This is a genomic window from Hamadaea sp. NPDC050747 (assembly GCF_040654195.1).
In the GTDB taxonomy this organism is placed as follows: Bacteria; Actinomycetota; Actinomycetes; order Mycobacteriales; family Micromonosporaceae; genus Hamadaea.
Window position 1 is genome coordinate 115,343 of record NZ_JBFAHM010000011.1, and the last position, 229,781, is coordinate 345,123.

Genomic DNA, 229,781 nt, shown 5'->3' on the forward strand with positions numbered 1-229,781 from the left:
GTGGACGATGGGATGGTCGTTGGTGGAGGTGGGCTGCACGGTGTAGACACCGGGCGCCCCGGTGTAGACGCGCAGCGCCGAGGCTGACGCGGGGGAGGCGGTGATGACGATGCAGGCGGCGGCGCAGACGAGGGCGGCGAGCAACGCGGGCGCCGATCGAAGGGGTCGCGACGGGGTCCAAGGGTGAATGTCGAGCTGAGCGATTGGCACGGTCGGCTCCGATCGTCCATCGATGGATGGTTACCAGGTGAGGTGCGATCGGGAGCAGACTAACCCCGAATTGGTTATCGGTCTAGACCGGTATTACGATGCCAGGCATGGCTGACATGGTGGACATTGCGATCGAAGCGGGACAGGCCCGCATGCGGGTCGGGCCGGCCTCCTGATGCGGGTGATCACGCGATGAGGACCGGGTACGCGACGAGCGGGCTGAGCGTGCCACTCGGCGCTGCGATGGGCGGGTACGCCTTCCGCGAGGGAACCGCCACCGGCACGCTGGACTCCTTGAACATCATCGTCACGTGGCACGACGGCACCCACCACCCAGCAGATCCGCCGCCTGCCCCTGCTTTCCTGCTTATGAGCAAGGGCGTGTCTCATTTGGTGAGGCGTCGGTAGCAGATCAGGGTGCTGGCGATGGTGACGAAGGCTTCATAGTGGTCGCCTTTGCGGTCGTAGCGGCGGACGAGTCGCCGGTATCGCATGAGCCACGACATGCACGACTCGACGATCCATCCATCGATGGCGGCCCAGACGGGTAGAGGACTCGATGCCCTTCCGTGCGATCCGTACTGCGATGCCCCGGCGGCGTATCTCGGTGCGTAGGCCATGGCTGTTGTAGGCCTTGTCGGCGTGGAGCTTGTCCTTGGCCACCGGCCAACCCGAGCTTGCCTTGGGTGCCATTTCGCAGGAGCAGGTCGCCTCAGGCGGATGTCGCCTCGGGGTGCTCGAGCAGACCGTGCATCCTCATCCAGCTCACGAAGGAGTCGAACCAGTCGGTGCTGGTCGTCTCCTTCGGATACATGCCGAATCCGTGCCCGCCCTGCTCGTAGAAGTGGAGCTCCACGGGCCGCCCGGCAGCGCGCCAGCTCTCCACTAGCGGGAACCCGCTCGGGTCGATCAGGCCATCGTCTGCGGCAAGTGCGATGAACAGCGGCGGCGCGTCGTCGGGTACCTCGAACGCCGTGAGCGGACCGTAGATATCGCCGATGAAGGCCGGCTTCGCATCCTCGCCGACAAGGGCAGTGCCGACGGTGAGCATGGCACCGGCGGAGAAGCCGACCATGCCGACGCGCTCGGGATCGATTGTCCACTCGGACGCTCGGCTGCGCACGAGCGCGAACGCTGCGCGGGCGTCGGCGATCTGCGGGTCCAGGGCGCGGAGCGCGGTGGCTGGGTCATGCCAGTCCGATGGACGTGGTCCGGCCAGCATCGCCCTGAACGCTACGGCGAAGTCGTCAAGGTCCTCCGGGGTCGGCTTGAGCCGGTACTTCAGCACGAAGGCAGCTACGCCGCGGTTCGCGAGCGCGCGCGCAACGTCCCAGCCCTCGTTCTCCATGGACAGGGACATGAATCCTCCGCCCGGAGCCACGATCACGGCGGCGCCCGTGGCCTTGGCCGGATCCGGCAGGAACGGCGTGAGCGTGGCGATGCCGACGTTGCGGGCGAACATGCTGCCGTACTCGCTGTGCCAAGCCTCTGGTGCCGAGGCGTTCGGCAGCTGCCCGGTTCCGAGCTCGATGGCGTCAGGCTGTGCGGGGATGGCGATCGGCGCCATCCCGTGCTTCTCGGGCACCGCGGGTGCGTAGCTGGTGGACGAGGCCGTGGTCATGAGCTCTCCATTCGGGCGATGCGCCAAGAAAACGCGATGGCCGCGCTCGGCGCTGAGCATTTCGAGTCCACGAGGTACGGGCCGTGGCAGACCTCGACCATGAAGTCTTCGGCGGTGGAGGCGTAGAAGACGTTGCGCCGCACCAGGGTGCCCTGGGCCTGCCAGTCGAGCCACAGGGCACGGTGCGTGTGATGGATGGTGTTCCCGCTGATCACGGTGTCGATCGCGGCATGCAGCTTGATGCCGGCCACCTCGGCGCCGTGCCACTGACGCTTCACGTGAATGCGGGAGATGTGGTTGTCGCTGATGGTCGAGAACGCCGCCCCCAGGTGCCCGCCGACGCCGGCCTGCTCGCAGTCCCGGATCGTGTTGCGGCGCACCGTGTGGGAGCCGACGTGATCCCGGTCCCACGGGTGTGGTTCGCCCGCAGCGGGCCCGCGCAGGGCGAGCGCCCGCTGGATCACCTCGCGCTCGCGCTGTGTGCCGCCCTTGGCGCCCTTCGGTCCTGCGGCGGCCTCGTTCTGCCCGGTGCTGGCCTCTTTGCCCAGCGAGACGCCGACGTTCTTCGAGTCGGTGATCGTGTTGTCCTCGATCACCCAGCCCTTCGACCAGTGCGGGCCGATCAGGCCCTCTTGCAGCGCCGTGGGCGGGGCCCACTGCGTGGCGGCCTTCGTCAGGGTGAAGCCGCGAACCGTAATGTAGTCAATGCCCGTGGCGGCGGGCCAGAAGACGAACTTGCGCGCGTTGATCTCGATCTGGTGCTCCGCCGGGTCGGCACCCCCGAAGTTCGCCCAGATCGTGGTGACGTCGTCGCCCACCTCGCAGTACCAGGTCAGCAGCGAGCCCGCCTGGTCGAACGAGTCCACGGTGACCTGGGGGTGCTCGATGCCGGCCATGGTCAGCGACTCGTACAACGACTTGCCGTCGAGATACACCTCGCCTGTGTGCCAGGTGTTGACCTGGTCGAAGAACCAGTCCCCACCGATGCGCTCGAGGTAGGGGTTGTGCGACCCGAACAGGGAGTTCGGCACGGTCGCCACCCAGACCGGGCCCGCCGAGCCGGCGTGCGGATGCCAGTCGGCGATCACCTCGGCACCCGAGATCGTCACCTTCTCGAACAGGCCATCCGCGCCCAGCGCAGCCTGGTAGGTGATCGGCGCAGCAGCCGTACCGCCGCGCGGCGGGTTCACCCACTCGCGGTACACGCCTTCGTGCACGACGACGGTGTCCCCCGGCTGAGCCAGCGCCGCCGCGGCACCGATCGTGAGCAGGGGGGCCTGCGCGGTTCCGGCGGCGGTGTCGGAACCAGACTTCGCGACGTGCAGCTCCATGCCGGTAACCTCAGCCTCAGGGACGGGGAAAGAAAGAGCGCTGCTGGCCATTGATGATCTCGATTTCTAGAGTTTCTATCGGTACCTGGAGGTCTGCGTCTGGGTGCGATTACCTTGCGAGACGGTGGCGAGTCCAATTACGGCAGCCGGCGCGGATCGGGATTCCTGGCAAATCTCACTCGGTCTGCGTGAGCAGCAATGCCGCGGCAGAGAACGGCTCATTCAGCTCCACGGCTACTAGTTCCTCGGTCAGCTTGACCACGATCCCGCGGTGGGAGTAGAGGTCGCTGACCTCGTACCTGCCCGGTGGCAAAGCAACCTCGATCGGAGTTCGCTCAGCGGCTCCGAACCGGTGAGCGACGACCAGGATCTGGGCGCCGTCGTTGGACACTCGCCGGACTGCCTGCCACCCTTCGGGGTGCCGATAGCTGCTCACCTTCGGTCCAAAACGGTGACTGACACCGTTCTTGATCACCGGGACCGCCGCCCTGTAGAAGGTGATTGCCCGGGAGACCACAGCCCACTGCTCGTCACTCAGCTCGTGAATGTCACCCGATAGGCACATCCGGCCGAGCATGGTCGCGGTGAGCGAGTACGCAAGCCGCTGTGGGGAGTCCTGCGCGCGCAGCACTGCCCAGATCTGGCTCTGCCGGGGGAGCAGTGCGCGTTGCACGTTGGCGGCGATGATGGGGATCTCCGCGCACTCGTGGGCGTCCGAGAATGACGACATGCTTGTGAGGGCCAGCATCGAGGGCTCCAGCCGGTGGCCGCCGGACGCGCAGTTCTCAATCACGAGCTCCGGCATCTCCTCGCGGATCATCCGGAAGAAGCCCTGGACTGCGGCCATCTGCTGTCGCAACCCCTCACCGAGGGACTCTGCTCCGTCGCAACCGATTCCGATGCTGTTGTTGTAGTCGACTTTGAGATAGCCGAAGCCGTTGGCCTTGAGGAAGTCGATCACCCGGTCTTTGAGGTACCCGATCACGAACGGGTCGCGGAAGTCCCAGAAGCGCCGGCCGCCTACGGTGACGGGAACGCCGTCGCGCTTGACCAGGTGGTCGGTCAGCGTGAATGACGTGGCCCGGGAGCCGACCGTCTCGAACTCGAACCAGATGCCGGGGATCATCCCGGCGGACCGCACGTGATCAAGCACCTCGGTCAGCCCGTCGGGGAACGTTCGGCGATCCAGTGCCCAGTCGCCGTGACCGTTGAACCATTCACTGCCCTCGGCCTTGTACCAGCCGCTGTCGATGACGAGATATCGGATCCCTTTGCCCGCAAGCCGGTCGACGATCGCACCAAGGTTCTGCGGCGACGGCGAACCCCAGGTAGTGCAGTATTCATTGAAGATGACGGGCAGAGCCTCTTCGACCGCGGGCACATCCAGGAAGAGCTGGTGGCGAGCCGTCAACCGGTGGGCGGCGTCGTCCACTCCACCCTGCGTGACCGTCAGGTATGCGACGGGGGTACGGAACTCCTCCCCGGGAGCCACGCTCTTCGTCCAGTGGCCCAGCTCACGGTCCGCTAGCCCGCCCGACAGGTTGAGGGCGGCGTCCGTCCGGCCTAGCTCGATCTGCCACGAGGCCGGGTGGGCAATCTGCACGCCCCAGCAGACGCCAGCGCGGCTGTCCTCGAGGAACGCCGTCGGGAAGAACCCTTGCACTGGCCAAGATCCGACCTGACCGAAGCGCAGGCACCGCTCCCAGCTGGCCCAGGCTGGCTCCAGGCTCAGGTCCTCGACGTGGTCAGACACCAGACGCCCCTCACCCGACCAGGCGCTGCGCAGCCTGTGCAGGATCAGATCGCCTGGGGCATCGTCGCCGGCGAAGGGCGTCAGACCAGTGAGCGAGAACGACGAGAGCAGCTCTAGCGTCACCGTGTCCGGTCCCTCGTTGCGAAGCACAGCAAATGAGTCCAGCGCAGCCTCGCCCGATTGCCACCGCAGATGGTGTTCGACGAGGCACCCTTGGTGCGTGCGCAGGAGGGTCACGACCGTGACACCGGCGTCGGTCCTGTCCTCGAACTGCGACTCGAGGGTGAGCGTGGCGACAGTGCCTCCGTTTCGCAACGAACGACCGGCCGAACCGCCCGGGTATGTGTCACCGACGGTCTTGATCTGGACGAGCGAGTCGATGGCAGACGATTTCTCGGCGACCTGGCCTGCCATTGATGCCGGGAAGAGCATCATTCCCACCGGCCCGCCCGGACCAGGCTGCATGTAGCGGGCGATCGTGTCCCCGAGGACGTAGTCCGTCAGGACTTCCACAACTACTCCTTTCACAGACCCTGTCGAGGTAGCACCCGCCGCTGAGAACAGGATCATCGTCGCCAAGACGGCCTTCGACAGCGGCAGCACGATCCGGACGAAGATGCCGAACCAGCCGAGCCCGTCAATCTGAGCGGCCTCCTGGAGCTCGCGCGGCAGGCTCTCGAAGAACGACTTCGGCGGCGTGGACCCGGGGTGATCGGCGGTCCACGCCACTGACCGACATCGCCGGGCATGCTCAGCCTTGACGGAGCCTCACCCCGAGACAACTCAGGTCCACGGCTGGAGAGCGTCAGACCTCCGCCTCCTTCGGCTCCGGTTGCACGTACCCTCGGGCGACGAAGAACCGCTCGAGCAGGTAGCACCACCACAGGAGGATCAGGCCGGGCGCCACGAACACCGCGGGCATGAAGTTCCAGATGGCGACGCCCCCGAGGACCACGGCGATCCCGAGCAGGAACGTCAGGCTGGGCGTCGTCAGCCCCAACGTGAGCCCGTTGAGCACCTGGCGCCAGGTGGGGTTGGTGAAGCGGGCTGCGAGGGGGAGACACCAGAAGACCAGGAGCAGGAGGAAAAGCCCGACGACAATGAGCGGTACCCAGACCTCGGCCAGCCCGAGAGTGGGCAGGTAGGAGAGCGTGAGGATGCCGACGGCCGCGACCGGGACGGCCAGCAGGCCGATGACGGTCGCCTGCCTCCAACTCTGCCGCAAGGCCTTCGTGGCGATGGCCCAGGGGCCTGCGTCCTTGCCCAGGACGTACCGGCGGCACACCTCGTAGGCGACCACTGTTCCCGCTCCCGCCGTCACGACAAGGCCGAGGCTCACGAGCCAGAACAGGCTGATCACGATGACGGAGCCGAGCGAGTCCAGGATGCGCCACAGTCGCGACGCGGGGTTGTAACGGAAGATGGTCGGCGCCTTTCAGTGTCCGGAGTTGCGGGTCCTGAGGACGGGGTCGGCCTGCCGCGGTGGGCGGGAGCCCGGCGCCGTCAGCCCTTCACGGAGCCGATCATGAGACCGGACACGAAGTGCTTCTGCAGGAACGGGTAGACGAACAGGATGGGGACGGCCGCCACCATGGTGATCGCCGACCGCAGCGCGATCGGTGTGGTGACCTGCCCGCCAGAGTGCGCGCTGCCCGTGGCGGCCACGGAGTTCATGCCGGCGTTCATCGAGCTCGCCAGTAGCTTCTGCAACTCGTACTGCAGGGTGGACAACGCCGGATCGCCCGAGTTGTAGAGCAGGGTGTCCAGCCAGGCGTTCCAGCTGCCCACAGCCACGAACAGACCCACCACGGCCAGCGCGGGCTTGCACAGCGGCATCACGATCTGCCACCACATGCGGAACTCGCCCGCGCCGTCCATCCGTGCCGACTCGATGATCTCGTCGGGGATCGACTTCATGTACGTGCGCAGGACGATCAGGTTGAACGCGCTGATGATCGTCGGCACCCAGTAGGCCTGGAAGGTGTTCAGCATGCCCAGGTCCCTGATGAGCAGGTAGTTGGGGATCAGCCCGGCGTCGAAGTACATCGTCAGCACGAAGATCAGGGTGATCGAGCGGCGGAAGATGAACTCTTTGCGGCTGAGCGCGTAGGCGAGCATCGAGGTGAAGAACAGGTTTGTCGCCACCACCACGACCGTCTTCAGGACGCTCATGAAGAACGCCTGGTAGATCGTGGTCATGTTGAACACGACATTGTAGTTCTGCAGCGAGAAGTCCCGAGGCCAGATGCCGATCCCGCCACGGACGGCGTCGTTGCCGTCGTTCAGGGAGATGGCGAGCGTGTTCAGCAGCGGGTAGAGCATGAGCGCCGCGAGGGCCAGCAGGAAGGTCGTGTTAAGCGTCGTGAAGATGATCTGCTCGACCGTCCGCTTGCGACGCCGTGACCCGCCTCGTGATGCGCGCCGCGCCAGAGGCTTCGCGACAGTGGTGCCTGACATGAAGTCCTCCTAGACCAGCGTCTCTTGGTTGAGGCGCTTGGCCGCTAGGTTCGCCGAGCCCACCAGGATGACGGCGACGATGGTCTTGAAGATGCCCGCGACGACGGCGAGGCTGTAGTTGCCCAGCTGGTAGCCATAGCGCAGCACGAAGACGTCGATGGTCTCGGACTTGTCGGACACCAGGCCGTTGCCGAGGAAATACGGCAGCTCGAAGTTCGTGGACAAAATCCAGCCGCTGTTGATGATGAGCAGCACGACGATCGTGGGCCTGATGCTCGGGAGCGTGATGCTGAACATCTTGCGATAGCGGCCCGCTCCGTCGACCTCGGCGGCCTCGTACAGGCCCGGGTCGATCGCAGTGATCGCGGCCAGGTAGAGGATCGTGTTCCAGCCCAGCTCCTTCCACAGGTTCGTCCCGGCGACGATCTCCCAGAAGTAGTTCGGCTCGGTCAGGAACAGGACCGGATGGTCGACGAGGTGCAGGCTCATGAGGCCCTGGTTGATGAACCCGCCGGAGGAGGGCAGCGAGAGCGCCACCGATGCCAGGCTCGCCACGATCACCCAGCTGAGGAAGTGGGGCATGTACGTGATGTTCTGCAGGATCCGCTTGAACGGCAGGTTCTTGACCTCGTTCAGCAGCAGCGCCAGGACGATGGCCCCCAAGGTCCCGACGATCAGGGTCAGGACCGACTGTCCCATCGTGTTGACCACGACCCGGCGGAACCGCTCACCGTTGACACCGGTGAACAGGTTGTGGAAGTTTTCGAGGCCCACCCACTGCTGGTTCCAGATGCTGCCGCGACCCGGCTTGTAGTGCTGGAAGGCGATCGACCAGCCGTAGACCGGGACGTACTTGAACAGGATCTGGTACAACAGCAGCGGGACGGACATCGCGAGCAGGGCTCGCTGCGCCCAGACCCTGTCCCAGGTGATTCTGCGCTTGGGATCCTTCGCTGCATTCTTTCGGGCCTTGCGCTTCTGGGCACGGGAGTTGCTCGCGGGCTCCAGGGCCGGTTCGAGCCCGGTGGCGGTCACAGGGGTGCTGACCGTGGCGTCCGTCATCTGTCCAACCTCGTCAGGAGCAGTGGGTGGTAATCGAGAACGCGTCGTGGTGGGGGGCGCACGCCGCCCCACCACGACTGCTCGCAGACTGTTACCAGTTGGCCAGACGGTTCTTGATACCAGCGTTGACTGCGTCCTCGTACACCTTGACGTCGACCTTGTGGATGGCGTCGACGTAGGCCTGCCACTTGGCATCGAAGTCGGCGGGCTTGCCGGCGATGATCTTCGGCAGGTTCTGCACGCTGGTGTCGGTCAGCTGCTGGTTGACCTGGTTGGCGTCGTCGGAGAGCTTGATGTTCCACGCCGGGTAGTACTTGGGGTTCTCCGGCGCCTTGTTCATGAAGTCAAGCCAGGTCTTCTTGTTGCCGTACTTCGCCATGAAGTTCTTGTCGTAGTCGCTCAGCGTCGCGTAGAACTCGGCGGGCTGGTCGTCAGGGCTGTAGGCGTTGCCGTCGGAGAACTTGCCCTGGTGCTTGGGCAGCATGTCGAGCAGCGCGTCGAGACGGTTGTGGGAACGCCAGGTGATGTCCTTGTAGTTCTTGCGCTGCTCATCCGTGCGGGAGAAGACGCCGTCGGCGCCGACCTGGTAGTCCTCGCCAGCGATGCCCCAGGAGAGCGTCTTCTGCCACTCCTCGCTGAGCATGGTGTCGAGGAACTTCAGTGCCTTCTTCGGCTGCTTGCTGGAGGCCGAGACGCCGAAACCCTGGTTGATGTTCATGACGGCGCGGTCGGCGTACCAGGGCGTCACCCCGTCGTAGACGGGCATGACGGGCACGTAGGTGTTCTCGTCCTTGCCGGCGCTCTGCAGCGACTGGGTGGCGGTCCCGAAGTCCCAGCCCTGGTCGTGCATGCCGAGGACGGTGCCGCTGGCCAGCTTCGCGGTGTACTGGTCGTAGGTCAGGGTGAAGGACTCGGGGTCGACGAGACCCGCGTTGTACTGCTGGTTGAGGACCTTGTAGAAGTTCTTCGCGACGTCCTTGTCGGCGTAGATCGACGCGTGGTTGTTGCTGTCGACGATGACGCCACCGTTGTTCGGCGAGCCTGCCAGCAGCGCCGGCGGGTTGGTCATGCCCCACTCGCGGCCCTTGGACGCCAGAATCTCGAAGCCGACGGTCGGGGCGCCGTTGGTCTGGGGGTGCTTCGCCTTGTAGTCCGAGATGAGCTGGAAGTAGCGGTCGAGCGTCATGTTGCTGAGATCCGGGTAGCCGGCGTCCGCGAGCACACGCTTCTGGATCCAGAACGCGGGACCGTAGTAGGTGCCGCCGGTGACGTCGCCGTAGAAGCGGTTGTAGTTCGGGAAGATGTACAGGCCCTTGTCCACCTCATCGCCCGCGTAGCTCATCTTCTTGATGTCGTCCTTGACGTGCGCAGCGAGGTTGGGGTAGTGCCCCGTCTTCAGCATGTCGTCCAGGCGCTGGAGAGCGCCGCCCTCCAGGAAACGCTGCTTCAGGTCGCCGGTGCCGATGAGGTCGGGGTACTGACCGCCCGCGAGCATGACACCGATCTTCTGGTCCTCGTTGTCCGGCGTGACGATCTCGTACGTGAGGGTGACACCGAGCTTGTCCTTGAGCAGCTTGGTGATCTTGTTGTCGGCTGCCGGGGCCTGCTGGGCCGACGTGATCCAGACCGAGATCGTCGTCGGGTTGCTGGGGCTCAGCGTTTCCGAGTCGTCCGCGCTTTTGTCCGGCGAGCAGGCAGGCAGGGCGATCAGTGCCATGGCCAAGGCGGCCACGGTGAGCTGCCGCCCGGCCCGGCGCAGGCCGCCGAGTCTAAGGTTGCGCTTCATGTCTCTCCTTTCGAGAACTGTCCGGACGTCTCTGCTGTGGAGAAAACTGTCCGGGCGATGTTGACCGGAAGCTGTGCGGTGCGGACGCGAATTGGGCCTCACGTCTTAATCCCGGCGTGATTTTAGCGATAAAGTAGAGAGGCGATCGGGTTCCGTCAAGCCCCGCGCACGAACCGAGACTCCGCCGTGACGTCCCGGTCCACACGCAAGGAGCCGCATGTGCCACACCCTCCAGAACGACGCCATGTCGGCGTACAGGTTGGCGTGGACAGGTAGGTACGGCTGAACGGGCTCCGCCGCTGATCTTGTGATGTCACGTGCGCAGCCGGATGCGTTTGCGGAGTAGGTCGAAGTTTGCGCGGCCGTAGCCGACTCTCCAACGCTCGCAGATGTGGGAGCAGATCATCCACATGCGACGGTTGCACACGGAAGATCTTGGAGCGGTGATCCGCCCATCACAAGATCAGCGACAGAGCCGCTGAACGTACACAGCTCGCCGTACGCGATCGATCCCGCAGCGTGACTGCCCGTTCACTTTGGCCACTTCGGCGGTGGCGGTGGTAGGCCGAGGTCACGGCGAAAGGGACGGGCTCGATCGAGGGATACGCCGTCGTCGGCCTTCCAGAGCGGGCACATAGCCAGCAGGTGACGGTAGGGCCCCGGACCGTACCCCTGGTGGGGCCAGGTCCAGGGACCTGACAGCTGCCCGGCGCGGCGTGCGCGAAGCGGCCGGCCAGCCGCGCTGGTTCGAGCCGCCACCCGACCCTTCCGACGGACGACGAGCTACCCAACGCCGACAGGCGGCATGCCCAACCAGCGTCACGACAGTCGACTCTGGATCAGGCAGAAGCTCGGTACGTTCAGCCGTACCCGGCTGGGTACCGTCGCTCGTACGCCGACATCGTTCACAATCCTGCCGGCATTGCCTGCCGGATGGACATCGGGAAAGGCACGCGAACCGCCCGCCCGGGGCGGTGGCGCCGTCGATCTCGAATGGTGGGACAGGGTACTGTCGAGCGTGGTGCTGAACGCCCTGGCGACGCGTGAGGTGCATTGACGTGCCCGGAGAGGGGCAGGTGCGCATCAGGCGCAGCGTGTTGCTGCAGGCCGGCGGGACGGTAACCCTGGTAGCGCCGTAGGCGTGGGATGCTGCCGGGCAACCACGGGGCCGCCATAAGCTCGCCCCGTCAGGCTTGGTGGAATCATTTGCCAAGCCGTATTTTATCGATAATATGACGGCACCCCGCGGTATGGGAGGGCCGCGAGCCTCTCGTCAGAGGTTGCTGGGCTGGCAGAACGTCGCGGACAGGAGGATACACATGGCGAGGGTGACGATGGCGGACGTCGCCCGTGAGGCGGGCGTGTCGGCCATGACCGTGTCGAACGTACTCAACGAGCGCCTCCCGGTCGGCGAGCCGACGCGTGCCCGTGTCATGGCCGCCGTCGCGACTCTGGGGTACGAGATCAACCTGACCGCACGACACCTGCGCGCGGGACGGACCGACACCGTCGCCTTCATCGTGCCCAGCTTCCACGACTACTTCGGTGAGATCGCCGACAAGATCGCGCCGCTGATCGAGGCCGACGGGAGGCACCTCGTCCTTGAGCGGACGAGCGCCAGCCCGGAGCATGAGATGGCGGCGGTGAGCGTCGCGCGACTCCAGTTCTACGACGGCGTCCTGCTGTCCGTTGCCGGCCTCGACCGCGAACAACTGGACCGCGTGCGCACGCCCAAGCCGATCGTCCTGCTCGGCGAGCGTGACGTGCCCGACCGCTTCAACCACGTGCGGCTGGCGAACGAAGAGGGCGCCCGCCTCGCGACGGCGCACATGATCGAGCACGGCTCGCGACGCATCCTTGCGCTGGGCTGCACGTTCGACACCGCGCACATGATGTCGTCGGACCGCCGCATGGGCTGGGAGCGCGCACTTCGCGATGCCGGCCTAGACGTCGACGCACGCTATGTGGTGCCCGTCTCCGACTACACGTCGGCGGATGCACGCGATGCCCTGCTCGACGTCATCGCGTCCGGTCTGCCCTTCGACGGCGTCTTCGCCGTCACCGACGTCATCGCGCTCGGCGCCGTGGCGGCCCTGGCAGAGAGCGGGCTTCGTGTGCCCGTCGATGTCCAGCTCGCCGGGTTCGACAACCTCGACATGGCGAGCTACGTCCCGCCCGGCCTCACCTCCGTCGACGCGAACCATGAAGGTGTCGCCGAGACCGCGGTGGGTCTGCTACGCCGGCAGATGGCAGGCTGGACCGGCCCGGCCGAGCACGTCGTCGCACCCGTCCGTCTCGTGGTGCGTGGCTCCACCCGCGGAGGCGCGTAGGGCTGCTCACCCGCGTGCGGAACGCCACGCGCCCCTCCAGCTCGAATCGGTCGAAGGAAACCGTCGGCGAGCGCGACACGCTTGTCCTGAGGTGCCGCGTGATCAACGCCGCGGACGGCCGCTACGGCCCCGACACTGCGACCGAGCTCGGCGACGAGCGAACGGTAACAGCGATCCCGTTCTCGACCTGGGGCAACCGTGCCCCCGGCCCGATGCGGGTCTGGCTTCCGCGAGCTCCTCGCTGGGGCCTGCAATGACGGACCACGCAGCTGATAGGAAGACAATGACGACGAACACTATCGCAGTGATCGACCTCGACCTGCCCGGCGCCACGATCAGCCGGCACGTGTACGGGCACTTCGCCGAGCACCTGGGGCGGTGCATCTACGGCGGGTTCTGGGTGGGTGAGGACTCGCCGGTCGCGAACGTGCGGGGCATCCGCTCGGACGTGGTCGAGGCGTTGCGGGCAATCTCGATCCCGAACCTGCGCTGGCCGGGCGGCTGCTTCGCCGACGACTACCACTGGCGTGACGGCGTCGGCCCGCGCGAGAGCCGCCCGCGGATGGTCAACTCGCACTGGGGCGACGTGGTGGAGGACAACGCGTTCGGCACGCACGAGTTCATGGACCTGTGCGAGCTGCTCGGTGCGGACCCGTACGTGTCGGGGAACGTGGGGTCCGGGTCGGTGGCGGAGATGTCGGAGTGGGTGGAGTACCTGACCCGGGCGGACGACTCACCGATGGCGGCGCTGCGGCGGGCGAACGGGCGCGAGCAGCCGTGGCGGGTGCCGTTCTGGGGACTGGGCAACGAGGCGTGGGGCTGCGGCGGCAACCTGCGCGCCGAGCAGTTCGCGTCGCTGGCCCGGCAGTACGCCACCTACTGCCGCAACCACGGCGGCAACCTGCTGTACCGGATCGCGGCGGGCGCGACCGAGGCCGACCTGCACTGGACCGAGACGCTCATGCGCTCGTTCGACGACCTGGCAGCGGACCGAGCCGGTTCGGCGGGCCCGTTCCAGGCCGTGTCGCTGCACTACTACACGATGGCCGGGCCGTGGTCGGACAAGGGCGACGCCACCGGGTTCAGCACGGACCAGTGGTACGTGACCATGGCCCGCGCCCGGCGCATGGAAGAGCTGCTCACCCGGCACTCCACGGTCATGGACCGCTACGACCCGCACCGCAAGGTCGGCCTGGTCGTGGACGAGTGGGGCACGTGGTGGAACGTGGAGAAGGGCACCAACCCCGGGTTCCTGTACCAGCAGAACACGCTGCGCGACGCCCTGGTCGCCTCCGTGCATTTCGACGCGTTCCACCGTCACGCCGAGCGCGTGGTCATGGCGAACATCGCCCAGACCGTCAACGTGCTGCAGGCCATGATCCTCACCGACCCCGCGAGCGGGGCGCTCGTGCTCACCCCGACGTACCACGTCTTCGCCATGAACACCGGCCACCACGACGCCGCCGCCCTCGCGGTGCACCTGCGCGGCGTCGAGACTCGCGCCGTCGGCGCGACCGAGCTGCCGCTCGTCTCGGCGTCCGCGTCGGTCAAGGGCGACACCGCCCTGGTCTCGCTGTCCAACCTCGACGCCGAGACGGACCGCACCCTCGTGCTGGACCTGCGCGGCCGCGACGTCGTCGGGCACACCGCGCGGGTGCTGACCGCCAAGGCGCTCGACGCGCACAACACTCCCGAACAGCTCGACGCCGTCGCCCCTACCGACCATGCCGGCGTGCACTCCCACCACCGGGGACTCGAGGTCGAGCTGCCTGCCCACTCCTACGTCACCGTGGCGCTCGAGCTGCGCTGATGGACCGACCGGAGGTGAACATCCGCGACGGCGAGGCGCGCGCAGACGTCACCAGCCCCGTCATCTTCGCGGACGTGCCCGACCCGGACGTCATCTTCGACGGCCGGTACTACTACATGGTCAGCACGACCATGTACTTCGCGCCGAGCGTCCCGATCATGCGCTCGGGCGACCTGGTGCACTGGTCCATCGCCGGGTACACCGCGGCGATCCTCGACGACACGGACGCGCTGGCGCTACGCAACGGCCAGGACGCGTACGGCCAGGGCAGCTGGGCAGCGAGCATCAGGTTCCATGACGGGACCTACTACGTGTCGGTCGGCAGCCTCACCACGCAGCAGACGTACGTCTACTCGACTCCCAACATCGAGCGCGGGCCGTGGACCAGGTCGGAACTCGACGGGTACGCCCACGATCAGTCGCTGCTGTTCGACGGCGACGACGTCTGGCTCGTCTACGGTGGCGGGTCGATCGACCTGCGCAGGCTGCGGCGGCACGACGACGGGACCCTTGCCTGGGACGGCCGGGCGACCCGGCTCGTCGAGGACGCCAACGTCGACCAGACCAGCGGACTGAACGCCGAGGGCGCGCACGCGTACAAGATCGGGGATTACTACTACGTCTTCATGATCGAGTGGCCGTCGGGTGGCATCCGCCAGGAGGTGCTGTGGCGGTCGACGTCGCTGACGCCGCAGTCGGCCGGCGGCGTGTGGGAGGGCCGGGTCGTGCTCAGCCAGGCCGTGACGGTCGGGGGCCGACCCGGAACCGGCGTCGCCCAAGGAGGAGTCGTCCAGACATCCGACGGACAGTGGTACGCCATGCTGTTCCAGGACGAGGGCCCGCTGGGTCGTGCGCCTCAGCTCGTCGGCGTGACCTGGGATGACGACGGGTGGCCGGTGTTCGCTCTCCATCCGCAAGCGCCCGCGGCGGCCGCACGGGCGGCCGGTGACGGGGCCGCCGTCGTCGCCTCGGACGACTTCGACAACCTCCTCGAGCGCGCGGGCCACTGGAACACGGCCAACGCGGACCTCCTGGCAGAGTCCGCCGAGAACGCATGGAACGGGTCGGACCTGGGGCTCCAGTGGCAGTGGAACCACAACCCGGACAACCGGTTCTGGTCGCTCACCGAGCGGCCCGGACACCTGCGGCTCACCACGGGCAGCATCGCGTCGAGCATCCTCGATGCGCGCAACACGCTCACCCAACGCACGCTCGGACCCGCGAGCTCCGGCGCCATCTCGCTGGACGTCTCGCACATGAAGGACGGGGACGTCGCAGGCATCTCCGCCTACCAGCGCAAGTACGGATACATCGCCGTGACGATGGAGGGCGGGACCAAGCGCCTGGTGATGCGCCGGGCGGGCGGCGACGGTGTCATCGCCTTCACCAGCGCACCGGTGCCGCTGCGGGCGGACGTCGTCTACCTGCGCGCGGACGTCGACTTCCGGGCTGCCGTCGACACGGCGTCGTTCGCGTACTCGTACGACGGCAGCAACTGGACGTGGCTGGGCGACACCCTGCGGATGCAATACGACCTCGCGCACTTCACCGGGTACCGGTTCGCCCTCTTCAACTACGCCACTGCCGAGCCCGGGGGCTACGTCGACGTGGACTGGTTCCGTGTCAGCGACCCCACCGGGCTCGCAAGCCCTACTCACCGACGGAGCGAAGGAGCTGTTCATGACTGAGCAGGCCACGTCAGCCCTGCTGATCGACGGACAGGAACCCGCCGAGGTGCCGCTGCATCATGTGTGGAACGAGTGCGTCGGTGCTGGCCGGGCGAATGAGGCGTTGCGGGCGGACTGGCAGGCGCACTTCCGCGAGGCCGTCCAGGTGCTGGGCGCGCGTTACGTGCGCTTCCACGGCCTGTTCCACGACGACATGTTCGTCTACCGGACGGACAACGGCGGCGGCTTCGGCCCGAACCAGCCGCTGCCCGAGCCGATCTACACGTTCGCATATGTCGACAAGGTGTTCGACGCGATCCTCGACGCGGGCGCCCGCCCGTTCGTGGAGCTCGGGTTCATGCCGCGCGAGCTCGCCACCCAGACCGAGACCCTGTTCTGGTGGAAGGCGCACTGCAGCCCGCCCAAGGAGATGGGCCAATGGGTCGCGCTCGTCGACGCCACCGTGCGGCACTGGATCGAGCGGTACGGCATCGACGAGGTGCGGCAGTGGCCGTTCGAGGTGTGGAACGAGCCGAACCTCGTGCCCAACTTCTGGACCGGGACGCGCACCGAGTACTTCGAGCTATACGAGGCCACGGCGCGCACGATCAAAGCCATCGACCCCCGGCTGCGGGTCGGCGGCCCGTCGACGAGCGTATTCGTCCCCGACGCCCGTTACTCCGGAGAGATCCACGACCCGTCGCTCGAGGTCGAGACCGCGGTGGCCACCGACCCCGACGAGCTCGACTGGCAGCCGGTGTGGATCCACGAGCTGATCGAGTACTGCGCGCAGCGCGGGCTGCCGATCGACTTCCTCTCCACCCACCTGTATCCGACCGACTACGCGGCGGACTCCCTGGGCAACCTCAAAGCGATCACGCGCCAGAAGGACGCCACGTACGTCGACCTGCAGGTCCTGCGCACGATCATCGAGAACAGCCCGTACCCGGATGCCGAGCTGCACATCACCGAGTGGTCGACCTCGCCGTCGAGCCGCGACGCGATCCACGACACGCTCTTCGCCGCCGCGTACATCGTCCGTGCGTTCCTCAAGGGCGCGCCGCTGGCCGACTCGATCTCCTACTGGACCTTCACCGACGTGTTCGAGGAGGGCGGCGGCGGCATCGGCCCCTTCCACGGAGGCTTCGGGTTCGTTAACGAGAACGGCCTGCACAAGCCGACGTTCCACGCGATGGCCATGCTCCACCGCCTCGGTGACCGCCTCCTGGCCGAGCTGCCCGACGGCGCCATCACCCGCTCGTCCGCTACGGGTGACGTGTCTGCCATCTTCTACAACTACCCCGCCGATATGGGCACGACGGGGCTCGCGTCCCGCAACGGCTACGCCGAGACGCGAGCTCTCGCCGAGATGGGCCCCGAGCGCCGCGTCCGGCACCGGGTCGAGGGACTGCGCCCGGGCACCGAGCTCACCGTGGAGATCCTCGACTGGGAGCACGGGAACGTCGCCGAGGCCTGGTACCAGATGGGCGCCCCGCTCAACATTACGCGGGAACAGGCCGCTGAGCTGCGCCACGTCGCCGACGGCCTCCACCGCAGCACGCTGACCGTCGGCGACGACGGCGTCCTCGACATCGACCTCACCCTGCCCGCCTGGGCGGTCGCCTCGGTCGCGCCGACGCTCCCCGGCGGCCAGCGTCCGGCGCTTGCGAAACCTGAATGGGTGTGACGACGGCTGGAATAGTCGCCGCGACTGGCGATGAAGCGCTGCGGCATGAGCAGACGGGTTCGGCGCGGTCGCGGCGAATGCTGTGTCTCGGCATGCCAGCAGCCTTTGTCGGCGACGTGGTGTTTAGGTAGGGGAGTAGCCACCGTGTATCTGGCGCCGCAGAGTCTACTTTCGGCTATCGTCTGAAAGCGTTGCAGCTCAACCGATGTACTGCCCTACATGAGCACTCGTGCGTGGCGCGGGTGCCATCGATGGGGTTCATGTCCCCCTCGGACACCCGATCTAGCTCGTTGTTGCAGGGCGATTGGTAGACGAGCGGGTGCGCGCTCTCGGCGGCTACGCCATGGATCTTGGTGCTGTGTGAAGGTCGGGCGACCTCCACACAGCTACTGCTAAGCGCCTGGCCAGAAGTCTTGCCCGTAACCCTGGGGTAGCCAGGGTGAGGTCCAGGGCGCGGCGGTGGTCAGGTTTTGTTCGAGGGTCCGGTCACGGAAGAAGGCGTGGGCCTGCCGGACCCGGCCGGCCATCGTGGCTGGTGCGGTGTTAGCGATCCACTGCTTGAGTACGGCCCAGATCCGCTCGACCGGGTTGTCCTGTGGGCTGTAGCGGGCGCCTGCGACCAGCTGCAGGCGAGGGTGCTCGGCGAGCCACCTGCGGGTGATCCCGCTGTGGTGGGTGGTGCCGTTGTCGCAGATCACGGCCACGACCGGGGCGTCGGGGTAGGCGTCCAGGAGCGTGTCGAGGAAGTAGCAGAACACGACCGAGACGTTCTTGACCGACACGTGGTAGTGCCATGCGCCGGTGGCCAGGGTTGACCGCGCCATGCAGGGTGCGGCGCACGTTGGAGCCGGGAGTCATGACCCGGTGGCGCAGGCCCATCGGGATCCAGCACGCGCGTACTCGGGCGAGCAGGTCCAGGTGGGTCTCGTCCTCGGCGAGGACGACCGACCCGGTCGGCAGCGCGGCGATGCGTGCGGCGATGTCGGCGCAGATGCGGTCGTGGTCGGGTTCGCCCTTGGCGACCAGGCGGGGTCGGCGCCAGGTGGCCTGCTCACGGATGCGCCGGTATACGGTGCGCAGACTCATCGCAGGGCGTCCGAGCGCGCCACACGCGGGCGGTGGTCCATGCCTTCGGCGTGTTCAGCAGGGTGCGGATCCGTCGCCCGATCCGGCGGCTGCCCAGCCGGGGCCGTCCGCTGCGGGGACGGTCGGCCAGCCCAGTGACGCCTTGCAGATCATGGCGGGCGATCCAGCGGCGGACCGTGGCCGGGTCGTAGTGCAGCAGCGCGGCGATGTCGGCGGCGTTCATCCCGCCGGTCGACAGAAGCACCATCACCGCTCGGGTCGCCTGGCGCCACTGGCGGTGCAGCGCGGCGACGAGATCGTGGTACTGCTCGTCGGTGACATTGGCGTACACGTGCGGAGGGCGCATACTGACCGTGGCCTCGTCTGGTCGGCTTCGTGTGTGGTAACCGAATCCAAACCCGACGAGGCCTTCACATCGGCGTACGCGTCATCTCAGGCGAGTTACGGACAAACTTTCTGGCAACCCGTTAGAGGTGCGGGTCGAACTTCGTTGCCGGCTCGTCGAGTGCCCGTTGGGCGATCATGGCGTTCACGGCTTCGAGGCCCGTTTTGATATCTGCGCCGGTGAGCTCGCGGTACATCTTCATGGCCTCGAGCTTCCGCCCAGCCTGGGCGAGTTGAGCGACTGACGTCATGCTGGATGGCAGCTGCGCCCGTCGCGGCCACAGCGCCTCGCGCCACGTCATCCCGGACACCTTGCGCAGCACCCAACTGGCGATCAGCGCCAGGACGAACAGTATGCCGACCGCGGCCAGTCGGCGCTGGCGGCCAAGAAGTCCTTCCACGACGTACATGCCCAACCCGTAAAACGCAACGGCGACCGGAAGCCGATCCGCGAGCCGGCGCAACTTCTGTCGGTCCACCCACATACCCCTCCGCCCTGCTGAGTTTCCACCATAAGGTCCAGGATCAACAGAGCGGCGGGGCGCACAGCTGGCGAGCATGGCTACGATGCCGAGGCGCGCCAGCAGCGCGTCGAGGTGGGCTGAGCTACCCCAGGGTTACGGACAAGACTTCTGGCCAGGCGCTTAGGAGATTACCCAGTCGAGACCGCGCTCCACTGCCGGGTTTCCGTGTCGCCGAGTAGATCGTCGGCACCGTCGAGCGGGCCGATCTGGCTGGAGCTCCTGCCTGATCGGCTTGTGAACGGTGTCGCCTGGCAAGATGATCTAGTGATGTCCGAGGCGCGCGATGTGGAGACCGCCTGGCGATGGCTGCTTGAGCGGAGACCGCATACACGGGGCGCCCATGAGGACGCGCTCGTGCCGATCGCTGAAGCCGCCTACCGGCATCCGATGCTCGCTCGGCTCTATCCGTTCCCGACGCGCGGGACACTCCGGTTCCTGCGTACGCCGTCGCCATGGCACGATGCCGACGACTTGCCAATCGTTGGCTACGCGGGTCCGCCGTACACGGTCTACGCCGGCAGCTATGCCAGCATTGTCGGAACGGCGTCGAATGCCGATGAGGCCGTGACGCTTATCGTGGCTCATCTGCCTGACGACGTGGTCAGCTGATTCGGCTTCGGCCTGAGCGGATCAGACCGTGATCATCTTGTTGCTGGGTCCGGACTGAGGTGGTTCGTCGGAGAGGCCGTTCTCGTCGAGCGCGTTGAAGACGTGCAGGTATCCGTTGTCGAGTTCGAGGACCAGTCCGCCCAGCAGCCAGGCGGCGGTGTCGTGCTGCTGCAGTGGATCGGGTGGATGGACTCGGCTGGTCGTGAACAGGTGCTCGCTGATGTGGACTTCGCGGATCGTCTGCCCGACGGCCCGGCTGAGCGCCGGGTGGGCGTCGCGGCGCCAGGTCAGCGACCAGTCCACCCAGGCGATAGGGGTGATGTGGACGTCGATGGTGTTCCAGGTGATCGACAGGTCGTCGAACTTCTGATTGCAGACCTCGAGCTGCCGCTCGCCGATCTGCAGGACGACCGGCAGGTCGGCGAACCACTCGTCGAGGTCATTGATCCAGACGAGCCAGGTGGCATCGATCCGGTGTCCTCGCAGCGAGCGCAGTCGTTCTCGGCGCTGTGACAGCAGGGCGGCGGTATTCGACTGCCAGTCGGGCTTCCAGCCGGAGATCTCCCATGTCATGACCGTGACCGGCTTTCGCGAACGCGGCTGGGCGTCGGCCGGCTGTAGTAGGAGTGAACGGCGGGCTGCCCGGTGTAGTTGGGGCCGGCGGTGTCGTCGGAGCCGAGGTAGGTGAACGGCAAGGTGACCTCGGCCCGTCCGCGGCGCTGGATCCGCCGGGCCCGAAGGTCGACGTCGAATCCGGCCTTCCGTAACGCGGTGGTGAGCGGCCGGCCCGCGACGCTGCCCTCCTGGAGGCGGATGCTCGTGGGGTCGAAGCTCGCCGCGAAGACCCCCGTGTCGGTCAGCCAGGCGGCGATCCGGGTCAGCACCGAGAGCTTGTCGCCGACGTAGTGCAGTCCGTGGACGCAGGTGATCAGGTCGAAGGCCACGTCTGCCGGTGGCTGCCATATGGTGACCGAGGCCGTGGCCAGGCGTACGGGCGGAACCGGGAGACCGGGTACGAAGTAGTCGACCAGGTCCACGCCGAAGATCTCCGCCCGGTTGGTGAGCCCCTCCTGTTCGAGGAGCTGAGCGGCCTCCAGCAGTGCTCGGCCGGACCCGCTGCACAGGTCGAGCCAGCGCACGGGCCGGTGGTCGTCACGTAGCCGGAGGCGGAGTTCGTCGAGCACGTCGAAGCCGAGTTCACGGCCGTACCCGTTCGAGCCGGTCAGCCCGCGTTCGCGGTTCATCGCGCAGTTGGCCACGACCGAGGAGCTCTCCAACTCTCCGTCGGAGATTAGGTCCACGTGGCGAGTCACCGCCGCACCTCCGGGACGCTACATTGATGCCTTCGGGATCATGCCTGCCCATTGCCGAGATCTTGATCTTCGTTCTCACCATTTGCCGACTCGTGGACGTGGATGCCCTTTGCCCGCCCTCGCCCCCGCGGGATCTGCACGTTGGTGGTGTGCTGTGCGCCGTGCCCTGTCACCTGTGCACGGTGCGGGGCTGCAGTGTGGTTGGGGAGTTGGACCCAGCGCTGCCCTTCACGCGCCAGGAGAGGACCGGTATTGCCGCCGGTCCGCGGCTTGCGCGCGCCTCCCACGGCGGCTACCTGCTCCACGTCTACCCGCGGGTCACTCCAGCAGGTCGGCCTCCCAGTTCGTCCGCTGCACCTGCACATCCAGGTCACGCAGCTTCCGGGCGACCGCGTCGGCCTGCGTCCGCAGCTCGGCGACCGGCAGCGCGGAGAACATCTTCAGCTCCGACCGCAACTGCCGCACCGCGACACCCCCTGGTCCCGGCCCGCGGCAGCATCCGCCGCAGCAGTGAGCACCGCGTGCCGCAGGCGCAGCACGTCGCGGCGCGCGAGGGCCTCGGTCAGCGTGCCTTCGCCTACAGCGGTCGCGGCATTGGTCCGGTTGATCCGGCCGATGAGCCTCCTGCAGACTGTCGAGTACCTCGCCCGCCTCGACCAGTAGCTGTGCCGCGTCCCGGAGTCTCACCTTCCTGGTAGCGCGCGGATCCGACAATGCGGGTGCGCAACTGCTCCACCCGGCGTACGGCATTGGCGCGCTCGGACAGTGCTTCGGCAAGCTTCATGGTCATCCCCTTGGTGACAAGATCGTCGAAGCCTATCCCTGACCTCCGATAGGAGCCCACCCAATATCCACAGCGCAGGGCGCCGATTCGGTGCTCTCTGGTAGGAGGCCACCGTGGCTGATCCACGACCGGCCGACGGCATCATACGCCTGCTCGGGCTGGAGGTCAGCGCCGTCTGCTTCGTTCGCGACTATGTCGAGTTGCACTTCGACGGACCGGTCCTCCGCGCTCTGAGCAATCCGTTCGGCCGGTACGGGTCCTGGGGATGGCGGTTCCCTGAGGACAGTTCGCCCACCGTGATGCGTTACTACATTCGCAAGATCGCCGACGATGTCGAGTTCATCCCCGACCGGCTGTTGGCGCTCGACTTCGGCGAGCACCGCTTCGCGATACCGCTGCGCGCGAGCGTAATGCGCTATCGGGCATCATCAGGCCGGGCCACAGCTTGGGATGGGAGAGTACGATCCCAACTCCGTCGTTAGTGATCATTACCTGGCTGTCGGTGGGAAGCCGGAATCGGTCGGTGGTGAAGATCTGGCCCAGGCGAGGCGCTGCGTCGAGCCACATGCTGTCAGCGGGGACACCGAACATTTCCGGATCGAGGTCCATGCGGGTGGTGATCCGCAGGCCGTCCCAGATCAGCAGGTCGCCGACTTGTTTCGGTGGGCCGGGCGTCCGACCTGCTTGCTGGATGGTGACGGTGTTCGAGTGGCCAAGCTGGGCCCACCACATTCGACGCCCAACGATCTCTTCGACCGTGGTTTTCTTGGCACGGGTCGGCCAAGTCAGCCGCGCCTGATCCACTGCGGCTGCAAGAACACCGTCGATGCCGAGGGTGACGTCCACCCGCTTGGGCGCCTCGGCCGAGTAGGCGAGGAGCTCGTGCACGGTCCAGGCGCACATGACCAACGGCCAGTCGGCGGCCGGCCAGTCGCCGAAGTACATCGCGGGGCGGGCGCAGACGGCTTCGCGCAGGGTGACGACGCACAACGTGGTGTTCGAGTAGTCGGGGCGCTGTGCCATGCCTTCGATTCTGCCGTCAACCACCCGTCGAACGAACCGGTCGATCAGCACTGCTCGCGGCCGCGAGCAGACGAGATCCAGGAAGTAAGGCAACGCCCACTGCGCAGCCAGCACGTGTCTGACCGCCTGCCGGCCGGTCAGCCAGAGCAGGGCTGATCAGCGCCCGTGGGATGCAAACGCGTCGGACGACGTGGGTGCACGTTGGCCCCCAGCTGGCGGATTTCGCGCAGGAAGCCGTCGAACCGGTGCTCGCTGGGTTCCTCGTTCTCGACCCGAGCGACCAGGAACTCGACCAGACGATCGTCGCCCAGGACCGTCGCGGCCAATGCCGCGGCTCGCAGCGGACCGGTGCCCTGTGGCAGCACGGGCTGAAATCGCCCCCGCCATCCCGGATGCGTGTCGCCGGCGAAAACCTCCTGCGCCCAGACGGTGAAGTCGCCCAGATCGTGTGGCCGCAGCAGGAAGTCGCACACCGGGCCTGCCACGTCGGCCAGCAGATCTGGTGGCAGCGGCTCCTCGCTGACCGGCAGCTGATAGTTGTGGCGCCCAGTCGCCGTCAGGGGTGTTCCACCGAGCCCGTCGTACCGGTGGCCCGCAACCGGATCGGGCAGCCCGGCGATCCCCACCCAGACCACCAGCTGCACCTGCGGCCGCGATCTCGAAGCACGAGTGTGCACGCTCAAACGCCGATGCAGGCCGTTATCGATCCGCTCGCACCGCTGTCCCGATCGAGTAAACCCATGAGCGGCCAGAACGGCCCGGTGCAGGTGGTTGATGATCCGGGCGGCGTTCCAGTAGGCGGGCATCAGCATATTGTCGTCCCATGCTGCCCACGGCGTCTGCGGGTGCACCCAGCGGCTCGGACAGCAGGCCCCTGACTCTCGGGGTGGCGTGTTTGAACCTCGGCGTGTCCGTCCATGATCTGCTGCCGCGGCTACCCGCGCCGGGCTTTCTGCAGCGGCGTGCGGGCGACCGGGCGGCCCTGGCCCACCACATGAGAGATCAGCAGGCGGCGCCCATGCAAAGTCAGACGGGCGTTACGGTGGTGCACGGGACCTCCGGTCGGTGGTGGGCGTCAGCAACTCACACCCAACTGGAGGTCTCCTCTTTGATCAAGGCCTCCGCGTCAACAACGCTCATGGGTATTACACCTAGAGCACCAAGAGGTGCCTCGACAGAACGCTGCCTGTTACCAATCGCGTACGCTCTCGACGCCGGCGATGAGGTGTTCGCGGATGGTGCCCAAGGAGCGTCCGTATTCTGCTTCGGCATCATCGATGATGAGGCGAAGCGTATCGAACAGGTCCTCTCGTTCAACGGTTTCAATGAACGGGTTGCGGCCGCCGTCAAGCTGGTTGAACGCCTCCCCGAACTGGCGGCCCAGCTCGGCGAACCGCGATCCGTTGAGTCCGCCGGTCGATGAGGCGAGCTCGGCGAAGACCGCACGGCGGGTCGCCTTGTACTGGGCGACGGACTTGCGGAATCGGGCTGTGCTTATGTGTGAGCGGCCGTCCCAGTCGCGCAGCGGGTTGTCGCGGTTTTCCGCGACCCAGCCCGGCGATCGGGCGCCGGTGATCTCCAGGAACGTGCCGTGGAGAATCTGCGGTGTCCATGCTGTTCTCGTGGCGGCAGCGTAGTCCGCCGGCACGCTGTACAGCTCAAGCATCTCTAGGCTCGGAACAGCAGCCGGCGAAAGGCAGTCGGACGCCGACATACCGAACAGGTTGCTGATGTACAGCGTCCGGAGACGAGCGAGCTGGTTGAGGCTGGCCGCGTTGGTGAGGTCGCCGAGGTTTCCGGATAGCGACAGGCGGGTCAGGTTCGGGAAGAGGTCGACCACATCGTCGGCGTCGAGGCTGTCAACCTCGGTGACCGAGACACTCCAGAGGTCGGGGAACGGCTCGGAGCGCAGGGCCAGGTCGGCGATCTCGGTTCCGAAGAACGTTCGTTCGCCGGGGTGGTGCGAGATGCGTTCGCCCTTGTCCCACCGTCGCTGGCGCGACAGCCGGTCGCCGATGTGCCAGCCTGCCGAATACGCGTTCGATGTCCGGTCGTGCAGCAGCGGCACATTCCCGATGATCTTGTAACCACGGGGGAGGAGCCATTCGTAGTTGCAGTGTGACAGTTGGCCGGCCCACGCGTGGTGGGTCAACCTGAGCGGGGCGAGTTCGCCGATTTCGTCGACCGAGTCGGGTTCGGGTCCCGACCAGTCGAGGTCCAGTACGCCTGCGGATGGCCACGTCGGATCCAGGTCGGTCACCTGCGCCGCTGTCCATTCGCCCAACGCTTCGGCGTATGCGGCGACGATGTCGCCCGGTGCGATCGGTCGTGGCGGTGCCGTCGTGTGCTTGCGGGTCACAGGCCGCATCGTAGCGGCGGCATACGACTACGAGGGGCTGTCGCGTCCGGCAAGCTCGACGAGGGCGTCAGCCGCGTAGCCACGCACCGCCGGGTCCGGGTGGTTGAGGAACGCTTCGATCGTGGCGCGGGCTTGCGGGTCGTGAGTAGCGGACAGGATGTAGAGAGCGTGCTCGAGCAGTCGCGGCGACATCGACGCCAGCATCGGCTCCAACGGACGGAACAGCTCCAGGTTCAGGGTGTGATAAGTGATCGCTTCGCCGAGAGCGTTCAGAGCGGACTCTCGTACGTCCCGGTCGGATTCGACGCCGAGCAGAGCGACCAGTTCCCGGACGGCTAGCTCGGTGTCGCCTTGGGCCAACGTCGTGTAGCGCAGGAGGTCGGCGAGGTGTTCCGCGGCAATGTCACGTTGCCGCGGGTCGGCGTCGGTGAGGCCGGCGAGCGTGGCTTGCAGGTGGTTCATATCGTTCCTACCCGTGGGCCTTGAGTTGGACGAGCAGGGTGTCGTCGGGTAGCTGCTCCAGATAGTGCGTAAGCTCGGCGGGCGTCGTCCGATCAGGGATCGGCGCGGTGTGCGTGCAGGTTTCGAAGGCGTCGCAGGCGCCGTGTACGGGGCGCTGGTCCCAGCTGGCCCACCAGCCGTCGGGGGTCAGGATGTCTGACTTGCGGTCGGTCTGGCCGACCGCGAGGTCGATGTAGTCGTCGCGGGACATGGCCATGTAGTAGACGAAGTCTTCAGGTCCGCGCTCGATCTCGTGCCAGGCGGGCCACTCCTGGGCCGCGCGGATGAGCGGCTGGGCCAGGTAGGCCTGGTAAGCCCGGATATTGCCGACGGTGTTGGGCAGGCGCAGGGGTTCGAGCACGAGACGGTCGTCTTCGGCGTGCTCGGGCCACTGTTCGATCTGCGCCAGGGTCTGCACGGGCGGTAGTGATGGCGCCAGCCGATGCCAGGTGTCCCAAGCGTGGGCGGCGTGGCGGGCTGCGTCCAGGCGGGGCCGGCCTAGATCGAGTAGGTGTTTCGGCCCGCCGGCGCATCGGCCGGGTTTGCTCGGCGAAGCCTCCTCGGTCTCGTACGGGTCGTCATGGATCAGCAGCGCTTCATCGGCGCCGTCGGCGATCCAGAAACCGGTCCGGTCGCTGCCACCGCGGATCGTCCACCAATCCCATTGCTCCCGCCCCCAGGAGCGGCCGACTCCGACCTCGAACGGCGCGAGCGCCGTCGCCAAACGCGTACGTAGATCGGTGCCGTCCGTCGGCGGAAGGCACACCGTCACCCGAACCCTAGCCATCTGCCCGCCTTCCCGCCCGTCAACGCCGGTCAGTATGCCGTCCAGGGATGCTTGCGGTCACGCGGATTCCGGAGGCTACGCGATCACCGATCACGGGCACGGGCAGGGATGAGCGTGCGGCGACCAGACCGGTCGCCACGCCGAGTCGGCGAGGCAGCGGTTTCCAAACATCATCTCGTTAGCGGTGTGGCTCGTTGCCGATTGTGGCCTCCGCGCTGGTTAGCCAGTCGAGGTACCAATCGCGGATGTCACCGGTCCGGCCGGCGCGTTCGCGCTTGGGAACTAGTCAAAAACGAGGCACCTGCCCCGCCAGCGGAGATGAGCTACAGATATCCGTCAGGCTAATCGAACCCGGGGTCCGGGCCTCGACATCGGAGCTGTCGACGTCGGTGATCGCGTCGGGTTCGGAAGAAGAATTGCCCGTATGCAGCTTGGCCAGGCGGCAGAATCGCTCAGTACCGGTGCCACGTCCCGTCGGCGGTGACGGCCCGTTGACCTGGGGTGAGATCGCCGACGGCGGTTACCTCGGGGTGTTCTGTCACGAGGTCGCGGAGGGCCGTTTCGGACCAGGGGCCGTCGCTGCCGTCGGAGAATCGCCATGTCCCGTCTTCATCGCGACGTACGTTGGTGACAACGCTGCCGCCGATGACCGCCGGCGTGGCTAGAACGGTGTGGTAGGGCAGCGTCTTGCCGAACGGCCAGCCGCCGATCGGATCGAAATCGGCCCAGATGCCGCGAGGGTGGTCTTTCTTGGCCAGCCACAGCTTCGGCTGCTGCTGGTGTAACTCCTGGTCGGCGCCGGCATCCCACGGGAACCGGCCATCGCGGTCGGGCCACACGAGCTGGACGATGGGCAGTGGAGGCTGCTGGTAGAAGTCGAGCGCGGCACCGAAGAAGTCGCGGTACCAGCTTGGATGAGCCGGGCGGACGCCGAGATCGAATCCGTCGACGACATCCGTGCGTGGCTGGTCCGGCCGAAGCGGGTGTCCGTCGCGGATCTGATCGCCGACGATGTTGACGATCCGCATCGCCGTCTGGCTGCTCAGACCGAACACGGACACCTCCGGACTGCCCAGGCTGTGCCACAGGCCGATCGAATAGGCCCAGCCCGGCGTCTGTTGATCGCCGTGCACACCCCTGGCGCTCCACCCGAACTCGGTGATGCACTCGGCGGTCCGCCGGTCCCGGGCATCCCAATAGTTGCCCTCGACAGGTTCTTGGCACAACAGACAGTGGCATTCCCGCTTGATCACCCGGCGACGATAGACCCTCCGGCGGCAGTCGATCATCCGCAGCCGGGGTCAAGACCGTCCGCCGGCCGCAAGCCCGTGAACCGCTGGCTGCCTCGCCGTCGGTCACCGCCGACCACTATGAGGAACGGCCTATCGGGCGCGGTGCGCGGATAAGCTCGAACATGATCACGTCGATGGCGTCTCAGCCTGATGCGGGATAACCGATGCTGGAGGTGAACTCGCGGCTGAACGCGACGATGACCTCGTCCGCGCCGAGCCACCAGCGCCCCTTAGCGTGCTCCATGGCCGCGATGATGCGGACGGTGCCACGTGGGAAGTCCAGGCGTAGCGCGAGTGGCGCGGTAATCGGCCCGTCCGACCCTTGCCGGTCGGCGAAACCCTCTGCCCACACCAGCCGGGCCTTCGTAACAGGGTCAGCCAGCAACGGCGCCCACCTGGGATGTTCCGTCACCGGCCACTGATTCGACCCGCCGACCTTGGGCTGTACCACAGTGACATGGTCGGTCATCGGAGAGGCATACAGTTCCAGGCCGAAATAGCCGAACATACAATCCCACACAGCGGAGTACGGACTGCCGTCGTCGAGGAGCAGTTCAACGCCCATCACCGGCATGTGCCAGTCGCCGAAGTCCCAGGCGCCGACCTGATCCTCGATCTCAAGGCCGTAGTACACGACCTCCCGGATACGGCGTCCGATCAACATGCCTGCCGTTTGGTCCATTGCGATCTGTGCTTGTGTGAGCGAATCGGTCACCGACACATCATGCCGGTTCCGCAGCGCTGCCCTGCGGTTCGCGCCGTGGCCCGGTCGTGGGCGCGGCGCGCACGCCGGTCCTCGGTGAGCGTCAACCTGCGGTGACGTAGAGCAGGAGCTGTTCAGGTTCGGTGGACTAGCTGGCGGAGGCTTCACCGCGACCATGTTGACTCGATCGTGAACACACTATCCTAGTTACTGGTCGTTCGCCCTTGCCGGAAGATGCGACTCGGCTCTACGCCCGCGGCAAGGTCCGCACGGCATCGGGTCATCGATCGCGGTCTGGACGAAGCGGTGCGGATATCGGTAGTCTCCGATGCACGAACCTTGCCTTCGCCGATGCGCACCAGTCGATCAGGTGCCCGGCTACGCCGATAGGGCCGGAGAGTGACGGGTGCACCACGGCTCCCTGGTGCGGTCGCTAAATCCTGATGGCATAAGGGCCTGGCAACGGTCGGCCTACGCGGCGGCCAGTACTCGGGCGAGCGTTGCGCGGTCGGCGACGCCGAGTTTGGTGATCAGGCTGGCGACGTGCTTCTCGGCCGTGCGCGGCGAGATATACAGCCGGCGCGCGATCTCTTGGTTGGTGGGACGGTCGCGCATCAGTGCCAGGACCTCATATTCGCGTACGGTCACGCCGAGCGCACGAAGCGGTTCTGGGATTCGCTCGACGCCTCGGCGGCGCTGGTGGTGTGGTGTGGGGCAGGCGCGCAGCAACACTCGGCAGGCGCTGGCCACTGATGCGACGCCCATGTCGTCGAAGTAGGATTCGGCGCTGCGTAGCCAGGCGGTCGGCTCGCCCCAGCCTGCGGTCAGTGCCTCCTCGGCGATCAGCCTCAGCCCGAGGTGGCTCGCGACGGGGAATGTGGAGCCGGCGGTCTGTGCCTCGTGTACGCGGGCGGTGGCCCTGTCGTGTTCGCCTGCTCGGCCCAGCCGGACGGCATCGGCGAGGTATGCGAATTGGGCGTTGTACACGAGGTGGGTGGCGGGGTGTGACAGCAGCTCTTCGGTGTCCTGATCCGACAGCTCACCTCGTAGTGAACGCAGGAGGGCGTGCAGTCCGTATCTGCCGGTGGTGACGTACAGGTTCGGCTGGTGCTTTTCCCACTCGTCGATGCGGACGAGGTCTGCTGTCGCCTGGTCGCGGTCTTCTTCGAGCATGGCGCAGAAGGCGCGGGCGAGCCCGTGCGCGAGCGGCGTCATGAACGAGTCTTCGGGGCTGGAGTCCTCGAACGCGGTGAGCCGGTCCCGCATCTGCCGGCGCTGGGCTCGTTGTGCGGCGTCGATCGCTGAGATGAGCAGGAAGTAGCTGCGGGTGTCGCGTAGTTTCATGCGCCCGGCGGGGCCGACACATTGATCGATGATCGTCTGGGATGCGGAGTGTTCGGCGCGCAGCGTGTGGGCCATGGCGAGGGCGCCCTGTGCACCCATTTCGAGAACCCCCGCGCCGAGGCCGTGGGCGAACGCGGTGGCGTGGAGCAGCCGCCCGATCGAGCCGGTGCGCATGAATTCGTTGCTGGCGAGGCGTACCAGCGCATCCGCCCGCCAGTAGGTGAGGTGATGGCGGTCTGCTACGGCCAGCATGCGCTCGTGGAATTGGCCGGCTCGCTTGAGGTCCCCGGTTCGGGCGGACAGGCCGAGGAACTGCCAGGCCTGGCAGGCGATCTCGGGTTGGCCGGTTCGTTCGGCGCGGGTGGCGGCTTGGACGGCGAACTCTTCGGCTCGGGCGACCCGTTCTGTTTCGTCGGCCTGGTCGTCGTAGTAGGCGAGGTACGCCCGCACGACCAGCAGAGATGGGTCGTCGGAGGACTCGGGCAGGTGACGTGTCAGCGTGGCGCCGTCGCGCATTCGCCCGAGCATGATGGCGTTCCAGGCGAGCCGGACGCGTACGTGGGCAGATGGGTCGGCCGGACTGCCGGACGGTTCGGGTAGCCCGCTGTCGGCCAGGGACATGGCTTCGTCGAGCTGTCCGTCGTCGGCCAGCGCGCGTACCAGTGCGGTGACATATTCGGCTCGTTCCGGATGGTCCGCGGCCAGTTCGGTCGCGCGGCGCAGCAGTGCGACCGCGGAACCCGTCGTCCCGGCTTCGAGGGCTCGGGTGCCGGCCTCGCGGTATGCCGCGGCTGCTGTGACGTCGCCAGCCACGGCGAGTAGCCGTGCCACGAGATGGCAATGTTCACCGGCGAGGGCCGGATCGGCGGACCGTAAGGCGCCGGCGGCCTGCCGGGCCAGTTCTGCTCGTTCGACCGGGTGCAGGGTGGCCGTCAGCGCCTCGGCGGTCAGTGTGTGGCGGAAGGCGTATCCGCCTGGCGTTTCGGGGTCGGGGGAGACCAGCTCGGCGGCTGCGCGCAGCTCGCCGATCAGGTCGTGCTCTTCGGTGCCGGTCACGGCGCCGAGGTCGGACAGCAGGAATCGTTCGCCCAGGACGGCTGCGGTGAGCACGGTGCGCCGGGTCGTTGGTGGTAGCCGATCGAGCGTGCGTTGATGGCCGCGGACCACCGCGTCCGGCACGGAAGGATCGATGTCGCCATGGACCTGCCAGCCGGTGCTGCCGCGTGCCAGGGTGCCGGCCTCGACCAGGTGTGACAGGAGGGCTTCGATCACATAGGGGTTGCCGCCTCCGGCCTCGATCAGATAGGCGGCGACGGGGTCGGGTAGCTTCGCGTCTGGGATGGACAGGCAGGTGGCGGCGAGTGCGCGGACTGCCGTCGGTGCCAAGGCCGGCAGCGGGATCAGCTCGGCGACGCCCCGCTGCCCGGCGGCCGTGGCGAGGTCGAGGGCCGGACCGGGCAGCGGTCGCAGCGTTCCCACCAGCAGGACGTTCATGGCGTCGAGGTTGTCCACGAGGTATTCGACGACGGCCAGCGTTTCCGGATCGGCGTCGTGGAGGTCTTCGAGCACCAGCAGGCAGCCGGTGTCGCGGCTGAGTGAGGAGACCAGCCGGAGCATCGCCTCGGACAGATCCAGCAGATCGAACGGCCCGTTCTCGTCGGCCGCGCCGGTACGCCACTGTGGCAGAAGCCGGGCCAGCACTGCCCGGCGTACGCCGAGGTCGTCGGGGTCGGGCGGCGTATGGTCGCGCAGCAGCGACGACAAGGCCTCGACCAGTGGCCGCAGCGGCATGCGGAGGTTGACGCCACCGGTGCGCCCGCGCATCACCCGCATGCCGCGGGCTGTCGCCAGGTGTGCGCATTCGGCGGCGATCCGGGTCTTGCCCATGCCGGAGTCACCCAGCACGAACATCGCACGTCCATGATGGACTGTCTGGCTGGTCAACGCGGTACGCAGAGCCGCGACTTCAGCGTCCCTGCCGATCAGTTCCGATGTCGAGATCTGCATCTACCGTGCAGCCGGCGCGCCGTCAGGGGCCGGTGTGCGACACAGTCGGTGTGGGGAACGGATCGTCGGTGCCGCCGCCGGATGCGGCCAGGCCGGCGAGCAGGGATGCGCGGCGTACCGCGCGGGGGCTGGCCGTGATCCGGATGTCGCCGGATGGATGCTCGGCTTCGCCACGCTGCCAGTCGACCGTACCGTTGTCGGCCATGCCGCCTCCCGCCGCGCCACATTGCATCGACTCGGCCGCGGGCCAGATCAGCAGGCCGGGTGCAGGAGCTGCACCGATGGCACCTCATCTGGATGAGCGGCTCGGAGCAGACCATAACCGATACCGGCGAGGCCTGTCACGAGTCCGCTACTGGGGACTGCTCCTGGGGTGGCGCACCGCGGTCCATCCTGCTGGATGCGTTCGATGACGGCCGCCAGGCGTTGGGCACGGTCGGGCGCGGGCAGTGCGTCGATCAGGCCGAGTTCGCCGTGGCAGAGCGCGTCGCTGGGCAGCAACGGGCCTGGCTCGGGGGGCGGTGCCAGTCCGGCGAGTGCGGATCCGGCTGCGCCCCGGCACCAGGACCGGTCTACACGCCGGCTAGCCGGGGTCTCCTGTGCCTGCGTTGCACTGCGGCGCCGGGACGGGTCACGGCTCTCCTGGGCCAGGGTTGCACCGGGGCGCCAGGACGGGTCGCGGCTCTGCTGGGCCAGGGTTGCACCGGGGCGCCAGGTCGGCGCGGCGGGTGGTCCGGCGGGCAGTCCGACTTGGCTCAGCGCCCACTGGACGCCGGACGTTCCGTGGGCGAATCCGGCCGCTGCTGGCAGCGCCCGGGTGACGAGCGCGTTGCCAAGCTGGTGTGCGCCGTGAAGCGCGTCGGCCAAGCCGGTCATGCGGTGCACGGCGAGCAATGCGGCGATGCCACCGGCGAGGCCGTCGAATACGCCGGACGGGCTGGGTTCGATGGTCTGCAGACCGGATTGGACTGTCAGCTCGACGGCTGGCGGCACCCAGCTGAGGATCTCGGGGTCGGCCAGGCAGCTCGCGATGCGCGTCAACCCGTAGGCGATGCCGCCGAATCCGTCGAAACCGCCGGGTCCGACCGTCGCCACGTCGTCGGGGCTGGCGCCGATCCCGGCGAGCAGGCCGGGTATCGGTGTGACGGCGCGGCGTGCGGCTTCGGCGAACTCGTCCCGCCCGGACAGCACCGACAGCTGCGCCAGGAACAGCGCGACACCGGTGTAACCGTTGCCGAGTGCTGCGCCGAGTGGTCCGACCTGCCAGAACCGGTGGCCGACCAGTTCGAGGCCGAGCCAGTTGAGCCGGTGGCCGGAGCGTTCGGCGGTGGTGAGGAGCCGCTCGCCGATGCCGGTCGCGACGGTAAGCGGGTCGGCGGTGGTGACGACGCGCTCATTGATGCCGGTGGCGATCGTGAGCGGGTCGGCGGATGCCCGGCTGAACGGTGGACGTCGGCTGATGCGGGTGCGGTCGGGGATGTCAGCGAGGTTCGTGCTGTGACCGGCGTGGGCTGCCGTGACGTGTGGATCTGATCGGTCGCGGCAGGCCATAGCGGCACGGATGATCCATTCCTGCCGCTGCAGGTCGGTCGCGCCCATCGCTGCAAGCTTGGCGGTCGCCCGGGTGAGGCCGGCTGAGCCGCGAAAGCCGGGGATGGGCCGGTCGTGGCTGTCGAACAGCTCACCGGTGCCGGGGCGGGTCCAGAAGTAGGGAACGTCGCCGTGCCACAGGTCGTCGAGTTCTCGTTCGAACAGCACAGTCGCGTGGCTCGACCCGAAGTCGGGCTCCGGCGGGCGGAGTAGTCCGAAGACGTCGTCGCGGGCGGCCGCGTCGCGCAGCACGTCAGGGTGGGTCGACTCGTCGAGCAGCGTCGAGTAGAGCTGCGTGGGGCGTACCACGACGCGGACCTGGTCGGCGGCGAAGTGCGCCAGCGGCCCGTCCGGCGCCGTCAATTCCGCCCGGCCCGCGTTCAGTTCCCGGTACGCCCGGCGGAAGCCGTCGAGCAGGTCGTCGAGGTGGTCTGCGGGATCGGCTTCCATCCCGTTCAGCACGGGCCGATTGGCGGATCCGGCGGTTGTGCGTACCTCACGGACGACCCGCATCCGGTCGGTGCCGGCGTCGGCGAAGGCCAGACTCGGTGACGGCGACGGTACGCCTCGGTCGCCACCGAGGCCGGACAGGTCCACGGCTGCCACGTCGCCGACGCGCAGTGCGGGCAGCAGTCCGGTGCGGTGGACCGACGCCGAGAGGGCGGCCAGTGCCGGATCGTCGCCGACCGTCGCCAATGGAGTGTCGTGCGGGTGGAACAGCGTCTCCAGGTCGACGACGACGGGTTCGTCGCCGCGGGCGATGACGTTCTCGCAGTGCATGTCGTTGGCGTCGAGCGCATACAGCACGGCCAGCAGCGCGCCCTGGCGGCGGTAGAACCGGCGGACGCCATCCGGGTCGGGGCATGGTTCGGCTGCGACGAACTGCGACCAGCCGTATCCGGGCCGGGTCAGGACGGCCGCTGTCGCCGGAGTCAGTTCGCCCAACCGGGGTGCGAGCGTGGCGATCAGGCCGTTGAAATGCGCGTTGACGGTGAGTGGCCGTGGCTTGTAGACCACCCGGGCGCCGGTGGCGAATCGCACGACGGCCACGGCGCGGCCTCGTCCGTGCCGGTCGCCTTCGCTGAACGAGATGCTTTCCAGCGGCCCGGGATCGCGCCCGCCGAGAAGCGTGCCGACGATCGCGTCGCGGTCGCAGGTCAGGCGGTCGATCAGTTCCGCGCTTGCCGCGGCGGCGTGGACACATGCCTGACCGAGGATCCGCCCGAGGACGGGGTATCTCACGAGGAGCGAGGCCAGGTCGTCTTTCCGGGCGGCTTGTGCGATGAAGTCCGTGAACCGTGCGGTCGGCGTCGGGCCGCGTAACCGTCCGGCCTGGCGGGCGCTGTGCAGCTCCAAGATCAAGGTGCGGGCCGCGAGCCGGGCGAGGCGGTGGCCGAGCATGGCTGCGAAGCCGGGCGCGTCACGGGCTTGGCGCTCGGCCGTCGCCGTGAACGAGGCGAAGACCGTCGCGAATCCGGTCTCCCAGGTGATGCCGTCGGCGATGGTGGGGGATTCGCTCGGCGCGGCCCGGATGGCGTCCGCTGCGAACAGCGCCCACGCCGGCGGGGTGGGGGCCGTGGGCTCGGCCGGCTGCCACCAGCCTTCGGGGAGTTCCACGGCCCCTCCTCTCAGCCGTTCAGGACGGTGTCAGCACACGCCCGAGGTGCATTCCGAGCTGCAGATCCAGAACGAGTTCGCGGTGGGGTCGCAGCAGCCCAGGGTCCAGATGCCGTTGGTGGCCATGACGCCGCCGGACACCGCGGACAAGTCGATGGCGCCGGCTGGGTGGGCGGCGTCGCCGTCCAGATCCTTCCAGCCCCTGACTGTTTCGGGGTTCATTGTCACTCCTTTCGGTATGCGCAGGTGCGATTGCGTCCGGCTACCAGCAGGTGCCGCCGCCGCACCAGGTCTTGGCCGAGCAGCAGCCCCAGGTGAACAGGTCCTCCGACGTCGGCGCCTGCTGGCCGCCGATGACCGCCGTCAGGTCCACGGACCCAGCCGGGTGCTGCGGTTCGGGGAGATCGGACCCGTTCTTCCAGGTCCTGATCGTGTCGTCCCGGGACATTGAAGACCTTCCTTTCGTCGTCGGCCGCGTCATGGGACGCACTGCATGGTGCACGGCGCGTGCGTGCACCATGCCGATCGTCTGATCGCAGCCCGCCAGGTCGACCGTCCAGGCTTGGACCGCCCCATGCAGCCGGGCCAGGTCGACCGTGCCGACCGGGTTGTCGACCTGATCAGCGTCTTTCCAGGCTCTGATCAGGTCGGACGTCGGGATGGTCACCACGTCCAGCAGCCGGGCTCGTTGGTGAAGCCCGGGCAGCAGCCGAGCGTGTGCACGTGCTCGGTGCTGATGACGTTGATCACCCCGCCGGCGACGGTGAGCGCCTCGGCCAGTTCTCCCGCCGGGTTGGCCGGACCGTCCTGATCGGACACGCCCTTCCAGGCGGCGATCGTGGTTTCCTGGTTCATGTCGCGTTCCTCCTGATCGTCGGGGTCAGCAGCAGCCGACCGTCGGCCCCATGGCGCAGGTGCCCTGGTAGATGGTCTTGTCGCAGAACCACGGCAGCAGCGTGTCCGCCTGCTGCCCGCCGGTCAGGACGGACAGGTCGACCTCGCCGGCCGGGCTGACCGCGTCGGCCGAGGCCTCCGGGTCCTTCCACGAGCGCAGCAGCTGTTGGTTGCTCACGGGTTTCTCCTTTCATCGCAGGGGGCCGGCGGCCACCGCCGGCCCGGGATCGGCAACCGGTCCCGAGAGCAGCGAGGGCCGCTCCGGAGCCGCGAACAGACGGCGGTAGATGCCGTCTTGCCCGATGAGGTCGTCATGGCGGCCGCGTTGCGCCACCCGGCCGCGGTCCATGACGAGGATCTGGTCGGCGTTGCGTATCGCGCTGAGGCGATGGGAGATGACGACGCGCGTCACCCGCAGCCGCCCCAGGGCGTCGTCGACGAGCCGCTCGGTCTCCGGATCGAGATGGCTGGTGGCCTCGTCGAGAATCAGCAGCCGCGGCCGGTGGATCAGCGCCCGGGCCAGGGCGACCCGCTGTCGCTGCCCGGCCGACAACGCCGCGCCGCCCTCGCCGACGAGCGTGTCGTATCCCATCGGCAACGCGACCACGTCGTCGTGCAGCCCGGCCAGGCGGGCGGCGTGCTCGACGTCGTCCTGGCCGGCGTCGGGTTTGCTGAGCACCAGGTTGTCGCGGACGCTGCCGTTGAACAGGGTCAGCTCCTGCAGGACGGCGCCGCAGCGTGAGCGCAGGTGATCGACGTCCAGGTCGGCCAGCCGTACACCGTCGTGGCGTACCTCGCCGCTGTCCGGGCGGAGCAGGCCCAGCATCAGCAACGCCAGGGTGCTTTTGCCCGACCCGGTTCGCCCGACGATCCCGAGCTTGCCGCCCGGCGGCAGGTCGACGCTGACCCCGGCGAGCACTGGTTCCTGCCGCGCCTGGTAGTGGAAGGTCACCTCGTCCAGTTCCACCCGGGCCGGGCTTTCGGCGGGCAGCCGCACCGGTCCGCTGGGCTCGGCCTGGGTGTCGACCACGTCGAAGAGCCGTTCGACCTGGGCGCGGACCGAGTGGTACATCTGCCCGAACGAGGCGAACGTTTCCATCGGGGCCAGCACCGACAGGGCGACGGCGTTGGCGGCGAGCATCGCCCCCAGGCTCATCCGTCCACTCAGCACCATCCATGCCCCGGCGACCAGGAGCAGCAGCGGGCCTAGTGTGCCGACGCCGCGCTGCAGGCCGCCGAGCCACGCGGTGGTCCAGCCTCGGCGCAGCATCGCCGCCTGGTAGCGGTCGAACAGCCCGGCCCAGTGGCGTACGGCCCGGTCTTGGACGCCGTTGGCTTTCAGCGGTGCCACGGCTTCCAGCGCCTCCACGAGGTAGTTCTGCTCTTCGGCTTTGAGCGCGAGCTCGTGCTGGGTCAGCGTCCGCAGGCGCCGGTAGGTCACCGCCAGCACCGTCATCTGCGCGGCGAACAGCGGCGTGATGAGCAGCGCGTACAGCGGGGACAACAGCAAGAGCCCGATCAGGTACGCGGTCAGCAGCGCCCCGTCGAGGAAGGTCGTGAGCAGCTGTTGCGTGAGGGCTTCGCGGGTGGTGGACACGCTGGCCAGCCGCAGCAGCAGGTCGCCCCGGGCCCGGTCGAGGAAGAACGACATCGGCAGCCGGAACAGGTGGCCGACGAACGCCGCGGTGAGCAGACGGTCGGCGCGGCCGCGCAGGGTGAGCAGGGCGGCGGCCCGCGCCGCGCTGAGCCCACCGGACAGGGCGGCGAACAGCAGCACGCCCGCCGCGCATGCGGGCAGCAGGTCGGCCCGGTTGGCCGGGACCATCGTGTCGACGACGAACTTGGTGAGCAGCGGCACTCCGAGGCCGATGATCTGCAGCGCGGCGGCCAGCACGACGGTCAGAGCGAGGAGCCGCCGCCCACCGGGGGCGGCCACGAACTGCCACAGGTAGCGCAGCATGGGGTCGTCGCCGAGCCGGGCGCGTTTCGGTTCGAAGCGCGGTCCGGGACGCAACCGCAGCAGCACGTTGCCGTACCGTTGCGCGAACTCGGTGCGGCTGAGGGTTTGGCGACCGGACGACGGGTCGACGATGGTGACGTGCCGTCGGCTGGCGCCGGCGACGACGACGAAGTGGTGCGACGACAGGTACGCCACGGCCACCCCGTCGAGGCGGTCCTGGAACGGGTCGGCCCGGGTGTCCACGTCGACGTCGAGCCCGGACTGTTCGGCCGCTTCGGCCAGGGCTGCCGCAGATGCCCCGTCGCGTCCGGCGCCGAGCAGGTCCCGGCATGCGGGGACGGTGGTGTGCCGGCCGTAGTGGCTGAGCACCATGGCCAGGCAGGCGGCGGCGCACTCGGTTTTGGTCAGCTGGTACCGCAACGGCACCCGGCGGCGGGTCATCACCGGGCCTCGGCTGCGGCGAGCAGCAGTACCGGCGCGACGGCGTCGGGGGCGGCGAGTCGCAGCAGTCCGTGTCCGATGCCTGCCAAGCCGGTGAGCAGGCCGGGTGTCGCTGCGTTGCCCGGTGTGCCGCACTGGGGGCCTTGGCGTTCGATGTCGGCCACGATCGCTTCGGCGAGCACGTCACGGTGCCGGGCGGCGCCGTCGATCCCGGCGTCCGCGGCCGCGCTCAGCAGCTCCAGATTGCCCAGGTCGCCGTGGCAGAGGCTGTGATTGCCGAAGTGCCCGAACGCTGCCGTCGACTCGACTGCGCGCCGCAGGTCGTCGCCCACCTGCGGGGTATGCACCGCGGCCGGTATGCCGACGCGGGCAAGCCCGATCCCGGGAGCGCCATGGCACCACGCGTGCATGTGCGCGACCGCGTCCGCTGCCGGGGCCTGCACCCAGGGGCGTGACGGCAGCTGCCGGTAGTCGGGCCAGTTCTGGATGTCGTCGCGGAACTCGCCGCTCTCGTACGCCATCGCGGCGTACCCGGTCGACAGCGCCTGCTCGTCGCCGGTGCGGGCCGCATGGCGCAGCAGTGCCCAGCCGATCCCGCCGGCGCCGTGGGAGAAGCCCAGCAGCGGTTGGTCAGCCGGCAGCGTGCCGGGCCAGGCCACACCGCCGGGCATCGGCACGGCTTTGGTGACGAGGACCTGTACGCAGGCCCGTGCCAGGTCGCCGGCGGTGTCGTGACGCTCGACGAGCGCCTCGGCGGCGGCCAGGCATCCGGCGGCACCGGAGATGACGTCGTACGCGGTGTCCTGCGAGATCAGCGTCGTCGCCGCGGTCAGCAGCCGGTCGACCGGCGCGGTGAGTTCGGGCTCGCCAAGGAGCACTGCTGCGCTGTCCACCGCGTACGCCATGCCGACGAGACCGGAGAACGCGCCGCCGATCTGCGCCGCGGCCACCGGCCCGCCGACCCGTCGTGCCTGGGCGATCGCGAAGTCGGCGTGGGCGCCGAACGGTGCCATGACGGCGCGCGTCAGGTCGGCGTAGCGGCGTTCGCCGGTGACCTGTGCGAGCTGGGCGAAGAACAACGCCACACCCGGATACCCGTTGTAGAGGTCGGCGCGCAGCGGGCTGACCGACCAGTGGACCTCGCCGGTCAGCTCGAGGCCGAGCCAGCCGACCCGGCCGCCGTCGCGGTACGCGATGCGTTCCAGGTGCTGGCCGACGGAGACAGCCTGGGTCAGCGCACGTGACGCGAGCGCCGTTGCGGCGGCGTCGGAGGCTGCGGGCGCCACACGCTCGGCCACCTGCACGCCGGCGCTTCGGGTGGCCAGCGTCGCGTTGATGATCCATTCCTGCTCGGCGAGGTCGGCTGGGCTGAGCTCGGCCAGCGTGGCCGTCGCCCGGTCCAGGCCGCTCTCGCCGAGCAGCCCGGACAGCCGCCGGCCGCCGGTCGTCCAGACGTCGCGGGAGTCCGCACGCGAACTGAACAGCGGCACGTCGCCCGCCCACATGTCACGCCACTCGTCGGCGGTCAGCGCCAGCCGGGCGTCGTCGCCGGATGCGAGCGCGCCGAGCAGGCCGAAGACCCGGTCGCGGTCGAGCGCGTCACGGCACACGTTCGGGTGGGTCGATTCGGACAGGATCGTGGCATAGATGCGTGTCGCCCGCGCGATGAACCGGGTGTGGTCGTCGGCGAATCGCGCCAGCAGCCCGTCGGCGGCGAGCAGTTCGTCGCGGTGGGCCAGCAGCGTCTCGTATCCGGCGCGGAAGCCTTCGATCAGCGGCACGCGGTGGTCGGCCGGGTCGAGGTCACGCCCGGCCAATGCCGGCCGGTTCTGGCTTCCCGGAAAGGCTCGCTGCACGCGTACCAGCCGCATCTCGTCGGTGCCGGCGTCGTCCCAGTCCGCCAGTTTGAACGGCAGCGGCGTGTCCTTGTCGGCGCCCATGCCGCCGACGTCGAGCACACCGGCCTCGCCGACCAGGACCGCCGGGAGCAACCCGACCCGCTGGACCGAGCCACGCAATGCCCGCCCGGCCGGGTCGCCGTCGGCGAGTTCGCTGCCCGACGCGTGCGGCAGGTCCACATGGAACAGCGACTCCAGGTCCACCGGCACCGGCTGGTCGGCGACGGCGATCAGGTTCTCGTAGTGAAAGTCGGTGGCTGCCAGACCGTGCAGCAAGGCCAGGAGTGCGCCGAGCCGATGGAAATAGCGGTCCGCGTCGTCGGGTGTGGTGCATGGCTGTGGTGCGACGAACTCCGTCCAGCCGTACGTGTCGCGGTCGACGACCTTGAGCCGGTACAGGTCGGCGCTGGGCATCCGATCGGCGTACCAGGCGAGCACGTCGTTGAAATGGCGATGGATGGCCATCGGGCGTGGTTTGTAGACCGCCCGGGCTTCGGTTTCGAAGGTCAGCAGCCCCACCGAGCGGCCGCCGTCGTGCACGTCGCCGCTGCCCATGTGGACGTCGGTCAGCCGGCCCGGGTCGACGCCGTCGAACAAGTCGGCGACGATGAGCGCACGGTCGGCGGTGAACCGGTCGAGGAACTCGGCGTACGCGGCGATGGCTCGCTCGGCGCTCTCGACGAGCATGCGCGTCAGGACGGCGTACTCGTCGAGCAGGTCGGCGAACCCGTCGGGCTGTCGCATCAGCCGGACGAAGGACCAGAAGCGTGCGGCTGCGGTGTCGCCGTCGAGGCGTCCCGCCACCCGCATCACGTTCAGTTCCAGGACGAGCGTTCGCCCCGCTGCCCGGACGAGGTGCGCGGTGAGGCTGGCGCGCAGCGCGGCCAGCACCCGGTCCGTGTCGACGGCCGGTGTGGCGCCGCAGAGCGCTGGATGCTCTGCCAGACGCGAGAGCGCGTCGTTGACGAAGGGTTCCACGATCGCCGCGAACCCGGCCTGCCAGTCGCCGGTTTCCGGGGTCGCGGTCTGCCGGTCTGCGAGTCCGGCGGCGATTCTTTCCGCGGTGGCCGCCCAGCCGGGTTTGGTCACGCGACCGGCGAGGGCGGCGGAGTCCTCGGCGACCAGCGTGCGAAGGTCCTCGGCCGTGATGCCGAAGGCCGTGCGGTGGGCGACGGTGGCGTCGGCCACCAGCTCGGGGTAGGCGTCCTGCCACTGGCGTAGCCGCCGGTCGGCCCATGGAGGCGCGATCCCTGCGGTCTGGGGCAGGTCCGGCTGAAGTCGTTCGCCCAGCCACAGTCCCCGCGCCCACCACGGTCCGGTGAGCGCCGGCCGGTCGCCGCGTTCCCACGGCAGGCCCAGCGAGATGACGTGCTGTGGCGTGGTGTTCGGCATGCCCGCTCCCGACGACGCTGTGGCTTCGGCTGCGGCGATCGCCGCAGGAAACCCATGGTCGCGCCGGGTGGGACGCGGGAATATGGGGAACGGATCCCCATATTCCCTCAATCATCGACTTGGTTATCTGGGTAGGTAGGCGCCGTCACCGGTGATCGCCAGGACCATGGCGCCGACGCCCAGCGGAACGTCGAGCAGAATGCAGAACTCGGCGAGCGACCTGGCCACGACCTGATCGCGTCGATAGTGGATCACGTCCCAGACCGCGTGCGCGGCCAGCGCGATGCCCGCGAGCAGCAGGCCCAACCGCGGTGACAGAGACAGGGCGGCCCAGACCAGACCCCCGTAACCCAGGAACGCGGCCGCCTGCCAAGCCAGCGGGCCACGAGGAACACCGGCCACCAAGCCGATCGCGACGAGCAGCAGCGCGGCGAGGCCAATGCCCGCCCACCAGGGGAACCCGGCCAGCTCGGTGACGACCACGACCGCGCTGCCGCCCAGGATCCCCGCCCACGCCACCCACGGCCGGGCCAACGCGGCCGCACCCAGGTAACACAGCAAAGCGACGCTCAAGGTCACGGCCACGGTGTCCCGCTGCACGCCCGTCACGAGCTGGAAGACGGCGGCGGCCAGGCCCACCACGGCCGGCCAGCGATGTCGCAGGTTCTTCATGCGCGCCACGGTGGCAGCCGTCCGCGGCACGCGTCGAGGCCCTGGCGCTTCGATGTCCAGAATTTTGGTACGCGTGGCGGCGTACCCGTCGTCGGTCAGCGCGTGGTGGTCTGCGTCGCGCGGAAGTGCGCCGGGGAAACGCCGTAGCGATGGGCGAACGCCAGCCGCAGGGTTTCGGCCGAGCCGAAGCCGCAGCGCCGGGCGACGGCGGTCAGCGGCAACGCGGTGGAGGTGAGCAGGTTGGCGGCCGCCTCGGTGCGGACACGGCGTACGTAGCGGCCGGGTGTCAGTCCGGTGTGCTCGGTGAACAGGCGGTTGAGGTGCCGTTCGCTGACGCCCGCGTACGCCGCCAGCCCGGCGATGGACAGGTCGCCGGCCAGGTTGCTCGCGACGTGGTCGGCGATTCGGCGTACCAGCTGGTCACCGGCTGGCGGGGCCGCGGTGAAGATGCTCATCTGCGCCTGGTTGCCGGGACGCTGGAGGTAGGTGACCAGATGGCGCGAGACGGTCCGGGCGACCTCGGCGCCGTGGTCTTCCTCGATGAAAGCGAGCGTCATGTCGAGAGCGCTGGTGACCCCGGCGGCGGTGCAGACGTCGCCGTCGCGGATGTAGATCGGAGCCGGGTCAACCGTCACCTGGGGATACCGCGCGGCCAGCTGCGCGGCGAACCCCCAATGGGTGGTCGCCCGCCGGCCGTCGAGCAGCCCGGCAGCGGCGAGCACGTGGGCGCCGGTGCAGACCGACGCGACCCGGCGGCTCTGCTGGGCCAGCCTGCGGACGTGCCCGACCAGCCGGGCGTCGGCCGCGGCCTGCTCGTGCCCCAGCCCGCCGCTGACGATCAACGTATCCAGCGGGCCGGTGAGCCGTTCCAGCGACTGCTGGCCGGTCAACGCCAGACCGGAGTGCAGCTCGATGGATCGACCGCCCGGAGTGGCGATCAGCTGCCGATACGGTGTCCGGGCGCCCAGCTGGTTGGCCATGGCGAGCGCGGTGGTGACGCAGGCGATGTCGAGCAGTTCGGCGTGGTCGTACGCGACCGTCACGACGACGTGCTCCCTCACGCCGCGATCATACGCAGCCGCTACGACGCCTCCGGCGGCCGTTCAGGACGGCTGGAGGAGGTCGGCGATGGACTCGATGCCGTCGCCGATCGCGGCCGGGGTGAGGTTGCCGAATCCGAGGACGAGTTGCGCGGGCCGTCGATTGTGGTCGAAGCGGTAGGCGCTCATTCCGTACAGTCCCACGGACCGGCGGCGACCGGCCGCGATGATGTCCTGCTCGTCGGCGTCGACGGGCAGGTGAGCGACGGTGTGGAACCCGGCGGCCAGCCCGCGCAGGTCGACGGCGGGCGCGTGCCGTTCGATCGCTTCGACCAGGGCCGTACGCCGGGCGGCGTAGCGCTGCCGCACGTGGCGCAGATGCCGGTCGTATTGGCCGGACTCGAGCAGGTCGGCCAGCGCGAGCTGGTCGATGGCGGGGGAGCCGCGGTCGGCGAGTTCCTTGTAGTGGGCGACAGCAGGAGCCAGGTGGGGTGGGCTGAGAATCCAGCCGAGCCGCAGCGCCGGTGCGAGTGATTTGCTGACGGAGCCGATGAGCGCCACCTGGTTCGGGGCCAGACCCTGCAACGCGCCGACGGGTGCGCGGTCGTAACGGAACTCGGCGTCGTAGTCGTCCTCGATGACGGTGGCGCTCCGGGCGGTGGCCCAGGCGATGAGGGCTTGCCGCCGGTCGGGGGCGAGCAGGACGCCGGTGGGAGACTGGTGGGTAGGGGTCAGCACGACGGTGCGCGCATCGGTGGCGGCGAGCGCAACGACGTCGACGCCGCGTTCGTCGACCGGGACCGCGACGACGTCGAGGCCCAACATCGTCGCGACAGCGCGCTGGTCCGGATCGCCGGGATCCTCGAAGGCCACGACGCGTACGCCTTCGTCGATCAGCGCCCGCAGGACGAGCTGGAGGCCTTGGGCGTACCCGGCGCAGATGACGGTGTGGCCTGGGTCGGTGGCGGCGCCGCGGACTCGCCGCAGGTAGGCGGCCAGCACGTCGCGCAGGGTCGGATCGCCGTACGCGTCGCGGCAGGCGAGCAGCTCGTTGGGGGCGTCACGGCAGGCGCGGCGCAAGGCGCGACTCCACTGCTCCCGTGGAAAGCTCGACAGGTCGGGTATCCCGGGCCGGAAGTCGACGCGGAAGGGCTGGGTGGCGGCAGGGGTCGGCGATGCGGCTGCCGGCAGGTGCGCTGCGGCGGCTACCCGGGTGGCGGAGCCGCCGCGGGTGACCAGGTAGCCCTCTGCTTGCAGCTGCGCATAGCACTCGGTCACCAGGCCGCGGGAGATCCCGAGATCGCGGGCCAGGGCGCGGGACGACGGCAGTCGTTCCCCGGTGGCCAGCCGGCCGGTGCGGATGCTTTCCCGCAGTGCGCGTTCGAGTTGGTCGCGCAAGGGTTCGGGCTGATTCCGGTCGACCTGCAGCAGGAGGTCCGGTCCCGAACCGGTCCACTCGATCGGCATGAAACTGGACCTTACCGCTGGACCGGTCGGCCTTCTACGGTCGGCTCATGGAAAACCAGGTGCACGGGTCCGATACTCGTCGTGAAGACCGCGTGGGGAAGCGGCCGATCCTGACGTACCCCATGATCCTGCTGCTGATCACATCGCTGGGTTCGCTCGGGAGTTTCTTCCTCCTGATGCCGGTCGTCCCCATGTTCACTGCCACCGCCGAGTCCGGTGGCCTGGGCAGCGCGGGGCTGTGCACCGGCGCGTTGATGCTGGGGACCGTGCTGACCGAGTTCGCGGTGCCGGGCCTGCTGCGCCGGTACGGATACCGCACGGTCATGGCGGCGGGCCTGGTCCTGCTCGGTGCTCCGGCGCTGGTCCTGACGGTATCGTCCGGGCTCACGTGGGTGCTGGGCGTCTGCCTTCTGCGCGGGGCAGGTCTCGGGATCATCGTGGTCGCCGGCGCCGCTTTGGTCGCCGAACTCGTGCCGGCCGATCGGCGTGGTGAAGGGCTGGGCTTGTACGGCGTGGTCAGCGCGGTCCCGGGCATCGCCTGCCTGCCGTCGGGCCTGTGGCTGGCCGACAACGTCGGCTACGGACCGGTCTTCGTCACCGGGGCGGCGATGGCGCTGCTCGCGCTGCTCGCCGTACCCGGCCTGCCCGCCCGGTCGGCTCAGACCGAGCAGCAAGGGCGGGTGCTCGCTGCCCTTCGCACCAACGGCGTGGCCGGCCCGGCGGTCAGCTTCGCCACGGTGACGGTGGCGGCCGGCATCCTGCTCACCTTCCTGCCGCTCGCGGTGCCCGACGGCTCGGGTGAGGTCGCCGCGTTCGCGCTGCTGGTGCAGTCGGGCGCGACCGCGCTCGCACGGTGGGGCGCGGGCCGATACGGCGACCGCCACGGCTGTGCCCGCCTGCTCGTCCCCGCGCTCCTCGCAGCCGCGGCCGGCACGTTCACCCTCATCTGGGTGGACAGTCCGGTGGCGGTGGTCGCCGGGATGTGCCTGTTCGGCGCCGGGTTCGGCGCGGCGCAGAACGTCACCCTGTCCCTCATGTTCGAACGCGCCCGGCGGTCCGACTTCGGTTCGGTGAGCGCGCTGTGGAACCTCGCCTACGACGGCGGGATGGGCGTCGGCGCGGTCGGGTTCGGCCTGGTCGCCGGGGCGGTCGGCTACTCGGCGGGGTTCCTGCTCACCGCCGTGCTGCTGTTCGCCGGTCTCCTTCCGGCCCGGCTCGGCCGGCGGACCGCGCCGGTCGCCGCCTGTTGACGGGCCGAACTCGCCAAGCATTGACGATGGACGACGAAGCGGGAGAAGTGATGGGAAGCATCGTGCTCAACATGAGCGTGTCGCTGGACGGCTACAGCGCCGGACCCGGCGTCGCTGTCGAACGGCCGATGGGCGAGGGCGGCGAGCGGCTCCACGAATGGCTGTTCACCGGCGACTCCGAGGTGGACGCCCGCGTGGCTCGGGAACTGTCCGACTCGACCGGAGCGGTCGTGGTGGGCAGGCGAACGTTCGACGTGGGCGTGGACCTGTGGCAGGACACTCCGTTCCCCGTACCCTGCTTCGTGCTCACCCATGAGCCACGCGAACGGCTGCCCATGAAATCCGCGGCGTTCACCTTCGTCACCGACGGAGTCGGCCGTGCGCTTGAGCAGGCGCGAGCGGCAGCAGCCGGCAAGAACGTCCTCATCATGGGCGGAGCGCATACCGCGCAACAGTTCCTCAGCGCCGGGCTGGTCGACGAGGTTCAGATCCAGCTCGTGCCCGTCCTGCTCGGCGCGGGCGTCCGGCTGTTCGACCGGCTGGGAACCCAGCACATCGAGCTGGAACGAACCAGATTGCTCGCATCCGAGCAGGTCACACATCTGCGGTTCCGCGTCCGGAAATGACCTTCGTCGGTGATTTCGCAGGTCATGGACTGCTCGCCGGTCCAGCCGCGCACCGTCCAGTCCTGGTGACCGGCCGACGGCGCAGATTTCGGGCACGGATGTCGACCTTGCGTGAGCTGTCCGCCCGCTGCTACCGTCCCGGCACAACCTCAAGCGATTGAAGGAAATATGTCGATCAGAGCGAGAGTTGTCGCCGCCACCGCCGCCGTCGCCATCCTCACCGCCGGAACTCCTGCGGACGCGGTCGTGGTGCCGCGGCACGCCATCAACATCTGCCAGTCCGCAAGCTTCTACGCCAACTACGACTCGGCGTCGGGACCGTCCGGGCTCAAGCGGATCCTGTACTACGGGGACAAGATCGGCCACACCCCCGGCGTGCACCCGGTCTACAACGGCTGGGCGGCCACCTTCGACTTCGGCCCCAACGACTGGGGATACATGCGCCTGGAATGCATCGGAGGCTACGACTCGTGGTGAAAGCCGCCAAGACCGCATCGGCGATCATCGCCGCAACACTGCTGACGGTTCTCGGCGCCGTCTCGCCCGCGCACGCCGCGAACGGCACCATCGGCGTACGCGAAACCGTGTGCGCGCAAACGCTCTATGTCCGCACCGACCCTGGCGGCGCGTGGATGGGGACCCTCTACAGCGGTCAGACCTTCCTCGTCGAAGGACCGCGTTCCGGCGGCTACATCTACGGCTTTGCCTACGGGTACATCAATCGGCACGGCTGGGTGCAGGACGGATGGTTCTGCTGATCCGGAACGGCTTCCGGGCTCAACTGCCTGATTGCCCGCCCAGGTCCGCGGCCAGCGCTGCGTAGATGTACTCGCTGCCCCAGCGATCCCCGTCGAGGTCGTTCTCGACCAGATGCGCCTCCCGGCGCATCCCGAGGCGCTCACAGACTCGTATCGACCCGGTGTTCTCCACATCCAGCCGTGCGTAGAGCCGGTGCACGCCCAGCGTGTCGAAGGCGAACCCGGCGAGCGCCGCAGCCGCCTCGGTCGCGTAGCCGTGCCCCTGGTGCCGTGGGTGGACAGTCCAGCCGATCTCGGCCTGGGCGGCGCGCGCACTGGCCATGGTGATGCTCACCTCACCGATGACGCCGGGCTCATCGCGTCGGCACACGGCAAGCGCCAGCTTGTCCCCGTCGGCCGACCAAACCGAGTGCGCCGCGCGCTCGGCCGCAACCTGCTCGCTGCGCTCACGCGTGTGCGCCGGCCGGTACAAGTAGCGCGCCACGCTCGGCAGGCTCTGGTAGGCGTACAGGTCCTCGGCATCGTCAGGCGTGAACAGGCGCAGCGTCAACCGAGGCGTGATCATCGGCAGCAGCGGGGCGATCTCCAAGCGGACCTCCGGGACGCAAATGTTGATCAAGGTGCGGGCTGATTGTCACATCGCGACCGCCTGGCAGCCACGCCTTTTCACCAGCACCGCTCGACCGCCGCACACCTCGTGCCATGTGGGGGGCACCGAGTACTGATGAATCTCGCGGTGTCCCAGCGCCCTCGGCCCACGCTGACACGCGGCCAAATGTCTGGTTTCCGTCGCCAGCGTGGTACCTGCGGGGGAGGCACCCGCAGGGTCCGCGTCCCTAGCCTCGGCGGTGCGGTGTGATCTTCCGGGCGGCCATGCCTCCGATGGACGCACCAAGCAGCGGACGGCTCGGCTGGAGGACGTGTGCGTACCAAGCAGGTTGTGATCCTCGTGACGGTGCTGGCCGTGCTCGCCGCCGGTGGTGTGGGCGGCTGGTGGTGGATCCACCGCGACAGCGGGCACGAGACGTCCGATCCGGCCCCGAAGGTGACCGGCAAGCCGACGAAGATCGGCCCGGAGGGCGGGACGGTCGAGACAGGCGACGTTACGATCACCATTCCGGCCGGAGCCGTCGCCAGCGGCGTCTCCGTCACCGTCTTGCCGGCCGAGCCGATCGGCGAGCACGACGGCGAGATCTTCGGCCAGCCGATCGGCGTCGAGCACAGCCAGCCCCTCGCCAAGCCCGCGACCATACGGTGGAAGACCCCGACGTTGACCGCCCGCCAGCGAGCGGCGACGGTCCTGACGAAGTGGGACCCCGACAGCCGGATGTGGAAAGTCGCCGGACCGACGTTGACCGTCGACGGCGACACGCTGTCCGCCACCGTCAGCGAGTTCTCCTTCTGGGACTGGGCCGCCAGCGCCAGCCAATGGACCGGGCAGCTGGCCGGCAAACGCGTCGACGCGCCGCACTGCAACGGCAAACCGCTGCCGGGCTGGGTACGCGGTGTGGTCGACCCGGACGAGGACCTCTCTGCTGCGTCGCTCAGGGTGTGCTTCGAGCCGGACCGGGACGAGATCGTCACCGCCCGGGTGGCCAACAACCGGTCGTTCACCCAGCGTCTCGTCCTCACCCCGAAGGACGCCGCCTGGGCGTGGACCTGGGCCGGATCGGAGGAGTTCGGCGCCAAGGCGGTCATCTACCGCACCGCCCACGACGTCTTCGACACCGACACCAGCTATCTGCTGCCACCCACGCACGAGGTCGCCGTCGGCATCGGGCGTCCGGCGGGAGCGGGCAGCCAGATGCAGACCGCCACCGGCGTCGTCGACTTCCGGACGATCCTCACTGATGCGGTCGCGTACGTGTTCGACCAGATTCCCGTCGGCGGCAGCGACAACCCGTTGGTCAACGCGCTGCTGCAGGTGCTGTTCGAATGCGGTGGTAAGCAGGCCCTCGACCGGCCGGAGCTGAAGGTCGACGCGATCGCCCGGGCGGTGGTGCACGCGATCACCGGCTGTGCAGCCGAGATCGTGCGGCCCGACAGCGAGTTCGGCGCGCGCTTGGAATCCCTGGAACAGCAGATCATCCGCAGCAAGCCCGGCATCACCGCGCAGACCATCGCCCGCGGCGACCGCATGATCCACCAGCTCGCCCAGGCCTGCAAAATCCTCGCGTACGCCGATCTGCTGTTCTACCTGTCCGACCAGATCGCGGACGCTCTCGTCGGGCCGCTGATGTTCAGCGTGCGCGGCGACGGAAAGCCCCAGAAGCTCGGCGAATGGAAGCCGACGTGCGCCGACCGCGACGCCGACTCCAACCGCCTGTACCGCAACCTGGCCCTGCAGGACACGTTCGCCGACAAGAGCAAGGAGCTGTGGCAGTTCTCCCAATGGCGCTCGTCCGCCCGCACGGCGATCCAGCCGATGAAGACCTGTCCGGCCGACTATCTGCTCAAGTTCGCCGACTTCCTTCCCGGTGACTGGGGCGACCCGAAGGCCGCGCGCGTCGTCGCCGACGAGATCCGCACACTGGCCGGGTACGCCGCCGTCCCGTCCGGCGACCAGCTCCGCCGACTCGGCGCCTGCTCGGCCGCGTGCAAGGTGACCGGCCACGTGTGGTTCGACCATCCTGTGTGGGGCCACAGCCTGCTGTTCACCACGATGCCGAACGAGGTGGGGACGGCCGAGGCGTACATCACCGTGATCGACGGGAGTGGAAAGGTGCGCTGGCAACACCGGGCGGGCCCCTGGTACCGCCTCGCTCCGCATAGCCCGTCCCGCGACAACACCGGGCACATCTTCCTCGACTACGATCCCGGGCGGCTCAACGGCGTCATCATCCTCAGCCCGAGCCCGGCCGGCTTCGACACCTACGAGACGCTGCCAGCCCCGGGCGAGTACGCCCAACGGTTCTACAGCGCCACCGTCGTCGACACCGATCACGACGGACGCTTCGAGATCGATTCCGCGCTCAACGACTGCGAACCAGACTGCGCCGGCGGCACCATTCATCACACGAGCTACCACTGGAACGGCAGTGACTACATCGCGCAATAGCCGCCGAATCAGCGAAGACTTCCCGATATCGACGTCGATGGAATGGTGTCCGGGTCGGTCGGCCAGTGCGCGTGCGGCCGTCGGGTCAGTGGCTGCCGTACTAGTGTCCGCAGCATGACACGGGGTCGGTGGTCGCTGTGGATCGTGGGAGGTTGTGCGGTTGCGGCAGTGCCGGCGACGGCGGTAGCGATCACCCGGGGCTGGGTGGTGTCGGATCCGTTGCCCAGCGACCAGGAAGTCGTGTCGGTCTTCCCGTTCCTCGCCCTGCTGGTGCTGGGTGTGCTCGCTTGGCTCGATCAGCTGATCTGGCGGCAAAGGCGACCGGTGACGCAGGCCGTGATCGGGTTCCGCACTCTGCTCGCGTCGGCGCTGGGCCTGACTTTCCTGTTCGTCGCGGCAGTCGTTTTCGGCATCGGCCACGAACGCCCGGATGAGACGAAGGTGCTCCCGCTGCCCAAGGACCTGACGCTGGTGAGCCGCACCCAAAATTGCGGGAGCGAGGCATGTAGCGTCACGTACCTGCTCGTGACGCCGGATAGCGTCCCGGTCGGTGAGTTGAGCGCCCGTCTCTGGCGTCATCTGGAAGGCCGGGGCTGGCATCGGCAGCGTGCGAACGCCTCATGCCGCGACATCGGCTGGATCCATCGGGTGCACCAGTGCGTGTTCCTCCGCCAGGACACGCCGGGTGTCGTCACGGTGTTGTTGTCCACCGCTTTGGATCTGCGCCCCGAGCCGCCGCAGCTGGGGATGGCAGGCCACCGCATCCCGGTGTCGTCGGTGTTGATCAACGTCCTCAACCGATGCCACGGAAAGGACTGAACTATGCATCCCGACGAACACCCGCAGATTGTGCCTTTCCGAGAGTTGTTCACTCGGTACGAGCGGCACCGCTGGATCGCCGGAGGGTGGGCGGTCGACTTCCTCGTCGGTGAAGTACGCAGGGACCATTCCGACCTCGACGTGCTCCTCCTGGCCGCCGACTTTGACCATTTCGTTGACCGAATGCGCCCATTCGAGCCGATGGTCATCGACGGGCCAACGAAGGAGCGCCGGCCCGCGGAACGGGGATTCGACATCGAACCGGGCCGAATGACCGTCGAGTTCACCAGAAACCTGCCGCCAGGCTGTGGAGACATTCAGGTGCTCTTCGCCTTGAGCGACGACTCGGACTGGATCTTCCATCGAGGGAGGAAGGTTCGATGGCCATTGGCCAACCTCACTCGGCAAAGCCCGAGTGGTACTCCCTACCTCACGCCGGAGATCGTGCTTCTCTTGAAGGCAAGGGACAACCGGGAGAAGGATCAAGCCGACTTCGTCGACGCGGTCCCCTTTTTGAGCCGAGAGCAGTTGTCATGGCTGCGCCCCCGCCTTGCTCCGCCATGGAATCAGCCGCACCCCTGGGACGCCACGATCGCCGAGGCGCTCGGCGAGGATTGACGGGGTGGCCCATAGTCTGGTTGATCTACGCTGGTCTGACCATTGTGTCCGAATGCGACAGAAGCGCGCGCACCCCAACCGTCATCGAGAGCCTCGGCTGAAGAGCCCTGTCAGCGGATGGACGGTGACGGGGCGGGAGTGGGGGAGTCGCATGTCGATCCGACCGCGTCGGCGCTGAGAACGAGCTCCAGTTCCGGCCCGACTGGACCGCTGTGTGCGTATACGCCTGCGTGGGCGGCTCGGTCGCCGATCCGCTTGCAGAAGTGGACGGTGCCTGCGGCGGGTTCGCCGCCTCGGTTCATTTCCTGCCAACCGGCGGCCTCCGCAGCTGGACCGAACGTCTGCTGCAATTGCGTCGCGCCGTAGACCTGCGGCGTTGTGAACCTCCGGTGCACCTCGGCGAACTGGGGGCCCAGGGGAGAGCCGCCTTGCTCGGCGTCGCACTCGTGAGTTTTCGCCTCCTCCTCGGTCAGACGGCCATCGGGTGGTGTCACCGCGTATAGCGGATCCTCTTGGAACGTGTCGATCATTTCTGCCTGGTCCGCTGGGGCGAAGCACAGCAGGGGTGACAGGGCGTTGTGCCGGACAACGACGAACCAGCCACAGATGATCAACGCCGCGATCGCCCCAGCAGCGAATACGATGAGCGCGCGTCTCGATGAGCTCATTGGCAGCCCCTAAGATCGCAGAAGGTCGATGGGTTGGGTTAGCGTAACCCTCGCCTGGCTGCGCTGGCAGCCGATGACAGATCACCTCGGCCGGCCCTCATCGGAGTGCCGGCCGAGGCGCTGCGCTCCTTCAGGCGTTCGCTCGGGTCATCGTGGATTCGTAGCCGCCGCCCGGCCAGGTCCAGGCGCCGGCGGCGCTGTCGCCGGATTCGTCGAAGGCGCCGCGGTAGTACGCGGGGGAGCCGGGCTGGCCGAACCAGATGGTCAGCTCGCGGCCGGTGATGTCGTAGGTGTATTCCAGCAGGTCGCCGCTGCTGCCGAAGTAGTGCGAGCGCAGAGTGCCGCTGTCGGCGTCGTATCCGATGTATTCGACGCCGTGGGTGACGTGGCCGTCCTGGATCAGGTGCATGTGCTGGATGAGAAAGTGGCCGCCGGGCATCCATTCGTAGGTCACGGTGCCGTCGTGGCCCGGTCCGCTGATCGTCCAGGTGCCGACCAGCGTGTCCAGGGTCTTGAGGGCCGGGTGTGGCGTGGCGGAGGTGGGCTGGGCGGTGTCGAGAACCTGCTCGGTCATGGTCGTGGCCTCTCTGGGTGCGGTCGATGTGGTCAGTGGTTGCGGGTGAGCCGGGGCAGCCGGTGGCGCAGGCTGATTGCCAGGCCGGCCGCGATCAGCCCGAAGACCGCCGGCACGGCCGGGTTGGCGCCGATCGCGACGTTGGTGATGACGGCGCCGGCCAGCAGCGCGGTCAGTGCGACGGCGGCCAGTGCGGCCAGGCGTGGGATCAGCAGCGCGATCGCGCCCGCCACCTCGCATACGCCCACGAACAGGCGCAGCCACTGGCCCCAGCCGATGTCGGTGAACAGGTCGATCATCGTCGGATCGCCGGCCAGTTTCAGGACGCCGCCGATGGCGATCTGCAGCGCGAGCAGCACCTGGATCGTGGCGCGGACGATGGTCGCGACGCGGCGCGGCGACCGGCCGGGCGCGTCGGCGGAGTTGTCGATGGTGACGTTCATGGGTTCCTCCGAAGCTCGTTTGCCTCTTGCGCCTGGGACGTCGGAGCCGATACGGAGTCCTCGACAGACCTCGGCAACTTTTTTGGAGATCTTTTTCGGTCGCTCCGCAGCGCCCTCGATCTGGTATCAAGGTGGCATCCGGCCAGAGTGGAGGGACCGCATGAAATACATGATCATGACGTACGGTGGCTCGTCGGACTGGGACGCGCTGGCTGGCGCCGGGCCGGACGCGATGTCGCCGGAGCAGATCGCTGCCCATTTCGCGGCGATGCAGGCGCTGCAGGAGGAACTGTCCGCCACCGGTGAACTCGTGGCCGCCTTCGGCCTGTCCGAGCCGGACCGCGCACAGACCGTCGACGTCCGCACGGGCAGCCCGGTTGTGTCCGACGGGCCCTATGCCGAGACGAAGGAGTTCCTGGCGGGCTTCGGCATCGTCGACGTCGCCGACCACGAGCGGGCAGTGGCACTGGCGGCCCGGTTCGCCGGCGTCGTGTCGTCTCGTGTCGAACTACGGCCCGTCCACGGATGATCGCCGATCTGCTGCGCGATCTCACGCCGCAGGTGCTGGCGGCCGTGGTACGCCGCTACGGGCACTTCGGCGAGGCGGAGGACGCCACGCAGGAAGCACTGCTGGCCGCCGCCACGCAGTGGCCGCATCAGGGAGTGCCCGACAACCCACGCGGCTGGCTGATCCAGGTCGCGTCCCGCCGCCTGATCGACCACCTGCGCAGTGAGGAGTCGCGCATCCGGCGCGAGGTGGCGCTGGCCGCGCAGACGCCAGGCGGGCAGTGGCTGGCCCCGCCGGCCGACGCCGATGACTCGCCGGACGCCGACGACACGGTCGCGCTGCTCATGATGTGCTGCCATCCCGCGTTGGCCCCGGCAGCACAGATTCCACTCACGTTGCGCGCCGTCGGCGGATTGACGACCACCGAGATCGCCCGCGCGCTCCTGCTACCCGAGACGACCCTGGCCCAGCGGATCAGCCGGGCCAAGCAGCGCATCAAGGACGCCGGAGCCACCTTCGAACCGCCCACCGACGATGACGTGGCGGCGCGGCTGCCGGTAGTCCTGCAGGTGATCTATCTGATCTTCACCGAGGGGCATACCGCCAGCTCCGGCCCGGCACTGCAGCGCCGGGATCTGGCCCACGAGGCGATCCGGGTGGCGAGGCTGCTGTATGACAGCCGTTCCGACCATGCCGAAACCGCTGGTCTGCTGGCGCTGCTGATGTTCACCGACGCTCGCCGGGCGGCCCGGACCGGGGACGGGGGCGAACTCATCCCGCTGGATCGGCAAGACCGACGCCGGTGGGATCACCACACCATCGGCACTGCCACGACTCTGCTGACCGCGGCCTTGGCGCGACGGCAGCCGGGCCCGTACCAAATCCAGGCCGCGATCGCGGCCGCGCACTGCCACGCCGCCAGCGCCGACGACACGGACTGGCCCCACATTCTGACCCTCTACGACCTGCTGCAACGGCTGGACGACAACCCGGTGGTGGCCCTCAACCGGGCCGTGGCCACCGCGATGGTGCACGGACCGCAGGCCGGGCTCGACCTGCTGGAGCCGTTGTCCAGCGACCCGCGCATGCGCGACAACCACCGGCTGACCGCAGCGCGAGCGCACCTGCACGACCGCGCCGGAGACCGCGCGACCGCCGCCGACCTCTACCGGGTCGCAGCGCGGCAGACTGCTAGCGGCCCAGAGCGCGACTACCTGCTGCGGCAGGCCGAAGCGATCCAACCGGCTACCTGATCCCCACCGGGCATGCGGCGGCACCTGCGCGGTCCGGGCGAACCGTAGCTCCGCTGGCCGGGCGGTGCCTGCCCGCCGCCGATGCGGCGGGCAGGCGACGCTAGACGTCTAGATAGTCAAGGTTGGCGCAGCCGCCGGACGTTGTGGCGGTCACGCGGACGGTGTTCGCTCCGGCGGCCAGAGTGACGGGCACCGAGGCGGTGGCCCAGGTGTCCCAGTTCGTCGTCGCGGCGAACGACGGTGTCGCCACGATGGTTCCGTTGACCGACACCGCAGCGGGTCGGCTGGCGGTCGTTCCATTCGCATACGCGATTCGCAGCGTCGCCGATCCGGCGGTGGTCGCGTTCACCGTCCACTCGACGTAGCTGCCCGTGATGTTGTCGGTGTTCACGAAGCCGGTGCCGCTGAAGCCGAGATGGTTGGCCTCCACCACTCCCTGGGATATGACGGCGTTCTCGGCTTCGTATCGGGTCGGCGGGGGAGCGGCGATCGCGACGTCTACGTAGTCGAGGTTGGGATCGCCGCCGGCGGTGGTCGCCGAGGCACGGACGGTGTTGGCGCCGGCGGCCAGCGCTGTGGTGACCGTGATGGTCGCCCAGGTGTCCCAGTTGGCGGTCGGTGGGAAGGAGACCGCTGTGGCGACGGTGGTGCCGTTGACCGTGATGTCCATCGGCCGGTCCGCTGTCGTGCCGTTGGCGTACCGGAACTTCAGGGTGTGCGGCCCTGCCGCATCGGCTGGGACGTTCCATTGCACGTATGCCCCGAGCACGTTGTCGCTGTTGACGTAGCCCGTGCCGCTATAGCCGGTGTGCGTGTTCTCGAAGACGCCCGGCGAGTAGGTCGCGTCCTCGGCCTCGTAGCGGCCGGGCGGTGGAGTGATCACGCAGTTCTCCGTCGAGCTGGAGGCGTTGACCCGTAGCGCGCCGCCGGTCGTGTTCTGGCCGGTCACGCAGTAGCCGCTGACACTCTGGAAACCGACGTCGTACGCCGAGCCGGTGCCGCGTTCGGCGGTGAAGTTGCTGAAGTTGAGGTTGCTCGCGGTATTGGCGATGACGGCCGGGCGGTTGTCGTTGCTCTGGAAGTCGACGGAGCTGTCGATGAACGAGATGTTGGTGGCGTTGTGGACATACCACCCGTACGCGGGCCGCGTCCCGATGCTGTTCGGGTTGTAGTTGTTCGGATCGTTGCTCGGTACGCCGGTCGAGATGGCTGAGCTGCCACCCGGAAGGGTCAGGTGCACGTTGGTGAAGGTGACGTTGCTGATCTGGTTGCCGCCGGCCTCGCCCCACAACGTCGGGCTGTAGACCGGGCTGCTCTTGCCGACGCCGGTCACGTTCTCGTAGGTGATGTTGCTGATGTGGCCGACGCCGGGGCTGTTGCCGCAGCGTCTGCGGGTGCCGATCTTCTGCATGATCGGCGAGCTGACGCCGCTCATGGTGATGTCCTTGTAGTGGACGTCGGTGATGTTCGCGCCGTCCATACTCACCATGCCCAGGCCGGATTTGTTCGCGCCGGTGATGGAGATCCGCTCGAAGACGTAGTCAGTGAAGTCGCCGCAGGTCTCGGAACCGAACATCAGCGCGTTGCAGCAGCCGGCGCTGGCGTGGGTGTCGGTTACGCGTACGTGGCCGTTGGGCAGTTTGGCGCCGAGCGCGTAGTCGCTCTTGAACACGATCGCGTCGTCGTTGCCGTTGATGTCGCCGTTGGTGATGGTGACGTTGGTGGCACTGATGATGTTCCAGGCGTCCCGGTCGGTGGCGGTGAAGATCTTCAGGTGGTCGGAGGTGATGTTGTTGCAGTTGTTGGTGAGGATCGCGAAGTGCCCGCCACGGCGCATAGTGATGTCGTTCAGGACCAGTCCGTCACAGCGGGTCAAGGAGATGATCTTGTCGGCTTCACCCGAGGCCGGGTTGCCGGTGATCAAGTTGCCGCCGCCGTCGAGGGTGCCGGTGCCGGTGAATCCGATGTTGTTCAGCCGGTCGCCGTAGAACATCGCGTTGTGGAAGTGGCTGTGCCCGTAGTCCTGGTACGCGTCCCATTGGTTCGGCTCGGGCGGGTCGTAGGCGTCGGCGCTGGAGCCGACGACGGTGGAGCCGGCGTCCAGTTGGACGGTGATGTTGCTCTTCAGGTGGATGGTGTTGGCCGATTTGTAGGTGCCGGACGGGAACTGCACGATTCCGCCGCCCGCCGCGGCCGCGGCGTCGATCGCCTTCTGGATCGCCGCCGAGTCGTTCGTCGAGCCGTTGCCGGTCGCGCCGTAGTTCTTGACGTTGTAGGTGGCGGCGAACGCGGGCTGGCCGACCGCGCCCGCCAGCAGTACGCCCGCTGTGATCGCCAGGGCCACGCGTAGCAGCCGTCTCGGTCTCATCTCCGACCTCCTGGGAAGGGTCCAGACATTGGATGAATGACGGTGGACTTTCCCGCATGGCGCGGATATGCGGCCTGTTGAATGTATGATTGGTCCGATGTCACGTCAAGGCTCTAGCCTTTGGTGGCACCTCCGGTGAGACCCTTCACGAAATGACGCTGCAACAGCAGGAAGAAGATCAGCACCGGCAGCGTCGCGAGGAACATCATGGCGAACATGGCGCCGAAGTCGACCTGATACTGGCCGATGGAGCGGTAGATGCCCGTCGTCACCGTCGTGCCCTGACTCGGACCCAGGATGATCAGCGGATCGATGAAGTCGTTCCAGATCCAGACCCCGAGGAAGATGAGGACGCTCGCGGTCGCCGGGCGCATCAACGGGAAGACGATCCGCCAGAAGGTCTGACCTCGCCCGGCGCCGTCGAGGGCCGCCGACTCCTCCAGTTCGACGGGGATGGCCCGCACGAAGCCGGTGAACACGAAGACGCCGAAGGGCACGTAGTAGCCGACGTTGAACAGGACCAAGCCGGGCACGGTCGTCATCAGCCCGACGGCTCGAAGGACCTGCGTCACCGGCATCAGGATCACCTGGGGCGGGATCATCAGGCCGCTGAGCAGCAACAGCGTCAGGGCACGCGTCCAGCGTCCCCGCGTACGCGCGAGGTAGTGGCCGAGCATCGCCGACAGCACGGTGAGCACGGCAATCGACAGCGACGTGACGATCACGCTGTTGGTGAGGCTGACCCAGAAGAGCCGATCGGAGCGACCGAGGGCGGAGCGGATGTTGTCCAGCGTCGGCGGGATCGGCAGCGACGCGGGTGACTTCGAGATCTGTGGCCCGTCCTTGAACACGTTCACCACGGCCACATAGAGCGGCACGGCGAAGACCGTCGCGACCAGAAGGGCGAGTAGCTTCCTCACAGATCCACCTCCCGGCGCTGGAGCAGCTTGAGTGCGACGCCGGACAGAGCCGCGATGATGACGAGCATGAGGATGGCCATCGCGGACGCGAAGCCCTGCCGGTTGGCGACGAAGCCGGTCTGCAGCACGTTGTAGGCGATGGTCGCGGTGGTTCCGGTACCCGGTCCGCCGCGCGTGATGATCTGGACGTGGTCGAAGATCTTGAAGGCCGAGATCAGCAGGATCACCGTGTTGATGGTGAGCGCCGGGGCGAGCAGCGGCCAGGTGATCCGGCTGAAGCGGCGTACTGGACCGGCTCCGTCGATCGCAGCGGCTTCCAGCAGTTCCTGCGGGATGTGCTGAAGCCCGGCCAGGTAGATGACAACGCAGAAGCCGAGCATCTGCCACGACAGGATGCCGCCGAGCGAATAGAGCGCGTAGTCCGGATCGGACAGCCACCCGGGCGGCTCGTCGACGCCGAGTGCGCGAAGCGTCTGGTTGATCAGCCCGTCGTTGTCCAGCAGCCGGGTCCAGATGACGCTGACGACGACCGAGCTGAGCACGACCGGGACGAAGAAGACCGTACGCAGGCTGGAGAAGTACCAGCTCTGACGATCCAGCAGCACGGCGATGGCCAGGCCGGCTACGTTCGGGACGATCACCACGATGGCGGTGAGGATGCTGGTCACCTTCAGCGAGGTGAGGAACTCCTCGTCGGTCAGCAGCACCCGGTAGTTGTCCAGGCCGACGAAGTGGGTCTCGTCGCGGAACGGGTTGTAGTTGGTCAGGCTGTAGCCCAAGCTGATCAGGATCGGGGCGAGCACGAAGCACACGTAGACGGCGGTGCCGGGACCGCCGAACGAGAGGAAGTGCCAGACCCGCCGCCCGAGGACCGGACGGCGGGACACGGATGCGCTCATGGTCAGGTTGCCGCCTTCGCCCATTCGGCGTCGAGGAACGCGCATACCTGGTCGGGGGTCTTCTTCCCGGTGACGAGGTCGACCGCGGAGGAGTCCCATTTCGCGGTCACGCCCGGCAGCATGCCGTCGTCGCCGGCCTCGAAGCCGAACGCCGGAACCACTGCGTTGGCCGCGACGCCTTGTGCGTACAAGTCGTAGCCCAGCTTGTAGGCCGCGCCGACGTCGGACGGCGGGGTGTAGCCCTTGATCGCCGGGAAGAGGCCGTCGGCCTTGGCCGAGTTGTCGAGGTTGCCCTTGTCGAGCTGGAAGCCGAGCGCGAAGGTCTTCGCCGCCTCGAGGTTCTTGGCTTTGGCGCTGACGAGCAGCCCGCCGCCGGTGAAGGCCGGGATCACGGCCTTGCCGTCGTCCGCGGGCCAGGCGAACTGGCCGACGTGCAGCTTCGTGGTGGGTTTGTCGAGCTCACCGGCGAGCCAGTTGCCCATCGCGTACATCGCGCCCTTGCCGTCCAGGAACGCCTGTTGCCCGGCGGCGTAATCGCGCGAGACGTCCTTGGGATCGATGTAGCCCTGCCGGGCCAGCTCGGCCAGCTTCGCCGCGCCGGATTTGAACTCCGCGTCGCAGAATTTCACCTTGCCGGCTCGGCGGTCGTGCATCCAGTTCGGATTCTTGGCGTAGACCTCGGTGGCGAGGATGCCGGCCCACAGCGGGCCGATCGAGTCGTGCACTCCGGCGGTGACGAACGGCGTGATCCCGTTGGCCTTGAGCTTGCCGGCGGCCGACAGCAGGTCGGCGTAGGTCTTCGGCTCGCCGGTGATGCCCGCCTTCGCGAACAGGTCCTTGTTGTAGTAGACGACCGGGATCGTCTGAGTGTTGGCGGGCAGCTGGTAGACCTTGCCCTTGATCGCGCCGTTGGTGGGGAACTGGAAGTCCTTGAGCTCCTCGGTCGTCCAGGCGTAGAGGTTGCCGCCTTCGGCGAATCCGCCCGGCGAGACGGCGATCATGACGTCGGGGAACTGCCCGGAACTCAGCAGCTGCTTGGCGTACGTGGTGCGGTCTTGGTCCGGCGAGACCAGCTTCTTCACGGTGATGTCGGGGTGCTGATCGGTCACCCGCTTGATGGCGGCGTCCCAATATTGCGGCGTGAGGTTGGGTGTTTCGAAGACCAGGAAGGTGATCTCCTTCTTGCCGGCGGACGTGGTCGGTTCGCCGACTTCGCAGGCGGCCAGGGTTGGGGCGGCGAGGAGCACCGCCATCCCCAGCGTGAGCAATCGTCTCCTCATCGGGGGATTACATCCGATGTTTCGGCGGAGTGTCAAGGTCTTAGATATGCATATCGGACGCTGCCTGCGTCAATGATGGGATGACTCCGAGGTCACCCCTGCGCTCGGTCCGATCTCGACGCCGGTCGCGCAGCGTGACGGTTCTTCGGTCTCATGACGCCCGGATCATCGGACGTTTGTAAACTAACTGGCCTATCAGTAAGAAGCAACAGGGTGGCCACCGGCGTACGGATCGGCTGGCGAAGGGGCAGACATCCAATGATTTGCCGTAACGGACAGTACGGAGAGTGCGGTCGGCCGCCCTATCCTTGGCCGCATGGCCCTTACCGATGAGGCGATCGAGCGCATCAAGGAGATGATCGTTTCGGGCGAGCTGCGCCCGGGCGGGCGGCTGCCCAAGGAGGCCGACCTCGCCGAGCGGCTGGGCCTGTCCCGCAACTCGTTGCGCGAGGCGGTCAAGGCCTTGTCGCTGATCCGGGTGCTCGACGTCCGGCAGGGCGACGGCACCTATGTGACCAGCCTGCAACCCGAGGTGCTGCTCGACACGGTCGGGTTCATCATCGACTTCCACCGCGACGACAGTGTGCTCGATCTGCTGGAGGTGCGCCGCATCCTGGAATCCGAGGCGACCGCGCTCGCGGCTCGGCACATGACCGATGCGCAGCTGGCCGAGCTCGGCGAGGTGATCGAGGGAATGGAATCGGCGGCCGACATCAACGAGCTCATCGAGGCCGACCTCGACTTTCATCGGCGGATCGCGCAAGGCGCGGGCAATCCGGTGCTGGCGTCGCTCATCGAGAGTCTGTCGGCGCCTACCTTGCGTGCTCGAGTGTGGCGCGGGCTGACTCAGGCCGACGCCGCCGACAGCACTCGCGAGCAGCATCGGGCGATCTTTGCGGCGCTGCGTACGCGGGATGCGAATGTCGCCCGTTCCTGGGCCGCCGTCCACATCGCCGGTGTGGAGGAATGGCTGCGCAAGGCGCTCTGAAGCCGTTCGCGGGGTGCGAGGCTGGACCGCCTCGCACCCCGCTCGGACGCCCCTTCCCGCGCCTGGCCGGGGCGGCCGCCGCTCCGGGTGGAACCGGAGAGGTCTCGCTGACGCGTCAGGTACGCGTCTGCTCGTACATGATCAGGAATGCGCCCAGACCGTGGAAGTCGTTGGTGGCGCGCGTACGCCCGACGTAGTAGGCGTAATCCCCGACGTTGGTGCCGATGGAGATGTCGGTCAGATTGGTCCGGCCGTCGGAGCCGAGCGAGATCCGGTTCAGGACGCCGGCGACGCCCCGGTCGGCGTTGCTCTGATACGTGGTCGAGGCGTACCCGTCCGCCACCGCCTTGTCGATCGTGTACGCGTACATCGACGAGCAGGAGGTCTCGGTCCAGTTGTCCGACCGGGTTCCCTTGTCGACGACCTGGAACCAGCGGCCGCTGGCCGGGTCCTGATAGGTGGCGAAGCCGCGCACCATGTTCTGCGCGATGGTGATCAGCTGCGCCCGCCGTGGATGATCCGCCGGAAGGACGTCGAGGATCTGCAACGTCGCCATGCCGAACCAGCCGATCGCGCGGCACCAGTACTCCGGCGACAGCCCAGTGACGTTGTCGGACCATGTCTCGTCCCGCGGCTCGTCGTAGGCGTGTTTGAGCAGCCCGCTCGGTTGCTGCAGGTGGCTGGCGTACACGGCGATCTGCTTGGTCGCCTCGTCCCACGCGTACGTGCTGTCGCCGACGACCTTGCCGTACTCGGCCAGGAACGGCATGGACATGAACGCCCCGTCGGCCCACAGCTGGCCGGCCCGGCTGTCGCTGGTGGCGTGCCAGAACCCGCCGTCACTCGTACGCGGATAGGTGGCGAACCGGTCGTGGATCTTCTGCGCGGCGATCCGGTACTTGGCCTGCCCGGTCTCCCGGTAGAGGATGAGCAGCACTCGCCCGGGCAGCATGCTGTCGAGGTTGTTGTAGCTCTGCGAGACGTTGCCACTGCTGTCGACGAACCGGTCCATCCAGCTCTTGATGTAATCGAAGTAGCGGCGGTCGCCGGTGCGCTGGTAGACCAGGTACTGCCCGTACATGTACAGCCCCACCGGATAACTCCAGCCGCCGATCGTGCCGGGGGTGTATCGGGCCATCGTCGACTCCACCATCGCCACCGCCCAATCCGTGCCAGACGGTGGACCGGGGTCGCCGCCGACGGTGAGCGAGTCCAGATTCGCCGGTCCGCTCGCGGTGGTGGCGGTAAGGCGTACGACATTCGTCCCGGCGTTCAGCGCGGCCTGCACCGTCACCGTCTGCCACGCAGACCACGCTCCGGTCGGGCCGAAGACCGGCGTGCTGACGACCGCTCCGTTCACGGCCAGGGCGGCCGGCCGGTTCGTGGTGTTGCCGTTGGCGTACCGGACGGTCAGGTTCGCCGGGCCGGCCTGCTGCGCCGTGACGGTCCACTCCACGCCGCTGCCGGTGATGTTGTCGCAGTTGGCGAAGCCGGTCCCGGTGTAGCCGGGCCAGTTGCTCTCCACGACGCAGCCGACGACGAACGTCGCGGTCTCGGCTTCGAGAACCTGGGGTGGGGCCGTCGCGTCGACGTCGAGGAAGTCCACGTTGGGTCCGCCGTTGGCGGTCGTCGCCGTCGCCTTGATGAGGTTGCCACCAGTAGCCAGCGTCACGGGGATGGTCATCGACTGCCACGCGTCCCAGGAGCCGGTGCCGGGGAACGCGGCGTCGGTGACGACCGGCTGTCCATTGAGGGTGATGGTCATCGGCCGGTTCGTCGTCGTGCCGTTGGCGTACCGGAGGACGAGTTTGACCGGCGTGGCCGCGGCTGCGTCGACGCTCCACTGTACGGATGAGCCGGTGATGTTGTCGTAGTTGACGAATCCGGTGCCCGAGTAGCCGAGATGGTTCGCCTCTACGACGCCTTGCGAGATCGTGGCTGCTTCGGCCTCGTATCGGGTCGCGGCGGCCGACGCGGGTGCGCCGAGCGCGGCGAGGGACGTGGCGACCAGGACGGTGCTGACGGACGCCGAGACGAACCGTCTGACGAAACGCATGCGGGGTCCTCTTCTCGGTTCACATATGTGGACAGATGGCGATGGGTCGATCGTGGCTCACGTGAAGATATCCACGAGATTCAGCGTCGGTCAATATCTGTTAACCAACCTGCCCATCTAAAGATCCAATCAATCTTGGGTCTTCCATTGATCTATGCGGCCTACGTATGCTCTCCGCACCTTGCCGCCCCATGATTGATCGGATCTTTACGACGGAGGGTTGCGATGACCCGTCTCCTTGCCCGGCTGTGCGCGGTACTCCTCGTGGCGAGCATGCTCGTCACCGGTGGGACCTCTCCCGCGCACGCTGATCTCCAGCATCCCCGGCAGGCGTTCCTGCGCGACTCGGTCGGCGGCCTGTTCCTCCACTGGGGAATGCGGACCTCGCCCGGCTACACCAGTTGCAGCAGCTGGGAAAGCGCCGTCGTCAGCGGCGGCTGGGACCCCAACTACTGGGTCGCCGAGGCCAAGAAGCTGCACACGCAGTACCTCGTGCTCGCCACCTTCCACAGCCGGCTCGGGTACGCGCGGCCCTGGCCCTCGGCCATCCCCGGCAGCTGCCGGCTCACCAGTCACGACTTCCTACGCGAACTCATCGACGCCACCAACGCCGCCGGGATGAAGACCATCCTCTACATGACCGACGATCCCCAGTGGAACACCGAGGGACTGCCGTCCGGGCAGAGCTGGCTCAACAGCTCGGCGTACTCGGCGTACAAGGGACACACCGTCGACCTGACCACGCGGGACGGCTTCGGCGAATTCAGCTACGACAACTTCTTCGAGGTCATGAACCGTTATCCCGACCTGGGCGGGTTCTGGATCGACAACGACAACGCGTACTGGGAGAGCCACAACCTCTACGCGCAGATCTACCAGCAGCGGCCGAACTACACGATCAGCAACAACAACGAAGACACGCCGATCATGGACATGATCAGCAACGAGCAGAAGACCGGCATGACGCCGAGTTACGACTACCCGCAGGCGGTCTACACGGCCGCGCCCCGGCTGACCGAGGCGGACTTCAAGCTGCCGACCAGCGGATCCTGGTGGTACACGGGCACCGACAACTCGGTGGACTACAAGCTCACCCTCGGCCGGCTGATCACCAACGCGGGATCCTCCATCAAGGCGCTCATGGCCGAGACCGCGATGGTCAACGGGAAGTTCCCGGCCGCCCAAGCCACGTTCAACACCTTCGCCAACACGTATCTCAACGGCATCTGGGAGTCGATCGGCGGAACCGAGGGCGGCGGCTACATGTACGGCGGACTGGATCCCGGCTTCTGGAACGACGGCGCGCACGGCGTGACCACCGTCAGCAAGACCAATCCAGACCTGCACTACATCCACGTCCTGACCGCCCCGACGACATCTACGCTGCGGCTGCGCGACAACGCGTACAAGATCGCGCAAGTCACCAATCTGCGTACCGGCGCCTCGATCTCCTTCACCCAGAGCGGCGGATGGCTGACGCTGACCGGACTGTCCGGGTGGGACCAGTACGACACCGTCTTCAAGGTCGTGACGAGCGGCCGGGAAGGCATCATCCCGCCGGCGTCGTACGCGATGAGCGCCTCGGCGTCGGCCTCCGGCCACCCGGCCTCCGCCGCGGCCGACGGCGATTACCTCACCTACTGGGACAACAACAACGCGGCGACCGTGTCACTGCGGTTCGACCTCGGCACCGCCAAGCCGGTGCAGTACATCGGGATCAACCAGCGGGAGGACTCGACCGTCTACCCGGCCTCGGGCTCGGCCCGCATCAACGGGTACAAGGTCTACACCTCCAGCGACGGCAGCACCTGGACCCAGGTGAAGAGCGGCACCCTGCCGAACGCCCGTGGTGTGCAGATCATCGATCTGACCCGGGTCACGACGAGGCACATCCGGCTGGAGAAGACCAGTACGCAGGGCATCGATCGGCTGCGGGTCGACGAAGCCTGGATCGGCTCGGATTACGCCAGCTCCGGCACGGTCGCCGTGCCCGGCCCCGGCCGTCTGGAAGCCGAGACCCCGCCCGCGGTCTGCGACGGCACGATCGACTCCAACCAGCCGCCGTTCTCCGGGACGGGCTTCTGCAACACCGCCAACGCCGTCGGTGCGTACGCCGAATGGAAGGTGGACGCACCGGCAGCCGGGCCCTACACGCTCACCTTCGGCTGGGCGAACGGCACCACCGCCGATCGCACCTCGACCGTGACGGTCAACGGCACAACGGTCGCCACCCCGGCGTTCGCCCCGACGGGAGCGTGGACCACCTGGACCACGACCTCCGTCAGCGCGACCCTGGCGGCCGGGGTCAACACGATCCGGGTCGCGGGCAGCACCTCCGGCGGCGCGCCGAACCTCGACTACCTCGACGTCGTCTCCGCCGGCCCCGCACCGGTGGACTACCAGGCGGAGGACTGCGCCATCCTGCAGGGCGTCGTCGAGTCCAACTGGGCCGGTTACACCGGCGCGGGCTTCGTCAACGGCGACAACGTCGCGGGTTCCGGCATCGAATGCACGGTCACCGGACCGGCCACGACGCTGACCGTCCGGTACGCCAACGGCACCACGACCGACCGCCCGATGACGGTCACGGTCGACGGTGCCGCCGGAGCGACGGTCTCCTTCGCCGGGACCGGAGCGTGGACCACCTGGGCGACCGGGTCGACGCCGATCTCGCTCAGCGCCGGCAGTCACACGGTCCGGCTGACGTCCACCACGGCCAACGGCGGACCGAACCTGGACCGGATTTCGATCAGCTGACCATCGTTCACCGCTGTTGATCATGGGGTTTTGCGGCTGCGGCATGCCGTCGACACCACAGTCAACTCCATGATCAACGCGGTGAGGCACCTGGGAGGAATGACCAACGATGCGTAGGAGAACTGTGCTTGCGGCGGGAGCCGCGGCAGTCGGCGCAGCGGCCGGGGCGGCGCAGCTCGCCCGCCCCGGCACGCCGCTCGGCGCGGCGAGTGCTGCCGCTGCGACCTGGCAGCTCCGCTGGGCTCCGGAGGCGAGTACGCACGGGCTCGCGGCGTTCGAAGGAGTCGAAGACGACCGTGCGAACTCGCATCCGGCCGGACAGCCGCACATCTACGTCTCCGGCAACGACTACCGCTTCAACATGCACCTCGTAGACCGCGACACGATGACCGACCGGCAACGGCAAGAGGTCAAGGGCATGGTGTGGGACGGCGCGGATCTCATCCTGGCCAAGGGGGAGACCTGGAAGCTCGCCCATCGGATGTTCATCCCGGGCTCGCTCAAGGCGACGACCACCTTCACCCACATCATGCAGACCAAGGCTCCGGGCACCGACACACTGCCCATGATCACCATGTCGTTGCGACGGCACGACGGCGTACAGAAGATCGAGCTCGTCGCCGGGGGAGTCACCGTCGGCCTGGCCGACCTGGTTCCACTGCAGAACAAGTGGATCGACGTCGAGCTGGAGATGACGATCGGGGACAGCGACACCGGCCGCGTCCGCTGGGTGCTACGCGACGGCGCGACGATCGTGATCGACGTGACCCGCAGCGGCGTCGACACCTGGCTGCAGGACCGGGTGCGGCCGAAGTGGGGGATCTACCGCTCGCTCGGCGACACCTCCGGCAGTCTCCAGGACTGCTACCTGCTGATCAACACGATGCGGGCGTACAAGTGGGGCGCGGGCGACCCGCCGCCGGTGGGCACCCGATACGAAGCGGAGAGCGCCCTCATCAGCCAGGGGGCGGTCGAGAACAACCACACCGGCTACACCGGAACCGGCTTCGTCAACCTCGACAACGTCGTCGGCTCCTATCTGCAATGGACGGTCAGCGCGCCGAGCGCCAGCCTGGCCACTCTCACCTTCCGGTACGCCAACGGCACGACGGCCAACCGCCCGATGGACGTGACGGTCAACGGATCGCTGATCGCCGACGAGCTCGCCTTCGCACCCACGGTCAACTGGGACGACTGGGACACCCAGACCGTCACCGGCGTCCGGCTGCCGGCCGGAAGCAGCGCCGTCCGGGTGACGTCGACGACCGCGAACGGCGGCCCCAACCTCGACCACCTCGAGGTCCAGGTGGTGCCGCTGACACCGGTCGACTACCAGGCCGAGAACGCCACGATCTCGCAAGGCGTCGTGGAGAGCGAGCACACCGGCTACACCGGCGCCGGCTACGTCAACACCGACAACATCGCCGGATGCTACGTCCAGTTCGCCGTCACCGGGCCCGCAACCACCTTGGTCGTCCGGTACGCCAACGGCACCACGGCAGACCGGCCGATGACGCTGTCGGTGGACGGAGTCTCCCTCGGCTCGGTCAGCTTCGCGCCGACCGGCGCGTGGACGACCTGGTCCACCGTCACGAAGACGATCAGCGTCGGTTCGGGCGCACATTCGCTGCGCCTGACGGCGAGCACCGCCAACGGCGGGCCCAACCTCGACCGGATCACTCTCTCGTAGGAGTGCGTTGTGCGTACCAAGAAGATTGCACGGGCCTTGATCGCCACGGCCGTGACCGTCGCCGCCACCGTGCTCGCCGTGATCGGCGGACCGCAACCGGCGACGGCGCTGGAGAACGGCCTGGCGCGGACGCCGCCGATGGGCTTCAACAACTGGAATTCGACCGCGTGCCGGGCCGAGTTCAACGAGAGCATGGTGCTCGGCATCATGGACATCTTCGTCAACCAGGGCTTGCGTGAGGCCGGATACACCTACGTCAACCTCGACGACTGCTGGGCGGTGCCCGCGCCGAACTCGCGTGACGCCAACGGCAATCTGATTCCCGATCCGACGCGGTTCCCGCACGGCATCAAGTACCTGGCCGACTACGCGCATGCGCGCAGCCTCAAGCTCGGGATCTACACCAGCGCCGGCACGAAGACCTGCAACACCCTCGGCTTCTCCGGCGGGCTCGGCCACGAGCAGCAGGACGCGGCCACCTTCGCGTCCTGGGGCGTGGACTACCTCAAGTACGACAACTGCAACAACCAGGGCGTGGACCCGGTGCTGCGGTACACGACCATGCGCGACGCGCTGCTGGCGACCGGGCGGCCGATCGTCTATTCGATCTGCGAATGGGGACGCAGCGATCCGAAGGTGTGGACCTGGGGCGCCGACGTCGGCAACCTGTGGCGCACCACCGGCGACATCAGCGACAACTGGACCAGCATGATCGGCAAGGCGCAGGCCAACCGGGCGCTCTCGCAATACGCCGGACCCGGCCACTGGAACGACCCGGACATGCTGGAGGTCGGCAACGGCGGCATGACCGCGACGGAGTACCGCACCCACTTCAGCCTGTGGGCGATCATGGCGGCTCCGTTGCTGATCGGCTCCGACCTGCGCAAGGCCACAGCCGAGACCTTCAGCATCCTCAAGAACGCCGACGTCATCGCCGTCGACCAGGACCCGCTCGGTCGCCAGGGCACCGTGATCAGCAACGACGGGGCCGGCCATGTCGTCTATGCGCGAACCCTGGCCAACGGCGATCGCGCGGTGGCGCTGTCGAACGAGACGACGACGACCGCGACCATCGCGACGTCGGCGGCTGCGATCGGCATCGGGGGCTCGTCCTCCTACACGCTCAAGGATCTGTGGTCGAAGGCGAGCTCGACGACCAGCGGGGCGATCAGCGCGTCGGTCGGCGCGCACGCCACGACTCTCTATCGCGTTTCGCGGGCCGGGACGACGACTCGGTTCGAGGCGGAGAACGCCGCCTACACCAGCGGTTCCACCGTCGACACGAACTGGTCGGGCTACTCCGGAGGCGGGTTCGTCAACACGCCGAACAGCGCCGGGAGCTACGTCGAGTTCACCGTGACCGCCGCGCAGGCGGGACAGGCCCGGCTCACCTTCGACTACGGCAACGGCTCGACCGCCGACCGTCCCGCAACCCTGACCGTGAACGGCAGCGGCTCGACGTCGCTCGCCTTCCCCACGACCGGCGCCTGGTCGCTGTGGAAGACGCAGGTCGCCACGGTCACCCTCGCGGCCGGGACCAACACGATCCGGCTCACCGCCACCGGCAGCGGCGGCGTCGCCAACCTCGACTACCTCGACGTCACCGTCACGCCCACGACGCCGACGCAGAACTACGAGGCCGAGGACGCGACGATCGTCCAGGGCGTCGTCGAAGCCAACCACACCGGCTACTTCGGCACCGGATTCGTCAACGGCGACAACCTCCCCGGACCTTATGTCGAGTGGACCGTCACGCCGTCCGCCGCCGGTCCGGCCACGATCACCATTCGGTACGCCAATGGCACTGCCGGTACGCGTACGGCGGATGTCCGGGTGAACGGGGTGCTCGTGCAGACCCTGTCCTTCCCCAGCACGGGCACCTGGGACACCTGGGCGACGGCGACCCTCACCGCGTCGCTCGCGGGCGGGGCGAACACGGTCCGGGTCACCGCGACCGGGACAGACGGCAATCCCAACCTCGACCGGCTCTCGATCTGAGCTCCCAAGGAATGAGGTGAAGCAATGAGAAAGGCAAGAATCATCGCAGCGCTGGCCGCAGCCGCGCTTGTGATGACAGCGCTGGCCGGGACACCGGCGTCGGCCGCTCCCACCCGCTTTGAGGCGGAGAACTCACCGGCCGTGTGTGACGGCACAATCGACTCGAACTGGACCGGATTCTCCGGGACCGGATTCTGCAACACCGCCAACGCCGTCGGCGGCTCGGTGACCTGGACCGTCACCGCGGCCAACGCGGGGACGGCGACCCTGGGCATCCGGTACGCCAACGGCACCACCGCCGACCGCCCGGCCGACGTCATCGTGAACGGCGCGACCGCGTCGGCGGGGGTGTCGTTCGCCGGCACCGGGGCGTGGACGACCTGGGTCACCAAGACCGTCACCGTCCCCGTGAACGCCGGATCCAACACGATCAAGCTCGCCGCGACCACGGCCAACGGAGACGCGAACATCGACTTCCTCGACTTCGAGGTGGCGCCGCCGCAGAACTACGCCGACTATCAGGCCGAGAACTGCTCGATCACCCAAGGCGTCGTCGAGTCGAATCACACCGGATACACCGGCACCGGCTTCGTCAACGGCGACAACGCCGTCGGCAGCGGCATCGCCTGTACGGTGACCTCAGCCGCGGCCGGGATGTACTCGGTGGAGATCCGGTTCTCCAACGGCACCACGACCGTGCGGCCCATGGACGTCTTCGCCAACAACACCCTGGTGACGAACATCGTCTTCCAGGGCACCACGAACTGGGACACCTGGGCCACCCAGACCGTGAACGTCGCCCTCAACGCCGGAAGCAACACGATCCGGCTGACCTCGACCACGGTCAACGGCGGCCCGAACCTCGACCGGCTCCGTGTCGCCGCCCCGCTGGACACCCAGGCGCCGACGACTCCAGGTCAGCCGATCTGCGACCCGATCGTGCAGGACACGATCACCCTGTCCTGGCCGGCCTCGACTGACGACGTCGCCGTGGTTGCCTACGACATCTACCACGACGGCACGCTGCTCGCCTCGCCCGCGTCGTCGCCCTACACGCTGACCGACCTGAACTTCACCTTCACCTACCGGCTGTCGATCTTCGCCCGCGATGCCGCCGGTAACGTGTCAGCAACCAGTCCGCTGGCGACCAAACCGGACGGCAGCGGCTGCGTCACCGGCGCCAGCTCCGACGTGAGCCCGCCGACGGCCCCGACGAACCTCACCTCCGGCAACGTCACGCAAACGTCGGTGAACCTCAGCTGGACGGCGTCGGCCGACAACGTCGGCGTCCGGCAGTACGTCGTGCAGAACGCGGCCAACGCCAACCTGTTCACCCTCAGCGGCAACCCGCCCGCCACCTCAGCCACCGTGACCGGATTGACCTGCGGCACCTCGTACACCCTGCATGTGGTCGCCAAGGACAAGGCGGGCAACACCTCGCCGTCGAGCAACACCGTCGGCCCGTTCTCCACGAGCGCCTGCAGCCGCGGTACGCCGCAGAGCCCCACCACGATCGCGGGCAGCTGGGACATCCCCTGGGACATCTGCTGGAACCCCCAAGGCACGTACGCCCTGGTCACCCAGCGGGACACGTTCCAGGTCTACAAGCTGACCCCGAGCGGGACCAAGACGCTGATCGGCACGGTGCCCAACAGCGTCACCACCGACGGCGAGGGCGGCCTGATGGGCTGTGCGGCGTCGCCGACCTGGAACGGGACCACCGACACCGACTGGTTCTTCATGCATACGTCCAACGACGGCGGCACCACCCAGAACCGCGTCGTGAAGATGACCTTCAACGGGTCGACCCTGACGAACCGGACCGTCGTCCTCGGCGGCATCCGGTCCAGCCGCTATCACAACGGCGGCCGGATCCGGTTCGGCCCGGACGGCTACCTCTACGTCACCACCGGCGACTCGCAGCAGCAGGATCTCGCCCAGGACGTCAACTCCCTCAACGGCAAGATCCTGCGCATCACCAAGACCGGCGCGGCCGCGCCCGGCAATCCGTTCGGGACACGGATCTACAGCTACGGCCACAGCAATCCGCAAGGCCTCGCCTGGGATTCGGCGGGCAACCTGTGGGAGGCCGAGTTCGGCAACGCCACCTGGGACGAGGTCAACCTCATCCAGTCCGGCAAGAACTACGGCTGGCCGATCTGCGAAGGCAGTTGCAGCACCTCCGGCATGACCAACCCCAAGTGGCAGAAGGGCGTCTCGTCCTGCTCCTGCAGCGGCCTGGCGATCGTGAACGACACGATCTACCTCGGCGCGCTGCGTGGCCAGCGGATGTGGCGGCTGGAGATCACCGGCACCAGCATCACCAACGAATCCAGCTACTGGGTCAGCACCTACGGCCGGATCCGTTCGATCACCAAGGTGCCGTCGGACAACGCCATCTGGTTCGGCACCTCCAACGAGGACAACAACGGCGACGGCACCCCGGACGTCATCCGGCAGTCGCTGATCAGGTAACCGATCGACCGCGGCCGTCCGTGCGCCGGCACGGGCGGCCGCCCCGACGTCCGACAAGGAAGGAGACGGCCCGATGTCCCTGAAGCCTCGTGCCGCCGTCGCCGCGGCGCTACTGCTCGTGCTCAGTGCGGTCGGCTGCGATTCCGGCAAGGAGACTCCCGCCGGAGGCGGACCGCAGAACGGTCCCATCAAGATCTACTACCTGCAGAAGCAGGCCACTCAGGACTACTTCATCGGCGAGGCGGCCGGGGCGAAGAAGAAGGCCGCCGACCTCGGGATCGAGCTGGTCCTGGTCGACCTCGGCAACGACACGAGCAAGACGCTGGATTCGGTGAACGCCGCCATAGCGCAGAAGGCGCGCGGCATCGTCATCGTCGTCCCCGATCCGTCGGTCGGCCCGGCCGTGGTCAGCGCGGCCAAGGCCGCCGGGATTCCGCTGCTGACCTCCGACGACCAGATCTGCGTCAACAAGCCGAGTCCGGCCGATTGCGCGAAGGCCGACGTGGTGCCGCGCATCGGATTCAGCGGTACGCAGATGGGCGAGGAGGTCGGCAAGAAGGCCGCCGAACTCTATCTCGCCTCGGGCTGGAAGCCGGAGGAGACCCGAATCGTCGCGGCTTGGAAGCAAGACGTGAGCGTCTGCGGTGATCGGGTCAAGGCGGCGCTACCGGCGTTCAAGGCGGCCGGGGGACCAGACATCAAGGTCGTCGAGGTCGGCACCGACAACACTCCCACCGACGCGGCGAACAAGGTGGCGGCGACGGTGACCGCCAACAAGGCGGTCAAGAACTGGATCGTCTGGGGCTGCAACGACGAGAACGTCACCGGTGGGGTGACCGCGCTGGAGAACGCCGGCTACCGGCCGGACAACATCATCGGCGTCGGCATCAACGGCGACCTGGCCTGCAAGGCGTGGAGCGCGGGCAAGGCCACCGGCACCAAGGCGACCCTGTGGCTCAACGGCGGCGAGGTCGGCGCGCTGGCCGTGCAGAGCATGTACGACAAGATCAAGAACGGCAAGGAGTTCGCCGCCGAGGCGTTCGCCAAGACCACCATGGTCACACCGGACACCTACAAATCGGCCGGCCTCGCATGCGGCTGACCGACCCCGCCCGCCCCGGCGAACCCGCCGGGCCGGGCGGCCTGCGCGTCGAGGGAATCGCCAAACGCTTCGGTCCGGTGCAGGCGCTCACCGGAGTCAGCCTCGACTTTCCGGCGGGCTGCGTCACGGCGTTGCTCGGCGAGAACGGCGCCGGCAAGTCCACCCTGGTACGCGTCATCGACGGTCAGCACGTGCCGGACGACGGCCGAATCCTGCTCGACGGTGTCCCGGTCCGGCTGCGCTCGCCGGGCGACGCCCGCCGGGCCGGCATCCGGGTGATTCCGCAGGAGCCGGACATCGTCCCGCACGTCAGCGTCGCCGAGAACGTCTACCTCGGTTCGCTTCCCCGGCATGCGGGGCGGTTGGTCGACCGTGCGCGGCTGCGGCGCCGAGTACGCGACGATCTGGCGTCGATCGGCTTCGCTCATCTGATCGACCCTTCGGCGCTGGGCCGTGATCTGACCCCGGCTCAGCGGCAGCTCGTCGAGATTTTGCGGGCATTGACCACCGACGCTCGCGTACTGGCCTTCGACGAGCCGACGTCATCGCTGTCCGAGCACGAGACCGAGGCGCTGTTCGCGCTCATCCGAAGGCTCGCTGCGGACGGACGGTCGATCATCTACGTCTCGCATCGGCTCGCGGAGATCTTCCGGATCGCCGACCGGGTGGCGGTCCTGCGCGACGGCGCGCTCGTCGGCGTACAGGGCGTCGAGCAGCTCGACGAGGCGGCAGTGGTGCGGATGATGGTCGGCCGCGACCTCGGCGCGATGTTCGCCCGCGAGCATGTCTTCACGGAGCAGACGGTCCTGGCCGCCGAACACGTCAGCACCGACGCGGTCACCGATGTCTCGCTGCGTGTACGCGCGGGGGAGGTGGTCGCGCTGGCCGGTCTCGTCGGGGCGGGCCGCTCGGAGTTGTGCCGCGCGTTGGCCGGGGATCTGCCGATCCACTCCGGGACCGTGTCGGTCGACGGACGGCCGGTGGTGCTGCGCCGCCCCGCCGACGCCGTGCGCGCCGGGATCGCGTACGCGCCGGAGGAGCGCAAGGCACAGGCCCTGCTGCTGCGCCGATCGGTACGCGACAACGTCACCCTGGCAGTGCTTCGGCGGCTGAGCCGGCTGCGGTTCGTCCGCCGATCCGCCGAACAGGCCCTCGCCGCCGGCTACGTGCACCGGCTTCGCGTGCGTACGCCGTCCCTCGATCAGGAGGTCGGCAAGCTCTCCGGCGGCAACCAGCAGAAGGTGGTGCTCGCCCGCTGGCTGGCACGCCGCCCGAGAGTGCTGCTGCTGGACGAGCCGACCCGGGGCGTCGACGTCGGCGCCAAGGCCGAGATCTACCGCCTCATCGCTGAGCTCGCCGAGGACGGGATGGCCGTGGTCGTCGTCTCCTCGGAACTGCCGGAGGTCCTGGGATTGGCCGACCGGATCGTCGTGCTCCAGCGTGGCCGGGTCACCGGCGAACTCGATCGGTCCGACGCCACGGAGGAGTCCATCCTGGCCCTTGCGATGATGTCCGAGGGAGCAGACGCATGACCCCGATCGCTGAGCCGACCCGCATCCACGCCCGGCAAGGCCGGCGTCTGCTCGGGGCGATCGGCGGACCGCAGAACCTCAGCCTGCTCGGAGCGCTGGTGGCCGTCCTGGTGGTCTTCGGCTATCTCAACCCGGCGTATCTCAGCTGGTCCAACGTCGCTGTCATCGGCGTCGCCGCAACGATCCCGGCGTTGCTCGCGGTCGCCCAGACCATGGTGATCATCTGCGGCGGCATCGACATCTCGGTCGGCTCCCAGAGCGGCCTGGCCGCCGTCGTCGCGGCGATGGTCTTCGCGGCGACCGGCGACGGCCTCGCCAACGGGTCCGCCGTCGTCGCCATCGGCGTCGCGCTCGCCGTCGGGGTGGCCTGCGGCGTCCTCAACGGCCTGATCATCATCTACGGGCGGGTCAACGCCATCATCGGCACCCTCGCCATGCTCGCCGCGTACAAAGGGTTGGCGCAGTTGCTGTCCGGCGGGCGCGCTCAGGGCTATCTCCACGGCGACGACCTGTTCATCTTCGTCGCCCGTGGCTCGATCGCCGGCCTGCCGATGATGGTCTGGATTCTCCTCGCCGTGGCTGTCGGCATCCATGTCCTGCTGAAGTACACCGACATCGGGCGCAACATCTACGCCATCGGCGGCAACGCGACGGCGGCCCGGCTCGCCGGGATCAACCTCAACAAGTACATCGTCGCCGTGTACGCCGTGATGGGTTTCGTCGCCGCCCTCGCGGGAGTGATCCTGGCCGCGCGTACCGGCTCCGGTCAGCCAACCGCAGGCAGTGAGGGCTTGGAGCTCAAAGCGATCACGGCTGCCTTCCTCGGTGGCTGTGCGATCGCCGGTGGTCGTGGCGGCGTCGGCGGCACCCTGCTGGCGGTCACGGTCCTGAGCGCCCTGGACAACGGTCTGACCGTCGTCGGCGTGAACCCGTTCTGGCAGAACGTCGCGCAGGGTGCGCTCCTGGTCATGGCGGTGGTCGTACAACAGCGCCGCACCGGCGAGCGGCCGGTCGGCCTGCCCACCTGACACCGAGTCGGTGCAGCCGCGTCAGAGTTGCCAGACGACCGGCAGCACCGCCCCGGCGGCGTCCGACGAATAGTCGTGCGCGACATCGAGCAGCTCGGCCATCCGGGCCTGCCAGGCGATGTTCACGGGGAGCCCGGCGAGCCGGTCGATCATCGCCGCATAGTCGTCGACCTCGATGACATGGAACAGGTCGGCTCCGCTGCGCCAGATCGTCCATTCGCGCGCACCGCTGTCCCGGATCGCCGAGACGAGTTCCGGCGGGACTTCTTGATGGGCGGCCTCATAGTCCGCGATCCGATCGGGACGGATGCGGGTGTGCAGGGCGACTTTCATCGAGCGCTCCCTCCAGCTGTCGGCCGGCGCTGCCCACCCTACGGCCTTGTGGCCGACGAAGGAAAGATAGATAGGCAAACTTACTAACAACTATTAAGCTGCCTGCAAACGAAGGAGGCACCATGTTCCGGCGCATCCTGCTCGCGGCGGCCTGCATCGTGGCGGCCACGACCGCGGCACTGTCCAGCTCACCTGCCCAGGCTGCAACGACGCAGCAGACGTTCATCACGTTCTACGGCTGGTACGACAACACGCCGCCCGGCGGCGACATCGCGTACCCGCAGATCCACAGCACCGCGGGCGGCAAGGGCACCTACGCCGACCCGATCACCTTCGCCAGCGCGACCGCCGAACTGCCTGCCGGCAAACGGATCTACGTGCCGCGGGTGAAGAAGTACTTCATCATGGAAGACTCGTGCCAGGAGTGCGAGGCCGACTGGAGCGGCCAGGGGCCCAACGGCGGGCCCGGACTGCGGCACGTCGACCTGTGGCTCGGGGGAGAAGGCGGCAGTGCGTTCGACGCGATCGACTGCGAAGACGCGCTGACCCACTACAACGCCGACGGGACCCCGGTCCTGGAACCGGTGATCGTCGACCCCTCCTCGTCCGAGGTCTACGACTCGACACCGCTGTTCAACACCAGCACCGGTGATTGTTACGGGGGAGCCCAACCCAACGTGACGATCGGTCAGTACAAGAACGGCTCGACCGGCACGTGCCTGGACGATCCCGGCAACAGCTCGTCGACCGGCACCGCCCTGACCGTCGCCGCGTGCAACGGCTCGGCCGAGCAGCAGTTCACCTTCCACGGCGCGTTCCTGGTGATCAACAACCTGTGCGCCAACAACTCCAGCGGCGTCATCAAACTCGCCACCTGCACCGGCGGGCCATCGCAACAATGGTCCATCAACCCGAACCTGACGATCTCCGACATCCAGACCGGCAGCAAATGCTTCCGGACGTCGGGCACATCGGTGCTCGCGGGCAGCTGCTCCGGCAGCGCCGCCCAATGGACCTTCACCCCGAAACCGACCGGCCCCGACTTCGGCCTGACGGTCAGCCCGTCCGGCGGCACCGTCGCCCCCGGCGGCACGCTCACGGCCACAGTCGCCACGACCGCGTCCGGCTCGCCACTCACGGTCGCGCTCAGCGCCACCAGCCTTCCGGCCGGGGTCACCGTCACCTTCTCGCCCACGTCGGTGACCAGCGGCGGGTCCGCGACGATGACGCTCACCGCCGACGCCGGCACAGCGGCGGGTTCAACCTCGATCGCGGTCACCGGCACGTCCGGCTCGCTGTCTCACTCCAGCTTGTACGCCTTGAGCGTCAGCGGAGCCGGCGGAACATCCCGCTACGAGGCGGAGAACGCGGCGATCAACCAGGGCAGCGTGGCCACGAACCACCTGAACTTCTCCGGGACCGGCTTCGTCGACTACACCAACGTCAGCGGCTCGTCGGTGACCTTCACGGTCACGGCCTCGGCGACGGGAAGCGCGCCGGTGACAATCCGCTACGCCAACGGCACCACCACCAACCGCCCGATGAACATCTCGGTCAACGGGACCGTGGTCGCCTCCAACGTCGCCTTCGGTGCGACGGCGAACTGGGACACCTGGGCGGACGTCACGCGTACGCTGAACCTGGTGACGGGTTCGAACACCGTCACGCTCACCGCCACCACCGCCAACGGCGGCCCCAACCTCGACTACCTCGACCTCGGGCCGGTCGTAGTACCGCCCCCGGTCACCCGATACGAGGCGGAGACGGCCACCATCTCGCAGGGCATCGTGGAGACGCTGCACCCGGGTTACTCCGGCAGCGCGTACGTCAACTGCGACAACGTCACCGGATCGTACGTCGAGTGGACGGTCACAGCCGCCACGGCCGGGCCGGTCACCCTGCGCATCCGGTACGCCAACGGCACCACCGCCAACCGCCCGTCGTCGGTCGCCGTGAACGGAAGCGTCGTCGCGACGCCGTCGTTCGCCCCGACCGCCAACTGGGACACCTGGACGACCCTCACCGTCCCGATCACCCTGGCCGCAGGCTCCACCACGATCCGGATCACCGGCACGACCGCGACCGGACCGGCCAACCTCGACTACATCGAGACGGCCTGACCCGAAGGGCTGCCGCGTGCCACGCGCCGGAGCGCGGCAGCCCTGAGCTTGAAGGATGTCGAAAGCGCTGTCAGCACGGGGTCCTATCGCGGGCGTGGCGTCGGGTGTGGATCTGAAGACGAGGTGAATCCCAGCGGGCTCAGGAGACGCTGGTCCTGGCGCCAGCGTGATCATGGCCCCGTGTGCAGGCTGGTCGGCGGCCACTCACCGTCGGCGAACTCCTTGGCCCAGTAGTACGGATGCACTTCGGCCAGGGTACGCATGGCCCATCCGGCCGGTTGGATCTTGTCGGGGACGGCGACCTGTACATCGGGACCCCACATGGCCAGCCTTTCCTGGCAGATGCCGCACGGCGCCAGAACGCCGAGCCGGCCCTCGGCGTTGCGATAAACGTAGGCGGAGGCGGTGACCCGCCTGCCGAGCGTGTACGCCTGGATGATCGAGCCCGTCTCACCGCACAGCGTCACGCCGCCGTTGATGTTGTCAAGGCCGACGCTGGTGACGATCTGCCCGTCGTCGAGGTACATGGCTGCCGCGCCACCCGGTTCATCCGCAGGCCAACGCTGCTCCAATTGCGCTATCGCGGCGTCCACGAGTTTCTGATCAAGAAGCATGGGGCCAGCCTGACAGTCGGCCGGGTTCCAGGGCAACACGATTCGACGCCGCCCAGCCCGCTCCGGCGACCGCCGCGCGGGTCACGATCGGGAGATCAAGGCATCGCCGGCGTCCGTACGCGAGTAGAGCACTTCACGTCCGCTGCGCCGGCGGGCGATCAGCCCGGTGCGGCGAAGCGTGGTGAGGTGTGTGTTCACGCCGCCGGGGCTCCAGCCGGTTGTTTCGGCGATGGTGCGGGTGGAGGCGGGCTGTTCCAGTGCGCGGAGGATCGCAGCCCGTCGCCGGCCGATCAGGTCTTCGAGCGGGTCGCGTTTGGAGGTGTCCGGCTGCCACACGTCGCCGACGCCGGGTGGTTGATAGGTCAGGGCGGGATCCCATGGCGCGTCGATGCGTGGCCAGACGCCGGAGGCGAGCACCGACGGGATCAGAAGCAGGCCGCGACCGGCCAAATCTATGTCGCGTGACTGCCCTGTGGCCGGTGACACGGTCAGTACCTCGCCGTTCCAGGACACCATCCGGTTCAGATCGTGAAAGGCGGTGGCTCCGCCGGCCGTGACCAGGTGGCGAGCCCGGGCGGCGATCTCGGATTCGAGGAAGGCGGTCATCCGCGGCCACCATGGTGCCAGTGCGGCGTCCCAGAAGGCCCGCATCTGTGTGACCAGTTCGCCCAGAGCACGCCCGGGATCATCGACGAACACCGACATGGTTGCGGGCACACCCTGCGGATAGGCGCGCCGGACGTCGTCGGCGACGATCGCGGGCGGCGTGCCCCCGACTCGGGCCAGCTCGTCGGCGAGCAGCGGATGCGGGCTGAGCGGAGCGGGTGCGTTGAAGTTGGGCCATGCCCGGCGTCCCAGCGGGTTGACGGCATACAGCAGGTCAAGTTGCACGCCGGCCAGCCGGGGCAGGGTGGACTCGACGAATCGGCGGTGTTCGGGGAACCGGCCGGGCAGCCGCAGGACGTAGGTGGCGGCGGCCATCTCGATCAGCGGCGCGATCGCGAACCGGGTCCGTAGCAGATCGTCGCGCCCGAACCGGAATCTGATCTGCGCCTGCGCCTCGGGCATGAGATTCAGAATAGTCGGAATCTGTTGGAGCTCGAGGGCGTCAGGCACCAAGCTCGCATGTAGGACCGCTGAAGAGAAGTGCGAGGAATTGTTATGGGCAAGGTTGTGATGCACAACGTCGTGTCGGTCGACGGGTTCATCGCCGACGACAATGACGACGTGGGGCGGCTGTTCGATTGGTACTTCGCCGGCGACGTCCCGGTCGGCGGGTTCACTGTCACCCGGCAGTCGGCCGACTATCTCGAGTCGACCTGGGCACGAACCGGTTGCCTGGTGATCGGCCGGCGTCTGTTCGACTTGATGAACGGCTGGGACGGCACCCCGCCGGCGGGCATCGCGCACGTCGTGGTCGTCTCCCACCGGCCACGGCCCGACGGTTGGCACCCCGACGCGCCGTACCACTTCACCGGTGACCTCCAAACCGCGGCCCAGCAGGCCCAGATGCTGGCCCAAGACCGGGACGTCGGCGTCGCCGCAGGCGAGGTGGGCGGGCAGTTCCTCGCCGCCGGTCTGGTCGACGAGATCGCCATGGACATCGCCCCCGTCGTTCTCGGATCCGGGAAGCGATTCTTCGGCGCGACCCACACCCAGCACCTCCTGCAAGACCCGGACGTGGTCATCCGTGGCCATCGTGTGCTCCACCTGCGATACGCGGTGCGCCATGGATGACGCACTCATGGCCCACGCGCGAGACCTCGCCGACAGCAACCGCTACCTCACCCTGGCAACAATCGACGAGGACGGCCGCCCCTGGGCCTCACCGGTCTACTTCGCCGCCGACGCCGACCTGCGAGAGTTCTACTGGGTTTCCTCGCCCACGGCCCAGCACTCCCTCAACCTCGCGAAGCGACCCGACGTCAGCCTCGTGGTGTTCGACTCCACGGTGCCGCCCTACCACGGCCGGTGCCTCTACGCAGCCGGCACCGCTCAAGCGCTCGACGACACCCAGATACACCGTGGCCTGACGATCTATCCCGGGCCAGCGTCACGGGGCGGCTCCGCGGTCTCGGCAGCCGACGTCACCGGAACCGCACCCTGGCGCATCTATCGGGCCGAAGCCTCCGCGCTGTGGGTGCTCTGCCCGCGACCACCACGACAGGCATGCGAACGACACGGGCGCACAGACGATCACCGGCAACGCATCCGCTGAACAGCACCACCAGACATCACGGAAGGTCGAACCATGTCCGGCTGCCGGGCGGTCATTCCACCGGAAGTGCGTCCTCGTGGAAATCTCGCACCGCGGCTACGGCGGCCGCCCGGTTCGTGACCTGCAGGCGTTCGAAGACGTGCTGAAGATGCTTGCGTACGGTCGATTCCGCGATGCCGAGTCGCCGGCCGATTTGGCGGTCGGTGTGCCCGGCGGCCACCAGGCGCAGCAGTTCTCGCTGGCGCTGGGTCAGGTCGGCGGCGCCGGATCGGGCCGCCCGCCGCTGCCGGTACATCTGGTACAGATGCGGCCGCAGCAGCCACAGGATCGTTCGATCGCGATCGGTGAAGTCGCGGCCGGTGTCGCGGAAGGCCGCCAGCCGCAGCGTACGCCCGGGCGCGCCGGCCAGGCAGACGGTCATGTGATGGGCGACGCCGGCCGGAGCGAAGTACTCCGACCACATGCCGGTGTCGCGGTACTGCCGGGCCGAGTAGAAATCCGAGATCTTGATGACGCTGTCCAGGTCGCCGCTGCGATCGGGATATGCGCAGGGTGCGCAGTCCCAGTAGTGCCGGAAGAACACGGCGAGCAGGTCCGGGTCGGCGTCGCCGGTCTCGGCAGGCAGATCCTGCCAAGGCCGGGCGGAGCGCTGGGTGCTGTCGATGACACCGACCGACACGGTGTCGCAGCCGAGCAGCGACCGCAGGCCGTCGAGGGTCGCAGGGGGCAGCAGCAATTCCGGCTCGCAGCTGTGCTGCGCGCCCTCGACAATGAGGCGTCGCATCGCGCGCAGGTCCCGATCGCCGGCCTTCACGAGCCGACCGTAGGAGCGCGGGTCGACCGCTGGCAATCACAAATGCGTCAGCCGCGCCATGGTCGGAAATGAGAATGGGCCGCGCCCTGCGGCTGCAACACACTCGACTCCATGGATCGGCATCTGCACAGAACAGTCGCGTCGATGAGCGTCGGCATACTCACCGTTGCGCTGGCGGCGATCGCCGTCATTCCCGCCGCGGCCGCTCCGGCTGCCGTGGTGGTGACCGAGATGACCGCCATCGCTCGCGCCGATGCGGTGCTGGATACGCAGCGCGAGACGCTGGCGGCCACCCAGGACGACGATTTCCGGGTCGTCCGCACCATCGTGGATCCGGACGGCTCATCGCACGTACGGTATTCACGTACCTATCAAGGTCTGCCGGTCTACGGCGGCGACATCGTCGTGCACAACCGGCCGGACGGGACCTACGACGGCAGCTCAGTCGGCCTCGCCGCGCCGCTGCGGTTGGACATCCGGCCGAGCATCGCCGACAAGGACGCCATCGAGATCGCCCGGCGCGCCTTCGCCGGCAAGGTGGACAAGGTGGCCGACCCCGTACTGGTGATCGACGCGGCCGACGGCGTTGGCCGGCTCGCCTATGAGACAGTGGTCTCCGGCACGACCCTCGACGAGCAGACGCCCTCGGTGCTGCACGTGCTCGTCGACGCGCTGACGGGCGAAGTGACCCGGTCCGTGGACGAGATCGAGCAGATCATCTTCAGCCCCGAGATCGGCACCGGCAACACCTACTACTCCGGCAAGGTCCAGCTTCGTACCACCTACACAGATCTGTATCCCGGCCCGCGGTACCGGCTGATCGACCAGCCGGCCGACGCTTCTCGAACCTGCGACATGGGAAACGGCACCACCACGTGCACCCCCGTCGTCGACTCGGACAACATCTGGGGCGACAGCACCCTCGCCGACCGCCAGACGGTCGCCGCCGACGCTCACTACGGCATGGGGGTCGCGTACGACTACTTCAGGAACATGCACGGACAATATGGAATCTCGGGCGACGGCCGAGGCGTGGCCGCTCGAGTCCATTTCGGCGACCAGCACTCCAACGCCAGCTGGTGGGGCGGGGCCAGAACCATGACCTTCGGCGACGGCGACGACAACCAGCATCCGTTCGTGACCCTCGACGTCGTCGGCCACGAGTGGACCCATGGCGTCACCGAATCCCTGGCCGGGCTGATCTACGGCGGTGAGTCAGGCGCTCTGAACGAGGCGACCAGCGACATCTTCGGCGCGGCGATGGAGTTCTACGCGGCGAACCCGGCCGACCCGGGGGAGTACGAGATCGGCGAGAAGATCGACGACACCCCGCCGGCGGGTGGCGCCATCCGCTACCTGTACAACCCTGGTGCCGACGGCCTTTCCTACTCCTGCTACTGGGGGAAGTTCCCCGACACGTTCCCCGTCCACTTCTCCTCCGGGGTAGCCAACCACTTCTTCTTCAACCTCGCCGAGGGCAACGGGGAAACCACCTGGGGCTACTCGCCACTGTGCCAGACCGGCCTGTCCGTGACGGGCATCGGCCGGGAAGCCGCCGAGAAGATCTGGTTCCGGGCGCTCAACGTGTACTTCGTCTCCAACACCGGCTACAGCGACCAGGCCAACCCGGCCAACACCGCGCGGGCGTACACGATCAAGGCGGCGTCCGACCTGTACGGCCGATGCTCCGCGCAGGCGAAGGCGGTCAACGCCGCCTGGCTGTCGGTCAACGTGCCCGGCCCGTTCATCTGCTCCAAGCTGGAAGTCGACATCGACCACCTCGTCGTCTTCACCGCGGACACAGGCGTCGTAACGATCATCACCCACCCCGGCACGGAGCCGGCGACGCTAGAGTTCTCGGCGTCGGGCCTGCCGGAGGGCGTAGGTGTCACGTTCCGGCCCGAGCGGGTCCAGGCCGGCGACAAGGCGTCGATGTCCGTCGCCGTGGCGGACTACGCTCGACCCGGGACCTATCCCATCACCATCACAGCCCGGAGCAAAGAGGACTCGGACTCCGTGACGCTGGAGCTGACCGTCCTCGCTCGAAAATAAGCCCATCCTCGCCATGCCGCCGCCGGACGTAGGACCGGCGGCGGCACAGCGCTCACACGGATGGGCTCTGGGCAGTCATCGCGGTGCTCACGCTCATCGTCGCGCTGTTCCTCGGCCACGAGCCGAGGTCCGCAGTCCGCAAACCCGACGCGAGTCGCGTACGGGCGTGAACTTGGCTGGGCCTCCGCAGCGCCGACCTGCGGGGACTGCCCTGGTGGCGCAGCGTGAGGTCGGCGCGGATGCGCCATGATGTGGGATGGCGCAAACGGCGGGTTCGGCTGATCGAGCGGAGCTGGTGGACGCATTGCTGACGGCGAGCCGGGCGATGGTCGCGCTGGCCGGCCGATCATTGTCGGGGGCCGGTACTGAGGTGACGCTTCCGCAGTTTCGGGCGCTTGTCGTGCTCGCGACCAGGGGGCCGCAACGGGTGGTGGACATTGCGGCTGAGCTGGGGGTCAACCCGTCGACGGGCACCCGTATGTGTGAGCGGCTGGTGGGCAAAGGGTTGATCGAGCGGCAGCGCGATGACGCCGACCGTCGGCAGGTGCAGGTCAGTCTCACTGCGGCGGGGCGGCAGGTCGTTGCTGAGGTGACGGCACAACGGCGGACGGAGTTGCAGCGGGTGGTCGATGCGCTGCCCGACGCGTCATTTGGTCAGGTCGCGTCGGTGTTGCGGCAGGTCACCGACCTCATCGGGGAACCCGATGAGCACCAGTGGTGGCTGGGCTGGCATGACGGCGAGCACTGAACGGCTGGTCGACGTCGGACTCTGTCAGGGGTGACCGCCGGGTGGCCGCGCTCGGTGTGAGCGGCCGTCGAACAACCCGAAGACTAGACCACCACGAGGCGTATGACCGGCGGCTGTCGTCGCTCGGTCTCGCGGCGTTCAGCGGCCCGGACTACATGGGCCCGTGGTAGGCGAGAGCCACGACCAGCGTGGCGACCGCAAGAGCGAAGAACGCCGCCCAATTGCCCCAGTGGCTCGGCCGGGTATCACGGACCCGCACATGCGCCGCCGCAGCACCCACGAAGTACAGGACCAGGCCGCAGGCTGCCGCCGTGCCGATCCCCGGTACAACGAACCCGGCGAGCAGTCCGAGGGAACCGGCGGCCAGCAGTGTCCCGAGCGGGACCATCCAGGACGCCGGCACGTGCACCGCTTCGGCAGTGCGAATAACGATGTCGCTGCCAGTGATGCTCAAAATGGCGGCGTAGGCGAAGACGATCGCGGCCACAACGGTGACCGCGACATACATAGCCAGCATGAGATGCACTCCTCTCGGCCAGTGAGTTCGCTTCGCATCTCCAGTTTAGCTTGGCATCAAGTAACTTGATGCCCGGCTACTTTGCCGTCGGCGGTCACGCTAGGCTTGACCAGGTGGACCGTGATTCCGTCGATCACATCGTGAGCGCTTGGCACGACCGTGACCCGGGCCTTGACTCCAGCACTCTGCAGGTCATCGGCCGGCTCCTGCTGTGCGCCGGATACTTCGAACGGGCGGCGATCGCCGCGCTCGAGCCCTACGGGCTCAGCATCGCCGACTTCGACGTGCTCAACACGCTGCACCGGGTCGGCGACCACGGCGGCAGCAAGCCGACCGACCTGGCTCGTGCGTCACTGATCACCACTGGGGCGATGACCTCTCGATTGGACAGGCTCGAACGGGCCGGGCTCATCCGCCGCCAGCCTGATCCTGCCGACCGCCGCGGAATACTCGTCAAGCTCACCGCGAAGGGCGCCAAGGTCGCCCACCGCGCGCTCCGCGCATTGATCGACGTTAACGAGTCGTATCTGGATCCGCTGTCGGCCCAGCAGCGTGACACGCTGGCGTCCACACTGAAGACGCTGCTGCTACAACAAGAGAACGCTCACCGCGACCAACCTTCCTGACGGCCGCAACGCCGCCGGAATGGGATGGTCGACCATGTGTCGGCTGCATGCCCGGCGTACCAGCGATCCGCGGGGTGCGGGCCGCGGGGCACCCGGTCGCCGCGATCTGCCTCGTGGCACCATGGTGCGTTATGGATCATCAGGGGCAGTTTCGTCGTGCGGCGCTCGCGTTGGGCATTCCGGACGAGGAGGTCAGCCGGTTTATCCAGCACCTCCGTGTGTCGATCCAGTTGAGCGGGGGATCCGACGGTGTTCCGGTCGGGCAGTTCGGTGGGTTGCCCCGGCTGCCGGTGGGCATGGACTGGCCGTCTGATGGGGTCGGTTTGTTGCCGTTCATCTTCTCGGTCGATTGTGCGGCGCTGCCTAGCGTCGACGGCTTCGGCCTGCCGGCAGACGGCTCGCTGCTGTTCTTTATGAACCATGAGCAGGCCGCCGCCACGGGGGAGCGCAGGTACGGCCGAGTCGTGTACGTGCCGGCCGGTGCCGATACCGAGGTGGCGCAAGGCGCCATCGACGACGAGTTGGTCGGCGAGCAGTATGAGGTCGGTGCCACGCTGCGCGCGGAGTTCCCGGATTGGTTCGGGGCGGGCGGCGAGGACGAGGACGACGAGGACGAGGACGAGGACGAGGACGACGAGGACGACCTGTCGCCCTTCCAGCAGGAGTTGGCCCGCGACCTCGAGCGTGACCTGCCGCACCTGGCTGAGCTCTGCGCTCTGGCCCGCGAACTCTGGCCGGCGTCCGACGGGTACGTCAGCGCCTACATCGGCGGGTATGCCGACGAGGATGTGATCGGGAGTATCGCCGAGCAGACCCTCGCGGGACGCGAGAAGAACGGCGAGATCGTCATCCCGGTCGCGACATGGTATTCCCATGTGGAGAAGGAGACGCATCGGCTGACGAGTGAATGGGTGTCGCTCGCCCGCTTCCCCGTAGACAACGAGTACTACTACCGCAGTGACGGCAGTTTCGTGATCCGTCACGCCGACCTGGTCGCTGGCCGGCTGGACGAGGCGCTTTCCGTGGCTGAGCTGATCCCATAGAACAGCGGCGGCACCGGATGCGGCCACGATGTTGCGTTGCCGGCGATGCCGACGTCAGATGCCGGGGCATTCGCCAAATCAACCCGGTGAGCGGACGTACCCGTCCCCACGGAACGGGTACCGCGGTTCGCCGCACGATGCCGAGATCCGGGGACCCCGAAGTGCAATACAGCAGGCTGTCAGCTTGTTCCGTGTCATGTGGTGGCGCGATGCCGTTCTGTTCAGCCGTTGATGCGCAGGACGTCCTTGACTCCATGTGGTTGCTTGAGGACCTCCGGGCCGGCGTCGAGCGGCACCCGGTTGGTGATGATCGACCGGACGCTGTGCGGGATTAGGTACATGGCTTGTTCGAGCTTCTGCACGGCCAGTTCGAACGCTGACCGGCCGGCGTTGACCGTGCCCACGATGGCCTGGTTGTTGAGGACGATGTCTTTCATGATCCGGTCGATGGGCAGCGTGGCGGGTTCGTTCAGCGCGGGAATGCCGGTCAGGATGAGCAGGCCGTTCGGGGCGAGCGCTTGGGTGGCGGTGAAGGCCACAGTGGGAACGCCGACGGCTTCGTAGATGACGTCGATGGCTCCGATGACGCTGTTGATCTTTTCGATCGGGGTCTGCTCCGTGGACACGTATACGGCGCCCAGTTCGCGGACTTTGTCGGCGCGAGGGCTGTCGGCGGGTTCGCGCGAGTAGACGACCGTGTCGAAGCGGGTCACGGTCATCGCGATGGCGCCGAGCATGCCGATCGGGCCTGCGCCCAGCACGAGGGTTCGGGCCTTGTCTGGTTGCCAGGGCAGCCGTTGCTGGATGGCCTGCGCCTGTTCGGCGGCCTTGGCGGCGATGGACAGAGGCTCGATGAGGGTGGCGACGTCGGTCAGTTGCGGTGGTACGGCGACGAGGTTCTGCTCGTCTTCGACGACGAGTTCGGTGAGGTAGCCGTGGGCGTGTTTGATGCCGCGCTCGGTGAACGCGCCGGTGGTGCAGAAGTCCTGCCGGCCGATCCGGCAGGTGCGGCAGCCGGAATCGGGGCATGGCCGGCGCACGGTGGGGACGACGAGGTCGCCGACACGCAGCTCGGTGACGTCTGGGCCGGTTTCGAGGACTTCGGCGACGGCCTCGTGGCCAAGGATCAGGTAGTCCGATCCGGTGGGCGGATCACCGTACTCGAAGGCGGCGATCTCACGGTCGGTGCCGCAGATGCCGACCTCCAGGACGCGTAGCAGCGCTTGACGCCCGGTCGGCGCGGGCGGCTCGGCGACGTCGATGACCCGGACGTCCTGCTGTTCGCGGAATACCGCCAGTGCACGCATACTCTCACGTCCTTCCATGGTCGATGTGGTTCACCGGGGAACGCGGCGGCAGGCCGCTGAGTACCCGGACGGCTTCGGTGGCCGCGATGGTGCGAATGGCCTGAATGGATTCCTCGGAGTAGTAGGCCGCGTGCGGGGTGACGATCACGTGGGGGTTTCGCAGGAGCGGGTTGTCCGGTGTCCAGCCGCGGTGCTTGGCGGGTTCCTCTTCCAGGTCGTCGAGGGCGGCGCCGGCGATGACGCGTCGTTGCAGCGCCCGGTCGAGGGCGGAGTCCTCGACGATCGGCCCGCGTGCGGTGTTGACGAGGATGGCGGTGGGTTTCATCCGGGCCAGGGTGGTGTCGTTGAACAGATGGCGGGTCTGCGAGGTGAGTGGTGCCTGGATCGTGAGGTAGTCCGACTGGCTGATCAGCTCGTCCAGTTCCACCGGCCGGACCCGGTCGGCGCGCATCTGATGGGCGTCGACGAACGGGTCGCAGGCCCAGACGTCGACGCCGAACGGTTGGGCGCGGGCGGCGATGAGTCGGGCGATGGCGCCGTAGCCGAGCAGGCCGAAGACTCGACCGCGTAGCCGCCAGATCGGTTGGCCCGTCTGCCATCGCCATTCGCCGTGGCGGGTGGCCGCGTCGTACTGGACGATCTTTCGGGCGGCGGTGAGCCATAGTGCGATGGCGTGGTCGGCGACCTCGTCGGCACACCAGTCGTTGGGCGCGTTGGTGACCTGTATGCCGAGGCGGGTGGCTTGGTCGACGTCGACGATGTCGACTCCGGTGCCATAGCGGGAGATGACCCGGAGCCGTGGCAGGTTGTCCATCGCGGTGGCGCCTATGTGGGCGTACTGCGTGAGGATGCCGTCGGCGTCTTGGCCGGCTGCGATGACGTCCTGTTCGGACTTGCACTGGTGGGCGGTGAGCCGGAATCCGGCGTCCTCGACGATGGCGCGCTCGATCTTGACATCGCCGAAGTCCGAGTCTGCGATCATGATCGTACCGGGTTTAGTGGGAGTCACGAGGGAGTCCCTTCGTGGCGATGATGTCCTGGTAGGCGACGGCGAACTCCAGGCAGCTGCCGGTGTCCATCTGCCCGGTGTGGGCGCGGAACAGCTCCTGCCAGGGCGTCTGGTGGGCCAACGTCAACGGCGCGTGATCGCGCCACCGTTCGGCGATCTCCTCGTCGCTGAGGTCGACATCGAGCCGATGGTTGGGGACGTCCAGCGTGATGCGGTCACCGGTACGCAGGATGGCGAGGTTGCCGCCGACGGCGGCCTCCGGGCTCACGTTGAGGATCGACGGAGCGTCAGCCGTTCCGCTCTGCCTCCCGTCGCCCAGGGTCGGAATCGCCTCTATTCCTTGCGTGATCAGCGCCGCCGGCGGTTGCATGTTCACGACTTCGGCCGACCCGGGGTAGGCGATGTTGCCGGCGTATCGAACGACCAGGATGCAGTCCTCGTCGATCTGCAACTCGGGGTCGTCGATGCGGCGGTGGTAGTCCTCGGGGCCGTCGAAGACCACGGCGCGCCATGTCACCGTCGGGCTGGTGAGGTAGCGGGCGCGAAGGTCCTCGGTGATCACCGACATCTTCATCATCCCGGACGTGAACAGGTTGCCGTGCAGGACGAGCACCCCGCCACGCGGGCCGAAGGGACGGTCGTAGCTCGCGATGACGTCCGGGTTCGTGCTCGCCGTGCCGGCGACGTTCTCGGCGACGGTGCGTCCGTTGACGGTCATGGCGTCGCCGTGCAGCCGACTGGCCGCCAGCAAGGCGTGCATGGTCGCCGGTACGCCTCCGGCGTGGTAGAAGTCCTCGCCGAGATACTGCCCGGCCGGGGCACAGTTGACCAGGATGGGTATGTCGCCGCCGCCGCGTTCCCAATCGCCGTTGGTCAACTCGATGCCGCAGTGACGGGCGATGGCGTTCACATGGATGGGGCAGTTGGTCGATCCGGCGATCGCGGACGTGACCATGATCGCGTTATGGAAAGCATCCCGGGTCATGATCGTGCGCGGGGTCAGGTTCTCTCGTACCAGCCCGACCGCTCGATGACCGGTGTCATAGGCCATCTGGGCCCGTTCCCGGTACGGGGCCGGGATCGCCGCACAGCCCGGCAGGCTCATTCCCAGCGCCTCGGCGATGCTGTTCATCGACAGCGCTGTGCCCATGGTGTTGCAGTGCCCGACGCTGGGCGCCGAACGAGACACGCGGTCCATGTACTCGGCATAGCCGATGCGACCGGCCGCCAGCAGTCGCCACGACTCCCAGATCACCAGCCCCGACCCGACCCGGCGGCCGTCCATGTACCCGTTCAGCATGGGTCCGCCGGACAGCACGATCGCCGGCAGGTTCACCGTGGCCACGGCCATCAGGCAGGCGGGCGTGGTCTTGTCGCAGCCGGTCGTCAGCACCACCCCGTCCAGCGGATAGCCGTAGAGAATCTCCACCAGGCCCAGGTAGGCCAGGTTGCGGTCCAACGCCGCCGTGGGTCGCTTGCCTGTCTCCTGCAGGGGATGGACCGGGAACTCCAACGGGATCCCACCCGCGTCTCGCACGCCGGCCCGCACCCGGTCGGCCAGCTGCAGGTGATGCCGGTTGCAGGGAACAAGATCGCTGCCGGTCTGGGCGATTCCGATGATCGGACGTCCCGACTGCAGCTCTTCCCGGGTGAGCCCGAAGTTGAGATAACGCTCGAGATACAACGCCGTCATTTCAGGGTTGGCAGGGTTGTCCCACCACTGCTGGCTGCGCAGCCGTTGCCTCGCATCGCTCACGGCTCGGTTCCCTTCGCCGTTGTCTCGCCCGCTTCGCTTCGCTCGCCGCGCCGCGCCGGCTACGTTTGCCGTCCCGCTGCCGGGTAGATCCGCCGTCTGGCCCGACGCTGAAGCACAGCGCATCGAAGGGTGAGGTGGCGTCGAACCGCGTGACGCGTGACCCGGTTCCGCTGGCGGTGATCGGTATGTCGGCCCACTCGGTGGGCTCGATGGGCGCAGCCATCGCACCCCAGGGCCCATGACCCCGCTGCCTCCAGAGAAACACAACGACGGCACCCACGAAGGCAGATCGCAAATCACGGCATCTCGGCCTGCAGCGCCGTCAAGGGCCAGCTCTCATCCCCACGACGCTGCCGGGAGCAGATCTACCGTCTGCATCGCGGATCGCGTTTCAGGTGGTTAGAGACGATATGGGCGGTGATCGCGACGGCGCAGCGTGAACCGTGCCCGGTGGTGCCCTAGGATGGCAGTCCACGCCGGCCAAGATCCAGACGCAGAAGTGAAATGATGACGTCGACCCCTTCCCCGAGCCCGCTGTTCAGCATTCTCAGCTTGATCGAGATCCGGCAGTTGGACGGCGTCAGCGTCGCCATCAGCGGTTCCAAACGCCAGGCCATCCTTTCGTTGTTGCTGCTGGAGGCCGGCCGGACGGTCAGCACCGACCGGCTGATCGAGGGTCTCTACGCCGACGGGCCGCTGACCGACGCGGCTAACGCCCTGCACGGGCAGGTGTCCCGGCTGCGCCGGCTGGTGAGGGGAACCGGAGCCGTCATCGAGTCGGGCCCGGCCGGATACCGCCTCGATGTCGACCCCGAGGCGGTCGACGCCCACCTGTTCAGCCGGCTCGCCGCTGACGGCCGCCGCCTCCTGACGGCCGATCCGGCGGCCGCCGAGGCGCTGTTGTCCCAGGCGTTGGGGCTGTGGCGGGGCCGCGACGTGCCCGATCTGCCCGATGTCGCCTTCCTGCACCCGCACGTGACCCGGCTCGTCGAGCTGCGATTGGCCGCGATCGAAGACCACGCCGAGGCGGCGCTCGCTCGCGGCAACAATGTCACCGTCGTTGCCGAGCTCTCCGAACTCCTCCGCCTACATCCTCTCCGGGAACGCGCGTGCGCGTTGTTGATGCGGGCCCTCTACCGTTCGGGACGGCAGGCCGAGGCCCTCGAACTGTATGAGCGGATTCGCCGGTTGCTGGCGTCGGACCTGGGCACCGACCCGTCGGCTGAGCTTGCCGCCGCGCACTTGGCCATCCTGCGGGATCGCCCGTCGCCCGGGCCACGCCGTGCGCCCGCGCAGCTGACGAGTTTCATCGGGCGCGAGGAGGAACTCGCCCAGCTGACCGAGCTGCTCGGCGGCGGACGGCTCATCACGGTCACCGGGCCCGGAGGCACCGGCAAGACCCGGCTCGCGATCGAGGCCGCCGCCACGCTGACCGGCCAAGTAGCGTTCATCGAACTCGCCCGCCTCAGCGACGCCCGGCTGCTGGGACAGACCATCAGCGCCGCCTTGGGCCTGAGCGAGCCGGGACTGCTGTCGGCCGCCGGCCCGCCCGCAACCGAGGAACACCTGGTCGCGGCACTCGCCGACCGGTCGCTCCTGATCATCCTGGACAACTGCGAGCACATCGTCGACGACACCGCCCGGCTCGCCCATCGGCTGCTGACCGCGTGTCCCCAACTGCGGATCCTCGCCACCAGCCGCGAATCACTGGGCATCACCGGGGAGACGCTGTTCCCGCTGCGCCAGCTCGGCGTCGCCGCCCCCGACGCACCGCTGCCGGAACGGCTGAACAGCCCGGCGGTACGCCTGTTCGCCGACCGGGCGCGTACGGTGCGGCCGGACTTCCGGCTCGACGAGGCCGCCATCGACGACGCAGTACGCATCTGCGCTGAGCTGGACGGGCTCCCGCTGGCCATCGAACTCGCGGCGGCAAGGCTTCGTTCGCTCACCCCGGCCGAGGTCGCCGCCGGGCTCTCCGACCGCTTCCGTCTGCTGTCCAGAGGCAGCCGGGCCGCCGAACCCCGGCACCAGTCGTTGCGGGCGGTAGCCGAGTGGAGCTGGGAGCTGCTCGATCCCGCCGAGCGCACACTCGCCCGGCGGCTCACCGCGTTCACCGGTGGCGCGACCGTCGCCTCGGCCACCGCCGTCTGCGGTCTGCCGGCAGCCGACCTTCCCGACCTGCTGGCGGGACTCGTCGAGAAATCCTTCGTGGAATACTCCGGCGGCCGCTACCGGATGCTGCAGACGATTCGCGCGTTCTGCGCCGAACGGCTCGCCGAGGCAGGCGAGGAATCCAGCGTTCGCCGCGCACATGCGGAATACTTCTGGCAGCTCGCCGTTGCTGCAGACGCTCGTCTGCGCGGCGCGGCGCAGCTGGAATCGCTGGACCAGCTGGCCGCAGAGAACGACGACCTACGCACGGCTCTGCGCTGGACGACAACCGACGACCCGCGACAGGCGCTGCAGATGGCCGCAGCCATGTCCTGGTACTGGTACCAGGGCGGACTGCGCCACGAAGGCGCAGTGCTGTGCGCTGAGCTGCTAACCAGAATCGGTGCAACAGCACCCGACGACCTCGCCGAGGAGTACGCGTTGTGCGCCTCCAACGCCACGGCGACGCCGAGCGCGGATCCGGCGGCGACCCAACGTCTGGCGTACGCGACGGGGCTGATCGCCGACCGTCCACCCCGCTGGCCGGCAACAGCGGTGCTCTGCCGCGACGAGGACCGTCCACCCGCGACCGATGACTGGTCGCAAGCCACCACCGAGCTGTTCCGCGGCCACCGGCACATCGTCCACGGCGAAACCGAGCTAGCCGAGGCAGCGCTGACCCGCGCGCTCGACGGCTTCCGCCAGGTCGGCGAACGATGGGGCATCACCAATGCCCTCGACGCGCTGGCCGAGCTGGCGGCGTGGCGCGGCGATTGGCCCGAGACGCTCTCGCTCATGAGCCGCGCCATCGACACCGTGGCGCAGACCCCGACCGCCACCGCCACGCTCACCGACCTGCTGTGCCGGCGGGCCAAAGTGCACACGCTCGCCGGAGAACTCGACGCCGCCCGGGCCGATCTGGAGCGAGCCGCCCAGACCGCCGCCCGCGCCGGCCACCGCGACGTCCCCGAACTTCATCAAGGGCTCGGAGATGTAGCTCGCCACCAAGGCGATCTGGCCGAAGCCGCCGCCCAGTACGCGACGGCGCTCGCCACGGCCAGCCCCGACGCGGATTCACGTTTCCTTCGATTGAAAGCCCTCCGCGGCCTCGGCTGGATCGCCGTCGCCGCCGGGCAGGCCGACGAGGCGGTCCGGTACCACCGCGCTCTGCTCGACGAAGCACTGGCACACGACAACTATCTGCTCGCCGCCGACGCAGTCAACGGCCTAGCCGCAGTCGCCCAGCTCAACGGCGACGGCGTACGGGCTGCGCGACTGCTCGGCGCGGGCCGGGTGGTCCATCCCGGCCGTCGCACGGAAGACCAGGACACCCGGCGTGTCCTACAAGCGACGCAACAGCTGCTCGGCCCAGAGGAGTTTGCTGCAGCGCTCGCTACTGGGCAGGCGATGAGCCGCGAAGAAGCGTTGGAAGCCGCGCGAACCGCGACCACCTGCTTCCACGTGAGGGATCACCTCGAGCCATGACGAGCACGTGCGGCCCTTCAGGCACCTCGAGCTCCGTAGCATCGTCAACAGCGTGGTCGTCATGGCAGCGAGGTCGTGTGGCACAGACCTGGCTTCACTTCAGCCGGTGACGAGTTTCCGGACCTGCGGGTCGGCCTGCGTCCGTCACAAGACGAATGTGAAGGTGCCCCAGCCGTTGCCGATCTGCACGGGCGTGGACAGACCGCTGCCGTTGTGGGGGTAGTACCAGAGATCGCCGGAGTCGTCGACGCCGAGAACGTCGGCGAATCCATCGCCGCTCCAGTCGGCCGCGAACACGTGATGGAAGGTGCCCCACCCGTGGCCGATCTGGACAGGAGTGCCGAAGCCGCTGGCGGTGTAGGGGTAGACCCACAGGTAGCCACCGGAGTCGACGCCGATGATGTCGGCGCGTCCATCGTGGTTCCAGTCCGCCCCGGTGATGTGTTTGAAGCCGGCCCAGCCCTGGCCGACTCGGACCGGCGTGCCGAAGCCGCTGCCGCTGTGGGGGTAGTACCAGAGGTAGCCGCTGGCGTCGACGGCCATGACGTCGGCCTTCGTGTCGGCGCTGAAGTCAGCCGCGATGACATGCTTGAACCCGCCCCAGCCCTGGCCGATCTGCGTCCCGGACGACAGCTGCTGCCCTTTGTTGGCGTAATAGCGCAGGTAGCCACCGGCGTCGACGCCCAGGACGTCGGCGGCACCGTCACCGCTCCAGTCCGCGGCCATGACGTGCTTGAACCCGCCCCAGCCCTGGCCGATCCGCACAGGGGAGGACAGTCCGGCGCCGTTGTGCGGGTAGTACCAGAACACGCCGGACGCATCGATGCCGAGCACATCGGCCGCACCGTCGCCGCTGAAGTCGGAGACGTGGTCGTCCTCGACCGGTACGGGCGCCGGCAGGTCGACGAAATCGATGTTGATGGCGGCGCCCTTGGTGACCGTGCCTCCGCAGGTGTAGGCCCGCGAGATGGCCGTGTAGAGCCCGCCGTTGCGCCACACTTCGAAATGCAGATGTGGGCCGGTGGAATTGCCGGTGCTGCCGACGTAGCCGAGCGTCTGGCCGCGTCCCACCGACTGACCCACCGAGACCGACGGAGCCTGCACCATGTGCAGGTACTTGGTGACATAACCACTCGCGTGGGACAGGTACACGCTGTTGCCGCCGCCGGAGGTGTAGCCGGCGAAGGTTACGGTGCCCGAGTACGCGGCACCGATCGCCGTACCGCCGTTGCCGGCGATGTCGATGCCGTAGTGGTCGCTGTCGGTGCTGCCGCATCTGTTTGACAGCACACCGGTGACCCTGCCACTCACCGGCTGGATCATTGCTCCAGTCTGCGCCGCTGCAGGCTGCGCCGGCACCAGCGTAAATGCGCTGAATGTGAGGGCGGCGCCGATCGCCAACGGTAGGAACCTCACGGGCTTCGTTGTCCGCATCGCGTCTCCTAGAGGGGTTCGCGCGGCCGGCCAGGACGTTGGGTCTGCCCTCACTCGATCCGCGCCAGGGATCGAATAGTTCCGATGCGGCGATCTTGTGTGCGGCGGGTGGGTACGTCAAGTCCGCAGATTTGCGGACTGGCGATTCGGCGGCGGCCACTGTTCAGGCGACGGTCTCGCCTCAAAACCTCATTGACTAGGCACTTCTGCGGACTGTCCGACGACGGCCGGCTGGCTATCGTCCATCTCACAAATAGTCGCATTCCAATGCCGTCGCGCCGTCGGACTGTGCGTCGGCTCGGTTCGTGAAAGGGAGACAGTTCTGTGGACGACTTGAAGAGCCGGTTCCTCGATGACCTCGACGCTGAATTCACCTCGGCGCCGACCGCGGTTGCCGCGGTGTCGCCCCGCAGTCGGCGGCGGCCGAAGTTCTTCGCCTACGCGGCTGTGCTCATGGCCGTGTCGGGATCGATCGTGTTCGCCGGCGCCGCGCCCGCGTCAGCGGTGTCCTGTAACTACCCGGACTTCAAGAACTGGGACCACATGAAGTGGTGTGGCATCGCGCGGCAGGACTTCGATTACCTGTACACGACGAACTACTACTCCGCGCGCACGACCTGCTACTACTTCGACCACTACGCGTGGATGTGCGGGTACTACACGCGGTACTACGCCGGCCGCAAGAGCGCCTGCCGTACCTACTGACCAACTGCACTTAACGCAGACACAAGGGTGGCCGGGGCGATTGCTGCTCGGCCACCCGGCACGTTCGGCGACCACGGCAACCCACCTCGCAGGGACCTATGGACGACTTCGCAGATCTCCTGGAGATCTATCAGCCAATTCCTGACGGCGCCCCGGCGGCCCGTGACCGGCCCTGGCCCGTCACAGTCGTGGTGTTGACCCGCGACGAGGAACGTGCCATCGCCCGCTGCCTGGACAGCGCGTTGGCGACAAACTGCGACCGGGTGCTCGTCGTCGACACCGGATCCACCGACCACACGGTGGACATCGTCGCCTCGTATACCGACCGACGTGTCGAGATGATGCAGATCGCCTGGGCCGATTCGTTCGCGCAGGCGCGCAACGCGGCGCTCGACGCGGTCGGCGACGGCTGGGCCGTGTTTCTCGATGCGGACGAATGGATCGACAGCGGCCACGCGAGCCCGCTATGTGATCGGCTACATGCCCTGGAATCCGTCACCGGCATCACCTGGTGCGCTCTCGCTCCGGTCATCCGAGAGGAGGGAAGGGACGAAGAGTATCTGGAAATCGCGAGAATAGTGCCCGTCAACGGTCTGCGTTTCCACGGTGAAGTACACGAGTACCCTTACGTTCCTGCCGATGCCGACGTCGTCCCGGGCCTGATCGGCGTCGACCTCGTCATATGGCACGATGGCTATGCTTCCGAGGTGGCGGCCGCCAAGGACAAGATCCAGCGCAATGTCGCATTGCTGGAATGCGCCCGGCGACGCGAGCCGGACAACCCACGCTGGCTGTTCTTCCACCTGCGAGACGCGCTGCCGACACTGCATTTCGCCGACGTGATGGCGCTTGTCGACGCCTTCGACGGTGCCCAACGGCGCTATCCCGGTGACCGGCAGGCGCCAGAGTTCTACCGTGCCCTCGCGCTCGCACGGGCATGCGCCCGACTTGCCCAACTCGGCGAATGGACGACAGCCCTCGGCCTCTGCTTCGACCTCGACAGACTGACGTCAGGGCAGCATCCCGACGCAGCCTACTTCCGCGGACTCCACGAGCTGCGAAAGCTCCACCGACCGGATCCGGACACACTTGTCACACTGGTGCGCCTGCGACAAGACCCCGCCGCGGTGGCAGGCAGCGGTCTCGATCAACAAGGCCGGCAACTGGACGCGCTCATCGCCGCTTACCTGTTCCAGCTCAAAGGACGCGACGCGGCAAACCGATACCTCGCCATGTGTGAGCCCTGGACCGACGCATTCTTCGACATGTCGACCCTGCGGTAGACATCCGGACACGCCTCCCTGCTAGTGCGTGGCCGGGCCGCTGTCACGGCTGCTGTCGCGACCGGGCAACCGCTCGCGGCCGAGTCCGTCCTCGCGGATCCGCTCGCCGTACTCACCGCGATGTCTGATGGGCCTGCCCGCCTCGGCGTACTTCTGCTTGGCCCGGTCCAGATGTGTTCGCACAGTGCCGGCCGCGATGCCCAGCCGACGGGCCACCGCATCCACAGTCATCCCACGCCCGTATGCGACCAGCACTTCGTGCTCGCGTGGAGTCAGTTCGGGCCGATCCGGCCGGTCGTCGCGCCCCAGCCAGAAGGCGTGCTCCGTGGTCAGCGGCGAGTCCCCGCGAGCCACCGCGCGCACGACGTCGGCCAAGTTGGTGAGGTTGGCGGTTTTGGCGACGTACGCCACCGCGCCCGCCTCAGTCGTGGCCAGAATGTACGACAGATCCGGCACCACCGTGATCACGATGACGGTGAATCCTGCGTCGACCAGCGTGGCCACGTTGTCGACCGGATCGGTGAAGTCCTCGAGATTGAGATCCAGCAACACGATCCGGGCCGTGACGACCTGGCTCAGAAGGTCCGCCACCGACGGCGCGGTCGCCACCAGCCTGATGTCGGGCACCCCCGCGATCCAGGTGGCCATGCCCTCCAGGAGCATCTGGTCATTGTCGATCGCCGCGATCTCGATCATGGAGTCCATGCCACCTCCACCACGGTGCCCTCACCCGGGCTCGACACGACCGATGTCGTGCCACCGATTTCGATGACCCGATGCCGTAGCTCCCGCACCAGGCCACGGCCGGCCGGTGCGGTGGCCTGGTCGAACCCGCAACCGCGGTCGACGACCACGATCCGCACGCCGTCGCCCTCGCCCACAGTGGTCAGCCACGCTTCGGTGACACCCGCATGCTTGGCGACGTTGTTCAACGCCTCGCGTACCGCACCGAGCAGCCCCGCCGCGACAGGAGGCGGCAACTGCGTCGGCACGGCGTGGAACTGCGAGTGAACGCGCAGTCCGAGGGCCTGCTTGTCGCGGACCACCCCGGCCAGGGTGGCCAGGAAGTCGCCTGGGCCGCCGTCGCCCTGCCCGCTGATCAGTCCCCGCAAGAAGTCGGCATCGCGGGCGCAAAGTTTCCTCACGTCCTCGGAACGATGGTCCAAACCGCCCCGGGCGATCTTGCTCAGGGTGCTCAGGACGGTGTGGTGCAGTGCGTCGAACTGCCGGATCCGTTCGTCGTAGCGGGCCCGGGCAGTGGCCTCGCGGGCCCGTGCCTCCATCGCTTCGGTGACCGCGGTGTCAAGTCTGCGGGCGGACTGGCGCAGCAGGCGGGCACATAGCCAGCCGAGCACGCCGAAGCCCAGCATGAAAAACACGTTCACCGCCACCGTGCCCAGAGTGTCCGGCGCCGCGGCGGTCCGCGACAAATGCTCCTGGATGCCCACCACATAGGCCACGACGACGATCACCGCACCGATCGCCGCGACGCCGAGCTGGACAAAGACCATGGCCAGGATGATGGAACCCATCGCCGAGGGCACCACCCACAGCTGCCACCCGCTCACACACGAGATGGCGCACAGCTGCGGAACCGTGACCAGCCAGGTCGATGCGAGCGCGAGATCGACAAGCACCCAGGGCAGCGCAACACGGCGGCGACGCAGAGTCGCTGCGAACAGCGCTGCCGACCAGCACACCGCAGAAAGGTGGCTGGCGACGATCAGCCACTGGACCCGGAAAGCATCGAGCCCCCCAGACAGCAGCACTGGCAGGCCCACCGCGAGTTGTACCGCCCGCAGCGCGGCAGAGGCCTGGATGAGCAGTAGCTCCGCACGGGCACGCGCACCGTACGGAATCGTCGCCGGCTCTGGCATCCGTCAACGCTCGCATGTAGACCGGCCTGGCGGTAGTCGGCAGAATGGCAGACTGCCCCGAGGACCGGCGTAGTGACCGACGTGCTGCTCATCGCTGGCGTGGCGGGCTTCGCCGCACGTGTTGCCGCCCGCAGCCGGCCAGCTCGCATCGGGCTGGCCTCACCTTCGCCGCCGATGAGGGGCGTCGCCTTGGCCGCGGTCCGAGTTTCGCGCATGTCGAGACCGGCGGCTCGGCGGGCGAACCGATCCTGCTTGCGGTGCGCATCGGCGACCTCCCGTCCGACGTGGCGATCACCTCCACCCCGGCGGGACCTCACCACCGACCAGAGCGAGCCTGATCATGAGCCCGAGCATCATCGTGCAGCATGTCCAGGTGCGGTGGAAGCAGTCACGCGGCGGGCAGCCGCCGCGCAACGTAACCGCATCCCGATCGCCTACCCGCTTATCGAGTTCGAGCCTGGCGCAACAGCATCTGGTGACGCATGACGAGTCCGATGCCTTCATCCCGCGTGTCGAAACGCGGGACTTCATCAGCGAGGCGCAACGAAACCGGCTGCGGTGGGCCGAACTGACGCTCGACCGCGACGGCGAAAAAAGTGCGTGTCTCGGCTCACCCGTGATACGAAGAAGGTTATTCACTCGACCGAGGTCGATGGGTTGCGTGATGCCGTCTTGATCGACTCATGATGTATCACATATGGACACACGGCCTGGCGTAGATCACCGCCGTGCGCTAGGCCGCATGCTTGACCCATGGGTTGACGGTGCGTTGTCATGCTACGGTCGTGAGCCATCCACGCATGCGGGGGCCACGTTGTCGATCGGGGTACGCGTTCTCATCGCCGTATCGGCCTGCACCGTGCTCGCCGTGGTAGCGGCCGGTTGCGTGCGGTCGCTACGGATGAGTCCAGACGTGGCCCTTGACGTCTCGGACGCCCACGTCACGAAGGTCGGGTCGGTCAGCCAGGCAGGTGACCAGCAGGTGAGGCTCTGGCTCAACGTCACCAATCACGGCAATGACGACGCGACGTCCTGTGTGGCCCGATCTGACCTTGGTGGTGGACTGGCGAGCGCTCCGGCCGACATCCACGCGGGCACGACCGTGACGTTCACTCTCGAGGGCCTTGAGCACGCCAATCCCGAGGCGTTACGTCATGAGACCGATTTCCACGTGTGGGCGGCTTGCGGCAGCGTCGACTCCGGCAAAGAGTCCCTGAATCTCGTGATCGAAGGTGTTGCTTCCTGAGGGCGTGATCGAATCGACGGTCATGAGGTTCGATAGACCTCCAACTTCGTGATCGCGTCAAGGAATGTCGGGAAGCGGTCGAGCAGCCCCCGGTAGCCGGTGGCCAGAAGCCTCCAGTTCTTCAGGTGGGCGATGACACGTTCGACGCTGGCCCGCTGGGAGGCGATCATGCGGTTGTAGTCGCGGGCGGACTCGGTCAGGGTCTGGCCTTTGGGTTTGCGGTCGGGGACGCACAGGCCAGTGCCGGTGTAGGCGGTGTCGCCGTAGCCGCCGGGTCCGCCGTCGGCGTGCAGGTGCCCTTCCAGCCGGGCGGCCAGCCCGGACTCGTGCCAGGCCTTCGCGTCGTGCATCGATCCTGGTTGGGGCTTGCCGGTCAGGGTGAGCGTGCCGAAGCAGGAGCCGATGACCTGGAGGTTGAACCCGCAGCGGTGCCGTTTGCCGGAGTACATGCCGGATTTGTAGGTGCCGACGCGTCGGTCGCCGGTCGGGGCGATGAACCCGTCGACGCGCACGGTGGAGCGCAGGTGGTTGGTGGCAACCCGCTCGGCGTTCGGCGTGAGCACCGTGGTGATTGTGGGCATGAGCCTGCCGATCAGCCGGGACACGGTCGGCTGGGAGCAGCCGAACAACTCTGCGATGAGGGCCTGGGACAGGTTGTGGCGTAGGTAGAGCAGTACGACCAGCACGGAACGGTACGGGCCGACCGCGCGACGACCGGACGGGTCGAGGTCGCCGGCGGCGTAGACGTCGAGGACGAGCCGGTCGACTTGATCGCTGGTCAGGCCCGTCATGGTCTCTACCCGCGACGGCCGGTCGGCGAAGATCTTCTGTGTGATCACAGACCAGTTGATCTACCCGCGAGCGGCCGCTGCGTCCATTTGCGACACATCACGAGTTGATCAAGCTGGCGTCATCGACGCACGTCGAGTGAATAATCCTCGAAGTGTTGGCCGAGGGCCAGGAAAGAGCGTCGGTCGTATGTGTGCGTGTACTGGGGCGCTCGCTCGATGGATGCGCCCGTGTCCGGTCAATTCGCCGTGGAGGTCGTCGTGCTTCTGGCCTTGTTGTCGGAGCCACCGCCTACGATCCGGCTTATGGGTGTGTTGTATGACTACTTCCGAGCCGACGACGACGCTGCAGCGAAACGACTGATGGACGAGCTTGACGGCGGTCCCGTAGTTCGCGGAGACATGGTCGTCAACGTCGACGCCGTGGACCTTAAGGGCATCGACCCCGCAGTGACACTTGCACAGCTCGTGGCCTTCACCCGGCAGACCGAGTGGGCAGTCGACACGGTCGAAGGTCAGTTGCTGTGGTCTGGTGGCGAGCACGGCCCGTGGCTATCGTCGATCGATGATGCCGCGCGGGACACACTTGCATCGATCTCCGATGATCAGATTTTGAGCCTGTCGCAGCGCTGGAGTCGGATCGAGGAGCTGTGGCTTGGTGACGATGCCGCTGGAGATGAGATGGTGCCGGTGATCGAGGAGATCGCTGGGCTCGCGCGTCGCGCCCGTGACGCCGGCGAGCACCTGTACTGCTGGTCGTGTCTTTAGAGGCATCGGTTGGCGGTGTGCTGACGTCATCACTGAACGACATTCCACGCTCTTTCGGACTAGCGGGCATTATCGAAACGGTTTGGGGCCGCCGTTCCAGTCCGCTACCCAATCGGCGAAGTTCGAACTGCCCCTGAGCGCAGGGCTAGCAGCTGTGTCGTCGATGAACCACACCGTGCCACGTGCCGGTCCGGTGACGACCAAGAACCAGTTGGCGTCACAGCCATCAGTCCCCAGTTGCAGGAGACCGTCATCGACCGCCAGAGGATCGTTGGCTGGGCCGCCCTGCCATTCATGTCGGGCCACGAGCGGAAACGTCCGTGCCAACGCACCCGGGCGCCGCGGCGCTCCTTCGTCCGGCTTCTGTAGCCCATAACGGGGTGGACCGCAGAAACGGCCGCCGGCACCGACTTCGGCGACGAAGCTGCGATACGGCTCGGGCAGAACGACACCATGACGCCGCTCGAACGCGAAGGTCGCGGCCCACCCCCAGGGCGGTTCAAGCGGCCACCCGCCGTAGGTGTCGCGAAGCGACGCCAGAGCAGACGTCGTCGTATCGGCGTACACGTTGCTGATCATGCCGCCATCGACCGGTCAACTTCTAGAGGTGTTCGGTATGCCGCCCGCGACGGACGACGATCGGTCGGCACGCGGGCGCTGCGACGGAAGGCGCCCGCTTCCGTGGCCAGCGCGCGATGCCTCGCGCGGCATCTTCGCGAGTAGGTTAGGGCACGCGCCGGTTCGTCCGGAGGCGCTACGGTGACGCGATGATCACCTTCGCCGTCGACGATGTCACGCCCGCCGCGCAGCCGTTGCCGACCACGCCGCTGCGCGACGAGTTCCCGGACGCGCTGGCCATCGGTGGTGACCCGGATCTGCTGGTGCTGCCAACCAACGGCGTGCATCCCTTGCTGCGCGCCGTCGGGCAGGCATTCGCCGACCATCGGCCGCTGGCGCTCTCGCCCGACGCTGTTTGGCTGACCATCACACAGGGCGTCGCTCAGCACATCCGGTTGCACCCCGACGAGTCGCGCCCGATGCTGATCAACCACAGTGGTCGCAAAAGGCTGAGGATCGAGGTCGATGGGCCGGTGCCGCAGGACGCGGAGGGCTGGGGCGAAGCCGTCGGCCGGTTTCAGTGCCGCCTCGCGGAGCAGGTCAAGGACGCGGACCTGTTCGCCTGCGATTTCTCGACCAGCACCGACGTCGACCGGATCGCTGCTCAGGTGGTTCTGCTCGACGCGTACTCGCCCTTCTTCTCCTACTGGATGGTCGCCGTCTGCGGCATCCCGTCGATCACTCTGATCGGGACGGCCGAAGACTGGTCCCGGATCCGTGTACGCGTCGACGAGCTCGCCCGGTTCGGCCTCGCGGACTGGTGCCGGTCTCTGGCCGCGATCCTGGACCAGTTCGTGCGGGCCGCTGCCGGGGACGTGGATCTGGCGTTCTGGCAGCGTATTTACAACCCGGTCGACGCGTATGGCGGCAAACTCATCACCGGCTGGGTGGCACGGTTCTATCCCTATCTGTCGGCCGACGGCGCGCAAAATCTGCCGAACGAGCTACTGCAGTTGCCGATCGACGAACCCCGCGACCTGACGGCGGACGGCCGTTCCTACCGCGGACCGGGCATCCGCAGCAGCATGGTCCCCGCCGTGCTGTCCCGTGCCAGCATCAAGATCAATGATCGAATGAGTGGCGACAATCGGGCAGTTTCGCTCTACGGGGGAGTCGCCGCGGTGACTCAAGACCCCGACGGCGCACTCCGCCCGGTCGCCGGATGGCATGTGATGCCGGGCCGGGCCGAGATCGGTGAGGTGATCGACCGCATCATCGCCGAACATGAGACCACCCCACCGGCCAGATCGCATCCCGTGCTAGACCAGCCGGCCGAGATGTCGGCGATCTACGACCGGATCGGCACCGCGAGCCTGTTCGAAGGCAGATGGCGCATCCCCCAAGAACCGTTGCCGAGCGTCTATCGAGGCGGGCATCTGCGTTCGATCCGTCCGGCGATCGAGCTTGCCGACGGGCGCACGCTCTGCGCGGTCGCCGATCATCGCTCGGAAGACGTCCATTGGGTCGTGTGCCAGGTGGAGCAGGCCCGGCCGGTGAATGGGCGCACGCTTCCGTTGACCGCATCCCAGCTCACCATCAAGGAGAGCCACCTGCTCGACGACCCAGCCGACATCCCGGTATACGGCACGTCCCTGGCGCTGATCCTGGACGCCGCCCTGGACAACGGCGGAAACATCGACGACCTCGTCACCGGCTGGCTGTCGGACGTCGATGCGGCCGACGAGCATCGAGGCCATAGGCGTTAGCCGGTATCAAGGGTTTGCCGGGTATTCAGATGTAATCGAGATGGCGGATCCAGGGTCGGAGGTGCAGGTCGATCTCGAGGGCGGGATACAACCCTATGCAGCTCCCCTCAGGGCCGTCTGGCCCTAGCCGCTGACCTGCCGATCGGCGGTGGATTGGGTTGATTGGTGAGGCGGTCTGAATACCTTTGCGAATGGCGATGGGTCGGTAGGGTGCGTTCATGATCCGTAATACCAGGCTTGTCGTGTTCGGTGTCACGCACCTGGGGCGCCGTGGCGTGCCGGAGCCGGACGAGGCGCTGGCCGGCGTGGTTGATCGGATAGTGCAGTGGCGCCCCGACGCGATCGCCGTTGAGGTCCTGCCCGGTGATGTGGTTGATTCACACCTGCGGTTGGGCGGACCGTACGCCGGTATGCGGGTGGGCGGGCTGTCCGAGGCGGCAACCTGCGCCGAAGCGGCTGGTCCGTACCATGACTGGGATCTGTGGCAGGCCCGAGCGGTCGGTGCCGATCGCGGCCGGTCGGCAACGGAGCGGGTGCTGGCGTGGTGCGCGGCGTACGAGCCGTATACCGCGCTGCTTCTCGCGCGGACCGCGTCGGACTTGCCGGCGCAGGTACGCACCGCGCTGGATGCGGTGGTGGCGAAAGGAAGCGAGGTCTGGCGGATCGCCGGTGTGGCCGCTGGACACCTGGGACTGGATCGGCTTTACCCGTTCGATGACCACAGCGAGGGTCCGGGCGGGCAGGACGTCACCGACTCCGAACACAGCGATCTCATGGCGAGCCTCGCCGAGCGCGCTCAGCCACGGGTGTCCCGTATCGAGGCCGAACTGGACGAGGCACTCAACAACGGCGACTTGTGGCCACTGTGGCGTCGCCTCAACACGCCCGAACGCGTGGCCGCCTCCGAAGAGCTTGAATCGGGCCTGTTCTTCGAATCGGGTACGCCGTTGGCGCGCCGGTTACTGGGCGAGTGGCGTGCGCGGAATCTGCTGATGGCGGGCCGACTTCGGGCGGTCACCGCGCTGCATCCGGGCCGGCGCGTACTGGCGATAGTGGGGCAGGCACACAAAGGACCGCTGGAGGCGGCGTTGCGGCCCGGGCAGAGCGACGTCGACCTCGCCGACGTTGCCGAACTGGACGCCGGATAGGCAGCGGGCACTCCGCGGGAATGTCCAAGCTCATCACCACACTAGCGTGCAGACCCTTGCCAACCAGTAGGAATGGTCTGGGCGCCGCGAAAGCCAGGCAGTCCGACGGGTGCTCGGCGACCAAGCGATTATCGGACCGATTGTCACTGAATAACTTCACTCAACCGACGATTTGCTCGTCGAGGCCGGCGGAAGAGCCGTACCAACTCAAGCCAGAACGTGCGCCGCCTCGACAAGTCGTGCATCCCCTTCCAGCGTCGTCGAACCGAAGCATCGTCACATGATCACTTTCCGTTGTCGGGTCGGTCGTACGATCGTGACTGTCGGGGTCGACACCCACACCGATGTGCATGTGGCTGCCGTGCTGGATCGGCGAGGTCAATCGCCGCTTGTTACGGTCACGCGTCCGTGGAGGCCGCCGCCGCCCGCTCCCGGGGAGTCCTGCGTGGCGATCACCAAGGTGACGGCTCGGGTCGGATAGGACGGCAGGGCAAAGGTGTGCACGTCGTTGCTGCAGCCGAGGGCTGGCAAGGGTTTGTCGTCTAGCCATACCGACACGAGCCGAGACCGGCTGGGCACCTGCAGCCGACCGGATCGAGCTTCGCTGGGCAGCCGGCCGTCGAACCGGTAAACCAGGCCACCGGAGTAGTAGCCCAAGCCTTGCTCGGCGATGGAGCGGTCGGTGTGCAGATCCAGCCACTGGTTGGTGGTGGGAGTCTGGCGTTCCCACAAGCCCAGTTCGGCGCAGTCGCCGACTGGATCGATCTTGGCCCGCCACTGTGTCGCGAGTTGCTGGTTCCAACCAGTGGTGTTGACGATCACTGCCGACGGCACTTGGCGGAGGTCACGCCGGCCGGGCTGGCGGACGATCGGCGGTGGGGCGGACAGCGGTGTGATCGCTTCTGCGGCCCAGACGAAGGCGGGACCGACGAGGCCGCCGGTGCCGAGTTCGTTGAGATTGCGATTGACCACTCGCAGAACCAGCCGGTCGGTGCCGTCGAAACGCAGTTTCCCGCGAAGGTCGAACTCCCACGGCTGGAACGACTTGGATCCGGTGATCAGCGGCAGCTCGTTGCCGTTGACCCAGGCGCGTACCGACTCGTCCACCGATCCCAGCCAGAGCGACAGCCGTCGCTGCGCCCAGGCGGCCGAGATCGGTAGTGCGGTGCGGTACCAGTAGGCGCCGCGAAAGTAGCTCAGTCCTTGATCGGAGGCGGAACGGGACCGAGTGGCGAGCGGCCGCCAGCCGGCGTCGGGCACGTCGGCTGCGTACAGCTCGTCGGTAAGCCCGTCGTCGGTGTCGTCCAGGATCGCGGCCAGTTCGTCCGGCAGTGACCAGACGATCTCCTTGCCGCCGGTGATCCGTTCTGCGGCCGCCCGGATCGGAGGTGCGATCAGGTTCAGGAAGTTGCGTCGTTGGGGGTAGAGCGCGACCGGCTGGTGCGCCACTGCTGCGGCGAAGTCGCTTTCCGCCCGGGTCAGACTGGCGGCGGCTCGCGCATAGGAGCCGTCGTGCCAGGAGCGCAACACGTCCCAGATGGACCATCCGAACCGGAACGCGAGCCGGGCCACCGCGACTCGATCGACGATGCCCGGATCACCGGTCTCGGCTGCCCGGCGCTCGGCGTCGGACAGCAGCAGATCGAGCGCCTCGAAGTCCGCCGCCGTGAAGATCCGTACGTGCGCCAGCCATCGGCCGGTCATGATCGGCGCCCGCGACACCGTCTCCACGATCTTGTCGAAGTAGTCGGCCATCGGCGCGGCGGCCGGCCCGTACGCGGCGGCGCAGAACTCCGCGAGCACGGCCGCGGGGTCGGCGGTCGCGTCCCACATCAGCTTGGTGGTGAGGTAGAAAGCCGGAGCGTCGTAACCCCAGCTCGCCGAGACCTCCATCCGGCAGCCGTAACGTGACTCGTGCCGGACGTAGAGCGGGATCTCGTCGCGCGCCGGGGCGATCGGCACGAACGGCAGTCCAGGATCGGCCAGATTGAACAGATAACCCCGATAGGACCAACCGTCGACCATCGCTCGCCATCGATCAGCGAGACGCAGGTAGTAGCGCCGTTCCTGGCCGGCTGGCTCGGCTGCGGTATGCAACCGGTCGACGTTGATCGGCGCCATCGCCGGGATGATCTTGCGGTTGGGCACTACCCGGACCGGTGGCAGCATGTAGTTGTCGTAGCAGAAGAAGGCGACCCCGACGTCGGGATAGTCCCGCTGCAGATCGTCCAGCACGAGGTTGAAGAACCGGATGTACCGGTCGGTCACGCTGGGCAGCCCGGCGAGGGTGTCCCAGTTGCCGGCGTCCCAATCGGTGACGCCGAAGCCGTGTCCGTCGGCCGGGCCCATCCGCAGCACCTTCAGCTGCGGGTTGGCCGCCAGCTCGGCGCGGGCGTACGCGATGGCCCGCCGCAAGACTTCCGGATTGGTCACGTCGAGCTGATTGGTCGGTACGCCGTTCTCGTGGATGTAGAGCTCAGGCTCCGCCGTCTTCGACGCCGGTGGTTGCAGGTCGATTCCGTGGGCGTCCCACGACTCGCCGCGCAGCCGACGCCGGCGTGACCAGTCCGCGCCTTCGGTGCGATCGACGCCGGGCGGCATCGTGCCGAGATAGTTGTCGACGAAATGCAGCTGGCGGCTGCCGAACGTCGGCACGCTGATCAAGTCTTGTTCGGGTGCGACGACCGTGCTTTGGCGAGGTAGGACGGTGCCGTGGGGCCCCGGCATGAGCCAGCGCACCCCGAGTTGCTCCAGGAGTTCGTACGCCGCGAAAAGCGTGCCGGCCGAACCGGCACCGGCCAGTTGAATGCGATTGTGGGCCACCTGGATGCGGAACGAGTGGCCGGTGCCGTCCGGGTCGTCGACGTCGCCGAGCGGCAGGTCTGGGCAGGCGGCGCCGAGGTAGACGGGCAACAGGCCCGGTATCGGTGTGGCGCCGGCGCGGAGCTCGACGCCGGACATGTCTGTCAAATGGCTGATGAGCTCGTCGGCTGCCCGCTGCTCGTCCGGGTGCGGGTCGGCCGGCAGCACGAGGGACGCGCGGGCTCGTCCGTCACTGATCAGGATGGGGCCTGTCGGCTGAGCGGGCGCGGCGCTGGCGACGCCGGTTCGCAGAGCCGCGGCCGCGAGGCCGAAGGCTCCGGTACTGCCGGCGAGAACGGTTCGTCTGCTGAATTGCTGCGGCATGGTCGATTCTCCTCGAGATCGAGCTCACGCAATTAAGCGCATAATCACGAGGAGCGTAGGAGGCTGGCCAGGGACCGTCAAGAGGAAGGCGGCGGAGCGATCGTGCTACCGGTCTCGATCGTGCACGGCATCATCACATGCTCGGTCCTGGTGGTCTTGCTGCCAAGCAGGCGGATCAACATCGCCACCGCCTCGCGTCCGATCTGGCGCGACGGCGACATCAGCTGAGCCAGGCCGGGTGCGACTTGCTGGCCCGGAGCCCGCTCGGACCAGTCGCCGAGAGCGACGACGCTCAGCTGGCCGGGGATGTCCACACCGGCGGTTGCTGCGACGCTGCGGACCTGGTCGGCGAGGTAGTTCGACTCGAACACGAGGGCGGTGAGCTTACGGCGGCGCGCGAGCGACAGCAGCGCGCGAGGCCGATTCGCGTCGGCGCCTCCGGCGGTGTCGTAGGTCAGCACCTGAAGCCCGGAGGTGGGCTGGCCTGGTTCGCGCAAGACGTCGGCGAATCCGGCCCGCCGCTCCTCGACGGTCTCATGCGTTAGAACGCCCCGGACGAGGGCTATTCTGCGGTGGCCTAGGCCGGACAGGTTCCGGACCACCTCCGCGGTTCCGGATCGATAGTCGGCCGCGACCCAGGAGACGCCCTCGGGGATGGAATCCCGTCGCCCAACCATGACGAACGGGTACCGCTCCGCGTGCAACCGGGCGAGTTCTTCCGGGTCGACCTGCCCGCCGACCATGATTGATCCGTCGGCGAGCTGAAGCATGTTGGATCCGCTGCGGTAGACGGTGCGCTTGCCGGTGTCGTCGCGGGCCCCGGTGAACAGCAGCACGTTGTAGCCGGCGTCCTCGGCCGCCTCCTCGATGCCGAGGAGGAACTCGAAGTAGAAGTCGCGGCTGTCCCGGGGAAAGAGCCGCTGATACGTGAACGCGCCGATGAGGTGGCTGCGCCCGCCGGCGAGACTGCGGGCGGCCACATTCGGAACGTATCCCAGCTCCTCGGCGGCCTTGAGCACCCGGCGCCGGGTCTCCTCGCTCACCCGGATCGTCCCGGTGCTGGCGCTGCTGATCACCGCGGAGACGATCGCCGTCGACACGTTCGCCGCTTTGGCCACGTCGATCTGACGCGGCCGGCGACCCCGGTTACTCACCATCCGGTCAACGTACCGCCTCCGGGCTGCCCGCCTGGCAACGCCATCGTTGCGACACTCGACGCTCAAGTCGTTCGCCACTCCGCTTGCGCCACTCTGTGATTAAGCGCATAATCGGCCGGAATCAATCCAGCCTCCTCGGGCCACGCTCCGAGAACGAGAGGGGATTTCGATGTCCATGACCTCCAGGCCGGTGTCTCGGCGTACGCTGCTCGGCGCCGCGGCACTCGCCCCACTGGCCGTCGCACTGACGGCGCAGAGTGCATCAGCGGAGACGTATCCCGTCTTCGACATCCAGACGGACTTCGGCGCGGTCGGCGACGGCGTCGCCGACGACACCGCGGCCTTTCAACGCGCCGCCTGGGCGATCGCGGCGACGAGCGATCGGGGCGCGACACTCAACATCCCCGCCGGGACCTACCTGGTCGGAAAGCAGATCCCCGCCGACCAGGTCGACGCGTGGATCGACGCCCAAAGCCCCTACATCGACCCCGCCGACCTACGTGCCGACCTGCTCGAGAACTTCGGCGCGTCCGGCTACCTCGACGCCTGGCGGGTCGCGCTGCCGATCTTCCACATCGGCTCCCGGGTCGGCCTGCAATTCCTGCAGATCAACGGGCACGGCGCGACGATCAAACTTGCCGACGGACTCCTGTACGGCGGATACGTTCCCGCGACGAACTACGACGCCGGACAGGTGCCAGGCAACCCGGTCGACGAGCTGGGCACCAGCCCGCGCAGCCGATACGGGGTCGAGGCCGGCCGCATGATCCAGGTGGTCGGCGGCAGCAACATCACGATCTCCTCGCTGGTCCTCAACGGCAGATCGGTCGCCCTGAAGCTGGGCGGAAGTTGGGGCGACACTGGCCGGCAGCTGAAGGCGACCGGCATCCGGCTGCTGAAGTGCCGCAACGTCACGATCAACTCGGTGATCAGCAAGTTCCACGGCCTCGACGGCATCGCGCTGGGATACGGCGGCTTGACCCTCGCCGATCCGCCGACCGACTACACGCTCACCAATGTGATCGCCGAGTACAACGGCCGGCAGGGTCTGTCGTGGACGGGCGGCCGCGGGCTGACCGCGACCGGCTGCAAGTTCCGTTTCACCGGACGTGCGATCAACCACGGCGGCGGTGTCGACGACGGGCTGGCGCTGTCGTCCAAGCCCGGGGCCGGGGTCGACATCGAGCCCGAAGGCGGCAGTATCTGCTTCGACGGGCAGTTCACCGACTGCGAGTTCTACGACAACGCCGGCCCGGGCGTGGTCACCGCTTCGAAGCTCTCGCCGGTGTCCGACATCGGTGACATGACCTTCGACAACTGCCGAATGTGGGGTGGCACGACCTGGGCGATCGACACCAACGCGCCCCGATTCCATTACTCCGGCTGCGACTTCTACGGCAGCATCGACCCCGCGACGGGCACGACCCTCGCGGCCGACGCGTCGACCTTCACCGACTGCACCTTCGTGGACCTGCGACCGGCGAGCGAGACCACAGGCTCGGTCTATCGCAGCAGTTACCTGATCAACGGCACTGCCCTGATCAACCTCACCCGGTGCATCATCACCGCCTATGAGGTGGGCAGCATCTACAGCGGCGACGCCAAGGCGAGGACATTGCTCGACTGCACGATCAACCACAACTTCCGCATCACCTCCACGCGTACCACGTTGTGCGCGCTGCGGGGCTGGCGCGTCGACGGCACCCAGTTCTTCGAGAACATCACTGGCAGCGGGTCGTGGACGATCCTCGTTTCCGGCGTGACGGTCGCCTCCACCAACCGCCCGACCACTGTCGAGGGGCCACAGGTCCTCTGGAACGGCAGCCTCTCCGGCACCATCCCGAACACATAGGACCTAGGCAGTACGCCAGTCCTGGGAGCCGAGCCGGCCGGCGGCGACGCCGCAGGCCCCCCGGCGCCCATGTCCCAACTGTCGCTGGGAGCGGGCCGGTCCGCCATGCGCGTGGCGACCGGCCCGCTGGTCAGGTCACAGCAGTGAGGCGTTCCAGTAGGAAAGGGCTGGTCCGATCATCTGGAAGCGGACCCAGGAGGAGCAATAGCGGGTGCCTCCTTGGCTGTTTCGTGGGCAGACGAACTGGGGGCTTGCTGCGCCGACGATGGTGCCGGCATAGGCCCAGCGCGGGCTGACGATGTGCACGGGTCCGCCGCTGTCGCCGTGGCCGGCCGGAGCCGCGCCGTCCTTTCCGGCAGTGGCGGTTCCACAGGTCAGTCTGCCTGTGATGTCCGTGCAGTAGTTGGTGGCGATCACCTTCAACGAACCGCACTGCTCGCCGCTGTAGGCGCCGTTGAAGCAGACGTAGGAGCCGACGGTCGAGGTCCACGGGGTGGAGGACATCGTCGTGATTGCCGTGTCGCTGGTGAACATCGTCCCTGATCCGGTGCCGGTGAGGATGGCAGTGTCCGTGCCGCCGTCGCGGATGTCGATCCAGTTCTTCTTGCCGACGTACTCGCTGCCGTTGTAGACGTATGCGCCATTGGCGAAGCAGTGTGCGGCCATCAGCAGGTAACGGGTGCCGTTGCGAAGGATGCCGGGTCCCGACGTGCAGGAGCCGCTCCCGTCGTTGATCTCTCCACCGGCGGTCCAGGGGGAGTAGTCGTCCCAGCGGGAGAACGCCGAGTCCTTTTCTGGTTCTGCGACGGCCTGGATCTCGACGTCGGTTCCGAAGGCGGCGGTGAGGATGGACACGGTGCTGGGGGATGGGTCGACGACCGCCAGGCGCAGCGTGTTGGTGATCTCGTCAGGACCCCATTCCACAATGTGTATGCCTTGGCTGCGGAGTCCGGCGATCTTGCCGGTGACGGCGTCGCGGCGGGCGACCAGTTCGTCGTAGGTGTACTTCGCGTGGCCGTGGATGACTGTCTCGCTGGACAGCGCTCGTGCGCTGGCGGAGGTCGCCGACGTCTTCGGGTCTCCTTGGTAGGAGACGTGGACCCGGCCGCCGTCGTCGATCCACATGCCGGCGAACCGGTGGTCGTTGTGCACGGCCTGCCATGTGTCTCCCGACAGTGCGGTGACCTTCATCTGCTGATCGGTGGTCAATAGCTGCTGGCCGGGGTCGGCTTGGACGTTGGTGCCGAAAGTGGCGACGAGCGCGAGCGTGGCTGCGAGTGCCACGGAAACCCGTGTGTGTTTCGTCATCGGCTCTCCATTCGGATAGCGTCAGCCGGGGTCGGCTGAGCGTTTGCCGCTGTAGAAACGCCGTGACATGCCGGGGCGGATGCCTTCACATGAATGTGAAATCTGTCACTTAATCGATATATCGGTCCTATGTCTGGTGCACGGCGATCGACGACTCTGCGCCCGACACCGTCCAGCCATCGCCGCCGCGGTCCGTCGCCGCGGCCGGCGAACACGTCGCGGGCGATCCAGCGCGTCAACTGCCGAGGGGCCGAGCGCAGTGGAGCGACCGCTGTGACGACCCGACGTGAGCATCCATAGCTCATGCGGCTTCAAGGCGCTGGACACCGAGTCGGTTCCGATCGGCGGGACCAGGCGGCAAGATCATCCTTGGATCGGCCATCCGAAACCTCGGGGCGATGGCGCCGCGTCTGCCGCTGCGGTCTACCGGATCCGGCATAGCCATCGGCTGGCGTCAAATTCCGCGCATCCGTTGGGTTGTCCGACGATGCCCAGTCGGCTGTGCTGTACCGACAGCGATCGTTGGCAATCCAAGGACGGCCGATGACGTATCAGAAGCGGGCGTCCGCCTTCTCTTGAGGGCTGGCGGCCGGCCGCCCACGTCGCAGAGCAGCGGTTGGCGCAGATCGGCGGCTACACCGGCCTGATCGACGCAGTCCCAGGGCCCGAACACATGTCGGGCGTTCTCCAACCTCGTCCAGACCTCGGGAGGAAAACATGAACTACGAAGAAGTGCACCCGTGCTGCAGCGACGATATCGACGACGGCAGCCGGCTTTCCGGGCTGAACCGCCGAGACCTGCTGCGGCGCGGCGCTGTCGTGGGCGGAGGCGTGGTGCTCGGCGGCCTGTTGCTGCCCACCGCCGCGCACGCTGTCCCGGCCATCTACAACCCGTTCAGCGCCTACCCGATCACCGGGACCTGGCAGGACCACCTCAACGCCGGATCGCTGGGCGGCATCGACTTCGGCATGGCCGTGGGCACCGGACTGCCCGCCTGCGGCGCGGGCACGATCCAGAACATCCCGTACAACGGCACCGGCGGGCACACCGTCACGATCTACCACTCGGAGGGATTCCGCAGCCAGTACATGCACCTGTCGCAGTTCCGGTTCGCCAACGGCACCTCGGTCGCACAAGGCACCGTCGTCGGATGGTCAGGCGGCGCGGCCGGCGCCGACGGATCAGGCAGCTCCACCGGGCCGCACGTGCACTGGCACATGATCGACCCCAACGGTGTTCGGGTAAATCCGTTCAACTATCTCGGCGGTGGCGGCACCAGCTCCGTCCCGGAAGGCAAGATCCTCCAGGAGATCGGCCAGGCCGGCGGCTACACCGGCCCGGTCGACGGCGTACCCGGCGTCAACACCTGGAAGGGAGTACAGACGGTCGTCCGAGGCTACGGCTACACCGGGCCGATCGACGGAGCGCCCGGCACCAACACCTACGCTGCCCTGCAGCGGCTCGCCCAGAAAGGCGGCTACACCGGCCCGATCGACGGCGCCCTCGGACCCAACTCGTGGAAGGGCATCCAGACCGTCCTGCGCGGGTTCGGCTACACAGGGCCGATCGACGGCCTTCCCGGCACCAATACGTATGCCGCGTTCCAGCGCATGGCCAAGCTCGGCGGCTACACCGGCCCGATCGACGGAGTCCTGGGGGCTAACTCGTGGAAGGGCATACAGCGGTTGCTGACCGGCCACGGCTACACCGGACCGATCGACGGGGTCCCCGGGATCAACACCTATGCCGCGCTGCAGCGCATGGCGCGCCTGGGCGGCTACACCGGCCCGATCGACGGCCTCCCGGGCCCGAACACCTGGGCAGCTTTGGCGAAGCTCATCTGACCCGGCAGCGCACGTCTTGCTGGGCGGGCGGACGAGCCCGCCCAGCAGTTCGGCGGATCGGCACTCCATCGTCCTCAAACCCGGCGCGCCGATGGATCATCGCCGTGTATTCGTCGACCGCGTGCCAACCGCCGCTACCGCGTACGGTGAGCTCGGCAGCCATCGAAGCGGAGCGGTCGAGGACGAAACAGGGAAGCTACAGAAATTCGCACACACTCCGACACCGCGGGCCTCGCAGTCCCAGTACGTGTTGTCGCCGTTCTGATGGCGAAATGGTCGAGTAGGGCAATGAGCGCGAGTGCGCCACGTGGGTTGCGGTGGGAGCACCGCGCAATCCCGGTCTGCGCCCGGCGCCTTCGCGTCACACGGTGACTCGGCATGTCGTCGCAGTATGCGCGCAGCCTCCTCCTTGGGCGTCCTCGCCGACCGAGCGCGTACGCCACGCCGACCTTCAACGGTGATTCGCCGGCGCTGGTATAGCCCGCCGGATCGGCGAGATCACCCCGTAGCGAATTGACAGAGGTAATCCAGATTGCTTGGCTTGCCCGCACCAGCGCTCGCCAATCGGCCCACTGGCGCAACTATCACGTCACCTGCACCGGACGAGCGTCGGACAGTACTGTCCCGCTTATTACAGGACAAGGTCCCAGACGGATGATGCCGTTCGCGAACGCCAGATCAGTACGCTCCCGTCATGATTTTCGTCGACGGGCAGAGCAACGAGCGCCTAGTGCTGGACGGCGAGTGGTTCGAGAAGCTCCGGGGCGGAGCGTCGAAGACCAAGGTGCCGGCGTCCTCGTTCCGGGGTGCTCAGTGGGCCGAGATCGAGCGGCGCACCCGGCTCTTCGGCGGGGAGAAGGAGCGCCTTGTCCAGCTCACGTTGTCCTTCGATGGCGGGCCGTTCGTGGGTTTCGTGGCCGACGAAGGCAAGCGAGCCGAGTTGGAGGCCATGGTCGCCCGGCTGCAAGCAGCCAGCGTGTCGCCAAGCGCGTGACGTGGCGGTGCGGTTGGGCGGCTTCCATCCCACCCGGACGTTACCGCAGGTCGAGACGATGAGTGCGGTCACCTGGCGAGGATGTCGGTCCCGTCCCCATCCTCAAGATGGGAGATTCAGTTGTCGCTCGTGGGACGCAGCGACACTCCGGCGGCGATGCGCGCTCGGGAAGGTGTGCACGACGGTCAGGACGGCGCCCAGGGACCGATGACGAACTGGCCTTCAGCCGTGAAGGGGTGCGAGTTGGGCAGGCAGCCGTTGAGCGCGATCGTCTGCGTCTGCATCACTGGCGCTACCTGTCCGGCGCCCGGGCACAGCATGTGGTTGAAGCCCAGGTAATGACCCATCTCGTGGTTGATCACCATGGTGCGGTAGACCGGCAGATTGGTGAACCCGGTCGTGCCCTTCAGCCAGCGCCGAAGGTTGATCAGAATGTTCTTGCCGTACCGGCACGAGTAGACGCCCTGCGTCTGCACACCGGCCGACCCGCATAGTTTGTCCACGGTATCCGGCGTCGCCAGCCGTACACGCACGCTGTAGGTCCCGTCGCTGACTCGCCGGAACGCCCACGACGCGTCGGTCATTTGCTCGTCGGCATCGGTGACGGGGTGCGCGCCGGAGTCCGTCCAGCCCCGCTCGGCGGCGATGATCGCGTCGACGGTGGAGGCGAAACTGGACGGCGTCCAGGGGGTGATCGTGCCCCAGTTGATGCCCTGCTCCACCTCGACCTGATACTTCACCAGCGTCGTGCCCGTGCCGACCACGTCCGTCGACCCACCTGCGATGGCGAACGTGCCGGCCCCGCGAGTCGGCACACCGTCACTGACCGGGCTCGGCGACGCCTTGGTGGTCGGGATGTCCCCACCGGGCGTCACAATCTTGGTGGAGGTCTTGGTCGGCTTCGGGGTGGGCTTACGCGTCGCGCTCGGTTTCGCCGACGGGCTCGGGGAGGGGGACGGGCTGGCTGCCTCCGTAGCGCTGGCCGACAGCGTCGGCTCGGCCCACGTCGGCTGGGCGGCGACCTCCGCCGGATGCGACTTTCCACAGCCCGCCACCAATGCGCTCAGCAGCGTCACCGTCACCACGGGCAACCAGACTCGCCGCACAAGTGCCTCCCCGTGTACGTTGTCGATCCGCGCGGCAGGCTACCACCCGATCCCTATCAGCAGCGCGACGGCCCGAGACCATGCTCGACCCCGCGTGGCCCGGCACTCACGTAAAGGGCTGATGCGGGCGTGTCGCCACTCTGACAGCGGCAATAGGCTCCCTGTCTCACATCGTCATTCGTGGTCTCCCCGGGGGCGGCGTTTGCGCACGCTGATTATCCCGCCGTATGTCGATGTGATCGTTCGCTCGATCAACGACTGCGACGGCGGGATGGGTTTCTGCTGGTCGGCTGACCGGTCGTGGAAGCGTGGCCAGGCGGGTGTAGGCCAAGACGAGGTGATCGCCCAGGGCCAGGACGTCAGGTTGCGCACGCGGGTTTGCGGTGCGGGTGATCCGGCGCACCTGTGGCAGCCGGCAGCGTAGCTTCGGCTCGGCATGTGTCACTGCGTCGTCGAGGAGTAGGTGGCGGGTCCGAGTTGGGGCAGGCCGATGCCCCACAAGGTCAGTTCGGGCCAGGCGGCGGTCATAATGATATGGCGGCAGGGGAACTGGCCGGGTAGGTGTCGCCGCACGGGCAGCGACCGTGAAGTAGGGGACAGGTTGTCGATCGCCGTCGGGCGGATGCGTTGGTAGAGATGCGCTATCTGGGCCGGTGTGCGTATCCTGTCGCGGTGCATCAGGTGATCAGGCGAGCGCCAGCGGCTTGGCCGCTACGGCTGCTGCTGGTCACCTTGCTGTTGGCCGGGCTCGCTCTGGCCGGTGATCGGCATTGTGCCGACGACGTTCTGATCGGTCCGACACCGATCGCGGCCGCTCATGATCACCCGCCTGGCGCGCACAACGACACGCATGGACACACGACTCCCGGCGAACTGTTCGGGCTGTGCGTGACGGTGCTGGCTGCCGTCGGCGGTGCCATGCTGCTGCTCGCCGAGCCCGGTCGCTGGCGAGCCATGCTGCCGATACTGAGGGCGCTGCCCGAAGCCGTTGCGTCCCTCCTGCCACGCCCGCCGGCTCTGTCGCAGCTGGGGATCTGCCGCACATAGGCACCACCACACCCTCATATATCCATTGAGTTGGATCTGTTGGCTGCTGGTTGTCGAAAGGTCCCTTCGTGTCTTCCCGCCTCATCGCCGGGCTGATGCTCGGCACCTCCGTCGTGCTGTCCGCCTGCGCCGCGTCGGACCCGGATCCGCCGACGGCGACGTTCGCGCCGAACCCTGACACCGTGTTCGTGCAGTCCATGGTCGCGTACCACGATCACAACCTGATCATCCTGACGCTGGCCGACGCCCAGGCGGACGACGCCGAAGTCAGAACCCTCGCCGCGCAGACCGCCGGGCTGCAGCGGCTGCAGCGCACGACCATGGTGACCTTGCTGGCCGGCTGGCCGCAGCCCACCACTGCACCCACCTCGGCCGACGATGACCACCTGACCATCCTGGAGAAGCTACGCGGAGCGGCGTTCGACCGGGCGCTGGTCGCCACGATGATCAGCCACAACGATGACGCCATCCGATTCGCTCGGCAGGCGTTGACCGCGCCCTTGTCGCCGCAGACCCACGGCATCGCGGTCTCGGTGGACGCGGGCCTGTCGGCCGAAAACGCCGCGCTGCGGCTGCTTTTGTCTCGCCTCGACACTCAGAAAGCCCGCCCATGAGACTGAAACTGAGCCCGGTCGCCGCGTGGGCGGCTCTGGCCGGGGCCGCCGGCTACATCCTCGCGACGAATCCGGCCGACAACCGGCCGGACACGTTCGGTGGCTGCACCTGGTACTCGCTGTTCGCCAGCAATGGCCCGACCTGTGGTGGCACCCGCATGGTCTGGTACCTGCTACACGGCGACCTGGTCAACGCCGCGCGGATGCACGCCGTTGCGCTGATCGGCACCCCGTTCGCGCTGTACGCGCTGATCGAGTGGACCGCCCGGCAGACCTTCGGCCGGACGGGCCTGCCGAGGCTTCGCATCCGCTGGTGGATGTATGCCGCCTACGGCATCGCGTTCCTCGTCTACGGCGCGATCCTGCGCAACCTGCCCGCGTTCGCCTGGTTTCACTTGGACTACATGCAACCCGGCATCGGCCTGTAGCCCGTGCGCCCAAACGCTCTGACCTGCGGAAGGAATCCCAACCCCCCATGCGTAACCGAATCCATGTGCGGCGCGGCCTGCGACTCGTCGTTGCCGCAGCGGCTGCGATCGGCCTCTGCCTGAGCATGACCGGCCAGGCCGTCGCCGCGCCCAGCGTCAGTGAGCTCGAGCGGCAGATCGACGCCGCCTGGAACAAACTCGAGCCGATCATCGAGCAGTACAACATGGTGCACAGCCAGCTCACCGCGAACCGCGCCAAGGCCGCCGCCCTCAGCAAACGACTGGCACCCCTGGAGTTGCAGATCCAGCTGTCCGGTGCCGAGCTGAATGACGCCGCCGCCGCGATGTACATGGGTGGACAGGTCTCGCGGCTGAACGCCCTGCTGTCGGCGCCCTCACCGGCCGAGTTCGCAGAGAAGATGACCACGCTGGAGCTGCTGGCCAAGACCGAGCAGGATCAGATCGCCGGCGTGGTCGTGCTGCGCGACCGGTACGCCGGCGACAAAGCCAAGCTCGACACGCTGGTCGCCGAACTGACCAGCCAGGACACCGCGCTGGCGGCGCAGAAGAAGACGATCGAAAAGCAGATCGCCGCCCTGCAGAAACTACGCCAGCAGGTCTACGGCACCTCCGGCGCGACCGGCAAGTTCAAACCGGTCGCTTGCCCGGTCGACTACCTGAGCGGACCCGGTGGAACAGCGGCGAAAAAGGCCTGCTCACTGATCGGCAAGCCCTACATCTGGGGCGCGGCCGGCCCGGACGGCTACGACTGCTCCGGCTTGACGCTGACCGCGTGGAAAGCCGCCGGAGTCACCTTGCGCCACTACACCAAGTGGCAGTGGGAGGACAACAAACCCGTCTCGCGGGCTGATCTGCGCCCCGGTGATCTGGTGTTCTTCTTCTCCGACCTGCACCATATGGGGCTGTACGTCGGCGGCGGGTGGATGGTGCACGCCCCGACCACGGGAGACTTCGTGCGCATGGCGAAGATCGACAGCCCGTATCTGCCGATCGCCGGATACCGCCGACCGCCGGCGTGACAGCCAGCTGCTGCGGCGCCGAGTTTGAGCACGGGCGCACGGGCACGTGTCCAGCGAGTCCAACGGGTGAAGGCGCCGGTCATCCGCCTGGTCGACCGCCTCACGACGGCTGTCGCCATCGGATGACCGGCGCGATCGAGCAGGCTGCCGGACAGCCGAACGAGGTTTCGCACCGTCGGTCGGCCGGTTGTCCGGAACCGTCATGCTCCTTGTGGTGTCTACACCCCCTGGGGGTATGGTGGCGAGTCTGGATACCCCCTCCCGGTATGCGGCCGTACTCGGCCATGTCTGCGCAGATCCTGCTGTACCGGCTCCGCAGCCGGAGGAAACGCTTGCATGTCAGGTGGTGGTGTGCCGGGGCTGCTGTTGCGGGACCGAGTCCAAGCACCCAGACATCGACCACGCGGCGCAGGTGGCCGCACTGACCGAGCTCGCGCGTGCTGCCGCACGGGTGCGTGTCAGCGGCTGCCTCGGACATTGCGACAGCAGCAACAACATCGTGATCATTCCGTCGCGACAGGGCCGTGCCGCCGATGGGTCGGTGACCTGGATCGGTTACGCGTTGTCCAGCGAGGTGACAGCGGCGGTGGCGGACTGGGTGCGCGCCGGTGGCCCGGGCGTCGCGGCGATGCCGTCCGTGCTGTCGGCGCATGTTGTCGATCGCCGAGCCCGCGCCGTCCGCTAATCCTGGACGTCGACGGCAGGGCGGCCCTCCGGTCGCCGTCGCATGCCTCGGCCATCGGGAACAGCCCGACGAGGGCGGCCAGCGGCGCTGGTCATGACCCCGTGGATGCCGCGGCCGAACATACGGTTCCATCGCCGGATGAAGATGTCCCGGAGTCTTCGTAGCCGTTCTGCTGACCTCAGTCGTCCGTCCCGGGTGTCGGAATGCCGTCGGCTTGTTGCCGCCACTGACGCCCGGTGTCACAGTGCTCTGCGCGTACGCCCGAGGGCGGCGCGAACCACTTCGGACGCTGGAGGACCAGTTGAGGCCTGTCGAGGACTCAGGCGGCGCGCTCGCCGACTTCACCGCTCCGCTGCGTAGCGGCGGATACGGGCTGCCCCATGGGGGCGCGGCCCATGCCCACGATCACGGCACGAACGGGGTGTCGACGTCTGTGCGTACCGCCGTCCACAACGGGCATGAGATCCGCATCGAGACCACCTACGCGATCACGATCGACGGCAAGCCGCTTCAGGGCGGCCTGGAGGTCCTCGACAACGGCGCGGTGCACTACCACGGCCTGCCCCAGTACGCGTTGCCGTCGGCCATCGACATGTGCAAGCGGGTCCTGGATTACTTCGGCACCCAGCCGCCGGCGGCGGACGACCTCGGCTGCCTGATCGGGGAGCACGGCGAGAACTGCGCCTGCGCCGAAACCGGCGAGGGTCACCACGACCACGAGGGGCACGAAGGGCAGGATCACCAGCACCAGGCCGGCCAGCACGAGGGCCACCAGGGCGAGGGCCACCAGCACGGGGAGGTTAACCAGTGACTTCCGTTCGCGCCAACATTCAGACCTCGGAGCAGGCTCGTGACCGGTACCTTGCTGGGGTCGTCGCGCTGAACGCCGAGCAGTCCGGCTACACGACGTCGCAGCTGAACCAGATCCTGTCTCCGGCGATCCCGGGATTTCGGCTCTATGGGGTGGACCAGCCGCTGACCACTTGGGATCTGTTCGTGCTGTGGCACTTCGTCGCGATGCAGATGCCGAGCAGCCCCGCCCGGCCGATGCGCAACCTGGCCCATGGCGGCCCGATCTTCCTGCCGTGGCATCGCATGTTCCTGCTGCGCCTGGAGCAGCAGATCCAGCGGATCACCGGCGATGCCGAAGCGGGCCTGCCGTACTGGGACTGGACCGCAGACGGCGGGCTGCCCGCCGACCAGCAGCTGACGAGTTCCCTCTGGGGTGCACATGCGCTCGGCGACGCACGCGGTGACGTGAGCACTGGACCACTCGCGGCGATGCGCGTACGCCTCGTCGGGCACGGCACCCAGCTCTGGTCGGCCGCCCCGCGGCCCCTGCAGCGCAACGCCGGAACCGATCCGGACGTGCCCGGACTGCCGGTCGCCGACGACGTCAAAGCCGCGCTGGAGGACGGGCTGGGCTACGACAGCCTGCCGTGGGATGTGAGCGCCGACGGGTTCCGCAACCGCGTCGAGGGCTGGATCGATCCACGCCGCCCCGGGCAGGTCTCCGCGCCACAGATGCACAACCGGGTGCATGTCTGGGTCGGCGGCGACATGGGACCAGGCACCTCGCCCAACGATCCGCTGTTCTACCTCAACCACTGCAACGTGGACCGGTTGTGGGAGGCGTGGCTGGCCCGCAACGGCCGTCGGTATCAGCCCGGTGACGGCGACGAGCAGATCCCGACCGGCCAAGGCCTGAACGACACCATGGTGACGTTGCTCGGCGAGCCGCTGCGCCCGGCCGACGTCCTCGACGCGGGTCACTGGTACAGCTACGACACACTTCCCGGCTAATTCTGAAGGGATGCGGCAGGGCGGGCGACGCGGTGGGCGAGCCCGCCCTGAAGCCTGCAAGAGGTTTCAGGCCTTGGGTATCGGTGCGGAACGCGGTCGGAACACTCACTGGGCGAACGTCCGGCACTTGAGACGGCCGATCTGCGCTGACGGCGTACTGGGCGCGCCGTCACCTGCGTCCGGCGGCAAGGGCAGCACCTATACCCTCGATGCCACCTGTCACGATCAGCTGATCACCGGGTGCGCGCCTTACGGCCAGCGGACTCGCACCCGGCCCGCATCACTCCGGAAGGCGTCCACAATGAGCACGACAGCCCCCGGCCTGCACCACGACCTGCCCTTCGACCCGGCCTACGGGCACACGCTCGACACCCTGCTCGCCATCGCCCCACCACCCGATGAGCCATCCGACTTCGACGACTTCTGGACTGCCTGCTATCGGCGCGCCCTCGCCGTCGACATCGCGCCGGCCCTTGGGCCGGCGAGCCGCGTCGGTGGGCACCTGGTCCAGTCGATCCACTACACGTCGACCGATGGCGTACGCCTCGGTGGCTGGCTGACCTCACCCGCCGACGGCCCGATCGTTCGGGGAACCGTCTACCTGCACGGATATGGTGGACGGGCCGCACCTGAACCGGAGCTGCTACCACCTGGCACCGCGGCGATCTGGCCCTGCGCACGAGGACTGGGCACCGCCAGCCGCCTGCCTGGCGTCCCCGACAACGGAGCCGGGCATGTTCTCCACGGCATCGACAGTGCGGAGACCTACATCCACGGCGGCTGCGTGGCCGACGTCTGGTGCGCGGCCACCACCCTCCTACGTGCGCATCCAGCCGTGGCCCAGCAGCTTGCGTTCGTCGGCGACAGCTTCGGCGGCGGCATCGGGGCCATGGCCGTCGCCTTCGACGACCGCTTCCACGCGGTGGCGCTCGGCGTGCCCAGCTTCGGTCACCACCCGCTGCGGCTGACGCTGCCGTGCACCGGCAGCGGAGACGCCGTACGCCGGCATCATCACCAACATCCTGAAGTCATCCGGGTTCTGCGTTACTTCGACGCCGCGACCGCGGCCACACGCGTACGCCAGCGAGCCCACGTCGCGGCCGCCCGGTTCGATCCGCACGTCCCGCCACCGGGTCAGTTCGCCGTCTACAACGCGCTGGCCGGCCCGAAGACCCTGCACGTGCTCACCGCAGGCCATTTCGACCACCCTGACGCCGTCATGGAGCGGTCCGCCCTGAACGCCGCCCGTAGGGATTTCCTCCAGGAATGAAACGACACCGCCCACCCACGTGGTCGACCCGATGCCTAGTCATTGGGCGCCTGGGTCGCCTCTTGCGTATCAGTCCGGCAGCCAGTGCAGCTCGTGCGCCACGGTCTTGGCGACGGCACGGACGCGGCGGTGTAGCGGCGACTGCTCGCGGGGGAGGACCAGGTGGAACGCCAGGGTGGGCGCGCCCCTCAGCGGTCGCCAGGTGAGACCGGCCGGTTGTACCGTGACTGCGGCTTCTCCGGCCGGGGCGAGGGTGACCCCGTCGCGAAGGTCGTGCTGAGACATGTCGAAGGAGACTGCGGGCGTGTGGAACCGCGGGTGTGGCCGGGTGTCTCGGAACAGTGCGGACAGCTGATCGTGGACCACAGGGTTGGCCGCACGGTCGGGGAGCCGCAGCGGATAGGCGGCCGCGTCGGCTATCTCGATCTCCGGGTGTTCGGCCAGCGGATGGTGCTGCGCGAGTTGGACCCCGATGCGCGCACGCCGCAGCAGGAATCGGCGAACGCCACGGCCGGGCTGTTCACCGCGGGTGATTCCGGCATCGATGCGGCCGTCGGCGACCGCGGGGGAGATCTCCGGTGTCGCCATCGGGACCGCGCGGACCTCGAGTCCGCTGTTGCTGCGAATCAGCCTGTCCACTAGAGCAGGTGCCGTCTCGGCCCCGGCGCTGAGGCTGTATCCGATGAGCAGCGTGCCCAGTTGCCCGGCCGCGGCGCTGCGGGCGGTGTCCCATGCCCGGTCCAGCGCCGCCAGCGCGGGCGGCGCGGACTCCGCCAGAGCCGCGCCGGCCGTGGTCAGGACGACGGTACGCGTGTTGCGGACCAGCAGGGCCGTACCGAGTTCCTTCTCCAAGCGGCGCATTCGGGCGCTGAGTGCGGGCTGTGCGATGCCGATCCGGGCGGCCGCGCGGGTGAAGTTCAGCTCCTGCGCCAGGACCAGGAAGTACCGCAGGCTCACCGTATCCGGCGCCACGTGCCCTCCCGCCGATTGATAGCGATCCGTTCTGAGTCTATCCCGTACCGATCTTTCCGTTGACCGCAGATCTAGCTCTAACCTGCGTCTATGGCGATTCCGCTGACGGCAGTACCCGTCGCCGGGATCGATCGATCTGAGTGTCAAGTAGAAGCCGGACGTGAACGGCCGAACGCAGGAGGTTTCCGTGGCAAAGGGCTACTGGGTCAGTGTCTATCCCGCGATTTCCGACCGTGAAGGGCTGGCTGCTTACGACAAGCTGGCCCGTCCGGCTGTCCAGGCTGGGGGCGGGCGTCTACTGTCCAGGGGCAGTCGAGTCGTCGCCCGCGAGGCCGGGATCACGCAACGCGTCGTCCTGATTGAGTTCGACAGCCTTGAGCAGGCCGTCGCAGCGTACGAGAGCGAGGCATACCAGAAGGCGCTGGTGGCCCTCCCTGCCGGCGTGGAGCGCGACTTCCGCATCGTCGAAGGCATTGACTGACCGGCGGGCCCAGCGATACCTCGCTGCCGACCACCCAGAAGCCGGCCTTCTCCAGTACGCGCAACGAGCCCACGTTGTCACTGGCGGCGCGGGCGAACAGGGGACGGATGGTCACCTGAGTCAGGAACAGCTCGAGAGCCCGGCTGGCCACGCCTTGCCCCCATAGGGAGCACCGTCGAGATATGGCCGGTTGTGTCGCCGTGCGGGGCATGGTCGACTCGGATGCCGGCTTGCCGAACTACCCTCGGGGTCATATAGGGACAATCGGACATCTTGACGATTGTCGTTGGGGCAACCTCGACGGACCACAACCGATCGGTGACGTAGCCAGTCGTCTGTGCCCGGCAGACTATTCGAGGCGGCTAGGGTCACACGGTGCTCATACAGGAACGTCTGATCGCCCGGGTCCGGGAACTCTGCCACGCCGACGAACGTCTCGTTGCCGCGCTGACGTACGGTTCCTTCGCTCAGGGCGAGGCCGACGCGCACAGCGACATCGAATTCTGGCTGTTCCTGCGCCCAGAGGTCGCGCAGACAGTCGACCATCGCGCCTGGCTCGACCGTATCGGGTTGGTGCGGCACGTGGTCGTCAACGAGTTCGGCTCGCATGTGGTGTTCTTCCCGAATCTGATCCGGGGAGAGTTCCACTTCGCGACCGCCGCCGATATCGCCAATGTTGCGACCTGGCCAGCGCGCAGCGCCCCCACCGACCAGATGATCGTGCTCGACCGCACCGCCGCCCTGCGCGATGCCCTGGAATCGCTGCCTGATCGGCCTCGCCTGCCGACCAGCGCCGAGGAGATCGACGAACTCTGCGGACGGTTCGCCAACTGGCTCATCCTCGCTCACCACGTCTCCCAACGCGGCGAACTGCTACGCGCCATCGATGCGTTGTCGCACACCCAGAGGTACCTACTGTGGATGGCCCGCCTCGGCGAAGGTCGAACCGGGCACTGGCTCACACCATCGCGACAGGCGGAGACCGACCTCGGCGATGACCTGGTGCACGCGATTCACGCCATCGCCCCCGCGGCCGACCCCCAGGCAATCGCCACAGCCATCGCCGCCGCCTGGGCTTGTGGCCGCGTCTACTGGCGCAAGCTGGCAGACCGCGCCGGCCGAGGCGTTCCCGACGACCTGTTCACAGAGCTCGACACTGTCACGAGCCAGTAGGTCCGAGCCGAACGGCACACCGACTCCATGCACGCCACAGAGCGAGCACCGCATGAGTGCAGTCGTCGTGGACAACCAGCTGATCAACCATCCGGTGCTGGCGTTGTTCAACTGGGACGGCCGGATCAGGCGCGCCGCCGCTGCCGCGGCTCGGTGTTTCTCCCGATGATGCCGACCTGCGATCCCGCGGAGCAGGCCCGCAGGGTCACCACCGCGGAGCGCACCAAACGCCTCAAGATGTCTGACGCAGAGCCGCCTCGCCGCAATGGCCACAACCTCGATGTACATCTCGGCCGATCCCACCTGCTGGACACCACGCACCTCAGCCCGACCCAGGCGGCCGAGGCCATCCTCCGTCGCGCGAAAGATCTAACCGGCTGAAGGCAGCTCGGCACGCCGGCAGCCCAGGTTTCTCGGCCACACTGACGCCCAGCCGGGTTGGGGTCCGCGCATGCGAGACGGCCGCGCGTTGCCCGGCCAACAGGCCCCATCCAGACGTGTGGGCTATCGGCGCAGGTGTGCCGCGTGGCAGACTCGAAGTGTGGCCGCACAGGACGAATCCTGGCGCGTAGAAGCCGACGGCGAATGGCTGGCACGCCATCAGTCTCGGACGATGGCCAACGTCCGGCGCCGCTTCAGCCGCATCCTGATCGCCGGCAACGCCGTGAGCAACGCCGAGCTCGGCCCATTCGGCGGAGCGCCGCGCAATCCGAGCTTGCGCCCGGCGCCGTCACGCTACGCGGTGATACGGCATGTCGTCGCAGTGTACGCGTACACGTCGATCCGCCTTATGCTCGAATATTGCCAGCGCTGCGGTCGGCCCATGCAAGAGGCGCACCATGTGGCGACGGTCCGGGCCGACGGCGTGCGGCTGTCGCTCGGTGCGGTCCGCAGTTGCCGAACCTGTGACAGCGATTCGTGGCTGTTCCGCTCGCACATGCCGGCTACCCACGAGGCGCGACGCCAGGCGGACAAGACCGTTCTCTGACTAGCGCGGCGCCTAGGTTGGAGAGCGGTCCGCTGATGCTCGCGGCGGTGACAGTGCGCTCATACCGCTTCCTGTTCTGACTGCGGCCCCGGCAGGCCTATCCGCCGTTGAGCCACAGGCCGACGAGGAGCACGGGTGGCCGGTCAGGTTCGCGTGCGGGGTCACCGCGCTGGACCGACGCTCGGCGTCGTTCGGTAATAGCCGCCGTTCTGCGGCTCCCCGAGATGTCAAGGGACTCTTTGGCATCTCGGTAGCGCCAGTTGGATCATCGGCTTGACGATGTTTACTCGGATGAGTAATGTTTTACTCATGCGAGTAAACGCGCCAGCGGCGGCCGGGGAGCCGTCGGCGACTGGAGGTCAGAGCGTGGCCAACGCCGCCCGCCGCGCGCAGATCATCGAGTCCGCGATCGAGTGCATCGCCGAGCTCGGCTACGCGCGGGCGTCCTTCGCCCAGATCGCCCAGCGGGCCGGCATCAGCAGCACCCGCCTCATCTCGTATCACTTCGAAGGCAAGGAGGACCTGATCCGGGCGGTGGTTCACGAGGCGCTGCGGGCCGCCGCTGCGTACATGCATCCGCTGCTGCAGGCGCAGACGAGCCCGTCGGCGATGCTGGCCACCTACATCACGTCCAACCTGGACTTCATTCGTACGCATCCGGCGCACATCCGGGCTGTTCTCGAGATAGCCGCGAACACGCGCCCGGAGCCCGGAGTGTCGGCGGTTGAGCCGGACTCCGCGTCCCCGGTCGCGCTGCTGGAGCAGCTGTTCCGGCAAGGACAGGAGGTGGGGGAGTTCCGGGCCTTCGATCCGCGGGTGATGGCCTTGACCCTGCGCGCCGCCATCGACGCCGCCGTCGGCGAGCTGACGGCCCGGCCAGACCTCGACCTGGACGCCTATGCCCGCGAGTTGGTCGCCCTGTTCGACCGGGCCACCCGGAAGGAGCCGACATGAGCGGCATTGATACGAGCAGTACTGACATGAACGGCACGAGGGCGATCGTGGAAGCGGCGACGCCGGGCAGGGCAGCAACGAGCCGCCGGGCGCTGATCGGTTCCCTGCTCACGGACTTGGTCGCACCGCTTGGCGTCTACTATGGAGCCCGCCTTCTCGGCGTGAACCAGTGGGGTGCGCTGCTCGCTTCGGCGGTAATCCCGATGGGTGTCGTCGTCCACCGATTCGTTCAGCGTCGTCAGGTCGACTACGTCGCGCTGTTCGTCATCACGGTCTTCGCGCTGGGAGCGGTGCTGTCGGCGCTTACCGGCGACCCCCGAGCCATGCTTGTACGCGAGGCGTGGACCGGCATGGTCGGCGGCATCGCCGGCCTCTGGATGCTCGGTTCCCTCCTGCGGGGCCGGCCCGCGCTGATGGTCGTGTTCCGGTCATTCGTGCTGGCCAAGTCGGGCCCCGGCGGGCTGCGGACATGGGCGGCGCGCTGGGATCACGAGGCGGGATTCCGGCACGGTTTGCGAGTGCTCACAGCCGTCTGGGGCATCGCACTTCTGCTGACCGCGGTCCTGCAGGTGCTGTTCGCCTACGCCCTGCCGCTCGACGTGGCACCTGCGGCCATGAACTTCACCTGGCCGGCAATCGCCGTGCCGCTATTCGTCTTCCACCTGGCCTACACCAAGCGGCGCAACCTGAGGGCCTGATGACCACCGAAGGAGCGACTCCCAATGCCGGCACCGCCGACCGGCAGCCTCCCACGTTCGTCTTCGTCCATGGAGCCAACGGAAGTGGCGGCCTGTGGAACCCCATCATTCTCGAACTGGCGGCCCACGGTCACCGCGCGGTCGCCGTGGACCTGCCGGGCCACGGGCTGCAGGCGGGATATCCGGTGTCCTACCAGGCGCCGCAAGATGCTGCCGCGTTCGCCGAAGAACCGTCGCTCATGGCCGGGATCACCCTGGACGCCACGGTGGACTTCTTGACCGGCGTCGTCCGCCGTGTCGCGGTTCACGGGCCGGTGATCCTGGTAGGGCAGAGCCTGGCCGGTATCAGCATCACCGGAGTGGCCAACCGCGTACCGGAGCTGATCGGGCAGCTCGTGTACGTCTCGGCGTTCTGCTGCGTCGACCTGCCGACCGTGTACGACTACTACCTGACACCGGAGGGCCGGAGTAGCGCCGTGCTCACCGTGCCGAAGGTCGGCGACCCGGCCCGGACCGGTGCCCTGCGGACCAACTGGCGCTCGGCCGATCCCGCGTTCCTGGCTGGGGCGCAGCGCGCCTTTCTGGCCGATGGAACCGCAGCGCAGCTACGCGCGCTCATCGCCGGCTGCCAGCCTGACGAGTCCGCTCTGCTGTCCTTCACCGACGCACGTATCGACCCGGGCAGGTGGGGCGGCGTACCGCACACTTTTGTCCGGCTCACCGACGACCAGTCGATCCCGTTGGCCCTGCAGGACAGGATGATCGCCGAAGCGGACGCGGCCGTGCCGCATAACCCGTTCCGGGTGCACACCCTGAACTCCAGTCACCTCGGTTACCTCCTGCGGCCGGCAGAGATCGCGTCGCTGTTGGTCCGTTCAGCCCGGTGCGAGCCGGGTGTGCCGGCCTGACCATCAGGGCATGCGTGCCGCCGCCCGCTCGATGCGCGTGGCCGGCGTACCCTCGCTGGCGCGGCCGCCAACGGGCTCGGCCGGGGGGATCGACGCGACGCCCAGCAGGTTCAGCGCGGGTTGTCCGTACGCCAGGCCACGTAGTCGGCGATCGCGGTGACACTGTCGAAGGCGGGCGCGAAGCCGGTCTCCGACGACAGCCGGCTGATGTCGAGGTAGGCATCGGCGCCGGGTCCGTGCTGCCGACCGGGCAGGAGTTCGAGGCGGCGGCCCGGGAGCGCTGCCCGCACGGCCTCCACCAGGTCGCGATTGGTCGACAACTGGCCGCTGGACACGTTGTATGTGTCGTACTGCAACGCTTCTGCGGTTGTCAGCAGGGCGATCGCCCGGCCGGCGTCCGGGGCGTAGCAGCTGTCGCCGCCGTCGTCGGCGTGCAACGGAGCGGGTTGCTCATCGCGTAGGACGGCGCTGACGTAGGGCGGGATGCGGTTGAACGGCGATTCCGGGTCCATGAGCGGCCCCCATACACTGCCGATCCGCAGGATGATCGGCTGGACGCCGCTGCCGCGAAGGCTGTGGGTTGTGAGGGGTTCGACGGCCTTCTTGAAGGCGATGATCGGGTGCGGGACCTCGGCGGTGGGCAGGGCGAGGTTTTCGGACCAGGGGATCTCCGTCCGGCCGATGTAGACGCCGAGGCTGCTGGCGACCGCGAACCGGCGCACACCCCAGGTACGCGCGGCGTCGAGCGCGTTGAGCAAGCCGATGGTGTCGGTGCGGAAGAACGCGACCGGATCGTCGCCGGGAATGCTGCGCGCAAGGTGGACGATGTCGCTGATCTGGTGGCGGTCGCCGAGGGCGAGGAACGCTTCCCGGTCGGTGACGTCCAGCTGTTCGACGGTGACCTTGCCGGCCAGGAAGGACGGGACGTCGGCCCGGCGGTGGGAGGTGACGACGACATCGTGCCCGAGGTCGACGAGCGCTCGTGCGGTGTGGGCGCCGATCATGCCGAGCCCGCCGGTGATGAGGATCATCGGACCACCTCGTAGTGCAGGTGCGTCACGCCGGCCGCCGGGATGACCTCCAGCAGCCGCAGCTGTACGTGGTCGGGCAGGTCCCGGAAGAAGCTGAGGCCGCCGCCGAGCAGGATGGGCACTTGGTGCAGGACGAGCTCGTCGACGAGTCCCGCCGCGAGCGCCGTGGAGACCAGCCCGCCGCCCATCAACGCCACGTCCTTGTCCCCGGCGACCTCGCGGGCCGCGGCGATGGCGTCGGCGACGCCGGTGCTGATCAAGGTCTGCCGCTCGCTGATGTCGGGTGCGGGTCGATGGCTCACCACGAACAGCGGCGCCGTCGGGTGCGGGGATCCACCCGACCAGTGGCTGGAGTGCTCGTAGGTGGTGCGCCCGGCGACTGTGGCGCCGACCCGGGCGGCGATGGTGTCGAAGAACCGGGCGCTGGGCTCGTCGAGGGTGAAGCCGTCGAACAGGCGGCTGGGGGTGTCGCCGTTGACGTACCAGTCGAACAGCATGGGCGCGTCGCCGAGGCCGCGGCCGAACTCCTGCTCGCCGTCGGGTGTCCGCCCGCTGATGTAGCCGTCCACGGAGACCGCGTGGGCGCTGAAGACCTTGCTCATGATGCTCCTTCGCTGCTGTCAGATCGCTTGCGGGAAGTCGAAGAACCGGTGCGGGTCATACGCGTTCTTGACCGTGACCAGCCGGGCGTGATTGCCCGCGTGGTACGCGGCGGCCCAGTCGTCGAGGGCGGGATCGGGAAAGTTGGGGTAGACGCGCCCGGACCCGTCGGCGTGGGCGATGGCCCAGGAACGATCGACCCACGGATCTAGCGCATCGCCGATGTGTTCGAGCAGGAACCGCTCGCCACGATGGGCGAACGCGGTGGCCTCGGGGGCGATCCTGGAGTAGGCGCCGCCCATCGCCGTGAATGCCAGCTGCCGCCGGCCCCCGGTACGCGGTGCGGTGAACTGGTCTTCGAGCGACGCGAGCGTGCCACCGGACAACCCGGTGGCGAAGAACTCCGACCGTGCGCGATGGGTTCGCCCGGGCGTCTCGGCGGCGGCGAAGGTCTGCTTCAGACGGTGGTACGGCAGGTCGGCGTGCAACTCGAACGGGCGGTCGGTGAACCGCCGCAACAGCTCCCGCGTGCGTCCTTCGTCGAAGGTGCTGGCGCCGATGAGAGTCGCCCGGACCGGTGCACCCGGCTCGGAGTCGAGGGTCAGGTTGACGGTCACCTCGTCGGGCGCGTCCGGCGCCCAGTCCTGCCAAGCGGCGATGACGTCCGCGAACCCTACCTGCGGCCAATGCGCCTCGATACGGGTGGTCAGGGGCTCCGCGACGGTGTCGAACCGTAGTGAGGTGACCACGCCGAACTGGCCGCCACCCGCGCCGCGTAGTGCCCAGAACAGATCGGGTTCACGGTCCCGGTCACACTCCACGACGGTTGCGTCGGCGAGCACGACTTGCGCGCCGATGAGACGATCGCACGTCAACCCGTACATGCGTCCGAGTAGCCCGATGCCGCCGCCGAGGGTGAGCCCGGCGATGCCGACGGTGGGACCGCATCCGGCCGGCAGGGTCAGACCGTGGTGGTGCAACGACGCGTACACCTCGCGCAGGCGGGCGCCGGCGCCCACGGTGGCCACCCCGTCGGCTGCGACAGTTACGTCGGCCAGGCCCGACAGGTCGAGCAGAATGCCGTCGGTCGACGAGCGGCCCGCGAAACAGTGACCGCCGCCGCGAGGGACGAGACGCTGGCCGGTAGCGGTCGCGTACCGGACGGTCTGGACGACGTCGGACACCGAACGGCACCGGACCACCAGGTTCGGGCGCACGTGTGCGAACGCGGGGTTGACCGGGCGGTAGATCGCGTCGTAGCCGGGCGAGTCCGGCGTGAACAGGTCACCATCCAGGGCAAGAGCAGGCACGGGATCGACGTTATGCGCAGGTGGGCCGGCAACTCTTGAACGAAACGCGCACGCTCAGCGGCGCAGATCCAGCCGAGCTCGGGTGGCGAGGAAAGGCGCGAACGAGGCCGCATGCTCATGACCGCAGGCGCAATGGTCGACCGCACCGCCCAGGAGCCTGCCCGGCGTCAGGCCCGTCAGGCGTACGCATTCACGGGTCAGGTGGGCCTGGTCGGCGTACCCGACGTCGACGGCCAGGCTCGCCACGCCGTCAGCGCCCGGCCTGCCCGAAGCCGTCGCACGAGCCTGCGCCAGTGCGAGGAATCCCTGAAAACGCAGCGTGCGCTGCAGAACCTTCGGGCTCACCCCCACCGCCTGCAGACAGCGCCGGCGCAACTGGCTGGCGGACAATCCGAGCCCACCGGCCAGCGCGTCGATGTTCACCGGGCGCCACGGCATCAGGCCCAGCACGGCTTCGCGTACCAGCGGATCGACGTGCGCCGCAGCCCGGAACTCCCGCACCAGGTGGGCCTGCAGGCGTGCCAGCGCCTGCTGCGACGTCGTGGCCAGGGCCATCACTTCCACCAGACGGTCCACCGACCGCCCCCACAGCTCTGCCAGGCTCAGCCGCTGATCCACGAGGTCGTCGAGCACGGTCGGCAGCGGCGGCGCGGTCCCCGGCAGGAACCGCACGCCCACAATTGTGGTACGCGCTGGAATGACCTCCACCTCCGGACCGGTCAACGGGCCGACCAGCTGTGGACGGCCGCCGATCGGGAAGTGGATCTCCACTCCGCCGGTGGGCAGGTGCCGCTGCACGTACGGTTGGGCACCGGTCCGCTGAATCCAGACCGTGCGCACCACCTGCGTCAGCTCAGGTACGGGCGGAACCTCGACATACGAATCCATCGCGTCCATCCTGGCAGGGCGCCGCGCGCCTCGCCTATGTCTCCACCGATGGAGGCCTACCCGTCGAGCTGCTCGGCAAGGAACTTTCGCTCCGCCTCATCCGTGCCGGCGCCCTGGGCCTGATCATCACGACCATCATTTGGGGCAGTCGGCGGCGAACGGCAGTAGTCGAGGAACCGGCCGACGATCGGCGTCTGGATGAGGGCGCAATGTTCCGCCACCGCCGGTGAGGTGAAAACCGCAACCGGCGATGGCAGCGGCCCGTTACGGGCACAGCGCGGATGCCACCTCCGGTTCGGCCGTGCCGAGCGGGATGGCCTCGGCCGGCACCAGCCCAAGCCGGACGATCGGGCGATGCTGTAGCGCCGTGGCCGCCCAGCCGGATGCCCGCGCCCTCGCGGCCTCGACCAGAAACCCGCATTTCCGCCGCAAGACCAGCAAGGCAGCCATGTGGTACTCGGCAGAATAGCGTTAATGAGCTGCAAACTTTGGGTAGCGGATATGCGGTGCGAACCGTACCGCAAAGCGCCGTACAGCTGCGTCAGGGCTGGGCCTGGTTGCGATTGAGGCGATGGGTCCTGTGGTCCGTCGCGGCGATGGCCGTCGGGGTCCTGGTGGCGGCATTACCCTCGGCTATTCGGTCGCTACCCGGCGCGCCGGCCGGATTCTGGGCGATGGCGCTGGCCGCCATGATCGTGGATATTCCGCTGTTCGGGGTGACGGGCAAGCAGGACCTGCGTGTCCGTTCGACGCTGTCGGTCTGCTTCACATTCGCGATCTTGGTGTTGTACGGGGCGGGTCCCGCGATCGCCGTGCAGGCTATCGCCGCGGTGGTGACGGTGATCGGGCAGCGTTATAGTGCCCGATTCAGCATGCTTTTCGTCTCCCGTCTCATCCTGGCCACAGCAGCAGCCGAACTGGTGGTCATTCTCACCGGACTCCGCCCTATCACCACTCAGGGCAGCGGGCTCACCGGAACAGACGTACTCGAGTTCACCCTGCTGGCCGCGGTGTGGCTCGCAGTCAGCTACGGCCTGCTGGCAGCCGGCCGGCTGACGACAAGCCTGCACAGTTTTGGCCACGCATGGGCCGCGCTGCGCCCAGATCTTGCCAGCACCGCTGCGGCGGTGCTGGTGGTGGCACCTTTCCTGACCACCGTGCCGGGCTGGTGGCCACTACTGATCGCGGCACCGCTGATGGTATGGAATCAGCTCAGTCGCGAACAGCTGCGCTACCAGCAGCGGCTCGGGCGCGAGCCGATCAGCGGGCTGCTCAACCGGCAAGGACTGATCGAAGGCGTGCGGGCCGTCACCACGCGCGACCACCCAAGCCCGGGAGAATCGCGACCGTTCGGCATCATCTTCGTCAACGTCGAGTCGGTGCTGGAAATCAACCGGGCCCTTGGCCGCGAGCTCTACGAGAAGGTCATCGGCGTGGCCTCCCGCCGGCTCGTCGACGCCTACGGCGAGGACCGTGCCGCACTGCTGTCCAGCGAAGGCGTCGTCATCCTCGTGCCCGACCTGACCGAACCCGACGCCATCGCCGACGCCGAGGCCGCAGTCGCGCTGCTCGAACCGCATGTCGAAGTCGATAACATTCCCTTCGCGCTCGACCCGGCCGGCGGGGTGGCGCTTTCCCCTATGCACGGCCGGGAGCTGCGCACCCTGCTGATGAAGGCTGAGCTGGCCGCACATGAAGCCCGGGCCAGCCAACGCCGCGCAGTCCTGTATGTCCGCGAAGCGGCCGAACAGGCCGAACGGCGCATCACACTGCTGCGGGAGCTGCGGACCGTGCTGGACGACCCCACCCGCCGTCGGGAGATCACCGTCCTCTACCAGCCCCAGATCCACATCGACACCGGCCGCCTCGTCGCCGTGGAAGCCCTGGTGCGATGGACTCACCCGCGCTGGGGGCCGATACGCACCGATGAACTGATCGAAGCCATCGAGGCCAGCGAAGTCATGCACATGTTGACCAAGCACGTGCTCGAAACCGCTGCGGTACAAGTCCGGCGATGGAACGACCAGGGAGAGCCGATACGGGTATCGGTCAACGTCAGCGCCCAGGACCTGCACGAACCGCGTTTCCTGGACGAACTCGCCGACCTGGTCCAGCGGCATGGCATCGCACCCCGGCAGCTCATCGTCGAACTCACCGAACGCATGCTGATCTCCGACCTGCCGCGTGTCACCAGCGTCGCCCACGCCCTCGCCCGACAAGGCACCGGGCTTTCCCTCGACGACTTCGGCACCGGCTACGCCTCCTTGCAACAACTGCGCCTGCTGCCGCTCACCGAGGTCAAGGTCGACAGTTCCTACATCAAAGGCATGGTCGACAATCCGGCCGACAGGGCAATCGTCACCAGCGTGCACCAACTCACCCGCGCGCTCGACGTCGACGTGGTAGCCGAGGGTGTCGAAGACCAGCGCACCGCCGACGCTCTCGCCACGCTCCCCGGCACCATCGCCCAAGGCTGGCACTACGGCCGCCCGATGACCGCCGAAGACCTCCACGACTGGCGCCGGCGCCGGCACTCCGACAACGCCAGACAACGCCAGGCGTAAGCCAAATGACCCGCGCTCTGCGGCCAGCCCGGCGACAAGTACGGCTCTGTGCCAGCAGTTCAGCGCGATGCCGTCGAACCACCGCGGGTCACAGGTGCGCCGGCTACCGTCCCTCCCTGTGAGGTGCACCTGTACAACGCTGAAGCTCGCGACAACGCATCGCAGGGGACTTCAGATGCTTTCCGGGCCAATGCATCACGTAGTGCCCGGCATGGCCGACTAGAGACGCAGGCCACATGAGCGAGCAGGTGTCGCTGTGGACGCTGCATCTCAGCGTCTTCAAGCGAAGGGGGTTCCTGGCACGCCGGCGACCGTTTCGGCTGGCCAGCGGCGGGTAGCCGCACAGGCGAGCCGGAATCAAATGCTGTCGACCAGGAGGTGCGCATCATGCCGGCAATTCAGCTCATGAGCCCAGCTTTCCAGGATGACGAGCAGTTGCCGAACAGGTTTTCCCGAAGGGGTGGCAACCTGTCGCCGCCACTGGAATGGACCGGAGTCCCGCAGGACACCGAAGAGCTTCTGCTGCTCTGCGAGGACGCCGACGCCGACGAATTCGTGCACTTGCTGGTCACCGGAATCCCGCCGTCGGTCTCGCACGTCGCCGAGGGCCAATTGCCGCCCGGCGGCCGAGCCTGGGTCAACGGCTTCGGCGACACCGGATGGTCAGGCCCACAACCGCCCAGCGGCGACTCGCCGCACCGCTACGTGTTCCGGCTCTACGCCCTCAGCGAGCCACCGAACCTGCCGCAGGCGCCCAGCGGCGGTGACGTCCGCCGTGCCGTTGAAGGCCACGAAATCGCGGCACAAACCCTGACCGGGCTTTACGCCGACTGAGGTCGCCGGCCATGTCCGGCCGGCTGCAGACCGCGGCCCGCCGCAGATGTGAAGCTTCGGCCCAATAGAGCTCCCAAGCTGCCGACGTGCCGCTTGCGGACAGGTCCGCGGGCCAGGGTTATGGCCGCAGGCGATGGGTACGGCTACTGATGCCAATCCGTGCCCAGAACCCGTGCCATCCCGTCGGTCGCGGCTAACGAAAGCACTGTGGTGATGACCATGCGCAAATGCGAAGTCTGCGGAAACGAGTACTGGGGCGTCTTCGAAATACGGACCGCCGGCGGAGGAGTGCACCTGTTCGACTCGTTCGAGTGCGCGATCACGAAGCTCGCACCGGTGTGCGAACACTGCGGCTGCCGGATCATCGGCCATGGCGTGGAGATCAACGGCCGATTCTTCTGCTCTGCACACTGCGCCCGCGCGGTCGACGAATCGAAAGGCCAGCAGCTCCGCGACGCGGTCGGAAACCCGGCCGGCTGACGTAGAGCCCACTGGCAGTCGCTAACGCATCGGGAATCTCCGCCGTAGTAGCCGAACGTCATCAGCTGACCGGTCCAGCCGTTGTCCCGGAAGTGGGCGCCCAGAGAGGACCAGTATCCGGTGCAGTCGTACCCGTCGGTGGCGGCGAACCCGTGAACGAAGATGACCGCGTTGTCCTTGCTGTCGGCGCGCGGCGGTGCGGCCTGAGCGGGCTCGGCCGCCAGAACCACGGTGAGGCTGGCGCAGGCCGCTATCGATGCGAACAGGGCTATGACACTTCGCATTCGTGAACCCCTTCGGGGGTGGGCTGTCAACGGAAAGTGGCATGACATTGCATCCATACACGGCGATCCGTCAAGGGTGTGAACCTTTCAATGCGCCCAACCCTCCTGCGTTCCGCAGCTTCGCTTCGATGTAGTCCGGTAAGGTGACGGAATGGTCATGCGGGTGGCGGTTCCCGTGCTGCCGTGCCGAGATGTGGAGGCAGCGCGGTCGTACTTCACGGACGTGCTCGGGTTCGACACCATATTCACCTGGGAGACCCCACCCACCTATGCGGCCGTGGTCCGCGACACCGCCGAGTTCCACCTGTACGCCGAAGGCAGCTTCAGCCCGGCCAGGGTGGCGGTTGTCGTCGACGACGTCGATTCCTGCCACGACGAGCTGCGCGCCCGCGGCGCCGACATCGTCGAGCCACTGGCTGACCGGCCCTACGGGATGCGCGACTTCAACGTACGGACACCCGATGGACATTTGTTGATTTTTAGCCAGCCGCTTACTGAGTACGGGTGACCATCAGCGGACCAGCCGGAAGAAGGACCGGACCTCGTCGACGAACAACGCGAATCTGGGGGCTTGAGCTGGGCAAACACGGGTAGGCCCGGTGACGAGGCGTGTCACTAGGCCGCGGTATTCGGGCTGGTCAGGCGGTTGCGGGTAATCGCGTCGATGACGCGGGGCGGCTCGGCGACCTTCAGCTTGGCAAACAGGGCCTTCTGGGGCTGGGACAGCTCGGTGCGCTGGCAGAACGTGCCGGCGGGGCCGGTGAACACGCCGATGTGCAGCCGCTCGACGTCGGCGCGGATCTTGGCCCAGGTGTGGCCGGTGGTGGTCTCGGCGACGCGGATGAGCAGCATCGCCAGCCAGCACAGCAGGATGTGGGCGCGGATGCGGTCCTCGCGGCGGTGGAACACCGGCCGCAGGTCCAGGGTGGTCTTCATGTCGCGCCAGCCCCGCTCGATCTCCAGTAGCTGCTTGTAGCCCAGCGCGATGTCCTCGGCGCTGAGTTTCGGGTCGGAGCAGGGCAGCAGGTACTTGCCGTCCAGGCGCTGCTCGGCCTTGATGGCGGCGGCGTCGACGCGCAGCAGGCCCTTGGGGGTGACGCGCAGGTAGCGGTTCAGGCCCGGCTTGGTGGAGATCACCCCGCGCAGTTCGGCGCGCTTGGTGGCTTTCAGCTTGTCCGAACCGTCGATCTTGCCGGTGAGCTGGGCGATCAGCCGCTCGCGCACGGCGGCGTCGCGTTGAGCGGCGTCGGGGTTGTAGCAGATCACGAACCGGTCGTCGGCGCCGATGTTGACTTCTTTGACCTGCAGGTTGTCGGCGACGGTGGCGTAGCGTCCCTGCCGGGCCAGGGCGGCGTGGGCTTCGGTGGTGCCGGCGCGCAGCTTCTCGCCGAGGATGTAGCCGCCTGCGCCCTGCTGCAGGAAGCGGCGGTTCTCGGCGGAGGCGAAGCCGCGGTCGGCGACCCAGACGATGCGGGCGAGGTTCCACTCGCGTATCTCGGTCTTGACCTGGCGGATCAGCGCGGAGTCGCCGGTGTTGCCGGGCCAGCACCAGACCCGCACGGGGATGCCGGTGCGGGTGACGGCCATCCCGACCACGACCTGGGGCAGGTCGTCGCGGTGGTCCTTGCTCTTGCCGTGGGTGCGGAACCCGGCCTGCTTGACCGCGGCCGGGTCGCCATCGGCCACGACGTTGCCCTTGGTCGTCGCGCCAGAGCAGGTCGTCGGCCTCGTCGAGTTCGAAGTAGGTGCTGGTCGTGTCGAAGAACAGCAGATCGACTTCGAGGTTGAGCAGGTCGGCGATGCTGTCGTAGATCGCCCGGGTCAGCGCCGGTTCGACACCGATCAGGTCGTCCATCGCCCGGTAGCAGGCATCGTCGGTGACCGACGGCAGGCCGGGCAGATGCACGTCGTGGCAGACCCACTCCGATGCCGCCAGCTTGCTCGACGGCTTGAGCGCTCGGTTGGCGACCAGCGCGAACAGCACCCGTTCGACGTCGACCTCACGACGGCGAGTGTTGACCATGTCTCGCGCGAGCTTGTCGATGCCCAGCTGGGCCCACAGGCCATCGAGCAGCCACACTCCGCCCAGCGGCCTCGACTCCAGGAACGACAGCCCCGCAGGACCCAGCGCGCCGCGCGCTCCACGGATACGGGACTGCCATAGGAACAACGCGCGGCGCGGCAGCACAATAACCGGGGATACGCGGAGCCAGAGGATCGACCTGGTTCGGGTGTTCGGGTGCGCGGGTGGAGTTCAACAACGGGCTGGAGGTCTATCGGATCTCATGACCGTCGGTTGAAGGATCTTCTTATCTCCGCGCGAGCCGCGCCGAAGACCCGTTGCACTACCATGAGCGGTGGAGCGGGTGGCGTTGCATACACCCGTCCTCGACGGCAGGATGGCGGCAATCATGCCGAACGGGGGCGACGATGGCGGCACCATCCGAGACGCTCGCGTGCGGCCGAAGGTTACAGCGTCTGTCGATGTGGATGCTGGGGGGTGCCGGGCTGTCGATCGTCGGTTTCGTCGGAGGCGGTTACGTCGCGGCCACGGCCGGATGGATCGCCGAGGACGACGCGACGATCGTCCTCGGCGGACTGATAATCGCGGTCGGGTTCTTGGTAGCCATGTTCGTTGCGAGCCGCCGTGGCGCTCGCCTGATCCATGACTCGATCGGCGCGATTACGGACGAACCCGCATCCGACGTTCCCGACAGTATCTGTTTCGGATACCGCAGACCCCTGCGGCTGATGGCGGTGATAGTGCCTCCCTATCTCGCCGCGCTCGCCTCACTGCCATTCTGGGCCCCAACCGGTGCTTGGGTCTGTCCTGTGGTCATCGGTTCGCTGGGGCTTGGGTGCCTGTTCGGCTTCGGACCAGAGGCGGCCGGCTTCACCGGGGCCTGCATCGACGCATCTGGAATCTGGCTGCCGGCTGCCGGTCTGCGCCTGCCGTGGTCATCCATTCGCTCCGTTACGGCCACCCCGAACAGCATCGAAATCATCATCAGCACCAGCGGAGTCGCCGAACGCTGCGGCGGCGTGCCCGGCCGCTGGACCGAGCAAGCCCTGCGCAAGGGCAAGCGCGGTAACCCCTTGAAGGCTTACGCACCCCAGCCGGAGCTGGCCGTGTGGGTCGCTCGACGCTATCTCCGCGACGCCGTGATCGGTCCCACCGCCGGTTAGTCGGCGTGCACGTTCTGTGGTCCCACCAAACGGCGACTGACGGCGCCGCCCTGTAGCTCTCACGTAGGTCGCCGGCGGGGAACGCGACTGATCCGATCGCGGGTGGTCTGGCATCATTCCCGCACGGGTCCGACGCGACTCATTGAGCCGGGGAGGCATCGTGCGGGTTACGGCGCGGCAGCGATGGCGGTACCGGTTCGACAACACCATGTCGCGCGGCACGCCGGCGTTGATCGGACTGCTCGCGCTTGCATCCTTGCTTCTCGTGGTCTCGGTGACCGGGCTCGTCATGCTGTTCGCACCCCGGGATGTCACCGACACATCCGACGCCTTGTGGCGCAGCCTGCTGCGCACACTCGATCCGGGCACCATGGGCGGCGATCAGGGCACCGCCCCGTTCCTGGCCTTGATGCTGCTGGTCACAGTGGGCGGCATCTTCATCGTCAGCTCGCTGGTCGGGGTCCTGTCCAGCGGCTTGGACGCTCGGCTGGCCTTGCTGCGTAAAGGTAAGTCCCTGGTGGTCGAGCAGGACCATACCGTCATTCTGGGTTGGTCGCCGAGCCTGTTCACGATCGTCGCCGAACTCGAGCAGGCCAGCGGCGGTCGTGATGTGTGCGTCGCGATCCTCGCGGACCGGGACAAGATCGCCATGGAAGACGAGATCCGAACCCGGATCGGCCGGTCAGCCCGGCTGCGGGTCGTCTGCCGAACTGGCAACCCGGCCGCACCACTCGATTTAGAGATCATTCGCCCGGACACGGCGGCTGTCGTCATCATCCCCACCCCGGACGTCGCCGACCCCGACCTGCAGGTGATGAAGATGGTGCTGGCCCTCAACCACCGCGAATGGTCCGACGGCCGGCCACCGGTCGTCGCAGCCATCGCCGACTCCACGAACCTGGCCGCTGCCAGGTTGGCCGGCCCCGACGTGACCTTCGTCGACGCCGAGGACGTGACGGCCCGGCTGATCGTGCAATCACGCCGGCATCCTGGCCTGTCCGCGGTATGCACAGATCTGCTCGGCTTCGTCGGCGAAGAGATCCACACCCGGGCCGAGCCCGACCTGACCGGACGCACCTACGGCGAGGTGTTGACCGAGTACGCGACCGCCACCGTGTTCGGGATTCGTGATGCGGCAGGGGAAGTAGTCGTCAACCCGGCACCGCATACGCTGCTGCGCGATGGCGACGAGCTGATCATGCTGGCCGTGAGCAAGGCGCACATCCAGCGTGCCTCGATGCCAGCCCGCATCACCGCCGAGGCGATCGCCAGCAAGCCGATCACCCCGGAACCGGTGGACGCGACCCTGATCTTGGGCTGGAACGCCCACGGGCCGACGATCCTGCGCCTGCTGGACCAATACCTGCCTGCTGGCTGTGCGATCACCGTGGCCGCCCAACGGCTTTCCGCCGACAGCGCCGCCCTGCTCGGGCAGTTCACCAGCATCGGCGTCACAACCGTGGGTTGCGACCCGGCCAGCAGACCGGACCTCGAAGCGCTGTCGCCGGGCCACTTCCAGCACGTGGTGGTCCTCGCCGACGATGCAGTCGATGACGAGCACGCCGACGCCCGCACCCTGACGACCCTGCTGCACCTACGCGACCTCAAACAACGCCACGGCCACACGTATGCGATCGTGGGGGAGATCAGCGACGACGCCAACCGAGGTCTGGCCCAGGTCACCCGCGCCGACGATTTCGTGGTCAGCACCAAGATGATCAGTCTGCTACTGGCCCAACTGGCTCGCAATCATCATCTGGCGGCGATCTTCGCCGAACTGTTCGACCCCGAGGGGTCCGACATATACCTGAAGCCGGCAGGCGACTACCTGCGAACCGATACGCCGGCAACCTTCGCGACCGTCATCGAGGCCGCTCGCCGCCGCGGCCAGACAGCTATCGGCTATCGTCGCAACGACCAGGCGCACCGCGCACCCGAGTACGGAGTCGTCCTCAACCCGGATCCGACCATCCTGCTGTCCTTCTCGCCCGAGGACCGCGTGGTGGTTCTGGCCGTCAACTGATCGCGGCCGCGGATACAAGCCGCCCAGGTCGCCGTTGGCGCAACCGCCCGCTGAACGCGGGCCTACGCTGCGGACCTGGTAGCCGTGCGACCTGACGACGGATCCGGGGGTGGCCAGACCCAGCGTGTCGGCAGGTAGTTTGGCCCGACCGACCCGCTCGTGGGCGTGGCGGGATCTGTGCCTACGTCCGGCGGCGCCGACGTCCTCAATCTGATCCACTTCTGCTGGCTGATAGCCGGCTGCCGGCACCCCGACCGTTCGGCAGTCATCGTGAGCCGCTGCTCGACCTGCCGACCGCGAAGCCATTGCCATCGGGTGTAAAGACCGTGAAGTACGGGTCCCGGCGCGCCGCCATGAAAGCGGCCGCGTCAGCCTCCGGAACACTGTGCGAACGCCGCTCGAGCCCACGCGCGCCACTGCTCGTCGGTCATGACACGGCCGTGGCCGAGGAGGCAACCCATGGACTCCATGTTGCGTTCGATCGTGTCAACGGGTCGCCCCAGCGCATCGACGACCTGCTGCCGAAGACCCGGAATCATGCCGGCGCGCCGCCACTCGTCCGGGAACCGCTCGGCGAAGTGCCTCTCCAACGACCGTCGATCCCATTCCATCCTTCGACCTGCCTTGTCCCGCGATGCCGCTGCAGCCTCATCGTGGCGTTCGCCCACGTCAGCCACCACCTACTGAGGGGCGGAATTGGGCCACTTCCAGGCTGCTCCTGTCGCCGTTCGAACTCCCCGGCTCGTGGGTGATGGCGGCCGGTCCGTCCGAGACACCGAACTTCGGGAGCCCTTCGATATCTCGATGCCAGCAGGCCCGGTTCGGAACCTGGGCGGTGGCCGCATCAATGCAGATCCGCCTGGCGCGCGTGCTAGGCAGGAACGTTCAGTCGCGCTAAAGCCCGGATGTTCGCGCCGCAGCCGGGATACTGGCTGCCAAACGGTGGCGCGAGCGAAGGCCGGGCGAGCCTGAGGATCGATCGTCGCGGGTCCGCCGGACGTTCAGCGTTCACTTGAACGGTGCGGCCCGGCGACGACGTCTCGTGCAGCAGTGCGCAACAAGGTCGTCAGCGCGATGTCGCTACGGGCGGTGCGGATTGTGTGGGCCGTGGTGGCCATCAACGTGAGGCCGTAGAAGATCGCCACGAAGGCAAGCCAGATTCCGACCACCGCCGGTATCCAGCAGCCGAGGTATCCGACGCCGGCGGCCGCCGCAGACGTGAGCACACCGGCCGCAGTCATCCGCAGTCCTGCCAGATGCAGCCGGTACACCGGCCAACGCCGAACCTTGTTAACCATGCTCTCAACGGTATGGCCGTCGATGTCTTGGTGCAGCCACCGTACCGGGTGAACGATGTGACAACCTCAAACTCGAGATGCTAGGTAAAAGGCCGTCAACAGGCGGAAAATAGTCGTAAGGCGGAGGCGGTCCGCCTGGAGGGCCACGCGGGAGGGAGACCATGGATCAGCGCCCAGCGGTGTCGATATCGATGAGTTCATGTTCTGGCGGCTCCGGCGTGCTCGCCGTCGCCGGGGAGATCGACCTCACCAGCAGCGAGCAGCTCGCCGTGGCCGTACGCGACGTGGTCACCCGCGGTGACATCGATCGGATCACGCTCGACCTGGATCAGCTGACGTTCCTGGACTCCATGGGTATCCATGCCTTGATGGACGTCAAGAGCTGGGCGAGCGAGCACGGCGTCGTCCTGCGCGTGAGCAACCCGCACAACATGGTGCACCGGGTCCTGGCGATCACCGGAGTCCTGACCGAACTCATGGACGAACCTCAACGCAGTTCCGTGCAGCAGGCCGACTTCTGAGGTAACCCAGGCCCCAGTGCGCGGCGGCCGCCAGCGCCGATCACGACTCGGCCGCTCTGGCTCCCGAGCACCGCATCAGTCCGTGCTGCGGGCCACCGCAGCACGAACTGATCGCGTCAGAAGAACCGCAGAAGGTGTCTGCGGTGCGGCCCTGCACGAGCGGCTGGTCAGCCGAGCGGGACTGTGGTCGTGCCGTAGGTGGTGTAGAGGCCGGCGGAGCTGCCGGTCTGCGTGACGCTGCTCCAGGTTCCGTCGGTGCCCTCGTTGCCGGGGCAGGCTCCGCCGACCACTGGGATCTCACCGGACTCGATGACCGTGCCGTAACCGGTGAGCTGGAAACCGTCGATCTGCTTGTGGGTGCGTGCGTCGTAGGTGACCTGTCCGGCGACCTCGGTCGTCGTGCTGTGGGTGACGTTGTGGGTCTTCTCGCCTCGGGTGCCTTCGCCGGTGATCCAGGTGCAGACCGCGTCGTAGCTGTCGGTCGCCGTGTAGCTGAAGCTGACACCGGCGGCGTTGGCCTGCAGGGTGGCGTTGTTCCAGCCGAACGCCAGCTGGACGTCGCCCTTGCCGACGAAGCCGGTGCCGGTGGCCGCATCGAATGTGACGACGGCTGCGGCGGGTGCCGCGACAGCCAGGATGGCGGCGGCGGCCGCGACGGCGATCATGATGGTGCGTCGCATGGGTCCTCCTCGAGGTCGACCGGAGTCTGGGCTGCTCCGGTGGGTGAACGGGTCCACTGTGGGGACATGCGTCAGCCGCGGCAAAACGACTCAAGCCCTCTTGACACAAGGACGAAGGTCCCGCAGGGCCGGCTAGCCGCGCCCATGCGGTCGGCCGCAAGCGCGGGAAGATCGGGACCGCGCCGCCGTGGGGCATGGCCGGTCCAGACCACGGGCCGACCTGTTCTGGCCGGTGAGTCGCCGACGGCGCTGCACGGCGTAACCCACCTGATCGACGATGCGTCGTTCCTCGGTTGCCCGGGTCACGACACATCGTTCGGCCGCAAGCGTTGGCCACGGTCGCAGCGAAGGGCTCGCGGGCGCGCCACCGGTATCGTGATCGCAGAGACCGTCATCTGCCTACGCACATGAGGGAATGAGGGCTATGCGGAGTCGGCCCACCGTCACGGGGCAGGTCATAGCCGTCGAGGATGTCAGCAAGAGCTATCGGGATGTGCTTGCCGTCGACCGGGTCACCCTGACAGTGACGTCCGGCGAGATCTATGCGCTGCTGGGGCTCAACGGTGCAGGGAAGACCACGCTGATCCGGATGCTGCTGGGCATGATCCGGCCGAGCGGCGGCCATGTCCGCGTCTTGGGCACGCGCGTCTCGGCCCGATCGCACGAGATCTGGGGCGACGTGGGCTACCTGGTGGAGACACCGGCGGCGTATCCGGAGCTGACGGTCCGGGAAAATCTTGATGCCGTACGCCGGCTGCGGCGCATCGGCGACCGTGGCGTGGTCGGTGCCGCGATCGAACGGCTGGGCCTGGCCGAGTACGCCGATCGTCGCGCCCGGACGCTGTCGCTGGGTAACACGCAGCGACTCGGGCTGGCCAAGGCGCTGCTGCACTCCCCGCGGCTGCTCATCCTCGACGAGCCTGCCAACGGCCTCGACCCGGCTGGGGTGGTCGAGATCCGGCAGCTGCTGCTCGACCTGGCCGCCGACGGGACGACGGTGTTCCTGTCCAGCCATGTGCTGGCAGAAGTGGCCCGGTTGGCCACCCGGATCGGGATCATCCACGCCGGACGGCTGCAGGAGGAGTTCGCGGCGGCTGATCTGGCGGGTCGCGTGCGCCGCCAGTTGTCGATCGGCGCGCGCGACGTGGCGGCGGCCGCCGGTGCGTTGACGACCGCCGGATACACCGTACGCGCCGAGGGTGAAGATCTGACCTGCACGGACACCACGGCGGTCGACCATCCGGAGGACGTCGCGGTGGCGCTGGTGGCGGCGGGGTGCCCGCCGACGCGGCTGGTCGTGGAGCGTGAGGATCTGGAGACGTACTTTCTGCGTACCGTCGGGGTGGAGCATGCGTGAGGCCTGGGCGGTTGAGGTCCGCAAAGCGCGTCGTTCGCGGCTGCCGGCGGTGACCGCGGCGGCGTTCGCAGTGACGACGGCTGTGGCCGGCATGTTCATGTTCATCCTGAAGGACCCACAGCGTGCACGGGATCTGGGCCTGCTGGGAACCAAGGCCGAGCTGTCCGGCGCTGTCGCCGACTGGCCCGGCTACCTGGCGCTTTTGGCCCAGACCACCGCGGTGGGCGGGGTGATGATCTTCGGTGTCACCGTGATCTGGATCTTCGGCCGCGAATTCAGCGACCACACCGCCAAAGATCTGCTTGCCCTGCCGACTGCCCGCACCACGATCGTGGCTGCCAAGTTCGCCGTCACCGCGGTGTGGTGCCTGTTGCTCGCACTGGAGACGTTCCTGCTCGGGCTCGGCGTCGGCGCGGCGCTGAGCCTGCCGGACTGGTCGGCCACCACGGCGGCGGAGGGTCTGGGTCGCATCCTGCTGACGGCGCTGATGACCTGGCTGCTGGTGTCGGTGCTGGCCTGGGCGGCCAGCGCCGGGCGCGGCTACCTGGCGGCGGTCGGCGTCATGTTCGTGATCGTCTTCCTCGCCCAGATCGTCGCCGCACTCGGCTACGGACACGTCTTCCCCTGGTCGGTGCCCGGGATTTACAGCGGCATCGCGGGTGACGGCAAACCCGCGGTCGGCCCGGTCGGCTTCGCCCTCGTCGGCGTCGTCGGAATTGCCGGCGTCGCCGCCACCGTCTGGTGGTGGCGCGACGCCGACCAGGCCAGATGACACAGATCCGACCACGACCGGCGCGGCGATTCATGATCGGGCCGGAACGTTGCGACACCACCCCGAGGTCATGCCGTGACCGACGAGCTCCCGCTCGAGCACGCGGCGTTCGTGTGGCCGGGCACCCACCCTGAAGTCCCAGGTCGGCAGTCCGGCCCGCAACGCGGCCGGCACGCCACTGCCCACGGGCCCGCCGAGCACCACCGGCGGACTACGGACAAAGGCGCCGCCCGGTGCCCTCGGCTCCGGGGTAGGCGTCCCGCTGACCAGCTCGCCTCCGCGGAATATCGGTGCCGACACGCGCGCTGCGATGATACGAAGACCGCAAAAGGGGGCGAGGATGTACGAAGCCGAATTCGGCCGATACCTGCGCAGCCTGACCGCCTCATGGCAGGGCCTGGCGGCGAACAAGACCGGGGCATCGGTCACCGTCCAACCCGACTACGTCGCCGCGCGGTTCCCCGATCCGTACGTCTACCTCAACAACGCGGTGATTCTCGCGCCCGACGCGGTCGCAGCGGCTGTCGCGATGTTCTCGGATCGTCCGCACGCGCTGTGGTGCCTGGACGACGCGACCGACATCGCCGCGGCCATCGCCGCCCACGGCTACGCCCACAGCGAGACCACCCGCCCCATGCTGCGTCAACTCCACGACGTGCCCGAACCGGAACAGCGCACCATCATCGAGGCCGACCTGGACCGCTTTGCCGACCTGATTGACGTCCCGCCGCAGCTGCTACACGACGTGCCGCGGCTACGCGCATATGCCACCGCCGGCTACGAATCCGGCCTCGTCCTGCAAGACGACGATCACGACGTGTACGTGTCGATGGTGCACACCCAGCCGCACGCCCGCAGGCGGGGCCTGGCGACAGCCGTCCTGACCGCAGCGTTGGCCGATGCTCGGCGCTGGGGCGCGCGTACGGCAACGCTGCAGTCCACCCCGATGGCCGATCACCTCTACCTGCAGCACGGTTTCACACCATTGGGGCAGTGGCAGGAGTGGACACGCCAGTGACCGGCGAACGGCTGCGAATCGTGGCGCCCGGCGCGCACCGCGACGCGTATCTTGCCCTGCTCGACCTGGCAGACGATTCACCCGACCAAGTCCGCGGCTACTACCAGCGCGGTGATCTGTACGTCTTCGACGGCGCCGACGGCATACCGCTCGGTGTCGTGCTGGTGCTGGCCGCAGGCGACGAGGTGGAGTTGAAGGCGGTCGCGGTCCAAACCGCGCTGCAGCGTCAGGGGATCGGCCGGCGGATGCTGGCCGCAGTCCTGGCGGACCTGCGCGCCCGCGGCGTGCGGTCGGCGGTGGTCGGCACGGCCAGCGCGGGTGTCGGCGAACTGGCCTTCTATCAGAAGGCAGGGTTCCGGTTGCGTGACATCGAACGCGACTACTTCAACCTGGCCCGCGGCTACCCCGATGATCTGCAGGACAACGGGATCCCGGTGCGCGACATGGTCTGGATGGATCAGCGCCTGGCCTGACGTTGAGCAGCGGCGGGCGGCGACGACGCATCGCCGCCCGCAACCGTCTCGCCAAGATTCGAATGGACTGCCATGTCGGGCCGGGCCGCAGCGTGCTACGAGATCCGGTCAGGTAAGCGCCACCGACGTCGACGTCTGCTCACGGTGGGGTTGCGACGTCGCGTCGATGCGATGGCAAAGAGCGGACGCAGCCGACCGCACGTCTGGACCGCCTCCGACTGCCGACAGGAAGAGCCGCGTCTGATGCGCGGCGTCATGATGGCTGACACGCTCACGCATGATGGCCATATCCGGCGATGCCACGTGGGCCTGGGAAGCCGCGCTGGTCATGGTTTCGACGGTGTTCTCAAGATGATGCGGGTTGACCTGATACGCCTCGGGTAGGTGGCTGCAGGTCGCGTTCAGCTCGCTGAATATGAGCCGCCCGGTGGCGTCCCTGCGGGCGGCCACGAATTCCTGGGCGGTCAGATCAGTGCCGCCGGCCAGCGGAGTGGCCAGCAGGACGTCGGCGGCCAGGTACAGCACGACGGTGTCTCGCATGTTCAGGCTGCGGTAGAGATGATGCACCACGGGCCGGCCGACGCGGCCGTACCGGCCGTTGATGCCTGCCACGGCCTGCTCGATCCGGCAGCGCAACTCGGCTGCCTCATCGGTGCGGTCATCGGCGGTGACAACCAGCGCCAGCACCGTGCGGGCCGGGTCGAGCCGGCCGCCGGCGAGCAGTGCCTCGAACGCGTCGAGGCGGTGCTGAAGGCCCTGGGCGGCGTCCAGGCGCCCCACGGACAAGAACACCGTTGGACTTTCACCGAACGAGTTACGCAACTCGGCAGCGGCCCGGCGTACGGCCGGGTCCTCGGCCAGTGCTCGGATGCCGGCGGCGTCGACGCCGAGCGGGATCACCTGCGTGTGTGGTTGCCGCCGAACCATGTCTGCCACGGCGGAGCCCACGTTGTCCGCGGACCGGGTTTCGGCGACGGCGATGAGATCGGCGCCGACCAGGCCGTCGATCAGCCGAGCACGGTCCGGTAGACGCATCAGCAGCTCGGGTGGCGGGAACGGGCTGTGGAGCTGGACACCGATGCGCAGATCGGGTCGCATCCTGCGCAGGTGTGACGGCGTCTGCAGAAGGTGGAAGTCGTGCAGCCAGACGGTCGCGCCCGGCGCGGCCATCTCTGCGAGGCGGTCGGCGAACAGTTCGTTGGCCTGCCGGTAGGCCTCCGCCCACGAGCGGCGGAAGGTGGGACGGCCGATGCCGTGAAAGGTCGGCGAGAGACTCTGCGCGCAGTACCCGGACACGAAGTCGGTGCGCATCGGCGCGGGAAGATGCGCTGAGTGCAGCCACGCACCGCCGACGGACGTCGGCCGGTGCAAGGGCCGTCCGGACGGCGCGCCGAGGAACGCCACCGAACCTTCGGCAACCTCAGGGACGGCGCCGAAGATGCCTTCGGCACGGTGATGCCACGCGACGGCTCGGTCGTGATTGTCGGTGATCGGCAGCAGGTGGGTGGCGACGACCAGGTCGTACTGGGTGGGCTCACGGCCAGGCATAGGCACCTTCCTCGGTCCGGGAAAGGAAAGGCCAGTGTCGAAGCACCGTATGCGGGCTGGGCGGCGAAAGTGTGACGGTCTCATGACAAATGGCTCGATCGGTGTCCCTTGCCGTGACGCGGCTCGCGACGCCCGGAAGCATGGCCCACGACAACGCGGCTGTCGCACATGAGGCGGCCGACGACGGTGGGGGAGGGCATGTGGGCGACGCCGATCGCCGCATGGCACAAGGGCGGTCGGTCCCGGATGCGGTGGAACGCCCGTTCGCAACTGGTCAGCTGCACGAGATCCGTGACTTCGCGGCGGCATTCGCGGTCGACCATGGCGCCACGGTCAGACAGATCGACGCGTTCCTGCTGGTCGCCAGCGAGCTGGTCGTCAACGCCGTACGCCACGGCGGGGGAACCGGACTGATCCGGCTCTGGCACGACGACAGCAGCCTCTGGTGCCAGGTGGCAGATCATGGACCAGGCCTGGCCGACATGCGCTGGGCCGACAACGCAACCGGGCCGATCGGGCGCGGCGGCCGCGGACTGTGGATCGTGCGGACCGTCGCGGAAACCCTGACCATCCAGTCCGGCGAGGCGGGCACGACCGCGACCGCCCGGATCCAGGCCGGCTGACCCGTTCAGCAGGCTTGGCGGACTCCTTCCCGGCGCGCGATGACCGGTCGTTCGTCGCCGCGGTGGGCAGGACCACGTGCGGCCACCGCCCGACACCTCGTTTCGTGCACCGCGGACGCCGGATCTCAGCCGGGTCGCCGCCCAGCGATCCGCCTACGAACGGTGACGATTCTCATGGCCCGGTGTGCATGGACTCGCCGATATACCCGCCGGGGTTTACCACCAGCACCCGGGTCAGCCAGGTCAATTTTCGCAGCGCGGACCGATGACGAACCGATGACATTCGTCCCAGCTGAAGGAGCATTGTGCTGTCGCCGTTCGTGGTACGAAGCCTGTGTATGCGCCGGGGTGGCGAGGCTCAGTCCCACACGCCCTGACCCCAGCGGCTTGGTACTTGCGCCTGTGGGACGTCCAGCCCAGCAGTGACCACTACATGGCGTAATAAGGTGAAATGCCAGCTTGATGGTCAGGTCGGGCCCTGGCCGGACTGCTGCGACAAATGTGACCTCCAGCAGGCGAAATAGGCACAAGGAAAGTGCCGGGTTTCCCTGTTGAGGGGTGGGCGACTGGGAATGCGCTGCCTAGCATCGGCCCATGCGTCGCGCCGAAGCCCCCCATGAAGCTGCTGGTGGTCGCCATCGATCGGCGAAACTCCGGCAGGGGACCCAGCCCGCACCCCGACACCGTGCGGCGCCCGGGCGTCCGATCACCTTTCGCCGCCGCCTTGCGGCGAGCGGATTGGCGGGGGTCATCTTGTTCGGCGTGGCAGGGGGAGCGCCGGCCATGCCGGGCCGCGCCGGTGAGATCACGCTGAGCGACACGAGCGAGCGCCGCGCGACAGCGGCGGACAGTGAGGCATCCCGATCTTCCGACCGGACCACGACCGCGCCGACCCCGACTCCGTCAACAACCCCGACGGCTCCAGTGTCGCCAGCGACGACTAGTTCCTCAACGGCACCGACAACCCGGGTGTCACCACCTCCGGCTACCTCCACTGGCGGAACGGGTGGTCCACGGTCGGATCGGACCAACCTGTCGTACAGCAACGGCGGCATCACCTCGTCGTATCACCTGTACGCGGCGGGCCTGGACTGGACCAAGCCGGTCGGCCTGCTGGTATACGCCGACGGATCGGGCGAATACGGATTGAAGAACCCATCGTCCACGTATCTGCTCGCGGGCACCAACGGCATGATCGCCGTCGCGAAGCGCCAGAACATGGTCCTGCTGACTCCCTTGGCACCCGGGACAGGCTGCCCTGACGGTGACGGAACCTGCTGGTACGAGACATCGTCGGGCTACACGCCGATACAGAAGGCAGCTTGGTCGTACAACCTGGTCCAGTATGTGAAGAGCCGCTATGACATCGACACGGCACGGGTTGCGCTGGGCGGATACTCCTCGGGGGCACAATGGCTCACGGAGTATTTCGCCCCCGCATACGGCGTGCGGACGATGACAGACGGCGTGGGCGTCGCGATCTCCTACGGTGGCCGGTGCATCGCCACACCGACGTTCACCGCCGCGTACAAGGCCGCCGTGCCGTTCGTGTGGGACGTCGGCGATCAAGACCCGGCCTGGACGAGCCCGTACGGCGTCAAAGACGGTGAATCGTGGTACCGAGCCAACGGGTTCACGACTCAGCTTCACGTCGTGCCTGGACTGGACCACGACCGATCTGGCCAGTTCGGCGCGATCATGGAGCGGGAGATCCGGGAGAAACTCGGCGGGTGAGGTGGTGCTCGACCTGGAGACGCAGGCGAAGTCGCGGAGCCGGCGGCCGAGCGCCTTCGCGAAAGCAAGAGCGAACACTTTGCGGTTGCGGGCGGCCATTGCGCCAACGACCGCGGACGAGGCTGAGAGCCCGTTGTAATCCAGGTCAGCCGCTAGCGAGTGCGGCCTTGAGTCGGCCGCTTTGGTGGTAGCGGGCCAAGCGTCGGGTCATGACGATAACCATGGCCCACTGGACCACGGCGGCGTAATGTTTCGGGGTGGCGCTCGTAGTCGCGGCGGTGCGTCTGCAGGGGTGACTCACGACAGGGTCCGCTCGACCACCGACCTGCGGGGTACGACCTGGTCGGCGAGCTTACGGACGATCTCCAGGCCAATCCGAGGGCTTCGGTGGCCCAGTCGACGAGCTGACCTGCGTATCCGGCGTCGGCCCATCTTGGTCACCTGAATGAAGCATGTCCGCAGCGCGCGGGCGGCATCGCGGTCCTGGACAGCGCCGGTGGTGACCATGATGATCAGCAACAGTCCGGTGGTGTCCACGACGATGTGACGCTTGCGGCCGTTGACCTTCTTGCCGGCGTCGTAGCCGCGGCTGGACTTGGCGACGGTCTCGGCAGCACGCACCGATTGGGAGTCCACGAGCGCCGCCGACGGTTGTGCGTTGCGGCCTTCGGCGAGGCGAACTTGTTCGCGCAGCCGTCATGCAGGCGGGTGAGAGTGCCGTCGCGAGTCCAGGTGCGGAAGTAGTGGTAGACGATCGGCCAGGGCGGGAAGTCGACCGGCAGCGCGCGCCAGACACAACTGTTGTGGTCGAGGTAGCGGATCGCGTCGACGATGTCTCGACGCGGGTAGGTGACCGGGCGGCCGCCGTGGCCGCCGGTACCTCCGGCGGGCAGGTAGGCGGCGATCAGCTGCCACTCGACGTCGCTGGTGTCAGAGGGGTAGCGGCGCGGACGGGTCGTGGGCAGGTGTTCGGGCACGGCGGTCGGGGGTGCGGCCGCGGCCTGGCCGCAGACCAGGTAGAAAGACACGGTAGGGCCTTCAGGGATGGCATGGCTTCGACAACCACAGCCGTACCTGAAGGCCCTACCTCGTGTCCGCGTGACACATCGAAGCAGATTCGGATTCCGTTGCCATCAACCAGATCCGACCACACTGACTCGGTTCTTCAACGGGCACTAAGCCCGAACTCGGCGGGCGATCATGATTCCGGCCGTGCCGAGCGCGATCAGAGACGCAGCCACCATCAGCATGGCCGTCATGTTCGAGCCGGTGATGGGCAGCAAAGGTGCGGGTGTCGTCGTCCGGGTGGGCGTCGCGGACGGTGTCGGCGTCGCGTCATTGGTCGCAGTCGGCGTCGGTGTGGCTGCCGCCTGGTCCCTGTCGTACGCCTCGCGCCACCCGCTGCACAAGAAGACGCGCAGGTCCTCGAACGTGCCCGCCAGCGCGGCCGTCGCGGCCTTGACCACCTCGGGGCCGCCGGTGCGCGTGGCCTCGGTGGCGAGGTCGCGGTAGTCCTGCGTACGTGCCGTGTGCTGGCCTTCGTTGAGGAAGCCGAGCATGGCGTCGGTCGTGGCGGCGTCGAGCACCTTGCCTGCGGCTTCCTTGACGTGAGCGCCGCCGACGGCCATGACCTGGCTCGTCAGGACCCGCAGGTCGATGTTCCACACCGTCCGTGCCCGGGACTCGAGGAAGTCGCGGGTGTCCTTCGGCTCGCCTTCGTACTTGCCGTCCAGGGACTCCTGTGCCCGCACGGCGACGCCGCCATAGAGGTCCTTGCTCGCGGCGAGGATCTGGTTCACCCGGAGCCGCACCTCGACGTCGGTCATGGCGTCAACGTCGACGTCGAGCAACGGCCGCAGGTCGGGGTACGTCACCGGCTGGCCGAGCCGGCACGCCTGGTCGAGGCCGATGGGCGTCGGCTCGACGGCGGCCGCCGGGACTGCCGGGACCAGCCACGCCAGGGCTATGACGACGCCGGCCAGTGTCTTCCATCGCATGGTTTCTGCCTCCCCGTGATCAACCAAAGGAACTGAAGATAAAGCACACCGTCCCCATGAGGCAATCGGCTTGGCTGCGCCGTCCGCCGGTGCCGGGCACAAGGGTTCTCGTGGTCCCGATCGTGCGCCGGAGGCCAACGGCTGCGAAGTGGAAGGCGGCCGCTGGGACGCCGCCGAACACACGCGGCCGGCGGATACGACGATCACCGTCACCGTCCACACCAGAAAGTTGGACGCGGTGTTGGAGTCACTCGCAACACGTGGGAACGAGTGTCGGCGATCCGGAGATGACACCGGTCCAGCGCCGCCGCCTTCCGCCGGTTCGCCGAGGGGATAGCTCTGACCGTGGCAGGCACCCTACTGCTGGTGAAACCAGCCCCGATGACGAAGAAACCCCGCCACAGGCCCACCCGGCCCGCGGCCAGGACGTCCGAGAGGGACGCTGTCTGACAAACACCACGGTTGTTGGACAGGCGGTGCGAGTCCGACGGGTCGACGCGACGGTCACTTGGTGGGAAGTTGCCCGTTGACGGCGGTCTCGACGAAGTCGTAGCCGAGGTCGAAGCGGATGCCGTCTGGGTTGGTCAGGTGGGCGTCGCGATACCAGCCGTGGTCGGCTTCCGGGTGCGGTCCGACGACGCCGACTCGCCCGGAACCGTAGCCGGCCACGACGGCTGCGGGAGCACCGGTGTTGTAGGTGGCGAGCACGGTTGCGGGGGCGCCGTCGTTGAGCCGGAACAGCGGCCCGTCCTGGAAGTACATGTGGCGTTGCCGGCCGCGCCAGGTGATCGGGATGACGGTGTCGTCGTCGCTGTCGGTGCTGGCGCCGGGGGTGTCGATGTATTGCCCCACGTCTCCGGGCAGCAGCCCGAACCCGGGATCGCCGGCGGCGAGGTAGGCGCCGAGGCAGAACCCGAGGTACGTGCCGCCCTTGTCGACGAAGTCGCGGACATGGGAGCTGTAGTCGCGCAGCTGTCGCCAGGTGCGGCTGACCTGACCGCCGCCGGGCTGGACGTAGACGGTGGCTTCGGCCAGGTTCTCCGGGGAGATCTGGCGATCTTCGTCGGGGCCGCAGTATTCGGTGCGGAACTTCGTCGGGCCGGAGCGCAGGAGGGCGGCGACCGATTCCGAGCACCCGGAGCAGGACGCGCCGCCGCGATAGATCAGCGCCAGCGGTCGCGGCTCGGCCGGGATCTGGTTGGCTGTCTCGAACCATGTCACGCCTGAGACCGCGGCCACGACGCCGACTGCGGCTCCGCCCAGGAGTAGTTGTCGCCGATTCATCGTGATGCCTCCGACCCGACGGGGATCGCGCCGTGCTCGCCGCCTGACGGGCCGGTGATGGGCATGTTCGCCACATTTCCAGGCGTCCGCGCTCGCTGTGGGCGGCGCGCGGCGGGTGTCGTCCACCGGCGGCTTGCTGTGGTCAGTGCGGTGACGAGCGCTTCGAGCGGCCCCTTGCCGATGGTTGCGCGTACGCCGAGCCCGAGCAGCAGCACCCCGCACAGCTGCACGATGAACCCGGTGGTCGGCGTGTAGTTGTCATAGCTGGAGCTCATGAACACGGTGTGCAGGGTGTAGAGGGTCAGTGTCATGCTGCCGGCCGCGCCGAGCGGCGTCTGCACGGCGGTCACCAGCCAGCGCAGTACGACCGGGCGGGCGATCCGGGCGGCGAGCAGCATCATCCCGAGAAATGCGATCGCGGTGCCGGTGGTGCCGAGCAGATCCAGCGGGGTGCCCGTGTGCGGGGAGTCGATCGCGAGCCACCACCACGTGGATGTCGGCGCGGTGCCGTCGCCGCCCAGGTTGAGCAGGTCGAGCGTCTCGTATTCGTCGAGCGTGCTGCCGTACTGGGCCGGCCAGATGTGTTCCAACGCAAGCAGTGACAGTTGTGACGCGGTCACCGCGGCCGCCACGGCGAACGCTGTCCCGGTCGCGAGCAGAGCGATGGCGGTACGCAGCCTGGCCAGATTCAGCCGCCCGATGACCAGGCCCGCGCACAAGTACGCCATCCAGGTCAGCGCCGGGTACATGCCCGTGATCGACAGTTCGACGAGGGACTGGAGTGGATGCGTGAACAGCCACCCGAACGTGAGGTTGGGATGGGTCGGCTCCGCCAGCCGTGGGAGCAGGATGTGGGTGAGCACCGGCATCCCGCCGGCCACCGCGATCCCGGTGAGCGCGACCAACCAGGTCGGCAGGAAGACCAACGGAATCGTGAGGAGCAGCATGACCGCGTAGTAGGGCAGGATCACGGTCGCGGTGGCGGCGTCGGTGTAGCCCAGCGCGAGCCCGATCGCTCCGATCGCCAGCGCCCGGACGAGCAGCGCAGTCATCGTCGGCAGCGCGGCCGATGCGCGTACGCGTCGGCGGCCGGTCAGAAACGCGATGGTGACGCCGGTGAGCACCGCGAACGCCGCCGCGGCTCGTCCGGAGAAGATCGTCGCGGACCAGGTCGGCTGCCCGAGTGCGTCGGTGTCGTTGAGCGAGTGCACGGCGATCATGCCGAGCAGGGCCGCGCCGCGGGTGGCGTCGACCGCGAGGATCCGTCGCCGTCCGCCCGCCGGGTCGGGCGGGGCGGGCGATGGTGCTGCCGCCTGGTCGGCACGCGGTTTCAGAGCTTGATCGGTCATGGCGTGAACACCTCGTCCACCAGGTCGAGTCCGAGGTCGGCTCCGAGGGCGCCACCGGGGTCCAGTTTCGCGTCGGCGTACCAGTCTTCTTCTGCCTCCGGATGCGGACCGACGACGGCGACCCGACCCGCGCCGAACCCGGCCACCATGGCGGCGATGGTGCCGTTGGGATAGGTGGCCAGGACGGTCACACCGGTGCCGGGCCGGGCCAGGAAGTACGGACCGTCCTGGAAGAACAGTGTCCGTTCCCGGCCTCGCCACGAGACGCGGACAAGAGTGTCGTCCTCGGAGGCGATGGTGGCTCCACGCGAGGCGATGTACTGGTCGGTGTCGCCAGGGAGCAGGCCGAACCCCGGCGTGGCGCCGGCGAGGTAGCCGCCGAGGCAGATGCCCAGGTACCGGCCGCCGCCGCGGACGAACCTGCGGATGTCCTTGCGGTGGCGGCGCAAGTGCCGGTACGCGTCGGCGAGCGTGTCCCCGCCGGGTTGGACGTACAGCGACGCCCCGGCCAGCGTCTGCGCGGACAGCGGCACATCTTCGCCGGGGCCGACATAGCGTACGTCGAACCCCCAACGGCTGATCTTCAGCAGCCTCGCCGCCGCCTCCGGGCAGCCGGGCAGCGACGCGGGTCCCCGGTAGACCAGCGCGAGAGGCGCATCCCAGCGCGAAGCCTGCCCGGGTAACCGCCGCGCGCCCGGCATCGCCGGGGTCATGACGGTTCTCGCGGAGGCGGGTTGTCCAGCGTCAGCGCCGTGCAGCGGACACCACCGCCGCCCTTCGCCAGCTCGGTGGTGTCGAGTTCGATCACCTGCAGGCCGCGTCCGCGCAGTACCTTGGCGAGCCTGGGTGCGTGGCGGGTCATCGTCACGGTGGTGCCGTCGCTGATCAGGTTGAGCGCGAACTGCGCAGCCTCGTCGACGCCGACTTCGATCAGGTCCAGGCCAAGGCGCTTCAGCCGCCTGACGCTCGGCAGGTCGAGGGTCTGCGGGCAGTATGCGAGCGTACGCGTGTCGATGACCGCGACGGCCAGGTCGAGGTCGTACCAGCGTGGGCTGACGGTACGCAGCGGCACCACCTCGTAGCGCAGTTCCTTGGCCAGCACGGCGTGCATGCCGCGGTCGGTGCGCTGCCCGTACCCCGCGAGCAGCAGGTCGCCACAGGCCAGCGCGTCACCTTGCCCGCTGAACGGGTAGGGCGCGTCGACGACGTCGAACCCACGGCCGCTGAGCCACTCGTGGAAGTACGCGATCTCCGCCTTGCGTTCCGGTGGCGGGTAACCCAGCACTGCCCGGTCGCCGCGGACGACGGCGGCGTTGGCGGTGAACACCATGTCGGGGCATTGCGGCGCGGAGGGCACGTATTCGACGCGGCGGCCGGCCTGGCGGTGCGCGGCGACGATCGCATCGTGCTCGGCGACGGCCGCATCCAGGTCCGGCTGGACCTCCGTGTGCATGTACGGGTTGATCTCATAGTCGATGCGGAAGTGGGCGGCGTCGGACACCAGCAGTTCGTTGTTCATCGGTCTCTCCATTGCGGTCGGTTTATCGGTGGTGGAGCGTGGAAGCGACTAGGGAACGCCCTCGGCGGGGATGCCGCGCCATCGCGTGCCGGGTGTGAGGTGCTCGCCCTTCATCAGCAGGGAGAGCGGACCCAGGCTGACGTCGTCGCCGACGACGGTGTCGTAGAGCACGATCGATCGCGTGCCGATGCTCGCGCCGGAGCTGATCGTGACGAACGACATCTTCATCACCCGGTCCTCGAACAGGTGCGTCTGCAGCGACACCTCGACACCGACCGTCGCGTCATCGCCGATCTCGACCAGGTCGTGCTCGGTGAGATAGGTGGTGCCGATCCAGGTTCGCCGTCCGATGCGGGCGCCGAACCAGCGCAGCACGGGCGGCAGAAACGGCGTACCGACGAGCAGCCCGACACCGGCGGGCACCGCGGCCGCCTCGTAGAGCCCGGTGACGAATTCGGAGCGCCGCACGAACGGACTCCACAGCGGTTCCACGCGCGGACGGTAGGTGCCGATGATGTTGCGTTTGGTCGCCGCGCAGAACGCGATCACAGTGACACTGGTGCCGATCGCGACCAGTGGGGACACCAGCGCGGGAACAGGCAGGTCACGGCCGTTGGCCAGCCACGACAGCACGAACAGGTAGAGGTAGATGCCCGCACCCAGCATCGACGCGGGCAGCGTCGCGCGGAAGAACTCGATCGCCAGCCGATGGGCCAGCACCCTGCGCGGCGGGCGGTAGGTCTGCGCCTCCGAGAAGGAGCCGCTGTCCTGCCGGACCGGCAGGTACATCGCGGGTGAACCCAGCCATGACGTGCCGGCGGGGACGCCCGCCGGCGGCGGCAGCGTGCCGACGCCGATCAGGGAACCGTCGCCGAGCCTCGTGCCGGACGGGACGAACGCCGCGTTGCCGACGAACGCCCGGCTGCCGACGGCGGTCGGCAGGAACGCTACGCGGCCGTTGGCGAACGTGGCCGCCCCGACGCTGGCCATGTCGGCGACGAAGCTTTCCGGCCCCAGCGTGAGCAGATCCGGGTCCAGATGCGCGGCGGTGGAAACTTCGGACCACGCCCCGACGCGGGCGCCGAGCATCCGCAGCCACGGCACGGTGTAGAGGGTCGCGTACAGGGAGTTGGTGAACATCAGGCTGAACTCGAGCAGCTTGTCGGCGACCCATTTGCGTACGCCGAGCCACGACCGCGCGCAGTGGATGCCCAGCGGCGCCCGCGGCAGCACCAGCCGTTTGCCGATCGCGACCACCGCGCAGACGGTGAGGACATAGACGGGCCCGGCGGGCACGGTGGCCAGCAGCCCGGCCAGCGTGCCCCAGTTCAGCAGCGCCCACCACACCAGGGCGACGCTCGGCAGGATCATGACGATCGCACCGACCTCCAGCCCGATCAGGCCCAGTACGGCGGCGAGGATGTGGTGCGGCCACCAGCCACGGCGCGGAGGCTGCATGGCGAGCATGGCCTCCACGACACGGTTGATCTCCTGCGCCGGTGTCGCCGGAGACCCCGACCAGCGCGCTCCAGCGGGGACGGCTTCGCCACGGCTGAGCACCGACTGCTCGCCCAGGCCCGCGTTCGCGCCCACGGCGGTGCCCGGCTCCAACACGGTGTTGGCCCCGACGAACGCCTGCCGGTCCACGGTGATCGGGGCGACGATCAGCCACCCGTCCTCCACCTGCCAGGGGCGCAGCGCGACGCCGTATCCGATCGAGGCGTCGGCCCGGATGTCGATCAGCGTGGGCAGGCTGATCGCACTGGTCGCGATGGTGGTCCGCGGGCCGATCCGGGCCCCGAGCAAACGCAGATAGACGCCCATCAGAGGGGAACCGCTGAGCACCGGCAGCGGCCCGATCGCGAGCAGCATGTTCAGCGCCCAGAGCCGGACGTACGTCGGGCCCCACAACGGATATCGTCCAGGCCGGATTCCTGCGGCCAGCGGGCGCGCGAGCAGAGCCGGGACGAGCCAGCGTACGCCGAGGTAGCTGACGAGGGTCGCGGTCATCAGCTGGATGAGCACGCCCACCGACACCTCGCCGTTGTTACGGGTGTAGACGTAGGAGACCGGCAGCGTGATGAGCAGAGACAGCAGGTAGATCGCGGCCGCCTGGCCGGCGCCGGCAGCGGCGATCCGCCTGCTGCGGTGCCGCAACGGGGCGGGACGCGGCGAGGTGGTCGCGGCGGTGGGCCGCGCCGTCGCGCCGAGGTGCGCGGCCAGGCTGCTGACGGTCGGATGGTCATACAGGTCACGCACCGCCGGGCTGGCGCCGACCTTGCGAGTACGCAACATTGACACGACTCGCGCCGCCAGCAGCGAATGCCCGCCCAGGTCGGTGAAGAAGTCGGCGGTCACCGACAGCGCTTGCGGTTCGACGCCGAACGCCTCGGCCCATACCGCTCGGACGTCTACCTCGAGATCGCTCTGGGCGGCCACGACCGGACCGTCGGTGCTCATGAGCCGACGGCCGACAGGAGCGGGCAGCTTCGAGCGATCCACCTTGCCGCTCGGCATGGTCGGCAGGCTGGCGGCGATGTCGATGAACGAGGGCACCATGTAGCCGGGCAGCCGCTCCTGCAGCGTGCGGTGCAGTCGCTGGATCAGCGCCTCGTCGCCGTCACCGGGCTCATCGGGGCAGGCAAGGACGATGTAGCCGGAAAGCTCTCGCGGCGCGTCCGGGTCGTCGCCGATGGCCATGAGCGCTACCACTGCCTCCGACACGTCCGCGTCCTCCATGAGCACGCTCTCGATCTCGCCGAGATCGACACGATGGCCGCGGATCTTGACCTCCGCGTCGGCCCGTCCCAGATACTCGATCTCGCCGTCCTCGGTGAGCCGGCCCAGGTCGCCCGTGCGGTACAGCCTGGCTCCGGGCGGCGCCGACGGGTGCTCGATGAACCGGTCCGCGGTCAGGTCGGGGCGCCCGACGTAGCCTCGGGCCACCCCGGGCCCGCCGATGCAGATCTCGCCCACTTCGCCGTCGGCGACCGGGCGGCGCTGCTCGTCGAGCAGCACCGCTGAGTAGGTGGGCAGCGGTTTGCCGATCGTGACCGGGCGTCCCGGCCGCAACTCGCTCCAGATGGCCGTCACCGTGGTCTCGGTCGGGCCGTAGGTGTTGAGGATCCGCCGATCAGGACGGCCCCACCGCTCGACCAGCTGCCCAGGGCACGCCTCCCCGCCCACCATCAGGCCGCGGATGCGCGGCAGGTCACGGGGGATGGTTGCCAGCAGCGTCGGTACGCAGTAGAGAACGGTGATGGCGGCGTCATCGAGGAAGTCGGCCAACTCCGCACCCAGCCGGCGGGAGTCGGTTGGGCCCGCCACCAGCGTCGCCCCGACTGACCAGGTCGGCCAGATCTCCTCGATGGAGAAGTCGAAGGCGATCGTCATTCCCTGATAGACCCGATCGCTGGGGCGTACGTCGTACACGCCGGGCACCACGTCGAGGAAGTTGCAGATGCTCGACTGCGCCACGGCGACGCCCTTGGGCCGGCCGCTGGAGCCGGAGGTGTAGATGATGTAGGCGAGTGGGTCGTCGTCCCCGCCGAGCATCGGTCGCTCGGCAGACGACGCCCGTAGCTCGGCCTCGCACCGGTCGAGGGCCAGGACCGGCCGGTCCAGGCCGGTCGTGCGCTCCAGCAACTCCTCGGATGTCAGCAGGAGATCCACATCAGAGTCGTTCGCGATGTAGGCGACCCGGTCGGGCGGGGACTCCGGATCGATCGGCACGAACGCCGCGCCGGCCTTCCCGACTGCCAGGAGCGCCACATACGTCGCTACCGAGCGGTGCAGGAGGATCGCCACCCGGGCTCCGTCGCCCACCCGCAGGCTGCGTAGATGGTGCGCCAATCGATTCGCGCGCTCGTCGAGCTCCCGGTAGGTCAACCGCTCGCCGTCGCACTCCAGCGCGACGGCCGTGGGGTTCGCGTCGCAGGCGGCGTCGAACACGTGATGCAGGCGCCGCACGCGCGGTGCCTCGTCGTCTGGGTCCTCGATCGCCACAGCCGGTGGAGCGGCTGAGCGCAGCACGATCGTGCGACCGCCGACTCGTACACTGTGGAGGCCCGGGACCGGCGGTGCCGTCATGCCGGTGTTCGGCTGGCCCACGGATAATGTCATCTGCTTACCCACCATGCGTGTTGTCAGCAATTGCTCCTGGCGCCACCCGTGTCCGAGGGCGCAGCTCGCCAGTGAGGACAGTCGTGGCCGGATCGCCGCGTTGCTGAGTTGTGGCGTGATCGCCTATGCCTGTCCACGACGATCGCCTTCCGGCGGAGACGCTGAGAATCGTCACGGGACGGTTGTCCTACAGCAAAGGCAAAGGCTGATGGTGTGTGGCGCCGTCAGGGTCACATCGCGGTGGCGGCGCTGAGAGGAGCGCCGTCAATGGCTCACCTATGTGGACAAAGGCGCGAGTGCATCCGCGCATTGCCGAGACCAAGCAGCGGCCTGGCCATGGAGTCGCAGGCAAGTGCGTGCCGATTATGCTAATTATGTCGATTATGGAGCTGGTCAGGGCGGATCATTCATGCGGCGCAGGGGTTCCCCACATATGCTCCTAGACCACATCAAATGGGGCATCACGGAGGGAACGCTAGCACAGCCGACCAGCTGCGGAGCCAATGTTCGGAAGGTCGCAAAGATCCTGGACAGACCATTGTGGATCGAGGCAACAGCCGCATGGAATGCCGGGATTGCACGAGCGGCAAAGTGGCTCTGTGACGGCCATTCCGTGCAGTCCGCACGGGTCCAGCAAGCCCGGCGAGCACACCACCGCTCGCTGAAAGAGTCCCGTCAAGATTTGGATGCATGGAAGATCTTCAGCGCGGCCTGAATACGCCATGACGTAAACAGGAGCCCCGGCCGCACCCGCTGCGTCAGCCGCGGTCGGCGGCGGGCACGAACCTGCGCAACTGCGGATTGAGCCGCGCGACCAGACCGATGCCGGCCAGACAGGCCAGACCGCCGAGCAGCAGCGACGCGCCACCTGACGTGAGCGCCGCGACGGCGCCCGCCCGTACGCCGCCCAGCTCGGGACCGGCCACCCCCACGATGTGCTCCAGCGACGCGACCCGGCCCCGATACGTGTCCGGAGTGGATGCCTGAACCACCGTTCCCCGCGAGATCACCGCCCAGGTGTCTGCCCCTCCGGCGAGTGCGAGCAACGCGAGCACCACGGGGAGGTGGCCGGCCACGCCCACCAGGGCGAGGGCACCACCCCAGACCGTCCCGCACGCGAGCAAGACCACCCCAGGCCGGGTGCCACGCGTCGCCAAGCCGGAGAGCACGGACGCGATCAGGCCGCCCACGGCGACCGACGTGAGGAACAGTCCGAGCACACGCGGTGAACCCCCGAACTTCTCCTGGTTGACAGCGGGGAACAGGGCGACCGGCATCGCCAGGACGGTCGCAGTCACATCGGCCAGCAGCGCGCCCCGCACGAGCGGGGTGCGGATCGTGAAACGCAGGCCTTCCCGGATCGCCGACATCCCCGGCCTGCCGTCCTGCGCCTTCTCCGTCGGCGGAAGGCCACGCAGGCCCAGCAGGGCCGCCACAAAGGTGGCCGCGTCGACGAGGAAACAGGTTTCGGTGCCCCAAGCGGCCGTGATCACCCCGGCCAGAACCGGGCCGAGCAGCATGGACAGCTGAAACGACAGGTGGTTGAGCGCGAGTCCGGCCGTAAGCCGATCGGCGGGCAGCATCTGCGTGACGATCGCGCGGCGCGCCGGCGAGCCGACGGCGGACAGGCCGGCGGCTACGGCGGTGAGCACGAACATGGCCCAGACCTGTCCGACGGCGGCGGCTACGGCGAACAGCACGCTCGTCGCGATCTGACCGACCGTGGTACGCCGGGCGAGGCGTACCCGGTCGAAGTGATCGATGAAGGCGCTGCCGGCGAGCGCCAGGGCGATCAGCGGGATCGCCGCGAACAGGCCGATCAGGCCGACGTAGAACGAGTTGCGCGTGGTGTCCTAGACGCTGAAGGCGACCGCGAACGTCGTGAGATTGCTGCCGAACCCGGACGCGGTGGTCCCCAGCCACAGCCGGCGGAAGGCCGGTTGCTCGCGCAGCGGCCCGATGTCGACCAGCGCCTTCACTGGTCCGTCCAGACGTCGTCAGGCCGGTACTGCCCGGTCAGCCGCCCGTCGGAGCCGAGCAGGGCCGGCGACCCGACGTCGTGGGGCCAGACATGGCTCGCCCGAAGATTCTCTTCTCTGTTCACCGCAGAACTGTAACAGCACTAATATAAGGGCTGTTACAGTTGGACATGCCGGAGTTCTTGACGTGGGCTGCCCCCGGGGGCGGGCGATCTTGGTCGCTACGCTGATCGCGTGGATGTGAGCCTGGCCCGTGCTTGGGTCGACGGGTGGGCGTTGTCGCGAGGCGCGGGCCCACCACAGGAAATCGACGGAGGCCTTTTCGTTGACGTGGGCCTCCCGTCGCACGTCGCCCGCTACGTGCTGTTCGAACCCGACGAGGCCCGCGTACGCAGGCTCACGGCGACGATCACCGCACCGAATACGTGGATCAAGACCTTCGTCGGGCCGGAGACGCTCGGCTCCTGGATCGCCGAAGGGACGGCCTGGCGCGTCGACAACCCGGTCTTCCTCATGAGCACCGAGCTCCACCCCGCTGCCGACCGGCCCGCGCCCGAAGGCTACGAACTGCGAATGTGGAGTCGCCATGGGATCACCAAGGTGCTGATCGTCGCCGAAGACGGCTCCTTCGCGGCCCGCGCACAGACCGCTGCGGCCGATGACGCGTACACGGTGGTCTTCGACATGGTGGAGACGGCCGCCGAGCATCAGCGCCGTGGCCTGGGCCGATGGGCCATGACCGCGCTCGCGCAGACCGCGGTGGCCAGGGGAGCGGATACCGGGGTGCTGGCGGCGACCACGGAAGGCCGCGCGCTGTACGAGGCGCTGGGCTGGTCGGTCGCCGCACCCTTCGGCGGCCTCGTGCTGTAACGCCGCGCCCGCGGGCAGAGCTGCCCGCGGGCTTAGCGCGCGGACCGTCAGGCGTTGATGCCCTTCCAGTCGGTGCAGTTCTTCAGCTCGCCGTCGATGTACCGGCAGGCCTTGAAGCTGACCAGGCTGCCCTCGTGATAATCCTTGTTGCAGGTTCCCCAATGTCCGGCCGTCAGCCGGTTGATGCAGATGCCCTGGCGGTAGAACTCGCCGTTGTAGTGGTTCTGCCAGTAGACGACGGTCGGATAGCCGTCGGACTCCATGTCCTTGACGAACCAGATGTCGCCGTCCTTGCGGAAACAGGCCTGGGCGTAGGTGTTCAGCATGCACCCGTCGGTGACCGGGTCCATGCCGTAGGACACCGCCTCGTTCCACTCGGTGGGCGGGGGCGTGACGGCGGCGGCGGGCGACGCCACGGCCGTCACCGCGGTGAGCACACCGATGGCGACGATGGCGATTCGTTGGGCGATACGCATCGCCGTAGCATGCCAGACTCCAATATCAACTGACCATCTCGGACGGTCGCCGCCACACCTGATCGGGTCACCGCTGGTGACCGGACGCGGGTGGCCGCCGCAGGATCGACCGCGCGACGTCGGCGACGACCGGTACGCCGGGACGGTCATCCACGTGCCGGAGTGTGACGACACCGATCACGGTTCCGAGCGCGCCGGCGACCGACAGCATGATCCGGGCGGCCGAGAACTGCAGATGCAGCGGCCCGGCGTCGAGGTGCCGTGTGCCGCCCCAGCCCACGAGGGCGCCGGAGACGGCGATCGAGAGCAGCAAGATGACGCGGACGGCGGTCTGCAGGAACGCGAACACGCGTCCTCGGATCGTGTCGTCGACCTCGCTGCCGACCAGGGTGATGCCCGACAGGAACGCCATACCGGCGCCGGCTCCCACGACCACTGCCGCGACCGCGGCCGTGCCCGGCCGGGGAGTCACTGCCAGTGACAGGACGCCGAAGCCGGCCAGGACGATGGAGAGGGCGAACCACCGACGGCGGGACAGCCCGTCCACGATTCCTGGGCCGGCCAGTACGCCGATGCCGAAACCGACGAACAACGCGGCGAACAGGATGCCGAAGGTGGCGTCACCGCCGCCGAGCGAGCCGGCGTAGAACCGGGCGGTGCCGATCACCACTCCCGCGCCGGCGAACGCGCCGAGGACTCCGACGATGAGTCCCCTGGCCAACCGGCTGCCGGTGACGAATCGGCCGAACTCGGTGAATTGAGCGATCAGGCCGTCAGGGGAGCGGGGGACCGGCGAGCCGTCGCGGCCTGAGATCTCGGGAACGCCCAGGTAGACCACGGCCGCCGAGGCGAGATAGGTCAGGGCGTCGAACAGCAGGGCCAGGTCCACCGGTGTGACCGGTCCCCAGCTGGGCAGCCGGGCGATCGCAGCGAAGGTCAACGCGCCCAGGACCGGGGTGACGCCATAGGTCGTCACCAGCGTCAGCCGGTTCGCCGTCTCCAGCAGGTTCTTCGGTACCAGGTTGGGCACCGCGGCCTCCTTCGCCGGCGTCCAGATCAGCGCGGCCGTTTGAACAGCGAACATCGCGACGGCGGCCCAGCCGATGACCCACCCCGGCCGCTGCACCAGCAATCCGACGACTGGAATCGAGCTCATCAGCAGGAACCGGGACACGTCCATCGCGACCATGGTGATTCGCCGATCAAAGCGATCGGCCACCACGCCGGCCACTGCTCCCAAGACCACGGCCGGCAGCAGCTGAACGGCGATGACGGTGCCGAACGCCGCCCCCTTCGCGGCCGGGACGGTCACCTGGGCGGAGGCGAACGCCGCGCCCGCCAGCAACCCCATCCAGTCACCCAGCGCCGACAGTGCCAAAACCAACCACAAGCGGCGGAATGGGCGGATTGCGGTAGCTGCCCAGAATCTCGTGGCCCGCTTGGAGCGTGGAGCACGAGACAGGTCGGCTGCACCCACCTCGTCAGCCTGTCTCGCAGAGGTCGCGGTGGGGCAGGGCCGAAGGTCCCGCGAATCCCGACACGGTGGTGGTCAGACGAACGCCCGGCCGCGCCCGCTAGGGCTACACGATTTGGGTCCCCGGATCGCGTCATTCATCCGTTTCGTGGTGCGCGCGGTAGGTCTGAGCGATCTCCTTCATGGCTCCGAAAAATCTTGCCCACGTGGCAAGAAATATGTCGGTTGCCGATTGTCGACAATCGGCAACGGGTCTACAGTCCTGATCATGTCCCCCCGCCTGGGCGTGCTGATCGCCACCTACCTGGAACCACACCTCGTGGACCGGATCGCAGCGGTCGACCCGCGCGTCGACGTCCGCTACGAGCCGGACCTGCTCCCGGTTCCCCGCTACGCCTGCGACCACACCGGCACCCCGCGTGTCCTCGACGACGCGCAGCAGCAACGCTGGGACCGAGCCCTCCGCGAGGCCGACGTCAGCTTCGACTTCGACTGGCAGGCGCCGGCCGAACTGCCCACCCGGGCGCCGAACCTGCGCTGGGTGCAGGCGACCAGCGCCGGCATCGGCGGATTCGTGCAGCGCACCGGACTCGACCAGACAGACTGGACGTTCACCACCGCGGCCGGCATCCACGCCGTCCCGCTCGCCGAATTCGCCGTACTCGGTGCGCTGCACTTCATCAAAGGCGTACCGTACCTGCGCGGTCAGCAGACGCGGCACCGCTGGGAGCGGTACACGACGTCGCAGCTGGCCGGGCGTACGGTCACCGTCGTCGGACTCGGCGGGATCGGCCGCCGCGTCGTCGGCTCGTTCCGGGCGCTGGGCACCGATGTCATCGCCGTCGGCCGCCCGGGACGAAGCTACGACCTGGACGCCGAGATCCGGTCCACCGACGATCTCGACGAGATCCTGCCGCGCACCGACGTCCTCGTGCTCTGCACACCGCTGACCGCCGACACGGACAACCTGCTCGACGCGGCGCGGATCGGCCTTCTCAAACCGGGTGCGGTGCTGGTCAACATCGGCCGCGGGCAGCTCGTCGACGAGCCGGCCCTGATCGAGGCGCTGACCGCCGGCCGGCTCGCCGGTGCGGCGCTGGACGTCTTCGCGACCGAACCGCTGCCCGCCGTCTCCGCGCTGTGGGACCTCGACAACGTCCTCGTCTCGCCGCACTCCGCCTCCACCGTGGACACGGAGAACGCGGCCATCACCGACCTGTTCTGCGACAACCTGCGGCGCTACCTCGACGGCCGCGAGCTGCGCAACGTCTACCAACGGGACCTGGGGTACTGACCATGACAGAACTGACCGGCACCTGGTACATCAGCCCGACGCCGTTCACCGACGGCGGCGAGGTCGACCAGGACAGCCTGCGCCGCATCGTCGACGCCGCCGAAACGTGGAACGTCGACGGCATCACCATCCTCGGCGTGATGGGCGAGGTCGCCGACCTCACCGCCGCCGAACGCGAGACGGTCCTGGCCACCGTCGCCGACGCCGCCCGAGGACGGCTGCCGTTCGCCGTCGGCTGCACAGCCCCGGCCGCGGCGGTCGTCCGCGCCAACGCCGCCCGCGCCGTCGACGTCGGGGCCGCCGCGGTGATGGTCGCCGCGCCGGCACTGCTCAAAGACACCGACTCCATCGGCGCGTTCTACCGCTCGGCCGTCGGCGACTGCCCCGTCCCGGTGATCGTGCAGGACGAGCCCGCGGCGACCGGTGTGACGCTGCCCGTGTCGGCACTGATCGCCGCGCTCGACGCCGCGAACAGCAATGTCGTCAAACTCGAAGACCCGCCGACACCCCCGAAGATCAGCCGGCTGCTGGCGCAGCGCCCCGGCCTGACCGTCTTCGGCGGGCTCGGCGGCGTCAGCGCGTACAACGAGCTGAACCGGGGCGCGGCCGGCACCATGACCGGCTTCGCCTACCCGGAGATCCTGCGGGCGATCCGCCTGGCGTTCGAAACCGGCGACCGTGAACGGGCCGCGCGGCTAAACGACCGATTCCTGCCCTACCTGGTCTTCGAAGGCCAGGTACGGGTCGGCCTCGGCATCCGCAAGGAGGTCCTGCGGCGGCGCGGCGTCCTGACCACAGCACGCACCCGGGCGCTGAACCCACTGCCGGACGCGGCGACCCTCGCCGAACTCGACGACGTGCTGGCCCGGGTCGGGCTGACGCCCGCCATCGAATCCGTGGAGCTGCCGTGACCACCGCGATCGTCGGTGGAGCCAGCGCCGGGTTGGGCGCCGCCATCGCCGACCAGCTGGCCGCCACAGGCCACGACCTGCTGCTGTGGTCGCGCAGCGAAACCCGCCTGGCCCCGGTCGCCGCCACCCTGCGGCAACGACACGGCGTCACAGTGCACACCGTCGCCGCCGACGCGGCCGACCCCGCAGCCGCCGCCACGGTCGCCGCCCGCGCCGAAGACGTGTTCGACCAGGTGGACGTGTGCGTCCTCAACTCCGGTGGACCACCCGCGGCCACCGCCGACCAGACCGACCCCGACAGCTGGCGGACCGCGCTGCAGCTGCTCACCGTCACCCCGATCGACCTCGCGACCCGGCTGCTGCCCGGCATGCGGCAGCGCGGCTTCGGCCGGCTCATCGCCGTGCTGTCCTCCGGCGTACGCGAACCGCTGCCGAACCTGGCCTACTCCAACTCCGGCCGGGCCGCGCTCGCGGCATGGCTGAAGACACTGGGCCGGCAAGTCGCCGCCGACGGGGTCACCGTCAACGGCGTCATCCCCGGCCGGATCGACACCGACCGGGTGGCGCAGCTCGACGCGGCCGCCGCCCAGCGTTCCGGGACCGACGTCGGCAGCGTCCGCGCGGCCAGCGTCGTCACCATCCCCACTGGACGGTACGGGCGGCCGGAGGAGTTCGCGGCAGTCGTCGGCTTCCTGGCGTCGCCGGCGGCCTCCTACGTCACGGCCAGCCTGCTGTCCTGCGACGGCGGCATGATGCGGAGCCTGACATGAGCGCCCGGATCTCCGCCGAAGTCGCCGCCACCCCCGCCTCCGGCATCCGGGCACTGGCCAACGCCGCCTGGGCCCATCCCGGCGCGGTGCACCTGGAACTCGGCGAACCCGACTTCCCGACGCCCGGCCACATCGTCGAGGCGCTGTCCCGAGCCGCCCGCGACGGCCACACCAGGTACGGGCCCAGCGTCGGACTTCCCGCACTGCGCGCGGCGGCCGCCGAGAAACTCAAGCGCGACAACGCCATCGACGTTCCCGCCGATCAGCTCGTCGTGACCGCGGGCGGCGTCGGCGGGCTGACCGCCGCCTACCGGGCGCTGCTGTCGGCCGGCGACGAGATCCTCGTCCCCGATCCAGGGTGGACGAACTTCACCACGATCGCCACGATGCTCGGCGCGACCGCCCGCGGCTACCGGCTGGTCGAGGAACAGAACTTCCGGCCCGACTACGACCACCTCGCGACGCTCGCCGGTCCCCGCACGCGGGCGATCCTGATCAACTCCCCGGCGAATCCCGTCGGCTACCAGTGGTCCGCCGCCCAGCAGGCAGAGCTGGGGGAGTGGGCGAACCGGCACGGGCTGACCGTCATCGCCGACGAATGCTACGACCAGCTGTGGCTCGACGAACCGGCCACCACATTCGCGGCCGCCGCACCGGACACCCCGGCGATCACCGTGTTCTCCCTGTCCAAAAGCTACGCGATGACCGGCTGGCGGCTCGGCTACGCCGTGGCGTCCGGTCCCGGGGGCGCGCAGCTCACCCAGGCACTGGCCCGGGTCCAGGAAGCCACCGCGTCCTGCGTCAGCACACCGACCCAGCACGCCGGCATCGCGGCGCTGACCGGGCCGCAGGACTGCGTGGGGCAGATGCGAGCCGCGTACCGGCAACGGCGTGACCTGGCCGTCACCCGTGCGGCGACGCTAGGGCTGACCGCGGTCCGGCCCGCCGGCGCGTTCTACCTCTGGATCTGCGTACCTGCCGACGACACCTCGGCCATGGCGCTGCAGTTGCTGCGCGACACCGGAATCGCGCTCGCACCCGGCGGCGCGTTCGGTGCCGCCGGACGCGACCGGCTGCGGCTGTCCCTGGCCGCCGCGCCCGCCGATATCGACCGCGGGCTAACCGGTCTGGCCGGCTTCCTGGCGACCCGGTCGAGCCCGTGAACGTCCGTCCACCCAACCCCACCGCCTCCCCCTGAAGTGAGAGATGGAGCGACCGAAATGACCCTTCCACCCCTGCGGCGAAGCTCTGCCCGCCGGGCCGTGCTCGGCGTGCTGCTCGCCGGAACCCTGGCGGTTACCGCCGCCTGCGCCGGCAACGACACCAATGCCGGCAGTGGCACCGGCAGCGGCACCGACCCTCGTTACGGCGGCACCATGACCGTGGCGTACAAGAGCGACCCGAAGACCTTCGACCCGGCGGTGTGCTACGACGCCACCTGCTGGAACAACATGCGCATGATGTACGACCGGCTCTACGACTACACCGGCGACACCATGAACCTCGCCGCCCAGGCGGCGGCGGACCTGCCGCAGGTCAGCGCCGACGGCCTCACCTACACGATCAAGCTGCGGTCCGGCATGACCTTCACCGACGGCAAGCCCGTCACCGCCGGCGACGTCGTGTACTCCTTCTCCCGCATCCTGGACCCGGCGTCCAAGTCGCCGGTGGCCAGCTTCTGGACCGGGGTGAAGGGCGCCGCCGAGTACGCGAAGAACCCGTCCGGCGCGCTGCCCGGCATCACCGCGGTCGACGACACAACCGTCCAGATCGTGCTCACCGCGCCGAACAGCTCGTTCAAGTACATCCTGGCGATGCCGCACGCGTCGATCATCGAGAAGGGCACGGCCAGCAAGCCGGTCGGCTCCGGCCCGTTCGTGCTCGACCACTTCACGCCCGGCTCCGAGATCGTCGTCAACCGCAACGAAAAGTATTGGGACTCGCCCCGTCCCTACGTCGACAAAGTCGTCGAGAAGCTCGGCGTCGACCCGCACGTGCAGCTGCTGGAGCTGCAGAAGGGTCAGATCGACCTGATGGGCGACCCGATCCCGGCCGCCGACTACCTGACCGTCTCCAACGACGCGTCGCTCAAGGCGCAGACCAAGACGATCGTCAAGCCGTCGACGTACTACGTCACGATGAACACGCAGATGAAGCCGTTCGACAACCCGAAGGTCCGCGAGGCCGTCTCGTACGCCTTCGACCGCAGCTTCCTGCTCAAGCTGGTCGCCGGCCAAGGCCAGGTCGCCAACGAGTACCTGCCGCCGGGCATCACGGGATACACCTCCGACAAGCTGGTCCATGACCAGGACATCGCCAAGGCCAAGCAACTGCTGGCCGAAGCCGGCTACCCCGACGGCTTCTCGACCACGATGTACTCCTGGAACACCTCGCCGTGGACCGCGCTGCTTCCCCAGCTGCAGCAGGACCTCGCCAAGATCGGAATCAAGGTCGACGCGCAGCCGATCCAGCAGAGCGCCTTCTTCGACCTCGCGGCCACGCCGAACAAGGCCCCGATGACCCTGACCTTCTGGGTCGCCGACTACCCCGACGGCAGCGACTTCTACCAGGCTCTGCTGTCCTGCGCCGCGGCCATCCCCGGCGGCCAGAACTACTCCTTCTACTGCAACAAGGACGTCGACGACCTGGTGAATAAGGCGCTGGCCGCCGCCACCGTGGACGAAGCCAACAAGATCTACGCCGAGGCGACGGCGAAGATGCTCGCCGACAACCCGGTGGTGCCGCTCTACTACGGCTCCAAGACCGAGGTGTTCGGCAAGACCGTCGGCGGCTACCACTCCCAGCCGATCTGGGGCTGGGACATGACCAACTACTGGAAGACCACAGCCGGCACCTCCCGCTGACCTTCCTCCTTCCCGGGCGGTGCGGCGACCGCCGTGGCCGCACCGCCCACCCCACACCCTGAAGGAACCCCAGCGATGACAGCCCTTCTCGAAGTCGACGACCTCACGGTCGGCTTCACCCGCGACGGCACCCGCACCGCCGCCGTGCGCGGGGTGTCGCTGCGCGTCGAAGCCGGCGAACGCGTCGGCATCGTCGGCGAGTCCGGCTCCGGCAAGTCCGTCACCGCCCAGGCGGTGATGCGGCTGCTCCCGGCCACCGCAACCGTCGGTGGCAGCATCCGGTTCGCCGGCCAGGACGTGCTCGCGTACGACGCCGACCGGCTCGCCGCCTGGCGTGGCGCCGACATCGCCATGGTGTTCCAGGACCCGATGTCGAGCCTCAACCCGCTGCTGCGCGTCGGCACCCAGCTCACCGAAGGCCTGCGCCGCCACCGCGGGCTGTCCAAGGCCGACGCCCGCGCCGAAGCGGTGCGGCTGCTCAAACTCGTCGGCATCGCCGACCCCGATCGCCGGCTCGACGACTACCCCCACGCGTTCAGCGGCGGCATGCGCCAGCGGGTCTGCATCGCCATCGCCGCCGCGTGCACCCCCAAACTCATCATCGCCGACGAACCCACGACCGCCCTCGACGTCACCGTCCAGGCCCAGGTCCTCGACCTGCTCGACGAGCTGACCGAGCGGTACGCCACCGCGACCATCCTGGTCAGCCACGACCTCGGTGTGGTCTCCAGCTTCTGCGACCGCATCCTCGTCATGTACGCCGGCCAGGTGGTCGAGGCCGGGCCCACCGACGACATCGTCGCCGACCCGGCACACCCCTACACCCGGGCGCTGCTGGACTCGATTCCCCGCCTCGACGGCGAGCTGCCCCGGCGGCTGCCCGCCATCCCCGGCTCCCCGCCGTTCGGCGACGTGCCCACCGGCTCCTGCGCGTTCGCCGACCGGTGCGCCCACGCCCAACCCGTGTGCCGGTCCGAAGCACCCCGGCTGGCCACGGCCGGGCCGCGTACGCAAGCCGCCTGCCACTTCCCGCTGGCCGGCGCCCGGACACCGGAGGTGGTCCGATGAGCACCCACGACGTCGTCAGCGTCCGCGATCTGACCGTCCGCTACCGGATGCGCGGATCAGTGCGCCGCACCGAGTTCACCGCCGTCGACAAGGTCAGCTTCACCATCGGCGCCGGTCGCACCCTCGGCATCGCCGGCGAGTCCGGATCCGGCAAGAGCAGCGTCGCCCGCGCCCTCATGCGCGTCCACGACCCGGCGTCCGGCTCGGTGCACATCGCCGGACGCGAGGTGACCACGTTACGCAGCCGCGCGCTGCAACGGTTCCGCCGCCACATGCAGATGGTGTTCCAGGACCCCTACGACTCGCTCAACCCGCGGCTGACCGTCGGCGACAACGTCGCCGAAGCACTCACCGCAGCCGCAGTGCCGCGACCCGACCACGTCCTGCGGACCCGGCAGCTGTTCGACCGCGTCGGTCTGCCCGCCGCGTTTACCGGCCGCTACCCGCATCAGCTGTCCGGCGGCCAGCGGCAGCGCGTCTCCATCGCCCGCGCGCTGGCCGTCGGCCCGCAAGTCCTCGTCTGCGACGAGGCGGTGTCCGCCCTCGACGTGTCCGTCCGCGCCCAGATCCTGAACCTGCTCAAGGATCTGCAGGAAAGCGACGGGCTGGCGTACCTGTTCATCTCGCACGACATGTCGACGCTGCGGTTCATCGCCGACGACGTGGCGATCATGTACCAGGGCCGCATCGTCGAGCTCGGCCCGGCGGACGAGGTGTTCGCCCGGCCGCGCCACCCCTACACACGCGCGTTGATCGCGGCCATTCCCCAGCCCGGCGTCGGCCGCCGCCACCGCCGCGGCATCGTCGCCGGCGAGGCGCCCGCCGCCGGCGCGGCGCTGACCGGTTGCGCGTTCGCGCCCCGCTGCCCATTGGCCACCGAAGCCTGCTGGGCGCGGCAGCCCGAACTGACCGTCGACCGCACCGGCCACGCGGCCGCCTGCTTCCACGCCGACGCCACCGGATCACTGGCCGCCCCCGCCGGCTCGACCGGCCCGATCCCGTCGCAAGAGGGGAGGACTCCATGACCGCGCCACCCGCCGTCGCCCCACCGGCGCCCGCCCAGACACCTGCCGCCGCACCGGCCGGGTTCCGCCGGGTCCTGCGCAGCCTGCGCCAGGACAAACCCGCGCTCATCTCCATCGTCCTGCTGGTTCTGCTGGCAGCCGCCGCGATCGGCGCGCCGCTGCTGGCCGCGCACTCGCCCCTGGCGACCTATCCCGAAGGACTCGCGGCCAACGGCGCACCGATCGGACCGGGCCACGGCTTCCCGCTCGGCACCGACCCCAACGGCCGTGACGTGCTGGCCCGGCTGCTGTACGGGGCACGCGTCTCGCTCGTCATCGGCATCCTCGCCAACGGGCTGGCCACCGTCCTCGGCGTGGTCGTCGGGCTCAGCGCGGGCTACCTCGGCGGGTGGGTCGAGACGATCCTCATGCGACTGACCGACGTCATCATGTCGTTCCCGATCCTGCTGTTCTGCATCGCGCTGATCGCCGTGACCGGGCCCAGCGAACGCAACGTCGTCATCGTCATCGCGCTGATCTACTGGACGACGCTGGCCCGCATCGTGCGCAGCCAAGTCCTGTCGCTGCGCGAACGGGAGTTCGTGGTCGCCGCCCGCACCCTCGGGCTGTCCCACTGGCGGATCATGCGCAAGCACCTGTTCCCGCACCTCGTGCCGACCATCATCGTGTACGCCACCCTCGGCGTCGCCTCGTCGATCCTCATCGAGGCGTCGCTGTCGTTCCTCGGCGTCGGCGTGCCCGTCCCGACCCCGTCCTGGGGACAGATGATCGAGCAGGGCAAGGAGTACTTCCAGATCGCGCCGTGGCTGCTGTTCGCACCCGGTGTCTGCCTGATCCTCACCGTGCTCGCGTTCAACCTCGCCGGCGACTGGCTGCGCGACCTCCTCGACCCGACCGCACCGGAGCGCCGCTGATGAGCCGGTTCCTGCTTCGCCGCATCCCGCAGGCGATCGTCGTCCTCTTCGGCGTCGTGACCCTCGCCTTCCTGCTGACCCACGTCGTGCCGGGCGACCCCGCGCGGCTGATCGCCGGACCCAACGCCAGCGCCGCCACTGTGGCGTCCATCCACCACGAGCTCGGCCTGGACCGCAGCCTGGCCTACCAGTACGGCAAATTCCTGCTCGGCCTGCTGCACTTCGACCTCGGCACCAGCTTCGCGTTGCAGAACACCCCGGTCGCCTCGGCGATCCTGCGGGCGTTGCCGGTCAGCGCGGCCCTCGCCGTCCTCGGCGTGCTGTGGGAGGCGATCCTCGGCATCCCCGTCGGCATCATCGCCGCCTACCGGCCGGGCCGGCTCGCCGACCGGGCCACCACGCTCGCCTCGCTGGTCGGACTGTCCGCACCGCCGTTCTGGGTCGGCCTGCTGCTGCTGTACCTGCTGGCGTTCAAGTTCAACCTCTTCCCGCTGTCCGGCTACGAGGCGCCCTACATCAACTACCTGATCCTGCCCAGCTTCACCCTCGGTCTCGGCGGGGCCGCCTGGTACGCCCGCCTGACCCGCACCAACATGCTCGAAGCGCTGCGCAGCCCGTACGTGCAGATGGCCCGAGCCAAGGGCATGCCCGAACGGGTCGTGCTGCTGCGGCACTGCCTGCGTAACGTCCTCAGCCCGCTGCTGACCATGCTCGGCATGGACCTCGGCTACTTCCTCGGCGGGGTCGTCGTCATCGAATCGGTGTTCGGCCTGCCGGGCGTCGGCAAGCTCACCTTCGACGCGATCGGCACCCTCGACGTCCCCATGATCACCGGCGCGGTGCTGTTCGCCGCCTTCTTCATCGTCGTCATGAACCTCCTCGTCGACCTCGCGTACGCGCTGGTCGACCCCCGGGTCCGCCGCTGATCGCGGACCGCTCAACCGAAAGGAACACCCCCCATGAGTGACAAGCTGCGCGTGGCAGTGGTCGGCGCCGGCCGCTGGGCCCAGCGCGCCCACATCCCCGGCTGGCAGCGCGACCCCCGCGTCGAGGTCGTCGCGCTGGCCGACACCGACCCCGCCGTCGTCGCCGAGGCCGGCGCCCGCTTCGGCGTCGCCAAGCTGGTCACGGACTACCGCGAACTGCTCGACGACCCCAGCATCGACGTCATCGACGTGGCCACGGCCAACCGGGCCCACTTCGAGATCTCCGCCGCCGCCCTCGACGCCGGCAAGCACGTCCTGTGCGAGAAGCCGGTGCACCACGACAACCGGCAGACCCGGGCGCTGGCCGAACTGGCCCGCACCAAGGGCCTGAAGACCAAGCTCGGCTTCACCTTCCGATACGCCCCGGCCGTCCAGTACGCCAAGCACCTGATCGACACCGGCTTCGTCGGCACCCCGTACATCTTCAACGGCTACGAGCAGAACAGCCAATGGATCGACCCGGCCACCCCGATGCGGCAGGTCAACCCCGACGCCGACCCCGAGGTGCTCGCGACCTCGTCGATCGAAGGCTACGGCGCGCCGATCATCGACATCATGCACTGGTGGACCGGCGGCGCCCTGACTTCGGTCGTCGGCACCATGCGCAACTTCGTGCCCGAACGGATGGTCCGCGACACCGGTCTGATGCAGCGCCTCAACATCGACGACGGCGACATGTGGATCGGCGAGTTCGACAACGGCGTCCTGGCGTCCATCCAGTCGTCGTATGTGACCGTCGGCAACTTCCCCGGCATCGAGGCGCGCATCTTCGGCTCCGAAGGGGCCATCATCGTCCGGCTGGTCGAAGAGTTCGGCATCTGCCAGACCATCAAGACCGCCACCAAGGGCTCGGTCGAGTTCGTCGAGCAGCAGATCCCACAACAGTTCTTCCCCGAAGGCGGCCACTCCCGCGAGGACTGGGACTTCCTTTTCTACTCCAACCTGTGCGCCGACTTCGCCACCGAGATCCTGTCCGGCAGCGACGTCAACCAGGGCGACTTCGCCCAGGGCGCGCTCGTCCAGGAGACCATCAACGCCTTCGAGAAGTCCTTCCGTGACCGGGCCTGGGTCTCGTTCCCGCTGGAGGAGGCGTGAGCGCCCACGACTGGGGGACGCTGGGCGACGACACTGCCGCCCGGCGCATCCTCGAGACCGCCCTCGACACGGTGCACCAGCGCGTCCAGTACGCCGACGCCCGGCTGATCGAATGCGAGGAACTGCGGTCCTACGCCCAGCTCGGCGCCGACCCCGACGAGCGGATCGAACAGAACATCGGCATCGGCGTACGCGTGCTCGTCGACGGCCAGTGGGGCTTCGCCGCCCGGCCGCTGGCCGCCGACGGCGACGCCGCCGCGGCGGCCCGGCAGGCGTACGCCTCCGCCCAGGCCCTGGCCGGCACCGGCAAACGAGTCGACCTGCCACCGCAGGAACCGGTCAGCGGCCGCTACGAAACCGAAGTCGACCACGACCCGTTCACGGTCGGCACCGCCACCCGGCACGAGCTGCTGGCCGCCTGGCTGGCCGCCGCCGCAGCGCCCGCCGAGGTCGCCGCCGCGCAGGCCGGCGTCAACGCCAAGCGGCAGCACCGCCACTTCGCCAACACCGAAGGATCCCGCCAGCATCAGCATCTGATGGAGACCGGCGCCATGCTGATGGTGACCGCCGCCGGTCACGGCGACGTGCAACGCCGCAGCTACCCGAACTCCTTCCACGGCAACACCGCCGGAGCGGGCTGGGAGTATCTGGCCGGACTGGCCATGCTGGACAACGCCGCCCGGGTGGGGGAGGAGGCAGTCGCCCTGCTGACCGCCCCCGCCGCCCCGCGCGGGCACGCCGACGTGATCATCGGCGCTCAGCAGGTGTCCCTGCAGATCCACGAATCGGCCGGGCACGCCCTGGAACTCGACCGGATCCTCGGCGATGAGGCCAACTACGCGGGCACCTCGTTCATCCGACCCGGTGACGTCGGCTCGCTGCGATACGGCTCCGACGCGGTCACCATCGCCTCCGACCCGACCAAGCCCGGCACCCGCGGCAGCTTCGCCTTCGACGACGAGGGAACTCCGGCCCGCCGGGCGGCCCTCATCGACCGGGGCGTCGTCCGCAGCACGTTGTCCACACGCGACTCCGCCGCCCGCGCCGGGCTCGCGCTCACCGGCGCGGCCCGCTCCGACGGCTGGGCGTACCTGCCGGTCTGCTTCTCCACCCACGTGTACCTGGAACCGGGCGACGGCGGCAGCCTCGACGAGCTGCTCGACCGGCTCGGCGACGGCTACTACATCGACGACAACCGCAGCTGGTCGATCGACAACCAGCGGCTCAACTTCCAGTTCGGCACCGAGGTCGCGTACGAGGTGAAGGGCGGCAAGCGAGGCCGGCTGCTCAAGAACTTCTCCTACGGCGGCGTCACCCCCCAATTCTGGGGATCGGTCGAGGCGGTGGCCGGGCCGCAAGAGTTCCGCGCCTTCGGCTACCCCTGCGGCAAAGGCGAGCCCAAGCAGTGGGGCTTCCTCAGCCACGGCGCCTCACCCATGTTGGTACGCGACCTGCGGATCGGAGTGGCCTGATGCGTACGCCCGAATTCCTCCCCCCGGTCGCGCCGGACGGCCTGCTGGAACGCCTCAGCACGACCGCCGCATCCACCCACGCCGACGCAGTCGAGATCACGCTGCTCGGCCGCGCCGGTGAATACACCCGATTCGCCGGCGGCCGGGTCCACCAGCCGCAAGACATCGTCGAAACCCAGTACGCCGTCCGCGCCGTCGTGGACGGGCACGCCGCCCGGGCCGCCACCGGCACGATCGGCGGGCTGACCGGCGCGGTGACCGCAGCGGTCAAAGCCGCACAGGCGCTCGCCCAGGCGGCCGACCGGCCCGGCAACGCCACGGTGGCGACCCCGTCGGCCTTGCCCGACGCCACCCTGTGGCACGACGACACCGCCGCGTTCGACGCCGGAGCACGAGCAGCCGCAGCCGGCCACGCGATGCGCGAAGCCGACCAGGCCGGCGGGCACGCGGCCGGCATGTTCGGCCGCGCGCTGACCCAGATCGCCGTGGTCACCTCCAGCGGCGTGGCCCACCACGCCCTGGCCACCGAGGCGATCGGCTCGCTCACCGCGACCATCGCCGACGGCACTTCCCACTGGATCGACCTGCACCGGTCGTGCGGCGCCCTCGACCTGACCGCCAGCGTCGACCGCACGGTCGCCGAGGCCGTCGCGGGACAGAACCGCATCCCGGTGCCCGACGGCCGATACACCATCGTCCTGGGGCCGCAGGCCGCCGGTGAACTCCTGGGCTTCCTGGAAGCGGCAGGCTTCTCCGGCGAACTCGCGGCGGCCGGCGTCGGCCTGGTCGCGCGACGAGCGGGGCAGCAGGTCGCCTCCCCGCTGGTCACCGTCGCCGACGACGCCACTGCCGCGGTCGGGCTGCCGATCGGGTTCGACATGGAAGGCACGCCCAAGCGCCGGGTACCGCTGCTGACCAACGGCATCGTGGGAGAAGCGGTCACCAACCTCGCCACCGCCAAAGCCCTCGGCACCAGCTCGACCGGGCACGCCCACATCGCGCGGGAAGAGGTCCCGGCGCCGGTGGCGGCGAACATCGTCATGGACGCCGGAGACGCCACCGAGGCGCAGCTGATCGCCGGCGTCGAACGCGGCATCTACGTGCAGCGGTTCTGGTACACCCGGCTCGTCGACCGGCTGACGGCCACCATCACCGGCGTCAGCCGCGACGGCTGCTTCCTCATCGACAACGGGCAGCTGGCCCAGCCGGTCGCCGGAGCCCGGTTCACCCACTCCATCCTCGACTTCCTCGCCACCGTCGACGGCATCGGCGCGGCACGCCGCTCCCAACCCGTGATGAACGTCTGGAACGGCGCCGTCACCGCACCGGCCCTGCGCGGCCACGGCTTCCGCTTCGGCGCCGCCAAGATCGAGGAGACACGATGATCAGGACCAACAAGGACCGGCTGGTCACCCAGATCCTGGCCGGCGAAGTGTGGCCGGCCCTGGCCGACCGGCACGGCTACAAGGTCGACGCCGACGGCACACCCATCCTCCTACCCGGCATGGGTGGCGTCACCCTCGGCGTGCACCCCGGCGACCCGGCCACCGGCTACGCCGCCGACCACCTCGAACCCGGCCTGTCCGTCCGCGCCCGCGACGGCGGCGCCAACATGGCGCTGCAGTTTCTCAGCTGCGTCGGCAACGTCGTCACCGTGCGTACCGGGCCGGCGGCCGGCAAGACCGGCAAGGTGATCGGCCAGCACGCGTACGTGCTCGTCGACCTCGCCGAGGAGGATCTCGCCGAGATCACCACGGGTGACGTGGTCACCGTCGCCGCCCGGGGGCAAGGGCTCAAGCTGCTCGATCATCCCGCGATCGTGGCCAAGAACCTCGATCCCGACCTGCTCGACCGGCTACCGCTGCGTACGCTGCCCGACGGCCGGCTCGAAGTCGGCGTCGCCGCCCGTGTGCCCGCCGCCGCCGTCGGCGCAGGCTCCGGCATGGTGTCGGAGTTCGCCAACACCGACCTCATGGGCGCCTACGCCGGCCAGGGCGACGACCTGTCGCTCGGCCTGGAGACGCTGCGCATCGGCGACCTCGTCGCGATCTCCGACGCCGACCACCGCTTCGGCCGCGGCTACCGGCCCGGCTACCTGACGGTCGGGGTGATCAGCACCGGCCACTGCCGGCTGTTCGGCCACGGCCCAGGGCCCAGCACGATCCTGTCCGGCCCGGCCGACAGCTTCCACATCGTCGACAACCCCGACGCCAACCTCGGAGGAATCCTGTGACACCGGTGGCGATGAACCTGGCCGGAGTGATCGAGACCCCGACCATGCCGGCCTCCCCCTACCTCATCGACGTCGACGGCCGCCCCTACGTGCCGCTGGCCGACTCGGGCGTCGTCCTCGGCGTACACCTGGGGGACGGGGTTTTCGATCATGACGCGGACCATGCCGCGCCCGGCCTCACCCTGGCCCACGCGGACCAGGCGGCCCGGCATGCCCTCACCGCGTTCGCCTGCTTCGGCAACCACGCGACCGTGCGTTCCGGGGCCGCCGCCGGCGCGACCGGGTTCGTGCTCGGCAAACGCGGCGAGGCAGGCCGGGTCATCGTCGTCTTCCCCGACGACGTGCTCGCGCGGCTCACGCCCGGCGACGCGGTCACCGTCCGCGCCGCCGGTCAGGGCGCACAGCTGCCCGGGGTGGACCTGCTCAACGCGGATCCAGACGCGCTGGGGCTGCTTCCGCTGACCGTCGGCCCCACTGCGGTTCAAGCGACGGTACGCGCAACGGTGCCGTCGGCGCTGGCCGGTAACGGCATCGGCCGGCCGGCGCAGATGTGGGACATCGACCTCCAGGTCACCGCCGAGACCGCCGCCGCGGCCGGCCTGGCAGGACTGCGGCTGGGCGACCTCGTCGCCGTCGACGACCTCGACGTGCGGCACAACGCCGGTTATCGTCGCGGATTTCGCACCGTAGGATTGATCGTGCACGGCGGGAGCCCCCAGCCCGGCCACGGCCCTGGAATGATGCCCATCCTCTGCGGACCGGCCGACCGCCTGCCCGTGACGATCACCGGAGACACCCTGCCCATGCTCACCCCCGACGACCTACACTTCCGGCCATGACCGATCCAGCGACCGTCCTGCACAGGTCCCTGCCGGAGAATGTCTACCTCCTGCTGCGGCGCCGGATCCTCAACAACGACTTCGCCGCCGGGCAGCGGCTGATCGAGATGAACCTCGCCGAAGAGCTGGGGGTCAGCCGTTCCACCGTGCGGGAGGCACTGCGGCAGCTGTCCGTCGACGGCCTGGTCGACATCTCGCCCCGCCGCCACAGCGTCGTCACGCGGATGGCCTATGAGGAGATCCGGGACGCCTGCTACGCCCGGTTCGTCCTGGAGGCCGGCGCCGCCCGCAGCGTCGGCGAGCGCCGCACGATGCTCGGGCAGATGGAGGCCGTCCTCGACCGGATGCGCGCCGCCGCCGAGGACGGCGACGTGGCGAGCATGGTCGACCTCGACACCGAGTTCCACGGCTGCATCATCGACGCCTCCGGGCGGCACCGGCTCGGCTCGCTGTGGCGGATGCTCGACGCGCAGATGGGTGCGCTCATGCGCTCCTCGATCGACCGTCAGCACATCGACCTCGGTGAAGCCGTGCGGCGGCACCAGCTCGTCATCGACGTGTTCGGCCGGGGAGACATCGACCAGATCGTCGCCACGCTCGAAGAGCACTACCTCGGCACGGTCGACGACATGGCGCAGGCAGGCGTGCTCGGCGACTGACACCGAATCACGTCAGCGTGGGGGCGATCCATGCCGCAGCGGCATGCCCTTCACAATCCGCGGCGTTCAGGATCTCCGCGGTCAACGACATCCGCAACGCCCCGGAGACGTCCACCTCGAGGGTCTTGACCTGCCCGAGGGTGACCGTGACCGACCGGGCCGCCGCGCCGTCGACCGCGACGGTGAACTTGACCCGGATACCCGAGGCAGTGCCGGCATCGCCGAGCCCCACCTTGGTGACCAGACGCTGGTATTTACGATCCAGCTGAAACTCGTCGCCTGCCGCGGTGCCGACGACGTAACAGACCAGGTCCGCGGCGTAGACGTCTTCGTACTCGACGGCGTTGACCTTGCGAGTGCCCGGCGAGAAGCCGCGCTGGTATTCAGGGCCGACGAGCGCGACATCCAGGAGAGAGGTCGCACCGGCGACCTGGCCGGCGGGTGAACTCGGACTGGCACTGTCCAGCGCCGACGGCGACGGCCGGTCCAAAGCAGTGGCATTGCCCGATCCCGCACGAGCGTCACCGGGCACTTCCTTGTCCGGACCGAGATGAATCAAGCCGGCGACGACGCCGGCGATCGCGGTGACCGCAGCGGCCGCCACCACCCCAGCCGCACCGATCCACGCCACCTTCACAGATGCGTCACCGGGCTTGCGCTGTCCCTCGTTCTGTCGCGTGTGGAACGACTCCGGCTCGGTCACGGCGCAGATCGTATCGCAATGGCTCAATTGCCGGCCCGGGCCGGAGTGCTCGCTGTCATCGCAGGTGACGATGCGGTCATCCTCGGCAGGGTCGTCGCGGTGATCCGCCGGTTGTAACCCGACCGGCAGACTGACCCTCTCCGGCGTGCGGTCGCTCACGCTCCGGCCGGGGCGGCCGTGGTCCGGTTTGCTCGCCGACGCTATGGTGCAGCCGTGGCTGATCAAGGTCCCATCCAGCACGTCGGGCGCAAGAGGCTTCGACCCCCGAAGCAGCCGAAAACCCCGAAGCGGCCGAAGATCCAGCCAGCCGGCACCCACCCGGCGACAGGTCAGCCGGCCATCGGCCGGCCTGCGAAGGCGTCGCGAACGAAGCAGTCCCGGTGGGCCTGGTTGAGTGCCGTCGCCGTCATCGGCGGCCTAATGGCGGCGGTCGTCGCGTACGCCTTCCTCGGCACCATCCTGCGCCCGGCATACGTCAGCGGCGCGTGCCACCTGTCGGCGTGCTCCACCGAGGGCATGGTGATCGCGGGCTGGCTGGTCATCGCGCTGCCCGCCGGATTGATCGCCGCGACCGCATTGGTGCACAAGCGGGCGGGGAACACGACCAAGCGAGTGCTGCTCGGGATCACCATCGCAGCCGTGCTGATGGCGATGTCGTTCATCCCGGGTCGCCGAAGCCGGGGCTTGTCCGACCTCGTGAAAGGACCCGGCGCCGACCAGTTCATCGACGGCCTCATGTGGGCGTTCGGCGGTCTCGGCGCGACCCTGCTCGTGCTGATCCTGCTGGCCGTCATCGCCCAGAAGGCGCCAGCCGTCAACCGCACCTTCGCCGTCGCGTCCACGGCCGCGGGCGCGGTGCTGATCCTGGCCGCCATCCCGGTGGCGGTCTCCGCCACAGACTCGACCGGGACGAACGCCGAGGAGATCTTCCCCGCCGTTCTGCGCATGAACGACGATGTCCTCACCCGGACCACGACGGCGAACCAGCGCGGCTGCGACGGAGTACTGCCCGACGACGCGCTGCTGAACGCCGAGAACTGCATCCTGGCCCTGCATGTGGCGTACCGCACCGACGACAGCGACGCCGTCGCCGGCCTGTGGGCCGTGCTCTACGGCAGCAACGACGCCGCCCGCAGCGTGCGCGCGTTGCTGCCGTCGGCGTCGTCGGGCACCGTCGTCGGGGTCTATTCGACGAACGACTCCTGGCTGCTTCTGGGAACCGGCTCGCACGCCGACGGCCGCACCATCGCCGACGACGAACGACCCTGGGTCGCCTGGCCGCTGCGCCAGGTGGCGTACCGGTTCATCGGATTCCACACCGGGCTGCTGCTCGATCCCGACCCGGGCGACGAGGTCCATCCCCGTGGAACGACAGGGTGATGAATCCGGTCGTCACGTCTGGTCGCGAAGGCGCGTCAGGAAGGCGTCCACCGCGGCCCGGAACGCCGTCGGCTGCTCGAACCACGGAAAGTGGCCACTGCGGTCGATGACGGCGATCTGCCCCGAACCGAACAGCCCGGCCAGCTTCGTCGCCGGGCCGACGCCGACACTGGTGCCCTGAGCACCGGCGACGACCAGGACCGGAGCATCCACCCGCGCCAACCGGCCCGCGAGATCAGCCGGCGGGTCGACGCTGAAATACGCCCGGTTGGCGGCATAGCTGTAGCGCAACTTCCGCGCATGCGCCTCCTCGGCCGGACCCCAGCTCGCGTACGACATCGGCGCGATGCGGGCGTACCAGTCGGTGAGCCCGTCGTCGTCGTGCTGCTCCGGGCCGGTCTGCCAGGCCGCGTAGGCGGCGTCGAAGGCGGGATCGCCGCGCCGGGCGTCGACGACCTGATCGACCCCGGGACCGCCCGGCACCAGGTAGCCGGTCGGCGGTGTGACCAGCACGAGCCCGCCCACGGACGCCAGGAACTGCGCTGCGTAGGCGATCGCCAGCCGCGTACCGGCCGAATGGCCCAGCAACACGATCCGGCGTAGCCCGAGGTGCTCACGCAGCCGCTCGACATCCTCAGCCTGCCGCCAGAACGAGGCGACCTGCCGATCGGCGGGCAACGGCGACTTTCCGACGCCGCGCAGATGCGGGACGACCAGTGGGCGTACGCCCGACAGCCCGGCCAAGTCATCTAGGTAGGACGGATGGGCGGCGGCGCCGCCGGCGAGGACGACGATCGGCTCACCGGCGGCGGTGCCGATCCGGTCGTAGTGGAGGTCGGCGTCGTCGTGCGTGCGGTAGGTGTTCATCTGGGTTCCCTTCGGATGCCACAGGGGCGCTCCGACGGTCCTGTCCCAGAGGAGCCGTTCAGCCGTGACGAGGGGGGAGCACCCGGCCTGCTACTGCGGTAATGGGTCTCACCTCCCACGGATCGGTCACGTTCCCGCGACGGTACCAGACCACACGTCGGCGGACTGACTGGCCTCGTGCAGGACTTCTGGGCCCGGCGCGTGCTCTCCGTGCCCAGAACGACGGCTCATCAGGCTGCGCGCGCTGGGCCCCGAGGCTTGAAGCGGCGAACCTCCTGCGGCCAGCCACACGCCTCCGCGATTTTCAGCCCACATCTTCGCCGTCTGCTCGTCCGGCACGTCGACGATGGTCAACCCGCCGAGGAACTCCTTCGTCTCGACGTAGGGCCCGTCGGTGAACAACAAGGTTCCGCTCGTGGCGTCGGCACTGAAGACAGGTCCGTCCTCCTCCTCCAGCCCACCGGCGAACACATAGGCGCCGGCGGCCTTGATCTCCTCGACGACCGCCCTGGAGAGCGGCCCGCGGCCGCGGAACCACTCCTCGCTGTGGTCGCCCACCCACTGCTGGTTGAAGTAAATGAGGTACTCGGCCATGCTGGCTCCCTCCGCTCGGCCGGACCGGGTGTCCGCGCCCGCCTACGCTACGAACGGCGTCCGGCAGATCCGACAACCCTCCGCCAGAAATCTTCGCCGAATCTTCGCCGGGCTGATCTGTCAACGAGTCGAGCAGGGGAGTCGGCGCGGCGGATCGACAGTAGCCTGCGTGGATGTTGGTGGACATCATCGTTCAGTTCGCGACCGTCTTTCTGGGGGCGTACCTGGCGTTCGCGGCCGAGGAACTGCGTCAACGACGGCAGACGCGGCACTGGGCACGCACCCACATCCGGCAGCTGTCGTCGCTGTTCCGCGCCGAGACACAGACGTCGCACGTGGCCGACAACGTACTGGCGGAACAGCTCGCGGCGCTCGACGCCTGGCTCGCCGCGCGCACGAGCGAAGATCTGACCGGCCCACAATGGGATGCTGCCGTCAACACGGTGAGCGCTCGTGGCCCCGACCTGGGGTCCCTGCTGCGAGGTGAGCCGGTGGCGCTACTGCCGCCCGACCTGGCGCTGGCACTGGCCGCGGTGGAAGGCGCAGGCCGGGAACTGGAGATGGCGTTCGGGTCGGTCAGTGCACTGCGCGACCGGGTGATCTCGTTGTGGGCCGAGCGGCGTGTACCGCTGGACGACGCCGATCGGCGCATCGTGATCTTGTATCGGTCCGCCGTGGTCGACTACGCCGCGCTGATCAACCAGGCAGTGTCGGCGGTCAACGCGGCGATGATCCAGATGGACGCGTGGGCGGGTCGCGGCCGGTCGGCTGAGGCCGGCGCGCATGAGCGATGATCTTGGAATGGATGTTCGTTTCGCTGGTATCGCCGAGCTGACCCGCGTCCAGTCCGTCGCCGTCGTCATCGACGTCCTGCGCGCCTTCACCGTGGCCGCCTGGGCGTTCAATCAGGGGGCGGAGAAGATCGTGCTTGCGGAATCACTCGATGAAGCACTCGCCTTGAAGGAACGCCATCCGGATTGGGTAGCCCTCAAAGACGGTCCACCCGCACCCGGATTCGACGCCGTCAACTCGCCCGCATTGCTGACGTCGATCGACGTGGCCGGACGGACCGTCGTGCAGAAGACGACCAACGGAACCGTAGGCGTCCACGCCGCCAAAGATGCGTCATTGTTGCTGTGCGCGAGTTTCGTGGTGGCGGAGGCGACGGCCCAGCTGCTCCAGACGTGCGAAGACCGCTCTGTCACGTTCGTGGTCACCGGCGAGAATGGACAGGCCGATGAAGACCTGGCCTGCGCCCAATACATTGCGGGCAGGGCAGCCGGGACCGACATAGACGCGGCTGACTTCCTTCGCCGGGCCGCCGAGTCTCGCGCCGCCGCCGATCTGCACGACGGGGCGCGCGGCGGCCTGCCAGGAGTTCATGTCGACGACGTAGCGCTGTGCCTGGAGGCTGACCGGTTTCCCTTCGCCATGGTGGCAGCATCCGACGGCCCGCTCATGGTCCTGCGCCCGCACGCGATCTCCTGACGTTCCGTGTGACCGTCGACCGGGACGCTCGCGGAGACCAGTCACGACGGGGAAGAACCCGGTAGCTTCGATCCCATGAACATCCCTCCATACAAGACGGTCGCGATCGGGTTCCTGCTCGCGACCATCCTGCTGTCCGCGACGCCCGCCTCGGCCGCGTCGAGCAACGGTGCCGACATCCACTTCGAACCCTTCCCGAGCCCACCCGGATCCGTCACGACACAGACCCAAGACCTCGCCGACCGCCTCGCCGCCATAGTCGACCAAACACCAGACGGCATGGCAGGCGTACGCATCGACGGTCCGAACGCGATCACACTGACGATCCCACCGAACGCCGACGCCGCCGCGGCGCAGAGCGTGATCAAACGTGAAGCAGCCCAGTTCTCCCAAGCCGGTGCCGCACCGACCGTACGCGTCCAACGCGCCGGGCGAAGCCGAGCAGAGCTGACGAAGGTCCGCGCAGACCTCGAAAACCTGTGGCGAGCCGGAACCTGGGCCGACAAGGTCACCGGAGTAGGCACCGACTCCGCCCGCGGCGTCGCCGTCGTCTACGCGGTCGACGACTCCGTCATCGCGCGGAAGGCCATCAAGGCCCGCTTCGGCGATGCCGTGGTGTTCCGGCACATGGAGGTGCCCAAGGCCGCCGAGGCCGATCGTTCACGCGACACCGCCGCGCACTTTGGCGGCGCAGGCATCTACATGTGGAATGTCGCGCACACCGGCCGGCGCGGCTGGTGCTCCACCAGCTTCCCGGTCGTGCTCGACGGCCAGCGATACATGCTCACCGCCGGTCACTGCCTGCCCGGAAGCACCCAGCACCCGCGAGCCTGGGCCAGCGCATTCACTACAGCGACCCCCATTCCCAGCTCGAGTTACTACTTCGGCAACCTTTACACCACGACCCTGGCCGGAACCATGGACTCGACCAGCGACGGCACGCAGGACCGTTACGGAGACTGGGCGATCATGTCCGGATCCACGTACGCGCCCTACGTCTACAACTGCGCGAACCTGACCGGCAGCTGCACCTCGCTTCCCGTCGGAGCGGCGAGCTGGACCACGCCGGTGCTGGGCGCGGCGATCTGCACCAGCGGCTGGACGACGGCACAGATCTGTCGTCAGTACGTCGTCGACACCGACTGCACCTGCGCCGTTGCGTACTCCGGCGGCACCGCGAACGTCGCACACATCGCGATCTTCCGATCCGACCAGAACAACGACGGGGTCTACGACTGCAACACCACTCGAGGCGGGGACTCCGGCGGTGCGGTGTATCAAGGGATCAGCGGTCGGCCGGGATACGTACGGGCCCTCGGCAATGTGACCGCAGGTGACGACTGCACCTCCTACTACACGAAGCTGGAGGGCCTCCGCGCCTGGAACAGCTCCTTCAGTATGCCCACCTTGTAACCGGCGGCCGCCGGGCATGTCGAAGCGGCGCGGTTCCCGCCAGGGAGCCGCGCCGCCACCGGCCGCGCGACCAGCGCGGGCTGGTCGCCTCGAGAGTGCGGCAGCATTCCATGATCCGGCGCCGCCCGCGAACCGGCTGCCACGGCCAGGGCACAACCGATGCCACGCCGTTGCAGCCGGTCACGCAGCCGTGCTGCTCCACCCATGAACCGGCTAGTCACTGCAGTCCCCGGGCACCTATTCCTGCGGGCCGGCCGCGTAAAGGCGTGTGGCCTGCAGAAAGGCTACCGTCTCGGCGAACTGTTCATCGGTGAGGATGGGACCGACAGTCTTGCGCGGCCCAACGACTCGGTCGGCTTGCCGCTGCACCGGCGTTTCGACCTCCGTCCCATCCACCAGCCTCACAACGATCGCGTCCCGCACCGTCGCCAGCCCGGAAATGCGGGCGGGGCGGCTATAGACTTCCGCCACGTCAGCCCACGGGAGCGTCCGCGTCCGCAGGACGCGAACCACCCGGACCTGCCGGGCCCGGACGTAGATGCCGGTGCGATACATCCGCCAGACGTAGGCGAGCATCAACGTCAAGAACCCGCCCACGAACGCTGCCTCCACCGCGCGAAACCCTTGCTGGACGGCACTGCGCGCGAACGCGGCGGCAAACGCCAGGATGATCGCGCCAAAGCCCAGGATGAGCCACTGTGCTGGACCGGTTGGATTCACGCGCCGCCAACGTCTCACCACGACATCGTCGCCACCCATGTCAACCCGACCACGGGGGAGCAGGCCATGGACCCTCGCCGCCTGCCCTTGCTCGACCACGCCAGCCGGAGCCCCGCGATTTCGTTGGGTCACAGCGCATCGATCCGGCGCGAAACTGAATCGCAATTCCACGCCCGGCTCGACGAGAACGGAAGGGCACCTACATGTTCAGACCCTCCCTTCGTACCCTCGCACGCGTACTTCTGGCCGCCGTCTTGGTGGTCTCCGCATCGGCGTTGCCCGCGCCGGTGTCGGCCGCCGGAACTCGACCGCTGTTCCAACTGCCGTTTCCCTGTGGTGATCGCTGGTTGATGGACACCTATCCAGGACACGGCGACTACAAAATCGACATGACGCATTCCAGCGGCAACAGCCTGGGCCGCGCCATCCTCGCGTCAGCCTCCGGAACGGTGTCCTTCGCCGGTTGGGGAGACAGCGGCGGCTGGTGGGTGATGATCGACCACGGCGGCGGCTGGCAGACCCAATACCTGCACATGCAGTACGCGCCGAGCGTCAGCCAGGGCCAGTCGGTGGCCCGCGGCCAGCGGATCGGATACGTCGGCAGCACCGGCGACTCCACCGGACCCCACCTGCACTACGTCCAGTATCGCGACGGCGCTCGCACCGAGGCGTACTTCAACGGCGTGCCCTCGGGCATGACCACCGATTACAGCGCCGCGCGATATATCACCAGCTACAACGGGTGCTCGCAGCCCGGGGAGGTCTCCGACTTCAACGGCGACGGCCGGGCGGACGTGATCGGCGTCGACTCCGGCGGTGACATGCTCTTCTACCCGAACAACGGCGGAGTCTTCGGCGCCACCGTGCAGATCGGCCAAGGCTGGGGAACCTTCCGTCAGGTCATGGCGGCCGACTTCTCCGGCGACGGTCACGCTGACATCCTTGGTGTCGACTCCGGCGGGTACTTCTGGTATTACCCGAACAACGGCAACGCCATCTCCACGACGACGCGTCGCCAGATCGGCCAGGGCTGGGGCACGTTCAAGTTCGTCATGGCGGCCGACTTCTCCGGCGACGGTCACGCCGACATCCTGGGCGTCGACTCCAGCGGCGACCTCTGGTATTACCCCAACAACGGCAACGCCATCTCGACCACGACGCGCGTCCAGCTCGGCCAGGGCTGGGGCACGTTCAAGCACGTTTTCGCAGCCGACTTCTCCGGCGACGGGCAGTCCGACGTCCTCGGCGTCGATTCAGGCGGATATCTCTGGTACTACCCGAAGAACGGCACCACCATCTCGACGTCGACGCGGGTTCAGCTCGGCCAGGGCTGGGGGACGTTCAAGCACGTCTTCGCCTCGGACTTCTCCGGCGATGGCCACGCTGACATCCTTGGTGTCGACTCCGGCGGGTACCTGCGCTATTACCCGAACAACGGCAACGCCATCTCCAGTGCGACGAGCAAGCAGATCGGTCAAGGCTGGGGCACGTTCAAGCAGGTCATGTAGGACGCAGATGGACGGCGGCCTCGGTCGCCGTCCATCACAGCTCGCCCGAAGCTCGGCGGACGCGCTTGCGCGCTGACGATCACGTCCCTCACCTGACGGTCGCAGCCGGCTCAGCGCAGTGCGTTCAGCTCCGTTTTCCCAGGCGGCGGATCTCAGCGCGGGCGTGGTCCACCTCCGGTGTCTCGTCTCCGTGCGCGTCGGCGATGGCGTTGGCGAGGTCTTGCGCGCCGCTGATGAGATGCCGGGCCTGACGCCGGTTGTGGAGGCGTTTGGCGTACTGGCGGCGCTCCTTGCGAAGTCCGCTGACGGCCTGCGGGAGAGGCGGGTCCGGCCGGACTCGCTTGCCGGCTGTTCCGCTTGACCTAGAGCGCGCTCCAGGTCGCATAGTGACCCCCGTACGCATTGGAGCGCTCCCAATTGGAGCGACGGAACAGCATGGATGGGAAACCGATGAAGCGAGTACTGGGCCGAAGCGGCATCGAGGTCAGCGCCCTGGGCCTCGGCTGCTGGGCCATCGGCGGCCCGTACGCCGGGGGAGCGAACCAGTACGGCTGGGGACACGTCGACGACGCCGAATCGATCCGCGCGATCAGGCGGGCTCTCGACCTGGGAGTGACCTTCTTCGACACGGCCAGCAGCTACGGCGCCGGCCACAGCGAGACGGTGCTCGGGCAGGCCTTGGGTGGTGACCGTGACCAGGTGGTCATCGCCACCAAATGGGGCTGGACCTTCGACGAGGCGACCAGGGAGGCGGGCGGAGCCGACAGCAGCATCGCCTACCTGCGCAGCTGCCTGGAAGGGTCGCTACGGCGGCTGGGCACCGACTACGTCGACCTCTACCAACTCCACCTCGGCGACCTGCCCGTCACAGAGGCGCTCGAAATGATCGAGCCGCTGGAGGACCTCGTGGCGGCCGGGAAGATCCGCGCCTACGGGTGGAGCACCGACGATCCGCAGCGCGCCGAAGCGTTCGCCGCAGCCGGTACGCACTGCACCGCGATCCAGTACGACATGTCGGTGCTGGCCGACCGCCCGCGGATAGTCGCGTGCTGCGAGCAGGCGGAGCAGGCCGGCGTCAACCGAGGTCCGCTGGCGATGGGACTGCTGAGCGGAAAGTATGCCGACGGCCGGAAAGTCGCCGCCGACGACGTGCGCTCGCAAGGCTACGAATGGCTGACGTACTTCCACGACGGTGCGGCGGCACCGCGATGGCAGGCCCGGGTCGAGGCACTACGAGAGGTGTTCGCCGCGGGCGGCCGCACCCCGACCCAGGGGGCCCTGGCCTGGCTGTGGGCCCGCAGCCAGACCACCATCCCCATCCCCGGATTCCGTGACACGGCCCAGGTCGAGCAGAACGCGGCCGCGCTCACCTTCGGCCCGCTCAGTGCACGCGAGTTCGCCGAGGTCGAGGACCTGCTATCAGACTTGCGTACCAGCTGAGGCGCTGCGGCGGTGGCCGGACGGATCGGGTTCAGCGTTGCGGAGTGCCGGATTCGGCATCGGATCGCAGCGGCAGCTTCGCGACCGCGGCGACCAGTTCGCCCCGATCGAAACTCGCCGTCGGCAGCGCCCCGGTCCGCGCGTACCGCAAAAGGCCGCCGGAATCGACGAGGAACGTGCCGCTGTGCTGCATCAGCAGCCGCCGTTCCAGACCCACGGCCCGGTGCGCGGCGTCACCGTGGGACGAGACCACCCGCAGGCCGCCGGCCTTCCGCTGAACCCGGATGGCGTCGGCGGCCTCACCCGGCACGATCACAACCGGCGCGACATCGCGCTCGGCGAGCGCGTCGCGCAGTTCCGCCAGCGCCCGGACATGGTGCAGGCAGACGAGGCAGTTGTGCGCGCGCATGAAGAAAAGCACGGCGGGACGACCGGCGCGGACCTGCTCTAGATCGGTCCGGAGGCCGTCCGGGTCGACGACGGACAGGGCGGGGAAGGGAAGGCCGAGTACGGGCGGCATCGAGGTGTCCTCCGGGAAGGGAATGATCGGTCGTGCGGTGACCAGTCCACCCGACGGAACCGGCGAGCGTCCAAGACCAACTCGGTCGGCCCGATACCGTGCCGGTATCGTTGCCGCTCATGGACCTGCGTAGCCTGCGCTACTTCGTCGCGGTCGCCGAAGAACGCCACTTCGGCCGGGCCGCGCGGCGGCTGCACATGGCCCAGCCGCCGCTGAGCAGGTCGGTCAAGGACCTCGAGACCCGGCTCGGCCACCTGCTGCTGCACCGGTCACCGGCCGGTGTCAGCCTCACCCCGGCCGGAGAAGCGCTCTATGCCGAAGCCCGCGCGCTCATCGCGCAGGCGGACCGCATCCCGGAACGAGTGGCGGCCGCCGCCGGCACCCCGACCCTCGTCGTCGGCGTACTCGCCGACAGCGCCGAGCAGATCGGACCCCACCTGGTCACCGCCTTCCGGGCCGCCCACCCCGGCGTGCACATCCGGATGCGGGAGGCCGACCTCACCGACCCATCCTGCGGGCTGAAATCCGGGCAGGTGGACGTCGCGCTGACCCGGACCCCGTTCGACGACACCGGCATCGCCACCCACGTTCTGCGTACCGATCCGATCGGCGTCGTCGTCCGCGCCGACGACCCGCTGGCCCAGCAGACCGTCCTCAGCCTCGAAGACCTGGCGACGCGCCGCCGGTTCCGACTGCCCGACGACGCCGACGCGATATGGCGGGACTACTGGAACGCGCTTGCCGCCGAGGGTACGGACAACGACGACCCCGTCATCCGCACCCTGCGCGAATGCCTGCAATCGGTACTGTGGAACGGTGCCATCGGCCTCATGCCACTGGCCGACACGCTTCCCGACGGGCTGGTATGCGTACCGCTGAAAGGCGTGCCCCCGAGCCACCTAGTGATCGCCTGGACGCGGGGGAGCCGCAACCCGCTGGTGCGGTCGTTCATCCAGACCGCCGCCTCCCTGCGCACCCAAGCCACGGCGTGATCTACTCGCACGCCGGTGCCGGCAGCCATTTCCAGGTCAGAGGGATTGAGATGCTTCTTGCGGGCGGTCGCAGCGACCACTGGGAACCGTGGCACCTAGTCATCTTGGGACTGCTAGTCATCGTCATGGGCGTCATGGGCTTCCGTTAGAAGCGTCGTGGTGGCGCCGGTTATCGATATAGCACACGGTGTTGGCCGTGATCTTCGGAATCGTGTTGACGATTACCGGGCCCGTCAGGTTTGTTGGATAGATGGGTGCGCAGGCCATTGTCGCCTAGTCGGGGTCCAGAAAGGGAGCGGCGACGCTGACGAACCCGCTTGATCGTGATCTGGCGCAACTCGACGAGGACGAACTGCTGGAGCTTGAAGACGCCGATCTCATCGACGACCTTGAGGCGGCGCTCAAGGCCCTTCCGTATCCTGGATATTGGCGCGTGGTTGGTGCCGGGTTCACAAGACCGCCAACGTCCTGGCCGCGCTGCCCAAGTCAGCACACTCCGGCGCGAAGGCCGTCCTGGCTGAGATCTACAACGCCGAGGACAAGCGCCACGCTCAGGCCGCGGCCGGCAGATTCGCCGCCGCCTACGGAGCCAAGTTCACCAAGGCCACCGCGAAGGTCACCGACGATCTGGACATGCTGCTGATGTTCTACGACTTCCCCGCCGAGTACTGGGTGCACCTGCGCACGTCCGACCCGATCGAGTCGACGTTCGCCACCGTCAGGCGTCGCACCCGTGTCACCAAAGGCCCTGGCAGCCGCGCCGCAGGCCTGGCCATGGCGTTCACGCTCATCGAATCGGCCCGGGACCGGTGGCGGGCGGTCAACACCCCGCACCTGGTCGCCCTCGTCCGTGCCGGTGCGACCTTCGTTAACGGTCACCTCGTTGAGCGAGCGTGCCAGGCGGCCGCCGTATGAACACGCCGCCACGCTCGGCCGCCAGTAAGCAGCGGCCAACCGACAAGCTGACTGCGCTGCGGCTCGGTCAGCGCCTGGTCGCCGAGGTGCCGGCCTCCGGGCCGGGCCGACGCGCGTTCGTCGACATCACGCCGTCGACCGGCCCCGTCGACACCGACGCCCAGGCGCAGGGCTGGAGGCGCCCCGACCACGCCCGCACGTTCCGCCTACGGCAATGGGATTACGAAGCCGATCTTGTCGACCTCTTCGACTACGACATCGGCGCTGTCCTGATCAGGGAAGCGAACGCGGAAGGCGAACCTGAACTAACCGCGATGCTGCAGACCTGGCAACTGAGTCCCGACCAATTCCTCTATCCATGGCAAACCAACGATCCGAGGTAGGCCCAGACCAAGGACCCATCCACAGGTCTTGACAATTCATCCCCTACCTCGCCGGACACCGTCCTACACGGTGATTAGGTCGCATGTCCCAATCAGCGGTCGTGGCGTCATAGGGTCTGGAACGGCCAAGTCTGATGAGCCATCCATCGACAACTCCCTCTACGCCATATCCCAGACCCATGGGCCTCACCGGTTCGACGAACCACCGGATCGGGCGAGCTTGAAACGTAGGACGCCCTCTCGAGGCGTGCGGCAAGGGCGCTGGATGCTCGAACGGCTCCAGCTTCGCCAAGGCCGTCAGGGACAAACCTGGCTGACCTGACGGCACTGCTCAACCGCGGCGCGGACTTCACGGAGGAATCGGAGGCTGCTGAAGGGATCACAAAGGCGGGCAGCGTCCGCGCCTACGTGTCCAAGAAGGCAATGAGCCTTCCGAGCAAACGCGTTGTGACGCTAGGTAAGCGTCCACCTGCGACACGCCAAACTCGTTGCCCTGCAAGCAAAATAGGCAAGCCCCTGTATGAAGTGGTCATCTCACTGATCAACTTCACAGACAGGGGCTTCGCGTGACCTCCAGTGTCACATACTCCGCCGTGCTCGATGTCCGCCGGGAGACCGTAGTGTTCTTGTCGAGCCTGCTGCACGCCCACCGGCGCGCGGTCGGGACCCGCACCGGCACCCGCGCGCTCAGCTGCTTCAGGCAGGCCATACTCGTGCTGCGCTGGTTCCTCGACGGCACCCGTCTGGCCCAGCTGGCCCGCGACAACGGCATCAGCCGCTCGACCGCCTACGACTACCTGCACGAGGGCATCGACCTGCTCGCCGAACGCAAACCCAGCCTGCACACCGCGCTGCTGGCCGCCAAGATGGCCGGACACACCCACATCAACGTCGACGGCACGCTGCTAAGCACCGACCGCTGCCACATCCCCGGCCCGACCCCCGGCGTCGACCTGTGGTGGAGCGGAAAACATCATCACCACGGCGGGAACGTGCAGATCGTGTCCACCCCCGACGGATGGCCGATCTGGGCCTCCGACGTACGCCCCGGCCGCGAACACGACACCACCTGCCTGCGCACCCACGAAGACATGCTGCCCGCCCTGCGCGAGTGGACCGACGACGACCTGCCCGCCCTGGCCGACCTGGGCTACGAAGGCGAACCCGACGTCTTCATCCTGCCGATCAAGAAACCCGACGGCGGCAAGCTCACCGACGCCCAACGCCAGCACAACTGGCTGCACGCGTACGCCCGAGCCCGCGCCGAACAGGCCAACTCCCTACTCAAGACCACCTTCAAAGCGCTCCGGCGGATCAGCCTGTCACCCGACGTCATCGGCAAGATCGCCGCCGCCGCACCCGTCCTACTACACGTCGACCACGCTCGCACCACATAACCACGCTCGGTAATCAGAACCTGGGCGGAGAGGCTCATTGACACGGGATAGATACCCTTGATCAGTGGGCGGAGCCTCGGTGCGAAGCATCTGGCAGAACATCTGGATGCCGCTCTTTCTCATGTCGTTCGTCGGACTCTTCTGCGTGCTCTTGCTCGACTCGCAGGAGGGCACGCCCAGTGCTGGCGGCTGGGCGCTCGCTCTCGCGGTGGGTGTACCCGGTGTCGTCGCGGCGATCCGGCTGACCCGCGTCGGCGTCTTCGCCACTTCGCGGGGTCTGCTCGTTCGCGGAGTCTTGCGTACTCGCACCTTCGCCTGGCCGCAGATCGCCGGTGTGACGAGCGCCCAAATGAGGAGTCTTCGGGGCCAGTACTACTACTTCCCGGCCCTCATCTACCACCCGGCGTACCGCGTATCCAGCACGATCGAGCACGAGATGTATGCAGGCGGCACTCGGTTGGCTGGCATCTGGCTCTTCGCTAACAGCCCCGCCGGCGCGGAGCAGTGGGCTGTGCGAATCCGCGAACTGGTCGCAGCCCACGCGGCTGAATGAAGCCTCCTGAGCGGCCGCGGGCTTCACGTACATCCCGTGCAGCGCAACATGCGGCATGTCGTGATCGGACGATCACATAGTCACAGACCGCGATCAGGACCTTGCGCGGAATGGCTCAATGGCCATGAAGACCGACACCGAAGCGGCCGGAAAAAGATCGCTGGGTGACAGGCGGAGTGGGCCTCGACGTTCGGAACGGCAAGATCGTCTCCATGGTGTCCGCGAGTGGCGATATCACTGTTGACGACATGCAGGCGATGGGGAGTCCGAATCCCACGCGGAGCCATCGACGTCGGCGGCAACCTCGACGCAGAAGTCAACATCGGGCAATAAGCCCGCGCCAACGGGATCAAACAACTCACCGTTCCGACAACGAACCGCCATGCCGTATGTGTCGGCGACATACCCGACCGGCGATGATCACCCCGGACAAATGCCGAGGCAATAGGAGGCACCTAGTTCAGGCCCGTAGTGAGCCGGTCCGCGTCTGCTCGTGATACCACAGACAGACCACTGTTGCTTGGCCACCGTCATATCGTTCGATGAACCATATTCTGGGCAGGTCGTCCTTCACGATGGGAGCGTACGTAAGGAACATCTCCTTGCATGACTTATTCGCCACCTCCTCAACAAAGAACAGTCCCCGACGATCCTCAGGCGGTTCGAACTCGCCGACAACCTCGGCCACATGTGACTCGGTACAGGGAACGCCAAGTAGCTCGGTGAGCGAGGACCCCGCCGCGTACTCTTTGATGCAATCACCCGCTCGCAGGGACCCGATCGGGATAGCACCAGCGGCGACGATGCGGCCCGACGCATCACGTGTAGCCTCACGTGAGGGCAGGCCGACGAACATCACCATGGCCAAGAGGACGGCCCAGACTGCTCCCAACACGATGCCCGCAATAGCTTGAGCCTTGCCTCGCTGGCCAGTCTCCGTCACCCGCCGCAGCGCGACGATTCCTAGGACCACGGCGGGGATGCCGGCGCCAGCGGGGGTGATGCCGAGAGCCAGCGATGCGACCGCCAGTCCGTTCGTGCCGTCTGGTGCATCGATAACGCCTTTGCGTCCTTCGGCCGGGCCAAAATGTGAGGTCACGGCGTGCGACGCTACAGGACGTGTTGTTGCAAGGTAAGAGGCGCCATGCATGACACGAGATCGGTCCGTCGGCTGCACCTGTGCGGACGTATGCCGCCCCGGTCCCCGTTCAAGCTCGGCGTGCACGACCGCGGTCAAGCCCTGGAACTCGCCCGCCACATGGGTGTGCTGTAGGCCGGCCAGGAAGAGGCCGCGGTCCGGTCAGCGGCCGTAGCCGAAGGTTAGGCTGCCGTCGTCGGTTAGGACCACGACCGGGCCGCTGCCCGGCTGCCAGCCCTCCGGCACGACGAAGACGCGTTTGTCGATGCGGTCGAGCAGCCGCAACCCGGCGTACCGGTAGGACCGGCCGTCGTGGTTCCGCAGGATCGAGGGATCCTCGAGTAGCGCCACCGGTTTGTCACTGGAGACTTCGACGGAGATCTTCTCCGTGGCGCTTCCGGCGATGTAGTCAGCGGCGAGCTGGTTGCCCAGCACCTCGGCCCGGTTCGACGCGGTCCAGAACAACAGCACCCCGAAGATGAGGACGGCGAATAGCTGCATCGCCGGCGATGGCTCGGGCTGGAACCGAAGCCGGTACGCATAAATGAGCAGACCGAGCCCCGCCGCAAGCGTGACTGGGAACAACTGGAAGGCCACCTCGTCCCATACAGATCTGGTCGCGTACACGAGAACGGGAAGCGCGATGGCGATGGCGGCAAGCAGCCACGGCACCCAGCGGCGTGGCTGCCACCCGGCCGCGACCCTGGCGCGGACGGCCCGGTCGGCCGCGACCGCTGCGAGCCCGGCGACGCCGATGGCCAGCAACAACTGCAGTACCGGTCCCACACTGCGCAACAGGTAGTCCCGAGTGCTCATGCCGAGAATCGACTCGTCAATGCCCAGGGCGGCCGCCTGCGACTCCGCGCGCCGCCATCCGAAGTACACGAGCAGGGCGGTGATCACGGTGACGTTGGCCAGTAACAGAACCAGTTGCCGGGACAGCTCGCGGGTGGTGGTCGTGTCGGCGGGAGCGGATGTCTCGGTCACGATGCCTCGCGGGGATTGTCGGGAGAGGTCAGCCAGTTTTCCTCATACGCGCTTGGCTGCGCATCAGACTTGCGGACGGCACATCTGATCGAGTCGCGTGACTTGCGGTTGAGGGTGCTAGAGACGGAGCGGAACAGTTCGCACACGTGCCAGCTCGAATATCCCTTGCCCGAACTCTCGCCCGTCCGCCACGACACACCGGCCCAACCGGCCGGATACCGATCTTTATGCTGCGCGACCAAGTTCCAAATCTTCTGCGCGTCGGACGTCTTGCCCCGGCACAGCAGGACCCCGGCCTGGAACAGGATGACGTCACGCGGCTCGGCCAGGTATTTGTAGTTCTCGTCGAGCAGCTCCTGCGCCTTGGTGCAGTGGTCGCCGTCCAGCTCGTCGTAGATCGCGTTCTCGACGTTCGCATCGACGGAGCGATCACCACCGGGCAGGCCGAAGCCGTAGTTCGGCTTCTTGGACGCTTGTGCGGACGCCACTGCGGTGGGCGTACCGGCCGGCGGCGTGCAGTCGGCTTGCGAGCATCCGGCCAGCAGCAACGCCGCTGCCGTCAGCAGAGTGCCGAGACGGCGGGTAGGAGTCGTCATGAGCGACGACGGTAGCGGCGAATCCGCCTTCCTCGTGACCCTGCGTCGCAATGATGACCATGAACTCCGCGGGCATGAAGGCGTCTGTGAAATGCCGCCAACGGCCAGCAGGACGCCGCCTGCTCGACCGCCAGGTCGACGGCCTGATCATCAGGTCGGGCAACCGAACCGATGACCCGCGGCCGCGTCGCCCTGACCCGCGCAGCACGTGCTCGAGCCGTTCCTCGCCGTGCACCAACGGCCCCCACTGACTACCGTCACCCTGCCCCTTGCTGGAGATGGGCGCGTGGCCGGACGATGTCTGGTCGCGGCGGTCAACGGCGAGCGGCAGACGCACGAACTCATCCGCGCATCCCGCGAACTCAAGATCCGCGCGCCCGCGGTCGGCTTCACCGCTGCGGTTGGCGTCGACGAGGAACGGCCGAGCAGGCCGCCGAACCGGAGGCGTGGTCAGTACTGGACGAGGGTCCAGCTTTCGCGGAGGTCGGTTGTCTCGACGTAGAGCAGCTGAACGGTGGAGCCATTGCCGTCGCCGGCCGGGTAGAGGGCTCTGTTGGACTGGACGCCCTGGATGCGCCGGCCACCGTCGGGCATCGATTTGAGCGACCACATCTGGTTGTACTGGGTGGGCGGGTAGCAATCCCAGAGTTGCAGCGGCGTGCCGTCGACACCGCCCCACTGGGCAGGGGCGTCGAGGCAGGTTCCGCTGGCGTCGTTGATGACTTCGAAGGAATCGTCGGTCAGCCAGTGCAGATACCACATCTGGTTGTGCTGGGTCGGCGGATAGCAGTCCCAGATCTGGATGCGGGTGCCGTTGGCGCCGTTGCCTTGCGCTGCGGCGTCCAGGCAGCGGTGGTTGGCGTTGTTCACGATGTAGTACGGGCCCCAGTCGCCTGCTGCCGGGACATAGTTTGCGGAAGCGGCGGTGGCCGGCATGACCAGGCTCGCGGCGAGTGTGACCAGGCCGAGACCGGCCCGCGTGACAGAACGGATCCAGCGATTCATGGGTGCTCCTTTTGTTCGGCACGGCGGCACCGGGGCCGTCGATGACCGCGATCAGCGATCACACCGGCAGCATCCACCTTCGGCAGTCCCGGCCGCACGGGACGAAGTCCTGATCCGTTCGGGACAATCCCGCACCGGGATCGGGGCCGGTTGTCGCGGTCGGGCGGATCGGTCACATCGGAACCTGGCCACGATCGCTCACGCTCTTGCGCCGTGAGAGTCCGCGGCCCGGCCGTCCGGACCCGGGCCGCCCGCCATATGCCCGTCGGGCTGTGGGGCCTTCTCGACGCGCCGCCTGATGCGGGAGAGTCGTCGCTGCCTGCGCGCCGATCATGCACCATGAACCCGTGCCGTCTCGGAGTCACCCCTTCGATTGGCCCACCGGAATACGGCAATTGCGTACAAATGGAAACGAGAGCCGGATATCGCCGAGTACTTGGTGGGCAAAGCTCATGGGCGGACGGGGAGCGTTGCTGGGCGTCCCGCTCGGCAACGCGACGTACCAAAACATCAACTTCGGGCTCTTCCGGATCTTGATCCCGGTCGACCAGTTGTGGGACGCGCTGACGATCCAGGGATACCACGTCCAGCAGCACGTGTTCGACCCGGTTCAGCTGTCCGGCGCGGCCACGGCAAGCGTTACGGGCAACGTACTGGCCTACAAGTGGCCATGCCAGCCGCCGGCTGGGACTCCGGTGACCTATCCGCCACCTCCGCCACGACCGGCTGTCCGCCGCCTGCTCACTCGTCGGCGGTAGGCCGATCCGAGATGGACAATATCGAGCCCCGGCTTCGCTAAGCGACAGCGTCCCGACGTCGCGCGTCCTGGCTACTCGACGACGGCGAGGACGACCTTGCCGTGTTTGCCGCGAGCTGCAGTGCGGATAAATGCTTCCCCGGCTCGTGCATGGGGGAAGACTGAATCGATCTCGGGTGAAAGGTTCCCCGTGTCGGCCAGTCGGCCCACCTCGGCCAGGTCCTCACGGTTGGGTTCGACGATGAAGTAGTCGGCGCCGGGTGCCTCGGCGGCGATTGTCACGATCCGGCCCGCGCGGCTGGCGGAGTGCGCCAATGCCTGGCCCCCCACCGTGTCGAATAGCAGATCGCAGGGCTGCCCGTCCTCCACCAACACTGCGCCCCGGCTGCGGCCCAGTTGCACCGCCACATGCCCGACACCACCGTGCGCGCCCGTGACGTAGAAGCGTTCACCGGCCGTCAGCCGGCCATGGACGAACAGTGCCTGCCAGGCGCTGAGCCCGGGCATTGGCAAGGCTGCCGCCTGGACGTGGCTCAGCGAGCCCGGCTTGGGTGCGAGCACCTCCACCGGCACCAGCGCGTACTCAGCCGCTACCCCGTCGCGGTCGAACGGCGTGAGAGCGAAAACTTCCTCGCCGGCCGAGAACCCGTCGCTGTCCTCGACCACCACGCCGGACAGTTCATAGGACGGGATCGCGGGTAGCCGGTCGGATGGCCAGTCCAGCTCGCCACGAGTGATCGCCGCAGCGTGGACCCGAACCAGCGCATGTCCTTGACGTGGCTGGGGCGGCGCAATCTCGTCCAGCCGGAGCCCTTCGATCCCGCCAGGCGCGTGCAGCCGAATCGCCCGCATCGTCACCACCGCCTAGTAAGAATCGGCCGGAAAACGCCCCGTCCGGCACGCTATCAAGGTGATGCCCGATCGGGTGCAGTAATTCGTCCAGCCGTGGCGTCCGGGCCAGAAATTGTGGGCCCGTCTGCGAACTTCAGACCACGTTGGCCCCGATGAAAATCCTTGGATGACGGTGCTCCGACATGGTCAACGCCCGCGACTGGGCAGCCCGGCACGGGGTGGTCCTCCGGATCGAAAACGCCACGACAACGTCGAACGAGTGCTGGCGATGACCGGCGTGCTGACGGAGCTGACAGAGTGACCGGCGACAAAGACGAACAGAAACTGGGTGAGCAGCAGTGCCCGGTCGACCATGGTGTTCAGGCTGGCAGCCAGTGGCGGAGCCCGAGGCGGTCGGCGATCTGCCGCGCGACCTGCGTAAGACGTTCTTGGTGGCGACTACGGTGGTGACGCCGGGGTGCGTCCGCAGGTTGTCGCGCAAGCGCACGGCTATCGCGGTGACCGTTGACCACCATGAGGCGGTGAGGTCCGCGTCGGCATTCACTTCGTGAGCGACCTCGTCGGCTTGAACCTCTGCGTGGCAACGCAGGCAACGTGGCTCGTTGGGCATCCGCCGACCGAACATCCTGTGGTCTTCGCACTCCCGAGATGAGCGTGGCCGGCGGGGGATCACCATGTCCAATTCTCGCCAGACCAATGCCGTCCGGGCCGCCACCATAGGTTGGTGACCAAGGAGAGCACGATGGACGTGCTGCAGAAGTTCTACGCCGCCGAAGCCGCCTACATCGCGGCCGGAGGCAGGGGAAAGGCCTCATTCGACGGGATCGCCGCGTGCCTCCATCCCGGCGTGGTGATGTACCAGGCGCTCAGCCTCCCGTACGGCGGTATGTTGGCGGGTGTTGCCACCGGCGAGGTGCGGGACCTGTCCGATACATGGGCTCCGCAAACTCTGCGCGTCGGCGCCACGCCGTGATCTATTCCAGCCGCCGGAGCAGGCCGCCCATCCGGCTGCCCGCCTGGAGGTCGGCCGCCTGGTAGTTGTCCGCGATCTCCAGCAGTGCCGAAGCCGCGTCGTGGAATCGATCCCGGGCTGCGCCGAGGACCGCGGACAGGTCGTCCCGGCACGCTTCCCACGAGTCTTTGAAGAGCGGGAAGTGGTTGCTCAGCCAGCCGGGCAGGACCATGCCGCCCAAGCTCGCCGCAGCGCTGCCCAGCTGATCCGCCGCATCCGGTAGCTTGCCGGTGCCGGCCGCCCGCAGATCACCCAGTTCTACCTGAACGTTGCCGGTATACTCACCGAAGCTCTCGCCTCGGGTCACGGTGGGCCGGGCCACTTTGATACACGCGCTGGATAAGGTCAGCTCCCGATGCGGGTGCGCCGGGTCGTAGCCGCAGGTGCCGATGTCTGGTGGCGGTCCAGGCTGCACACGGTCGCGATTCAACGCATCGGAGAGATCCGTGTCGTACCCCGCGATCCGCGTGTCCAGCCGATCGAGGTTCTCGTTGACCGACGTGATCACGCTCTCCGGGATCAAGCCGTGCCCGTCGAACTGCCGCGAGATCTCCCACTCGGTCTCCGGGTCCGAATCGGACCCCGCGACCAACGAGCCGATGCCGGTGACCAGCGAAATCGTGCCCAGACCGACTGCCAGCGGCCCGCCGCCCAGCGTCAGGCCCGCGCCAGTCGCGGAGATCGACAGAAAGTTCAGCACGCCGACCAACGTTGGTTCACCGTTGTACGCGGAGGCCGCCGCCTCGGCGATCATCAGCACGTTGGCGCGCGTCTCCTTGATCTTCCGGCGCAGCAACTGCAGCGAATAGTTCAACTCCTGCGCGTACGCCTGTTGCAGCACCACCGCCAACTGCAACGGGTCGCCGATCACCAGTTGGAAGTTGCGAGCAGCCGGCCCGGTCCACTCCTCCTCCGTCACCAGATCCCGCACGTCCATCAAATAGTCCTGCGCGGCGCCGATGCGCCCGAACACGGTCTGCGCCGTCAACCCGGATCCGGCGCCCAGGCCGCCGAGTTCATCCTGGTAGCCGGCGAGGGTTCGGATCTGCCGGAGATCGAAATCCCGGAACATTTCCAACCTCGACACGAGCCGCACGACGTTGGTCATGAACACGTCGTAGCGCACCTGCATCGGGTCATCCCGATCGAGCGTGTGGTGCACAGGCGTGCCGGTGCCGAGGGCCTCCACATACTCCAGCCGCTCGGCCGGTCCCACGACGATGTTGAACAGCGACAGGTAGCGGCGAAACGACTGCTCGGCCGCCTCTCTGAATTCCTCCGTCTGCTCCGTCAGGTCTTCATAGAAGCCCATCAAAGAAGAGTAGGAGGATGCCGCCTTGAACGCCAGCCGTCGAGCCGACACCACGTGGCGGACCGGCGAGGAGTGTCGCGAGATCGACCATCCGCCGGTGCCGTTGGCGCGTCGGATGGCAGACTGACCCGGCCTCGCGCTGCTCACTGTGCGTCTCGCCGGGTCGACGTGAATGCTTGCGTCGATGGCAGACGTCGGCGCACTGCTGCGGCGGATCGCGCCGCGCGTACGCGCTTTTGTAGAGTGGCGCACATGGCGCGCCCGACTGACGACCCGGTCGCCGCCGAGTGGGTCACCTTCCGGGGCCTGACCACGGCGGGCCGTTCCGCCGAGGTATGCGCTCTGGCCGATCGGATCGTCGCCGAGTGCGACGATCCGTTGCATGTCGGCCAGGCTCTCATCGAGAAACTCGCCGCGATGATCAACCTCGGGCAGGTCAATGATCGGCGTGTGAGCGCGGCCGCTCTGGACGCGATCCAGGAAGCGCTGGGCCGGGCCGAGCCGCATCTGCGGTTGACCGGCGAGTTCTACGTCCTGTCCGGCGTCGTGGCATACGCGAACGGTTCGCTCAGCACGGCCGTCACTCACCTGGTGCGGGCGGAACGGTTGCTGCGGCAGATGACCGAGCTGACCGTCGCCGCCGCCGACACCTGGCACGACCTGTCGGTCAGCTACTCGACCATGGGCTTTCACGCCAAGGCGCTGGACGCCATGCGGCAAGGCCGGCGACTGTGCCGCCGTGCCGGCCTGCCCGAAGCGCTGTGTGCCTGCCTGGAAAGCAAGGTTCGCGCCGCGCTCTGCGAAGATCACCATGGGCGTACGGACCAGGCGATCACCGGGCTCGAAGCCGTCGTCCGCTTCGGTCAGGCCCACGCCGCCGACCTCGGCGCGCTGGACGTCGGCTTCTGGGCGTACGCCGCCGCACGCCTGCCGACGCTGGGCATCTCCGTCCCGGCGGTCGCCGTCCCGCAGCAGGGCAGTGATCCCGAGTTGAGCCACCTGAGCCATCTGACCGCAGCCTGTGCCGCCATCACGGGAGGCGAACCGGACAAGGCACTGGACCTGTTGGCCGGAGTCACCGACGCACTGGACGTGTTCGGCGCGGCCGAGATCGGCCGCCTGCGGTCCATCGCGTACGCCGCCCAAGGCGACTATCGCGCCGCGCTCGCGGAGGAACGAGCGGCGATGGCAGCGGCCGCCACCGGTGACCGCGAACTTCGGCAGCGCTATCTCGGCTCGGTCGGCATGACGCTGGACCAGGAACGCCTGCGTAAGGTGGCCCAGCAGCACGCTGTCGACGCCCGGTCCGACCCGTTGACCGGCCTGCCGAATCGGCGTCACCTGGAAGCGTTCGTCGCCGCCCTCGCGGTGAGCAGGACTCCGGCGGTGATCGGCCTGCTTGACCTCGATCGGTTCAAAGCCGTCAACGACACCCACGGCCACCCGACCGGGGACCTCGTCCTCCAGCAGGTCGCGGCGATCCTGGCCCGTAACACCCGCCCCGACGATCTGCTGTGCCGGTTCGGCGGGGACGAGTTCGTGTTCGTCCTCCCCACGACAACGCTTGACCAAGCCGTCCGGATCGGTCACCGGATCACCCAAGCCGTCGCCACGCACGGCTGGCAGACCCTTGCCGAGTCCACCCCGGTTACGGCCAGCATCGGCTGGTCCTGTTTGACCGGCGGCGACCTCGTCGCAGCGCTTCGGGAGGCGGACCGCGAGCTTTACCGCCACAAACGCGCTCGGCACGTGGCCTCCGGCGGCACGACCGCCTGACTGGCTTCCGGCCGGCCTCGCTGCACTGTGGACTGGCGTGCCTTCTGCACAGACGTGCGGCATAGCTCCAAGCAAGATCCTGTGTGGACTTTTCGCCATGGGTAGCGCGATCGGCCCGGAACGTACACAATGTCCGACGTCCCTCGGTTTGGAGATTGTCAATGCGTTGGAAGAACACCCTCGTCGTCCTCGCCACCGTCGCCTGCACCACGCTGCTCATCCCGGGACAGGCGGACGCGCACACCTCCGTCGTCAGCGGCTCGGCGCCGTGCGATCAGTCCGGCAAGCGGACGGTGACGTGGACCATCAAGAACAATTGGCACAGCGAAGAGACCGTGAAGAATCTCTCGCTCAGCCCGCAGCCGCTGGGCGACGCCAGCCCTGGCCTGCCGACCACCATCACCAAGAACGGCAGCTACACCTTCTCCTATGAGGTGCCCGCCGACGTCAAGAAGATCACCATCTCGTTCACGGCGAAGTGGCCCGACCGGTACCAGGAGGACGTGAAGGGCTCCATCGGCGACCTGCCCGCCTGCCCGAGCCCCAGTCCCAGCGCGAGTCCGTCGCCGAGCCCGGTGCCCAGCAGCGCCAGCCCGGTCCCGCCGAGCCCCACGCCGAGCAAGCCCACTCTGCCCACGACGGGTGTCGCGCTGCCGGCGCTGCTGATCGGTGCGCTCGTGCTGATCGGTGGCGGTGTCCTGTTCGCTGTCATCGGACGTCGCCGCCGCCTGGAGGCGTAATCCGCAAGGCGTTGGCGGTCGCCGGCCGAGACGGCCGCCAACGCCTCCTCCCTGCCAAGGCCGCGACTGCGGCCTCCCATCCTGCCGAGTGGCCCGGCCGCCGGTTGTGGATTGGATCCGGGCCGCACTGCGGTCGTCCGGCCAGGCGTTCGGTCGCGACGATGATCGGCTAGCTCGTCGACCGATGACGTTCCAGGGCGTCAAGCCAGACGTCGGCGGACGCTACGTACCCGGCGACCGCGTTGTCCGCCTCTCCGATCAACCGCTCGGCGTCGGCGAGCTTCTCGCGTACCTGTGCGACCGTGACGAGAACGCTGATGTTCACATTCGCGCGCTGGCCGAGCCTGACTGCATCCCGGCGCTGGATGATGGAGCGGACCGCTGTGGCCATCGCGGTCGAGCCGACAGCGCTCGCCATGATGACTCCGGAGAGCACCAGCGGCTCAGACGGATTTGGCGCCACCATGAGTCCAGTGATCGCCAACACCGCCCAGAGCAGATTCTGCAGGAGCAGCAGTCGAAAGGACGGTGGTATCTCCACCGGATCGAGTGCCCGGATGGCCGCGCGCAATTCGTCGCCGGCCAGTGTGAGCCGGGCCAACAACACCGGATCGGGAGTCTGCTGGAGCTGCAGCCGGCAAGCGTCTTGGTCGATGATGCTGACCGCCTCGCGGAGTGTCTGCTCGAGGCTCATCGGTCACCTGTCGTGTCTGCTTGCCAGATCTGCAGCGAGTCGATCGCCTGGCACAACGAGATCTCCAGTTGTCGGAGGCTGCCGACGGTCGCGTCTTGCTCCGCCAACCAGCGAAGGCCCGACGGGGATCCGGCGGCGGCCTTCAGGCGGTGCGATGTGATCCATCTGTGCATCGTCTGTTGTGCCGCGATGCGCGCAGACCCCAGTAGTGGCAGGACATCGGTTGAGGTCGGTGCGTTTCCGTCGCCGCGCGTACGCCGTTCGTTCGCACGGCGCGCCAACCGGTTGAGCAGGGCGACGAGGGGCCGGAAACAGGCCAGCAGAACGATGACCGTGACAGTGATGGTCCAGCCCGGCCCCAGAATCGCACCGGCCAGACTCGCCGTCGTCCAGCCCACTGCCATGAGGACGACGACATCGATCGACGTTCGTGTGACGAGGGAGAGCCCGCCGGCAGCGCTTCGAACCGAGGCGTCGGCCGTCGTGAGCCGTTGGCGAACCGTTTCCAGCCGTGGATGTTCCAGGCCGTCGGCGAGCGCGTCGAAGTGCGCCGTGGCTTGGCTCACCGAGCGTCGGATGCTGGTCAGTTCGGCGTACAGGTCCGCACGTTTCACGCGACGAGAATGCCAGATCACCACGACGACGGGCGCTCCATCGATTGACTGTATATACAGATAGTCTTTATATTCAGCGTATGGCGATCCGTGAACCGACGTTCTTCATCCTGACCGCGCTGGCGAGGGAACCGCTGCACGGGTACGGGATCATCCGCACCGTCGACGAACTCTCCGAGGGCCGGGTGAAGCTCCAGGCGGGCACTCTCTACGCCGCACTGGACCGCCTCGCCGGTGAGGGACACGTCGCTTTAGATCATGAGGAAGCCGTCGACGGCCGCCTCCGCCGGTACTACCGGCTCACCGACGGCGGCAGGGCGTTGCTCACCGCCGAGGTGGAGTTGCTTCGCCAGAACGCGTCCGTCGCGGCAGCTCGGCTGCGCGCGATTCCGGCAGTGTAGGGGGCTGACGTGACCCGACTGGAAGTCGCCTACCGCAGGCTGTTGCTGTGCTATCCGAGGAGCTTCCGGCGTGAACATGGCCCGGAGATCGTCACGACGCTGATGGACGCCGCCGGACCGGGCCGGACCAAACCGACCAGGTCAGAGGCGTTCGATTTGATTCTGAGTGGACTGCGGTGGCGGTTCAGGCTTCCCGCCGGACTCGCGTACCGGATGGTGGCGGTCGTGGTCGCGCTCTTCGTCGGCCTGACCGTCTCGGCGATCGTGAGTGAGGTGATCTGGCGGGCGTCGCCGACGAGGCCCGCGGCCGCCGAGGTCGCGGCGATCGGAAACTCGGTCACCGCCTCGGTGCCGGTCCAGGGACCGTGGCCGTCGGCGTTCTTTGACGCGTGCGACCGGGCGGACACCAACGAAGCCTGCGAATCCCTCGTGCCGGCGGGCGCCGACCCGGTGGTCACCCACACCTGGCTGGCGTACCGCGTGCCCGGTGCTGAGGTCAACGCGTGGGTCGAGCAGGTGAGGGCCCGGTTCGCCGCCGATGGCTGGCGGATCGGGCGAACCGTCTACAGCCAGACCGATCAAGCCGTCGCCAAGTACCCCGAGCAGACGATCTTCTGGGCGGCCAAGGGCGACCTCGTGGTCCGCGTGAGCGGAGATCCGACCGAGAAGTACGCGCCCTCGAACCCCAACGTCGGCATCCAGGTTCATCGGCAGGCATCTCCGATGGTGACCGTCGGGGCCTTGGCCGGACTGCTGGTCGGCGTCGCGGTCGGATGGATGCTGGCAGGTTGGGCGCTTCGCGCGTTCCGGCGGCACACAACGGCAGGCAGGGCAGCGATGGTGGCCGTGGGCGCACCCGGCTTGCTCATCGCTGCGCTGGCCGCGGTGGCGGCACTGGTCCTGGCGTACTTCTTCGCCACGGCACTCGGCTGGTCGCATCAGGACTCCCGCTTTCCTTACTTCGTGCTGTCCTATGTTCCGGTGGTGACCCTGGCGGGCGGCGTCAGCCTCATGCTCTCTGCTCTGGTCGCCGCCGTGGCGCCGCGTACGCCTGCCACCGCGGCCGAGCCGAGCGACGGCGTGGCGGCGTAGCACGGTTGCGTATGACCCACGGCGACTACGGCCAGCGGCAGACGACCGCCGTGGCGTCGTCGCTCACCTTGGCCCGGGCCCACCGGGTGCGATCGGGATCGGAGGACTCCGCCCGCCTGGTCTCGTCGATGATCGCCTGCGGGCCGTCGGCGTACCCGGTCTGCAGGAGCTGCTCCCAGCTCCGGAGCCCGAAGTCGGTCACCAGCAGCGCGGCACCGTCCGACGTCAGGAGCGCACCTCGTGCGTCCTCGACGGTGCCCCGCAGCGCGTGGTGGCCCGCTTCCGGATCCACCTGGGCGACCCAGTAGCCGCCGTCGACGTTGCGAAACTTCTGCTGCTCGGCGATGAACACCTTCAGCTGCTCGGGGGTCGCGTTCGGGGGACGGCCGATCCGCGCGGAGACCGCCTTCTCCGACTCGTCGAGGACCACCTTCGGCGTACCGCCGATGTCGAGGACCAGCGGCGAATCGGCGAGCACGAGATAGTCGGTGAGGCGTCCCCGGCGGCGGATCATCGTCACCGTCGTGCACGGCGTCCCCGGATGCGCCAGATCGCAGGTGTCCTCGTGGAGCCGGGCCACCGCGGTGATCGCGTCGGCCAGACACTCGGCCAGCTCTCGCTCGCTGTCCGCGTAGGCGAGCAGCCGGCTGCCCAATCGGCTTACATACCAGGCGGTTCCGTGCACGCATCCGGTGGCCGGGCCCTCCGTGAGGCCGTCGAGGACCACTGCGGTCGCCGGCGTCGCCCCAGCCCAGTCGAGGTTGTCCCGGTCCGGGCTGATCGGCTCGCTCGCCAGCTCCACGCGCATCCGCCCACCCTACGCGTACGGGCAGGTCAACCGGCGCGGGTGAACGCGACGTCGAGGACCGAGCCCAGCACGAGATCGGGACGCGAGAGCGGGGGCCGTCGGCCGACGGCCCCCGTTGGCGGTGCTGATCAGGAGGCGTACGTCTCGAATTCGCCGACCCGGGGTGTCGCGCTGGAGCTGGTGATCCGGAAGACGACCTTCGTCATCGAGGTCGCGGCGAAGGTGATGGTGCCCGCCCCGCTGCCGGACTTGAGGACCGCGCCGGTGTCGTTGTTGATGACCTGCCAGGACCCGATGGCGCCGACGCCGCCGGAGGCCTCCCGGATGATGATCCGGGAGATGGTCTTGGCGGTGCTCCACTTGATGGCGATGTCGCCGGTCGAGCCGCTGGGCGACCAGTAGGTGCTCATGTTGCCGTCACGGACGTTGCCGTAGCTGGTCCCGTCGGCCTTGCTGGAGCCGTCGGAGCCCGCTCCGATGCTGAGGTTGGTGCCGCTGGGGGAGCTGGTCGGCGACGAACTCGCGGTGGGCGAGGTGCTGGGGGACGCCGTCGGCGACGCCGACCGCGTGCTGGACGGCGACGCCGTCGGCGACTGCGCCGAGCAGCTGCCGTTGGACTCCAGCAGACCCTTGTTCGCGCCGGCCGTCTGGCTGACGATGCTGGGCACGCAGCTGGCCGCGTCGAGCTGGTACGAGTACGGGATGCTGACCGTGGTGGTGGACGGCATGCTCGGGCCGGCCGGGTTGGTTTCGCTGTCCGGGCTCGACCAGGTCACGTTGTCGAGGATGTTGCCGCTGGCCTGCCAGGTCCCGGCCGCGTCGGTGTAGAACGTGCCGAGGACGTCGTGGGAGTCCTTGAAGTAGTTGTTCTCCACCTTGGCCTTCGCCCCGGCCCGGGAGTTGATGCCGGACTCGTTCAGGCTCACGTACGAGTTGTTGTAGATGTGCGCGATGCCGCCGCGCAGCAAAGGCGTACGCGAGTCGATGTTGGTGTAGAGGTTGTGGTGGAAGGTGACGAAGCCGTTGCTGGTGTCGGTCTCGCTGGACCCGATGAGCCCGCCACGGCCGGAGTTGCGCAGGATGCTGTAGGACAACGTCACGTACTGGGTGTTGTCCTTCATGTCGAACAGCCCGTCGAAGCCTTCGGCCTCGCCGCCGGACGCCTCCAAGGTGGTGTGGTCGACCCAGATGTTGCGGACGTCGGTCTCCATGCCGATCGCGTCGCCGCCGTTGGAGGTCGGCGAGCCCGACTTCTTCACGTTGCGAATCGTCACGTTGCGGATGATGATGTTGCGCGATTCGCGGATGTGGATGCCGAGCTGGTCGAAGATCGCGCCGCTGCCGACGCCGATGATGGTGACGTTGCTGATCTGCTTCAGCTCGATCTTGTCGGACGCGGTGCTGCAGCTGCTGCCCGAGACCTGCGTCGTGTTGCTGTGGTTGATCGTGCCCTCGACCTGGATGATGATCGGGGTGCTGCTGCTGGCGCGGTTGCACAGTGCGGTGTGGATCGCCGTGCCGGTTGTGGCCCGGACGGTCTGGCCGCCTGCTCCGCCGGTGGTGCCGCCGTTCTGGGTGGCGTAGCCCGTGGCGGCGCCGGTGGCGGCCGACGCCTGAAGTACCGGCAGGGCCACCCCGGCCGCGGCCGCGGCCACTGAGGCGGCGGCGGCCGCGAACCAACGCCATGCGACTGGTCGTTTCATTCCTGTCTCGCCTTCGTAGCGGGTGGACTGCGGAGGGCACCCGGGGCAGGGTGGTCATACCGCAGGGGGAAAGCGCTTTCCGGCAGCTGGACGATATCGGCGTATGTGAAAACGTGTCAACGGAAACGGCGAAACCTGCAACAAACCTGCACATGCTCGTGACTGTGCTTCGTATTGCACAGACGTCAGTATGTCTTGACAAAGGCTCGACTCCTGGCCAGGCTCGCAGATGACCGCTGACGAAGGGAGCGCCTAGATGCGCGTCATCGAGCATTGGATCGACGGGGCCTCGGTTTCCGGAGGTGAAGATTTCGAAGTGGTGTGGCAGCCCGCGACCGGCAGCCCGCAGGCGCGCGTCGCGCTCGCCGGCCCGGCGGAGGTGAACCGGGCGGTGGAAGCGGCCGCGAAGGCGTTCGGCGCCTGGAGCGACATGTCGCTGGCGCGGCGTACGAGGATCATGTTCAAGCTGCGTGACCTGGTCGAGCGACACGAGGACGATTTGGCTCGGCTCATCACCGCCGAGCACGGCAAGACCCTGGACGACGCCCGCGGCGAGGTGGTACGAGGCCGCGAGGTGGTCGAGTTCGCCTGTGGCATACCGCATCTGCTCAAAGGGGCGTACTCGGATCAGGTGTCGACCGGGGTGGACTCCTTCTCCTTGCGGGCGCCGTTGGGGGTGTGCGCCGGCATCAGCCCGTTCAACTTCCCGGTCATGGTGCCGATGTGGATGCATCCCATCGCGATCGCCTGCGGCAACACCTTCGTGCTCAAGCCGAGCGAACGCGATCCGTCGGCCTCCAATCTCATCGCCGCCCTCTACGCGGAGGCCGGCCTGCCCGACGGGGTGTTCAACGTCGTGCACGGCGACCGCACGGCGGTCGACGCGCTGCTGAGCCATCCGGACGTGGCGGCCGTGTCGTTCGTCGGCTCCACTCCGATCGCCGAGCATGTGCATCGGACCGCCTCGGCGGCGGGCAAACGCGTGCAGGCGCTCGGCGGCGCGAAGAACCACGCGGTGGTGCTGCCCGACGCCGACCTGGCCGACGCCGCACGGCAGATCGCGGCAGCGGCGTACGGCTCGGCCGGCCAGCGATGCATGGCCATCTCGGCCGTCGTCGCCGTCGGCGACATCGCCGACCGGCTGGTGCAGGCGCTCGCCGAGCAGGCTCAGGCGATCGTCGTCGGCCCGGGGGAGAACCCGGCGAGCCAGATGGGCCCGGTCGTGACCGCGCAGGCTCGGGACCGGATTCAGGCGGCGGTGTCGGCGGCGCAGCAGGCCGGGGCGTCGGTCGTCGTCGACGGCCGGGGGCTGAGCGTCGACGGCCACGCCGACGGATTCTTCGTCGGCCCGTGCCTTGTGGACGGCGTCACGCCCGACATGGCGGCCTATCGTGACGAGATCTTCGGCCCGGTGCTGATCGTGCTGCGCGCCGGCGACTTGGACGAGGCGGTCGCCCTGGTCAACGCCAATCCCTACGGCAACGGGACGGCGCTGTTCACCGCCGGTGGTGCGGCCGCCCGTGCCTTCGTACGCCGGGTCACCGTCGGCATGATCGGCGTCAACGTGCCCGTTCCGGTGCCGATGGCGTACCACTCCTTCGGCGGGTGGAAGGCGTCGCTGTTCGGCGACGTGCACGTGCACGGAGCCGAGGGCGTGGCCTTCTACACCCGCGGCAAGGTCGTCACCAGCCGGTGGCCGGAGGGTGCGGACACCGTCCGGCCGGGGCTGCAGTTCCCGACCGCGCACTAACCGAACACGGCGGCCCGGGTGGACTGGATGAGGCCGAGCAACTCGTCGTGGATGCGGCCGTTGCTGGCGACCAGCGTCTCGTCCCCGGGCCGCCACGGCGTGCCGTCGTAGGTGGTCACGGTGCCGCCCGCTTCGCGGACCAGTAGCGCGCCCGCGGCCCAGTCCCACGGGCCGTTGCCCTGTTCCCAGTAGCCGTCGAGCCGGCCGGCGGCGACCCAGGCGAGATCCAGGCCCGCGCAGCCGAGCCGGCGCACATCCTGCACCCGCGGCACGATCCGCGCGAACTCCGGAAGGTTGTTGTCCGCCCGCACCGCGCGGTCGTACGGGAAACCGGTGGCGATGACGGACCCGGCGAGAGCGGCCACATCGGAGACACGGAGAAGTCGACGGCCCTGCCGCGCGCCCCGTCCCGCCGTGGACCAGTAGACGCTGCGCCGGGTGACGTCGACGGTGGCGCCGCACCGCAGCGCCCCGTCGGCCCACAACGCCACGTTGCAGGCGACGTGCGGGATGCCGTGCACGAAGTTGGTCGTCCCGTCGACCGGATCGACGAACCAGGTGGGACCGTCCAGCGGCGGCCGGCGGTCGGCCGCGGTCTCCTCGCCGACGACCGCGTGCCTGGGGAACGCGGCCCGGATCGCGTCGCGCACCAGGCGCTCGACGCGAAGGTCGGTGGCGGTGCGCAGATCGGCGAAGCTGCTCTTGGTCTCGACCAGCCCGTGGCTGGTGGATTCCCGCGCGGCCAGACCGGCTCGGCGGGCGATGGCGACGGCGAACCGCGTCTCGGCGGCGAACGGCATCGGGGACTGCTCCTTCACGTCGATGTCAGTGCTGATCTATGTCAGGAGGATTGTTTGTCATTACATCAGGATGTATTCTCCTGCCGCAAGGCTCCATCCCGTCCCTCACCCGCACCAGGGAGGTCCTGTGCACATTCGACACAGACGGCTGCTGGCCGCGACCGCGTCCATGGCGGCAGTGCTGCTGGCGGCGCTGCCCGCGCACGCCACCACGCTGCCCGAAGTGAAGGCCGAACTCGAGACGCCGGCGCTGTTCGACGACGACGCCGGCGGCAACGCCAACGCCGACGACCCGGCCATCTGGCTGCACCCGGCCCACTCCGGGCGCAGCGTCGTGGTCGCGACCGCGAAGGAGGGCGGCCTGCGGGCGTACTCGCTGTCCGGAGCGACCCTGCAGTCGATCCCGGCCCCGCAGCCGCCCCGCCCCGGCGACGAAGGCGGCCGGTTCAACAACGTCGACCTGCTATACGGCATGCCGATCGGCGGCGCGGCCCGAGACATCGCCGTCGTCTCCGACCGCGGCCGCGACCAGCTGCGGATCTACCGGATCGATCCGGCGGCCGCCGCGGTCGGCGCACCGCCGCTGGTCGACGTGACCGACGCCGGAGCGCCGCTGGTCTTCTCGGCCGATCTGGACGAGGTCAACGATCAGCGGTCCGCGTACGGCCTGGCGACGTGGCGCGACAAGAACACCGGCGGCTATTACGCCCTGGTCAGCCGCCGGCACACGACCGACGTCGCGCTCGTCCGCCTGATCGCCACGCCGTCGGGGACCGTGACCTACACGGTCGTACGCACCCTGACGCTGCCCAACGCGTTCACCCTGCCCAACGGCCAGAGCTGGTCGCCGTGCCTGGAGCCGGACGAGCAGGCGCAGGTCGAGGGGATGGTGGTGGACGCGCAGACCGGTGTGCTCTACGCCGGGCAGGAGGACGTCGGGATCTGGCGTGTCTCCGCCAGTCTGCTGGGTACGCCGGTGCTGATGGACAAGGTCCGTGAGTTCGGTGTGCCGGCCACCTTCGACGAGGCCACCGAGGAATGCGTACGCGGGGCCGATCCCGGGTTCGGCGGCACTCACCTGTCGGCCGACGTCGAAGGTCTGACCATGTACTACCGCCGCGACGGCAAGGGCTACCTGCTGGCCTCCAGCCAGGGCGACTTCACCTTCGCCGTCTACCAGCGCCAGGGCGCCAACGCGTTCGTCGGCTCCTTCCGGATCGTGGCCGACGACGATCCGTCCGATCCGGACGGTTCCGAGGTGTGCGATGGCGCCGCGGTGCTTAACGTGCCGCTGGGCAACCAGTTCGACGAGGGTCTGCTGGTCGTGCAGGACGGCCAGAACAGCCCGGGCGAGCTCGACGAGAACGGCGAGCAGCGGGAGAACACCAACTTCAAGTTCGTCGAGTGGGACGACGTCGCCGAGGAGGTCGGCCTGGCCGTCGACACCTCGGGATGGAACCCGCGCTGGTAATGGCGCACCAGACGCCGGGCCGGTCCACTGGGGTGGCCGGCCCGGCCCCTGTGTGAATCAGCGTTCGACCAGCGCCATCTCGAAGCTGTAGAGCTCCGGGCGGTAGACGTGCGAACCCTGCTCGACGGCCCGGCCGACGTCGTCGTACGCGGTGCGGGTCATCGTCAGCAGGGGAGCGCCACGGCGCTCGTGGAGTAGCCGGGCTTCGGCCGCGGTGGCGGCCCGGGCGCTGATGCGCTGATTGGCCACGCGCATGTGCACCCCGGCACTTCGCAGCAGCTGGTAGAGGCCGTGCTGCTCCAGTCGTTCGGCGGTGAGGTCCAGCAACCCGGCCGGCAGCCAGTTGTGCATGATCGCCAGCGGCTCGCCCTGGGCGAAGCGCAAACGCTCCAGATGCAGCACCGGCGCGCCCGGGGCCAGGCCCAACGCCACGGCGACACTGTCGTCGGCGGCTACCGTCTCGACCGCCAGGACCTTGGTCGCCGGTCGCTGGCCGACGTGGCTGAGATCGTCGTAGAGGCTGCTCAACTCGACCGGCCGCTTGACCGTGCCGTGGACGACCTGGGTGCCCACGCCACGCTTGCGTACGAGCAGTCCCTTGTCGACCAGGTACTGAATGGCCTGGCGCACCGTGGGCCGCGACAGCCCGGCCGAGTCCGCGAGCTGGATCTCGTTGTCCAGACGTGCGCCCGGCGGCAGCTCGCCGCGGTCGATGAGGTCCTCGATCTGCTGAGCCACCTGGAAGTACAGCGGTACCGGGCTGGAGCGGTCGAGGGTGAGGGACAGAGGGCTGGTCAACGGACTCCTCGCAAGATCGTGATGATGATTCAGATTATCAGACGTCATAATGTCATGACAAAGGGTTGACATCGCACTCGGCCGCGGACTAGAAATCAAGCCACGGTAAGCAGCTCCTGCCCCTCTTGGGTTTCACCGTAATCATCTGGAGGAGTTCGTCAATGCGCATCGCCCTGCTCGGTGCCGGAAGAATCGGCGCATCCCACATCACCACCCTGGCCGCCCATCCGGAGGTCGCCCACCTCGTCGTCGCCGACGCCGACCCCGAGCGGGCCCAGATCGCCGCCCGCGCAGCCGGAGCCGAGCCCGTCCCGGACGTGGACGCCGCCTTCGCCGCCGATCCCGACGCCGTCGTGATCGCCACTCCCACCTCGACCCACGCCGAGCTGATCCTCCGCGCGGTCACCGCCGGGCTGCCGGTGTTCTGCGAGAAGCCGGTCGCCGCCGACGTCAAGCAGACCGCCGACGTCGCCCGGCAGGTAGCCGACGCCGGAGTGCCGGTCCAGATCGGCTTCCAGCGCCGATTCGACGCGGGATACCAGGCAGCCCACGCCGCCCTGCGCCGCGGCGACCTCGGCCAACTGCACCGGATGCACCTGGTCACCGGCGACCCGGCCCCGCCGCACGCCGACTACATCCCGACCTCCGGCGGCATCTTCCGCGACTGCCACATCCACGACTTCGACATCGCCCGCTGGCTGACCGGGCAGGACGTCGTCGAGGTCTACGCGACCGGAGCCAACCGCGGCGCCGCGTTCTTCGCCGAGGCCGGCGACGTCGACACCGCCACCGCCATCCTCACCTTCGCCGACGGGGTGCTGGCCACCCTGCAGGGCTCCCGCTACAACGGCGCCGGATACGACGTGCGAGCCGAACTCGCCGGAACCCGCGACACCCTCGTCGTCGGGCTGGACGCCCGCTCCCCGCTGCGATCGGCCGAACCCGGCGTACCGGCGGGGACGGAACCGGCCTGGCCGGACTTCTGGCACCGTTTCCAGCCCGCGTACGCGGCCGAACTGGCGGCCTTCGTCGACGTCGCAGCCGGACGCGCCCCGAGTCCGTGCACCGTCGCGGAGGCGCTCGAGGCGCTGTACGTCGCCGAGGCGGCCGACCTGTCCCGCCGCGAACGACGCCCGGTCCGCGTCGACGAGGTCCGGCTGCCGGCGGAGGCGACCCGATGAGCCCTCGCGTCGCCGCCGCGCCGATCTCCTGGGGCGTCTGCGAGGTGCCCGGCTGGGGCCACCAGATGCCCGCCGAACGCGTACTGTCCGAGATGGCCGCCCTCGGCTGCGCCGCCACCGAATTCGGCCCCGACGGATTCCTGCCGGCCGATCCCGGTGAGCGCAAGCGAATGCTCGCCGATCACGGGCTCACCGCCGTCGGCGGGTTCGTCCCGGTCATCCTGCACGACCCCGGCCACGACCCCCTTCCCGAAGTACGCGCACAGCTGCCCGCGTTCCTCGCCAGCGGCGCCGACACCCTCGTGCTGGCCGCCGCGACCGGACTGTCCGGCTACGACCAGCGCCCGGCCCTCGACGCCGGCGGCTGGCGTACGCTGCTGTCCCGGCTCGACGAGCTGACCGCGCTCGCCGCCGACCACGGCATCCGGGCGACGCTGCATCCCCACGTCGGCACCATGGTCGAGCGCCCCGACGAGATCTGGCGCGTCCTCGACGGCAGCAGCGTGCCACTGTGCCTGGACACCGGGCACATCCTCGTCGGCGGAGGCAGCCCGGCGGAGATCGCCGCCAAGGCCGCCGGCCGCGTCGCGCACGCCCATCTCAAAGACGTCGACGCCACGATGGCGGCCCGCGTACGCGACGGTGGCATCGGATATCGCGACGCCGTCGCCGCCGGCATGTATCGGCCGCTCGGCCGGGGTGACGCCGGGATCGCCGACGTGATCGCCGCGTTGTCGGCCGCCGGATACGACGGCTGGTACGTGATGGAGCAGGACGCCGTCCTGGCCGCGGAACCCGCCTCCGACGCCGGCCCGGCCGGCGACGTCCGGCGCAGCCTGGACTACCTCGTCGAGCTGTTGAGCACGCCGTGACGCATGACCTCATCACCGTCGGCCGGGTCGGGATCGACCTCTATCCGCTGCGCTCCAAGGTGCCACTGTCCGACGTAGACACGTTCGCCAGGTTCCTCGGCGGCAGCGCGACGAACGTGGCCGTCGCCGCCGCCCGGCTGGGCCTGCGATCGGCGGTCGTCACCCGCACCGGAGACGACCCGTTCGGCGACTTCGTCCACACCGCGCTGCGCGGCTACGGCGTCGACGACACCTTCGTCACGCCGGTGGCCGGTGCCAAGACGCCCATCACCTTCTGCGAGATCTTCCCGCCCGACACCTTCCCGATCTACTTCTACCGCGAGCCGAAAGCACCCGACCTGGAGATCCGGCCCGAAGAACTGGATCGCCAGGCGATCGCGACGGCCCGGATCCTCTGGCTGACCGGCACCGGCCTGTCCGCCGAACCCAGCCGCACCGCCCACGAGGAGATCCTCGGCATCCGCCGCGACGCCGCCGGCGAAACCGTCCTCGACCTGGACTACCGGCCGATGCTGTGGACCGATCGGCGCGACGCCGAACGCGAAGTCCGCCGCGCACTGGCCTCCGGCGCGATCACCGTCGCCGTCGGCAACCAGGAGGAGTGCGAGGTCGCCACCGGGCAGCGCGCACCGGAGGCCGCCGCCGACGCGCTGCTCGCCCACGGCGTACGCCTCGCGATCGTCAAACTCGGCCCGGCCGGAGTCCTGGCCGCCACAGCGACCGGGGAACGCGTCGTCGTGCCGCCGGTGGCCGTCGACGTGGTCAACGGGCTCGGCGCCGGAGACGCGTTCGGCGGTGCGCTGTGCCTCGGCCTCGTCCAGCGATGGCCGCTGGAGGAGACCCTGCGTTTCGCCAACGCCGCGGGGGCGCACGTCGCCGCCCGGCTGGCCTGTTCCGACGCCATGCCCACCACCGACGAAGTGCGCCAGATGATGGGAGAGACCCGATGACCTCCGACGACGAGATCCGGTCCTTGGTCCGGCAGCGGGCCGGGCGACCGGAGCGGATCACCGAGGCCGCCCTCGCCCGCCGCCGCCCGGTGGCCTGGGGCGAGCAGCGACTCATGATCATCGCCGCGGACCACCCGGCGCGCGGGTCGATCGGCGTACGCGACAAGCCGGACGCCATGGCCAGCCGCATCGACCTGCTGCACCGGCTGCGGACAGCGCTGTCCCGCCCCGGCGTGCACGGCGTGGTCGGCACCGCCGACATCGTCGAGGACCTGCTGCTCATGGGCGAGCTCGACGACCGGCTCGTCATCGGCTCGATGAACCGCGGCGGGCTCACCGGCACCGTGTTCGAACTGGACGATCGTTTCACCGGCTACGACGCGCGGACCATCGCCGACATGGGCTTCGACGGCGGCAAGATGCTGTGCCGCATCGACCCCGGCGATCCCGGCACCGCCAGCACCCTGGAGGCCTGCGGGAAGGCCGTCACCGAGCTGGCCCGCGGTCGCATGATGGCGATGGTCGAACCGCTGCCCGTGCGCAGGATCGACGGCAAGGCCCAGCTCGACACCGACCCGGGCGCCCTCATCCGCGCCATCGGCGTCGGGCAGGCATTGGGTGCCACCTCGGCGTACACGTGGCTGAAGCTGCCGGTCGTGGAGGACATGGACCGCGTGCTGGAGGCCACCACCCTGCCGGTCCTGCTGCTCGGCGGCGACTCGGCCGGCGAGCAGGCCTACGCGGGCTGGCAGAAGGCGCTGACCAACCCGGGCGTGCGCGGTCTGGTCGTCGGACGAGCGCTGCTGTACCCGCCCGATGACGACGTCGCGGCCGCGGTCGACGCCGCCGCGGCGATGGTGAGGTGACCATGTACATACCGGCGGGAACGGCCGCGGCCGCCCCGGAGCAACCAGTCGTCATCACTCCCGAACGAGCGGGCTGGACCTACTGCGGCCTGCGGATCGTGGAGTTCACCGGAAGCTTCAGCCTCAGCACCGGCGGCGAGGAGATGCTCGTCGTCCCGCTGTCCGGCGGGTGCGAGGTGACGTGCGACGGCGTCTCCATGGAGCTGACCGGCCGCGACGACGTCTTCGACCGCGTCACCGACTTCGCGTACCTGCCGATCCAGGCCGAGGTCACGCTGCGGGCGGCGGGCCCGGTCCGGCTCGCGCTGCCCTCCGCCCGGGCGGGCCGCCGCCTGCCCTTCCGCTACGGCCCGGCCGAAGAGGTGCCCGTCGAGGTACGCGGAGCGGGGCCGGCGTCCCGGCAGGTGACGAACTTCTGCGCCCCGGAAGCCTTCGAGTGCGACAAACTCGTGGCGGTCGAGGTGCTGACGCCCGGCGGCAACTGGTCCTCGTATCCACCGCACAAGCACGACACCGAAGGCCCGGGCGAGGCCGTCCTGGAGGAGATCTACTACTTCGAGACCGGCGGCCCGGCATACCAGCGCGTCTACGGCACGACCGAGGTGCTGGCCGAAGTGTCGACCGGCGACGTCGTCCTGGTGCCCGACGGCTACCACGGCCCGTCCGCCGCCGCCCCGGGATACGACCTCTATTACCTCAACGTGCTCGCCGGACCCGGCCCGGTACGCAGCATGGCGTGCGCCGACGATCCGGCGTACCACTGGATTCGGGACTCGTGGCGCGATCAGCCGATCGACCCGCGGGTGCCGATGACGTCACACCAAGGGAGACTCGCATGAGGATGACCGTTGCCCAAGCGGTGGTGACGTTCCTCGCCAACCAGTTCACCGAGCGCGACGGCGAACGGCGCCGGTTGATCGCCGGAGTGTTCGGCATCTTCGGCCACGGCAACGTCGCCGGGCTGGGGCAGGCGCTGCTGCAGGCCGGCCCGGCGATGCCGTATCACCAGGCCCGCAACGAACAGGCGATGGTGCACACCGCCGCCGCGTACGCCCGGACCACGCTGCGTACCTCGACCTACGCGTGCACCACCTCGATCGGGCCGGGAGCCACGAATCTGGTGACCGGCGCCGCCCTCGCCACCATCAACCGGCTGCCCGTTCTGCTGCTGCCCGGCGACACCTTCGCGACCCGCGTCGCCAATCCCGTCCTGCAGGAACTGGAAGACCCCGGTTCTCTCGACGCGACCGTCAACGACGCGCTGCGCCCGGTCAGCCGCTACTGGGACCGCATCCACCGCCCGGAACAACTGCCCGCCGCGCTCCTGGCGGCGTGCCGGGTGCTGACCGATCCGGCCGAGACCGGTGCGGTCACCCTGTGCCTGCCCCAAGACGTGCAGGCCGAGGCGTACGACTTCCCGGACGAGCTGTTCCGCACCCGGATCTGGCGCATCAGCCGCCCAAGACCAGACGCGCAGCTGCTGCGCGACGCCGCCGACCTGCTGCGATCCGCGGCACGGCCCGTCATCATCGCGGGCGGCGGAGTCGTCTACAGCGGTGCCTCGGAAGAACTGGCCGCTTTCGCCGCCGCAGCCGGCGTACCGGTGGTGGAGACGCAAGCGGGCAAGGGCTCGCTGCCGCACGGTCACCCGATGCTGGCCGGACCGGTCGGCGTCACCGGCTCGACCGCCGCCAACGCGCTGGTCCGCCAGGCCGACGTGGTGTTCGGCATCGGCACCCGGTTCAGCGACTTCACCACCGCGTCGCGAACCCTGTTCGCCGATCCGGGCGTACGCTTCGTCACCCTCAACGTCGCCGGCTTCGACGCGTACAAGCTGGCCTCGGCGGTGCCCCTGGTGGGCGACGCGCGCGCGGGCCTGGTGGAGCTGGGGACCGCGCTCGACGGCTGGAGCGCGCCGGAGCGTTCGTGGACCGAGCAGGTCTCGGCGTGGGAGGCGCAGATCGACGCGGGCCGAGCCGCCCCGGGTCCGCTGACGCAGACGCAGGTCATCGGCGCGGTCAACGACGCCGCCGAACCCGGCGACGTCATGGTGTGCGCGGCCGGTTCGATGCCGGGCGACCTGCACCGGCAGTGGCGCGCGGCCCGCCCCGGCCAGTACCACGTCGAATACGGCTACTCGTGCATGGGCTATGAGATCGCCGGTGGCCTGGGCGTCAAACTGGCCGACCCCGACGCCGAAGTGTTCGTGCTGGTGGGCGATGGCTCCTATCTGATGATGGCGCAGGAGCTGGCGACCGCCGTCGCCGAGAACATCAAGATCACCGTCGTGCTGGTCGACAACCGCGGCTTCTCGTCCATCGGCGCGCTGTCGCAGAGCGTCGGCGGCGAGCGACTGGGCACCTCCTACGGCTACCGCTCCCCGGCGGGTGGATTCGACGGCGGCGACCTGCCGGTCGACTTGGCCGCCAACGCCGCCAGCCTCGGCGCGGCGGTGATCACCCCCACCACTGTGGACGAACTGCGGTCCGCGCTCGGCAAGGCCCGCCAAGCCGACCGCGCAACCGTCGTCTACGCCCGTACCGCCCTCACCGGCGACCCCGGCCCGGACTCTGACGCCTGGTGGGACGTGCCGGTCGCCCAAGTGGGCACCACGGCCGACGTGGCCGACGCACAGGCTGCCTACCGCACCGGCAAGGCGAGTCAGCGCGGTCACTGGTGAGTCCCATGGTGGCGGGATTCGCCGTGGTGGCAGCAGCCTTCGTCTTCGTGTGCGGGGCGAATGACGGCGCGGCGATGCTGGCGCTGGCCGCCCGCCACCGGGAGGTGCCGCTGTGGGCGGTGCTGGCCCTGCTGGTCAGCGCGGTCGCAGCCGGTCCGGCGATCTTCGGGCTCGCCGTCGCCCGCACGTTCACCGAGCGCCTGATCGATCCGGTCGACCCCCGGGGCCCGCTGATCGTGCTGGTGGCTGTGGCATCGGCGATGCTGCTCGTGGCCGCGCTGACCTGGCGGGGAGTGCCGACGAGCATCACGCTCGCGGTGCTCGGGGCGCTTGCCGGCGCCGCCACCACCGCCGGTGCGGGCACCTCGTGGTCCACATTGGGCAAAGTGCTGGTGGTCGCCGCCGCGGCTCCGTTCGTCGGTGGCGGCCTCGGCCTGCTGCTGGGCGGGCTGGCCCGGCGGCTGCCGACGACCCATCGGCTGCCCGGCGTGCTGCGCGCGGTCCACGTCGTCGCGTTCACCGGCCAAAGCCTGGCGTACGCGGCCAACGACGGCCAGAAGATGTTCGCCGTCGCCGGCGTCGGCATGGCCGTCGCCCGGGGCGCGCCCGGCATGCGTGCACTCGGCTGGCCGGTGCTGGTGGCGCTGGCCGTGACGTTCGGCGCGGGTGCGGTGGCCAGTCTGCGACGGATGGCCCGGGGTGCGACCTTCGGGCTGCTGTCGATGCGGCCCTGGCGGTTGGTCTCGGCGGAACTGGCCGCCGCGGCGGCGGTGTTCGGCAGCGCCGGCCTGGGCGCGCCGGTGTCGATGACCCAGTCGATGGCTGCCGGCCTGGTGGGGGCGGGAGCCAGCCAGGGCGTACGCCGGGTGCGGTGGCAGTTCGCCCGGCCCGTCGTGCTGGCCTGGCTCGTCACCCTGCCGATCGCCATCCTGCTCGGGCTGGGTGTCGGCGGTCTCGTCCGGGCGTCCGGGTGAAGGCCCGGATGCGCCGCCTCTTCGACGACCTGGCGGGCCGATCACATCGCCGCATCGTGGGCGTACTGCTGCAACAGATCGACGCCGCCGTCGACGGCGTCACGCTGGCCATCGCCGTGACCGCCGGACGCCTCGATCCGGCCGGAGCCCGGCAGCAGATGTCCGATCTGGAACACCGCGGCGACGCGTACCGGGCTCAACTGGTGCCGGAGTTGTCGGCGGCGCTGACCACCCCGATCGACCGCGAGGACCTGTTCCGGCTGTCCCGCTCGGTCGACGACGTCCTCGACCACCTGCGCGACTACGTACGCGAGACCGATCTCTACGGCGTACGCCTGGACGGCACCGCCGTCGCCCTGCTCGAACAGGTGGATCTGGGGCTGAAGGAGTTGCGCCGGGCGGTGGACCGTGTCCCGTCGCGGCCCTATGACGTGCCCGCCGCGGCGTTGGCCGCGCACAAGCGGGCCGGCCGGGTGCGCCATCTCTACGGCGTCGCTGTCGCCGCGCTGTTGACCGGTGAGGTGGACGCGGCCGTTCTGAAACGGCGGGAGCTCTTGCGGCGGCTGGACGTGCTCGGCCTGCGCCTGGCCGAATGCGCGGACGCCCTGGCAGACGCCATGCTGAAGCGCGCATTGTGAACGGCCGTTAACGTATACGTAAGTATGTCTTGACAAACCGATGTCCGGCGTTACGCTTCTGTTCACACGACCG

214 protein-coding genes and 4 pseudogenes (1 of these 218 cut by a window edge) are annotated in these 229,781 nt (G+C 68.3%); 115 read left to right on the top strand and 103 right to left on the bottom strand.

The window, feature by feature from the left end; all coding sequences use genetic code 11:
• The 10 genes and pseudogenes from AB0H43_RS26115 to AB0H43_RS26160 form a co-directional block, all read right to left on the bottom strand.
• Positions 1–210: the 5' end (the start) of a hypothetical protein gene (locus tag AB0H43_RS26115; RefSeq protein WP_360003338.1), read on the bottom strand. The gene continues 795 nt to the left of window position 1, outside the view; only the first 210 of its 1,005 coding nucleotides appear in the window; its start codon is at positions 208–210; its stop codon lies off the left edge, out of view.
• Between the two features lie 185 nt (positions 211–395).
• Positions 396–521: a hypothetical protein gene (locus AB0H43_RS26120; protein WP_360003340.1), complete on the bottom strand. Its 126-nt coding sequence runs from the start codon at positions 519–521 to the stop codon at positions 396–398.
• 75 nt (positions 522–596) lie between these two features.
• Positions 597–861, bottom strand: a pseudogene (locus AB0H43_RS26125) (IS5/IS1182 family transposase); the annotation flags it as partial.
• 61 nt (positions 862–922) lie between these two features.
• Entirely contained in the window at positions 923–1,831 is a 909-nt protein-coding gene (locus tag AB0H43_RS26130) for an alpha/beta hydrolase (protein WP_360003342.1), read from the bottom strand.
• Positions 1,828–3,162 carry a right-handed parallel beta-helix repeat-containing protein gene (locus AB0H43_RS26135; protein WP_360003345.1) on the bottom strand — a complete coding sequence of 445 codons (1,335 nt, stop codon included), beginning with the start codon at positions 3,160–3,162 and terminating at the stop codon, positions 1,828–1,830. The genes AB0H43_RS26130 and AB0H43_RS26135 overlap by 4 nt, the downstream gene beginning before the upstream one ends.
• 175 nt (positions 3,163–3,337) lie before the next feature.
• Positions 3,338–5,644, bottom strand: coding sequence for an alpha-galactosidase (locus AB0H43_RS26140; RefSeq protein WP_360003346.1), 2,307 nt, complete (start codon positions 5,642–5,644; stop codon positions 3,338–3,340).
• 76 nt (positions 5,645–5,720) lie between these two features.
• Positions 5,721–6,275 carry a hypothetical protein gene (locus AB0H43_RS26145; RefSeq protein ID WP_360003348.1) on the bottom strand — a complete coding sequence of 185 codons (555 nt, stop codon included), beginning with the start codon at positions 6,273–6,275 and terminating at the stop codon, positions 5,721–5,723.
• A gap of 143 nt (positions 6,276–6,418) precedes the next feature.
• Complete coding sequence (locus AB0H43_RS26150; protein WP_360003349.1) at positions 6,419–7,372, bottom strand: carbohydrate ABC transporter permease; 954 nt, start codon at positions 7,370–7,372, stop codon at positions 6,419–6,421.
• 9 nt (positions 7,373–7,381) lie between these two features.
• Complete coding sequence (locus AB0H43_RS26155) at positions 7,382–8,434, bottom strand: ABC transporter permease subunit (protein WP_360003351.1); 1,053 nt, start codon at positions 8,432–8,434, stop codon at positions 7,382–7,384.
• A gap of 91 nt (positions 8,435–8,525) precedes the next feature.
• Complete coding sequence (locus tag AB0H43_RS26160) at positions 8,526–10,220, bottom strand: extracellular solute-binding protein (RefSeq protein WP_360003353.1); 1,695 nt, start codon at positions 10,218–10,220, stop codon at positions 8,526–8,528.
• An 805-nt stretch (positions 10,221–11,025) separates the two neighbouring features.
• Here AB0H43_RS26160 and AB0H43_RS26165 point away from each other — a divergent pair.
• The 6 genes from AB0H43_RS26165 (at position 11,026) to AB0H43_RS26190 (ending at position 17,714) form a co-directional block, all read left to right on the top strand.
• Positions 11,026–11,277 carry a glycoside hydrolase family 95-like protein gene (locus tag AB0H43_RS26165; protein WP_360003355.1) on the top strand — a complete coding sequence of 84 codons (252 nt, stop codon included), beginning with the start codon at positions 11,026–11,028 and terminating at the stop codon, positions 11,275–11,277.
• Positions 11,278–11,554: 277 nt separating this feature from the next.
• Positions 11,555–12,550, top strand: a complete 996-nt coding sequence (locus AB0H43_RS26170; RefSeq protein ID WP_360003356.1) for a LacI family DNA-binding transcriptional regulator — start codon at positions 11,555–11,557, stop codon at positions 12,548–12,550.
• A 98-nt stretch (positions 12,551–12,648) separates the two neighbouring features.
• Complete coding sequence (locus AB0H43_RS26175) at positions 12,649–12,807, top strand: hypothetical protein (RefSeq protein WP_360003358.1); 159 nt, start codon at positions 12,649–12,651, stop codon at positions 12,805–12,807.
• 26 nt (positions 12,808–12,833) lie between these two features.
• Positions 12,834–14,360: an alpha-L-arabinofuranosidase C-terminal domain-containing protein gene (locus tag AB0H43_RS26180; RefSeq protein ID WP_360003360.1), complete on the top strand. Its 1,527-nt coding sequence runs from the start codon at positions 12,834–12,836 to the stop codon at positions 14,358–14,360.
• Positions 14,360–16,048 (top strand): glycoside hydrolase 43 family protein, encoded by a 1,689-nt coding sequence (locus AB0H43_RS26185; protein ID WP_360003362.1) that lies wholly within the window; start codon positions 14,360–14,362, stop codon positions 16,046–16,048. Before AB0H43_RS26180 ends, AB0H43_RS26185 begins: the two co-directional genes overlap by 1 nt.
• Complete coding sequence (locus tag AB0H43_RS26190) at positions 16,041–17,714, top strand: hypothetical protein (protein WP_360003364.1); 1,674 nt, start codon at positions 16,041–16,043, stop codon at positions 17,712–17,714. Before AB0H43_RS26185 ends, AB0H43_RS26190 begins: the two co-directional genes overlap by 8 nt.
• Positions 17,715–18,106: 392 nt before the next feature.
• Here the strand turns inward: AB0H43_RS26190 and AB0H43_RS26195 are convergent.
• Positions 18,107–19,146: pseudogene (locus AB0H43_RS26195) on the bottom strand (IS630 family transposase).
• Positions 19,147–19,267: 121 nt separating this feature from the next.
• A complete protein-coding gene (locus AB0H43_RS26200; RefSeq protein WP_360003366.1) occupies positions 19,268–19,663 on the bottom strand; it encodes a hypothetical protein in 396 nt (131 codons plus the stop codon).
• 312 nt (positions 19,664–19,975) lie between these two features.
• Here AB0H43_RS26200 and AB0H43_RS26205 point away from each other — a divergent pair, with 312 nt between their 5' ends.
• On the top strand, positions 19,976–20,317 hold the full coding sequence (locus AB0H43_RS26205; RefSeq protein WP_360003368.1) for a DUF6193 family natural product biosynthesis protein: 342 nt from the start codon (positions 19,976–19,978) through the stop codon (positions 20,315–20,317).
• 21 nt (positions 20,318–20,338) lie between these two features.
• Here AB0H43_RS26205 and AB0H43_RS26210 read toward each other — a convergent pair whose 3' ends face one another.
• The 24 genes from AB0H43_RS26210 to AB0H43_RS26325 all read right to left on the bottom strand — a co-directional run bounded on the left by AB0H43_RS26210 (position 20,339) and on the right by AB0H43_RS26325 (position 45,401).
• Positions 20,339–20,890: a hypothetical protein gene (locus AB0H43_RS26210; RefSeq protein WP_360003370.1), complete on the bottom strand. Its 552-nt coding sequence runs from the start codon at positions 20,888–20,890 to the stop codon at positions 20,339–20,341.
• On the bottom strand, positions 20,887–21,630 hold the full coding sequence (locus AB0H43_RS26215; protein WP_360003372.1) for a methyltransferase domain-containing protein: 744 nt from the start codon (positions 21,628–21,630) through the stop codon (positions 20,887–20,889). The genes AB0H43_RS26210 and AB0H43_RS26215 overlap by 4 nt, the downstream gene beginning before the upstream one ends.
• Positions 21,631–21,948: 318 nt before the next feature.
• Positions 21,949–22,095, bottom strand: coding sequence for a hypothetical protein (locus AB0H43_RS26220; protein WP_360003375.1), 147 nt, complete (start codon positions 22,093–22,095; stop codon positions 21,949–21,951).
• Positions 22,071–22,247, bottom strand: coding sequence for a hypothetical protein (locus tag AB0H43_RS26225; protein WP_360003824.1), 177 nt, complete (start codon positions 22,245–22,247; stop codon positions 22,071–22,073). Before AB0H43_RS26225 ends, AB0H43_RS26220 begins: the two co-directional genes overlap by 25 nt.
• Before the next feature lie 506 nt (positions 22,248–22,753).
• Positions 22,754–23,551: a hypothetical protein gene (locus AB0H43_RS26230; protein ID WP_360003377.1), complete on the bottom strand. Its 798-nt coding sequence runs from the start codon at positions 23,549–23,551 to the stop codon at positions 22,754–22,756.
• A 23-nt stretch (positions 23,552–23,574) separates the two neighbouring features.
• Positions 23,575–24,288 (bottom strand): hypothetical protein, encoded by a 714-nt coding sequence (locus tag AB0H43_RS26235; protein ID WP_360003379.1) that lies wholly within the window; start codon positions 24,286–24,288, stop codon positions 23,575–23,577.
• 83 nt (positions 24,289–24,371) lie between these two features.
• Positions 24,372–24,488, bottom strand: coding sequence for a leucine zipper domain-containing protein (locus AB0H43_RS26240; RefSeq protein WP_360003381.1), 117 nt, complete (start codon positions 24,486–24,488; stop codon positions 24,372–24,374).
• Positions 24,489–24,626: 138 nt separating this feature from the next.
• A complete protein-coding gene (locus AB0H43_RS26245; RefSeq protein WP_360003383.1) occupies positions 24,627–25,796 on the bottom strand; it encodes a leucine-rich repeat domain-containing protein in 1,170 nt (389 codons plus the stop codon).
• Positions 25,797–25,823: 27 nt separating this feature from the next.
• Positions 25,824–26,258, bottom strand: coding sequence for a HEAT repeat domain-containing protein (locus AB0H43_RS26250; protein ID WP_360003385.1), 435 nt, complete (start codon positions 26,256–26,258; stop codon positions 25,824–25,826).
• 7 nt (positions 26,259–26,265) lie between these two features.
• Positions 26,266–27,084, bottom strand: coding sequence for a hypothetical protein (locus tag AB0H43_RS26255; protein WP_360003387.1), 819 nt, complete (start codon positions 27,082–27,084; stop codon positions 26,266–26,268).
• Positions 27,085–27,536: 452 nt separating this feature from the next.
• On the bottom strand, positions 27,537–28,337 hold the full coding sequence (locus AB0H43_RS26260; RefSeq protein WP_360003390.1) for a DUF4262 domain-containing protein: 801 nt from the start codon (positions 28,335–28,337) through the stop codon (positions 27,537–27,539).
• A 181-nt stretch (positions 28,338–28,518) separates the two neighbouring features.
• Positions 28,519–29,091, bottom strand: a complete 573-nt coding sequence (locus AB0H43_RS26265; RefSeq protein WP_360003392.1) for a hypothetical protein — start codon at positions 29,089–29,091, stop codon at positions 28,519–28,521.
• A 459-nt stretch (positions 29,092–29,550) separates the two neighbouring features.
• Positions 29,551–32,430, bottom strand: a complete 2,880-nt coding sequence (locus AB0H43_RS26270; RefSeq protein WP_360003394.1) for an AAA family ATPase — start codon at positions 32,428–32,430, stop codon at positions 29,551–29,553.
• Between the two features lie 22 nt (positions 32,431–32,452).
• Positions 32,453–32,635, bottom strand: coding sequence for a hypothetical protein (locus AB0H43_RS26275; protein ID WP_360003396.1), 183 nt, complete (start codon positions 32,633–32,635; stop codon positions 32,453–32,455).
• Positions 32,636–32,682: 47 nt separating this feature from the next.
• Positions 32,683–35,637 (bottom strand): type 2 lanthipeptide synthetase LanM family protein, encoded by a 2,955-nt coding sequence (locus AB0H43_RS26280; RefSeq protein ID WP_360003397.1) that lies wholly within the window; start codon positions 35,635–35,637, stop codon positions 32,683–32,685.
• 30 nt (positions 35,638–35,667) lie between these two features.
• A complete protein-coding gene (locus AB0H43_RS26285; protein WP_360003399.1) occupies positions 35,668–35,859 on the bottom strand; it encodes a hypothetical protein in 192 nt (63 codons plus the stop codon).
• Positions 35,860–35,899: 40 nt separating this feature from the next.
• Positions 35,900–36,304, bottom strand: coding sequence for a hypothetical protein (locus AB0H43_RS26290; protein ID WP_360003401.1), 405 nt, complete (start codon positions 36,302–36,304; stop codon positions 35,900–35,902).
• Entirely contained in the window at positions 36,301–36,492 is a 192-nt protein-coding gene (locus tag AB0H43_RS26295; RefSeq protein WP_360003404.1) for a hypothetical protein, read from the bottom strand. Before AB0H43_RS26295 ends, AB0H43_RS26290 begins: the two co-directional genes overlap by 4 nt.
• A 25-nt stretch (positions 36,493–36,517) precedes the next feature.
• Entirely contained in the window at positions 36,518–36,709 is a 192-nt protein-coding gene (locus AB0H43_RS26300; RefSeq protein WP_360003405.1) for a hypothetical protein, read from the bottom strand.
• Positions 36,710–36,721: 12 nt separating this feature from the next.
• Entirely contained in the window at positions 36,722–38,932 is a 2,211-nt protein-coding gene (locus tag AB0H43_RS26305) for a peptidase domain-containing ABC transporter (protein ID WP_360003407.1), read from the bottom strand.
• Positions 38,932–42,222, bottom strand: coding sequence for a type 2 lanthipeptide synthetase LanM family protein (locus AB0H43_RS26310; protein ID WP_360003409.1), 3,291 nt, complete (start codon positions 42,220–42,222; stop codon positions 38,932–38,934). The genes AB0H43_RS26305 and AB0H43_RS26310 overlap by 1 nt, the downstream gene beginning before the upstream one ends.
• A 123-nt stretch (positions 42,223–42,345) precedes the next feature.
• Entirely contained in the window at positions 42,346–42,894 is a 549-nt protein-coding gene (locus AB0H43_RS26315) for a hypothetical protein (RefSeq protein WP_360003411.1), read from the bottom strand.
• 95 nt (positions 42,895–42,989) lie between these two features.
• Positions 42,990–43,955, bottom strand: coding sequence for a GlxA family transcriptional regulator (locus AB0H43_RS26320; RefSeq protein ID WP_360003414.1), 966 nt, complete (start codon positions 43,953–43,955; stop codon positions 42,990–42,992).
• A 42-nt stretch (positions 43,956–43,997) separates the two neighbouring features.
• Entirely contained in the window at positions 43,998–45,401 is a 1,404-nt protein-coding gene (locus AB0H43_RS26325; protein WP_360003416.1) for a PLP-dependent aminotransferase family protein, read from the bottom strand.
• Between the two features lie 47 nt (positions 45,402–45,448).
• On the opposite strand from AB0H43_RS26325, the gene AB0H43_RS26330 reads away from it, so the two are divergent.
• The 4 genes from AB0H43_RS26330 (at position 45,449) to AB0H43_RS26345 (ending at position 48,035) form a co-directional block, all read left to right on the top strand.
• Positions 45,449–46,651, top strand: a complete 1,203-nt coding sequence (locus AB0H43_RS26330) for an MFS transporter (protein WP_360003418.1) — start codon at positions 45,449–45,451, stop codon at positions 46,649–46,651.
• Between the two features lie 26 nt (positions 46,652–46,677).
• Entirely contained in the window at positions 46,678–47,277 is a 600-nt protein-coding gene (locus AB0H43_RS26335; protein ID WP_360003420.1) for a dihydrofolate reductase family protein, read from the top strand.
• A gap of 168 nt (positions 47,278–47,445) precedes the next feature.
• On the top strand, positions 47,446–47,754 hold the full coding sequence (locus tag AB0H43_RS26340; RefSeq protein WP_360003423.1) for a hypothetical protein: 309 nt from the start codon (positions 47,446–47,448) through the stop codon (positions 47,752–47,754).
• Positions 47,748–48,035: a hypothetical protein gene (locus AB0H43_RS26345; RefSeq protein WP_360003425.1), complete on the top strand. Its 288-nt coding sequence runs from the start codon at positions 47,748–47,750 to the stop codon at positions 48,033–48,035. Before AB0H43_RS26340 ends, AB0H43_RS26345 begins: the two co-directional genes overlap by 7 nt.
• 19 nt (positions 48,036–48,054) lie before the next feature.
• Here the strand turns inward: AB0H43_RS26345 and AB0H43_RS26350 are convergent, their stop codons facing one another.
• Entirely contained in the window at positions 48,055–48,624 is a 570-nt protein-coding gene (locus tag AB0H43_RS26350) for a GNAT family N-acetyltransferase (RefSeq protein ID WP_360003427.1), read from the bottom strand.
• A 333-nt stretch (positions 48,625–48,957) separates the two neighbouring features.
• Here AB0H43_RS26350 and AB0H43_RS26355 point away from each other — a divergent pair, with 333 nt between their 5' ends.
• The 3 genes from AB0H43_RS26355 (at position 48,958) to AB0H43_RS26365 (ending at position 52,530) form a co-directional block, all read left to right on the top strand.
• Positions 48,958–51,093 carry a hypothetical protein gene (locus AB0H43_RS26355; protein WP_360003429.1) on the top strand — a complete coding sequence of 712 codons (2,136 nt, stop codon included), beginning with the start codon at positions 48,958–48,960 and terminating at the stop codon, positions 51,091–51,093.
• 114 nt (positions 51,094–51,207) lie between these two features.
• Positions 51,208–51,912: a hypothetical protein gene (locus AB0H43_RS26360; RefSeq protein WP_360003431.1), complete on the top strand. Its 705-nt coding sequence runs from the start codon at positions 51,208–51,210 to the stop codon at positions 51,910–51,912.
• Between the two features lie 3 nt (positions 51,913–51,915).
• Positions 51,916–52,530: a hypothetical protein gene (locus tag AB0H43_RS26365; RefSeq protein ID WP_360003433.1), complete on the top strand. Its 615-nt coding sequence runs from the start codon at positions 51,916–51,918 to the stop codon at positions 52,528–52,530.
• A 110-nt stretch (positions 52,531–52,640) separates the two neighbouring features.
• Here the strand turns inward: AB0H43_RS26365 and AB0H43_RS26370 are convergent, their stop codons facing one another.
• The 3 genes from AB0H43_RS26370 to AB0H43_RS26380 form a co-directional block, all read right to left on the bottom strand.
• Complete coding sequence (locus tag AB0H43_RS26370) at positions 52,641–53,060, bottom strand: hypothetical protein (protein WP_360003435.1); 420 nt, start codon at positions 53,058–53,060, stop codon at positions 52,641–52,643.
• 268 nt (positions 53,061–53,328) lie between these two features.
• Positions 53,329–53,772 (bottom strand): hypothetical protein, encoded by a 444-nt coding sequence (locus AB0H43_RS26375; protein WP_360003437.1) that lies wholly within the window; start codon positions 53,770–53,772, stop codon positions 53,329–53,331.
• Positions 53,773–53,804: 32 nt separating this feature from the next.
• Positions 53,805–54,215, bottom strand: coding sequence for a DoxX family protein (locus tag AB0H43_RS26380; protein ID WP_360003438.1), 411 nt, complete (start codon positions 54,213–54,215; stop codon positions 53,805–53,807).
• Between the two features lie 160 nt (positions 54,216–54,375).
• On the opposite strand from AB0H43_RS26380, the gene AB0H43_RS26385 reads away from it, so the two are divergent.
• Both AB0H43_RS26385 and AB0H43_RS26390 read left to right on the top strand, forming a co-directional pair.
• Entirely contained in the window at positions 54,376–54,744 is a 369-nt protein-coding gene (locus AB0H43_RS26385; protein ID WP_360003440.1) for a YciI family protein, read from the top strand.
• A complete protein-coding gene (locus AB0H43_RS26390) occupies positions 54,741–55,976 on the top strand; it encodes a DUF6596 domain-containing protein (protein ID WP_360003442.1) in 1,236 nt (411 codons plus the stop codon). Before AB0H43_RS26385 ends, AB0H43_RS26390 begins: the two co-directional genes overlap by 4 nt.
• A gap of 100 nt (positions 55,977–56,076) precedes the next feature.
• Here the strand turns inward: AB0H43_RS26390 and AB0H43_RS26395 are convergent, their stop codons facing one another.
• The 4 genes from AB0H43_RS26395 to AB0H43_RS26410 all read right to left on the bottom strand — a co-directional run bounded on the left by AB0H43_RS26395 (position 56,077) and on the right by AB0H43_RS26410 (position 61,443).
• Positions 56,077–58,344: a CBM35 domain-containing protein gene (locus AB0H43_RS26395; RefSeq protein WP_360003444.1), complete on the bottom strand. Its 2,268-nt coding sequence runs from the start codon at positions 58,342–58,344 to the stop codon at positions 56,077–56,079.
• Between the two features lie 113 nt (positions 58,345–58,457).
• Positions 58,458–59,264 (bottom strand): carbohydrate ABC transporter permease, encoded by an 807-nt coding sequence (locus AB0H43_RS26400; protein ID WP_360003446.1) that lies wholly within the window; start codon positions 59,262–59,264, stop codon positions 58,458–58,460.
• The gene (locus AB0H43_RS26405) at positions 59,261–60,163 is read right to left on the bottom strand and encodes a sugar ABC transporter permease (RefSeq protein WP_360003448.1); all 903 of its coding nucleotides are present in this window, start codon (positions 60,161–60,163) and stop codon (positions 59,261–59,263) included. The genes AB0H43_RS26400 and AB0H43_RS26405 overlap by 4 nt, the downstream gene beginning before the upstream one ends.
• Positions 60,164–60,165: 2 nt before the next feature.
• Positions 60,166–61,443, bottom strand: a complete 1,278-nt coding sequence (locus tag AB0H43_RS26410; RefSeq protein ID WP_360003450.1) for an extracellular solute-binding protein — start codon at positions 61,441–61,443, stop codon at positions 60,166–60,168.
• 316 nt (positions 61,444–61,759) lie between these two features.
• Here AB0H43_RS26410 and AB0H43_RS26415 point away from each other — a divergent pair, with 316 nt between their 5' ends.
• Positions 61,760–62,431, top strand: coding sequence for a FadR/GntR family transcriptional regulator (locus AB0H43_RS26415; RefSeq protein ID WP_360003451.1), 672 nt, complete (start codon positions 61,760–61,762; stop codon positions 62,429–62,431).
• 115 nt (positions 62,432–62,546) lie between these two features.
• Here the strand turns inward: AB0H43_RS26415 and AB0H43_RS26420 are convergent, their stop codons facing one another.
• Entirely contained in the window at positions 62,547–64,487 is a 1,941-nt protein-coding gene (locus tag AB0H43_RS26420; RefSeq protein ID WP_360003453.1) for a glycoside hydrolase family 88 protein, read from the bottom strand.
• A 225-nt stretch (positions 64,488–64,712) separates the two neighbouring features.
• Between AB0H43_RS26420 and AB0H43_RS26425 the strand changes: the two genes are divergently transcribed.
• The 7 genes from AB0H43_RS26425 to AB0H43_RS26455 all read left to right on the top strand — a co-directional run bounded on the left by AB0H43_RS26425 (position 64,713) and on the right by AB0H43_RS26455 (position 77,069).
• Positions 64,713–67,244, top strand: coding sequence for a carbohydrate-binding protein (locus AB0H43_RS26425; protein ID WP_360003455.1), 2,532 nt, complete (start codon positions 64,713–64,715; stop codon positions 67,242–67,244).
• Positions 67,245–67,353: 109 nt separating this feature from the next.
• Positions 67,354–68,934, top strand: coding sequence for a carbohydrate-binding protein (locus tag AB0H43_RS26430; protein ID WP_360003457.1), 1,581 nt, complete (start codon positions 67,354–67,356; stop codon positions 68,932–68,934).
• Positions 68,935–68,943: 9 nt separating this feature from the next.
• On the top strand, positions 68,944–70,932 hold the full coding sequence (locus tag AB0H43_RS26435) for a CBM35 domain-containing protein (RefSeq protein WP_360003459.1): 1,989 nt from the start codon (positions 68,944–68,946) through the stop codon (positions 70,930–70,932).
• Positions 70,933–70,956: 24 nt separating this feature from the next.
• Complete coding sequence (locus tag AB0H43_RS26440; RefSeq protein WP_360003461.1) at positions 70,957–73,407, top strand: PQQ-dependent sugar dehydrogenase; 2,451 nt, start codon at positions 70,957–70,959, stop codon at positions 73,405–73,407.
• A 73-nt stretch (positions 73,408–73,480) separates the two neighbouring features.
• A complete protein-coding gene (locus AB0H43_RS26445) occupies positions 73,481–74,509 on the top strand; it encodes a substrate-binding domain-containing protein (RefSeq protein ID WP_360003463.1) in 1,029 nt (342 codons plus the stop codon).
• Positions 74,500–76,041 carry a sugar ABC transporter ATP-binding protein gene (locus AB0H43_RS26450; RefSeq protein WP_360003465.1) on the top strand — a complete coding sequence of 514 codons (1,542 nt, stop codon included), beginning with the start codon at positions 74,500–74,502 and terminating at the stop codon, positions 76,039–76,041. The genes AB0H43_RS26445 and AB0H43_RS26450 overlap by 10 nt, the downstream gene beginning before the upstream one ends.
• Positions 76,038–77,069 (top strand): ABC transporter permease, encoded by a 1,032-nt coding sequence (locus AB0H43_RS26455; protein WP_360003466.1) that lies wholly within the window; start codon positions 76,038–76,040, stop codon positions 77,067–77,069. The genes AB0H43_RS26450 and AB0H43_RS26455 overlap by 4 nt, the downstream gene beginning before the upstream one ends.
• A 21-nt stretch (positions 77,070–77,090) precedes the next feature.
• On the opposite strand, the gene AB0H43_RS26460 is transcribed toward AB0H43_RS26455, so the two are convergent.
• Entirely contained in the window at positions 77,091–77,402 is a 312-nt protein-coding gene (locus tag AB0H43_RS26460; RefSeq protein WP_360003468.1) for an L-rhamnose mutarotase, read from the bottom strand.
• Between the two features lie 122 nt (positions 77,403–77,524).
• On the opposite strand from AB0H43_RS26460, the gene AB0H43_RS26465 reads away from it, so the two are divergent.
• The gene (locus AB0H43_RS26465) at positions 77,525–79,522 is read left to right on the top strand and encodes a CBM35 domain-containing protein (protein ID WP_360003471.1); all 1,998 of its coding nucleotides are present in this window, start codon (positions 77,525–77,527) and stop codon (positions 79,520–79,522) included.
• A 170-nt stretch (positions 79,523–79,692) separates the two neighbouring features.
• Here AB0H43_RS26465 and AB0H43_RS26470 read toward each other — a convergent pair whose 3' ends face one another.
• Positions 79,693–80,136 (bottom strand): cytidine deaminase, encoded by a 444-nt coding sequence (locus AB0H43_RS26470; RefSeq protein ID WP_360003473.1) that lies wholly within the window; start codon positions 80,134–80,136, stop codon positions 79,693–79,695.
• Between the two features lie 81 nt (positions 80,137–80,217).
• Positions 80,218–81,204 carry a winged helix-turn-helix domain-containing protein gene (locus tag AB0H43_RS26475; RefSeq protein ID WP_360003474.1) on the bottom strand — a complete coding sequence of 329 codons (987 nt, stop codon included), beginning with the start codon at positions 81,202–81,204 and terminating at the stop codon, positions 80,218–80,220.
• 93 nt (positions 81,205–81,297) lie between these two features.
• Here AB0H43_RS26475 and AB0H43_RS26480 point away from each other — a divergent pair, with 93 nt between their 5' ends.
• Together AB0H43_RS26480 and AB0H43_RS26485 are read left to right on the top strand one after the other, a co-directional pair.
• Positions 81,298–81,873 (top strand): dihydrofolate reductase family protein, encoded by a 576-nt coding sequence (locus AB0H43_RS26480; RefSeq protein ID WP_360003477.1) that lies wholly within the window; start codon positions 81,298–81,300, stop codon positions 81,871–81,873.
• Positions 81,866–82,354 carry a pyridoxamine 5'-phosphate oxidase family protein gene (locus tag AB0H43_RS26485; protein ID WP_360003479.1) on the top strand — a complete coding sequence of 163 codons (489 nt, stop codon included), beginning with the start codon at positions 81,866–81,868 and terminating at the stop codon, positions 82,352–82,354. Before AB0H43_RS26480 ends, AB0H43_RS26485 begins: the two co-directional genes overlap by 8 nt.
• A gap of 52 nt (positions 82,355–82,406) precedes the next feature.
• Here the strand turns inward: AB0H43_RS26485 and AB0H43_RS26490 are convergent, their stop codons facing one another.
• Complete coding sequence (locus AB0H43_RS26490) at positions 82,407–83,168, bottom strand: helix-turn-helix transcriptional regulator (RefSeq protein ID WP_360003482.1); 762 nt, start codon at positions 83,166–83,168, stop codon at positions 82,407–82,409.
• Between the two features lie 144 nt (positions 83,169–83,312).
• On the opposite strand from AB0H43_RS26490, the gene AB0H43_RS26495 reads away from it, so the two are divergent.
• Both AB0H43_RS26495 and AB0H43_RS26500 read left to right on the top strand, forming a co-directional pair.
• Positions 83,313–85,220 (top strand): M4 family metallopeptidase, encoded by a 1,908-nt coding sequence (locus AB0H43_RS26495; RefSeq protein ID WP_360003484.1) that lies wholly within the window; start codon positions 83,313–83,315, stop codon positions 85,218–85,220.
• A gap of 295 nt (positions 85,221–85,515) precedes the next feature.
• Positions 85,516–85,968: a MarR family transcriptional regulator gene (locus tag AB0H43_RS26500; protein ID WP_360003487.1), complete on the top strand. Its 453-nt coding sequence runs from the start codon at positions 85,516–85,518 to the stop codon at positions 85,966–85,968.
• A gap of 151 nt (positions 85,969–86,119) precedes the next feature.
• Here AB0H43_RS26500 and AB0H43_RS26505 read toward each other — a convergent pair whose 3' ends face one another.
• Complete coding sequence (locus tag AB0H43_RS26505) at positions 86,120–86,485, bottom strand: DoxX family protein (RefSeq protein ID WP_360003488.1); 366 nt, start codon at positions 86,483–86,485, stop codon at positions 86,120–86,122.
• A 68-nt stretch (positions 86,486–86,553) separates the two neighbouring features.
• Between AB0H43_RS26505 and AB0H43_RS26510 the strand changes: the two genes are divergently transcribed.
• Positions 86,554–87,111 (top strand): MarR family transcriptional regulator, encoded by a 558-nt coding sequence (locus AB0H43_RS26510; RefSeq protein WP_360003826.1) that lies wholly within the window; start codon positions 86,554–86,556, stop codon positions 87,109–87,111.
• A 131-nt stretch (positions 87,112–87,242) separates the two neighbouring features.
• Positions 87,243–88,154: a DUF1963 domain-containing protein gene (locus AB0H43_RS26515; protein WP_360003490.1), complete on the top strand. Its 912-nt coding sequence runs from the start codon at positions 87,243–87,245 to the stop codon at positions 88,152–88,154.
• 221 nt (positions 88,155–88,375) lie between these two features.
• On the opposite strand, the gene AB0H43_RS26520 is transcribed toward AB0H43_RS26515, so the two are convergent.
• Genes AB0H43_RS26520 through AB0H43_RS26530 form a run of 3 tightly spaced genes read right to left on the bottom strand, consistent with a single transcriptional unit; the run spans position 88,376 to position 92,226 of the window.
• Entirely contained in the window at positions 88,376–89,461 is a 1,086-nt protein-coding gene (locus AB0H43_RS26520; RefSeq protein ID WP_360003492.1) for a glucose 1-dehydrogenase, read from the bottom strand.
• A 4-nt stretch (positions 89,462–89,465) separates the two neighbouring features.
• Positions 89,466–90,443, bottom strand: coding sequence for a C-terminal binding protein (locus tag AB0H43_RS26525; protein WP_360003494.1), 978 nt, complete (start codon positions 90,441–90,443; stop codon positions 89,466–89,468).
• A gap of 13 nt (positions 90,444–90,456) precedes the next feature.
• A complete protein-coding gene (locus AB0H43_RS26530) occupies positions 90,457–92,226 on the bottom strand; it encodes an IlvD/Edd family dehydratase (RefSeq protein ID WP_360003495.1) in 1,770 nt (589 codons plus the stop codon).
• A gap of 507 nt (positions 92,227–92,733) precedes the next feature.
• Here AB0H43_RS26530 and AB0H43_RS26535 point away from each other — a divergent pair.
• Complete coding sequence (locus tag AB0H43_RS26535; RefSeq protein WP_360003497.1) at positions 92,734–95,862, top strand: BTAD domain-containing putative transcriptional regulator; 3,129 nt, start codon at positions 92,734–92,736, stop codon at positions 95,860–95,862.
• Positions 95,863–96,006: 144 nt separating this feature from the next.
• Here the strand turns inward: AB0H43_RS26535 and AB0H43_RS26540 are convergent, their stop codons facing one another.
• On the bottom strand, positions 96,007–97,152 hold the full coding sequence (locus AB0H43_RS26540; protein WP_360003499.1) for a peptidoglycan DD-metalloendopeptidase family protein: 1,146 nt from the start codon (positions 97,150–97,152) through the stop codon (positions 96,007–96,009).
• A gap of 468 nt (positions 97,153–97,620) precedes the next feature.
• Here AB0H43_RS26540 and AB0H43_RS26545 point away from each other — a divergent pair, with 468 nt between their 5' ends.
• Together AB0H43_RS26545 and AB0H43_RS26550 are read left to right on the top strand one after the other, a co-directional pair.
• Positions 97,621–98,001 (top strand): hypothetical protein, encoded by a 381-nt coding sequence (locus AB0H43_RS26545; RefSeq protein WP_360003501.1) that lies wholly within the window; start codon positions 97,621–97,623, stop codon positions 97,999–98,001.
• 98 nt (positions 98,002–98,099) lie between these two features.
• Positions 98,100–99,284, top strand: coding sequence for a glycosyltransferase (locus tag AB0H43_RS26550; protein WP_360003502.1), 1,185 nt, complete (start codon positions 98,100–98,102; stop codon positions 99,282–99,284).
• Between the two features lie 21 nt (positions 99,285–99,305).
• Here the strand turns inward: AB0H43_RS26550 and AB0H43_RS26555 are convergent, their stop codons facing one another.
• Both AB0H43_RS26555 and AB0H43_RS26560 read right to left on the bottom strand, forming a co-directional pair.
• Positions 99,306–99,989 (bottom strand): response regulator transcription factor, encoded by a 684-nt coding sequence (locus AB0H43_RS26555; protein ID WP_360003504.1) that lies wholly within the window; start codon positions 99,987–99,989, stop codon positions 99,306–99,308.
• Positions 99,977–101,161: an ATP-binding protein gene (locus AB0H43_RS26560; protein ID WP_360003505.1), complete on the bottom strand. Its 1,185-nt coding sequence runs from the start codon at positions 101,159–101,161 to the stop codon at positions 99,977–99,979. Before AB0H43_RS26560 ends, AB0H43_RS26555 begins: the two co-directional genes overlap by 13 nt.
• A 340-nt stretch (positions 101,162–101,501) precedes the next feature.
• Between AB0H43_RS26560 and AB0H43_RS26565 the strand changes: the two genes are divergently transcribed.
• Entirely contained in the window at positions 101,502–101,837 is a 336-nt protein-coding gene (locus AB0H43_RS26565; RefSeq protein ID WP_360003507.1) for a hypothetical protein, read from the top strand.
• 237 nt (positions 101,838–102,074) lie between these two features.
• Positions 102,075–102,407, top strand: a complete 333-nt coding sequence (locus AB0H43_RS26570; RefSeq protein ID WP_360003510.1) for a hypothetical protein — start codon at positions 102,075–102,077, stop codon at positions 102,405–102,407.
• Between the two features lie 20 nt (positions 102,408–102,427).
• Here AB0H43_RS26570 and AB0H43_RS26575 read toward each other — a convergent pair whose 3' ends face one another.
• On the bottom strand, positions 102,428–103,246 hold the full coding sequence (locus AB0H43_RS26575) for a transposase family protein (RefSeq protein WP_360003513.1): 819 nt from the start codon (positions 103,244–103,246) through the stop codon (positions 102,428–102,430).
• Positions 103,247–103,501: 255 nt separating this feature from the next.
• Between AB0H43_RS26575 and AB0H43_RS26580 the strand changes: the two genes are divergently transcribed.
• Positions 103,502–103,963, top strand: a complete 462-nt coding sequence (locus tag AB0H43_RS26580; RefSeq protein ID WP_360003515.1) for a hypothetical protein — start codon at positions 103,502–103,504, stop codon at positions 103,961–103,963.
• Between the two features lie 69 nt (positions 103,964–104,032).
• Here AB0H43_RS26580 and AB0H43_RS26585 read toward each other — a convergent pair whose 3' ends face one another.
• Positions 104,033–104,542 carry an SMI1/KNR4 family protein gene (locus AB0H43_RS26585; protein ID WP_360003517.1) on the bottom strand — a complete coding sequence of 170 codons (510 nt, stop codon included), beginning with the start codon at positions 104,540–104,542 and terminating at the stop codon, positions 104,033–104,035.
• Between the two features lie 188 nt (positions 104,543–104,730).
• Here AB0H43_RS26585 and AB0H43_RS26590 point away from each other — a divergent pair, with 188 nt between their 5' ends.
• Together AB0H43_RS26590 and AB0H43_RS26595 are read left to right on the top strand one after the other, a co-directional pair.
• Positions 104,731–106,287, top strand: coding sequence for a DUF4419 domain-containing protein (locus AB0H43_RS26590; RefSeq protein WP_360003518.1), 1,557 nt, complete (start codon positions 104,731–104,733; stop codon positions 106,285–106,287).
• Between the two features lie 218 nt (positions 106,288–106,505).
• Positions 106,506–107,435 (top strand): DUF5694 domain-containing protein, encoded by a 930-nt coding sequence (locus AB0H43_RS26595; protein WP_360003519.1) that lies wholly within the window; start codon positions 106,506–106,508, stop codon positions 107,433–107,435.
• A gap of 378 nt (positions 107,436–107,813) precedes the next feature.
• On the opposite strand, the gene AB0H43_RS26600 is transcribed toward AB0H43_RS26595, so the two are convergent.
• Both AB0H43_RS26600 and AB0H43_RS26605 read right to left on the bottom strand, forming a co-directional pair.
• On the bottom strand, positions 107,814–110,621 hold the full coding sequence (locus AB0H43_RS26600; protein ID WP_360003521.1) for a DUF4838 domain-containing protein: 2,808 nt from the start codon (positions 110,619–110,621) through the stop codon (positions 107,814–107,816).
• Positions 110,622–110,698: 77 nt separating this feature from the next.
• Positions 110,699–111,778 (bottom strand): LacI family DNA-binding transcriptional regulator, encoded by a 1,080-nt coding sequence (locus AB0H43_RS26605; RefSeq protein ID WP_360003523.1) that lies wholly within the window; start codon positions 111,776–111,778, stop codon positions 110,699–110,701.
• 169 nt (positions 111,779–111,947) lie between these two features.
• On the opposite strand from AB0H43_RS26605, the gene AB0H43_RS26610 reads away from it, so the two are divergent.
• Positions 111,948–113,630, top strand: coding sequence for a glycosyl hydrolase family 28-related protein (locus AB0H43_RS26610; RefSeq protein WP_360003524.1), 1,683 nt, complete (start codon positions 111,948–111,950; stop codon positions 113,628–113,630).
• 135 nt (positions 113,631–113,765) lie between these two features.
• Here AB0H43_RS26610 and AB0H43_RS26615 read toward each other — a convergent pair whose 3' ends face one another.
• Positions 113,766–114,938, bottom strand: a complete 1,173-nt coding sequence (locus AB0H43_RS26615; protein ID WP_360003526.1) for a hypothetical protein — start codon at positions 114,936–114,938, stop codon at positions 113,766–113,768.
• A gap of 717 nt (positions 114,939–115,655) precedes the next feature.
• On the opposite strand from AB0H43_RS26615, the gene AB0H43_RS26620 reads away from it, so the two are divergent.
• On the top strand, positions 115,656–116,783 hold the full coding sequence (locus tag AB0H43_RS26620) for a peptidoglycan DD-metalloendopeptidase family protein (protein ID WP_360003527.1): 1,128 nt from the start codon (positions 115,656–115,658) through the stop codon (positions 116,781–116,783).
• A gap of 694 nt (positions 116,784–117,477) precedes the next feature.
• Positions 117,478–117,777 (top strand): hypothetical protein, encoded by a 300-nt coding sequence (locus AB0H43_RS26625; RefSeq protein WP_360003529.1) that lies wholly within the window; start codon positions 117,478–117,480, stop codon positions 117,775–117,777.
• A 185-nt stretch (positions 117,778–117,962) separates the two neighbouring features.
• Here AB0H43_RS26625 and AB0H43_RS26630 read toward each other — a convergent pair whose 3' ends face one another.
• Positions 117,963–118,883, bottom strand: a complete 921-nt coding sequence (locus tag AB0H43_RS26630) for a DUF3152 domain-containing protein (RefSeq protein ID WP_360003530.1) — start codon at positions 118,881–118,883, stop codon at positions 117,963–117,965.
• A gap of 636 nt (positions 118,884–119,519) precedes the next feature.
• Here AB0H43_RS26630 and AB0H43_RS26635 point away from each other — a divergent pair.
• The 8 genes from AB0H43_RS26635 (at position 119,520) to AB0H43_RS26670 (ending at position 125,770) form a co-directional block, all read left to right on the top strand.
• Complete coding sequence (locus tag AB0H43_RS26635; protein ID WP_360003532.1) at positions 119,520–119,930, top strand: hypothetical protein; 411 nt, start codon at positions 119,520–119,522, stop codon at positions 119,928–119,930.
• A 68-nt stretch (positions 119,931–119,998) separates the two neighbouring features.
• Complete coding sequence (locus tag AB0H43_RS26640; protein WP_360003534.1) at positions 119,999–120,544, top strand: DUF305 domain-containing protein; 546 nt, start codon at positions 119,999–120,001, stop codon at positions 120,542–120,544.
• The gene (locus tag AB0H43_RS26645) at positions 120,541–120,972 is read left to right on the top strand and encodes a DUF2752 domain-containing protein (RefSeq protein WP_360003535.1); all 432 of its coding nucleotides are present in this window, start codon (positions 120,541–120,543) and stop codon (positions 120,970–120,972) included. The genes AB0H43_RS26640 and AB0H43_RS26645 overlap by 4 nt, the downstream gene beginning before the upstream one ends.
• Positions 120,973–121,019: 47 nt before the next feature.
• Positions 121,020–122,012, top strand: coding sequence for an NlpC/P60 family protein (locus AB0H43_RS26650; protein WP_360003537.1), 993 nt, complete (start codon positions 121,020–121,022; stop codon positions 122,010–122,012).
• A gap of 412 nt (positions 122,013–122,424) precedes the next feature.
• Positions 122,425–122,697, top strand: coding sequence for a (2Fe-2S) ferredoxin domain-containing protein (locus AB0H43_RS26655; RefSeq protein ID WP_360003539.1), 273 nt, complete (start codon positions 122,425–122,427; stop codon positions 122,695–122,697).
• Positions 122,698–122,998: 301 nt separating this feature from the next.
• Positions 122,999–123,508, top strand: coding sequence for a hypothetical protein (locus AB0H43_RS26660; RefSeq protein WP_360003541.1), 510 nt, complete (start codon positions 122,999–123,001; stop codon positions 123,506–123,508).
• Positions 123,505–124,500: a tyrosinase family protein gene (locus tag AB0H43_RS26665; protein ID WP_360003543.1), complete on the top strand. Its 996-nt coding sequence runs from the start codon at positions 123,505–123,507 to the stop codon at positions 124,498–124,500. The genes AB0H43_RS26660 and AB0H43_RS26665 overlap by 4 nt, the downstream gene beginning before the upstream one ends.
• A 301-nt stretch (positions 124,501–124,801) precedes the next feature.
• Entirely contained in the window at positions 124,802–125,770 is a 969-nt protein-coding gene (locus AB0H43_RS26670; protein ID WP_360003545.1) for an acetylxylan esterase, read from the top strand.
• Between the two features lie 69 nt (positions 125,771–125,839).
• Here the strand turns inward: AB0H43_RS26670 and AB0H43_RS26675 are convergent, their stop codons facing one another.
• A complete protein-coding gene (locus tag AB0H43_RS26675) occupies positions 125,840–126,742 on the bottom strand; it encodes a LysR family transcriptional regulator (RefSeq protein ID WP_360003546.1) in 903 nt (300 codons plus the stop codon).
• A gap of 187 nt (positions 126,743–126,929) precedes the next feature.
• Here AB0H43_RS26675 and AB0H43_RS26680 point away from each other — a divergent pair, with 187 nt between their 5' ends.
• The gene (locus tag AB0H43_RS26680) at positions 126,930–127,223 is read left to right on the top strand and encodes a DUF1330 domain-containing protein (protein ID WP_360003548.1); all 294 of its coding nucleotides are present in this window, start codon (positions 126,930–126,932) and stop codon (positions 127,221–127,223) included.
• Between the two features lie 49 nt (positions 127,224–127,272).
• Here the strand turns inward: AB0H43_RS26680 and AB0H43_RS26685 are convergent.
• Positions 127,273–127,434 (bottom strand): annotated as a pseudogene (locus tag AB0H43_RS26685) (GNAT family protein); the annotation flags it as partial.
• 164 nt (positions 127,435–127,598) lie between these two features.
• Here AB0H43_RS26685 and AB0H43_RS26690 point away from each other — a divergent pair.
• The 5 genes from AB0H43_RS26690 (at position 127,599) to AB0H43_RS26710 (ending at position 131,944) form a co-directional block, all read left to right on the top strand.
• Positions 127,599–128,396, top strand: coding sequence for a hypothetical protein (locus tag AB0H43_RS26690; RefSeq protein ID WP_360003550.1), 798 nt, complete (start codon positions 127,599–127,601; stop codon positions 128,394–128,396).
• 541 nt (positions 128,397–128,937) lie between these two features.
• Positions 128,938–129,384, top strand: coding sequence for a hypothetical protein (locus AB0H43_RS26695; RefSeq protein WP_360003552.1), 447 nt, complete (start codon positions 128,938–128,940; stop codon positions 129,382–129,384).
• 309 nt (positions 129,385–129,693) lie between these two features.
• Positions 129,694–130,338, top strand: a complete 645-nt coding sequence (locus AB0H43_RS26700) for a TetR family transcriptional regulator (RefSeq protein ID WP_360003554.1) — start codon at positions 129,694–129,696, stop codon at positions 130,336–130,338.
• Positions 130,339–130,385: 47 nt separating this feature from the next.
• Positions 130,386–131,036, top strand: a complete 651-nt coding sequence (locus tag AB0H43_RS26705; RefSeq protein ID WP_360003555.1) for a VC0807 family protein — start codon at positions 130,386–130,388, stop codon at positions 131,034–131,036.
• Positions 131,036–131,944, top strand: a complete 909-nt coding sequence (locus tag AB0H43_RS26710) for an alpha/beta hydrolase (RefSeq protein ID WP_360003557.1) — start codon at positions 131,036–131,038, stop codon at positions 131,942–131,944. Before AB0H43_RS26705 ends, AB0H43_RS26710 begins: the two co-directional genes overlap by 1 nt.
• Before the next feature lie 110 nt (positions 131,945–132,054).
• On the opposite strand, the gene AB0H43_RS26715 is transcribed toward AB0H43_RS26710, so the two are convergent.
• Genes AB0H43_RS26715 through AB0H43_RS26730 form a run of 4 tightly spaced genes read right to left on the bottom strand, consistent with a single transcriptional unit; the run spans position 132,055 to position 135,773 of the window.
• Positions 132,055–132,975, bottom strand: a complete 921-nt coding sequence (locus AB0H43_RS26715) for an NAD(P)-dependent oxidoreductase (protein WP_360003559.1) — start codon at positions 132,973–132,975, stop codon at positions 132,055–132,057.
• On the bottom strand, positions 132,972–133,577 hold the full coding sequence (locus AB0H43_RS26720; protein WP_360003561.1) for a dihydrofolate reductase family protein: 606 nt from the start codon (positions 133,575–133,577) through the stop codon (positions 132,972–132,974). Before AB0H43_RS26720 ends, AB0H43_RS26715 begins: the two co-directional genes overlap by 4 nt.
• An 18-nt stretch (positions 133,578–133,595) precedes the next feature.
• Positions 133,596–134,885 carry an FAD-dependent oxidoreductase gene (locus AB0H43_RS26725; RefSeq protein ID WP_360003563.1) on the bottom strand — a complete coding sequence of 430 codons (1,290 nt, stop codon included), beginning with the start codon at positions 134,883–134,885 and terminating at the stop codon, positions 133,596–133,598.
• Positions 134,886–134,939: 54 nt separating this feature from the next.
• Positions 134,940–135,773, bottom strand: coding sequence for a DUF6597 domain-containing transcriptional factor (locus AB0H43_RS26730; protein WP_360003565.1), 834 nt, complete (start codon positions 135,771–135,773; stop codon positions 134,940–134,942).
• Between the two features lie 596 nt (positions 135,774–136,369).
• Between AB0H43_RS26730 and AB0H43_RS26735 the strand changes: the two genes are divergently transcribed.
• The 4 genes from AB0H43_RS26735 (at position 136,370) to AB0H43_RS26750 (ending at position 140,443) form a co-directional block, all read left to right on the top strand.
• A complete protein-coding gene (locus AB0H43_RS26735; RefSeq protein ID WP_360003567.1) occupies positions 136,370–138,337 on the top strand; it encodes a GGDEF domain-containing phosphodiesterase in 1,968 nt (655 codons plus the stop codon).
• 387 nt (positions 138,338–138,724) lie between these two features.
• On the top strand, positions 138,725–139,171 hold the full coding sequence (locus AB0H43_RS26740; protein ID WP_360003828.1) for a YbhB/YbcL family Raf kinase inhibitor-like protein: 447 nt from the start codon (positions 138,725–138,727) through the stop codon (positions 139,169–139,171).
• 219 nt (positions 139,172–139,390) lie between these two features.
• Positions 139,391–139,651 (top strand): Prokaryotic metallothionein, encoded by a 261-nt coding sequence (locus tag AB0H43_RS26745; RefSeq protein ID WP_360003830.1) that lies wholly within the window; start codon positions 139,391–139,393, stop codon positions 139,649–139,651.
• Between the two features lie 435 nt (positions 139,652–140,086).
• Positions 140,087–140,443: a VOC family protein gene (locus AB0H43_RS26750; protein WP_360003569.1), complete on the top strand. Its 357-nt coding sequence runs from the start codon at positions 140,087–140,089 to the stop codon at positions 140,441–140,443.
• A gap of 107 nt (positions 140,444–140,550) precedes the next feature.
• On the opposite strand, the gene AB0H43_RS26755 is transcribed toward AB0H43_RS26750, so the two are convergent.
• The gene (locus AB0H43_RS26755) at positions 140,551–141,621 is read right to left on the bottom strand and encodes a transposase (protein WP_360003571.1); all 1,071 of its coding nucleotides are present in this window, start codon (positions 141,619–141,621) and stop codon (positions 140,551–140,553) included.
• 10 nt (positions 141,622–141,631) lie between these two features.
• On the opposite strand from AB0H43_RS26755, the gene AB0H43_RS26760 reads away from it, so the two are divergent.
• From AB0H43_RS26760 to AB0H43_RS26770, 3 genes are all read left to right on the top strand, one after another.
• Complete coding sequence (locus tag AB0H43_RS26760; RefSeq protein WP_360003573.1) at positions 141,632–142,099, top strand: hypothetical protein; 468 nt, start codon at positions 141,632–141,634, stop codon at positions 142,097–142,099.
• 320 nt (positions 142,100–142,419) lie between these two features.
• Positions 142,420–143,121, top strand: a complete 702-nt coding sequence (locus tag AB0H43_RS26765; RefSeq protein WP_360003575.1) for a hypothetical protein — start codon at positions 142,420–142,422, stop codon at positions 143,119–143,121.
• A 160-nt stretch (positions 143,122–143,281) separates the two neighbouring features.
• Positions 143,282–145,144: a hypothetical protein gene (locus AB0H43_RS26770; RefSeq protein ID WP_360003578.1), complete on the top strand. Its 1,863-nt coding sequence runs from the start codon at positions 143,282–143,284 to the stop codon at positions 145,142–145,144.
• Positions 145,145–145,512: 368 nt separating this feature from the next.
• Here the strand turns inward: AB0H43_RS26770 and AB0H43_RS26775 are convergent, their stop codons facing one another.
• Both AB0H43_RS26775 and AB0H43_RS26780 read right to left on the bottom strand, forming a co-directional pair.
• Positions 145,513–145,812, bottom strand: coding sequence for a hypothetical protein (locus tag AB0H43_RS26775; protein WP_360003580.1), 300 nt, complete (start codon positions 145,810–145,812; stop codon positions 145,513–145,515).
• Between the two features lie 333 nt (positions 145,813–146,145).
• Positions 146,146–146,415 (bottom strand): hypothetical protein, encoded by a 270-nt coding sequence (locus AB0H43_RS26780; protein ID WP_360003583.1) that lies wholly within the window; start codon positions 146,413–146,415, stop codon positions 146,146–146,148.
• 218 nt (positions 146,416–146,633) lie between these two features.
• On the opposite strand from AB0H43_RS26780, the gene AB0H43_RS26785 reads away from it, so the two are divergent.
• Positions 146,634–146,963 carry an STAS domain-containing protein gene (locus AB0H43_RS26785; protein ID WP_360003585.1) on the top strand — a complete coding sequence of 110 codons (330 nt, stop codon included), beginning with the start codon at positions 146,634–146,636 and terminating at the stop codon, positions 146,961–146,963.
• Between the two features lie 167 nt (positions 146,964–147,130).
• Here AB0H43_RS26785 and AB0H43_RS26790 read toward each other — a convergent pair whose 3' ends face one another.
• Positions 147,131–147,643, bottom strand: coding sequence for a hypothetical protein (locus tag AB0H43_RS26790; RefSeq protein ID WP_360003587.1), 513 nt, complete (start codon positions 147,641–147,643; stop codon positions 147,131–147,133).
• A gap of 424 nt (positions 147,644–148,067) precedes the next feature.
• Here AB0H43_RS26790 and AB0H43_RS26795 point away from each other — a divergent pair, with 424 nt between their 5' ends.
• From AB0H43_RS26795 to AB0H43_RS26810, 4 genes are all read left to right on the top strand, one after another.
• The gene (locus tag AB0H43_RS26795) at positions 148,068–149,000 is read left to right on the top strand and encodes an ABC transporter ATP-binding protein (protein WP_360003589.1); all 933 of its coding nucleotides are present in this window, start codon (positions 148,068–148,070) and stop codon (positions 148,998–149,000) included.
• Positions 148,993–149,772, top strand: a complete 780-nt coding sequence (locus AB0H43_RS26800; RefSeq protein WP_360003591.1) for an ABC transporter permease — start codon at positions 148,993–148,995, stop codon at positions 149,770–149,772. Before AB0H43_RS26795 ends, AB0H43_RS26800 begins: the two co-directional genes overlap by 8 nt.
• Positions 149,773–150,112: 340 nt before the next feature.
• Complete coding sequence (locus tag AB0H43_RS26805; RefSeq protein WP_360003594.1) at positions 150,113–150,790, top strand: GNAT family N-acetyltransferase; 678 nt, start codon at positions 150,113–150,115, stop codon at positions 150,788–150,790.
• On the top strand, positions 150,787–151,263 hold the full coding sequence (locus tag AB0H43_RS26810; RefSeq protein WP_360003596.1) for a GNAT family N-acetyltransferase: 477 nt from the start codon (positions 150,787–150,789) through the stop codon (positions 151,261–151,263). The genes AB0H43_RS26805 and AB0H43_RS26810 overlap by 4 nt, the downstream gene beginning before the upstream one ends.
• 108 nt (positions 151,264–151,371) lie before the next feature.
• Here AB0H43_RS26810 and AB0H43_RS26815 read toward each other — a convergent pair whose 3' ends face one another.
• The gene (locus AB0H43_RS26815) at positions 151,372–152,574 is read right to left on the bottom strand and encodes a trehalose-6-phosphate synthase (RefSeq protein ID WP_360003597.1); all 1,203 of its coding nucleotides are present in this window, start codon (positions 152,572–152,574) and stop codon (positions 151,372–151,374) included.
• A gap of 21 nt (positions 152,575–152,595) precedes the next feature.
• Between AB0H43_RS26815 and AB0H43_RS26820 the strand changes: the two genes are divergently transcribed.
• The 3 genes from AB0H43_RS26820 (at position 152,596) to AB0H43_RS26830 (ending at position 155,168) form a co-directional block, all read left to right on the top strand.
• Positions 152,596–152,886, top strand: a complete 291-nt coding sequence (locus AB0H43_RS26820; protein WP_360003599.1) for a hypothetical protein — start codon at positions 152,596–152,598, stop codon at positions 152,884–152,886.
• A gap of 26 nt (positions 152,887–152,912) precedes the next feature.
• Positions 152,913–153,434 (top strand): ATP-binding protein, encoded by a 522-nt coding sequence (locus AB0H43_RS26825; protein ID WP_360003602.1) that lies wholly within the window; start codon positions 152,913–152,915, stop codon positions 153,432–153,434.
• Positions 153,435–154,403: 969 nt separating this feature from the next.
• A complete protein-coding gene (locus tag AB0H43_RS26830; RefSeq protein WP_360003604.1) occupies positions 154,404–155,168 on the top strand; it encodes a hypothetical protein in 765 nt (254 codons plus the stop codon).
• Between the two features lie 297 nt (positions 155,169–155,465).
• On the opposite strand, the gene AB0H43_RS26835 is transcribed toward AB0H43_RS26830, so the two are convergent.
• The 11 genes from AB0H43_RS26835 to AB0H43_RS26885 all read right to left on the bottom strand — a co-directional run bounded on the left by AB0H43_RS26835 (position 155,466) and on the right by AB0H43_RS26885 (position 167,543).
• Positions 155,466–155,789: a transposase gene (locus tag AB0H43_RS26835; RefSeq protein WP_360003606.1), complete on the bottom strand. Its 324-nt coding sequence runs from the start codon at positions 155,787–155,789 to the stop codon at positions 155,466–155,468.
• Positions 155,681–156,196: a transposase gene (locus tag AB0H43_RS26840; protein ID WP_360003608.1), complete on the bottom strand. Its 516-nt coding sequence runs from the start codon at positions 156,194–156,196 to the stop codon at positions 155,681–155,683. Before AB0H43_RS26840 ends, AB0H43_RS26835 begins: the two co-directional genes overlap by 109 nt.
• A 147-nt stretch (positions 156,197–156,343) precedes the next feature.
• Positions 156,344–157,165 carry a hypothetical protein gene (locus AB0H43_RS26845; protein ID WP_360003611.1) on the bottom strand — a complete coding sequence of 274 codons (822 nt, stop codon included), beginning with the start codon at positions 157,163–157,165 and terminating at the stop codon, positions 156,344–156,346.
• Between the two features lie 504 nt (positions 157,166–157,669).
• The gene (locus AB0H43_RS26850) at positions 157,670–158,386 is read right to left on the bottom strand and encodes a BPL-N domain-containing protein (protein WP_360003612.1); all 717 of its coding nucleotides are present in this window, start codon (positions 158,384–158,386) and stop codon (positions 157,670–157,672) included.
• A gap of 59 nt (positions 158,387–158,445) precedes the next feature.
• A complete protein-coding gene (locus AB0H43_RS26855) occupies positions 158,446–159,798 on the bottom strand; it encodes a heparan-alpha-glucosaminide N-acetyltransferase domain-containing protein (protein ID WP_360003615.1) in 1,353 nt (450 codons plus the stop codon).
• Complete coding sequence (locus tag AB0H43_RS26860) at positions 159,795–160,511, bottom strand: BPL-N domain-containing protein (protein WP_360003618.1); 717 nt, start codon at positions 160,509–160,511, stop codon at positions 159,795–159,797. The genes AB0H43_RS26855 and AB0H43_RS26860 overlap by 4 nt, the downstream gene beginning before the upstream one ends.
• Complete coding sequence (locus AB0H43_RS26865) at positions 160,508–161,317, bottom strand: arginine deiminase-related protein (protein ID WP_360003621.1); 810 nt, start codon at positions 161,315–161,317, stop codon at positions 160,508–160,510. Before AB0H43_RS26865 ends, AB0H43_RS26860 begins: the two co-directional genes overlap by 4 nt.
• A 48-nt stretch (positions 161,318–161,365) precedes the next feature.
• Positions 161,366–165,286 (bottom strand): Pls/PosA family non-ribosomal peptide synthetase, encoded by a 3,921-nt coding sequence (locus AB0H43_RS26870; protein WP_360003623.1) that lies wholly within the window; start codon positions 165,284–165,286, stop codon positions 161,366–161,368.
• A 911-nt stretch (positions 165,287–166,197) separates the two neighbouring features.
• Positions 166,198–167,262, bottom strand: coding sequence for an MFS transporter (locus AB0H43_RS26875; RefSeq protein ID WP_360003832.1), 1,065 nt, complete (start codon positions 167,260–167,262; stop codon positions 166,198–166,200).
• 30 nt (positions 167,263–167,292) lie between these two features.
• Positions 167,293–167,418, bottom strand: a complete 126-nt coding sequence (locus tag AB0H43_RS26880) for a hypothetical protein (RefSeq protein WP_360003626.1) — start codon at positions 167,416–167,418, stop codon at positions 167,293–167,295.
• Positions 167,415–167,543, bottom strand: a complete 129-nt coding sequence (locus AB0H43_RS26885) for a hypothetical protein (RefSeq protein WP_360003628.1) — start codon at positions 167,541–167,543, stop codon at positions 167,415–167,417. Before AB0H43_RS26885 ends, AB0H43_RS26880 begins: the two co-directional genes overlap by 4 nt.
• A gap of 205 nt (positions 167,544–167,748) precedes the next feature.
• Here AB0H43_RS26885 and AB0H43_RS26890 point away from each other — a divergent pair, with 205 nt between their 5' ends.
• Positions 167,749–168,288: a GNAT family N-acetyltransferase gene (locus AB0H43_RS26890; protein ID WP_360003631.1), complete on the top strand. Its 540-nt coding sequence runs from the start codon at positions 167,749–167,751 to the stop codon at positions 168,286–168,288.
• A 47-nt stretch (positions 168,289–168,335) separates the two neighbouring features.
• Here the strand turns inward: AB0H43_RS26890 and AB0H43_RS26895 are convergent, their stop codons facing one another.
• Positions 168,336–168,764, bottom strand: a complete 429-nt coding sequence (locus AB0H43_RS26895) for a hypothetical protein (RefSeq protein WP_360003633.1) — start codon at positions 168,762–168,764, stop codon at positions 168,336–168,338.
• 67 nt (positions 168,765–168,831) lie between these two features.
• Positions 168,832–170,241 (bottom strand): MFS transporter, encoded by a 1,410-nt coding sequence (locus AB0H43_RS26900; protein ID WP_360003636.1) that lies wholly within the window; start codon positions 170,239–170,241, stop codon positions 168,832–168,834.
• A gap of 265 nt (positions 170,242–170,506) precedes the next feature.
• Here AB0H43_RS26900 and AB0H43_RS26905 point away from each other — a divergent pair, with 265 nt between their 5' ends.
• The 15 genes from AB0H43_RS26905 (at position 170,507) to AB0H43_RS26975 (ending at position 186,368) form a co-directional block, all read left to right on the top strand.
• The gene (locus AB0H43_RS26905; protein WP_360003639.1) at positions 170,507–171,532 is read left to right on the top strand and encodes a D-2-hydroxyacid dehydrogenase; all 1,026 of its coding nucleotides are present in this window, start codon (positions 170,507–170,509) and stop codon (positions 171,530–171,532) included.
• 2 nt (positions 171,533–171,534) lie between these two features.
• Complete coding sequence (locus AB0H43_RS26910) at positions 171,535–172,443, top strand: dihydrodipicolinate synthase family protein (protein WP_360003641.1); 909 nt, start codon at positions 171,535–171,537, stop codon at positions 172,441–172,443.
• Positions 172,440–173,213 (top strand): SDR family oxidoreductase, encoded by a 774-nt coding sequence (locus AB0H43_RS26915; protein ID WP_360003644.1) that lies wholly within the window; start codon positions 172,440–172,442, stop codon positions 173,211–173,213. Before AB0H43_RS26910 ends, AB0H43_RS26915 begins: the two co-directional genes overlap by 4 nt.
• Positions 173,210–174,376, top strand: a complete 1,167-nt coding sequence (locus AB0H43_RS26920) for a pyridoxal phosphate-dependent aminotransferase (RefSeq protein ID WP_360003646.1) — start codon at positions 173,210–173,212, stop codon at positions 174,374–174,376. The genes AB0H43_RS26915 and AB0H43_RS26920 overlap by 4 nt, the downstream gene beginning before the upstream one ends.
• Before the next feature lie 57 nt (positions 174,377–174,433).
• A complete protein-coding gene (locus AB0H43_RS26925; protein ID WP_360003649.1) occupies positions 174,434–176,077 on the top strand; it encodes an ABC transporter substrate-binding protein in 1,644 nt (547 codons plus the stop codon).
• 75 nt (positions 176,078–176,152) lie between these two features.
• Complete coding sequence (locus tag AB0H43_RS26930) at positions 176,153–177,145, top strand: ABC transporter ATP-binding protein (RefSeq protein ID WP_360003652.1); 993 nt, start codon at positions 176,153–176,155, stop codon at positions 177,143–177,145.
• Positions 177,142–178,170 carry an oligopeptide/dipeptide ABC transporter ATP-binding protein gene (locus AB0H43_RS26935; protein WP_360003654.1) on the top strand — a complete coding sequence of 343 codons (1,029 nt, stop codon included), beginning with the start codon at positions 177,142–177,144 and terminating at the stop codon, positions 178,168–178,170. The genes AB0H43_RS26930 and AB0H43_RS26935 overlap by 4 nt, the downstream gene beginning before the upstream one ends.
• The gene (locus AB0H43_RS26940) at positions 178,167–179,084 is read left to right on the top strand and encodes an ABC transporter permease (RefSeq protein WP_360003656.1); all 918 of its coding nucleotides are present in this window, start codon (positions 178,167–178,169) and stop codon (positions 179,082–179,084) included. The genes AB0H43_RS26935 and AB0H43_RS26940 overlap by 4 nt, the downstream gene beginning before the upstream one ends.
• Entirely contained in the window at positions 179,084–180,010 is a 927-nt protein-coding gene (locus AB0H43_RS26945; protein ID WP_360003659.1) for an ABC transporter permease, read from the top strand. Before AB0H43_RS26940 ends, AB0H43_RS26945 begins: the two co-directional genes overlap by 1 nt.
• 33 nt (positions 180,011–180,043) lie before the next feature.
• Entirely contained in the window at positions 180,044–181,165 is a 1,122-nt protein-coding gene (locus AB0H43_RS26950; RefSeq protein WP_360003661.1) for a Gfo/Idh/MocA family oxidoreductase, read from the top strand.
• Positions 181,162–182,637: a TldD/PmbA family protein gene (locus AB0H43_RS26955; protein WP_360003663.1), complete on the top strand. Its 1,476-nt coding sequence runs from the start codon at positions 181,162–181,164 to the stop codon at positions 182,635–182,637. The genes AB0H43_RS26950 and AB0H43_RS26955 overlap by 4 nt, the downstream gene beginning before the upstream one ends.
• Positions 182,637–184,022: a TldD/PmbA family protein gene (locus tag AB0H43_RS26960; RefSeq protein ID WP_360003666.1), complete on the top strand. Its 1,386-nt coding sequence runs from the start codon at positions 182,637–182,639 to the stop codon at positions 184,020–184,022. The genes AB0H43_RS26955 and AB0H43_RS26960 overlap by 1 nt, the downstream gene beginning before the upstream one ends.
• A complete protein-coding gene (locus AB0H43_RS26965; RefSeq protein ID WP_360003668.1) occupies positions 184,019–184,870 on the top strand; it encodes a DUF4438 domain-containing protein in 852 nt (283 codons plus the stop codon). Before AB0H43_RS26960 ends, AB0H43_RS26965 begins: the two co-directional genes overlap by 4 nt.
• Positions 184,871–184,881: 11 nt before the next feature.
• Positions 184,882–185,709: a DUF4438 domain-containing protein gene (locus AB0H43_RS26970; protein WP_360003834.1), complete on the top strand. Its 828-nt coding sequence runs from the start codon at positions 184,882–184,884 to the stop codon at positions 185,707–185,709.
• Positions 185,706–186,368, top strand: a complete 663-nt coding sequence (locus tag AB0H43_RS26975; protein ID WP_360003671.1) for a GntR family transcriptional regulator — start codon at positions 185,706–185,708, stop codon at positions 186,366–186,368. The genes AB0H43_RS26970 and AB0H43_RS26975 overlap by 4 nt, the downstream gene beginning before the upstream one ends.
• A gap of 7 nt (positions 186,369–186,375) precedes the next feature.
• Here the strand turns inward: AB0H43_RS26975 and AB0H43_RS26980 are convergent, their stop codons facing one another.
• Complete coding sequence (locus AB0H43_RS26980) at positions 186,376–187,296, bottom strand: NPCBM/NEW2 domain-containing protein (protein ID WP_360003674.1); 921 nt, start codon at positions 187,294–187,296, stop codon at positions 186,376–186,378.
• A gap of 165 nt (positions 187,297–187,461) precedes the next feature.
• Here AB0H43_RS26980 and AB0H43_RS26985 point away from each other — a divergent pair, with 165 nt between their 5' ends.
• Positions 187,462–188,451, top strand: a complete 990-nt coding sequence (locus AB0H43_RS26985) for a hypothetical protein (RefSeq protein WP_360003676.1) — start codon at positions 187,462–187,464, stop codon at positions 188,449–188,451.
• Positions 188,452–188,463: 12 nt separating this feature from the next.
• Here AB0H43_RS26985 and AB0H43_RS26990 read toward each other — a convergent pair whose 3' ends face one another.
• Entirely contained in the window at positions 188,464–189,318 is an 855-nt protein-coding gene (locus AB0H43_RS26990) for an alpha/beta hydrolase (RefSeq protein WP_360003679.1), read from the bottom strand.
• Positions 189,319–189,444: 126 nt separating this feature from the next.
• Entirely contained in the window at positions 189,445–189,912 is a 468-nt protein-coding gene (locus AB0H43_RS26995) for a YciI family protein (RefSeq protein WP_360003682.1), read from the bottom strand.
• Positions 189,913–190,085: 173 nt separating this feature from the next.
• On the opposite strand from AB0H43_RS26995, the gene AB0H43_RS27000 reads away from it, so the two are divergent.
• The 3 genes from AB0H43_RS27000 to AB0H43_RS27010 all read left to right on the top strand — a co-directional run bounded on the left by AB0H43_RS27000 (position 190,086) and on the right by AB0H43_RS27010 (position 192,813).
• On the top strand, positions 190,086–190,706 hold the full coding sequence (locus AB0H43_RS27000; protein WP_360003684.1) for a hypothetical protein: 621 nt from the start codon (positions 190,086–190,088) through the stop codon (positions 190,704–190,706).
• 7 nt (positions 190,707–190,713) lie between these two features.
• Positions 190,714–191,400 (top strand): 2-phosphosulfolactate phosphatase, encoded by a 687-nt coding sequence (locus tag AB0H43_RS27005; protein ID WP_360003686.1) that lies wholly within the window; start codon positions 190,714–190,716, stop codon positions 191,398–191,400.
• 75 nt (positions 191,401–191,475) lie between these two features.
• Positions 191,476–192,813 carry a hypothetical protein gene (locus AB0H43_RS27010; protein ID WP_360003689.1) on the top strand — a complete coding sequence of 446 codons (1,338 nt, stop codon included), beginning with the start codon at positions 191,476–191,478 and terminating at the stop codon, positions 192,811–192,813.
• 237 nt (positions 192,814–193,050) lie between these two features.
• On the opposite strand, the gene AB0H43_RS27015 is transcribed toward AB0H43_RS27010, so the two are convergent.
• Positions 193,051–193,572 carry a hypothetical protein gene (locus tag AB0H43_RS27015; protein WP_360003691.1) on the bottom strand — a complete coding sequence of 174 codons (522 nt, stop codon included), beginning with the start codon at positions 193,570–193,572 and terminating at the stop codon, positions 193,051–193,053.
• 350 nt (positions 193,573–193,922) lie between these two features.
• Here AB0H43_RS27015 and AB0H43_RS27020 point away from each other — a divergent pair, with 350 nt between their 5' ends.
• Positions 193,923–195,041 carry an FG-GAP-like repeat-containing protein gene (locus tag AB0H43_RS27020; protein ID WP_360003694.1) on the top strand — a complete coding sequence of 373 codons (1,119 nt, stop codon included), beginning with the start codon at positions 193,923–193,925 and terminating at the stop codon, positions 195,039–195,041.
• 450 nt (positions 195,042–195,491) lie between these two features.
• Positions 195,492–196,481 (top strand): aldo/keto reductase, encoded by a 990-nt coding sequence (locus tag AB0H43_RS27025; RefSeq protein WP_360003696.1) that lies wholly within the window; start codon positions 195,492–195,494, stop codon positions 196,479–196,481.
• A gap of 31 nt (positions 196,482–196,512) precedes the next feature.
• Here the strand turns inward: AB0H43_RS27025 and AB0H43_RS27030 are convergent, their stop codons facing one another.
• A complete protein-coding gene (locus AB0H43_RS27030; RefSeq protein ID WP_360003699.1) occupies positions 196,513–197,001 on the bottom strand; it encodes a redoxin domain-containing protein in 489 nt (162 codons plus the stop codon).
• Between the two features lie 119 nt (positions 197,002–197,120).
• Here AB0H43_RS27030 and AB0H43_RS27035 point away from each other — a divergent pair, with 119 nt between their 5' ends.
• The 5 genes and pseudogenes from AB0H43_RS27035 (at position 197,121) to AB0H43_RS27055 (ending at position 201,241) form a co-directional block, all read left to right on the top strand.
• Positions 197,121–197,993 carry a LysR substrate-binding domain-containing protein gene (locus AB0H43_RS27035; protein ID WP_360003700.1) on the top strand — a complete coding sequence of 291 codons (873 nt, stop codon included), beginning with the start codon at positions 197,121–197,123 and terminating at the stop codon, positions 197,991–197,993.
• Between the two features lie 450 nt (positions 197,994–198,443).
• A pseudogene (locus tag AB0H43_RS27040) lies at positions 198,444–198,908 on the top strand (transposase); the annotation flags it as partial.
• On the top strand, positions 198,905–199,291 hold the full coding sequence (locus AB0H43_RS27045; RefSeq protein ID WP_360003703.1) for a hypothetical protein: 387 nt from the start codon (positions 198,905–198,907) through the stop codon (positions 199,289–199,291). The pseudogene AB0H43_RS27040 and the gene AB0H43_RS27045, both read left to right, overlap by 4 nt.
• Positions 199,292–199,857: 566 nt before the next feature.
• Positions 199,858–200,688 carry a transposase family protein gene (locus AB0H43_RS27050; RefSeq protein WP_360003706.1) on the top strand — a complete coding sequence of 277 codons (831 nt, stop codon included), beginning with the start codon at positions 199,858–199,860 and terminating at the stop codon, positions 200,686–200,688.
• Positions 200,689–200,767: 79 nt separating this feature from the next.
• Positions 200,768–201,241: a PH domain-containing protein gene (locus AB0H43_RS27055; RefSeq protein ID WP_360003709.1), complete on the top strand. Its 474-nt coding sequence runs from the start codon at positions 200,768–200,770 to the stop codon at positions 201,239–201,241.
• Between the two features lie 460 nt (positions 201,242–201,701).
• Here the strand turns inward: AB0H43_RS27055 and AB0H43_RS27060 are convergent, their stop codons facing one another.
• Positions 201,702–202,340, bottom strand: a complete 639-nt coding sequence (locus AB0H43_RS27060; RefSeq protein WP_360003711.1) for a DUF4190 domain-containing protein — start codon at positions 202,338–202,340, stop codon at positions 201,702–201,704.
• 45 nt (positions 202,341–202,385) lie between these two features.
• On the opposite strand from AB0H43_RS27060, the gene AB0H43_RS27065 reads away from it, so the two are divergent.
• The gene (locus AB0H43_RS27065) at positions 202,386–202,514 is read left to right on the top strand and encodes a hypothetical protein (protein ID WP_360003714.1); all 129 of its coding nucleotides are present in this window, start codon (positions 202,386–202,388) and stop codon (positions 202,512–202,514) included.
• Between the two features lie 27 nt (positions 202,515–202,541).
• Here the strand turns inward: AB0H43_RS27065 and AB0H43_RS27070 are convergent, their stop codons facing one another.
• From AB0H43_RS27070 to AB0H43_RS27080, 3 genes are all read right to left on the bottom strand, one after another.
• Positions 202,542–203,366: a hypothetical protein gene (locus AB0H43_RS27070; RefSeq protein ID WP_360003716.1), complete on the bottom strand. Its 825-nt coding sequence runs from the start codon at positions 203,364–203,366 to the stop codon at positions 202,542–202,544.
• Positions 203,363–203,962, bottom strand: coding sequence for a hypothetical protein (locus tag AB0H43_RS27075; protein WP_360003718.1), 600 nt, complete (start codon positions 203,960–203,962; stop codon positions 203,363–203,365). The genes AB0H43_RS27070 and AB0H43_RS27075 overlap by 4 nt, the downstream gene beginning before the upstream one ends.
• A gap of 450 nt (positions 203,963–204,412) precedes the next feature.
• A complete protein-coding gene (locus tag AB0H43_RS27080; RefSeq protein WP_360003720.1) occupies positions 204,413–204,967 on the bottom strand; it encodes an RICIN domain-containing protein in 555 nt (184 codons plus the stop codon).
• Positions 204,968–205,419: 452 nt separating this feature from the next.
• Between AB0H43_RS27080 and AB0H43_RS27085 the strand changes: the two genes are divergently transcribed.
• The gene (locus AB0H43_RS27085) at positions 205,420–205,725 is read left to right on the top strand and encodes a hypothetical protein (protein ID WP_360003723.1); all 306 of its coding nucleotides are present in this window, start codon (positions 205,420–205,422) and stop codon (positions 205,723–205,725) included.
• 71 nt (positions 205,726–205,796) lie between these two features.
• Here the strand turns inward: AB0H43_RS27085 and AB0H43_RS27090 are convergent, their stop codons facing one another.
• On the bottom strand, positions 205,797–206,576 hold the full coding sequence (locus tag AB0H43_RS27090; protein ID WP_360003836.1) for an NADP-dependent oxidoreductase: 780 nt from the start codon (positions 206,574–206,576) through the stop codon (positions 205,797–205,799).
• A gap of 724 nt (positions 206,577–207,300) precedes the next feature.
• Between AB0H43_RS27090 and AB0H43_RS27095 the strand changes: the two genes are divergently transcribed.
• On the top strand, positions 207,301–207,549 hold the full coding sequence (locus tag AB0H43_RS27095; RefSeq protein WP_360003725.1) for a hypothetical protein: 249 nt from the start codon (positions 207,301–207,303) through the stop codon (positions 207,547–207,549).
• Position 207,550: 1 nt separating this feature from the next.
• On the opposite strand, the gene AB0H43_RS27100 is transcribed toward AB0H43_RS27095, so the two are convergent.
• On the bottom strand, positions 207,551–209,047 hold the full coding sequence (locus tag AB0H43_RS27100; protein ID WP_360003727.1) for a hypothetical protein: 1,497 nt from the start codon (positions 209,045–209,047) through the stop codon (positions 207,551–207,553).
• Between the two features lie 105 nt (positions 209,048–209,152).
• Between AB0H43_RS27100 and AB0H43_RS27105 the strand changes: the two genes are divergently transcribed.
• Together AB0H43_RS27105 and AB0H43_RS27110 are read left to right on the top strand one after the other, a co-directional pair.
• Positions 209,153–210,676 carry a GGDEF domain-containing protein gene (locus AB0H43_RS27105; protein WP_360003730.1) on the top strand — a complete coding sequence of 508 codons (1,524 nt, stop codon included), beginning with the start codon at positions 209,153–209,155 and terminating at the stop codon, positions 210,674–210,676.
• A gap of 161 nt (positions 210,677–210,837) precedes the next feature.
• Positions 210,838–211,416 (top strand): hypothetical protein, encoded by a 579-nt coding sequence (locus AB0H43_RS27110; RefSeq protein ID WP_360003733.1) that lies wholly within the window; start codon positions 210,838–210,840, stop codon positions 211,414–211,416.
• A 169-nt stretch (positions 211,417–211,585) separates the two neighbouring features.
• On the opposite strand, the gene AB0H43_RS27115 is transcribed toward AB0H43_RS27110, so the two are convergent.
• Complete coding sequence (locus AB0H43_RS27115) at positions 211,586–212,110, bottom strand: hypothetical protein (RefSeq protein ID WP_360003736.1); 525 nt, start codon at positions 212,108–212,110, stop codon at positions 211,586–211,588.
• Positions 212,107–212,724: a hypothetical protein gene (locus AB0H43_RS27120; protein ID WP_360003739.1), complete on the bottom strand. Its 618-nt coding sequence runs from the start codon at positions 212,722–212,724 to the stop codon at positions 212,107–212,109. Before AB0H43_RS27120 ends, AB0H43_RS27115 begins: the two co-directional genes overlap by 4 nt.
• A gap of 80 nt (positions 212,725–212,804) precedes the next feature.
• Between AB0H43_RS27120 and AB0H43_RS27125 the strand changes: the two genes are divergently transcribed.
• Positions 212,805–213,125 carry a helix-turn-helix transcriptional regulator gene (locus tag AB0H43_RS27125; RefSeq protein WP_360003742.1) on the top strand — a complete coding sequence of 107 codons (321 nt, stop codon included), beginning with the start codon at positions 212,805–212,807 and terminating at the stop codon, positions 213,123–213,125.
• 9 nt (positions 213,126–213,134) lie between these two features.
• Positions 213,135–214,217, top strand: a complete 1,083-nt coding sequence (locus tag AB0H43_RS27130) for a hypothetical protein (protein ID WP_360003744.1) — start codon at positions 213,135–213,137, stop codon at positions 214,215–214,217.
• A gap of 25 nt (positions 214,218–214,242) precedes the next feature.
• Here the strand turns inward: AB0H43_RS27130 and AB0H43_RS27135 are convergent, their stop codons facing one another.
• Both AB0H43_RS27135 and AB0H43_RS27140 read right to left on the bottom strand, forming a co-directional pair.
• Positions 214,243–215,025 carry a hypothetical protein gene (locus AB0H43_RS27135; protein WP_360003745.1) on the bottom strand — a complete coding sequence of 261 codons (783 nt, stop codon included), beginning with the start codon at positions 215,023–215,025 and terminating at the stop codon, positions 214,243–214,245.
• A gap of 128 nt (positions 215,026–215,153) precedes the next feature.
• Entirely contained in the window at positions 215,154–216,728 is a 1,575-nt protein-coding gene (locus AB0H43_RS27140; protein WP_360003747.1) for a pectate lyase, read from the bottom strand.
• A 256-nt stretch (positions 216,729–216,984) separates the two neighbouring features.
• Here AB0H43_RS27140 and AB0H43_RS27145 point away from each other — a divergent pair, with 256 nt between their 5' ends.
• Entirely contained in the window at positions 216,985–218,478 is a 1,494-nt protein-coding gene (locus AB0H43_RS27145) for a CoA-acylating methylmalonate-semialdehyde dehydrogenase (protein ID WP_360003749.1), read from the top strand.
• On the opposite strand, the gene AB0H43_RS27150 is transcribed toward AB0H43_RS27145, so the two are convergent.
• Positions 218,475–219,296: an inositol monophosphatase family protein gene (locus AB0H43_RS27150; protein WP_360003751.1), complete on the bottom strand. Its 822-nt coding sequence runs from the start codon at positions 219,294–219,296 to the stop codon at positions 218,475–218,477. The genes AB0H43_RS27145 and AB0H43_RS27150 overlap by 4 nt on opposite strands.
• A 109-nt stretch (positions 219,297–219,405) precedes the next feature.
• On the opposite strand from AB0H43_RS27150, the gene AB0H43_RS27155 reads away from it, so the two are divergent.
• The gene (locus tag AB0H43_RS27155; RefSeq protein ID WP_360003753.1) at positions 219,406–220,749 is read left to right on the top strand and encodes a phytase; all 1,344 of its coding nucleotides are present in this window, start codon (positions 219,406–219,408) and stop codon (positions 220,747–220,749) included.
• A 57-nt stretch (positions 220,750–220,806) separates the two neighbouring features.
• Here AB0H43_RS27155 and AB0H43_RS27160 read toward each other — a convergent pair whose 3' ends face one another.
• A complete protein-coding gene (locus AB0H43_RS27160) occupies positions 220,807–221,547 on the bottom strand; it encodes a GntR family transcriptional regulator (protein ID WP_360003754.1) in 741 nt (246 codons plus the stop codon).
• A gap of 161 nt (positions 221,548–221,708) precedes the next feature.
• On the opposite strand from AB0H43_RS27160, the gene AB0H43_RS27165 reads away from it, so the two are divergent.
• The 8 genes from AB0H43_RS27165 to AB0H43_RS27200 are packed head-to-tail and all read left to right on the top strand — an operon-like array spanning position 221,709 to position 229,708.
• Positions 221,709–222,728 carry a Gfo/Idh/MocA family oxidoreductase gene (locus AB0H43_RS27165; RefSeq protein ID WP_360003756.1) on the top strand — a complete coding sequence of 340 codons (1,020 nt, stop codon included), beginning with the start codon at positions 221,709–221,711 and terminating at the stop codon, positions 222,726–222,728.
• Positions 222,725–223,600: a sugar phosphate isomerase/epimerase gene (locus AB0H43_RS27170; RefSeq protein WP_360003758.1), complete on the top strand. Its 876-nt coding sequence runs from the start codon at positions 222,725–222,727 to the stop codon at positions 223,598–223,600. The genes AB0H43_RS27165 and AB0H43_RS27170 overlap by 4 nt, the downstream gene beginning before the upstream one ends.
• Positions 223,597–224,550 (top strand): 5-dehydro-2-deoxygluconokinase, encoded by a 954-nt coding sequence (gene iolC, locus AB0H43_RS27175; RefSeq protein ID WP_360003759.1) that lies wholly within the window; start codon positions 223,597–223,599, stop codon positions 224,548–224,550. The genes AB0H43_RS27170 and iolC overlap by 4 nt, the downstream gene beginning before the upstream one ends.
• A complete protein-coding gene (locus AB0H43_RS27180; protein ID WP_360003761.1) occupies positions 224,547–225,416 on the top strand; it encodes an aldolase in 870 nt (289 codons plus the stop codon). The genes iolC and AB0H43_RS27180 overlap by 4 nt, the downstream gene beginning before the upstream one ends.
• A 2-nt stretch (positions 225,417–225,418) precedes the next feature.
• The gene (iolB, locus tag AB0H43_RS27185) at positions 225,419–226,255 is read left to right on the top strand and encodes a 5-deoxy-glucuronate isomerase (RefSeq protein WP_360003838.1); all 837 of its coding nucleotides are present in this window, start codon (positions 225,419–225,421) and stop codon (positions 226,253–226,255) included.
• The gene (iolD, locus tag AB0H43_RS27190; RefSeq protein WP_360003763.1) at positions 226,252–228,096 is read left to right on the top strand and encodes a 3D-(3,5/4)-trihydroxycyclohexane-1,2-dione acylhydrolase (decyclizing); all 1,845 of its coding nucleotides are present in this window, start codon (positions 226,252–226,254) and stop codon (positions 228,094–228,096) included. The genes iolB and iolD overlap by 4 nt, the downstream gene beginning before the upstream one ends.
• A gap of 5 nt (positions 228,097–228,101) precedes the next feature.
• On the top strand, positions 228,102–229,070 hold the full coding sequence (locus AB0H43_RS27195) for an inorganic phosphate transporter (protein WP_360003765.1): 969 nt from the start codon (positions 228,102–228,104) through the stop codon (positions 229,068–229,070).
• 8 nt (positions 229,071–229,078) lie between these two features.
• A complete protein-coding gene (locus AB0H43_RS27200) occupies positions 229,079–229,708 on the top strand; it encodes a DUF47 family protein (RefSeq protein ID WP_360003766.1) in 630 nt (209 codons plus the stop codon).
• Positions 229,709–229,781 lie beyond the last annotated feature (73 nt).

Excerpts from the sequence above, each read along its gene's own strand:
- AB0H43_RS26740 (WP_360003828.1), top strand. The coding sequence starts at position 138,725 with ATGCCGGCAATTCAGCTCATGAGCCCAGCTTTCCAGGATGACGAGCAG.
- AB0H43_RS27020 (WP_360003694.1), top strand. The coding sequence starts at position 193,923 with ATGACGCATTCCAGCGGCAACAGCCTGGGCCGCGCCATCCTCGCGTCA.
- AB0H43_RS26450 (WP_360003465.1), top strand. The coding sequence starts at position 74,500 with ATGCGGCTGACCGACCCCGCCCGCCCCGGCGAACCCGCCGGGCCGGGC.
- AB0H43_RS26920 (WP_360003646.1), top strand. The coding sequence starts at position 173,210 with ATGAGCGCCCGGATCTCCGCCGAAGTCGCCGCCACCCCCGCCTCCGGC.
- AB0H43_RS26305 (WP_360003407.1), bottom strand. The coding sequence starts at position 38,932 with ATGACCCGCCGCCGGGTGCCGTTGCGGTACCAGCTGACCAAAACCGAG.
- AB0H43_RS26845 (WP_360003611.1), bottom strand. The coding sequence starts at position 157,165 with ATGCGATGGAAGACACTGGCCGGCGTCGTCATAGCCCTGGCGTGGCTG.
- AB0H43_RS27075 (WP_360003718.1), bottom strand. The coding sequence starts at position 203,962 with ATGACGACTCCTACCCGCCGTCTCGGCACTCTGCTGACGGCAGCGGCG.
- AB0H43_RS26905 (WP_360003639.1), top strand. The coding sequence starts at position 170,507 with ATGTCCCCCCGCCTGGGCGTGCTGATCGCCACCTACCTGGAACCACAC.
- AB0H43_RS26610 (WP_360003524.1), top strand. The coding sequence starts at position 111,948 with ATGTCCATGACCTCCAGGCCGGTGTCTCGGCGTACGCTGCTCGGCGCC.
- AB0H43_RS26995 (WP_360003682.1), bottom strand. The coding sequence starts at position 189,912 with ATGGCCGAGTACCTCATTTACTTCAACCAGCAGTGGGTGGGCGACCAC.
- AB0H43_RS27145 (WP_360003749.1), top strand. The coding sequence starts at position 216,985 with ATGCGCGTCATCGAGCATTGGATCGACGGGGCCTCGGTTTCCGGAGGT.
- AB0H43_RS26785 (WP_360003585.1), top strand. The coding sequence starts at position 146,634 with ATGAGTTCATGTTCTGGCGGCTCCGGCGTGCTCGCCGTCGCCGGGGAG.
- AB0H43_RS26970 (WP_360003834.1), top strand. The coding sequence starts at position 184,882 with ATGAACCTGGCCGGAGTGATCGAGACCCCGACCATGCCGGCCTCCCCC.
- AB0H43_RS26895 (WP_360003633.1), bottom strand. The coding sequence starts at position 168,764 with ATGCGTATCGCCCAACGAATCGCCATCGTCGCCATCGGTGTGCTCACC.
- AB0H43_RS26425 (WP_360003455.1), top strand. The coding sequence starts at position 64,713 with ATGACCCGTCTCCTTGCCCGGCTGTGCGCGGTACTCCTCGTGGCGAGC.
- AB0H43_RS26520 (WP_360003492.1), bottom strand. The coding sequence starts at position 89,461 with ATGCGTGCACTGGCGGTATTCCGCGAACAGCAGGACGTCCGGGTCATC.
- AB0H43_RS27030 (WP_360003699.1), bottom strand. The coding sequence starts at position 197,001 with ATGCCGCCCGTACTCGGCCTTCCCTTCCCCGCCCTGTCCGTCGTCGAC.
- iolD (WP_360003763.1), top strand. The coding sequence starts at position 226,252 with ATGAGGATGACCGTTGCCCAAGCGGTGGTGACGTTCCTCGCCAACCAG.
- AB0H43_RS26625 (WP_360003529.1), top strand. The coding sequence starts at position 117,478 with ATGATTTTCGTCGACGGGCAGAGCAACGAGCGCCTAGTGCTGGACGGC.
- AB0H43_RS26410 (WP_360003450.1), bottom strand. The coding sequence starts at position 61,443 with ATGAGGAGACGATTGCTCACGCTGGGGATGGCGGTGCTCCTCGCCGCC.
- AB0H43_RS26465 (WP_360003471.1), top strand. The coding sequence starts at position 77,525 with ATGTTCCGGCGCATCCTGCTCGCGGCGGCCTGCATCGTGGCGGCCACG.
- AB0H43_RS26270 (WP_360003394.1), bottom strand. The coding sequence starts at position 32,430 with ATGCAGATCTCGACATCGGAACTGATCGGCAGGGACGCTGAAGTCGCG.
- AB0H43_RS26950 (WP_360003661.1), top strand. The coding sequence starts at position 180,044 with ATGAGTGACAAGCTGCGCGTGGCAGTGGTCGGCGCCGGCCGCTGGGCC.
- AB0H43_RS26210 (WP_360003370.1), bottom strand. The coding sequence starts at position 20,890 with ATGACATGGGAGATCTCCGGCTGGAAGCCCGACTGGCAGTCGAATACC.
- AB0H43_RS26710 (WP_360003557.1), top strand. The coding sequence starts at position 131,036 with ATGACCACCGAAGGAGCGACTCCCAATGCCGGCACCGCCGACCGGCAG.
- AB0H43_RS26495 (WP_360003484.1), top strand. The coding sequence starts at position 83,313 with ATGAGCGTCGGCATACTCACCGTTGCGCTGGCGGCGATCGCCGTCATT.
- AB0H43_RS26635 (WP_360003532.1), top strand. The coding sequence starts at position 119,520 with ATGCGCTATCTGGGCCGGTGTGCGTATCCTGTCGCGGTGCATCAGGTG.
- AB0H43_RS26485 (WP_360003479.1), top strand. The coding sequence starts at position 81,866 with ATGGATGACGCACTCATGGCCCACGCGCGAGACCTCGCCGACAGCAAC.
- AB0H43_RS26815 (WP_360003597.1), bottom strand. The coding sequence starts at position 152,574 with ATGCGCACCGACTTCGTGTCCGGGTACTGCGCGCAGAGTCTCTCGCCG.
- AB0H43_RS26150 (WP_360003349.1), bottom strand. The coding sequence starts at position 7,372 with ATGTCAGGCACCACTGTCGCGAAGCCTCTGGCGCGGCGCGCATCACGA.
- AB0H43_RS26795 (WP_360003589.1), top strand. The coding sequence starts at position 148,068 with ATGCGGAGTCGGCCCACCGTCACGGGGCAGGTCATAGCCGTCGAGGAT.
- AB0H43_RS27165 (WP_360003756.1), top strand. The coding sequence starts at position 221,709 with ATGCGCATCGCCCTGCTCGGTGCCGGAAGAATCGGCGCATCCCACATC.
- AB0H43_RS26605 (WP_360003523.1), bottom strand. The coding sequence starts at position 111,778 with ATGGTGAGTAACCGGGGTCGCCGGCCGCGTCAGATCGACGTGGCCAAA.
- AB0H43_RS26395 (WP_360003444.1), bottom strand. The coding sequence starts at position 58,344 with ATGAGACCGAGACGGCTGCTACGCGTGGCCCTGGCGATCACAGCGGGC.
- AB0H43_RS26745 (WP_360003830.1), top strand. The coding sequence starts at position 139,391 with ATGCGCAAATGCGAAGTCTGCGGAAACGAGTACTGGGGCGTCTTCGAA.
- AB0H43_RS26390 (WP_360003442.1), top strand. The coding sequence starts at position 54,741 with ATGATCGCCGATCTGCTGCGCGATCTCACGCCGCAGGTGCTGGCGGCC.
- AB0H43_RS26170 (WP_360003356.1), top strand. The coding sequence starts at position 11,555 with ATGGCGGACGTCGCCCGTGAGGCGGGCGTGTCGGCCATGACCGTGTCG.
- AB0H43_RS26335 (WP_360003420.1), top strand. The coding sequence starts at position 46,678 with ATGGACGACGAAGCGGGAGAAGTGATGGGAAGCATCGTGCTCAACATG.
- AB0H43_RS26165 (WP_360003355.1), top strand. The coding sequence starts at position 11,026 with ATGCCCAACCAGCGTCACGACAGTCGACTCTGGATCAGGCAGAAGCTC.
- AB0H43_RS26930 (WP_360003652.1), top strand. The coding sequence starts at position 176,153 with ATGACAGCCCTTCTCGAAGTCGACGACCTCACGGTCGGCTTCACCCGC.
- AB0H43_RS27045 (WP_360003703.1), top strand. The coding sequence starts at position 198,905 with ATGAACACGCCGCCACGCTCGGCCGCCAGTAAGCAGCGGCCAACCGAC.
- AB0H43_RS26615 (WP_360003526.1), bottom strand. The coding sequence starts at position 114,938 with ATGACGAAACACACACGGGTTTCCGTGGCACTCGCAGCCACGCTCGCG.
- AB0H43_RS26255 (WP_360003387.1), bottom strand. The coding sequence starts at position 27,084 with ATGGCTAGGGTTCGGGTGACGGTGTGCCTTCCGCCGACGGACGGCACC.
- AB0H43_RS26285 (WP_360003399.1), bottom strand. The coding sequence starts at position 35,859 with ATGAACCCCGAAACAGTCAGGGGCTGGAAGGATCTGGACGGCGACGCC.
- AB0H43_RS27090 (WP_360003836.1), bottom strand. The coding sequence starts at position 206,576 with ATGCGGGCGATTCGGCTGCACGCGCCTGGCGGGATCGAAGGGCTCCGG.
- AB0H43_RS26590 (WP_360003518.1), top strand. The coding sequence starts at position 104,731 with ATGATCACCTTCGCCGTCGACGATGTCACGCCCGCCGCGCAGCCGTTG.
- AB0H43_RS26370 (WP_360003435.1), bottom strand. The coding sequence starts at position 53,060 with ATGATCGACACGTTCCAAGAGGATCCGCTATACGCGGTGACACCACCC.
- AB0H43_RS26620 (WP_360003527.1), top strand. The coding sequence starts at position 115,656 with ATGAACTACGAAGAAGTGCACCCGTGCTGCAGCGACGATATCGACGAC.
- AB0H43_RS26375 (WP_360003437.1), bottom strand. The coding sequence starts at position 53,772 with ATGACCGAGCAGGTTCTCGACACCGCCCAGCCCACCTCCGCCACGCCA.
- AB0H43_RS26550 (WP_360003502.1), top strand. The coding sequence starts at position 98,100 with ATGGACGACTTCGCAGATCTCCTGGAGATCTATCAGCCAATTCCTGAC.
- AB0H43_RS26315 (WP_360003411.1), bottom strand. The coding sequence starts at position 42,894 with ATGAAGAACCTGCGACATCGCTGGCCGGCCGTGGTGGGCCTGGCCGCC.
- AB0H43_RS26135 (WP_360003345.1), bottom strand. The coding sequence starts at position 3,162 with ATGGAGCTGCACGTCGCGAAGTCTGGTTCCGACACCGCCGCCGGAACC.
- AB0H43_RS26275 (WP_360003396.1), bottom strand. The coding sequence starts at position 32,635 with ATGGCCGACAACGGTACGGTCGACTGGCAGCGTGGCGAAGCCGAGCAT.
- iolB (WP_360003838.1), top strand. The coding sequence starts at position 225,419 with ATGTACATACCGGCGGGAACGGCCGCGGCCGCCCCGGAGCAACCAGTC.
- AB0H43_RS26805 (WP_360003594.1), top strand. The coding sequence starts at position 150,113 with ATGTACGAAGCCGAATTCGGCCGATACCTGCGCAGCCTGACCGCCTCA.
- AB0H43_RS26645 (WP_360003535.1), top strand. The coding sequence starts at position 120,541 with ATGAGACTGAAACTGAGCCCGGTCGCCGCGTGGGCGGCTCTGGCCGGG.
- AB0H43_RS26505 (WP_360003488.1), bottom strand. The coding sequence starts at position 86,485 with ATGCTGGCTATGTATGTCGCGGTCACCGTTGTGGCCGCGATCGTCTTC.
- AB0H43_RS26565 (WP_360003507.1), top strand. The coding sequence starts at position 101,502 with ATGAGCCCGAGCATCATCGTGCAGCATGTCCAGGTGCGGTGGAAGCAG.
- AB0H43_RS26310 (WP_360003409.1), bottom strand. The coding sequence starts at position 42,222 with ATGCCGAACACCACGCCACAGCACGTCATCTCGCTGGGCCTGCCGTGG.
- AB0H43_RS26595 (WP_360003519.1), top strand. The coding sequence starts at position 106,506 with ATGATCCGTAATACCAGGCTTGTCGTGTTCGGTGTCACGCACCTGGGG.
- AB0H43_RS26580 (WP_360003515.1), top strand. The coding sequence starts at position 103,502 with ATGGGTGTGTTGTATGACTACTTCCGAGCCGACGACGACGCTGCAGCG.
- AB0H43_RS27065 (WP_360003714.1), top strand. The coding sequence starts at position 202,386 with ATGCATGACACGAGATCGGTCCGTCGGCTGCACCTGTGCGGACGTATG.
- AB0H43_RS26360 (WP_360003431.1), top strand. The coding sequence starts at position 51,208 with ATGACACGGGGTCGGTGGTCGCTGTGGATCGTGGGAGGTTGTGCGGTT.
- AB0H43_RS27025 (WP_360003696.1), top strand. The coding sequence starts at position 195,492 with ATGAAGCGAGTACTGGGCCGAAGCGGCATCGAGGTCAGCGCCCTGGGC.
- AB0H43_RS26560 (WP_360003505.1), bottom strand. The coding sequence starts at position 101,161 with ATGCCAGAGCCGGCGACGATTCCGTACGGTGCGCGTGCCCGTGCGGAG.
- AB0H43_RS26510 (WP_360003826.1), top strand. The coding sequence starts at position 86,554 with ATGCCCGGCTACTTTGCCGTCGGCGGTCACGCTAGGCTTGACCAGGTG.
- AB0H43_RS26585 (WP_360003517.1), bottom strand. The coding sequence starts at position 104,542 with ATGATCAGCAACGTGTACGCCGATACGACGACGTCTGCTCTGGCGTCG.
- AB0H43_RS26445 (WP_360003463.1), top strand. The coding sequence starts at position 73,481 with ATGTCCCTGAAGCCTCGTGCCGCCGTCGCCGCGGCGCTACTGCTCGTG.
- AB0H43_RS27200 (WP_360003766.1), top strand. The coding sequence starts at position 229,079 with ATGCGCCGCCTCTTCGACGACCTGGCGGGCCGATCACATCGCCGCATC.
- AB0H43_RS26380 (WP_360003438.1), bottom strand. The coding sequence starts at position 54,215 with ATGAACGTCACCATCGACAACTCCGCCGACGCGCCCGGCCGGTCGCCG.
- AB0H43_RS27180 (WP_360003761.1), top strand. The coding sequence starts at position 224,547 with ATGACCTCCGACGACGAGATCCGGTCCTTGGTCCGGCAGCGGGCCGGG.
- AB0H43_RS26330 (WP_360003418.1), top strand. The coding sequence starts at position 45,449 with ATGGAAAACCAGGTGCACGGGTCCGATACTCGTCGTGAAGACCGCGTG.
- AB0H43_RS26650 (WP_360003537.1), top strand. The coding sequence starts at position 121,020 with ATGCGTAACCGAATCCATGTGCGGCGCGGCCTGCGACTCGTCGTTGCC.
- AB0H43_RS27115 (WP_360003736.1), bottom strand. The coding sequence starts at position 212,110 with ATGAGCCTCGAGCAGACACTCCGCGAGGCGGTCAGCATCATCGACCAA.
- AB0H43_RS26945 (WP_360003659.1), top strand. The coding sequence starts at position 179,084 with ATGAGCCGGTTCCTGCTTCGCCGCATCCCGCAGGCGATCGTCGTCCTC.
- AB0H43_RS26160 (WP_360003353.1), bottom strand. The coding sequence starts at position 10,220 with ATGAAGCGCAACCTTAGACTCGGCGGCCTGCGCCGGGCCGGGCGGCAG.
- AB0H43_RS26440 (WP_360003461.1), top strand. The coding sequence starts at position 70,957 with ATGAGAAAGGCAAGAATCATCGCAGCGCTGGCCGCAGCCGCGCTTGTG.
- AB0H43_RS27000 (WP_360003684.1), top strand. The coding sequence starts at position 190,086 with ATGTTGGTGGACATCATCGTTCAGTTCGCGACCGTCTTTCTGGGGGCG.
- AB0H43_RS26865 (WP_360003621.1), bottom strand. The coding sequence starts at position 161,317 with ATGAACAACGAACTGCTGGTGTCCGACGCCGCCCACTTCCGCATCGAC.
- AB0H43_RS26975 (WP_360003671.1), top strand. The coding sequence starts at position 185,706 with ATGACCGATCCAGCGACCGTCCTGCACAGGTCCCTGCCGGAGAATGTC.
- AB0H43_RS26910 (WP_360003641.1), top strand. The coding sequence starts at position 171,535 with ATGACAGAACTGACCGGCACCTGGTACATCAGCCCGACGCCGTTCACC.
- AB0H43_RS26475 (WP_360003474.1), bottom strand. The coding sequence starts at position 81,204 with ATGCCCGAGGCGCAGGCGCAGATCAGATTCCGGTTCGGGCGCGACGAT.
- AB0H43_RS27170 (WP_360003758.1), top strand. The coding sequence starts at position 222,725 with ATGAGCCCTCGCGTCGCCGCCGCGCCGATCTCCTGGGGCGTCTGCGAG.
- AB0H43_RS26295 (WP_360003404.1), bottom strand. The coding sequence starts at position 36,492 with ATGAACCAGGAAACCACGATCGCCGCCTGGAAGGGCGTGTCCGATCAG.
- AB0H43_RS27035 (WP_360003700.1), top strand. The coding sequence starts at position 197,121 with ATGGACCTGCGTAGCCTGCGCTACTTCGTCGCGGTCGCCGAAGAACGC.
- AB0H43_RS26385 (WP_360003440.1), top strand. The coding sequence starts at position 54,376 with ATGAAATACATGATCATGACGTACGGTGGCTCGTCGGACTGGGACGCG.
- AB0H43_RS26155 (WP_360003351.1), bottom strand. The coding sequence starts at position 8,434 with ATGACGGACGCCACGGTCAGCACCCCTGTGACCGCCACCGGGCTCGAA.
- AB0H43_RS27010 (WP_360003689.1), top strand. The coding sequence starts at position 191,476 with ATGAACATCCCTCCATACAAGACGGTCGCGATCGGGTTCCTGCTCGCG.
- AB0H43_RS26185 (WP_360003362.1), top strand. The coding sequence starts at position 14,360 with ATGGACCGACCGGAGGTGAACATCCGCGACGGCGAGGCGCGCGCAGAC.
- AB0H43_RS26555 (WP_360003504.1), bottom strand. The coding sequence starts at position 99,989 with ATGGACTCCATGATCGAGATCGCGGCGATCGACAATGACCAGATGCTC.
- AB0H43_RS26515 (WP_360003490.1), top strand. The coding sequence starts at position 87,243 with ATGGATCATCAGGGGCAGTTTCGTCGTGCGGCGCTCGCGTTGGGCATT.
- AB0H43_RS26715 (WP_360003559.1), bottom strand. The coding sequence starts at position 132,975 with ATGATCCTCATCACCGGCGGGCTCGGCATGATCGGCGCCCACACCGCA.
- AB0H43_RS26180 (WP_360003360.1), top strand. The coding sequence starts at position 12,834 with ATGACGACGAACACTATCGCAGTGATCGACCTCGACCTGCCCGGCGCC.
- AB0H43_RS26525 (WP_360003494.1), bottom strand. The coding sequence starts at position 90,443 with ATGATCGCAGACTCGGACTTCGGCGATGTCAAGATCGAGCGCGCCATC.
- AB0H43_RS26860 (WP_360003618.1), bottom strand. The coding sequence starts at position 160,511 with ATGACCCCGGCGATGCCGGGCGCGCGGCGGTTACCCGGGCAGGCTTCG.
- AB0H43_RS27005 (WP_360003686.1), top strand. The coding sequence starts at position 190,714 with ATGGATGTTCGTTTCGCTGGTATCGCCGAGCTGACCCGCGTCCAGTCC.
- AB0H43_RS26325 (WP_360003416.1), bottom strand. The coding sequence starts at position 45,401 with ATGCCGATCGAGTGGACCGGTTCGGGACCGGACCTCCTGCTGCAGGTC.
- AB0H43_RS26340 (WP_360003423.1), top strand. The coding sequence starts at position 47,446 with ATGTCGATCAGAGCGAGAGTTGTCGCCGCCACCGCCGCCGTCGCCATC.
- AB0H43_RS26750 (WP_360003569.1), top strand. The coding sequence starts at position 140,087 with ATGGTCATGCGGGTGGCGGTTCCCGTGCTGCCGTGCCGAGATGTGGAG.
- AB0H43_RS27195 (WP_360003765.1), top strand. The coding sequence starts at position 228,102 with ATGGTGGCGGGATTCGCCGTGGTGGCAGCAGCCTTCGTCTTCGTGTGC.
- AB0H43_RS27015 (WP_360003691.1), bottom strand. The coding sequence starts at position 193,572 with ATGGGTGGCGACGATGTCGTGGTGAGACGTTGGCGGCGCGTGAATCCA.
- AB0H43_RS26405 (WP_360003448.1), bottom strand. The coding sequence starts at position 60,163 with ATGAGCGCATCCGTGTCCCGCCGTCCGGTCCTCGGGCGGCGGGTCTGG.
- AB0H43_RS27140 (WP_360003747.1), bottom strand. The coding sequence starts at position 216,728 with ATGAAACGACCAGTCGCATGGCGTTGGTTCGCGGCCGCCGCCGCCTCA.
- AB0H43_RS26965 (WP_360003668.1), top strand. The coding sequence starts at position 184,019 with ATGATCAGGACCAACAAGGACCGGCTGGTCACCCAGATCCTGGCCGGC.
- AB0H43_RS27105 (WP_360003730.1), top strand. The coding sequence starts at position 209,153 with ATGGCGCGCCCGACTGACGACCCGGTCGCCGCCGAGTGGGTCACCTTC.
- AB0H43_RS26415 (WP_360003451.1), top strand. The coding sequence starts at position 61,760 with ATGGCCCTTACCGATGAGGCGATCGAGCGCATCAAGGAGATGATCGTT.
- AB0H43_RS26190 (WP_360003364.1), top strand. The coding sequence starts at position 16,041 with ATGACTGAGCAGGCCACGTCAGCCCTGCTGATCGACGGACAGGAACCC.
- AB0H43_RS26455 (WP_360003466.1), top strand. The coding sequence starts at position 76,038 with ATGACCCCGATCGCTGAGCCGACCCGCATCCACGCCCGGCAAGGCCGG.
- AB0H43_RS26250 (WP_360003385.1), bottom strand. The coding sequence starts at position 26,258 with ATGAACCACCTGCAAGCCACGCTCGCCGGCCTCACCGACGCCGACCCG.
- AB0H43_RS27125 (WP_360003742.1), top strand. The coding sequence starts at position 212,805 with ATGGCGATCCGTGAACCGACGTTCTTCATCCTGACCGCGCTGGCGAGG.
- AB0H43_RS26535 (WP_360003497.1), top strand. The coding sequence starts at position 92,734 with ATGACGTCGACCCCTTCCCCGAGCCCGCTGTTCAGCATTCTCAGCTTG.
- AB0H43_RS27110 (WP_360003733.1), top strand. The coding sequence starts at position 210,838 with ATGCGTTGGAAGAACACCCTCGTCGTCCTCGCCACCGTCGCCTGCACC.
- AB0H43_RS27085 (WP_360003723.1), top strand. The coding sequence starts at position 205,420 with ATGGGCGGACGGGGAGCGTTGCTGGGCGTCCCGCTCGGCAACGCGACG.
- AB0H43_RS26935 (WP_360003654.1), top strand. The coding sequence starts at position 177,142 with ATGAGCACCCACGACGTCGTCAGCGTCCGCGATCTGACCGTCCGCTAC.
- AB0H43_RS26940 (WP_360003656.1), top strand. The coding sequence starts at position 178,167 with ATGACCGCGCCACCCGCCGTCGCCCCACCGGCGCCCGCCCAGACACCT.
- AB0H43_RS26130 (WP_360003342.1), bottom strand. The coding sequence starts at position 1,831 with ATGACCACGGCCTCGTCCACCAGCTACGCACCCGCGGTGCCCGAGAAG.
- AB0H43_RS26990 (WP_360003679.1), bottom strand. The coding sequence starts at position 189,318 with ATGAACACCTACCGCACGCACGACGACGCCGACCTCCACTACGACCGG.
- AB0H43_RS27080 (WP_360003720.1), bottom strand. The coding sequence starts at position 204,967 with ATGAATCGCTGGATCCGTTCTGTCACGCGGGCCGGTCTCGGCCTGGTC.
- AB0H43_RS26855 (WP_360003615.1), bottom strand. The coding sequence starts at position 159,798 with ATGACCGATCAAGCTCTGAAACCGCGTGCCGACCAGGCGGCAGCACCA.
- AB0H43_RS26700 (WP_360003554.1), top strand. The coding sequence starts at position 129,694 with ATGCGAGTAAACGCGCCAGCGGCGGCCGGGGAGCCGTCGGCGACTGGA.
- AB0H43_RS26420 (WP_360003453.1), bottom strand. The coding sequence starts at position 64,487 with ATGCGTTTCGTCAGACGGTTCGTCTCGGCGTCCGTCAGCACCGTCCTG.
- AB0H43_RS26765 (WP_360003575.1), top strand. The coding sequence starts at position 142,420 with ATGTGGATGCTGGGGGGTGCCGGGCTGTCGATCGTCGGTTTCGTCGGA.
- AB0H43_RS26670 (WP_360003545.1), top strand. The coding sequence starts at position 124,802 with ATGAGCACGACAGCCCCCGGCCTGCACCACGACCTGCCCTTCGACCCG.
- AB0H43_RS26470 (WP_360003473.1), bottom strand. The coding sequence starts at position 80,136 with ATGCTTCTTGATCAGAAACTCGTGGACGCCGCGATAGCGCAATTGGAG.
- AB0H43_RS26735 (WP_360003567.1), top strand. The coding sequence starts at position 136,370 with ATGGCCGTCGGGGTCCTGGTGGCGGCATTACCCTCGGCTATTCGGTCG.
- AB0H43_RS27135 (WP_360003745.1), bottom strand. The coding sequence starts at position 215,025 with ATGCGCGTGGAGCTGGCGAGCGAGCCGATCAGCCCGGACCGGGACAAC.
- AB0H43_RS26720 (WP_360003561.1), bottom strand. The coding sequence starts at position 133,577 with ATGAGCAAGGTCTTCAGCGCCCACGCGGTCTCCGTGGACGGCTACATC.
- AB0H43_RS26480 (WP_360003477.1), top strand. The coding sequence starts at position 81,298 with ATGGGCAAGGTTGTGATGCACAACGTCGTGTCGGTCGACGGGTTCATC.
- AB0H43_RS26430 (WP_360003457.1), top strand. The coding sequence starts at position 67,354 with ATGCGTAGGAGAACTGTGCTTGCGGCGGGAGCCGCGGCAGTCGGCGCA.
- AB0H43_RS26790 (WP_360003587.1), bottom strand. The coding sequence starts at position 147,643 with ATGCGACGCACCATCATGATCGCCGTCGCGGCCGCCGCCGCCATCCTG.
- AB0H43_RS26205 (WP_360003368.1), top strand. The coding sequence starts at position 19,976 with ATGTCCGAGGCGCGCGATGTGGAGACCGCCTGGCGATGGCTGCTTGAG.
- AB0H43_RS26800 (WP_360003591.1), top strand. The coding sequence starts at position 148,993 with ATGCGTGAGGCCTGGGCGGTTGAGGTCCGCAAAGCGCGTCGTTCGCGG.
- AB0H43_RS26925 (WP_360003649.1), top strand. The coding sequence starts at position 174,434 with ATGACCCTTCCACCCCTGCGGCGAAGCTCTGCCCGCCGGGCCGTGCTC.
- AB0H43_RS26960 (WP_360003666.1), top strand. The coding sequence starts at position 182,637 with ATGCGTACGCCCGAATTCCTCCCCCCGGTCGCGCCGGACGGCCTGCTG.
- AB0H43_RS26460 (WP_360003468.1), bottom strand. The coding sequence starts at position 77,402 with ATGAAAGTCGCCCTGCACACCCGCATCCGTCCCGATCGGATCGCGGAC.
- AB0H43_RS26600 (WP_360003521.1), bottom strand. The coding sequence starts at position 110,621 with ATGCCGCAGCAATTCAGCAGACGAACCGTTCTCGCCGGCAGTACCGGA.
- AB0H43_RS26365 (WP_360003433.1), top strand. The coding sequence starts at position 51,916 with ATGCATCCCGACGAACACCCGCAGATTGTGCCTTTCCGAGAGTTGTTC.
- AB0H43_RS26730 (WP_360003565.1), bottom strand. The coding sequence starts at position 135,773 with ATGGATTCGTATGTCGAGGTTCCGCCCGTACCTGAGCTGACGCAGGTG.